Raw genomic sequence first — 188,970 nt, 5'->3', positions numbered from 1 at the left:
TCACTTTCTTGTATAAAGTAATGAACCTCACTATCTTCATCGAGACGTTCGATATTTTCTTTTACATATGCTTCTGCGATCTCTTCAGAAATGTCTTCACAGTTCTTTTCAGAAGGATTGATGCGAAAGATTTGGATTGCATCATCTGCCTCGTCAACAATGCTTAGAATTTGGCTTTCATCCAGTGGTCCCGACCGACCAATGTTTTGATCATCATTATAGACAACTAATAAAATTTCATCAGAATTTATAAGAATTGGATTTTCCATAATTGCTCCTCCCTAACGCCTCTTGGCGATTGTTTGTGCGTGGTTTGTATAATTACTTATACGTAAACGTATAAATATAAGCAAGCAAAAAATCACATATATTTCATTTTTTTTGCATTTTCACTTAAATGCCATTTTAAAAAGTAATAGAATCAAAAGCTTTACTGGGATTATTTCATAAGTGGACGATAGGATTTGCGTGGTAGTATTGCAACTATTTCTCCAACCCACTTTATCTTAGCATTTTTAATGGGTAGCGCATTCCATGATTTGAGTACAATGCCCTCTGAAGAGCGAGCAATTTGTTTGATGAATCGCCTATTATCTTCTGTTAGAACAACAACTTCATCACCGTAATAATCGCTCATTGGCTTTGTTTGCAGATGTTTAACTACAATTAAATCACCATCTTTATACACGGGATACATAGAATCTCCACGTACCATGAATCCTATTGCTTCAAAAGGCAAGTCAAATGGTATTTCGATTGTTTCAAGCCCATCTTCTGGGATTTGCTCAACATCGGTATCAATCTCTAATCCTGCTCCTACATACCCCATAACAGGAACAACTGTAGTAATTTGATTATAACCTTTTAAGCTTTTATAAAGTTCTAAAATTGCGTCTCTGTGTGAACCTCTGGGATCTGATTCACTTCCTAACCATCTTGACACGGTCGCTTGGGTTACATTTAATCTATCGGCAAGATCTTTTTGATTAAGACCAAATTCAGATTGCAATACTTGCAATGTCGCAATGATATTTTTCGTCATAATTAGTTACTTATGATTTTAAAATTAAAAAAATCTATTGTTTTTTTTAATTAACTCTATACAATTGCGTATATGGTTAAAATTAAGGAGCTTAACTCAAATGGACACAGAGGAAAAATTAAAGATTAAATCTATCCGAAAGTGTTTATCGCTAACACAAAAGGAATTAGCAGATATTTTAGGTGTTAAGCAAGCTTCTGTTTGTCGTTGGGAACAAGGCAAAGGACTATCTTTAAATAGTTATCTAAAGCTGCAAAAGTTGAAGGATAGTTCTAGCTCTATGCCTGCTTTTATTGCTGCTTCTACAGACAATAATGAACAGCAACAGCACCATTCACACTCTTAACAGGCATTAAATAAAGAGACAAAATTAATAGATTACGCGCCACCATGCGCGCGCGCATAAATACGCAACAGCCTTAAGGGGGGAACATGATCACTAATTTATATTTAATGAAAGAAGGGGGCGCGCATGTCTAATGCAATGCCATGGATAAGATTCCATTTGTATGACTGGATAAGTGGTACAAATGGAATGACATCTGAACAACGGGGGGTTTATATAACCCTTCTCGTTTGCATGTATGAAAAAAAAGAACCACTTAAAACAGATTTTCAAACGCTTGCACGTGTTTGTCATTGTTCGCAGAAAAAATTTGCAGCTATTGTCGAATATCTCATGAGAAATAATAAACTTGTTGAGACAGATAATGGATTGTGGAATACGCGCGTTGAAGAAGAGCTGAACGATTTTGCTGATAAAAAAGAGCACATATCGCAAGTTCGTAGTGAGGCTGGTAAAAAAGGTGCACAAGCAAAAAACAATATAAAACAACATATTAATAATTTTGCTGAAGCAAATGATAAGCAAAACGTTTTTTTTGCTGAAGCAAACGCTAAGCAAAATCAAGCTATAAAGAACCAGAATAAGAATATATATAAAAAAACTAAAACTATCGTTTTAGCAAAAAAAGAAATTGGTTCTGAAAGTTTAGAAACAATCGATTTGGTTGACGAGCCAACAGAGGTTGCTGCTGTTGAGACCACATCAGAGCAAATCGCAACCTCATCAGACAACCAACCTCCCATTCACGAGCAAGAGAACGTTCCCAAAAAAGCAAAACGAGCGCAAGCTAATCGCGGTTGTCGATTGCCTACGGATTTTGAACCGGATTACGATTTTGCCATTGCAGAGGGCTTGCCTCCAGAGCGCGTCAAAGTCGAAATCGCAAAATTTAGAGATTATTGGAATGCCAAGGCAGGTAAGGACGCATGCAAAACGGATTGGCAAGCAACATGGCGCAACTGGGTACGCAGGGCTATCGAGGGTTTAGAAAAAACGAAAAACACGAACAACAATGGTGGAAACAATGGAAATTACACTCAAAAGCAAAAAAGCATTGGGGAGCGTATCGCAGACAGTCTCCTTGATATCGGAAATCGAGGGTATTTTGAAACACATTCATGCGATGATACCTCCGAGCGGTCCGTTTGTTTTGAAGGATGGCAGCCAATTAACGAAACAGCAGGAATCGATTGCTTTAGAGGCTGGTGATCAATTGCAAGAGCTCTTCGCAGTGAAAGCAGGTAAAGAGGATATAGCAAAAGCAATTCGCATGCTGTCGTGTGGTTTGAAAATAGCACAACAATCAGACCATGAGGGAATGGCGTTGACCTATGGAATGGTTTTGGAAAATGTCTCTGCATGGTCACTGATGACAGTGGTCAAACGGATTTTATGTGATGAAATAAATTGTTTATCCGATACGTTTTTTCCGAGCACACGAGAACTTGTCAGGTTGTGTCGAGATTTAGAAAACAGTCTTTTGAGAAAAGCCAATTTTGTACGCAATGCTGTTTTGAGATTCCGTGAAAAGGAGTTGAAAGAACAAGCAGAGAAAGAGCATTCAACGCCTATAACGCTTGTTCACAAGCAAGAGCTTGAAGAAACTTTAAATGGCATTGGTGGGATAATGAAACGCTTTGGTCCGCAGCAAACTAGTGAAAAGTGCTGATGATTTTACGATTAGGCATGTGTTTAAATCGATAAAAAGATACCGTAGGAAATAAATATGTTTACAGATAAGCAGCTAAGAGCCTTGTTTGGTATTATAATTTTTATATTTTTATGCTTTTTAGGAATTAAAAAAAATCTTTACTTTATTCAGAGTATTTTGACATTCGCATCTGTTTCTTTGGTAATAGTCACAACGGTTTTTGCAATTTTATGCAATTCCAATACTCCTTCTGAGTTGCAAAACAACCCAAAATACAAATGCGGAAATACAACAGGTTGGGTGAAACTAACACGTGATTTACAACAATATATGCACCGACTTTTAAAGCTAATAAGTGTAGCGCTTGTCGTTTTAATTTTCCCAAGTAGTTATAAAGAAACGGTCTCTTTACCTATTATTTCTAAGTACATGGAGTACAAGCTTTCTTTTTCATTGGATACTATACTTTGGTACTCAGATATTGCTCTTTGGTATTCCTTTTTAGTTTGTGTATTGTTTCTTATGTTACATACACGCAGTTTAATAAATATATCTATTTACACACTACAGTGCTCAGTTAAAAAGCCATAGTAAAATTTCCGAACGTTTATAGATAAAATCAACAAGAGCATAAAAAACTATCGTGGGCTGCTTGATTTTAAAGATGCCCTACTTGCTCTAAAGGTGAAATATGTGGGATTGGGCTGTTATGCCGAGCTTGCCACAAATCATGCTTTTGTTGCAATTTAAGCCAGAATTCCGCATCATTTAAACCCGCTTTTTCTAACCGTAAAGCTAAATTAATGCTAATCGCTGCATGGCAGTTTAAGACGCGGGATAAAGTTAAACGTGCAACGCCAAGACGATTTGCAGCTTCTGTTACTGTTAACCCTAATTCATCAAGCAATTCTTCTTTCAAAATGCCGCCAGGGTGTGGAGGATTGTACATCATAATAACACCTCAAAACTCAATGGTAATCTTGATAATCAACCAGTTCAACGTCTGTCCCAATGAAACGAAAGGTAACACGCCAATTTCCATTGACACGCATTGACCAGTAACCTTTTAAATCGCCCGTAAGCGCATGTAGACGATACGATTTAAGAGTAACTTGTTCAGGCGCGGATATTGTATCTAAAATTACTAAAATGTTTGCTAATTTTTTAGCATGCGCGGGTTGTATGCCTTTGCAGACTCCTCTTTCAAAGAATAATTTCAACCCTTTATGCTTAAAACTAACGATTGCCATATATACCCTCTTGATACTTGATACTATACACCATGCATTTATGTCAATTGATTATTTATCAAAGAGCGCTTTAAGACATAATTTTATATGTTAAAAAACAATAATATCCTTTTGAAATAATTGAAAAAATATGCAAATTATGCTAGGATTTTGTATGTATTAAAATACAAGTTTAAGGTAAAAAAACATGCTAAATAAAGTGATGTTAATCGGGCGTTTAGGTGCTGATCCCGAAAGCAAAACAATGAATTCTGGAACAGAAGTAGTCAATTTTAGTATAGCAACTTCTGAAAGCTATACGGATAAAAAAACCAATCAAAAAGTAGAGAAAACAGAATGGCATTCAGTTGTGATTTTTAACCCACATTTGGCAAAAATTGCACTTCAATATCTAAACAAAGGTTCAAAAGTTTACGTAGAAGGAAAATTACAGACACGCAAATGGCAAGATAAAAATGGGCATGACCGTTACACAACAGAGATTATTTTACCGCAATTCAAAGGCGAGTTGTATTTGCTTGATGCAAAGAAAGAGCAATCTGCCCCTTCATCTATTACTTCTCAAAATTATGCTATCGCTTCAGGTGCCGCTGATCATAGTGCATCTCTTAATGACAGCATACCATTTTGATTGATAAAATATAACAAAGAGAAACATGTGGGCTCCCACAGATTAGGGGATGTATGAAGAAGAAAGATGCTTACATTTCACAAGTGAAAGTACGTCAAGATCCTGTTAATCAATTGGCAATTGAAATGCGTGCTAAACGCTTTGGTTTGACGATTGAAGAGGCTAAAAATCCGCTTGCTGGTACTTATGTTGGCCGGCTTTGTTTGCAAGGTGTGCTTACTCAAGACCAGTATGATGCTGCGCAAAAATATCTTGAAGTGAAAAATGACTATTTGTGTGCAAAAGGTTTACCAAGCGCTGTTTATGACGAAATACCATCATCTTCTGATGACAAAGCAAGAGAAAAATGGGTTGAATTTGCAACAGAACAGTTTTCTAATATGCAAGAGGTGATAAAAGAAACACAACATCTCTATAGACAGTATAATCTTTATGCAGCAATACAATATATTGTTATTGAAGACCAAACATTACCACATCTTGTGAATTCATTGCGGGTCTCTCTTAACGCGCTTCATAAATATTTTGACAGAAAAACTAAATGGTAAATGTTGTATGTTGTTTCTTTCGCTATGACGCGAAACGTTTTTCTGTACCATTCGTTATATTTGTATTACAGTGAATACAAATATGAGGATTGTGTTATGACGATATCTATTCGATTGCCAAGTGATCTCGAAACACGTTTGAATAATTTAGCTGCTAAGACAGGACGTACAAAGTCTTTTTATTTGCGTGAGATTATTGAACGTGGAATAGAGGAAGCAGAGGATTATTATTTAGCTTCACAAGTAAGAGAGCGCGTTCGAAGGGGAGAGGGTACTTTTTATAGCTCTGAAGAGGTGAGGAAAGAGCTTGGCTTGGACGATTAGGTGTTAGAAAACTGAAGCAAAGGCTGGACAGATATTTTCACAAAAGCTTGTCGCTGTGTTGATTTAAAAGTAATCATCTGAGTAATTTAAATGTTTGAGTTTCTTTTTTAATTCGTCCCGTTCTTCAATCGCCTCATCTCGTTCTCTAACAGCGTTGTCACGGTCTTTTATCACTAAATTATAAGAATTAACTAGATCATTATGAGTATCGCAAAAACTTTTAAATCCTATTGACGCTAAAAACTCATACAGACCAACAGAGAAGATTGTTATTACTAACAAAATTATTGTTGGTACTCCGAAAAAACGAAGTATAGCGATTCCTATTACTAGGCAAATTGTGTTTTTGATATCTACACGCAAAAGAAACAAAAACAGCATGATTGGTACTGTAATTACAAGTACTATTATTCCCACATCTAAGGACTCGTAGAGAAGGATTCCTGTAGATATTATAGCTATAGATATCAGTACGTGCGTGAAATCACTACTATCATAACAATAATTATCACCTATTTCCCAGTAGGGCGTCGAAAATCTATATCTAAAGATTGACCAGAAAATAGAAATAATCGATATTGCTGTCAAAACTCGAAGAGATAGAGAACCTGATATAAATAGTATATTAATTATTTCTACTATTGCACCCAAATATATTGATATTGGTTCCATAGTTTCTCCCCCGCTTTTTATTAGTTTCTAGTCATATAATTGATTCGTTTAATTGCCACATCTTGTGAATTCACTGTGTATTATGCTTAATGCACTTCATAACTATTTTGATCTTTAATCAAAGATTAAAAGGAATAATATCGCGCAACTAATTAGAGCAGTTGTTAATAAAAAGAAATAAGCAGGAATTTTCAATTTAAAGCGCCAAAGTAAGTTAATGATGATGGACATTATACTAATAAATATGAGTATTCCTATTATAATGATGAAATCATCAAATGTTATGCGCCTCTGAGGTTTTTCATAATCAGAAACAGTGGAAAACGAAATGTTATATTGATTAATTCCACTATCTGATAAAATCTTTTTTGGGTGCTGTGCTACTACGTATTCCTTTTGCACAACTTTAATTTTTTCATCTAAATTTTCATCAGTATTAGAAGACTGATAATGAGTAGAAATCTGTTCACTTTTGGCATAATTAGAAAGAAAAAGCACACTGATCATTACGACTAATAAGTAACTTATTTTTTTTGCTGATAAATAATTCATTATTTCTTTTATGGTTGGAGTTTAAGTATATATTAAAGATTAGGGAAAACGCTTAATAAATATTTTGATCGTTAGACAATTTTCCAAATAAATTTGATCAACGCTACCAGCGCTATAAGACAAATTAATATCAATGCTATAATCGCTACGATTCCTACAATTTCATCTAAATTTTCTATTATAGTAATAAAAATACCAATAAAAATTAACACTCCTAAAAATGCTATTCCTATTACAGGATAAAATACAAAAGCTGCTGCCATAGCTGTATAGCATCCTGTTTGGAATTGGAGGGACAAGAGCTCATAAAATGTGCTGTCAATATTTTCATCTTTTAAACTTAGCTTTTCTTCTCTTGCACATGCACTTAGTATCAAAAAATACGATACAAATGCTACAAATATTGGTACAATTAATTTATCTTGTTGTTGGTTGTCTAATCCGAAGGGATTAAAAGCAAGTATCATAAGACTAATTATAGTAAAGAACGGTAAAAACAAAATTAGTGTAAATGTCTTTTTAATTCTGCATAAATCTGCTTTTTTGAGAAATAACATTAATGCCCCCCGCTTTTTGCTAGTCAATAATTTAGTGCTTCCGTATAATTGATTCGTTGAGATGATACAATTGTGAGTGGTTGGTTGTTAAAGACACTAGATTTAGGTGAAAAAAATAAAAAATACACAATATAGTGATTTTTTTGTTGACAGGATATGAAAAATAGTGTTTTATGGCGTTGCTGTACTAGTCGAATTGCGTCTAGAATTACGGTAAAGGTATAACCTTTCTTATAAGTTTATCTGATTGTTCAGAGCCCTGCTTTTGCGGGGTTTTTTTATTGTCTTGTTTACAAAAAGAAACACACATGAAAACCACTGAAAAACTTGCAAAAAGAACGCCCCCAAAGGCAGGTCAAGGGCGGGTAAAAGGCGTGCCAAATAAAACGACACGTATTTTGAAAGAAGCAGTGCTTAAGGCAGCAGAGCGCGCTGGTAAGAAATATGGTGATGATGGTTTGATCTCTTATCTCGAAAAACAGGCAACCAAATGCCCCGCTGCTTATTTGGCATTGTTGGGGAAGATTTTGCCTCTTCAAGTTACAGGTGAAGATGGGGGAGCCATTAAGATGGTAACGCGTGTAGAAATCGCGCCTTTGGTCAATGACAACACGACAGATTAATATTGTTCCAAAGCTTATACCGATTTTTACAGGTAAGGCTTTGGTGCGAGCGGCTTGGGGAGGAAGAGGGCTTTAACAGCTTACTTGTAATCTATTTATATCTGTGTAATAATATACATTATGGATAGATTTATTGGGATAGGTAAGGCCGCTCAAGTTTTGGGTGTTTCGATTAGCACTTTGCGCCGTTGGGAAGGTGAAGGCAAAATTATTTCTGAGCATACGGCAGGAGGACACCGCCGTTATGACCTATCCAAGCTTAGGCCTGAGCTTTTTCATTCGGGAGAACTGTCACAAAGAAAAACCATTGCTTATGCGCGTGTATCGAGCCATGATCAAAAAGACGATTTAGAGCGACAAAAACAGGTTCTTGAGCTTTATTGCGCAAGCCAAGGTTGGACTTATGAACTCATCTCTGATTTAGGGTCAGGGATGAATTATCGTAAAAAGGGTCTTAAACGTTTATTGGATGCTCTCATTGAAAATGAGATAGGTCGTTTGGTGATTACGCATAAAGATCGTTTATTGCGCTTTGGTGCAGAATTGGTCTTCGCCATTTGTGAAGCCAAACAAGTTGAGGTTGTCATTCTCAATCAGGGGGAAGAAAGCAGTTTTGAAGAAGATTTAGCCAAAGATGTTTTAGAAATTATTACTGTCTTTAGTGCTCGTCTTTATGGAAGTCGTTCGAGAAAAAATCAAAGGTTATTAGAGAATGTTCGTCAAGCTGTAGAGGCATCGCAATGATTGTTGCTCACAAAATAGCTCTAGACTTAAACAATAAGCAACGAAGCTACATGGCTCGAGCCAGTGGTTGCGCGCGCTTTGCTTATAATTGGGCACTGAAGGAATGGCAGCAGCAATATGAAGCATGGAAGAAAGATAATAATTTACCAAAGCCTAATGACTATGCGCTACGTAGACAATTCAATTCTCTAAAACGAGAACAATTTCCATGGATGATGGAAGTTACTAAAAATGCTCCACAAATGGCAATTATTCAATTGGGTGTGGCTTTTAAGAATTTCTTTTCAGGGAGAAGCCGATATCCCAGTTTTAGAAAGAAAGGAGTGCACGATCGTTTTACTTTGACCAATGATCAAATACAGTTGCAAGGTTTCAAGATAAGAATTCCCAAACTTGGTTGGGTTCGTCTGCGAGAACAATTGCGATTTCAAGGAAAGATCTTGTCAGCAACCATTAGCCGTAAAGCGGATCGGTGGTTTGTAAGTCTTAGCGTTGAAACAGATAATCAAGAGTCACTGAGCGAGAACCAAGCTATTGTTGGTCTTGATTTGGGCATCAATGCACTTGCAACGCTTTCGACAGGAGAAACCATAGGAGGCGTTAAACCTTATAAGGCTTTGCTAAATCGTTTACGGCGCTTATCACGAAGGCTAAGCCGTAAGCAAAAAGGCTCGAGCAATCGTTATAAGGAGAAACAAAAACTCGCTAAGCTTCATGCACGGATAAGTAATATCAGAACAGATCATTTGCATAAGGTTACAACAGATTTAATTCAGCGTTTTGGTACATTTTGTCTCGAAGATCTTCATGTAAAAGGCTTGCTGAAAAATAAGCATTTATCGCGTGCCCTTGCAGATCAAAGTTTTTTCGAGTTTCGCCGTCAATTGGAATATAAGGCGGCACGTTATGGTCGACAGATTGTTATTGCAGATCGTTGGTATGCGAGCAGTAAGATCTGCCATCATTGCGGATGTAAGATTGAACAATTGCCTCTTAACATACGTGAGTGGAGATGTTCTCATTGTGGTACACACCATGATCGAGACATTAATGCCGCGATTAATTTAAAAAACTTGGCGGTGAGTTCCACCGTATCAGCCTGTGGAGAGGAAGGCTCTGGCCAATGTCCTGTGACTTTGGTGAAACCAGCCTCAAAGAAGCAGGAAATCAACAGTATATTTAATCAGAAATGATCACATTTACATAAGTTTGATAGAACGGTCTGGAAAGACAAGATCATTTGCCTTGATGGCTGCTTTAAAAGGCTATCAATTTGGTAGGGAAGGGATATCAGGCACTATACTTTGTGCACGGCAGTTTCAAAACTCGCTAGCAGAAAGTTCATTAGAGGAGATTAAACGCGCCATTGAAGCGCATGACTTTTTAAAGGACTATTACAAGGTTGGGGAGTCGTCGATTAAGTCGATAGATGGTCGTATAGCCTTTCAGTTTTCTGGTCTTGACCGCAATATAGCCAGTATCAAGTCTATGGGGCGTATTTTGCTTTGTTGGGTTGATGAGGCAGAGCCCGTTACAGAGACGGCTTGGCAAACGCTTATACCGACTTTGCGTGAAGAGGGAGAGGGGTGGAGAGCAGAGTTATGGGTGACATGGAACCCATTGCGAGAGAATGCCCCCGTTGAGAAGCGGTTTCGCTTTTCAGACAATGAGGCAATCAAGCGTGTGGAGATCAACTGGTCAGACAATCCGAAGTTTCCCAAGATCTTGAATGAAGCACGACTTGATGATCTGAGAAACCGTCCAGAGACCTATAAGCATATCTGGGAAGGGGATTATCTGAAAGCGGTTCAAGGTGCTTATTATCAAAAGGAAATGTTGGCAGCTGAGCAAGAGGGGCGGATAGGGCGTGTTGCTCGTGACCCCTTGATGCAAATACGTGCTTTTTGGGACATTGGGGGAACAGGAGCTAAGGCAGATGCCACAGCGATATGGATAGCGCAATTTGTTGGACGAGAGATCAGAGTGCTTAATTATTACGAAGCACAGGGACAGCCGTTATCAGAGCATATAGGCTGGTTGCGTCAAAATGGCTATGAGAAAGCATTGATGGTTTTGCCTCATGACGGTGCGACCAGAGACCGTGTGCACAATGTGAGTTTTGAGAGTGCTTTAAATGATGCGGGTTTTGAAACGCAAGTGATCCCTAATCAGGGGGCAGGGGCGGTTAAGATGCGAATAGAGGCGGTGCGGCGTATTTTGCCTTCTGTTTGGTTCAATGAAGAGATGACGGTCGCAGGGCGCAAAGCACTGAATTGGTATCACGAGAAATGGGATGAGAAGCGCGGCATTGGTTTGGGTGCAGAGCATGATTGGTCGAGCCATGGGGCGGATGCCTTTGGTTTAATGTGCATTGTCTATGAAGCACCCAGTGTCAAACCCAAGCAAGAGCGTTATTGCACTATGGAAAGAGAAGCGGCATCATGGATGGCATTCTAGATCAAGACTTTCAAAAAACAACAATCCTCGATGAATATGAAATCTATAAGCGTTTAAAGTCTTGGTACGCAGAAGATATTGAACATGTTAATGAATGGCGTGAACAGGCGCGTGAAGATTTTGATTTTTATAATGGTCGTCAATGGGCAGAGGAAGATCTTGCGGTTTTAAAAGAGCAACGCCGTCCTGTCATGACTTTTAACCGCATTGCACCCCTTGTGAATGCTATTGTTGGGGCGGAGCGTAATAATAAGCGCGAAGTACAGTTTCAACCACGGCAAATGGGAGCAGCAATACCCAATGAATTGCTTACTGGAGCAGCAGAATGGTTTCGTGATGAGGCGGAGGCGGAATATGCCGATTCCGATGCTTTTCAGGATATGGTTATTTGCGGTATGGGCTGGACAGATACGCGGCTTGATTATGATACAGATCCCGAAGGGATACCTGCTGTTCAACGTTTAGATCCTTTAAAAATGGTTTGGGATGCCAATGCTGTAAGACCAAATCTCATTGACGCACAGCGTATGTGGTATGTTGATCGCAAATCCGTTGAGGATGCGAAAAGTCTTTTTCCTGATGTTGCTGTTGAAGATCTTAACGCCGATTGGGCTATCGATAGTACAACCGCTTCTGAGGATTCTCATGTGTCGCTTGATGCGTATCATGATGACTCCAATGTGTCTTCTCTCTCAGAGCCGTGTTCTGGGAAACGCTATGTTACGCTGGTTGAATGCCGTTGGTTTGAATATGAGACCACTTACAAGGCGCCCGATATTCAAACCGGTCAGATGCGCAACTATAGCAAACAGGAGTTTGAACAGCTTCAAAGGGTAATGCCACAACTACAAGGGGTGTGTTTTAATAAAAAAGTGGTGAGACGCGCTTTTCTGGGACGACGCCTTTTAGCAAAGCCCGATAAGCCATTAGCACCTGATGAGCAGCTAGGTTGGGAATGTATCACGGGCACGCTGGATAAGCTTAAAAACCAGTTTTACGGGATTGTTCGCCCCGCAAAAGACCCACAAAAATGGTCGAATAAATATTTTAGCCAAGTGATGTATATCCTTAATAGCCAGTCTAAGGGCGGCTTGATGGCAGAACGAGACGCTTTCGATGATGATCGCCAAGCGTTAGAAAGCTGGGCGCGAACGGATACGATTACTTGGGTTAAAAATGGTGCGCTTACAGGAGGGAAAATTCAACCAAAGCCAAGTGCACAATTTCCCAATGGATTTTTCCAGCTGTTTAATGAATCGCGTGAAGCGATAACACATGTAACAGGGTTATCGGCAGAATTTATTGGAACACGGGAGGTCAACCAAGCCAATGTGTTGGAAAATACACGCCGGCAATCAACGCTTAATTTGCTTGCGGGGTTGTTTGATAATCTCAAGCTTTATCGGTGTAGGCAGGGAAAGATTATCCTTTATCTCATTCAGAATTATCTCTCTGATGGGCGTTTGGTACGTATTTCTGGACAAGAGAATGCCCAATATGTGCCGTTGACGCGTGAAGCTGTTACGACGCTTGAGTATGACATTATTGTTGATGATTCACCGACAAGCCCCAATGAAAAAGAGAAAACTTTTGCGGCAATTACGCAGATGTTGCCGTTGCTTGGTGGTTTCTTAACACCGGAGATGATTCCAGATCTTTTAAAGCTTTCCCCACTACCGGCAACATTGGTAGCAAATTTAACGGCAAAAGCACAGCAGGCACAACAAGAACAACAGCAACAACAGATGATGCAACAAAGCCAAGGGGCGCAATTAACTCCAGAGCAACAAGCAAAGATTGCTGTTTTACAGCAGGAAGCGCAAGCAAAGAGCACACTCTATCAACTTGATGCGCAGCAGAAACAAGCGGCATTGCAGCAGAAAAATATCGAACTTTTTTTAAAACAAGAACAAGCACGCATGCAGCTTGAGTTGCAACAGGCAAAAAATGAGATAGCGCAGCGTGATTTAGAACGCAAAGCTTTACAAGCACAGTTGGAACACTATCGAGTTTTGACAAAAAATATAATAGCACGTTGAAGGGACAGAATATGGAAGAAGAGTTTACGCCTGAAGAACAAGCAATCTATGATGAACATTTTGCCAGTGATAATGCTGTTGAGTTGGTCGAGCCAGAACAAGTTGAGGAAGTTTTTGATGCAGAGGAAAGTTCTGAACAGCCAGCTGTAGAACCACTTCAAGAGCAGCCAAATTCTGATGTAATAGAATCTGATAAACTAGAGCAGGAGCGGCAAGCACGCCAAAAGGCAGAACAAAGCGCCATTGAAGCGCGTGAATTGGCTATTGAACTTGCGCAAAAATATGCCGCAATGCAGGAAGAAATCACGCGCCGCCGTGAGGAAAATATTCCCTCCCTAGAAGACGACCCAAAAGCACATTTTGCATGGCTTAGTCATAAGGTACAAGAACAACAGAAATTGCTTGATGAGTTTTCTCATATGAGAGAGAGCCAAGAGCGCATGAGTCAAGAGGAATATGAACGCCAAAAGTTGGGGGATTATTTCGAGGAAGCCAAAGCGCAAGTACAAGATAAATATCCAGATTTAGACAGTATCACGGACTATCTCTATGAAAGAGCAGACAGTGTCTTACAAGCGCAAGCAAGCCTTTATCCGCAATGGAAAGACCCAGAGGCACGGCAACAACAAATTGGTGCTGAATTGCGCCAAATATGCCAGCAGTGTCAGAAAGCCGGTATAAATCCAATTGAGGTGCTGGTGCAAAAAGCGAAAGCTTTTGGCTATAGTGGAGCGCCAGTTAAGGACGAAGTGGGAGCCCTTCAAGAGCGCTCTCAAGCAGCGCGGACGCTTACAGCGCGCGGCGGGCAAGTTCCAACAGGCGGTATGGATGTGAGAACGCTTTTTTCCATGCCGGAAGCAGAATTTGCAGCATGGGTTGAGAAAAATCCCAAAAAATTTGAACAAATTATGAGCAGAGCATGAAGATGTGCGCAATGGCGCGACAGAGAGAACCAAGTGATTGTTATCGTTTGGGGGTGCCGCAAGGCGAGTTTTAAAAACCAAGAAAGGCATTAATTGAAATGGCAGTAACAGAAGTAAAGCTCAATGACCCATTAGCCGTTGGCGTTTGGGCTAAGATGCTAAACACAGAGACCTCAAAAGCGTTGCCTATTGCACCGCTGATGGGGGAGAGCAAAAACAGCATTATCCAAGTGTTGGATGTGCTAGGAAAATCCGCTGGTGACTCTGTGACGAGCGGATTAAGAGTCCAACTTATGGGGGATGGCGTTAGCGAGGGACAAACGCTGGAAGGCAATGAAGAAGCCCTCCAATTTATGAATGAAAAGGTGCGCATCAACGAGCTTACTCATGCTGTGCGCATCAAATATGAAGGCTCTATTGATCAACAACGTGTTCCCTTTAATTTGCGTAAGGAAGCAAAAGATGGGCTTGTTGATTGGTATGCAGATCGCTTAAGTTTGATGTTCTTCATTCAGGCAGCAGGTTATACAGCACCATGGATTCACTTCGAAGGACGCAGCATAACCCTTAAACCCGTACATTATGGTTTTAATGCTCCATTAGAGCCAAGCAAACTGCGTATTATTCGCCCAGCTAAGAAAAAGACTGATGAAGAACTTACAAAAGACGATGTTTTTACATTAGATCTTATAGATCGGGCTGTTGAACGCGCTAAACTTGCTAATCCACGTTTGCGCCCTGTTCGTGTTGAAGGAAAATCGGCATATGTGATGTATCTCCACCCAACACAGGTGACCCAATTGCGTACCAATACCCAGAGTGGTCAATGGTTAGACATTACCAAGGCAGCTTATGATGGCTCTGGAGCTAAGAACCCAATTTTTAATGGTTCTTTAGGGATGTATAACGGTGTCATTTTGCGTGAAGCTGAACATGTCCCCAATGGTATCAATTCAAAGACACAAGAGCCTGTAACATCTGTTCGCCGTGCTGTGTTGCTTGGTGCGCAAAGTGTTATCATGGCTTATGGGCGCGTTGGCAATGGAGCAACAGGAGGCGATGGGAAAGGGGGAACACGCTATAAACTTGTTGAAGAACTGTTTGATTATCAACGTGAATTTGGGGTTGCAGCTAAAACCATTATCGGCATGAAAAAATCACGCTACACCTTGCCTCATTCTGATCAAGGGGGACAGGATTTTGGTACCATTGTCATCCCTTCTTTTGCTGAAGCAAGCTAATTATTAAAGGATGACAATTATGGCAGAAAAATCGCTAATTACACAGGAACCTGTTGAAACCGTTGAGACCGTTGAGACTGTTGAAACCGTTGGCATGATAGATGAGGGATTGCCACCTGTTTTGCAGGGACGTAACAACTCTACGCAGCAGGTTAGTTTTTTACGGGCGCGTATTAAATGTACAGACCAAGGGTTGATAACGAAAATTGGCGTTCTACCCCGAGGGGCTTTTATCAAAAGTATTATAGCTTATACCATAGAGGATTTTGAAGATGTAACGGCTACATTTGGAAAAGAGCCTCATGGTAATGATTATGGAGAAACAAAGCTTAATCAATCTTACAATGGCAATGTGTACATACCCATGGAGGAACGAGATGTTCCATTAGAAGCTGAAAATACGATTTACATGACACGAGACAAGCAAAGCACCAAAGGTGATGCTGAGGTGATTGTTGAGTTTTACACCAATCGTTAAAGGCAAGGGGGCGTTTATTGCTTGCGTCCCCCTCCCATACAAGATGCCCCAAGACATTTGGAAGAGGGTGATATGACAATAATAGTACAGACAGGTGGTCCGATTGGAGACAAACAGACCATTGCTCCTTGGGATAAAAATTTTATCCAGATGTTAAACGATATTCAGGATGAAATAGATGATCAAACAGATGAGTATGTTGATCAAGTGCAAAGGGCGATATTTTCGGCTATTCGCTTTTGTGAACGATTGCCTTTTTATTTCAATGAAAGCCGTGAAGTTGTTTTTACCACTCTAAAGGGCAAAAGCCGTTATGGCGCAGAGGAAAATCCAGTTATTCCGGCTGCTGTTCGCATTGTTGATGCTTACGTTTATGAAGATAATCACAGCAAATCAAAGCTTTTGCATGGGGACGCGCTCTTCATTGAGAGCCTTGAGGATGACTCTCACCATGGCATGCCTACACGCTATGCTTATTTTGAACAAAAGCTTGTCTTGTATCCAACACCAGACCGAGTTTATTCTATCAGGCTTATTCTTGACCCTATAAGAATAAAAGATATTGAGAGTGCACAAGAAGCGTCCATATGGTTTTGTGAAGCCTATGAACTGATCAAAACGCGTGCAAAATATGAAATTTATACCAATATTATTAAAGAACCACAGATGGCAGCTGCAGCTTTTGCCATGTTCCAAGAACAGTTAGATGCATTGAGAATTGAGACTTCGCGGCGCAAAAATCTGTTCAAAATTCAACACACGGACTTCTGATGACGTTTATCCCCATTGCTGAATATAGACCAGACACCGCATTTATTAATAGCGGTTATTCTCATGAGATAGTGAATGTTTTGCCTGCACAAAATTCGTATATTCCGTTTCCTATGGTTGCACCGGTCTCAGATCCTTTTCCGGATGTGATTTTGGGGGTCTATGCGGTGCGCTCATTGGGTGGTGTGCGCATCATTGTGGGGGCACCAACAAAGCTTTATGAATATGACAACAGCACGCGCGGCTGGAAAGACATTAGCAAACCTCACACACAATATCACGCCAATGAGACTGCGCTTTGGTCTTTTGCTTCTTTTGGTGATCATATCATTGCTGTTAATAGCAATGACCCACCACAAATGCTTTCGTTAAAAACGGAGGAAAAGTTTTGTGATGTGGGCGGTAATCCCCCGCGTGCTGGACTTGTGCGTGTGTGGGGTGATTTTGTTTGCCTGATGCAATTAACAGATAAGCCAAACCGTGTTCAGTGGTCAGGTCTCAATGATGCAACACATTGGACGGTTGGGGAGAAAAGTTGCGATTATCAAGATTTTCCCGATGGAGAATATGTTCAAGGGTCTACGGAATCAACAAATCCACTTATTTTTATGCGTTCCGCCATTTATCACGCAACCTTCGTACCAGGCTCTAGAATTATCTTCAGTTTTGCAAAAATAAAAGACAAAATAGGGGCGAAAAGCAGTACAGCAATTGCAAGCCGTGGAGACTGTACTTTCTTTGCATCTGATGATGGTTTTTATCAAATCAACAGTGCTGGTGAAATGCTCCCTATTGGCTTTGGAAAAGTCGATAAAACTATCTTCACACTTTACAATAACTTTGCCATTGATGAGATGAGGGCATGTATTGATCCGGTCTATTCTCGTGTTTATTTTTCTATCAATGATAACACCGAAGGGATGCATATTTATGTTTATGATTGGCTCTTACAAATATGGAGTGTCATTAAGGGGCAGAACCTTCTCTTATTTCCCCTTTTTGCAGCCGGTTATACATTAGAAGGCTTAGACGAAGTACAAGAGAGCTTGAAAGATTTACCAGCTTCTCTTGATAGTAAAATGTGGCAAAATGGTGCGCCTGTTTTGGGAGCCTTTACGCCAGACAACACATTTGGTTTTTTTGTAGGTCCTCCGATGGAAGCAGTTATTGCTTCACAAATTGTGGGGGATACGGGCAGGCAAATCAACCTGATGAGTGAGGCTTTTGTTCAAGCGGATACAACAAAAGGTTTTTTAAGTGTTGGGGCGGCTTTTATCATTGATAACAAGAACCAATTAAATTGGGCTAAAGAGCGTTATGCCGGCTATAATATTGGGATGTATAATATCCGCTCACGGGCGCGTTATCACGCTTTGCGTCTGAGAATACCAGAAGGCACGCCATGGACGCATATAACAGGCTTTGATGTAACGCTCAAACCCGCGGGCATAAGATGAGTTTTAAGATCTATAATACAGAAAAATGGAGCGCTGAACAAATGGCGCCCTATTTTGAGAATGTCATAAAATCGATAGCTTACTTTAATCAAAAATTCCCTGATGATTATAATACAGAGACCATTTTAAACGATATTTTGAAGGGAGAAAAAGTTCTTTGGATTATCGTTGATGCGCATGAAAACTTTATGGCGCATGTCACAACACAGTTACAGGAACTCGTCACTGGAGCATTAAGGGCGGTTATTGTCACGCTTGGTGGAAAGGGAGGAGCGCCCTTAACAAAGCTTATCACTCAGATTGAAGCCTATTACAAGAAAAAAGGGGCAAAAGAGCTTGTCATCATAGGCAGGCGAGGGTGGGAAAAATCTCTTAAATCGCATGGATATTTCGTTAATCTTTTAGAATATAGAAAGCAGCTTTAATATGGGAAAAAGTTCTAAACCAATCCAGAATACCCAAAACACGACGCAAACAAATGAACCCCCTGCATGGGCAAAAGGTATTTTTGAACACGCAGCTCAAGATGCCATGACTTTTTATAACCAAGGCAGCGGAAAAGCCGTTTATGACGGGCAGCGAGTTGCGGGTTTAAGTGATCAAACAAAGAATGCGATTAATGGGCTTAGCAATAATACGCATAACTATGATAACAATTATTTAAATGGATTAGCCACAGGGCAAAATTCAACAAGCCAAAACTTAAAGAACATGGCTTCAGGGCAACAAATAGGCAATAACCCTTACTTTGATGAAGCGCTTCAAAACACATTAAATAAGGCAACAAGCTCTATTAATAGTTCATTGGCAGGTGCGGGGCGTTATGGTTCTGGGGCGCATACTGGGGTTTTGGCTAATGAATTGGGGGGCATAGCAACACAAGCTCTATCACAGCAATATAACCAAGATGTCAACAATATGATGAATGCCAATGGTCTCATTGACCAAGCAAACCAAAATCAGTTGGCGGGCGCCAATAACTTCTTTCAAGGTCAAGGTCAGGCAAATCTTAATGCGTTGACGGGAGGGAGTGTACTTGATGCCAATCATCAACGGCAATTGGATGAAGAGCGGCAAAAATGGGAGCAGCAGAACAATCTTGATTGGGACCAGTTAAGTAAGTTGCTCGCAGCTGGTGGGGCTGTTGCTGGAAATTATGGAACGCGCACAGGACAAATGACGACATTGACTCCACAGCCAAAACCTAATCCGTGGGAGATTGTTGGAAATGTTGGAACTATCCTTGGTACTTTTGCTGGGCTTAGCGACATCAGAGCGAAAGAAAATATCGTGCAAGTTGGGCAGCGAGATGGACACAAACTCTATGAGTATAATTACAAGGGCTATCCAGAGCGCTATCGCGGTGTAATGGCGCAAGATGTTTTGAAGTCAAAACCTGAAGCTGTTTTCTTGCATAAGGCGACAGGCTTTTTGCATGTGGATTATGGCAAGCTTGGCTTTGAGATGGAAAGGGTGCAGTGATGGAACAAGAAAACACAAATTCTCTTTTAAAGTTGTTTGATCCAAAATTTTTGCGTCCCTTGATGTATCAGGTCATACCTCAATTGCCAAAGCATTTGTTCGAACAGCTTTCTACGCCTCCAAGCACGCCGTTGGAAGGGCGATACAAGCCAAGTTTTTTAGAACGTGCTGCTTTTAGCACAAACCCTTTTGATGCGAGAAATGGGGATAATACTCCACAAAAATTGAGTCCTACAGAGCTTATTCGTGGTTCTCAAGCAGGAGGAGGAGAAGTTGGGAAAAAAACGCCAGCAGAATTGATTATGTCTACGGATGATTTAAAGCGCCAAATGCCTCCATTACCGGATGTTTCAAAGGATACTGTTAAGATACAAGAGGCGCCAGAGCAACAAAAGCATGACGTCTCAGAGCAGGGAGGTGTTGCATCAATGATTCCTCAATCTCCACTTGTTGCGAACATTGATCAGTCTAGTGGGGATGAAGCTGGGCGACAGCAGAAAAATGTGATGGATTATATTGCTCAACTTAATGAGAAATCTATAGCGGAAAACTCTTTGAAAAACGATTCTGGAAATGATGAGGAAAAGCTTTTTGATGCACCTATAGGAGAAGAAAAACATTTGAATGCACACTTACCAGAAGAGGAGCATTTAAAAGCAAGTGCTAAGCCCGAACAGGCAACCGATTATGTAAACGCAGTTGGAAACTTTATTCATAAAGATGCAAATCCAAGTAGTTTATGGGAGCGTTTTAGAAAATCAGAATTTTCCGAGCATTTAATGGATTTTTTTGCAGGGCTTGCGTTAGGAAAGACACCACAAGAAAGTTTTTCAAATGCATCTATCCTTATGCGGCAGGGCAACAAGGAACGCGCACAACATAAACAAACTTTGCAATTTTTACGCTCTAAAGGGTATAGCGATGAAGATGCGCAAGCACTCACGCAATATCCAGATCTTGCCATGAAAATCATAGGCAACACGTTAAGCCCTCAAGAAGGCTATAGAACATTGACATCAGAAGAAAAGGCAGAGCAGGGATTGCCTGAGGATATGACTTTCCAAGTCTCAACAAGCACAGGGAAAATTATACCTGTCCAAGGAGGACAGCGTTCCACTACTTCTGGATTAGGGGGGAATACCGATGGCATGCTGTCAAAGCCTGAATCAGGTTATATGTATGTTAAGGATGAAAATGCACTTGGTGGCATACGTGCGGTGCCAATTGCAGGCAGTGGTTCAGAACATAAATTAATTCAAGAACAGAAGGAGGAGGAGCGTAAAAACCAACAAATGCAAATGCGAATTCTGGAAACAGCAGACAGGTCAAATCGTATACTCTCAGCATCTAAAGAATTGCTAAAAACTATTGAGGAACACCCGCATGTTGTTGGTTTCACTGGTCCTATAATGTCGTTCCTTCCTAATTCTAAGGCAAAAGATTTTGGGCATATGCTTGATTCATTGAAGGCAAGTATCGGGCTTGATGCCTTGAGAAAAGCAAAAGCATTTTCACCAAATGGCGCATCTGGCTTTGGGAATTTGTCTAATATGGAATTGCAAGCATTGCAAAACTCTGTAGCGGCGTTGTATCAAGATCTTTCTGCAGAGCAAATGAAGAAATCTTTAAAAACAGTTATTGACACTTTCAATAAATCCAATGCAGCAACGCGCGCAATTCTTTTTGGTGGTGCAGAAGCAACAAACGAGCTCGTTCGAGCCGCCTATGGGCAAGATGCTTATAAGGGAAATCATGCACAGTCAAATGATCCACTAGAAAAACAGATAGAAGCATTGCCGGAAGGCATGTTGTTCGTTGATAGAGATGGACGCATTAAGGAGAAACAAACCAATGGCTGAAGTAATCCCTCCTCTTATTAATCGTAAAAACACAAGAGTCATTGGGCATATAAGTGACTATACACCAGAACAGCTTCAAGAGCTTTTCGCGAAGAATAAGGAAAGGCTAAGTGGTTCTGTTACAGGAAATAATGGTGCAACAGAAGAAGATAGTCCACATCCGAGTGCAGCGGGTGCTTTTGGATGGGGTGCTCTTCATGGGTTAACCATGGGGTATGATGATGAAATAGCTGGAATATTAGAAGCAGGACCTTGGGATTATTGGATGGGAGATAAAGAGGCAGTCAAAAAATATAATGAAGTAACAAAGCGATGGCGTGACTATCAAAGAGCGGCGAACCGAGATCATTTTTATCTATCTCTTGCGGGGAATTTAACGGGTGCTGCGGCACCCGTAATTGCTTCTGCCCTCTTTCCACCCGCGGCAGGGGCTCCTGCTGCTGCTCGTGCGGCAATTGGGGCTGATGTTGTGCTGGGAGGTAGAGCTGGTGTTGCAGGAGCACAAATAACCAGTAAAGCTTTAGCAGCAGGAGAAAGGGCGGTGCAATCTGCTTTAGCAGAGGGTGCGGAACGGGCAGCGGCAAAAGCTGCAGGTGAAGCAGCAATGAAAGCAGTAGCAAGTAAAGAGGCGGCAAAATTTAGCTTGGGGCGTGCAGCAAAAACTGGAGCCATTTATGGTGGAATAGCAGGCAGTGGTGAAGGGGAAGGGCTTGCAGATACTCTAGTGTCTGATGGGGTTGGTGCAGGGCTAGGCGTTGCAACACCATTTGTTGCCAGTGGCGTATCAAAAGTGACACCTTTTGTGACAAAATCACTTAAAGCAGCATTGAGAGGACCTATAAGCCCAGCTGAAATGGCAGCAAAAGCAGCGCTAATGCCAGAAAAAGAAGCATTTCAGATAAGCGATAGAGCGCTTAGGGATGTAAGCCAAACTTTAGGGGATGAAGGTGTTGATAAGCTTGAAAGGGCATTAAAACAGCGAGGTCCTGATTCAATGATTATTGATCTTCATGATGGGCTTGCTAAAAGAGCTTTTAAGGCAGCAAAAAAAGACCATGATACATATTCGCTCATAAGTAATCGTTTGAATGAAAGGCAAGATGCGAGTGCACTGCGGGTAAAGGATGCGTTGACAGATGTGATGGGTCCAAAAGTAGATACGCTTAATTTAAAGCAAGAGATTATCAAACAAGCACAGAAAAAAGCTGAACCATTTTATGAGAGGGCGAAAGCTTCTCCTATTTCTAATGCTGTCAGTAAAGATTTATCGCGGTTGCAAGAAACCCCCGCATTTCAAAAAGCATACAAAAAAGCAATTGCACAAATGCCAAATGAAGCGGATGCAACAGTTATAGGGAGCAATGGATATCCAAAACTGAATATGCGGATTTTACATAAGATGAAAGAGGTTTTGGATGATCAAATTAATTCTGCTCGTATCAAAGGAAAACAAGGATATGCGCGAGATTTGACTCTGTTCAAACAACGCATTCTGGACGTTTTAGATACGTCATCTCCAGATTATGCTAAAGCACGGAAAATTTATTATGACGAGCGTACTATTGGTGATGCTTTGGAGCAAGGAAAAAAAGCACTGAATAAGAGTGTTGATCTTGATACAATCAACAGACAACTTTCAGATTTGGGGTTGATGGAAAAAGAGGCTTTTCAAAAAGGTGTACGGTCACAAATAGAAACTGCGGCAGGCAATGCACAGAATTTTGAACACAGTCTTTTGAGTTTGTTTGACACGCAAAATGGTCAAGAAAAGTTGCAGCGTATTTTTGGTGAGGATAAAGCCAAGCAACTTATGAAAGTGTTGCAACCAGAAGTGGAAAGAACAAAGCTTTTTGCACGATTGCCAAACCATATAGGTGAAGTGGAAGAGAGGGGGGCACAACAGACTATGGGTATAGGAAAGATTGCTTTCATCAAGGCAGTTGTAAAAAATTTCTTAGGGAAATTTGGACGCAAACTCTCAAGCGTCCATAAAGATACTGAGAGAGATATTGCAGCGCTTATAACAGCGCGGGAAAAAGGAGATTTTGGATTAGCAAGAGAAAAAGCCGTTGAATTAATTAAGAAGTTTCATGAAGCAGAAAAGAAACGCTTAATAACACGAGAAAATTATACGAAATTCATTAATTTTGTTGGCATTATTTTGAATAGCAGCGTTGATAGAACGGTTATAAACTAATGATCAATTTTCATCCTAATGTGAAGCGTGCTATCTCACAGGCAGCACAAAAATATGGTTTGCCAGAAAGCTTTCTTGAACGTGTTGCTATGATAGAAAGTAACGGTAATCCAAATGCAAGAAATAAGAACAGCAGTGCAGGGGGGCTGTATCAATTTTTAGATTCAACAGCAAAACACTATCAACTGAATGACAAGTTTGATCCCTTTCAAGCAACCGATGCTATGGCACGGTTAACGAAGGATAATACGCGTTATTTAGCAACAGCATTAGGCAGAGAGCCATCAGAGGCAGAGCTTTACCTCGCACACCAACAAGGACCAGCAGGGGCAGTAAAGCTTATCAAAAATCCACATATTCCAGCAAGCCAGCTTTTAGGTCGACAGGCAGTCACACTCAACGGTGGCAACATGGAAGCTACAGCAGGGGATTTTATGAATCATATTTATGGGCTTTACAATAAAACGGGAGATGCTTTGAAGAGAACGATACAGCAAAACCAAAGCAATGGACAAGCAGCACCAAACGAGGTGGGTCCTTTGCGTGGGGTTGAGAGGCTTCAAAAGACACTTCAAGGTAATCAAGTGGCTCAAGGTGATCAAGGGGGCAACCAATTAATGACATATGACACGCCATTCCCAAACAGAATGATGGCACCTGAAAGCAGAGACAATTTAACAGGACAGGTTATGGAAACCACACCATTGCAAGCACAAGGTATTGATGCAGGTGCTCTTAAAAAGGGCTTTTCCGGTTTGCTTCATTTAATGAGAGAGAATGGAGAAAGACAAAAACAGCAGGCACAGATGGTACAACAACAAATGTTGCAGCAACCAGTCATGGCGGGTTTCTCACAATCGACTGGGCGCCCGACAGATTTAACAGCTCTTATTGATCCCTCTAGGCGGCAATCTGTTGGTTCCTATGGGCGGCAAAAAGAAGAGCAATTGCGCGAAGAGCTATTAAGAAGAACGGGGGCTTATCATGTCTGATATTTATGACTGGTCACTCACAGCTGATCAAAATGCCAATTCCGATAGTATCATTAATTGGGCAGAAGGGCAGCCGCCTAGTTCTGTTAATGATAGTGCGCGGGTCATGATGCAGCGTATACGTGAATATCTTGCCGATAATGGTGGTTCTCTTGACTCAAAGTTTATTGTGAATGGAAAGGAACAAACAACATCAATTACGTTGACGACGGTGTCGCCGATAGCAAAATATAAAAACGATATCATTATCCGCTTTAAGGCGCGTGGTATAAATATTGGTACGACAACAATAAACATGAATAATATAGGAGCAAAGCCACTCTATAAAGCCACCAGCACGGGAATAGTACCATTGACAGGTGGTGAGTTACAAATGGGTGGTATTTATGAAATAGTCTATAATGATGGCATATCAACAAAAGGTCTTGATGGCTGGTATCTTTTAAACCCTACCCCCATTCCACCACCGAAGGTCGAAACCTTTCCTTCAGGGTTTATTGCGACCTTTGCTATGCAAGAAGTCCCAAACGGCTGGCTTTTATGTGATGGCGCTACTTATGAACGCAAGGATTATCCGCAATTATTCAAGGCGATAGGGGATAAATGGGGAAAAAACAGCGATACAACCTTTAAAGTTCCAGACTTTAGAGGAATGTTTTTGCGCGGCTTTGATAATGGTCGCGGTTTAGACAGAAGTAGAAAATTTGCTGATATACAGCAAGATTGCCTTAAATCGCACACACATGCTTGTAGCGTTGAATCGGCGGGGCAGCACGCACACAATTTTCAGTATGCTGGAGTTGGATGGAGCGCCAATGATATTGGCAGAAGGAACCCCAGTTATCACTATCAAACCCTTACAGGGATAACAGAACCTGCTGGAATGCACACGCACAAGATAACACTTTCTTCAACGGGCGAGGCAGAAACGCGCCCTGTTAATGCTACGGTTGTTTATGCCATAAAATCATAAGGTTTTCAGATGATCAATAATCCGTCTGCTATTGATGATATTGCGGACGCGGAGCAAATCCGCGTCCTTTTTTATGCAAGCAATAGAATGGTTCATGCGCCATTGAATAAGGTACTTGATCTTGTCAAAAGCGACATACAGCATGATCTTTTAAGCGCTTTGGCACAGTATCAAGAAGCAACAGATAAACGCATAGAGATCATGCAAAAACTTATTGATGAATTACAGTCTCTCATCTCCCACAACCTCAAAAAATAGACTTACTAAGGAATAAAACGCGATGCCATTACCCTATCATACGCACATATTTAAGCTTGAACCAGCAACAAAGAAAGAAGTTAAAGAAGGTGTTTTAGATAGTAAGGCTCTTGCACCCGTTTCAGTGGGGAGTGCAGCAGCTTATGAGGTAGAATATTTTGCAACTGCTGCTCAAGGAAAAAAGGCTGATGATGCTGTTGCAAAGAGAGATATTGGAGCTCTTGCTTACAAAGATAAGGTCACAATCAACGATATTGAAGCAAGTGGTGAAGCGCATGAGAATGCGATTTTATCAGGCGCTGGCTGGGTAAAAATATCGCCTTTAGGGATTGGCGATATGAAGGCTGCTACATATGACCCCGACAATGTGGGGGCAAATGCATTTTCTATGGAAAATATGCACGAGGGTCCTACCAAAAAGATCTTAACCACAGAGGAAAGATCAAAGCTACGATGGTTGAGTTCTACGCAGCCAACGATGGAAAAATGGCGGAGGGGAGATGAAGGTGTTTATTATCCCATATCTCCAGTAGATCTCAAAAATACCATTCGTTATTTTGTAGGCTCAAAGTCTGTTGGTATGTCAAAATCAGTTTATGATCCAGATAAAATAGAAAAAGATGCCTTTGATATGGAGAATATGAAAGAGGGGAATACGCATCTTATTTTAACCCCTCAAGAACGTGCACAGGTTGCAAAAATTGATAAAATTGAAGATGTGGCACAGCACGCACAAGAAAGTGCACAACAAGGGCTTTATGCAGCAAGTGAGGCAAGGAGTATAGGGAGTGCTGCATTCAATACAGCGGATTTTGCACAAACAATAGCTGAGTCCGCACAAAAAACAGGAGACAGGGCACAAGCTGTGGCAAGTGTCGCACAAGAAACAGCGGATAGTGTACAGAAAAAAGTTGATCTCATTCAACCTCTTGCAAAAAAAGACTGGATTGATGGCACAAAGACAGTGGATGCACTTATCTCACCAGCCAAACTGATGGCTTCAATCAAAGCAAATAGTAGCAATAGCAGCGGCGCTGGTAGCGGCAACAATGGTGGCGGGGTTAGAAAACCTGTTGAAATTCTGATGACAGAAAGCGGAGATATTCCATTGCCTGATGGTATTACTGCTGACACCGATATCGAAGTATGGGCTTGGGGCGGTGGAGGTGGTGGCGTTAAAGATGGCGGCGGCGGCGGCGGTCAATGCGTGCATGTTAAAATGAAAGGTTCTGATTTAGATAAATTAAAAACAGCTTACATTGGTCGTGGTGGTAAAGGCAATGACAGTAACATTTTATGCAATGGTGGTAAAACAATTATCAAAGGGCTTGTTACAGCAGAAGGAGGATATTCCGTCTCCATGATTTATGTTAACTTTGGAGGGAAAGGCGGGGATGGAGGAGGAAACAGGGGGGGCACCAGTGGTGAGAGCTTTATTTTTTCTGGTGGTAATGGTGGAGGGAGTGGAAGTGACGGCAAGAGAGCTGGTACCGGTGGAAGTTCTTTTCTTGGCGGCGGCGGCGGCGGTGGCGGTAAATGTAAGGGTTCTATCATGGGGCAGGGTGGTGAGAGTTACAAAGGTGGTAGAGGTGGTCGTGGCGGCAATGGAGCTGGCGGCGGCGGGGGATATTTCGATGGGAAATCCGGAGGCGACAAAATTGGCGGCGACGGTGGTGACGGAGCAGTACTCATAAAGGTATATTTATAAGGTGAATTGAACAATGGCACGAAAAATAAGTAAAGACTGTTTATACTGTTTAAAAAAGTGGGAAGGTTTGCGCTTGCAGGCTTATCAAGATACTTCTGGCATATGGACGATTGGTTATGGTCATACGAAAAAAGCCGGTAAACCAAAAGTTGTTGAGGGTATGGTGATTACGGAAAAAAAAGCCGAAACCATGCTTTTAGCAGATTTGCAGCAATATGAGAGAGCGGTAGAAAAAGCAGTTTGTGTGAATTTAAGCGACGAGCAGTTCGGCGCTCTTGTTTCCTTTTGTTATAATGTAGGTATTGCAGCTTTCCAAAACTCTACATTGCTTAAAAGGCTTAATCGGGGGGATTATGAAGCAGTACCAACCGAATTGCAGAAATGGACCAAAGCAGGAGGCAAACGTTTACAAGGTCTCGTACACCGGCGTGTAGCAGAGGCAGGGCTATGGGCGAAAGGGGCTTATGTTTCTTCTAATTATCAAACAGTAGAAACGAAACAACCAACAGGGTTTCTCAAAGCAGAAGCATTGGCACCGATTATTGGTTCTTTCTCAGGTCTTGGTGGGTTTTTAGCGGGCAATGGACCAATCCAATGGGCTTTAGCCGCCATTATGGTTTTAGCGGCATGTACTGGCATTTTCTTTGTTGCTAAACGCTTTCAGGAGCACCGCCTATGATCTTATGGATGAAAAGAAACTTGATGGTAACAGGTGCGGCTTTAGCCGCTTTTTTTATTGCCTTAGCAAAAGCTTTTACTCTTGGGAAAAAAGTAGAGCAACAAAAGCAAACAGAAAAAGCTTTAAAAGCAGCCACAACACGGCTTGAGGTGGAAAGTGAAGTTAATCAAAAAAGTGATGCTGATGTGCGTGCTGCTCTCTCTCACTGGTTGCGCGACAAATAAATATGTTTCTTCTTGTGTTGGTTGGTTACCTATTTATTTAAGCCGGCAAGATCTGAACACCATTAGCTCAAACTTAGCAAGAGAGATCTTAAAGCATAACGAGCAGGGTCAACGCTTGTGTGGGTGGAAACATGGCTAGAAAAAAAACACAAGACGATATAGAGCTTACAGAAGCAGAAAAAGAAATGCTTCAAGAAATGATACTTACCTACCAAAGTGTGAAAATGATGTCTCGCTTTATGAAATGGATAGCGTTTTTTATCTTTTTGTTGATCCTTGATTTTGCACGCCTCATGGATGCGCTAGATAATGTCATTGCACATTTAAAGCAGTGGTTTTCAAAGAACTGAACAACTGTCATAAAAGAAAAAATTTCGTAAAATTCTTTATTACTATGAATTGGAGATCCAATTATAAACGCAGTTCAGAATGGGAACCAAGTCGTAAAAGCTCTAGTGTTTTGGCATCTGGCTTTCGATAGATCAAAACTAAATCCGGCTTTATGTGACAATCACGACAATTGCGCCACTGACCTGTTAGTGCATGATCTCTCCAATGCGCCTTTAGCGGTTCATTCTCCGCTAACGCTTTGACCACAAGCAGCAAATCCTCCTCTAGTGCATTAGCATATTTACCTTTGCTTTCACGTTTAAGGTCACGGCGGAATGAACGCGTATAGACAATTTCCCGCATAGCAAGCTTAGGTTTGCTTTTCAGATTTACGTGCTTCGGTTCTATCTGAGCGTATCATGGTCCTTAAGCCGTCTAATGATGTACGTTCGACGCGTCCCATTTCGGCATCCTCGATAGCTTGTAATGTTTCCGGATTTGGTTGGAATAGATCAAGTGGTAATGCTCTATCTCTAGCAATGCGGGTCATAAACATGCGCACTGCATCCGATATAGTTAAACCCGTAGACTTAATAACTGCACTTGCAATTTCTTGAACTTCATCAGGTATGCGGGCTTGAATTTTTCCCATTACTAAACCTCCTACTTAATTGTACTACAATGTACTACATTTCAAACCTATGTCAAGAGATTTATCCGTCATGCTATACAACCTTGTGTATTAAGGAGGGTAGGAAGTCAATTTTTAAAAGGAGCTAACCAAAACCTGAGAATTTCTGCTAGAATCACGAGAGAGCTTCTTTTTTAATAGGATTTTTTAGATGCCAACACCATTTGGTAAAACCTTACGCAAACTTCGCATTGATCATTCAGAACGCCTTTTAGATATGGCTAAAAAATTAGATATATCTGTAGCATTTTTATCATCTGTAGAAATTGGCAAAAGATCTGTTCCTGTAGGATTAGAGGAAAAGATAATTGAACTCTACACTTTAGATCAAGAGGTAGCAGAAATTTTGAGAAGAGAATCGGATGCTTGTCGTAAAAGCTTCACTATAAAGCCTTCTAATCCGTTGAGTCGTGAAATTGTTGGCATGTTTGTTAGAAATTTACATAATCTTTCACAACAGGATTTAGCAGAATTTAAAAAATTATTAGAGAAAGTTAGCAAACAAGCATGCGCTTCGTAGAAGCATGTTCGAGAATCCTATTCCCGAACCTTTATTTACGAATCCCGCACCTTGAAAAAACACACATGAAATCAATAAGCTATAGCACCATAAAAGTGCTGTGGCGGAGGGGGTGGGATTCGAACCCACGGTACAGTCTCCTGCACGCCGGTTTTCAAGACCGGTGCCTTAAACCGCTCGGCCACCCCTCCAAACTGGATATGCTTTCTGACAAATTTCTTGCAAAAGGTCAATCATTTTAATACGTATTTTAAAGCGTTCTTTGTAAAATTATTTAAATTTCAATTAAAATAATTCTTCATAAGTTAATTCTTTGAGTGTGTTATCTAACAGTTTTATTTTTAAACATGATCGTTTTTTCTGAAAAAATGAAAAGTAAATATGATATTTATCATTTCTTTTTTCTGTTTAAAAATTTTTTACAAAGCAATATTTTTTAAGTTTTAACGACCGATATTCGTAATAATAAGAAATGTTCAGTTGAAAATATTTGATAAATTATATTAAATTCTTTGCGGGCGTGTATTTTTGAATTATTTTATCTTTCCAGATATTTATTCTATTCAAATCGTTCATATCTGCGAAAAAAAATGTTATTGTTTTGACAGTTTATGAGAGATAAATTTGTAAGAATGACATAATATATTCAAGGAAAGTTTTTATTGAGTTTAAATAAGCATAATTCGATAAGAAAGCTCTTTAAAAGATTTTAATTTTCTAAATAAAAATATTTAGATATTTAGTGCGTCTAAAGGGCGGCTTGGAGGGAATGGCTGGTTTGCACTATTTGAAAAAATTTTTATGTAAGATTTGCATCGATAGTTTAAAATCTCTTCCAGATATGACTGGAAATTAGGTATATTTATAATGCTTTTTTTGTGGGAGAAGCAAAAAGTTAGTTGGAATAGAAGAAAAGATTATTGAACAATACGCTTAGATCAATAGATAGCTTGCTAAGGTATTGCATAGTTTTTCAAGAATAGAACTTAAAAACGCTAAATTATGCAGAGGCAGAAAGCATAAACTTTAACAGACAAGCTTTTAAAAGCCGATTCATTCATAAGTATGTGTAAAATAAAAAACTTATTTACAAAATAAAATGGTGGGCGATGAGAGACTCGAACTCCCGACATCCTCGGTGTAAACGAGGCGCTCTACCAGCTGAGCTAATCGCCCAATGCAATGATTGGCAATTGAATGGGAACTCTTTAAGGAAAAATTTTTCTAAACGCAAGAATAAAGATGGTATTTGATAATTTTTTTTAAAAATGCATAATCCTTCTTGACATAAACGCATGAACCCCTTACACGACCGCTTGTACCAAATTAAATTGGTTCGAAAAAAATGCGCGGGTGTAGCTCAGTTGGTTAGAGTGCTGGCCTGTCACGCCGGAGGTCGCGGGTTCGAGCCCCGTCACTCGCGCCATTTCGTGATTCCTTGTGAAATTTCCTTTTTAAAATATCCATATAGTATTGAGTGTGGTGGTGGAGTATTTGATTGGGGGATGATATGTTTTTTCTTTCTTTTTATATGGTTTATAATAATAGGGCTTGCGTCTTTCTTTGCTCTGCGTTACCTATGCCGATAAGAAAAGTATCGCTCTATATGCCTTTGAAGCAGTATGAATAGAATTAATAGAGCGATTATTAAATTTGTCTGTTTGGTCTCGCAATATTGAATCATTGTGTTAAACTCAGGCATTTCGTTACGATGGAAGAGGGTTATGGCTTATTTATTGAGCTCTTATTTACCGGTCTTGATTTTCATTATTGTGTCAGCTGTTATTGCTGGAGTTTTGTTGATTACACCTTACATTGTAGCATATCGTTCCCCTGATCCTGAAAAGTTATCGGCTTATGAATGTGGGTTTAATTCATTTAGTGATGCACGCATGAAGTTTGATATTCGTTTCTATTTGGTATCAATTTTATTTATTATTTTTGATCTTGAAGTTGCTTTTCTTTTTCCTTGGGCTGTTTCATTCGAATCAATAGGTATGTTTGGCTTTTGGTCTATGATTGTGTTTTTAGCAATTTTGACTATTGGGTTTATATATGAATGGAAAAAAGGAGCCCTTGAATGGAATTAAGATCTAATAATTCAACGATTGCTGCTCCAAAACCAAAAGGAATCATTAATCCCAATACTGGTGAGCTGATAGGGTCTGACGATAAGTTTTTTCGTGATATTAATGCTGAATTATCAGATAAGGGGTTTTTAGTTACTTCGGCAGATGCTTTGATTACTTGGGCACGTACCGGTTCTTTAATGTGGATGAGTTTTGGTTTGGCTTGTTGTGCTATCGAAATGATGCAATGCTCAATGCCTCATTATGATAATGAGCGTTTTGGATATGCGCCACGAGCTTCACCCCGTCAGTCAGATGTGATGGTGGTTGCAGGTACTCTAACAAATAAGATGGCTCCTGCTTTAAGAAAAGTGTACGATCAGATGCCAGAGCCACGTTATGTGATTTCTATGGGATCATGTGCAAACGGTGGGGGATATTATCATTATTCCTATTCAGTAGTGCGTGGATGTGATCGTATCGTGCCTGTCGATATATATGTTCCAGGGTGCCCACCTACAGCAGAGGCATTATTATACGGCATATTGTTGCTACAGAAAAAAATCCGTCGTACCGGATCCATAGAGCGATAGAGAGTTTTCTTGTCATGATGGATAAAACTTTGGTTGAACTTGCTGCTTATTTGGAAAACAAGTTAAAAAATAAGCTTGAAGAGACTGTTATTGCTTTTGGTGAATTGACCATTGTGGCACGTCTTGATGCAATTATCGATGTCTTAATGTTTGTTCGTGATGATTCGCGCTGTCAATTTATTAATCTCACAGACATTAGTGGTGTGGATTATCCTTCTCGCGATAAGCGCTTTGATGTTTCTTACCAATTGTTATCTCCTCGTGAGAATTTACGCTTACGTGTAAAAGTTCGTACGGATGAAAATACTCCTGTTGCTTCAGCTTGTACGGTTTATCCTGGCGCAGAGTGGTATGAACGTGAAACGTATGATATGTATGGGATTTTATTTTCAGGACATCCGGATTTGAGAAGGATTTTAACAGATTATGGGTTTGAAGGATATCCTTTACGCAAAGACTTTCCTGTGACAGGATTTGTTGAATGTCGTTATGATAATGAAGCAAAGAGGGTAATTTATGAGCCTGTTGTTTTGCGTCAAGAGATGCGTAATTTTGATTTTCTTTCTCCTTGGGAAGGAGGACAGTATACTTTGCCATGTGATGGAAAAGCGGATGAAAAATAATAATATTTGTTTTGATAAGGCATTATATTAGAGTACTGTATTTCTTAAATAATTAAATATTTTTTAGTATGATAGATTTTTTTGATATTTGATATGAAGTTTTTTAAAAAGCAAGGGGTTGATTGTGGCTGAGGTCAATGTTCGAAACTTTAATATCAATTTTGGTCCGCAGCATCCTGCCGCGCATGGGGTTTTGCGCATGGTTTTGGAGTTGGACGGTGAAGTTGTTGAGCGTGTAGATCCACATATTGGGTTATTGCATCGCGGTACCGAAAAATTAATGGAAACAAAAACTTATCTTCAAGCGGGTCCTTATCTGGATCGTTTGGATTATGTTGCTCCTATGAATCAGGAACATGCTTTTGTCCTTGCTATTGAAAAGTTATTGGATATTAAAGTTCCTAAAAGAGGGCAATTAATACGTGTTTTGTTTTCTGAAATTGGGCGTATTCTTAATCATTTGCTTAATGTAACGACACAGGCAATGGATGTTGGTGCTTTAACACCACCTCTTTGGGGGTTTGAGCAACGTGAAAGATTGATGATTTTTTATGAGCGTGCCTGTGGCGCACGTCTTCATGCAAATTATTTTCGCCCTGGTGGTGTGCATCAAGATTTACCAGAATCTTTAGTTGAAGATATAGGTAATTTTATTGATCCTTTTCTTGTTGCTCTTGGTAAACTTGATGCGCTTGTAACGCCAAATCGGATTTTTAAGCAGCGTAATGTGGATATTGGCGTGGTAACTATTGATGAAGCTTGGGCACGTGGTTTTTCTGGGGTTATGATTCGTGGGGCTGGTGTTCCATGGGATTTACGTAAAAGCCAACCTTACGAATGTTATGATGAAATGGAATTTGATATTCCTGTAGGTAAGAATAGCGATTGTTATGATCGTTATCTAATTCGTATGGAAGAAATGCGTCAATCAGCAAAAATTATGCGCCAATGTGTGGAGCGTTTGCTGAGTACTGAAAAAAATGGACCGGTTTCGAGCTTGGATCGCAAGATTGTACCACCGAAACGGAGTGAAATGAAAAGTTCGATGGAAGCACTGATTCATCATTTCAAGCTTTATACGGAAGGTTTTCATACGCCTCCTGGAGAAGTATATGTTGCTGTGGAAGCTCCGAAGGGTGAGTTTGGTGTTTATCTTGTTTCTGATGGAACCAATAAGCCTTATCGTGTAAAGTTGCGTGCTCCTGGGTTTGCGCATCTCCAAGCTATGGATTTTTTAACCAGAGGTCATATGCTGGCGGATGCTACAGCTATTTTGGGTTCGATTGATATTGTTTTTGGGGAGGTTGATCGCTAATGTCCGTACGCCGTCTTGCAGATGATGTTTATCAGCCCGCTGAGTTTTCTTTTACAAAAGAAAATCAGATATGGGTAAAAAATACTATAGAGAAATATCCTGTAGGGCGTGAGCAGTCTGCTGTAATTCCATTATTAATGCGTGCTCAAGAACAAGATGGTTGGGTGACACGTGCCGCGATTGAGCATATTGCTCAGATTCTTTCCATGGCTTATATTCGTGTTTTGGAAGTTGCAACTTTTTACACTCAGTTTCAGCTTAAGCCTGTTGGAACAAAAGCGCATATTCAAGTTTGTGGTACGACCCCTTGTATGTTACGTGGATCTGGTGAATTGATTAAAGTTTGTCAGAAAAAAATTCATCATGAACCTTTTGTTACCAATCAGGATGGAACCTTATCATGGGAAGAGGTAGAATGTCTTGGTGCTTGTGTGAATGCTCCGATGGTTATGATTTTTAAAGATACTTATGAAGATCTTACAGCTGAGCGTCTTGAAGAAATTATTGATGCATTTGAAGCTGGGAAAGGTTCTGAGATAGCGGTTGGTCCGCAAAGTAGCCGTAAGTCGTCGGAACCGATTAGTGGTTTAACTTCTCTTATTGATGATGAGAAGGAAAAAAGATCTCTCAAGTCTTCACCAAAAAAGGATAAGGAAAGAGTGGGGACATAATTAAGTATTTTTCTTGAGAAAATATTTTATTATTCTACCCATGATGGCAACATTTAATGAAAAGTAAGAAGTCTTGAAAAGATATTTAAAAATTGCATTTGAGGAAAAGCGGAAAATGCTATGGGTAATAGAAAAAAAGGTGGGGTATGCTAGCTGATAAAGATCGTATCTTCACCAATATTTATGGTTTAAAAGACAAATCATTAAAGGCTGCGATGTTGCGTGGGCATTGGAATGGTCTGAAAGAGATGATTGACAAAGGTCGTGATTGGATCATTGATGAGGTGAAGGCATCCGGTTTGCGTGGGCGTGGTGGTGCTGGTTTTCCTACCGGAATGAAGTGGTCCTTTATGCCAAAGCAGAATGATGGGCGTCCTCATTATTTGGTTGTCAATGCCGATGAATCTGAACCTGGAACTTGTAAAGACCGTGATATTTTACGTCATGATCCCCATACTTTGATTGAAGGATGTGCAATCGCTACTTTTGCTATGGGAGCCAATGTTGCTTTTATTTATATTCGTGGTGAATATATTCGTGAACGTGAAGCGCTACAAGCTGCCGTTGATGAATGCTATGATGCAGGTTTACTTGGCAAAAAAACGAAATATGGGCATGCTTGTGATATTATTATTCATCATGGAGCTGGTGCTTATATTTGTGGTGAAGAAACAGCTCTTCTTGAAAGTCTTGAGGGAAAAAAGGGACAACCTCGGCTTAAACCACCATTTCCTGCCAATATGGGGATTTATGGCTGTCCAACAACAGTAAATAATGTAGAGTCCATTGCTGTTGTTCCAACGATTTTGCGACGGGGTGCTTCGTGGTTTTCGTCAATCGGACGAGCAAATAATGTTGGAACGAAATTATTTATGGTTTCAGGGCATGTTAATGCACCTTGTACATTTGAAGACGCTCTTGGTGTTTCATTCCGTGAATTAATTGAAAAACATACGGGTGGTGTTCGTGGTGGGTGGAATAATCTTTTAGCAGTTATTCCAGGGGGGGCTTCTTGTCCAGTCGTCCGTGGTGAGGATATGATCGATGCGATCATGGATTTTGATGGGATGCGAGATGTCGGGTCTTCTTTTGGCACGGGGGGAATGATTGTTATGGATAAATCAACCGATATTATCAAGGCAATTTGGCGTATAGCTGCTTTTTTCAAGCACGAGAGTTGTGGTCAGTGTACTCCGTGTCGTGAGGGGACGGGTTGGATGATGCGTCTTTTAGGGCGTATGGTTGAGGGAAGAGCACAAAAACGCGAGATTGATCTTTTGTTTGAAGTGTCTAAACAGGTTGAAGGACACACTATTTGTGCGCTTGGTGATGCTGCCGCATGGCCTGTACAGGGGTTGATACGTAATTTTCGTCCGGAAATCGAGCGTAGAATTGATGAATACACGCGAAATGTAGTCCAAAGCAAAAACATTGCTTTAGAAGCAGTAGGATAGAAGATTTTTTAAAGAGCAGCCGAATGCAAATTTTAAGTGGGTTATCCGCAGGTTGGATGGGTGATGATAAATATCAAAGTTGATGGCAAAGAGATTGAAGTTCCTGATTACTACACGTTGCTTCAGGCTGCTGAGGCGGCTGGGGCAGAAATTCCGCGTTTTTGTTTTCATGAATCTTTGTCAATTGCTGGAAATTGTCGTATGTGTTTGGTTGAGGTTAAGGGCGGTCCTCCAAAACCTCAGGCTTCTTGTGCTATGGGGGTTCGTGATTTACGATTAGGGCCTAACGGTGAAGCACCTGAGATTTTTACCAATACGGCGATGGTAAAAAAAGCACGTGAAGGTGTTATGGAATTTCTTCTCATTAATCATCCTTTGGATTGTCCAGTGTGTGATCAAGGGGGAGAATGCGATCTTCAAGATCAAGCAATGCTTTATGGACGAGATTGTTCTCGTTATAGTGAAAATAAGCGTGCTGTAGAAGATAAATATATTGGACCTCTTGTCAAAACTGTTATGACACGGTGTATCCATTGCACACGGTGTGTTCGTTTTACAACGGAAGTTGCAGGTATTTCTGAGCTTGGTTTGATCGGTCGTGGTGAAGATGCTGAAATTACGACGTATCTTGAAAAAGCTATGACATCTGAATTACAGGGAAATGTTATTGATCTTTGTCCGGTGGGAGCTTTAACTTCAAAACCTTATGCGTTTCATGCTCGTCCGTGGGAATTGGTAAAAACGGAATCGATTGATGTGATGGATGCGCTTGGTAGTGCGATCCGTATTGATAGCCGTGGCCGTGAAGTTATGCGGATTATGCCGCGTACGAATGAAGATGTAAATGAGGAATGGATCTCTGATAAAACGCGTTTTATTTGGGATGGATTGCGCACTCAGCGGCTTGATAGGCCATATGTACGCAAAGATGGAAAGCTTCAGCCTGTCAGTTGGACAGAAGCTTTTGCAAAAATTAAAATGGTGATCTCTAAAATTTTTCCAGAAAAAATTGGAGCCATTGCTGGAGATCTTGCGTCTGTTGAGGAAATGTATGCCCTTAAAGCATTATTGAGTTCTTTGGGCTCAACGCTTTTTGATTGTCGTCAAAGAGGGGGGGCTTTATCGCCTGAGTTTGGGCGTTCGAGTTATATTTTCAATCCTACAATTGCAGGTATTGAACAGGCTGATGCACTGCTTATAGTGGGATCTAATCCACGTCATGAAGCGGCTGTTTTAAATGCGCGTATTTTAAAGCGCCAACGGATGGGAAATTTTCCTATTGCATTAATTGGAGAGAAAGTCGATTTACGTTATCCTTATTCTTATCTTGGATCTGGGAGTGATACATTAACGACACTTATTCGTGGAGAGGATGTTTTTTTTAATGTCTTAAAAGAAGCGAAGAGGCCCCTTATTCTTATCGGAGAGGGAGCTGTTTCAGGAAATGAAGGTTTATCTGTTTTAAAAAGTCTTGCTAAATTAGCTGACAATATTGGTGCTCTTAGTGAAGAATGGAATGGGTTTGGGGTTCTTCATAATGCAGCATCGATTGTTGGAGGATTGGACATAGGCTTTACTTCTAAGCTTGGGGTTGCAAATATTCTTAAAACCTGTGAAGTTTTATTTTTACTTGGTGCTGATGAAGTAGAATTAGCCAATACAAAAGCTTTTACAGTTTATATTGGTAGCCATGGTGATAATGGTGCACATGCTGCTGATGTTATTTTGCCTGCATCTGCTTACACTGAAAAATCAGGGCTTTATGTGAATACAGAAGGACGTGTTCAAATGACAAATCGGGCTGGTTTTGCTCCAGGTGAAGCAAAAGAAGATTGGGCTATTTTGCGTGCTTTATCGGATATTTTAGGACAAAGGCTCCCTTTTGATTCTCTTTCTCAATTAAGACAATGCTTGTTTAATGATTATCCACACCTTTGTGCTGTTGATGATATAGTACCTTCTGATATAAGTGGTCTTAAGGCGCTTGGTTCAAAAATGGTTTCTCTAGAGAGTCAAACCTTTACTTCTATGGTTAAAGACTTTTATTTAACAAATCCGATAGCACGTGCTTCTGCTGTTATGGCTGAATGTTCATCTCTTGCAAAAAACCGTGCTACGCAAACTGTAAAGTAAGGCAAAGGAAAAGGAATAATGATGTATGATTTCTTTATGACTTGGCTGTTGCCATTACTCATTATAGTTGGAAAAACACTTCTTCTTTTGGTCGTTCTTTTGATCTTAGTTGCTTATCTTCTTTACGCAGATAGAAAGATTTGGGCTGCGGTACAATTGCGTCGTGGACCAAACGTTGTTGGTCCATGGGGTTTGTTACAGTCTTTTGCAGATTTAATTAAATTTGTTGTTAAGGAGCCTATTATCCCTGCAGGTGCAAATAAGGGTGTTTTTCTTTTGGCTCCTTTTGTTTCAGCGACACTTGCTTTATCAACTTGGGCTGTTATTCCTGTCAATGAGGGCTGGGAGGTTGCGAAGATTAATGTTGGCTTGCTTTATATCTTAGCCATTTCATCTCTTGAGGTTTACGGTGTTATTATGGGGGGATGGGCATCAAATTCAAAATATCCTTTCTTAGGAGCCCTTCGTTCGGCGGCACAAATGGTTTCTTATGAAGTTTCCATTGGGTTTGTGCTTGTGACTGTCATTTTAATAAGTGGTTCGTTGGATCTCACAACAATTGTTCATAAACAAAGTTCTGGAATTGGTACAACTCTTGGTCTTCCTTTTAACAGCTTTCTCGATTGGAATTGGTTGGTCCTTTTTCCAATGTTTATTATATTTTTTATTTCTGCGCTCGCAGAGACAAACCGTCCTCCATTCGATTTGGTGGAAGCAGAATCTGAACTTGTAGCTGGTCATATGGTAGAATATTCTTCAACGCCTTACATGCTATTCTTTCTTGGTGAATATGTTGCGATTGTTTTAATGTGCGCATTAACAACTATTCTATTTTTAGGCGGTTGGCTGCCACCCTTAGATGTTTGGTGGCTTAATTGGGTTCCTGGTATCATTTGGTTTGTTTTAAAAGTCTGTTTTGTATTTTTTTGGTTTGCTATGGTTAAAGCATTTGTTCCACGTTATCGCTATGATCAGCTCATGCGGCTTGGTTGGAAGGTTTTTCTTCCTCTCTCACTAGCAATGGTTGTGATAACTGCTGCTTTTTTAAAGTTTACGGATTTCGTTTAAGAGGAGATGTTACGATGTCAGGTTTTATTCAGGCGGCAAAGTCACTTCTTCTATTGGAATTTGTGAGTGCTTTTTTCTTAGCTATGCGTCAATTTTTTTCACCAAAGCCCACGATTAATTATCCTTATGAAAAAGGTTTTGTATCTCAGCGTTTTCGCGGTGAGCATGCATTGCGTCGCTATCCAAATGGTGAAGAACGGTGTATTGCTTGTAAATTATGTGAAGCAATTTGCCCTGCGCAAGCGATTACAATTGAGGCTGGACCGCGACGTAATGATGGTACGCGTAGAACTGTTCGTTATGATATCGATATGGTTAAGTGTATCTACTGTGGTTTTTGTCAAGAGGCTTGTCCGGTAGAGGCTATTGTTGAAGGTCCAAATTTTGAATTTGCGACAGAAACGCGTGAAGAACTCTATTATGATAAAGAAAAGCTTTTAATGAATGGAGATCGTTGGGAGCGAGAAATTGCTCGAAATATATTGATGGATGCGCCTTATCGTTAAGCGTATCGTTAAATGAGGTGTCGGATATTTTCCGATAAATTGTAATCTGGTATGAAGTTTATACCAATTGTTTGAATAATTAAGGAGAAGCCTATGCTAACAGATCTAGCGGCGGCATTTTTCTATTTGTTTGCTTTTATTATGCTAACAAGTGCAGTTATTGTTATTACAGCACGCAATCCAGTGCATTCTGTTTTGTTTTTAATCCTCGCATTTTTTAATGCAGCAGCTTTATTTTTGCTTGCAGGAGCAGAGTTTTTAGGGCTTATTCTGCTTGTTGTGTATGTAGGAGCTGTCGCTGTTTTATTTTTATTTGTCGTTATGATGCTTGACGTTGATTTTGCTGAGTTAAAGAGTGGAACTCTTCGGTATGCTCCTATTGGAGCTCTTATTGGTGTTATTATCGCTGTAGAATTGATTGTTGTTTTTGTGAGTAGCTATTTTTCTCCAGTCTTGAGAACGCATGTTACCCAACCAATGCCAGATTTAGCGCAGCGAACAAATACACAAGCATTAGGTGATATTCTCTATACGGATTATGTTTTTTATTTTCAAATTGCTGGAATGATTTTATTGGTTGCAATGATTGGGGCTATTGTTTTAACACTTCGTCATAAATTGGGTGTAAAGCGGCAATCTATTGCGGAGCAAGTTTCTAGAACGGTAGAAAGTGCCATTGAAATCAAACAAGTTGAATCAGGCAAAGGTATGTAAGGGGGGCTATGTAGATGTATATTGATATTACACATTATCTCACTGTTTCTGCTTTGATGTTTACAATTGGTATTGCTGGAATTTTTCTCAACAGAAAAAACGTGATTATTATCTTGATGTCCATTGAGCTTATATTGCTTTCAGTTAATCTCAATTTTGTTGCATTTTCAGCATTTCTTCATGATCTCGTTGGTCAGATATTCGCTTTATTTGTCTTAACCGTAGCAGCTGCTGAGGCTGCCATTGGTTTAGCAATTCTGGTCGTTTTTTTCCGTAATCGTGGTTCCATTGCGGTTGAAGATGTTAATGTAATGAAAGGCTAACCAGTGATGTATTATACGATTGTCTTTCTTCCGCTTTTGGGTTTTTTAATTGCTGCACTAGGTGGAAAAACGATAGGAGATCGTGCGAGTGAATTGATAACATGTAGCTTTATGGTTGTTGTTGCCATATTATCGTGGATAGCATTTTTCAGTATTGCACTTGGTCATATTCCAGCGATTGATGTCTTGGTATTACATTGGCTTGACGTTGGTGACTTAAGCTTTAATTGGGCTTTACATGTTGATGCATTAACAGCTGTCATGCTTATTGTTGTGAACAGTGTTTCGGCATTGGTACATATTTATTCAATTGGTTATATGCACCATGACCCTTCAAGGTCTCGTTTTTTTTCTTATCTTTCTTTGTTTACATTTATGATGCTTATGTTGGTCACATCCAATAATTTGATTCAGATGTTTTTTGGATGGGAAGGTGTCGGACTTGCTTCTTATTTACTCATTGGTTTTTGGTTTCAGCGCGATTCTGCTAATAAGGCCGCAATGAAAGCTTTTGTGGTTAATCGTGTTGGAGACTTTGGTTTTCTCTTAGGAATCTTTAGTATTTTTGTTTTATTCCAATCGGTTGATTTTGCTTCTATTTTTGCAAAAGCTGCAAACAATAACTTTATACAAAATATGACATTTTTAGGTTGGCAATTTGATGGGCAGACGGCAATTACCATTACATGCCTTTTATTATTTATTGGTGCGATGGGAAAATCAGCACAATTTCTTTTACATACTTGGCTGCCTGATGCAATGGAAGGACCAACCCCTGTATCAGCGCTTATTCATGCCGCTACAATGGTAACGGCTGGTGTTTTTATGGTTGCGCGTATGTCGCCAATTTTTGAACTTTCTTCAACTGCTTTGACCGTGATTATTATTGTTGGAGCAACAACAGCGTTTTTTGCAGCAACTGTGGGGTTGGTGCAGAATGATATTAAACGTGTTATTGCTTATTCTACATGCTCTCAGCTCGGTTATATGTTTGTGGCATTAGGTGTTGGAGCTTATGGCGCTGCTGTCTTTCATCTTTTTACGCATGCTTTTTTTAAAGCCTTATTGTTTCTTGGTGCAGGTTCTGTCATTCATGCTGTATCTGATGAACAAGATATGCGAAAAATGGGTGGGTTACGCAAACATATAAAAGTCACCTATTGGATGATGATGGTCGGGACCATTGCATTGACAGGTGTTGGAATTCCAGGAACACTTTTCGGGACTGCAGGTTTTTTCTCAAAAGATGCGATTATAGAGTCTGCTTTTGCATCCCATAATATTGCTTCAGGATATGCTTTTTATCTTCTTGTTTTTGCAGCTTTATTAACAAGTTTCTATTCATGGCGGCTTATCTTTATGACATTCCATGGTAAACCACGGGCAACAGTTGATGTTATGCATCATGTTCATGAATCACCTCCAGTTATGTTGATTCCACTCTTTCTTTTATCTATTGGAGCAATATTTTCTGGTGTCGTTTTCCAACCTTACTTTTTTGGTGACTTGTATAATGCTTTTTGGAAGGGAGCATTATTTACAAGCAGCCACAATCACATTCTTCATGATGCCCACCATGTCTTTAATTGGGTAAAATGGTCGCCATTTATAGCGATGGTTCTTGGGTTTATTTTAGCTTATTTATTTTATGTTTCTATTCCATCTCTTCCTAAGAAAATGGTTCGTATTATGCCAAGAGCATATAATTTTCTTTACCAAAAATGGTATTTCGATCAATTATATAACTTTTTGTTTGTTCGTCCTACCTTTAGAATTGGTTCTTTTCTTTGGAAAGTGGGAGACGGTAAGATTATTGATGGTCTAGGTCCTAATGGTATCGCAGCGCGTGTTGTTGATATTACAAATAGAATTGTTCGATTGCAAACAGGCTATCTTTACCACTATGCATTTGCAATGCTTATCGGCGTTGCATTACTCATTACATGGATGATGATCGGGGGCGTAAACTAATGACCGATTGGCCTATTCTTTCTACGGTTACATTTTTGCCACTTGTTGGTGTGCTTCTGATTTTGTTTATCAAAGATGATAGTGAAGTAGCACGCCATAATATACGTAATGTCGCATTTTTTACGACTCTATTTGTTTTTATTATTTCTTTAATTATTTGGATAGGATTTGATTCTAGCAACCCAAATTTTCAAATGGTTGAAAAGTCCAGTTGGTTAGGGGGGGGCATTAGCTATCATATGGGGGTTGATGGTATTTCTATTCTTTTTGTTGTTCTCTCGGCTTTTCTTTTGCCTTTTTGTATTTTAGCAAGTTGGGAAAATGTTAAAGAGAGATTAAAGGCTTATATGATTGCATTTCTTCTTCTAGAAGTTGCGATTATTGGCGTTTTTTGTGCTCTTGATGCAATGCTATTCTATGTTTTTTTTGAAGGCAGCCTTATTCCAATGTTTATCATTATAGGTGTATGGGGTGGAGCACGTCGTGTTTATGCAAGTATAAAGTTTTTCTTATATACTTTACTTGGTTCAGTGCTTATGCTGGTTGCTCTTATGGCTATGTATTGGGAGGCTGGGACACTTGATATACCAACTTTACTCAATTACCAGTTTCCTGCTCATATGCAAATATGGTTATGGCTTGCATTTTTTGCTTCTTTCGCAGTTAAAATGCCAATGTGGCCAGTTCATACATGGCTCCCTGATGCTCACGTGGAAGCACCGACAGCGGGTTCCGTTATTTTAGCTGGTGTCTTACTCAAATTAGGTGGGTATGGTTTTCTTCGTTTTTCTTTGCCTATGTTTCCTATCGCTTCAGCAGATTTTGCACCTTTGATTTTCACATTATCGCTTATCGCTATTATTTATACGTCGTTGGTTGCACTTGTTCAAAATGACATCAAAAAGCTTATTGCTTATTCTTCAATAGCGCATATGGGGTATGTGACAATGGGCATTTTTTCTGCGAATGAACAAGGGATACAAGGGGCTATTTATCAGATGCTATCCCATGGAATTGTTTCAGCAGCGTTGTTTCTTTGTGTTGGGGTTATCTATGATCGCTTGCATACACGTGAAATTTCAGCGTTTGGTGGTTTAGTGAATAATATGCCTAAATATGCTGTTGTTTTCTTAATTTTCACTATGGCAAATGTTGGTTTGCCTGGAAGCTCAGGATTTTTGGGTGAATTTTTAACCTTAATAGGTGTTTTTCAAGTAAATAAATTGGTTGTTGTTTTAGCAACAACAGGTGTTATCTTATCGGCAGCCTATGCCCTTTATCTTTATCGGCGTGTGGTTTTTGGTTCCTTGGATAAAGAGAATTTAAAAGTATTAATAGATCTTTCTTTAAGAGAAAAATTCATCCTTTATCCAATGGTTATTCTTACAATATTCTTTGGTATCTATCCAACGCCTATTCTTAAAGCAACGGCGTTTTCCGTAGAAACCCTCATCAATAAACTGCACTAGATAAGGGAAGAACGCACATGCAAACTGAAATAATAGCGCAATTAGTCTTAATTCTTCCGGAGCTTTTAATCGCATTAGGAGCTGTCGTGTTGCTTATGATTGGTGTTTATTCCAATACACGTGCTTCTTTAACAGTGACAGGTTTAGCCATGGCACTTCTTGTGGCAACCATTATTATTCTTATAGTTTTTCCGAAAAATGGTTCATTTCAAACCAATGCGCTCGTTATCGATTCCTTTAGTCGTTATATGAAAATTTTAATGCTTATTGGTGCACTCTTTTCTCTTATCATGTCTGTTGGTTTTGCCAATGCACAAAAGTTTAATATATTTGAATTTCCAGTGCTTGTTCTTTTAGCAACCCTTGGAATGATGTTTATGATTTCAGCGGGTAATATGCTGTCGCTTTATATGGGGTTAGAGCTGCAATCTTTAGCTTTATATGTTTTAGCAGCGATTAATCGTAATAATGTAAAATCTTCTGAAGCCGGTATAAAATACTTTGTTTTAGGAGCATTATCTTCAGGATTGCTGCTTTATGGTATTTCTTTGCTTTATGGTTTTACGGGTCAAATTGGTTTTCACGAAATTGCTGTTGCTTTAAAAAGTGAAAATTTGCAATTGGGAGTTATCTTTGGAATTGTTTTTATTTTAGCTGGTTTGGCTTTCAAAATTTCTGCTGTTCCATTTCATATGTGGACACCTGATGTTTATGAAGGAGCGCCAACACCGATTACAGCATTTTTTGCTGGTGCCCCTAAAGTTGCTGCAATGGCTTTAATCATCCGTATTATTGTGATGACCTTTATTCCCCTAGGGCATGTTGATAATGTGATGCCTGCATGGCAACAAATTTTGGTCTTCATGGCGATTGCATCAATGATACTTGGTGCATTTGCTGCAATTGGTCAAAATAACATTAAGCGCTTAATGGCTTATTCGTCGATCAGTCATATGGGCTATGCACTTGTTGGTTTATCTGCTGGAGATATGCTAGGAATAAAAAGTGTTATTCTTTATATGACGATTTATCTTGGAATGACGATTGGCTCGTTTGCTTTTATTCTTGGAATGCGCTCTCAGAATGGCAATGTTGAAAATATTTATGATCTTTCAGGGTTAGCAAAAACAAATCCGTTTATGGCTATTGTTATGACAATACAGCTTTTCTCGTTAGCCAGTGTACCACCTATGGCTGGTTTTTTTGGGAAGTGGTATACATTTTCTGCTGCTGTCCATGCTGGTCTGACGCCACTTGCAGTCGTTGGGATGATAGCGTCTGTCGTTGGAGCTTTTTACTATTTACGAGTCATTAAAATTATGTGGTTTGATGACGCAAAAGCGCATTTTGTTGCTTTATCGAATGAGCTTCAATTTTGTCTCGGTCTTTCTGCATTGTTTATTTTATTTTATACACTTTTTGGAGTTTGGTTTGCTGAATTAGCAGAAAAAGCAGCAGCTGCATTGTTTTAATGAATATGGTTTATATTTTATCAGATTTTGCTCAAGAACAAGGATACACTATTGAAGCGTATGATAGTGTTGACTCAACAAATCTCATTGCGCAACGAAAAGCGCAAACTGGTCATCAAGGTAATCTTTGGATTGTTGCACAAGAACAATCACAGGGAAGAGCAAGAAGAGGGAGGACTTGGTCTAGTCCCAAAGGGAACCTTTATTCTAGTCTTTTATTAATTGATGATATTGTTCATCAAACTGCAGCTCAACTTGGTTTTGTTGCTGGAATAAGTGTGGCAGAGGCAATAAAACAATTGATAAAAGATGAAAAGCAGGCAAACAATATTGTGAGTTTAAAATGGCCAAACGATATTTTGCTCAGAGGAGAAAAAAGCTCTGGAGTTTTGCTTGAGATTTTAAAATTGTCATCACAACAATATGCATTGGTTATTGGTATTGGAATAAATGTGAAATATAATTATGAAGATGCACCCTATCCCACTTCAAGCTTAAAGAATATCGGTTTGCATATTGAAGCAGAACAATTATTTACGGTTTTGACGGAGTGTTTTTCTAGAAATTACCTTCTTTGGAAACAACCAAAAGGATGTGAAATAATCCGAAAAAAATGGCTTTTATATTCTGCTCACCTTGGGAAATATGTCAAAGTGGTGAATGATGAAAAAGTCATTGAGGGTGTTTTTGATGGTCTTGATAGTGATTTTAACTGCATCATAAAGCAAAAAAATGGTCAGACAGCCATTATAACAGCTGGAGATGTTCATTTTGGTTCGGCTGCTTCTATTAATGCAGGTCTTTATTAAAAAATTATTTTACCATCAGATACCTTAATGATTTTGGGAGATGTTTATGGTTGCAGCTAATAAGAATGAGTTTGTTTTTTTACCTCTGGGGGGTGTAGGTGAAATAGGGATGAATTTAGCTGCTTACGGATTTGGTCCCCAACATCTTCGTGAATGGCTGCTGGTTGATATGGGAATTAGTTTTGCTGGTTCTGAATTACCAGGAGTCGACCTTGTTTTTCCTGATATTCGTTTTCTAGAAAGTGAAAAACATAATATACGGGGTCTTGTTTTAACACATGCACATGAAGATCATTATGGGGCCGTTCTTGATTTATGGCCAAAGTTACAAGTTCCAATTTACTGTACTCCTTTTACAGCAGGATTATTGGAAACTAAAAAACAATTAGATTTTGAATCTCAAAAAATTTTACTCAATATTTTTCAAGCTGGTGATTGTTTTCAGGTGGGTTCCTTTGCTGTAGAGGCTATAGCTGTTAATCATTCAATACCAGAATCTGTATCTTTAGCAATTACAACCTCTTTGGGGACTGTGATTCATACTGGTGATTGGAAAATTGATCATACTCCTTCACTTGGGGCTGTGACGAATGAAAAAAGATTTCGTGCGTTAGGAAAAAAAGGTGTTTTAGCATTACTTTGTGATTCTACAAATGCGTGTCGGGATGGTATATCTCCATCAGAGCAGCAGGTTCAAGCCAGTCTTTCTGAGATTATTTCCAAAGCTGAAGGGCGCGTTGCAATAGCAACTTTTTCTTCTAATATTGGTCGGATACGTTCTATTGCTCTTGCAGCTGAAGCTGCTGGACGTAAGGTGCTTGTCATTGGGCGTTCCCTTAAGCGAAGTATTATGGTTGCACAAGAGCTTGGTTATATGAATGGTTTAGCACCATTTGTAACGGAAGATGATTATGGTTACATTTTGCGAAAAGATCTTGTTTTAATTGTCACAGGGAGCCAAGGTGAGCCATGTGCTGCCTTGGCTAAACTGTCACGTGATGGAATGAGAAATATTGCACTTTCTGCTGGTGATACCGTTATTTATTCATCACGAAGTATTCCAGGAAACGAAAAAGCGATTATTGAGGTACAAAATCGTTTCATTGATTTGGGTATTGAAATTATCACGAATGAAGATGCACTTGTTCATGTTTCAGGTCATCCTCGTCGTTCAGAACTTTTACAGATGTATGATTGGGTAAAGCCACAGATACTTGTTCCTGTACATGGGGAAGCAATGCATCTTAAGGCTCAGGCAACTTTAGCGCGTCAAGCGGGTATTAAAATTGTTACAGATATCAGAAATGGACATATGTTACGTTTTGCACCAGAGCCTGTAGAAGTTGTTGATCAAGTTCCTGTTGGCCGCATCTATAAGGATGGTTGCCTAATTGGAGATGAAAATGAACTAGGGATTCGTGAACGTCGCAAACTAAGTTATGCTGGTCATGTTACTATTTCTCTCCATATAAATAGTAAGCATGAATTATTAGGGGATATAGGTCTAACAACATTCGGGTTACCTGAAAGTAATGGAAAGGGAGAAAGTTTAAAAGATATTCTTTTAGATATTATAGAAAATACAGTTTATAATATCCCACGCATGAAACAGAAAAATAATGAACTTATTCGAGAGGCAACACGACGTGCTGTGAGGGCGGCTGTTCATGAAATTTGGCAAAAAAAACCTATCTGTACAGTTTTTTTACATCGGTCAAAATAAGGAACTTTCATATTACGTTATTTAAAAAGAGAAGAGCATTTTTATTTTATTGCTAAATAAGAAAAATAGAGAATAAAGCCCAATAAATTTTTAAATAGTAAGATCGTTATATTTGCAAGTATTCAGAATGCGGCTATAGATGAATAGAGGGTGTGATAAATTGTTCCGATATGATAGGTGTGATTAGGAGTTAGTTATTTAATGCGTCTTACTCAATATTTCCTTCCACTTTTAAAAGAGAATCCTAAGGAAGCAGAGATTGTTTCTCATCGGCTCATGTTGCGTGCCGGTATGATTCGCCAACAAACATCAGGAATTTATTCTTGGCTTCCCTTAGGAAAAAAAGTGCTTGATAAAGTTTGTAAAATTATTCGTGAGGAGCAAGAACGTGCGGGTGCAATAGAAATATTGATGCCTACAATTCAATCTGCTGATCTTTGGCGTGAAAGCGGTCGTTATGATGATTATGGTTTGGAAATGCTTCGCATTAAAGATCGCCAAAAGCGTGATTTACTTTATGGTCCAACCAATGAAGAGATGGTAACAGATATTTTTCGCTCATATGTTCGTTCTTATAAAGATCTTCCACTTAATTTATATCATATTCAATGGAAATTTCGTGATGAAATTCGCCCACGTTTTGGTGTGATGCGGGCACGAGAATTTTTAATGAAAGATGCTTATTCTTTTGATCTTGATTATGAAGGTTCTAAAACATCTTATAATCGTATGTTTGTTGCTTATTTACGCACTTTTTCTCGTCTTGGTTTAAAAGCAATTCCTATGCGTGCAGATACAGGTCCAATAGGGGGGGAACTCAGTCATGAATTTATCATTTTGGCTGAAACGGGAGAGAGCGCTATCTTCTGTGATAAACAATTTCTTGAACTTGCTGTTCCTGATAGTTCAATCGATTTTAGTGATAAAGCTGTTTTGGATGATATTGTTAAACAATGGACATCTTTTTATGCAGCGACGGAAGAAATGCATAATGAAGAGGAGTGGGCTAAAGTTTCTGATCATAATCGTCTTTCAGCGCGTGGTATTGAAGTCGGGCATATTTTCCACTTTGGCACGAAATATTCTGCTCCAATGGGAGCAAAAGTTATGGGACAAGATGGAAAAGAGCATGTAGTCTCTATGGGATCTTATGGTATTGGACCTTCGCGTCTTGTTGCGGCCGCTATAGAGGCTTCTCATGATGAAAATGGTATTATTTGGCCAAAATCGATGGCACCGTTTGATTTTGGAATTATCAATATGAAATCCGATGATGAAAAATGCACGAAGGCATGTGAGTTTCTCTATCAGGGATTAAAGGAGGCTGGTTTTGATCCATTATTAGATGATAGAAATGAGCGTCCTGGATCAAAATTTGCAACAATGGATTTGATTGGTTTGCCAACGCAAATCATTGTTGGTCCTAACAGCATTGCACAAAATGAAGTTGAAATTAAAGATCGAAAAACAGGTGTAAAAAAATCTCTAAAGGTTGAAGATGTACTCAGCCAACTTTCTATAAATTAATAGGAAATGTTATGAAGAGGCTGAAAGACAAATGGTTTTCATCTTATGAGTGGATGATCGCTTTTCGTTACATGATTCCCAATAAAAAACATGTTGTTGCATCTGTTATTTCAATTATTTCTCTTATTGGGATTATGTTGGGCGTATTTGCTCTGGTTGTTGTTATGGCGGTGATGAATGGCTTTCGTACAGAGCTTCTCAATCGTATTCTTGGTATGAATGGGCATCTTATTGTTCAAACAGTTGATTCTGGTTTTTCTGATTATAAGACTCTTATTTCTTCTTTAGAATCTACAAAGGGTGTGAAGTTTGCTTTGCCTGTTATTGAAGGTCAAGCGCTTGTTCAAGGTGAAGTTCAAGGTGGCTCTGGCGCATTAGTTCGTGGTATGCGCAAACAAGATCTAGAAAAGCTTAAAACAGTCTCTCAAAACATTAAATTAGGATCGATTTCTCGGTTTGATAAAGAAGAAGGTGTTGCAATTGGAAGTGGCTTAGCAGAAAAATTGGGGCTGACAGTTGGAAGAGATATTCGTATTATTACTCCAGATGGTGATGAGACTCCTTTTGGCGTTACACCACGTGTGAAAGCTTATAAAGTCGTTGCTATTTTTGAAGTTGGTATGTCTGAATATGATTCAATATTTATCTTTATGCCTCTCCATGAAGCACAAATGTTTTTTAATTTGGGAGATAAGGTTCAGTCTTTAGAATTATTTCTAAATGATCCTGATGCTGTTGATCAAATAAAACCTGTTGTAGAAAAAACAGTTGATCAACAGGTCTATTTAATTGATTGGCGTACCCGCAATCAGGCTTTTTTTTCAGCCTTACAGATTGAACGAAATGTTATGTTTTTCATTCTTTCTCTGATCGTTCTTGTTGCTGCTTTAAATATTATTTCAGGGCTGATTATGCTTGTAAAAGATAAAAGTCATGATATTGCGATTTTACGCACGATGGGGGCTCAACAGAGTGCGATTTTGCGTATATTTATCATTACAGGAATGATGATTGGTTTTATTGGAACTATATTGGGTTTAGTTTTAGGTGTTATCGCGACCGCGAATATTAATCATATCCAAGACTTTATATCTTGGTTATTTAATGTCGATGTTTTTAATCCTCAACTTTATTTTTTAACAAAATTGCCTGCACAAATTGAGTGGAAACAGACCATCTTGGTTGCTATGATGGCTTTATTTTTGTCGTTTCTTGCTGCTCTCATTCCGGCATGGCGTGCTGCTAAGCTAGATCCCGTACAAGCTTTGAGGTATGAATAATGACAGCTATTTTAGAGCTTGTAGAGATTGAAAGACACTTTTTCGAGAGTCATAAGCCGCTTATTGTTTTAGATAAAGCGAATTTTATTCTTAATCGTGGAGAGCTTGTCGCACTTGTTGCACCATCTGGTGCTGGAAAATCAACACTTCTTCATATTGCTGGATTATTAGAAAAACCAACAGCTGGTGATGTGATGTTACGGGGTATTTCTTGTGCAAAGCGCTCTGATAGTGAGCGAACAGCTATAAGACGAAATGATATTGGTTTTGTTTATCAATTTCATCATTTACTTCCAGAGTTTACGGCGTTAGAAAATGTTATGGTGCCGCAAATGATAGCAGGATTAAAAAAATCCATAGCAGAAGATCGTGCGCGCAAATTATTGACGTATCTGCGTGTTTCTCATCGTGCTAACCATCGTCCCTCAGAGTTATCGGGAGGAGAACAACAACGTGTTGCTATTGCACGTGCAGTAGCAAATGGCCCTTCGGTTCTTTTGGCTGATGAACCTACAGGAAATCTTGATCCAGTAACTTCAGCTTATGTCTTTCAAGCTTTATCTATCCTTGTTCGCCAGTCGGGTCTTTCTGCTCTTATTGCAACACATAATTACGCTTTGGCTAAGCAAATGCATCGTCGAATTACACTTAAAGAACAAAAGATTATAGAACTTCCTTAAAAGCAAGGTACAAATTTTATACGACTAATTGAATAGTTTATATTACTTTATTCAAGGAGATTTTTTATGACAGTTTTTGTCGTTGACAAAAATCAATTAGATGTGCGTCGTCGTCGATTGATTTTTCGTGCATGGCATCGCGGTATTCGTGAAATGGATCTCATTTTTGGACATTATGTCGATGCTCATATTACTGAAATGAATGATAAAACGCTCTCTGAACTTGAATATATTATGTCTTTTGATGATCGTGATTTACTCACATGGATTACTGGAGAAGTTTCGCCACCCTCTGAAGTTGATAGTCCACTTTTTCGTGATATTGCCAATTATCGTACTTGCTTAAGTTATTAATCCCGATGCCTATATTTAAAAAAATTGTTATTCCGAAAAATAATTCTGTTCGTATGATTTTTGATGGAGTTCCTGATGGATTTGAAGCCTTTGCGCTTGCTAAATTAAGTTCAGAAATTGCACAAGGTAAACCGCTCATCTATGTCGTCCGCGACGGAACAAAAATTGTTCATTTACAACAAGTTTTAAATTTTATTGAGCCAAATTTACCCATACTTCAATTTCCTGCATGGGATTGTTTGCCCTATGATCGTGTGTCACCAGGAATTGCTGTTATGGCACGTCGACTATCAGCATTGGCACACATAGCAAATTTACGTAAAGATCCGCATCCTGCAATTATATTAACAACAGCAAATGCGATTATGCAAAAGTTACCTCCTCGTGAAATGATAGAAGCTCAGCTTATTCACGCACGTGTTGGCCAGCGCAATAACATGGGAAATCTTATTCAGTTTTTAGAAACCAATGGTTTTGAACGCGTTACGGTTGTCCGTGATGTTGGTGAGTTTGCTGTAAGAGGAGGAATACTTGATATCTTTTCTCCCATGGATGTTGAACCTTTACGTCTTGATTTTTTTGGAGATACCCTAGAAAGTATCCGCATATTTGATCCAGAAAGTCAAAGGACAACAGGCCAAAAAACTGAACTTTTATTACAGGCAATGAGTGAGGTTGTTCTTACACCAGAATGCATAAGCCGTTTTAAGAGCAATTATACCCGTACATTTGGTGTATCACAAAAAAATAACATGCTTTATGAAGCAATTGCTCAAGGTCGGCGTTTTGCCGGTATGGAACATTGGCTTCCATTTTTTTATGAAAACCTTGATAGTTTTTTTGACCATTGTGGCAACTTACCGATAGTTTTTGAGCATCTCATAGAAGAAGCCTTCATTGAACGCTATCGTCTTATTGAGGACTATTATAACGCGCGCAAAGAGCGCGAAAATGATGAAAAAAATTCTACTTCTTATCATCCAATAGATCCTAGTCTTTTCTATTTAACGCCAGAGCGTGTTTTGGAGGGTGTGCAACAATCTTCACAGCGTATTGATTTTTCGCCTTTTAATATTCCACAAAGTTTGGAAAAAACTGTTATTCACACCAATGTTAAACAGGGATATGATTTTGTAAAAGAGCGTAATGCGCAGGAAAAAAATGTTTTTTCAAGTGTTATTGATCATATCGCATCTTTACGCACTGCTGGTAAAAAAGTGCTTTTAGCGTGTTGGAGTGAAGGATCTCTCAATCGTTTGCTACAAGTTCTCGATGAGCATGGATTGAAAAAAATAGATGTTGCAAAATCCTTGCAAACTGTCAAAGCAACACCACGAGATCGCATATTAGCAGCTGTTATCATGATAGAACATGGTTTTGAGGCTGAAGATTTGGCTGTTATAGCAGAGCAAGATATCCTTGGCGATCGTTTTATAAGATCGCCAAAGCGGCGTAAAAATAATACAAATTTTATTTCTGAAATTTCTGCTTTAAATTCTGGTGATATTATTGTGCATATCGACCACGGTATTGGCCAATTTGTTGGTCTTAAAACCATCAAAACTACTGGAATTTTACGAGATTGTCTTGAAATTAGATATGCTGGAGGTGATTTACTCTTTTTACCTGTTGAAAATATTGAGCTTCTCTCACGTTATGGCTCAGAAGGAACAGAGGTAACTTTAGATAAATTAGGGGGGGGTGCTTGGCAAGCACGTAAAGCTCGGCTTAAAAAACATTTATTGGAAATGGCAGGGCAATTAATTCGTATAGCTGCAGAGCGTATGACTCGTGCTGCGCCTGCTTTACTTCCACCAATTGGACCATTTGATGAGTTTGTTGCTTGCTTTCCCTATGAAGAAACGGAAGATCAAATGAATGCAATTGATGCTGTTTTAGACGATTTAGCCTCAGGAAAGCCTATGGATCGCTTGATATGCGGTGATGTTGGTTTTGGAAAAACCGAAGTAGCCATTCGAAGTGCTTTTGTCGCAGCATTAAATGGATATCAGGTTGCTGTTGTTGTACCGACAACTTTACTTTCACGTCAACATTACAAGACATTTATTTCTCGTTTTCAAGGATTACCGGTTAAAATTGGACATGCTTCAAGGCTTGTAAAAGCGAAAGAACTTGCACAAGTAAAAAAAGGTGTTTCAGATGGTACAATCGATATTGTCATTGGAACCCATGCATTATTAAGTGGTGCCGTTAATTTTTTACGGTTAGGCCTTCTCATCATTGATGAGGAGCAACATTTTGGTGTCAAACACAAAGAGCGTTTAAAAGAGCTTAAAAGTGATATTCATGTTCTCACACTTTCAGCAACTCCCATACCACGCACTTTAGGGTTAGCATTATCGGGTGTACGTGAACTTTCATTGATAACAACGCCCCCCATTGATAGAATGGCGGTTCGTACTTTTATTTCACCTTTTGATGCACTTGTTATACGAGAGACCCTGCTTCGAGAATATTATCGTGGCGGACAAAGTTTCTATGTTTGTCCTCGTATTTCTGATCTGGCTTTTGTAGAAGAATATCTCAAAACACATGTGCCAGAACTGAAATTCGTTGTGGCTCATGGACAAATGCCGCCTGGACAACTTGATGATATCATGAATGCATTTTATGATGGGCAATATGATGTTTTGCTATCGACAACCATTATTGAATCTGGTCTTGATATTCCAACAGCCAATACCCTAATTGTGCATCGCGCTGAGATGTTTGGCCTTTCTGCACTCTATCAGTTACGAGGGAGGGTAGGGCGCTCAAAACAACGTGCTTATGCACTTTTTACATTTCCTGCTGGTAAAGTTTTGACAGCTGCTGCTGATCGCCGTCTTAAAGTTTTACAATCTCTTGACACCTTGGGGGCCGGTTTTCAATTGGCAAGCCATGACATGGATATCCGCGGTTCAGGCAATTTTTTAGGTGAAGAGCAATCGGGGCATATTAAAGAAGTTGGATTTGAACTCTATCAAAAAATGCTTGAAGAAGCTGTTGCTGAATTAAAAGATGGAGAGCTAAATGAAGATAAGCAATGGTCTCCTCAAATTTCACTTGGTACAACAGTGATGATACCAGAAAGTTTCGTGCCTGACTTGCCATTACGTATGGGGCTTTATCGTCGTTTAACAGAACTTGATGATTTAGAACAAATTGATGAATTTGCAGCGGAGTTAATTGATCGCTTTGGTCCTTTACCGCTTGAAGTTCAACACCTTCTTAAAGTCTTTTATATCAAAACATTGTGTCGAAAAGCGCATGTAGAAAAATTGGATACTGGACCAAAGGGGATTGTTATACAGTTTCGCAATAATTATTTTGCAAATAGTGTTGCTCTTGTTCAGTGGGTTGGAAAACAAGGTTCGATGGCAAAAATTCGACCAGATCAAAGTATCGCTCTTATTCGTGATTGGTCCACAGCGGATGAAAGGCTTGTTGGAGCAGCGAATATTATGACACAGCTTGTCGAAATGGCAGAACAACATTCTGGTTAAAAACTTCATTGTTGTTTCAGAATTGTTACTCATTTTTATAAAATTATTATATAAAAACAAATAGTTATTAATTTTTTATAAGAATAAAATTTAAGTTTATAATAAAAGAACTTCTTACATATTCATTTCGCGTTCTTCATCATAAGACATATTGATATAATGAAGAAAATAGCTTAGACGGTGTAACCGCAATAAATAGAACGTGCATATAACTATCTTCTCTAAAAAGCAAAAATTTAAGCCAAGATAACATGCTTTCTTCATTACAAAAGTTACTAACGATAGTTTTTTACTCCCTGTAATATAATATATGGTATAAAAACAGCTCACGCTGATTTATCTTCTAAGGAACAATACCAACATTAAAAAAACAAAAGAAAGAATACTAAAGATAGCATATAATTTATTGAAGATAAGTATTTATCATTTAGATATTTTGGGAAAAATTTTTTCTAAAGCAGAATACTAGAAGCCTTTGCAGGAACGAAATAAGTTTTTAAAAGAACTGAAAAATCTGAAGAATAAATATTATAATCTTGGTTCGAAATTACAGGATCTATTTGAAAAAAATAAAAATTTATCTCTAGGGTAGATATAGCGAGAGAGTACGAAGTAGGAGAATACGAAGAAAAGCTGAATTATTTAATAAATGGAAAATTATCCTCATATTTATTATTAGTTGCAAAGTTTTAGTGGATATATTGCAGAGTGATATAGGTGCTATTTTACGCAAAGATTTTGATTGGAAAGATAAAGATTTTTATTGAGTAAAAGACGCAATTAATTCGATAAGCCCCAGTTTCTAGCAATATAAAAGAATTGCTAACAGAAGGCTCTTAATAGCTATGAAAAACAAACATTTGATGATGTAAAAGATAAATTATTATTATAAATTAATATGTTGTTATATTTTAAGGAAGTTTATTATAAATAAAATATTTTCAACAGTTATAAATTTTCTCTCTAAGAAAATATGTTTTTTAATTAAGAAAAAAGCACTTCTTTAGTAGCGTATTTTTAAATTAAACTTTTTGGTTAAAAGCTGTAGAATATAAAGCTTTTATTACAAAAATGTATCGCCATTGTTTTGTAAACAAGGGCAGAAAATTGTCCATTAGGAAAAAGTTCTCTTACAATTATGCAGAAATTTTAGACAATCAGTGGTTTTAATTTATGAAATGTTTCAATAATACCGTAAATGATTTTATTTTTTCGTATCACACGAATCACATAAGGAAAAAAGTAAAATTTATCTGATATTTCAGAGCTTCATGCATTACAACAGCTGTTGCTAAGGCTCCACGAGCTTAACATGAAGAGTAACAAATGTAAAAAGTTTAATTAGTAAGATTTTTAGAGTAGTATGGGAGTTTATTTTAATTAATATTGCAATATTGATTCGTTTGTGTAATCTTAGCTTAAATGCACAGAGGTGTTTTATGGATAGATTGCATCAAACACCAATATGATAAAGAGGGGAATTATATGGGTGTATAAAAATTAGAATAGCTCGTTGTATTTTTTCTCTAAATTTGACTTTTTTTTTTATATTGAAGTAAAAATAGTAAAATTAAGTGTTATTTCATTATAATTTAATAAATTTAAGTTGGAATTATATTTAATATTTTTTTGAAGTTACTTAAAAGCGCGTTGAAAGGATTAACTTAATCATGTCGCATAAAAATGTTTATTCTGCTGTTTCAGTATTAGTTGGAGCCGCTGCCCTTTTTCTTATAGCTGGTATTTCTGCAAATGCGCAAACTTTATCACAAGGTTGGTACAAAGTTTGCAGTAAGCAGCATGATGTTGATATTTGTAATACAATGAATACTGTATTATCGAATACGGGACAACCTTTAACGGCTTTTAATCTTGTTGAAATAAAAGGGAAGCAAAATGAAAAACGTATAGGTATTCAAGTACCTACAGGTCGTTTTTTGCCAGAAGGTGTTCACATTAAAATTGGTGACGACTTCTCTAAAAAAATTCCTTATATTATTTGTAATGGACCAAGTTGTATTGCCAATGATGTCTTAGATGATAAGCTTATAGCTGCTATGAAAAGTGGTACAAAAATGGTTGTAACCACAGTTAATTTCCGTGGTTCAGCTAATCCTATTGAATTTTCTCTTAATGGGTTTACAGCAGCCTATACCGGTCCTGGTATGGAGGAAAAAGATTTCCAACAAGAACAAATAAAGATGCAGCAAGCTATTCAATCAAAGCAAAAAGAAATTGAAGATCGTATGCGGGCTGAGCAAGAAAAAGCAAAACAAAAGTGATAAATCCACACCATAGAATTGGTTGAAACGTCTTCTATAATTATTTATTTAAACCGCCACAGTTTTCTGTGGCGGTTTTTTTATCTTTAATTTTTCGAAAGAATTCTGCGTTTCCACCAACCAACACGTTCAGTTTTGGAAGAATCATTAGGCGTTGATGAAACAACAACGGGTTGATTAATTGTTTTTTCAATTTGGGAAGGAGAGGTTTCAACAACTTCCTCCATCTCGATTATAGTTTCTTTCTCTAATACTTTTTGTATTTGCGTTGTCTCTTTAGAAGATGATTTTTTACGTGTTCCACGTGTTGACTTTTTACTATTTTCAAGAGTTTTATCTTCTACTTTATGAATAGATTTGTCTGCTTTTTTTGTTTTAGCTTTACGTACTGAACTAGTTTTAGGTTTTTCTTCAAGAGATTTTTGTTCTACGACATTTTGATCATTCTCTAAAGAAAGTTGATTTTCTACTACTTTTGAAGAACGTGTTTTACGTTTTTTAGGTTTAATACTTGTATCATTTTTTTCAGATTCACCCTGTTGTTGTATATCTAGAGCTTGTGTATTATTTTTTGTTTCTTCAAGTTCAAAAGATTTAGCAGGTGAAACACGATGTTTGCGGTGTGCTGCTTTAATTTCTGCTAAAGCCTGCTTAGCAAAATCTCCCACTGGTTCTGCGTAAGGAATGCGAATCTGATGAAAACTATTATCTTGATTGCGTCGACCACCACGACGTCCTCGACGACGTCCTCGACGAAAAGAATCATCACTCAAGGTATCTTCTTTTTTATGAACGTTGGAGAGAGAATGATCAGTAATTTCATCGTGACGATTTTTGCGCCGACGCTTTTGGTTTGTTTCAATGGGAGAAGGATTTTCAATAGATTCACTTTCTATGAAAACAGAATCTTCAATTTCTTGCTTATTAACATCTTCCAATGAAGGTCGAGAAATGCTCTCTGCTATTGAGCCTTTAGAAATAACAAGATGTTGCGTTCCAATACTATCATCTGCTTCAATACTAATATTAAGCTTAAAGCGAGTTTCTAAATTAACAAGAATGTTGCGTTTATGATTTAATACATAAAGCGCTGTTGCTACGGGTGTGCGCACGATAATATTATATTGCGAATTATGAAGAAGATATTCTTCAATTGAGCGCATGACATGTAACGCAATTGATGATTCAGAACGTATATTTCCTGTTCCTGCGCAATGCGGGCAGGGTTGTGTTGTACTTTCTAAAACCGATATGCGAATACGTTGACGACTCATTTCTAAAAGGCCGAAGTGTGAAATATGACCTACTTGAATACGAGCACGATCGTTTTTTAAACAATCTTTTAATTTTTTTTCGACCAGCTTTACATTGCGTTCTTCAAGCATATCAATAAAATCAATCACAATTAAACCAGCAAGGTCACGCAAGCGTAATTGACGCGCTACTTCTTCAGCAGCTTCAAGGTTAGTTTGTAAAGCTGTCTTTTCGACAGAGAATTCTTTCGTAGAGCGACCAGAATTTACGTCAATAGCAACAAGTGCTTCTGTTTGATTAATAACAAGATAACCACCAGATTTTAAAGAAACCTGTGGTTGCAACATTTTATCAAGTTGAATTTCAATATTATTTCTTGCAAAAATGGGTGTAGGATCACGGTAAGGTTGCACAACTTTTGCATGGCTTGGCATGAGCATACGCATAAAGTCTTTCGCTTCACGATATCCTTGGTCTCCAGAGACAAGAATTTCACTAATGTTCTTATTATAAAGATCTCGTATAGAACGCTTGATGAGATTACTTTCTTCATGGACAAGGCATGGCGCCGTTGACTCGAGTGTCAAAGTGCGAATAGTATCCCATAACCGCATAAGATATTCATAATCACGTTTAATTTCAGCTTTTGTTCTGTTGGCTCCAGCTGTTCGTAAGATAACGCCCATACCTTTTGGAACGGCTAATTCTTTTACGATTTCTTTAAGACGCTTACGGTCTTGTACGTTCGTAATTTTTCGTGAAATACCACCACCACGTGCTGTGTTGGGCATTAGAACAGAATAACGACCTGCTAAAGACAGATATGTTGTAAGGGCAGCACCTTTATTACCACGCTCTTCTTTGATGACTTGTACCAACAAAATTTGACGTCGTTTAATGACTTCTTGAATTTTATATTGGCGCCCTTGTTTTCTTTGATAAATTGGGAGCTCTTCACGGATGTCCTCAGCACCAACCATTTCGATCTCATCATAAGAGATATCGGCATTTAATGCTTCTTCTGTATTATCAATTATTGTTGATTCAGATGTGATATCATTTTCAATATCGGCTGCTATGACATTGTTTTTTCCATTTTTTTTTGTTCTTCTGGAGCGTTTTTTATTTTTAGTTGCTTCTTCTGTAAAGGAATCTACAGAATTTTCTCCTACAGCTGCTTTTTCCTCTTCTTCAAGAAGAGCAAGGCGATCAGCAATAGGAATTTGATAATAATCAGGATGAATTTCAGAAAATGTTAAAAAACCATGTCGGTTTCCACCATATTCAACAAAAGCTGCTTGGAGAGACGGTTCTACACGCGTAATACGTGCGAGATAAATATTCCCCTTGAGCTGTTTTCTATGTTCTGATTCAAAATCAAGTTCTTCAATTTTGTTGCCGTGAACAACAACAACACGTGTTTCCTCCGGATGGGAGGCATCTATAAGCATTTTGTTTGACATAAGCTAATATCCTGAAGGCGACATGCACAATTTCATTCAAACGAACGCTATAACTATTCGTAAATATAAAAGGCTGTCTGCCATAAAAGGGAGGTACCAGAAAAACAGGACGGAACACCACGTGCAAAGGCATGACTGCATTTACACCATTTCTCATCATTATCTCCATCTGTTTTTTATGACTCATATTTCTTAAAAGTCTCCGGTAAAATAATCTTTAAAACAGTTCGGATATCCGAACCAACGAATCTTAAGTAATGCAATCCTAATGTTATAACATAGAAATTTTTCATCCATAAAAAAGTCTCAATGCATAATAGGCAAAAAACCTCTAAAGACAACTTAATATGAGTTACAGATAATTTAGATGACTATTATCAGCTAGGAAGCATAAATATTCTTTTATGTTGATATCATGCGTTTGGCAAGTAACAATGTAAATCATGTATAATGATAATGCCTTTAATGACCTTAATTTCGTTTTTGGGTGTTTATTTAGCTTTTATTGAAAAATAGAGAATAAATTGGTGTATCGTTTTTATATAACCAAGATAAATTATTACAAATGTAATGTAGAGTATTTTGCTTATGATAAGAGTTTTCTTTACCAAAAAGCTGAAAATAGCTTATGGGAATGTTATTGTGCTTGTCACATACTTTTTATTATTATTTTTGCTATTCCAAACCAGTGTTCAAGCCGCAGATCCTCTGAGACTTATTAATTTTCGAACCATTGGTGATAGTGTTCATACGCGTATTATTGCGGTTTTCAATTCAAAACCAAATGTTCGTTTACAGATTTTGGACAGGCCAGCACGGTTGGTGATCAATTTACCTACAATTGATTTTTCGATGCAAAATACGCCTTTAAAGAAACAGAATACATTATCCGTTATGCTTTCAGATGTGCGTTATGCTTTTTCTGACATGCAGACTTCACGCATTATTTTGACAAGTAAAACGCCCTTTGTAATTGAAAAAAGTGTCGTAAAAAAATTAAATAATGGTTTATGGCAGTTGCTGATTGATATTCGTAAAACTACACTAGAAAAATTTGATGAAATATTAAAAAAACAGCAAAAAACCAATTTTGATACAAAAACGCAGTTAATGCCAGCATATAATTTCCGTGTTGTTCTTGATCCTGGTCATGGTGGTATTGATGGCGGTGCACGGGGTGTTACTGGAGTTTTAGAAAAAGATGTGACTTTAGACTTTGCGCGTGCATTGCGAGACGAATTACAAAAGGATTCTCATATTACTGTTGCTTTAACGCGAGATTCCAATATTTTTTTAAGACTAAGTGAAAGAGTTAAAAAAGCGCAAGAGTTCGATGCTGATCTTTTTATATCTATTCATGCAGATACGATTGATCTACATTCTCTTCGCGGTGCTACAGTGTATACCATATCAGACAAAGCCTCTGATGCCATTGCAAAATCTTTAGCTGAAAATGAAAATAAAGTTGATTTGCTAGACGGTTTGCCTGCAGATGAAACACTGGAAGTTACAGATATTTTGATGGATCTTACACGACGTGAAACACATACATTTTCGGTTAATTTTGCAAATAGTGTTATTTCAAGTTTATCAAAGAATCATATTAACTTGATTAATAACCCACATCGGTATGCTAATTTTCAAGTTTTAAGAGCTTCAGATATACCCTCCGTCTTGATAGAGATAGGTTATTTATCCAATAAAGAGGACGAAAAGTTATTAAATGATCCTCATTGGAGAAAACAAATGGCAGCCTCTATTGCTCATTCTATTCGTCAATTTGCTCATTATAGGCAGAAAATGATACAGCCTCTTTAAATTTGTGAGAAAATAGAGTATCAATATGGGGTTCTAGTGTACCCTAGTATAAATAAAAGATAGAAAACAATTTCTCTTGATCCCAATCTTGTGGTGATATCCGCTTGGTGTGTTTGAAGTAACGTATTTTTTCTTTGATTAATTCTTAAGAAAGCGATAGCCGTTTTTATGATGATTTTTTTAAGATATCTTCTTCGTTTTTTTGTTGCTATTGGACTTTGTGGAGCAATAACGTGGGGTGTTATGACCAGTGGTCAAGCAAATGCACTCCCTGATTATGAAGTTCTTTCACTTTATGAGCCGCCGGTAATGACCCGCGTCCATGCTTCTGATGGCCGTCTTATGGCAGAGTTTGCAACAAAACATCGCCTCTATTTACCAATTCAATCAATACCAAAGCTTGTTATAAATGCTTTTATTTCGGCTGAAGACAAAAACTTTTATCATCATTTTGGTTTAGATCCTGAAGGACTTTCTCGAGCTTTGATCAATAATATTCGTAATATTGGTTCTGGAAGACGCCCAGAGGGTGCATCAACTATAACGCAACAAGTCGCTAAAAACTTTCTTTTAAGTTCAGAAACAACGTTAGAGCGTAAATTTAAGGAAGCTATTTTAGCAATGCGTATTGAGAAAACTTATTCAAAGGATCATATTCTCGAACTTTATCTCAATGAAATTTATCTGGGTCGTGGTACTTATGGTATAGCAGCTGCTTCTTTGACCTATTTCAATAAATCCGTCAATGATCTGACGCTAGAACAATGTGCTTATTTGGCTGCTCTTCCAAAAGGGCCAGCAAATTATGATCCATTTAAGAATACACAACGTGCTATTGATCGGCGCAATTGGGTTATAGATCGGATGATTGCAAATGGATATGTAACGCGTGAACAAGGTGAAAAAGCGAAAGCTAAACCTTTAGGAGCGACAATACGTGGGAGTGATAGCTATGTTTTTGCGGCTGATTATTTTACTGAAGAAGTGCGCCGTCGTTTAATACATCGCTATGGGGCTAAGACACTTTATGAAGGTGGGCTTTCCATTCGTACAACGCTTGATCCGCATTTACAACTTATTGCGCGACGTGCTTTGCACGCTGGATTAATTAGATTTGATCATTCGCAAGGATGGCGTGGAGCTTATGCGCATATCGATGAAAAAGGTGATTGGGGGATAGAACTTGCAAATATCACGGGGCTAAGTGATGTTCCTGAATGGCGTTTAGCTGTTGTTCTTTCTGCTAATCCCAATAAAGTAGAGATTGGTTTACAGCCACAGCGCGAAGCTTCGGGTATATTATCAAAAAAACGGGAAATTGCTGTTTTATCTGAATCTGATTCAAAATGGGCACTCCATGTTGTAAAGGAAAATGGTTATCGAAAAACTGTTCAGAACTTATCTCATGTTCTGCAAGTTGGGGATGTCATTTTTGTTGAAAAACTATCCAATACAAACAACACTTATCGTTTACAACAAATTCCAAAGGTTGAAGGTGCAATTGTTGCTATGGAACCTCATACAGGGCGCGTTCTTGCTATGGTGGGAGGATTTTCTTTTGCTGCATCTGAATTCAATCGTGCAACCCAGGCTTATCGCCAACCGGGGTCTGCTTTTAAGCCTTTTGTTTATGCAGCAGCTCTTGATAACGGGTATACACCAGCATCCGTTGTTTTAGATGGCCCCATTGAAGTTCGTCAATATAATGGGGAAGTTTGGCAACCCAAAAATTATGGTGGTACCTTTGCAGGACCTTCAACGTTGCGTTATGGTATTGAGCGTTCTCGTAATCTTATGACAATACGGCTTGCCAATGATATGGGAATGCCTCTTGTCGCTGAATATGCAGAACGCTTTGGCATAGTGGACAAATTGCAGCCTTATCTTCCCATGGCTTTAGGGGCTGGTGAAACAACAGTATTACGAATGGTTACAGCTTATTCAGTTATTGCCAATGGGGGACGCTCTATTAAGCCTTCTCTGATAGACAGAATTCAAGATCGTTATGGAAAGACAATTTATCGTCATGATGATCGTATTTGTGAAAATTGTAATACGCCTTCATGGAATAATCAACGTGAACCCACATTGATTGATGAGCGAGATCAAGTTCTTGACCCTATGACAGCTTATCAGATTACCTCCATGATGGAAGGGGTTGTTCAGCGTGGTACTGCAGCACGTTTACGTTATCTTAATCGACATATTGCCGCTAAGACAGGGACAACCAATGACTCTAAAGATGTCTGGTTTATGGGATTTACTCCTGACATTGTCGTTGGTATTTTTATCGGCTACGATCAACCTGCTCCATTAGGATATAATGGAACCGGAAGTTCATTAGCTGCACCTATTTTTGGTGAGTTTATGGCAAATGCTCTTAAAGGAAAGCCAGATGTTCCCTTTAAGATGCCAAAGGGTATGATTTTAATGCCAATTAATCGGAAAACAGGAATGCTTGCGGAAAGAGGAGATCAAGATGTCATTATAGAAGCATTTAAACCAGGGACTGGTCCTGCTGATATATATCAAGTTATTGGGAGTACAAATTCTTTTCAAGAAGGTGTTCCTGCAGTAACTACTTCTCCACAAGTCAATAAAGCTCTTGAAAGTGGGACAGGTGGGCTGTATTAATCAACAAAATCTCCTTTCGCCATGAGTCTATAGTTTTTATTTTTTTTTACAGTGTCGGTCCTGTAAATAGAATGATAAGTCCGTGCTGTTCCCTCACAGCAGCTATCAAATTTGTATAAAATTCTAGAGACATAACCAGAAAGAGTGTTAAAAAATACGGTGTTAAATTATGCGAGCAGAAATAGAAACATTAGTTGATGAAATCCAGAAAGCAATTCAATTGCTAAGGGGGCATCTTTGACTGGGATCAATCACTAAAACGTCTCGAATATCTTAATCAAAAAGCGGAAGATCCGTCATTATGGGATGATGCACAACAAGCACAGGATATGATGCGTGAGCGTCAACGTCTTGATGATTCAATCAATGGTCTTTTATCATTTACAAAAACACTTGAAGAATGCATTGAGCTTATCGCGATGGGCGAAGAAGAAAGTGATGTTGAAATTATCGCTGATGCAGAAAATTCAATACGTAATCTTAAAAATGAGATAGATAAAAGGCAAATTGATGTACTTCTTTCAGGAGAGGCGGATCCGAATGATACCTATTTAGAAGTTCATGCTGGAGCAGGGGGAACAGAAAGCCAAGATTGGGCTTCTATGCTCTTACGTATGTATATGCGCTGGGCTGAACAGCATGAAATGAAGGTTGAAATTTTAGAAATTCATGATGGAGAAGAAGCAGGAATAAAGTCAGCGACTATTCTTGTAAAAGGGCATAATGCTTATGGAATGTTAAAAACAGAATCAGGCGTTCATCGCTTGGTTCGGATTTCTCCATTTGATTCGAATGCAAAGCGCCATACCTCTTTTGCAAGCATTTGGGTTTATCCAGTTATTGATGACAATATTGAAGTTGATGTTTCAGAGGCAGATGTGCGTATTGATACATATCGTGCATCAGGAGCAGGAGGACAACATGTTAACACGACAGATTCCGCTGTTCGCATCACACATATAAAAACGGGTATTGTTGTTCAATGTCAAACAGAGCGTTCTCAACATAAAAATCGCGCTACGGCTTGGTCGATGTTGCGTGCACGGCTTTATGAAGAAGAGCTTAAAAAAAGAGAAGAAGAAACCAATGCTGCTGAATCTTCTAAAACAGAAATCGGATGGGGACATCAAATTAGATCTTATGTTCTTCAACCCTATCAGCTTGTCAAAGATTTGCGTACAGGGATTGAAAATACGGATCCACAATCTGTACTGAATGGTAATTTAGATGCATTTATAGAGGCAGCACTCGCACGGCGCATTTATGGACAAGACAAAGAAATTGAGGATATTCGTTAATTATATATCCTTCCTTCAAGCCATGTAGATTTTTTTCTTAAGTTGTTTGTTTTATTGATGTTGTGATATTACGATAGTTCTTGATACTTTAAAGGTTCAAAGAGGGATTTTCTTGTTCCTTTCTTCAATTTTTTCTCACACGCCAATCCTGCTTATGATATTGCAAGTGATAGAAAGCTGAAATAAGAAAAATTTGCGATATTCGGAGGACTAATATAAATATAAAACAATTCATTATCCTTATAAATCAATATATTATAAAAATTGAATCCATTGAAAAACTAAAATCAATTCGGAGGATGACTTTTGCTTTTTAAGGTAAATCAAACACTCAATTTATAAGTTACCGTTATGATGTAAAAGTGTTGCAGTAGCTAAAACATTTTCAGCATGCCCAGATACGCTTACTTTGCGCCATTCTTCTGCTATTATTCCATTTGCATCAATTAAAAAAGTGCTCCGTTCAACACCCATATATTTGCGTCCATACATGCTTTTCTCAACCCAAACACCATAAGCTTCGAGGGTTGTTTTTTCTTCATCAGAAACCAAGATGACATCAAGTTCATATTTTACTTTAAATTTATCATGTTTTTTTACATTATCTGGAGAGATTCCAATAACAGCAACACCGATTTCATCAAATTTCATCTTTAATTTTGTGAAATTAAGTGCTTCGCTTGTGCAACCGCTGGTGTCATCTTTTGGATAAAAATATAAAACAACAGGTTTTCCTTTAAAGTCAGAAAGACATACTGTCTCTCCTCCATCGCGAGGCAAATTAAAATCAGGAGCAAAAGCACCTTTCATTGATCTTGTCATTGTTTTCATCTTTCTTGTGTAATAAGTATAAGATATCAGAGTACACAGAAGAAAAGAACTATTCAACTCTCTAGAATATTATTGTTTTTAAGAGACCTTTATTTTCCTAACAAAACTTGCTCTATCACAACGATTGGATTGAAAGAACAAGATCGGCGTGAACAACATAAACAAAACAACAAAAGATTACACTGGTTTTATCACAACATGTTTTTTCTTACCGAAAGAAAGCTTAATGATTCCTTCTGCACTGACATCCCCTTCAATAATAAGATGTGTTTCATCCTCAATAATTTGATCATTTACACGTACACCTCCACCTTGAACGTGTCGGCGTGCCTCACTATTAGATTTAGCGAGTCCTGCTTGTACTAAAAGAGTGAGCAATCCAACACCTTTTTTTAATTCTGAGGCATTAGTTTCAACAGTTGGAAGATTTTCTCCCAAAGTTTTTTCTTCAAACGTTTTGCGAGCAGTCTCTGCGGCTGCATTGGCAAGAGCACGTCCATGCAACATTGCTGTAACTTCTGTTGCAAGAATTTTTTTTGCTTCGTTAATTTCTGTCCCTTGTAATACAGAAAGTTTAAGAATCTCATCCATTGGCAATGGGGTATAGAGTTTTAGAAATCTTGTTACATCAGCATCTTCTATATTGCGCCAATATTGCCAAAATTGATAAGGTGAAAGCATATCCGCATTCAGCCATATAGCCCCATTCAATGATTTACCCATTTTGGCACCGGAAGAGGTTGTCAGCAATGGTGATGTTAACGCATATAATTGTGGTGTTCCTAAACGATGCCCTAATTCGATTCCGTTAATAATGTTGCCCCATTGATCAGAGCCCCCCATTTGCATACGCAACCCATAACGTTTATAAAGTTCAACAAAGTCATAAGCTTGCAGAATCATATAATTAAACTCTAAGAATGACAAAGAGTGCTCACGCTCAAGTCTGAGTCTGACAGAATCAAATGACAACATACGGTTGACAGAAAAATGTTTTCCTACATCACGCAAAAATTCTAAGTAGTTTAAATTGCATAACCATTCAGCATTATTCACAATACAAGCATCAGTTTCTCGGTCACCGAATGTCAAATAGTTAGCAAATACCTTTTTAATACCATCAATATTTGCAGCAATATCATCTTGTGTCAGAAGACGTCGCGCTTCATCTTTGAAGGAAGGATCACCGATCAATCCGGTCCCTCCGCCCATTAAAGCAATGGGACGATGACCCGTTTTTTGTAACCAATAAAGCATCATAATCTGAAGAAGACTTCCAGCATGTAAACTCGATGCTGTTGGATCAAATCCAGTATAAGCGCTTACAGTTTCTTTTGAAAAAAGATCATCTAAGCCTTTTTCATCTGAAATTTGGTGGATAAAACCACGTTCGCTCATAATGTGTAAAAAATCAGATTTAAAGGCAAACACAGATTCAATTTCCTAATTTTAAGAGTGCATTCATTTCATATAATAGGTGTTTATATAATGGAGCGTTATCTATCATAACTGATGCACACATCACAAGAGAAAGAGACATATTGATAATATAAAGATAATAATACAGGTATTATTTCCTTTTTACGCTAAAAAACAGACTTCTCAGTGATAGAAAAAAGGCATTCTGTTATTCTCATTTCTATCCTAGAATAAAATTTAGAAAAGTTTTAAGTACGGACTAAAAAAATTACTTTGTTATGATCAAAGACGACTTTTTCTGATTTTTTATAAATCTATCGTGTTTTCCTAAGTTAGTGAAAGTATTTCAGGAGGAGGAGCGAGAAGTTCATTGGTGATATGGTTATCCAAATAGTGGGCACATCGTTCAATAAGTTCTTCATGACATCCACTGAAAAAGTGATTAGCCTCTTCCAATATTTCTTGTGTGATGATGATTCCTTTTTGTGTTTTCAATTTATCGACAAGTATTTGAACATCTTTTGGGGGGGAAACTTTATCGATACCGCCATGAATGATAAGTCCAGAAGATGGACAAGGTGCAAGAAATGAAAAGTCATAAACATTAGGCTGAGGGGCAACTGAGATAAATCCCTCAATTTCCGGTCGGCGCATTAAAAGCTGCATACCAATCCATGCTCCAAATGAATATCCTGCTACCCAACAATTTTTAGAGTCTGGATGTTGTGTTTGCACCCAATCGAGAGCAGCAGCAGCATCTGAAAGTTCTCCTATTCCATAATCAAATTCACCCTGACTACGACCAATACCACGAAAGTTAAAACGTAAAGTTGTAAAGCCACGTTGTTGGAACATATAAAAGAGGTCATAGACAATTTTATGATTCATAGTTCCACCAAATTGGGGATGAGGATGCAAAATGATCGCAATGGGTGCATTTTTTTGTTGTGAAGGTTGATAACGCCCTTCGAGCCGACCCGCGGGACCGTTAAAAATAATTTCTGGCATAAAATGCTCCTTAAATGCAATAAAAGGCTTTCATTGACCTTGGTCGACTTTTACCATAGAATCTCTTAAATAATTATTAGATATTCTTTTTTTAGTGCACTTTTCAAGAAAATTGCGCTATTTTTTTAATCAATTCATAAGATTAATGATTGCGATGTAAAATGGTTATAAGACGCCGATATTTTGATCATAACGCAACAACACCGCTCAAAAAAATGGCACGGATGGCGTTAGTGGAATCTTTAGAGATATTTGGTAATCCATCATCGGTTCATAAGGAAGGGCGTGCGGCTAAAACCTTGTTGCAAAAGGCACGTCGACAAATCGCTGAAAATCTTAAAACAGATCCAGATCACGTAGTATTTACCTCTGGTGCGAGTGAAGCAGCGATGACTTTGTTAACACCCTTTTACAATATGGGGAATGCAAAAGTTCAATTTTCTCATCTTTACCTTGGAGCGACTGAACATCCCTCTGTTGCAGAGGGAGGGCGTTTTTCTAAAGAATTGATAAGTGTCATTGCTGTTGATCAAGATGGGCTCATTCAACAAGATAAATTAATATCATTCTTAACGGTTCACGATAAAACAAAAGGTTTACCTCTTGTTGCTATTCAAGCTGCAAATAGTGAAACGGGTGTTATTCAACCGTTAACAGAAATCGCCGCTATTGTTCGGGATTTAGGAGGTACTCTTATTGTTGATTTGACACAATATGTCGATAAAAATTTCGTGGATATTAATCAGCTAGGAGGAGATTTTTTTATACTGTCTGCACATAAAATTGGTGGTCCTAAAGGAATAGGTGCTTTTGTTTCATGTGGTAATCTTCTTATGCCACAACCTCTTATTATTGGGGGAGGGCAAGAAAAAGGTCTCCGTGGAGGAACAGAAGCACTGTCCCTTATTGCTGCTTTTGGGGCAGCAATGGCTGATTGTTTCACACAGGAAGAAATAAAACAGTTAATATATTTACGCAATAAATTAGAAGATGGACTACAAAAAATAAGTAAAAATGTTGAAATTTTTGGCAAAAGAGTTCAACGTTTGCCAAATACAACTTACTTTACCGTGAAAAATATAAAAGCTGAAACGATGCAAATTGCTTTTGATTTAGAAGGGTTTTCTATATCATCCGGCTCTGCTTGTTCTTCGGGAAAAGTAAAACAAAGCAAAGTGTTGGAGGCAATGGGGTATCATGTTCCAAATGGTGCCATTCGCATTTCGCTAGGGCGGGACACAACTTCTGAGGATATTGATGATTTTCTATCGTTGTTTTCTCAAATTATAAACAGGAAAAAAGAGTAAGATCTATCATCAAAAAGTTATAAAATTAGAATTATTTTAAAAATAAGATAAGTTTGATTGAAATTTTTGCACTTTACCTATAGCCTAGGAAATAACTTGCTACTTTAATCTTGTAAAAAAACAAGATTTTTAGTTACCGGTTTTTGACGCCAATAGTTACCGGTTTTTGACGCCAAAAAATGGAGAAAATTGATGCCGGCAGTACAAGAAACAATACGCCAAGTACGTGAAATAGATGTTGACCAATATAAATATGGTTTTGAAACCAATATTGAAACAGATAAAGCTCCAAAAGGCTTAAATGAAGATATTATCAAATTTATTTCTGCTAAAAAACATGAGCCTGAATGGATGCTAACATGGCGCTTAAAAGCTTACCGACGTTGGCTGACAATGCAAGAGCCTCATTGGGCGCGTCTTGAATATCCTAAAATTGATTTTCAGGAGCTTTATTATTATGCTGCTCCAAAAAATCATACAGGACCAAAATCTTTGGATGAAGTGGATCCTGAGTTATTAGCAACGTACGAAAAACTTGGCATTCCCCTTAAAGAACAAGAGATTTTGGCAGGAGTAAGAAAACAGTCTGATCCCTCTACTTTCGATGACAGTATGTCTGTATCGGGGCAGGTGGCTGTTGATGCAGTCTTTGATTCTGTTTCTGTTGTAACAACATTCAAAAAAGAGCTGGCACGTGCTGGTGTGATTTTTTGTTCTATTTCAGAGGCGATTATTGAACATTCTGAGCTTATTAAGGAATATTTAGGAACAGTTGTACCTATAAGTGATAATTATTATGCGGCCTTAAATGCAGCTGTCTTTACAGATGGTTCATTTGTTTATATTCCCAAAGGGGTTCGTTGTCCTATGGAGCTTTCAACTTATTTTAGGATTAATGAACGCAACACTGGCCAATTTGAACGAACATTGATTATCGCCGCTGAAGATTCCTATGTTTCTTATCTTGAAGGGTGTACAGCACCCCAACGTGATGAAAACCAACTTCATGCGGCTGTCGTTGAACTTATTGCCCTTAAAAATGCAGAGATTAAATATTCTACAGTACAAAACTGGTATCCTGGCGATAAAAATGGAAAGGGCGGTATTTATAATTTTGTGACGAAGCGTGGAGATTGTCGAGGTGATAGCTCTAAAATCTCATGGACACAAGTTGAGACTGGTTCTGCGATTACTTGGAAATATCCATCCTGCTTACTCCGTGGTGATAATGCGCGTGGAGAATTTTATTCTATTGCTGTTGCAAACGGTCATCAACAAATTGATTCTGGTACAAAAATGATTCATTTGGGAAAAAATACATCCAGTCGTATTATTTCCAAGGGCATTTCTGCAGGTTTTTCAAATAACACTTATCGAGGACAAGTTACAGCACATCGAAAAGCACAAAATGCGCGTAATTTTACGCAATGTGATAGTTTGTTAATCGGAAATGATTGTGGTGCGCATACAGTCCCTTATATTGAAGCAAAAAATGCAACAGCTCAGTTTGAACATGAAGCCACAACATCAAAAATTTCTGATGACCAACTTTTTTATGTTATGCAGAGAGGAATTCCCGAAGAAGAAGCTATCGCGTTAATTGTAAATGGTTTTGTAAAAGAGGTCATTCAAAAACTTCCCATGGAATTTGCTGTCGAAGCACAAAAGCTTATTGGTATCAGCCTTGAAGGTAGTGTTGGATAATTTATTGAATTAGATAAATAGAAGACTTGATGTAAAAGGGCTGTAACAGTAGCAAATAATGCTAAAAATGACCTCTATGGTAATTACAAAAGTAGATGGATGCTAAGGCAAAATAATACGCATTGGTATCTGAAAAACAGCCAAAACAGGATTAAATTATGTTAGAGATAAAAAATTTGCACGCCCGTATTGCTGGGACCGATACAGAAGTTATTCGTGGTTTAAACTTGACAGTTCAAGATGGAGAAGTTGCCGCTATCATGGGACAAAATGGAGCCGGAAAATCAACTTTGTCTTATTTGCTTGCTGGTCGTGATGATTATGAAATAACAGAAGGAGATATTCTCTATAATGGAAAATCGCTTTTAGAAATGGATCCAGCAGAACGTGCTACATATGGTGTTTTTCTTGCATTTCAATATCCAATGGAAATACCAGGGGTAGCAACGATGGAATTTTTAAAAGTTGCGATGAATTCTCAACGCAAAGCGCGTGGTGACAAAGAGCTTAAAATTCCTGAATTTATAAAATGTGTTAAAGAAGTTTCAGCCAAACTTGAAATAGATATGGATATGCTAAAGCGTCCATTAAATGTAGGTTTTTCAGGTGGAGAAAAAAAACGCGCTGAAATTTTACAAATGGCACTTCTTGAACCTAGACTTTGCATTTTAGATGAAACGGATTCTGGTTTAGATATTGATGCATTAAAAATTGTTGCAGATGGTGTTAATAAACTTCGGGATTCAAAACGTTCATTTTTGGTGATTACCCATTATCAACGGCTGCTTAATTATATTATTCCTGACACGGTACATGTTCTTTATAAAGGACAAATTATTAAAAGCGGAGATAAATCCTTAGCGCTTTATTTAGAGCAAAATGGGTATGCTGATCTTATCAGGGAAGCGGTTTGAGGTTATTGAATATGAATACACAACAAAACTTGTTAGCAGTTGAAGAAAATATACTCAGTAATTTCAATCAGTGTGTAAACGACTTACCTGGTAATAAAGCTGTACAGGAAATCCGCAAGAAAACTATTGAGCAGTTTCAAACGGCACAGCTTCCTTCCCGTAAAATCGAAAGCTGGCATTATACCAATCTGCGTACCTTACTGAAGTCTATTAGCAATTTTTCAAAAGTTCAAAACAATCAATTGGTTGATGCTTTGCTTTCAGAAAGTGCTGTTTTCTCCATAAACAATGGAAAAACATCGATAGAGTCAAAGGTAGATAATATTACAGTAAAACGCCTTTCAGATGCATTAGAAGATAATTCTGTACAGATAAATCAAAACATTTCCGATGAGGATTTTATTGGACAGTTAAATACAGCTTTTGTTACAGATGGTTGGCTTTTTCACATCCCTGAAAATACAAAGTTAAATATACCCATTGAATTACAAAATATACAAATGGGGGGACAATCTCATATTTTTTCGGATATAAAAGTTGATAAAAATAGTCAAGTTACGTTTATTGAACATCAGATTGGCAATGATAAAGATACCTTTGTCAGTTCAATATTTTCATTAAATGTTGCTGCTAATAGTGATGTTACATGGATTCTCATTCGCAATCGTGATTTTAATTCTACACAATTTGGTCGATTTTGTGCTGTTCTTGATCAAAGAGCGAAGTTATCACTTTATGTCATTAATATAGGGAGCCAATTAAATCGCCAAGAAGTCGATATTGAATTACAGGGAGAAGAATCTGATTTTCAATTACGCGTTATAAATTTATTATCAGGACAAACACATAGTGATCTAACAATGACTGTTCGTCACGTGGAAGAAAAATCAACATCAAGTGAAATTATACGCAATGTGGTTACAGATAAGGCTGCTGGTGTTTTCCAAGGAATAATACGTGTGTCTCAAAAAGCGCAAAAAACAGATGCACGCATGGCTTGTAATAGCCTTATTCTTTCAGACGATGCAGAATTTAATGCAAAGCCTGAACTGGAGATTTTTGCTGATGATGTTGCATGCGGTCATGGTGCAACAGTTGCTAATATTAATCATGATTATCTTTTTTATCTTATGGCGCGTGGTATCCCATTTAAAACGGCTCGTGCACTTTTGATTAAAGGATTTATCTCTGAGCTCATTGATGAGATCAAGCAAGATAATATTCAAATTGCTTTGGAGAATATCATTAGTAAATGGCTTGAAAAAAATGTTTAAGGTAGAAAAAATGGAAAATAACGTAAAAACATTTACTTATAATGTCGAAGAAATTCGGCGTGATTTTCCTCTTTTGGACCATCAAGTTTATGGAAAGCGATTAGCATATCTTGATAGTAGTGCTTCTGCCCAAAAACCAGTGTCTGTACTCAATGCAATGAATAATTATTATCATTATAGTTATGCTAATGTGCATAGGGGAATGTATTTTTTAGCCAATATAGCAACACAATCATATGAAAATTCTCGTGAAACCGTTCGTGTTTTTCTAAATGCTCAAAAAGCTGAAGAAATTGTTTTTACGAAAAATGCAACAGAAGCTATTAATACCGTTGCTTATGGTTGGGCTATGCCCAAACTCAAAGAAGGTGATGAGATTGTTCTAACGATCATGGAACATCATTCAAATATTATTCCTTGGCATTTTCTCCGTGAACAAAAAGGTGTTAAACTTATTTTTGTTCCTGTCGATGAAAATGGTATTCTGCACACTGAAGATTTCCAAAAGGCTTTAAGCGAAAAAACGCGGCTTGTTGCTATTACGCATATGTCCAATATATTAGGAACTGTACCTCCTGTTAAAGAGATTATTAAGCTCGCACATCAAAATTCTATTCCTGTTCTTGTTGATGGTTCTCAAGGAGCAGTACATTTAACCGTTGATGTGCAAGATCTCGATTGTGATTGGTATGTCTTTACAGGTCATAAGCTTTATGGTCCCACCGGTATTGGTGTTTTGTATGGTAAAGAAGATAGACTAGAAGAAATGCGTCCTTTTCAAGGGGGAGGGGAAATGATCGAGGAGGTAACAACCGATAAGGTTTTTTATAATGCTCCTCCTTACCGTTTTGAAGCAGGCACTCCTCCTATTGTTGAAGCTATTGGATTAACTGCAGCTATTGATTATATACAAGAGAAAGGTCGTAGCACGATTCATGCCCATGAGAGGTCCCTTTTAGCTTATGCGCAGGAAAAACTTAAAATGGTTGAGTCATTGCGTATTTATGGTCATTCTCCCAATAAAGGAGCTATTATATCATTTACAATTGAAGGGATTCACGCCCATGATATCGCTATGTTTATTGATAGAAAAGGAGTTGCAATACGCGCGGGAACCCATTGTGCACAGCCTTTATTACAGCGCTTTGGTCTAACATCTATTTGTCGGGCATCATTAGCCATGTATAACACTCAAGAAGATGTAGATCAATTAGTAGAAGCATTGAAAGAAACAAGGACATTTTTTAATGGCTGAATCAATTGAAGAGCGTCATTCTACAGAATCTGTTGAAACTGTAAGCGAAAATAAAAAATCTTATATATCAGCAATTCCAGCAGATGAAATTGATCGTATGACGAATGATATTATTGCTGCTCTCAAAACAGTTTATGACCCAGAGATTCCTGCTGATATTTATGAGCTTGGACTGATTTATCGTATTGATATTGAAGATGATCGTTCAGTAAAAATTGAAATGACTCTTACAGCACCGGGATGTCCTGTTGCTGGTGAAATGCCGGGGTGGGTAGAAAATGCAGTCAGTGCAGTTGAAGGGGTTTCGTATGTTGAAGTCACTATGACTTTTGATCCACCATGGACACCTGATTGTATGTCAGAAGAAGCTCAAATTGCTGTCGGATGGTACTAACAATACTGTTCGTGAATGCATCGTTTTTCTCAAACATTTGGATTTAAAAACGATTACATGCATCATAATAAACAAAAATTAGAACTTAACTGGATTGGAAAAGAGAAACGTCCCAAACTAAAAACTCATATCTTATTAGAAGATCGTGAAAAATCTTATCATGCCTCACATCAAATATCATCTCAGGATATTTTTGATAATAAACTTATTTTTGGTGATAATTTACTCGCACTCAAAGCACTTGAGAAAGAATATACAGGCAAGGTAAAATGTATCTATATCGATCCGCCTTATAATACAGGTAATGCTTTTGAACATTATGAAGATGGTTTAGAGCATTCCATATGGCTAAGTTTTATGAGAGACAGGCTAGAATTGTTACATCATTTACTGGCGGATGATGGAAGTATCTGGATTTCCATTGATGATGATGAACAAGCCTATCTTAAAGTGGTGATGGATGAATTTTTTGGTCGCCAAAATTTCATCAACAATATTATTTGGCAAAAGAAATATGCTCCACAAAATGATACAAAATGGCTTTCTGATAACCATGATTTTATAATGGTTTATGCCAAAGATAAAATGTTTTGGCGTCCTCAATTGCTTCCTCGTTCAAGCGATATGGATGCGCGCTATAAAAATCCTGATAATGATCCTCGCGGTCCTTGGAAATCTGGAGATTTATCCGTAAAAAGAGTGACGCTTAAGGATATTTATGAAATCATCACACCTTCTGGACGCAAGGTGATGCCCCCTAATGGTAGAAGTTGGGCTATGAATGAAAAAAGTTCTTTGAATTATTAAAAGATAATCGTATTTGGTTTGGTCCAACAGGAAGCAATGTTCCTTCTCTGAAGCGTTTTTTATCAGAAGTAAAAAATGGTACGGTTTCAATGACGATTTGGCCCTATATAGAAGTGGGGCACAACCAAGATGCCAAAAAAGAAGTCAAAGTTTTTAATTCTGATAATGTCTTTACAACTCCTAAACCGGAACGGTTAATGGAACGCATCATTCAACTTGCCACCAACCCCGGTGATCTTATACTGGATTCTTTTGCTGGTTCTGGCACGACCGGTTCTGTTGCTCATAAAATGGGAAGAAAGTGGATTATGATTGAACTTGGTGAACATTGTCACACCCATATTATCCCTCGTTTAAAACAAGTCATTGATGGAACTGATCAAGGGGGAATTTCCAAAAGTGTCAATTGGCAAGGTGGCGGGGGATTCCGTTATTATCGCCTTACACCTTCTCTGTTGCAAAAAGATCCATGGGGACAATAGATTATTAGTCGCGAATATAATGCTGCGATGCTTTCAGAAGCAATGTGCAAACATATGGGGTTTACCTATGCACCTGATGAAAATCATTATTGGATGCAAGGGTATTCAACTGCGACAGATTATATTTATGTCACAACAAACGCTATGACTCATGAATACCTCCGTATTATAAGTAAAGAGGTAGGCTCTCATCGCACTTTGCTGATTTGTGGGACAGCATTTGATACAAAATCAGCATCATTTGAAAATCTAACACTCACTAAAATTCCCCGTGCAGTATTAGAAAAATGCGAATGGGGAAGGGATGATTACAGTTTAAATATAGCCAATCTTGAACCAATGATTGTGGTAAAAGAAAGCAACAAAGATAAAGATATTGCACAAAAAGAATTAGATCTATTTGAATAATATATAAAACGCGGAATTTTTCATAAACACTGTTGAAAAAAGGATTTCTGCTCGCTTATCGTTGTGTAATCCTCAACGTGAGTCTTTAAATATTTTGGTAAAAATCTTAAAAAATATAGAGCTTTCTAAAAATGCTGATTTGGTTGCAGAGTTGGAAGTGATAAAAAATCTTTATCCTTCTGTATAAGATTTTGAACAAAACTTTCCTTCTTTTTGTTTTGCTTTAGCAACGGGTGTGGGAAAAACGCGACTTATGGGTGCTTTTATCAGCTATCTTTATTTAACAGGTCGCAGTCGCCATTTTTTTATTTTAGCTCCAAATTTAACTATTTATGAAAAATTAAAACAGGATTTTAGTCTCCAAAGCCCAAAGTATGTCTTTAGTGGAATAAGTGAATTCATTGCAAATAGACCTGTTATTATTACAGGTGACGATTATGAAAGTGGTAAAGGTATTCGCACTGATGATCAGCACTTTCAAGGACAAAAGCGTTTGTTTGAGAGTAAGGATACAGCCTTTATCAATATTTTTAATATTTCTAAAATTAATACAACAGATAACAAAAAAGGTGCATTAAAATCCAGTATTCCAGCAATTAAACGCTTGCAAGAAACGATTGGCGAAAGTTATTTTGATTATCTCGTAAATCTTCCTGATTTAGTTTTGTTAATAGATGAAGCACATCGTTATCGTGCTTGCTGCTAGTGCAATGGCAATTAATGAGTGAAAACCTGTTTTAGGAATAGAGCTTACAGCGACACCAAAAACAATAGGTGCAAAACCTGTAGATTTTAAAAATGTTGTTTACAGCTATTCACTTGCAGAGGCTATGAGGGATGGTTTTGTAAAAGAGCCTGCTGTTGCTACGCGTAAAGATTTTCAACCTCAAAATTATACATTTGAGCAATTAGAACATATCAAATTGCAAGATGCAATTCATGCCCATTAAAATGTGAAAACAGATTTAGTTGCCTATAACAAAAAGTTCATTAAGCCTTTTATTTTAGTTATCGCTCAAGATACAACTCATGCACAAAAACTACGGAATTTATTGGAATCACATAATTTTTTTCATGTACCTATAAGGGAAAAATTTTAGAGATTCATACAAAACAGTCGAATATAGAAGAAGAGCAAAATATTCAAAAGCTTATTGCAATTGAAGATTCTCATGAACCAACAGAAATTGTTATTCACGTTAATAAATTAAAGGAGGGGTGGGATGTCACGAATCTTTATACTATTGTACCGTTGCGTGCATCGGCTTCAGAAATTTTAACAGAGCAAACAATTGGGCGTGGATTGCGTTTGCCTTATGGGTATAGAACAGGCGTGGAAGCCATTGATCGTTTAACAATTATTGCGCATGATCGTTTTCAAGATATTATTGATCGTGCAAAGGATCCAAACTCAATTATAAAAAAGCATATTGAGATTGGAAAAGGGGGAGATATACCCTCTGAAAAAACAGATATAGTGACGGTTCTAAGTCAAGTAGAAGCTTTATTTATAAGAACGATAGTAACACGTAGTTCCGATATAAATGGAACATCTGATTTATAAGGTATCATGTTACGTAATACAGATACCCCTACATAACGCCTGAGGAGCAAGAAATTGCAGCGATCGCGTGGGATATTATCAAAGAGAATGATAAATTGCCAAGTTCTCAAATGCTTTATTCTGCACCTATACAAGAAAAAATTTCTAATAAAGTTATGAATATTAAGCCTTCATCACAAAAGTCTCTTGTATCAAAAGTGGTTACAATTTTGACAAAAGAATTAGCAGAATTGATGATAGATATTCCCAATATTGTATTCATACCTTCGCGTGACGTGACTTATGGTTTTTCTGATTTCGATTTGAAAAATCTAGAAAGCTTAAATTTGCAACCTGTTAGTAAAGAACTTTTAATTCGAGAATTGCGTACCCATAAAAGTATTTTTCTCACTTCTAAGAATGAATATGTCAAATATCTTTGTGAGCCTAAAAAAGCCTCTGAAATGCAAAATCCTATTGTGTTAAAAAAGAGAGAAGCTGCAGTTCAATGGTGTTGTCATGCAACGCGCTATGCGGCTACTTATGGCGGTAAAAAATGGTATTATGTTTTTATTCCCCATGATGCTATTAAAGCAAATAGTAGTTTTGGAGGTTTGTGTGCAGAGTTTACCATTGCAGAATCTATACTTGAGAGCTCATAACTTTTTGCGTCAAAAATAGAACACATAAGTTTTTTAATTGACGAATGTGAGGTTCAATCAAATGTTTGAATAATTATTTTTAATTTTTTGCACTATCGCATCATTAATTTAAAAGTATTAAGGAGTTCTTAAATCAAAAAATTAATATTTTTTTCTAACGACATTAAAATAAAAGGAAAAATGTATAGAAAAGTTACACAAGATTGTGATTTTTTATGGAGATTTTTAGCACATTTACCAATTTTTTATAAAAGTACAATCTTATTTTCCTTATGTAAAAAAATCTTTGAGTTTATAGTCACAAATTCAAAAAATATTTTAATTTTATTAATTAATTTGATAAATGTGCTTTTTTTAAAAAACTTAGACAGTTTATTGTTCTTTCATTTAAAACGCCTGAATATAATGAAATACCCAGAGGATAAAAGGGGGAGTTTTTCATATGACTTTAAATTTAACAAACACTGTTTTTAATTTTTTAAGGAAAAACCCGACAAAAAAGTTTACAGCTCGAGAAATTGCTCAATGGATATTTGAAAATTACCCAGAAAAATGCCGTCAAAAACAAAAGAATTCAACGGCAATAATCACTCCCCTTAATAGTGATGCAGCTCTTATTCAGCAAATTGTTGCTGAAATAGGGGCAAAACGCCCTCAGTTACAAAAGCGTTATTCAGAAATTAAAACCACTGAAGGACGACCGCGACAATATTATTTTACTGAACAAACAGATAGTGCTGAAATTGATGCAATAGAGGACAATGCAAAGAGTAGAACAGAAGATGACTCTGTTAAAGAGCATGATCTTTATCCGTTATTATCTAAATTTTTATGGTCAGAGCTTGCAGTTTACAGCAAGCGCATTAATGAGAAATGTTCTCGTAATAAACATGGTGCAGGCGGAAATAAATGGCTTTATCCAGATCTCGTAGGAATGCAAGATTTAAGCAGTGAATGGAATCGTGAAATCAAAGATTGTGTTTTGCAATATTTTGATAAAAAAACGAAGCTTTGGTCTTTTGAAGTAAAAATTCTCATCAATCGTTCAAATTTACGAAAAGCATTTTTTCAAACAGTTAGTAATTCGTCATGGGCTAATTTGAGTTATTTAGTTGCTAGTGAAATTGAAGGAGTTGATACATTAAAAGAGCTTCGAATGCTTTCAAGTTTGCATGGAGTTGGATTTATAAGACTTAATAAGGAAAACTCTTCCGAGAGTGAGATTTTAATTCCTGCCAAAGAACGTAGTGATATTGACTGGGATACTGCTAATAGACTAGTGGAGGAAAACAAAGACTTTCTTGATTATATTAAGCTCATTCGTCAATTTTATCAAACTGGCGAGATGCGTCCACTAGATTGGGATCATATGTATCCATGAAAGGTATTTTCAAAAAAAACTCTATTGTTTAAAAGCCCTTATTTTCAGAGTGATAAAAAATTACTCTAATTATTTTATTTGACTTATTATATTGATTTATAATGATAATGAGTCATTTGTTTTAAACTTAAATGAGGGAGGTAAATATCCTAGCATTCAATCTTTTAAAACCACCTTATATTGATATTGTATCAATCAAAATTGTTTGCGTGCATCTCATGAGTGGGCTTGAGTAGGGGAAGAGTAAAAATTCTGTTTTAGACCCGTTCTATTTTGTGTGTGGGACGTAATTCCATTAGATACTAGACTTAATAATTATAATTTATTACAAATTTGATATTTTAGAAAGTGAAATTCAATTTTCTTGCTTTTTTTACATCAAACATTGAAAATATTACTTCCTCATATTGAAGTCTTCTTACGGAGAATTTATACTACTATTTCTTTAATTTCCATTGTTATTCGTTTTGATTATTATTAAGTTTTTTGTTATCCAAATTAAACATTCAAAAAACTTTACTCTTATAAAATATTCACACAGTTTGCCACAATATTCTCTTTATTTTTCAATAATATCGCACGCCAAACGCGCACTACCTCCGCCAAGCGGTAATGGTTTGTCTGATTGATTATCTGCTCCTAAATGAATGACTAAAGAGTGCCCTTTAATTTCAGAGATTTTTTTAATCGTGGAGCAAGAACGCTCATCATAGCATATCCTTGCTTATCAACATAAAGTGCTGGTAAATCACCAAGATGACCATTGACATTATAAGGTCCTAAATGTTTTCCGGTATGTTCCGGATCATAATGTCCACCTGCGCTTCCACCAATTATGCCATCTTTTGTATCACATGAAGGATTTACATGTACATGAAAACCATGCATCCCTTCTGATAAAGTAGATAAATTAGGGATGAAAATCAAACCGTATGTATTTTCTTCAATTTTAATGCTACCAATAGCCTTTTTGGAATTATTATCTTCTAATTTATAAATATTTACTTGTGTTGATAGTGCTAATGCAGAATTTTTATGAATTAAAAATGCCATAAAAATCAATAATGATAATAATATTTTTTTCATAAAATACCTTATAATTATATTTAAATAAATTTTATCTATAAAAATAATCTATATTATTAAATATATATGATTGTATTAAATTGAAATTTAAGAAAAATAATTTACATAGAAATATTATTTCATTTATAATACGATAATCATTTCATCAAAAACAGAACATATAATTTGTTAATGACTTAATTATTTTTCATAGAAAAAATGACGAAAAATTTTTATTCATTATGAAATTTATAAGAGAAAGAATTATTATGATTCATATAAATTTCCCATAAAATACAGCATATACCGACACTTCCTCCCATTCCTGATCCTATCAGTGTTCCTATTATCATTCCGGCAGAAAGTGCTACTCCTATACCCATTGCGATAACTGGACCAAATCCTGGAAGAGCAATATAACCATAAGCTGCAAGAGTTGCTGCGATAGCTCCTGATATGCTACCATTTAAACCGCCAATGAAAGCAAATTCTTTAATAGAATGGCAGCACTTTTTTAATTTTTTTTCCTTACAGCTATGAACAGAAACGTTACTGTAAGTTTTAAAATCAATCATATTTTTTTCTTTCATTTTGAATGCTAACTGTTCCTGAATAGTCAACGGATACGAAAAAATGGGACTTTTTAAATTTTACTAAAGCACGCCAGATGCCTTTGTCATCTAAACGCAATCGTTTAATATTCTCAAAACCATTTTGCATAAGACAATTTTTAACTTGTGAAGCAGTAAATGAGTTCTGACCTATTTTAGTGACATTTTGAGTAGAGCTATAGGTAAAGGCTTGACAATAAGGAAGATGAAAAACCTCACTGATTGAAGTAGTGACTGTCAACGAGACACATACAATCATTATAAAAAAAATACTTAATTTCAAAAATTTATTTAGTTTCATCTTGTCACCATTTGTTGAAACAACACTTCATTAACCTCTGTGTTACTAACAAGTTCCCAAGATGATTTTATTTTTAATATTATACTTAATGATAAAAAGTTTTGAAACTCTATTGATTAAATAAAAATGTTTTTTATTATTTATTTTCTTATTAAAATTAATGTTATAAAATAACTATTTCAAAATGGTATTATTTTTCATTTGCTTTATAGTGTAAACTTTAACAGACATGATTTAGCAAGATATCTTTACAATTCCATCTGTAGTCTATAGTTAACTTAATTATTATGCTTATTAGTTTTTTATCTGTAATTTTTATATTTCATACAAAACTATAAGAAATATATTTATTATAATTATTTTTTCTTATTTTATATTAGTATGCTAAATATATATAATAATTTTTAATAAAAAATGATGTATAGTACTAATAATTTTACATGTTTTATTACAAAAACTCAAATAGAAATAATTTTTCTGTGGTATTGATACCTTATTGACTTATTATTATTTGTTTATTTTACGTTATTATCCATTATTGCTCAGTAGAGCTGTTTAGATGATTTTGTTGGAAATATTTGCATAATTTCCTTGAATCCATAACCGGGATACATTCCTTCGCGCATAAATAAATTACGTAATGGTGAAAAACTATGTAACAAACCAAGCCCAACGCTTCGTATCATATGAACAGGCAACATATGAGAAAGTAGAGCAGAGTTAAGTGTATGAACAGCTCCACTTCGGATTAATATATCTGGTTTGCGGCATTTGTTATAATGCGCAACAATCATTTCAGAGTTAGAGTTGGACATTTTATTGGGTAAAATATCAATCAAAGTTTGGACATCACGGAATCCTAAATTCAATCCTTGTGCTCCAATAGGGGGAAAAACATGAGCGGCTTCACCCACTAAAATTGTTCGATTAGCAGCAAAATGATGAGAAAGAAGTCCTGAAAGCGGCCATGCTTGAATTGATGTTTCTAAGCGTAGCTTTCCAAGCATTGATTGCATTTGGTTTTCGATCATTTTTGCAATTTCTTTTGGTTCTATATTCAACAATTCCTCAGCACGAGAAGGATGAACAACCCATACAAGACTAGATCTTCGCCCTGGTAAAGGAACCTGTGTAAATGGACCATGTTCTGTATGAAATTCGGTTGATGTATTTTGATGAGAAAACTCATGAGAAAAGTTGAGAACAAGTGCTTTTTGTGGATAATTCCACTGTTTGACACTTATTCCTGCTGCGGCACGTGCAAGAGAGTGACGTCCATCAGCAGCAACAACAAGTGGAGCTTGAATGACTCTATGATCAGCAAGAGTAATACATACATGGTTTTTTGTGTGATGAAAAGATTTGGCTGCCGAAACAAATCTTGTAATATTGGGCGTATGTGTAATAGCATCGACTAAAGCACTGTTCAATTTTACATTAGGTATATTATAGCCAAAAGCTTTTTCACCAATTTCAGCAGAAGAAAAATGCACCGTAGGAGCATGCACAATTCTAGAAGTTATATCTACAATCCTCATGTAGGATAAAGCAGCAGCATATTTTTGAATATTATTCCAAATATTGAGTTTTTGAAGCATTCGTATTGCAGGCATCATAAGAGCAGTTGTCCGTAACTCATCTGTATGAGCAGGGGGGCCAACAAGAAAAACAGAAAACCCCTCATGTGCAAGACACAGTGCGGACAACATTCCCACAGGACCTGCACCAATAACAGCAATATCTTTATGCTCTTTCTTTTCAAATATCACAACGATTTGAACCTTTGTCCATTGAGAAAATATTTTAACATTTCCAAATGATCACTCTCTTTTTATTATATGAAGCTCTTCTATTATAGTATGTAATAAATAATGCGATATAAAAAAGTAACCTTTTTATGATTTTTTTAAATGCTGGGTTATATCATCGGTAAAAAATGGCGTATTGATAGATGGTTGAAGACTTTAAAAACGAGGATAAGAAAACCTTGAAACGTAAACTAACAAAGAAAATTAAAACAAATGCTAAATTATTACGCCATAAAAAAGTAACAATGCCACAAGCAAAGGCTTTTTCTGTTCATTTACTAACAGCTTCGGGATCATTTTTAGCGTTTCTTTCTCTTATATCAGCCTCTCAAAAAGAATGGACAGCTATGTTCTGTTGGCTTGGGCTTGCACTTCTCGTTGATGGTATAGATGGACCAATTGCACGCAAACTTGATGTTAAATACGTTCTTCCAACATGGTCTGGAGAGCTGTTAGATAATATTATTGATTACGTGACTTATGTCTTAATTCCTGCTTTTGCACTCTATCAAAGTGGTTTTATGGGGATAGGGTTATCGTTTTCATTGAGTGCAATTATTGTTATTTCATCTGCTATTTATTATGCAGATACTAGCATGAAAACCAAAGAAAACTTTTTTAAAGGATTTCCTGTTGTTTGGAATATGATGATTTTTACGCTTTTTGTCGTAAGACCGGGAGAGTGGATTACTTTTATCATTATTGTTTTATCGGCGATTATATCTTTTTTGCCAATTTATTTTATCCATCCAGTAAGAGTCCTTCGTTTACGCAGAATTAATTTTCCAATTTTTCTCTTATGGTGTTTTTTTGGTGTTTCTGCATTCTTTTATCAACTAGAGGCTCCCTATTGGGTTAAAATAGGAATTTCAGTAACAGGAATTTATATATATTGTATTGGCGCAATCATGCAAATATTTCCTCAACTTGGGGCAAAAAATATAAAAAAACAATAAATAGTCGTTTTAAGAAGGATGTAAGATGCAAATTGATTTTGGAGCAGATGATGATATTTCTTTTACGAAAGAAGGGCGTGCTGGTATTATAAAGCTCACACGCCCTTCAGTATTAAACGCTCTGAATCAACGAATGGTTTCAGCTTTAAAAAAAGCTCTCAGGACATGGGAAACAGATGATAATGTTTCTTGTGTTTTAATTGAAGGGGAGGGGCGTGCTTTTTGTGCTGGTGGAGATGTTGTAGAAATCTATCATATGGGGAAAAGTGCCTCTGCGTGTCAATACTTTAGTGATGAATATAGTTTAAATGCTTATATCAAACATTTTTCAAAGCCCTACATTTCTTTCTTAAACGGTATTTGGATGGGGGGAGGGGTAGGTATTTCTCTCTATGGTTCACATCGAATTGTTACAGAAAATACAGTTTTTGCTATGCCAGAAGGTGCAATTGGATTTTTTCCAGATGTAGGTGCAAGTTTTTTCTTACCATCTCTTCCCAATCATTTTGGCATCTATCTTGCATTAACGGGCGCACGCATAAAGTGGGGAGATTGCTTAAATTTAGGATTAGCAACACACGCCGTTGCTGAAATTGAATTCGATATGATTAGAAAAGCTATTATTGAGCAAGGAGATCCTACTTTAGCTTTAAACGAGCGAGCAATTACAAAAGACTATGAAACGAGTCATGAAATACGTTGTATTATTAACACTTGTTTTAGTGCCCATACCTTAGAAGAATGTCTTGAGTTGCTACATAAAAAAAGTAATGAAGGTATTTTATTTGCTAAAGAATGTTATGATATTTTGCAGTCACGTTCTCCGATAAGTTTAAAAGTTATCTGGAAACAAATGAAACAAAATTCATCTCAAACGTTGGAAGATTGTATGAAAATTGAAAACCGTATTGCACATCATATGATTAATTCACATGATTTTCATGAAGGTATACGTGCTATGTTAATCGATAAGGATAAAAGACCTCAATGGCAGCCAGATAAACTTTCAAATGTGACAGATGAAATGGTAGATTCTTACTTCCAACCTGTTGAGCAAGAGTTATTATTGTGAAAAATAATTCTCACAAACGGATTTCAAAAATCAATTTAATCTATAACTGTTATTTACGGTTTTTGGCACTCATTTGCTTAGTCCTAGGTATTTGTTATTGGATACGCCTTGTTGGTGTTTTTCCAGGTATTCTATGGCGTTTTGATCTTATGCCTTGGCAGTGGCAATTTGCATCAGCTATATTGGCTATTCTCTATCCTATTGCCTTAGTTGGACTTTGGATGTATTCGTTATGGGGTATCATTGTGTGGTGTATTGCAGCATTGATTGAAGCAATAACAATATATTATTCTGATTTTATTTATCAGCCATTTGTACCATTATTTCATGGAATATTGTTTTTAGCTTTCATAATACTACAAATTGTGATGATTTTTTTTAAAAGAGTAAAAAATAAAAAAACATCGTGATTGAAATTTTCGAGCCAGAATAACAGGCTCGATTTTCAATCATACTTAACTTCAAAGGTTATCAAGTTTTTAAAAGTAGCTCACCACAGTTTTCAAACATACGTTCCTCAAAGTGCTAATGCTAGATATACTTTTTCAATAAAGTTCCATAATATATATTATGCGATAATGTGATACAGAAAAACAAAAGAAACCCTACTTTTTTATAATCGTACAATTCAATTTTTAAACTAAATTATGGTAATGGCGATATAATTGAACAGCGTATTAAAATATTTGGTCTTTAAGGAATATTCCTTAAAGACCAAAATAGTTGTAATGAAATTACGTCGTATAAATAATAAAAATTACTGTACTATTTTACAACGTTTTATACGTGCAAGATCACTCAAAACAGCATTACGATTATTTAAAGCTGAAATTTCATTACTTTCACTTGATTTTACATCCATAAAAAACAAAGCAGGTACAAATATAACACCTGCTGCTGCTAAAGCCACGTTTTTATTTCTTGCTTTAGAACGCTCTGCAATTGTATCATTAATCTGACGTTTATTAGCCAAAAACTCCCGTTGAATATCGGCACAACTCATTGATCCGTCATGTATTGTTGTCGTTGAAATGTTTTTTTCTAAACGCCCTCCACATGCTGTCAAGGAAACAGCTAAAACCACAATACATACACCCCGCTTAAAATTCTTATACATAAAAGCCTCATTTTCGACATAAAAAAGCACTAAATATGTCAAAATTGAAATAAAATAAAGGATAAATTTAAAAGTATTTTATTTAACTTAAAATATTGCACATAATAAGCTTACGTATCTGTTTCAAAAGTAAGACCTTGATATGCAGGTTTTACATAGGATGGGACATAATTTATAACCTTGTTATAATCCAGCGATCTATCCATATGTGTGAGTATTGCTTGTTTTGGCTTTAAATATTCTATCCATTGTAATGCTTGATCAACAGAAAAATGACTCGGATGGGATTTAAATTGAAGAGCTTCAATGATGAGAACATCCAAACCCATTAATTTGGATAAAGTTTTTTCAGGAAATTCACTAACATCCGTACAATAGGCAACATTCCCAATCCGAAAACCTAAGGAATGAATGTTTCCGTGGTGTTGTAAATGTGTATTGACGCTTATTGCTCCGCCCTGCCCCTGAATAATAAATTGGCTATCTTCATTGATAAGATGCTCTTTTAAAATGGGAGAATAAGATGAAGCTTTTGGTGTTTGAAAACAATATCCGAAAGCACTTTTGAGATGCTCTAGTGTAAATCTGTCGGCATAGATATCTATTAGACATTTTTGTGCAAGTGCATAGCTGCGTAAATCATCAATACCGTGGATATGGTCTGCATGAGAATGTGTGTAAAGAGCAGCATCAAGATGGCTTACACGCGCATCAATCATTTGTGAGCGAAAATCTGGACCTGTATCAATAACGATTGTTGTTTTGTCTCCTGAAGGTTTAATACGTTCAACTAATAAAGAACTTCTGTAGCGTTTATTTTTAGGGTTATTCGGATCACATGTTCCCCAATCACCATTGGGTCGAGGCACTCCTGGAGAAGGACCACAACCTAATATTGTAAATCGGTATTGATCACACATATCTTTTGCCTTATTTCATTTTACTAAATAAACGAAAAGCGTTACGCGTTGTTATTTGAGCTGTTTCTTCAATGCTTAAGCCAATTGTTTCAGCCAAAACAGCTGCTGTATAGCATACAAAAGACGGTTCATTTGTTTTTCCCCGATGGGGACTAGGTGCTAAGAATGGAGCATCTGTTTCCACTAACAAATGCTCATGGGGCACAATTTTTGCTATTTCACGGATTTCAAGTGCATTTTTAAAAGTGAGAATACCTGAAAAAGAAATATAACCACCAAGTTCGATTCCAGCACGAGCAAGTTGCATTCCAGACGAATAACAATGAAGGATAAAGGGGAAAGCTCCTTCTTTTATCTGTTCACGTAATATTGTCTCCATATCGAGATCGGCATTGCGTGAATGTATAACAAGAGGAATCTGTGTTTCTCGAGAAGCAATGATATGTTCTTGAAAAACTTTTTTTTGCTCTTCTGGTGTAGAATAATCATAATGATAATCAAGCCCCCCTTCCCCAAACGCAACAATTTTAGGGTGATTCGAGAGCTGTATAAGCTCTTCCGCTGTAATATTTTGTTCTTCATGCGCATGATTGGGGTGTGTTCCAACAGAACAAAAGACTTGATCATAGCTTTGCGCAATGGCTAACAGCTTATCTAACTTATGAACATGGGTTGAAATTGTTATCATACGTTTAACGTCAGCATCTAAAGCCCGTTGGATAACATTATCCAAATCTTGTGAAAAATCTTCAAAATCAAGATGACAATGTGTATCAATCAACATGATAAGTATCTTCTTTCTTCAAGATATAACGAGGAAAAATCGGTTCTGGTGGTGGAAGATCAAGCCCTTCTTGAATTCTTGAGTGACTTATATGATACAATAACCGATCATCTTCAGCAACCGCAAGGCTATCAAGAAGTTTCGCTGCTGATTGGGGTATGAAAGGTAAAAGCATAATTCCTATTCTCCGCAAGATTTCTACAGTGATATAAAGAACTGTAGAAAATCGCTCTTGGTCATTTTTACGTAAACTCCAAGGTTGTTCGTTGGCAAAATAGCGATTGGCATCTGCTACAATTGAAAAAATAGCTGAAAGTGCTAAATGCATACTATAAGAAGACATAGCTTGATGTACAGTTTCAAGTACTTGAAGAGATTGTTCTAAAAGCTGTTTATCTTGAGCTAAAAATGAAGTTGGTCTCGGGACTTGTGCATTACAATTTTTGGCAATCATAGACAAACAGCGCTGTGCTAAATTACCAAGATCATTAGCAAGGTCAGCATTAATACGGTTCACAAGGCTTTCATGGGTATAACTACCATCTTGTCCGAATGGTACTTCACGGAGAAGGAAATAACGGACCTGATCAAGACCATAATGATCAACCATTTCAAAAGGATCAACGACATTTCCAATAGATTTTGACATTTTTGCACCACGATTAAGTAAAAAACCATGTGCAAAAATATTTTTAGGCAATTCAATTCCAGCAGACATTAAAAATGCCGGCCAATAGACTGCATGAAAACGAATAATATCCTTACCAATAATATGCGTATTTGCAGGCCAAAAATCACGTTTTTTTGAATTTTTATTGAAAAAACCAATTGCTGATAGATAATTTGTAAGCGCATCAACCCAGACATACATCACATGCTTTGGATTCTCAGGAACAGCAATGCCCCAGTTAAAACTTGCGCGTGAAATAGAGATATCTTTTAAACCTGATTTTATAAAACTTATAATTTCATTACGCCGCTCAAGTGGAGCAATAAAATCAGGATGTTTTTCATAATATTCAAGAAGAGCTTTTTCATAATTAGAAAGTCTAAAAAAATAACTTTCTTCTTCATTCCATTCAACTGGAGAGCCTAATTCTTTCTCACGGCGGATGTTGTCTGGTCCAATTTCCGTATCTTTTTCTTCATAATAGGCTTCTTGGCGAACCGAATACCACCCCGTATAACGACCGAGATAAATATCGCCATTTGCTTCCATCTTTTTCCAAATTTCTTGACAAGCTTGGTAATGGCGTTCTTCTGTCGTACGAATAAAATCATCGTTAGAACAATTTAATACTGCAAGCATTTTTTGAAACACAGCACTATTACGATCTGCAAGTTGCTGAGGTGTCATGCCTAATGCTGCTGCGGTTTGTTGCATCTTTAGACCATGCTCATCTGTACCAGAAAGAAAAAATACATTTTTTCCGTTTAATCGTTGAAAGCGGGCTAAGACATCGCTTGCAATTGCACTATAGGCATGTCCAATATGTGGAGCACCATTAGGATAAAAAATGGGAGTTGTTATGTAATATGTGTCACGCATGTCATACTCGTTGTAAAACGCTATAAATAAAAGATATAATGACATAACGTCGATTCATCGTATTGTCACGGAAAAACTAATCCTCATGAATGATCTTATGAACTTTAAAAAGTAAGTTAATAACAAACTGCTTTTTATCTAGATTAAACAGTTGTATTTCCTCTATTTCTTGATGAATCTCTTGCCATTTTTCCGCATATTTTTTTGAGAGAAATAAGTCACCCTTTTCAACGAGCATGATAGCTTTTTTTTGAATTTTATTAAGAATTTCATCACAAAATTGTTGAAATTGGAATGTAGAAGAAACAGATGAAAATGTTTGTGCAAGAGTATGTACAATCGTTGCGTTACAAACAGGTTTCTCTAAGAGAGCATCAATTGTTCTAATAATTTCAAGACCGCCATGGCAGATAAGTAAAGCAGCTTTTCGAGGACTTCCTTTAGATTTTTTAATAATTATTTCAATTGTTTTCTCATCAGGTAAGTTCTGATTGGCGAAAATATGTGTAATAACTTTTTTCATTTCATCGTTATTCAACGGACGAAAAGAAATTTTTTGACACCGTGAATGGATTGTTGGAAGCAATTTTCCTGAAGAATGCGCGATAATAACAAATAACGTTTTTGAAGGTGGTTCTTCAAGTATTTTGAGAATTGCATTTGCTGCATTTCTATTCATATCATCTGCAGAATCAATAATAACAATACGCCATCCATTATCTTGCGATGTTCGGCTTAAAAAATGCATAATATCACGGACATCATCAACGAGTATTCCTGTTTTAAACTTTTGCGTTTTTACATCAAATCGACGTGAAATATACAAAAGACCAGGGTGACTTCCTTGTGTAATTTGGCGCCATGGAGTAGAATAAGGATCGGGTTTCAAGAAAGCCCCCTGGTGAGAACTTAAAATGTTCCAAGCAAGATGAAAGGCTAATGTAGCTTTTCCAATCCCATATTCTCCTTCAAATAATAATGCATGATGCAAACGCTCTTCTTTAAGCATTTGTGTCAAAAAATGACGAACATCCTCATGACCAAAGACAACATCATTCTGGGATGGTGATAAAATTGTATCAATATCATCATATTGGCGTAAGATATTTACATTACTCATGAAAGCTGATCCAACAATATCTGATGACAAATATTTTTTATTTGATGTGCAACGGCTTCCACTGAGCCAGTGGCATCAATGACTCGAAATCTATGGGGTTCCTGTTTGGCCAATTGAAGAAAAGCTTGACGCCTTTGTTCTTGAATTTCCAACTGATCTTTTTCAAAATAATCAATTTCTTCTGTTTCTTTTCTTCGTAAATTTGCACGTTTCATACCACACATTGCTGGCATATCTAATAAAAATGTTAAATGGGGCAAGATACCATTGAGTGCAATACACTCTAAAACAGCAAGAAGAGAAGAACTGACTGTATCATTGAGTCCTTGATAAACGCGTGTAGAATCAATAAAGCGGTCACATAAAACGATTTTACCTTTTTGCAAAGAAGGCGCGATAACCTCGGTAACATGGTCGACACGTGCGGCTGTAAACAAAACAGCTTCAATCAACGGTCCATACTGTTGCGCCTGCCCTGACAACAAAATATGCCGGATTGCTTCTGCTCCTAGCGTTCCCCCTGGTTCTCGTGTTGTGACAACATCATAACCTTGGTGTGAGAGAGACTCAGCAAGTAAAGAAATCTGCACCGTTTTTCCTACCCCGTCCCCTCCTTCGAATGTAATAAAATAACCTGACACGTATGACCTTAACCTTATTAGCACGTAACTACAAATATTTCCGTAACCATCCAATTGTTATTTCATAGAATGCATTTTTTACTTTTGCAAAGAAACTTCCTTCCTGAACATTCATTCCGGCAAAAACTGGTTTTTCCAGAAGAACCTTTTTATCTTCTAAAATTTGAATAACGCCAACTGATTGCCCAGAAACGATAGGAGCTTTCAATGGACCATGATATTTAATTTTTGCTTTAACATTTACTTTTTTTTCATTCGAAAGCATAAAACTTATTGGTTTTTTAACAATGAGTGGAACAAAATTTTGCTTACCACCATAAACAGAAGCACGACCAACCGCTTCTTCTTTTGTGAAAATCGTTTTGAGATCAAATGCTGTCATTCCCCATTGAAGAATGCGTTCTATTTCTTTTGTATATTTTTTACCATCTTGCAAACCATTGATTGCTAAAAAAAGACGTCGATGATTTTTAGAAATGGTGGCAACCATTGAAAAACCTTCTTTTTCGCTGTAGCCAAAACCAAATCCTTCTACACCAATTTCCTTAGAAATAAGAGGGTTTTTATTACGTTGAAAAATATTATTCCACGTAAAATGAGGTTCACGATAAAGTGCATAATAATCCGGATATTCCTGAACAATATGACGTGCTAATATAATCATATCACGCACGGTTACAAATTGTCCCTCTTCGGGTAGCCCTGTTGCGTTAACAAAATGACTCTGAGATAATCCGACTATTTTCGCGCGCTGATTCATCAGTTTTGCAAAATGAGCCTCATGTCCAGATATTCCTTCAGCAAGAATAATAGCAGCATCATTTCCATTCATAATAATTAAACCACGTAAAAGATCAGAAACACTGATTTCTGTCTTTATCTTTGCAAACATAGTAGTTGTACCGGAAGGTGCTCCACCCTTACGCCAAGCATTTTCACTGACCTTGAATTTCTGCGTACTCTTTAACAATCCCTCCTTTAAGTGATGAAATACGACTTCTACTGTCATCAATTTTGCTAATGAAGCAGGAAAAAAAGGAATATCACTTTGTTTTTCATAAAGTATTGTCCCTGTATCATCATCGAGTAACAACAATTGTGATGCAGAAATTTGAAAACCTTCTGCTCTCCCCCACATGTCAAATGCCAATATCCCCCATAAAGTCAATAAGATCCTTAATGTTGTATACATAGCTTCTCCTCCCATCCCAAAGATCAACATAAAGAATATTATATAGGAAAAAACTTTTTTATTTCCGCAAATTGAGGAATTATTGACAACTCAAGAAAAGACTTTATTTTTATTCAACGTTATCAAAAATAATATGATGCACTTTTTATCTTATACCTAAGTTTAGTTTAATATTTTAAAGTATAAAAAAACAAAAATATTTTTAATTTTTTTGTTTTATATTTATAGTACATTGTTTATTATAAATAGTTATAATATTTTAACTTATATATTATTAAAAATACTGTAATATTTCTTCTTTATATTTCTTCTCATATTGAATTTAATAAAATTCGCTTACTTACGCATCATAAGTAAAGTTCGTATATGGATAAAAATTATTAAAAAAGAGAGTAAAAATACCTCTCATCAACCTTTCAAGTGTCAAAATTTATCGCACAAAACATTGGAGGCTTGCAAAGTGTACGATGGTGTCGGTTTATATCTTCATAAGTGTAAAGATAGTGATGTCTAAAGGCGTTACCAATCATACCATTCATAGGCGCTATCGTAAAATAGGCTTGTAACGTGTTGAAATATTTCCCTTTTAAATAAGTACGTGAATTGGCAGTGTAAGTGTATTTTGTTTGAGACGCTCTGTTTCTCGTGAGGAGACTTACTCCATTAAAGAACATGATAAATAAAAGCATGAAATAATGCATAATCTCTTCATAAGATATTACCGTGGATGCTTTTTGGAAAGCTGCAAAACCGAATCAAAAGAAAATATTTTTTTACTTTTTAAGCTTTTTATTCCTATCAAATTGATTGTATAGTTGCTTTGGAGATTACACAAACAGACCGATACAATAATCCCCCCTCGTCTAGCAAAAGCTATTACAGCAAGAAAAGTGCGTGCTTTATTAAAGCAAGAAATATCATAAAACGACGAATAGACCAGTAATGGAGTGGAAAGTTCGTACTGAATTTATAATAGCACCCAACCACGCTTTTTTAAAAGGACAACGCGCTTTAAGATGAAAACCTTCCACTAAATCCGTAAGTTCTTACCTTTTTTACTAGAGAATTATATAGATAAAAAATCAACGCATATTTTCTTAAAACAGTTGTAGCCAATTGACCTTTGTTTTTTTGTTTAGCTTATTTATAGAAGCAACTTGATCGAATGGCATCGGCTTATCAACCATGATAGGACCAATTTCTGGCAATTTAACTGCAACAGTTTTATTACGTTGTTCCTGTTCAACAGCAGCTGATTTAGCTAATCCTTCTTTGTTTCCTGTATTGCGCTTCTCTTTTAACAAAACAGTTTCTCTTTTTTTCAAAACATTTTCTGACGCTAATGAATACGAGGCAGCATTTCCAGGAGTATAAGAGGCCATTAAATATGCACCATCATAATAGCCAACGGGTGCTTCAGCAATATATTCTACCTTAACATCTGCAACCCCCCTATCTACATACCCCAGTATTGCTGCAGCTTGCCTTGATAAATCAATGATTCTGTCTTTCATAAAAGGTCCGCGATCATTCACTCTAACAATGATTGAAGATCCATTTTTCAAATTAGTAACACGAGCATAGCTAGGTAAAGGCATTGTGGGATGAGCAGCAGTCAAAAGATTCATGTCATAAATTTCACCGTTGGCAGTTAAACGCCCATGAAAATCTGAACCATACCATGATGCTTCGCCAACACGTTTATAAGTCGGATCATTTTGAGGATAATACCACTTTCCTTTTATTTGATAAGGTTTACCAACAACAGCTCGTCCACGCTTTCTTTCTTCCGATTGATTCTTCTTATTGGATACTTGTTGAGGTAGTACAGAAGTGTTCACGTCAATTGGTTTATTATGATAGGAATCTTTTATTGAAAAATTCATAGTTTGGCTTGCGCAACAAGATACCAGTGACTGAGAAATGACGATCATAGAAAACAATTGAAGTGATGGTTTAATAATAAAAGTAAATTTCTTTTTTTTATTTGAAGGCATCTATTCAGTCCACTTATTTCTGTTAAGTACTACTGTAAAAACCACGTCACGCTGTCACGCTTTTTTTACGCGACGGAAGAATTTACGTTTTTAAATGATTTCCCTCGCGCATATACCACTCTTGAATTGCCCCCTTTTATCAAGAAATTAACACATTGTTAACCTTTTTATGATTTTCGTAAGAAATAAATGTACTATAGTAGATGTTTAAAAGAATAAAAATTAAACAAATCAATTTCTTATAGAAAAATCATTTCATAATATAAACTGTGAATAAGTGGTGATTTTAGCAACTTGTTTTGCGAATCATGTAATGCACTAGGTATTAAAAAATCAATCTATGGATTGAGAAAAGGAGCAACCACATGTTCTGCCAACGCAGGTACAAGCGTATCGTAAGCTTAAAGCTCTTTTTTTGGACAGGAGACAGCATAGCATCGCTCTATTCCAAAACATCTGATAGAAAATGACTGATTATAGAATCAATAAAAAACTTCAAAAAGAATCAAAACGAGAAAGATTCTTAAATTTTTGTATAGTCTATTGATATTATTTAAAGTTGGTGAGCGCGCAGGGATTCGAACCCTGGACCTACTGATTAAAAGTCAGTTGCTCTACCAGCTGAGCTACGCGCTCTCACACAAGCTATCTAGTTTGTAGACTATCTAATTTGCAGAAAGTGAAGGGAACATACGGTTGACTTTTCATTTGGTCAACACCTTTTGAAGAAAAATATTATTATTTTCTTCAGTTATCAATAATTTTCCGTTTTCCCCTCCTTTTTTCATCATTGTATAGGTACTCTTTAATCTTCTTTTTGAAGTTTCAATCAAGGAACAATTTCATTGCAAAATATTGCATAGATTCGAAGCGCTAAAACTATAAGAAATTACTCCCCCTTTCCTCACATGGGGTGTTGAGCATAATGGATAGAGAAAAAATACCTTTTACTATAATATTATTTTTATATCTTTATATTTTAGTTTTCAAATATAAATACAGATTTATAATTTAACATATTGATTTATAATAATTTATCATTTCATCACTTGAGTGAGAGAATAAAACTATAAAAAAGAAATAAAAATACCTTTTATACCTCCTTTCAATAACCGAAAATTATCTCAACATTAGGGTTCAGCAAAATAGTATATAGCGGTTGGTACGTTAGACCTAAAAATGGGACAATGAGCAACAATGGCATTTTGAGGGTATGATTTTTATTCATGCATAATGAATATATAACGAAAGCCAATTTATCCTATAGAATAAAACAGACATAAAATTCAGTCTCATTGAAAGTATCCCGAATGACTATAAATTATGCTCACTATTATAGCTGTAGATAATTTTACTTAAAAAAGCAGAAATAATATGCAGTGTGCAAAATGATCTAAATACCCATAGAGTGTTCTAAATATATAAAATGCCTTCTAATTAACTTTTTTATATCAAGAAATTACAAAATACGTAGATATATTTTTAGAAGAAAAGGATAACACTGGTCATAAAATTTAGTGTTGGATAATTCAGTCAGAGCTATAAAGTATTTTTATACATTGTTTAATATTAATGTAGATATATAATATATAAATAATTATTTCATAAAATGCTTAAAGTAAGTTTTATATAAATAATAATTTAAATATGTCTATAAATAAGCATATTGCTTCATTAACTTAACTTATAAGATCAAAAATAAAGAAAATAATTTTGATTTGGCGGAAAAAAAATTGTAAAATTGTTATATATACATGTATTTTTACTTTACTCCTTTTTTATTATTTTGATTGGAATATTGAATGCTAACATGTAAACAATATGAGCTACTCTTGTTTATTCATAACCACACAAAAGAAACTGGTGTTCCTCCTTCTTTTGAAGAAATGAAAAATGCATTAGAACTTTCTTCAAAGTCTGGTATTCATAAGCTCATTATAGCCTTAGAACAACGAGGGTTTATACGTCGTTTACCCAATCGCGCTCGTGCAGTGGAGGTGATTCGACTCCCTGAGAAAATAACATTTAACCTTTCTTTAGCACGTAAAATTTCTCCCAGTATGATAGAAAAAAATAAAAGGGAAATATCAAAAAACTTGAGTAACCTTGACAACTTTGATGAAGAAGAAAAAAAAAATATCACCATTCCTATTATGGGACGTATTTCTGCGAGCGTGCCCGCCTCTGCTATACTGCAACAAATAAACACTCTTTCTCTCCCACGTAATATGGTTAATACAGGTGAGCACTACGCATTAGAAGTTAAAGATGATTCTATGATGGAGGCTGGTATCCTTGATAAAGATACGATCATTGTGAAACGTCAAAATACAGCAATAACAGGTGAAATTATTGTTGCGTTTATTGATAAAAAAGAAGCCACATTAAAACGTTATCGACGCAAAGGTGCTTCTATTGCATTAGAAGCTGCAAATCCTCATTATGAAGCACGTACTTACGAATCCGAACGTGTAGAAATACAGGGCAAACTTACCGGACTTATTCGCAAATATTAAAAATAAACCTTATAGTACGCGATAGATACCGCAGTAAGGAGTTGTTGAGTATTTTTTATTGTGCCACACGCAGTTGACTTCCTCTCCACAGCCAAAGGATGCCCCAATTCGGTCTATAAACAGTCCAGATCCTTATCGAGCGGATTTCATTTTCCCTTCCCTCCATTGTCCTTCACTTACGCAAGGCGCGACAAGTAAGCTTTAAAATATTCACCACGTACTTTATAAAAGAACTTGAATGCTTTGAAGGAAGCAACCTTATATCATCGTCCTCAATGACAGAATTTTATGATACAATAAGATAAAATTGTATGCATGCATAAAAACACATAAAATTTTGTAGAAAAAAATCAAATAACTTTGTAACAGATTTTATTGCATAGGTATAAAAATAAAGAACATTATTTTTCAGTTATAAAAGTGTAACTCAATCATTCACAATAATTGTAGGATCATCATGGTAGCACCTCGTATTAGTTTTGTCTCCCTCGGATGCCCAAAAGCACTCGTAGATTCTGAGCGAATTATTACACGCCTTCGCTCTGAAGGGTATGAAATTTCACGTCAACATCAAGGAGCTGATGTCGTTATTGTGAATACCTGTGGCTTTCTTGACTCGGCAAGGAGAGAATCATTAGCCAATATTGATGAAGCTCTCAAAAAAAATGGAAAAGTTATTGTAACAGGGTGTCTTGGTGCTGATCCTGATGTTATTCGCCAAACGTATCCTAATGTATTGGCTATTACAAAACCGCAAGCTTATGAAAGTGTTATAGAAGCTGTTCATACAGCAATTCCTCCTGTTCATGATCCTTTTCTTGATTTAGTTCCTCCCCAAGGTATTCGTTTAACACCTCGCCATTACGCCTACTTAAAGATTTCTGAAGGATGCTCTAACCAGTGTAGTTTTTGTATCATCCCTACTCTGCGTGGTGATCTCACTTCACGTCCTATCAGCGATGTTCTTCGTGAAGCTGAAAAACTCGTGCAAGCGGGTGTAAAAGAACTTTTAGTTATTTCACAAGATACGAGTGCTTATGGTATTGATCTAAAATATCTCGAAAATTCTTGGAAAGATCGTACAATCAAAACAAAATTCTTTGATCTTTGTCGCGAATTAGGCGATATGGGTATTTGGATACGTATGCATTACGTTTATCCTTATCCCCATGTTGATGAAGTTATCGAACTTATGGCTGCAAAAAAAATTCTTCCTTATCTGGATATTCCTTTTCAGCATGCATCACCAGCTGTTTTGCGTCATATGAAGCGTCCTGCACTCATAGAAAAAACAAACCGTAGAATTGAAAAATGGCGAAAAATATGTCCAGATCTTACTTTGCGGTCAACATTTATTGTTGGTTTTCCTGGCGAAACGAATGAAGATTTTAATATACTCCTAGAATGGCTAGAAGAAGCAAAAATTGAACGCGCTGGGTGCTTTAAGTATGAAGAAGTAAAAGGAGCCGCCGCAAATGATTTGGGATTAGAAAATATTCCTGAAGAGGTGAAAGAAAATCGCTGGCATCGTTTTATGGCAAAACAACAACAAATTTCTACACATCTTTTAAAGAAAAAAATTGGAAAAAGACTCCAAGTGCTTATCGATGAAAGTCAAGGAAAAGTTGCCAAAGGACGTAGTCAATACGATGCTCCAGAAATAGATGGTGTTGTCCATATATCATCACGACGCCCGTTGCGTGTTGGTGAATTTGTCAGCGTTAAAATTGAACAGTCGGATGCCTATGATCTTTATGGTGTAGCAGTTTGAAAATTTAACTTCTTCCCTGTCCTCAATGATGAAGATTTCTATCAGCATTGGTTTATAAAAAGATCGGCTACTCACAATCGAACTTGATCACTTATATAACTCACTTCATGAGAATTTACGAACAACCCTCGCCCTGAATGTTTGCTATACACTCCACAAATACCAAGCAGTTATATATTCTCTTAATTTAATGCCTTAAATGAGGTGACGGCGACGCAAAAGAAAAAAACACAAGGTTCACCATTTTTACTTAACAAAAGAGAAAATCGACAATCGTACTATTTTCCCATTTTTCATATTGCGACAGTCATTAGTTAGTGAAAGGAAACTTTTTTCAATAGTGTCTTATGCACACAAGAATTTCCTTTGTGATGTGCCGGCAGATCTTTTTTATGGATGCAATATAAGAGAATTTGAAACAAAACAATCTTACGGTATTTAAATGAAAAAAATAAATTATCATTATAAATAAGTATCTTATCTTAAACTCTTTGAACTTATTTTTTTAATATCTAATCTTTATTAACAGGTCTTAAAATCAAAGAATTTCTTATCAAGCAAATGACTTGGGCGTACATTTGTTAAAGCGCGAATCATCGTATCTTTACGTCCTGGCATTTGCCTTTCGATATTTTTCAGCATTTCTTTCATTGCATTACGTTGTAAACCATCTTGACTACCGCAAAGATTACAAGGAATAATCGGAAATTGCATTGCTTGAGAAAATTTTTCCATATCCTCCTCAGCTGCATAAACAAGAGGACGTAACACAAAAAGATCTCCTTCATCATTTTTAAGTTTTCCAGGCATGGCAGCTAATCGGCCACCGTGAAACAAATTCATAAAAAATGTTTCTAAAACATCATCACGATGATGACCTAAAACTAATGCAGAACATCCCTCTTCACGTGCAATACGATAGAGATTACCACGTCGTAATCGAGAACAAAGTGAACAATATGTCTGCGACTCTGCCAATTTATCTGTAACAATGGAATAAGTATCCTGATATTCAATACGATATGGAATTTTATAAGAACTTAAAAAGTCTGGAAGAATATGCTTAGGGAATCCAGGTTGCCCTTGATCAAGATTACAGGCAAGAATTTCAACGGATAAAAGACCTCGCCACTTTAAGTCTAAAAGAAGCGCTAATAAACCATAAGAGTCTTTTCCACCCGATAAAGCAACAAGCCATTTTTTTCCTGTAGAAAGCATAGAAAAATCATCCAAAGCTTGTCGCATATGACGCAAAAGTCGTTTGCGCAATTTATTAAATTCTACGCTTGAAGGAGCAACACGAAACATTGGATGACAACTATCTGCTTCGCTTATTAAAGGATCATCTCTCCCTTCGTTTTCTTCTATTGCCTGATATTCAACTGAAACATCATTCATAATACCATATCCTGCACAATAAACAGCTCGTTTTGCAAAGATAAAAACAAATATTAAAGCAAGCTTACATTTATGTTTTTTGAATTTATAAATTAGATACACAAAAAAGAAATGGAACTATATAAGTCTATGACTATAAAACATAGCAATAAACTTAATATAGAACCATTTACAAAAAGCACTTATTAACTTCAGAGATTGTAAAAATAACACAATATCTTGAAGTTATAATAATAGAAGAGAAAAATAACTTCTCTTGCAGAAAAATTATCGAGAATAAAACTCAACAACCAAATTAGGTTCCATTTGCACAGCATAAGGAACATCTGCAAAAGCAGGAATACGTGTAAAGGTTGCTTTCATCTGTTTATGATCTGCTTCAATATAATCAGGGACATCACGTTCTGCCAATTGCACTGATTCTAAAACTAAAACAAGTTGTTTTGACTTTTCCCGAACCTCAATAACATCACCAGGTTTACAACGATAAGATTGAATATTTGTGCGCCGACCATTTACATTAACATGACCGTGATTGATAAATTGGCGAGAAGCGAAAATCGTAGGCACGAATTTTGCACGATAAACAACAGCATCCAAACGTGATTCTAACAGACCGATAAGATTTTCACCAGTATCACCCCGTCGACGAGCAGCCTCTTCATAGGTTTTATGAAATTGTTTTTCTGAAATATCTCCATAAAACCCTTTCAATTTCTGTTTAGCGCGCAACTGCACCCCATAGTCAGAAAGTTTTCCTTTACGACGCTGTCCATGCTGACCTGGACCATAATCACGACGATTGACAGGAGATTTCGGACGACCCCAAATATTTTCTCCCATACGACGGTCAATTTTATACTTTGTTGTTTCGCGTTTACTCATCGCATTTCCTTATAAAATAAAACACGAGATCTTAAGACCCCAAGGAAACGCGCCCTCCTCTGCCTTTAAATACTAAAGACTGACAGAATACCTTAACATATCAATATGCAAAGTTATCCACGGGACACGTCAATTAATGCTATTTTCTTGAAAAAATAGCTAGATCATCATTATTGGTCTTATAACCCAAAGTCAACTCCTTTCATGAGTTTTAAGCCAAATCCTTTAAACAAATTCTCCGTTAAAGAAGTGATATTTTTCGATGTTAATAACGCAAAATCTTGATATTTCTTTATATATTGATCGTGTACTTTTTCCGACAGTGGTAATAATGATCTGATATGTTTGGCAATCGCTTTCGCCGGATCAATCCACTCAACGGACCATAAAGCATGTTCACGAAAGAAGTTAATCAAAAAAGGATAATGTGTGCAGGCTAAAACAATAACATCAGTATATTGTCCATTTTTTTCCACAAAACATGGTAGGATTTCTTTTCTTAACTCTTCTGAATCGATAGATTTTCCCCGTAAATAATCTTCAGCAAATCCAGCCAGCTTTTTACTTCCCACAAGCTGAACATGACACTGTCCGGCAAAAGAATTAATTAATTCATTTGTATAGGCACGTTTCACTGTTCCAGGAGTAGCTAATACGGAAATAAAACCAGATTTTGTTTGTTCAGCAGCTGATTTAATTGCAGGAACCGTTCCTACAAAAGGGACATGAGAAAAATTCTGTCGTAAATCTGCCATCATCAGTGTAGAAACGGTGTTGCAAGCAATCACACATAAGGCTGGATTGTAGCGTGTTAAAAGATTTGTAAAAATCTTTAAAATACGCTCTTTCAAAATATTTTCTTTCCAGTTTCCATAAGGAAATCCTGCATCATCAGCAACATAGATAAATTGCATTTCAGGGATAAGAATACGTGCCTCCCTGAACACTGTTAAACCACCAATACCGCTATCAAAAAAAAGAACAGGTCGTTCATCCATTAGTTTTCACACTTATTTTTAATTTTTTTACGATCACGCTCTTCAGGTGCTCTACTCCCCCGTGGATATTGTGGCGAAAAATGATCCAAAGAAGATATAATGCCTCGCAATAAACGAACCTCAGGTTCACTAAAGTTAGCGCGCGTAAAAACAGAGCGCAAATTTGCAAGCATTACTTCTTTGCGTTCTGGGGGTCTAAAATACCCACGGATATTCAAAGCCTCTTCTAACTGAGATAAAAAACCATGCAATATTGTTTTATTTGCAGGTTCCATCTCTGCGGCACGAAATGCCGTATCGCTGACATTTTCTAGACCTGTTTTCATCCATTCGTAAGACATTAAAAGAACTGCTTGCGCAATATTAAGTGACGCAAAAGCAGGATTAACTGGAAAAGTAATAATTTCATCAACAAGGCTGATTTCATCATTTTCTAATCCCCATCTCTCTCTTCCAAAGACAATACCTGTCTTATGTCCGATACTTTCACGCTGACGTAATACGCTTGCTGCTTCGACAGCACTTTTTACAGTTTTAAATCCACATCTTTCACGTGCTGTTGTGGCAAAAACATAGTGTAAATCTGCAATTGAATCACGCAATGTATTAAAAATCACAGTGTTGTTAATAACATGATCAGCTTTACTCGCAGCAGCTATAGCTTTTTCATTTGGAAACATTTCTCGAGGTTTGACTAACCGAAGCTTAGAAAGCCCAAAATTTGCCATTGCCCTTGCGACCATACCAATGTTTTCAGGAAGCTGCGGTTCAACTAAAATAATAATGGGACCATTTGTTAAATTTTCACGATTCTTATTCGTTCCAGCCATCAATCTTACCTAGTTTCACTTAACTATCTCCCTCTCCACTATTTTTTACGAAACCTTCTTCACAGTACTCTAATGCTGTTTAATAATAAATTATAGACAATGTTATCTTTTCACTCAAAGATAATAAATTCTAAAAGCCATTAAAGTGAACGATGGAATTTATAACAATTTATATAGGATATCGTAGCGTTTTTTACATCAATTTTATCTTTTTTTATAGGGAATAGCCCCTACAAATCATAATCTCAGTTGAATTATGAAATCATAAATCCTAAAAAAGGGGTATGCACTTTATTCCCAAACTTTTTCCTGCAAAGCTTATCCGTCGTTATAAACGTTTCCTTGCGGATGTTCAACAAGATGATCAGCATGTCCTCACCGTGTCTGTACCTAATACAGGATCAATGCTTGGATTAACAGCTTTCAACTCCAATATCTGGCTTTCATATCATAATAACATCAAACGAAAATATGCCTATCAATTAGAAATTATTGAAGCCGATAATACTTTGGTTGGCATTAATACTGCTTTACCCAATAAACTTGCATTAGAAGCAATTCAAAACGGATTACTACCAGAATTAAGTGGATATAAAACAATTTTAAAAGAACAACGCTATGGAACACAATCACGAATTGACTTTCTTTTACGTGATGACATTCTTCCTGACTGTTACCTAGAAGTCAAAAATGTTCATTTTATTCGTCAAAAAGGATTAGCAGAATTTCCTGATAGTAAAACAAAACGTGGAGCACGTCACCTTGATGAGCTCATAGGAGTTGTACAACAAGGAAAAAGAGCTGCTATGCTTTATATTATTCAACGAGAAGATTGCGCAGCTTTTACAATCTGTCATGATCTTGATCCACTCTATGGACGTAAATTTGATTTAGCATTAAAATCAGGAGTAGAATGTTATGCTGTAAAGTGTCACGTAAGTGTAGAAGGCATTTTTCCGATTCAGAGAGTAAAAATAGAAAACAGAAAAAACAATGACTGAGTATATTGAATATAATAAAAGCCCTTTAAAATTTAATGGGAAGATTCGCATTTTCGATGATTATGCTTTTGCTAAAATGCGTGAAGTTGGTCGCATTGCTGCAGAATGCCTTGATGCACTTACAGATATTATTAAGCCAGGCGTTACTACGCAAGAAATTGATGATTTTGTATTCATTTTTGGTGCTAAGCGAGGAGCACTTCCTGCTGATCTAAATTATCATGGATACAGCCATTCATGCTGTACATCTATCAATCACGTTGTCTGTCATGGCATTCCCAATAAAAGACCCTTGCAAGAAGGCGATATTGTAAATGTGGATGTAACCTTTATCCTTGATGGTTGGCATGGAGATTCAAGCCGAATGTATCCTGTTGGGAAAATCAGGCGTGCTGCAGAACGCCTGCTAAAAATAACCTATGAAAGTCTTATGAAAGGAATCGCTGTTGTTAAGCCTGGAGCAACCACAGGTGATATTGGTGCAGCCATTCAACAGTATGCAGAATCTGAACGATGCTCAATTGTGAAAGATTTTTGTGGACATGGGATTGGGCAGCTTTTTCATGATGCACCCAATATCCTCCATTATGGAAATCCTGGAGAAGGAATAGAATTAAAACAAGGTATGATGTTTACAATTGAGCCTATGATTAACCTTGGTAAACCACAAGTTAAGATTTTATCTGACGGTTGGACTGCTGTTACCCGTGACCGCTCTCTGACAGCACAATATGAACATACAATTGGTGTCACAAATGAAGGGTATGAAATATTTACACAATCTCCTAAAAATATTTTTTATATTCCAAATTCGCATACCTAACGCAATGTAGAGATGTTATGGCTAAAAAATTAAATCAAAAGGAAAATACTCAAAGTGATCACTTTGCATTAACATCGAGTTCTCCACTCACCCCAGTATCAGAAAGAAAAAGTGAAGCCCCTCAGAAAAACGCACAGCTCCATAAACATTATCAAGGACACCGTGAGCGTCTTCGGAAGCGTTATTTAAAGTCAAAAGGAAATGCAATCGAAGATTATGAATATCTTGAATTATTGCTTTTTCGCACAATACCCCGTGCAAACACAAAACCCATAGCTAAAAATTTGATAGCACGTTTTGGTTCATTAGCTGATGTGTTGGGAGCGGATATTCACCGACTTCAAGAAATTCCAGGATGTGGTCCTGCCACTGCAATTGATTTAAAAATTATTTCAGATGTTGCTGGACGTCTTGCTCGTGCGCAATTGTTTAAACGCGATATCTTTTCATCATGGGATAAAGTGTTAGCTTATTGTAAAGCTGTTATGGCGCACGAAACACGTGAACAATTTCGTATTTTGTTTCTTGATAAGAAAAACGGCTTACTTGCTGATGAGGTGCAACAAACTGGAACCATTGATCATACACCTGTTTATCCTCGTGAAGTTATTTCTCGAGCTTTAGAGTTATCTGCATCAGGACTTATCTTAGTCCACAATCACCCCTCTGGCGATTCCACCCCCTCTGATGCAGATATAACAATGACATATAGACTAAAAGATGCAGCAAATGCATTAGGCATTATTATCCATGACCATCTTATTATTGCACGAAATAACCATACGAGCTTTAAAGCGTTAAAACTTATATAAATCTTATGGGATAAAAAGATTCATTTAACTATGAATAACGAATCATTTTTCTAAATCAATATCTAATATAGCCATTGAGAAATTATAGGAGAGCTCATCTTCATCTTCATCTCGATAGATAATGCCTAAAAACTCATCTCCCACATAAACCTCACAAGAATCACTCTTTTTAGGCCGTGCTCTGACTTGCAATGCTGAGTTTTGGAATATATTTTTTAAATAATTATCAAGTTTTTTTATTTCATCAGCATTCACTATGCTCTCCTGTTTTTTTGAAACGACTAAAATAATTGCGTGTCGCGCAAATAAGACACTCCCATGATTCTGTAAAGTCAGTAAAAAAGCTTAACCTGAATATTTACTTAATATTACATACATCTACAATGTCCTTTATACATTCATAAAGAACTTTTACAAAAGGAGTCTATCATTATTAAATATACCCGTATAGATTAAAAAATGGCAAAAAACTGTATATTTTTAATAATTTTACTTTATCTCCAATTTTATCATCTGCATTTAGAATGCATATTCGTAAGAAAAATTGATCAATAATTTATAATTTTTTTTCTTTTATAAAAAATACAAATAACAATACTTTTTTTATTTAAAACTACATTTTTTAGCAAAAAATATTATTACATCATTCAAAAATAATTCTTTTTAATAAATTTTAAAGTATAATTATCTAGCCTTAAAAAAATTACATCTCTAAAAAATAAGCTAATAAGAGTTTATTTTTCTTTCCATTTTTTATAAAAACTTATGTCACAATAGAAAAATTTTTAAATAAGCTTTTTTTAATTTATACGAGATAAAAATACTGAGTATTTTTATAAATGCTAAGACCTATGAAGAATGCTTATCTTATAGGATAACGAGAAAGAAAATCTATAACACCTTTTTTATAAACTTTATCGCCTACAGCAAGCATATGATCTCGACCAGGAATTGATAAAGCTTCACCACAAGGCAATAAAGCTGCTAATGGCTCTGCAGCACCGCCAATTTCATCTAATGAACCAACGGCAACAAGTGCAGGTTGCTTAATTTTGTAAACTTCAGACGCCGTTAACTCCTGTTTTGATGTAATGATACAAGCAGCAAGAGCACGCCTATCGCTTTTCGTTTGATCTGCAAATTTACGGAACATTAAACCGCGCGTATTGGTAATGGTAGAAATATCTTCTGCTAAAAGTGCCTCAGCAACAGGCTCCCAATTTCCGGCTCCCGTTACCATACCAATACCTAAACCACCAAAAATGACACTGTGTACATATGTTGGATGCAAAAGAGCCATGAAAGCACTAATACGAGCCCCCATAGAATATCCCATAACATGGGCTTTAGATATCTCTAAATGCTGTAGTAACTTTATTGCGTCACCAGCCATAGCTTGAGGTGTATAAAAGACAGGATCATAACTTTTAACTGAATCTCCGTGACCGCGATTATCAAGAGCAATAACACGATATCCTGCTTCAGTGAGAATGCGAAACCAACCCGTTGCATACCAATTCACTCGTGCAGAAGATCCAAAACCATGGATCAACAAAACAGGCGCGCCCTGCCCTTCTTCTCGATAAGCAAATCGCAAACCATTATATTCAAAAAAACGAATATCTTCAGCGGTCATTTTTTATTGCACTTTCCACAAAGTACAGGATGAATAACACGTTGCCCTTTTTGTATCTTTTTTTCAGAAACTTCACCAGCATTAATCTCAAGTGCAAAAGCTGCAGGAACTTCCGATGAAATGGTATTTGTCGAAAATGGAGAAGTGTTTTCAATAATCGATACAATAATTCCCTCAGAGTTTAAGAAAATCATATCTAAAGGTAAAGGCGTATTTGCCATCCACATAAAAATTTTCTGTTCATCTCCCGATTGAGAACTTTTTAGCTGCTTAAAGAGCATTGCACGATCGCGCGGAAAATCAGTCCGATACATTAAACCAGCTGCTGCTTGAGACGGCGTAAAAGCAATCTCTACCTTATAATAAACCGTACCTTGCTTTGTATGTATTTCTAAAGGAATCGGATGAACAGGAATCTCTATGGGCTTTTTTGCTACAACAACACGTATTTCTAACATAAAAAGCATTACCAGTAAAACAATATGCCCCGTTTTAAAAGGCTTTAACATTCTTGTCTCCACTACAGAAAAATTTTAAATTTTGTTTCTAAAATAAAAAGTACCAGAGTTTAAAAGTCAAAAAAAATAAGAGGGTTGCTCCCTTGTTGTTTTCTAGTTTCTTTCAACGTAATACGCGCAACTTTCCCCATTTGGTTTATGGATTCACTAGAGCCATATTTTCTTTAAAAACCTACCTCTATAGAAATTTACGAAATAACCACCTTTAAAAACATAGAAGACATACTGTTTTTATTCGTGAAATTTAATGCGTAGCTAAAGGAATGCCTATATCCGGATAAATCTCTGCTGTCATTAAACCTTTTTCTCCTTTACCAAAACGTACAAGAACAACTTGGCCGGAACGAAGCTCTGCTAAACCAAAACGACGCAACGTTTCCATATGAATAAAAATATCTTCTGTTCCTTGCCCACGGCTAAGAAAACCGTATCCTTTGTCACGATTAAACCATTTAACAATTGCACGTTCTAGTCCACTTTCTGGAGTAACAACAACATGGGTACGGGCTGGAACTTCTGATGGATGAATTGCTGAAGAACAGTCTATGGATTTCACCTGAACGCACTTTAATCCTCTTTCAGTTTTTTCCACAGCACAAATAACTTTTGCTCCCTCCAAAGCTGTTTGAAAACCATCCCTTCGCATTACCGTAACATGCAATAATATATCGGGGAAATGAGGTAAATCAGGTACAATAAATCCATACCCCTTACTACCATCAAACCACTTAATGACACCACTGATTTCGATAATCTCCCCACAAGCACCTATACTATCTTCAGATAGGGGACAATCTTTTAATGCATCCTTACTCGTCATAATAACGTGATCCTGTAGCTTATAAATTGTACGATATTGATTCTCTAGGTTTAAGTAAACATTGCTCTTGTATCAACACGCAAGCCCCAAGATAAGATTTCCCCATATTGTCGTATCTTCTATGTTAATGTCAGAGAATATCAACATGAATATTTATAAAACTATTTGATTGTAAGCTTTACATATCTTACAAGGAGTGCCCTACAAAAGAGGTTATATGAAAGGTTTTTTTACATAATGATATTTTCATAAATGTGTAACTTGCATGATGAAGAAGTTCAATATAAGGTGAAAAAACAACAATTCAATTAAGGAAAATGCGCAATGCAATTGAAAAAAATCCTTACGACAATCACAGCATTCATGGCATTTACAGCAAATGTTTATGCAAGTGAACCTATCAAAATTGGTGTTTATCTTCCATTAAGTGGTCAAAATGCATTCGGAGGTCAGCTTGAAATTAGAGGTATAGAATTAGCCCATAAAAAAATTCCAGAAATTTTAGGACGTAAAGTGGAACTTGTTATTATTGATAATAAGTCTGATAAAGTAGAAGCGGCTAATGCTGTTATGCGTTTAACAGCAAGTGAAAAAGTAAGTGGAATCATTGGTAGCTATGGTTCCTCACTTTCGTTGGCAGGTGGTGAAATATCTGAAAAAGCAAAGACTCCAACCATTGCCACTTCCTCAACGAGTCCTCTTGTTACACAGGGTAAAAAATATTATTTCCGCGCTTGTTTTATTGATTCCTATCAAGGGGTGGGAATCGCGACTTATATAAGTCAAACTTTACACGCAAAAAAAGCAGCTATCCTCAAAGATATTTCAAACGATTATGCCATTGGTCTTGCAAGCTACTTTATGCGTGCTTTCAAAAAATTAGGTGGTGAAGTTGTCTCAAATTTAAACTATAATTCCGGAGATCAGGATTTTTCAGCTGTTCTTACGCAAATTATCGCGCAAAAACCTGACATCTTATTCATTCCATCTTACTTTTCTGAGGGTGCTATCATTATGAAACAAGCACGAGAATTAGGAGCAAAGTTTCAAATTATGGGTGGAGATGCTATGGATAATCCAGAAACCATTGCGATTGCAGGAAAAGCTTCAGAAGGTTTCTTACATACGACACTTCCCTATAGTGAGGATATGCCAAATATGTCAGTAGCTGCGCAAGAATTCACAGCAGAATGGAAAAAAGAGTATCCTGACAAAGAGCCGAATATAAATTCTGTTTTGGGATATACGAGTTATATGATGTTCATGAAGGCTATTGAAAATGCTGGTAGCGCTGATCGTGAAAAAATTACTATCGCCCTTAGCAAATTAAAAGATTTTCAAACCCCCTTCGGTGATATGTCAATGGATGAAAATCATAACCCTAAGATTCCTATTGGTATCATTAAAATACAGGATGGAAAACGTGTTTATTTAGAAGAGGTTAAACCTGCTTTTTAATTAAAAAGTTTTACTTATTAAAATGCAAGAATTGGTTGAGGATCTTTTTCTCAACCAAAAACTTAGAAATTTCTTGTTATCCTATGTAAATTAACAAATGTGGAAGGATGAGAGATGAGCACTGAAATGTTCATCCAGTATTTTTTTAATGCACTGGCATTGGGATCTCTTTATGGGCTTATCGCTATTGGTTACACCATGGTCTACGGTATACTGAGACTCATTAATTTTGCTCACGGTGATATCTTCATGCTGGGAGCATATTTTGTTTTCTTTTCCACAATTAGCTTTATGCCTGCTTGGGCAGCACTTCTTCTTTTGTTTCTCGCGGCTCTTATTTATTATTCGGTCTTTATAGGGTTTAAAAGGCGCCCTTCAATTTATTGGATTGCTGTTTTTTTAATCCTTGCGTTAGGTTTTGTTTATTATTTTAAAATTTCTCCACAAGATTTCACCCCAATTTGGGTTTTAGCTCTTTGTTTTTCCATTTTTATTACAAGTGCAGTGGGTATTATTGTTGATCAACTTGCCTATAAACCTCTGCGCCATGCTCCGCGTATCTCGGCACTTATCGGTGCAATTGGTGTTTCTTTTTTTATTGAAAATCTTTCTACTGTACTCTTTAGTGGTGTTCCGAAAGGTGTAAAACAACCAGATTTTCTTGTAACACCATTTTTATGGCATTTAGGATCAGGAGCAGATGGTATCATTAGAATTGCTCCCATGTCTCTGATCGTTCCCGTTGTGTCATTGATTCTTATTGTTTTACTGTTATGGATTATCCATAAAACAAAACCGGGTCTTGCTATGCGTGCAATCTCCCATGATATTGAAACGACGCGTTTGATGGGTGTGTCTGTCAATAAAGTTATTGCATTTACATTTGGAATAGGCTCAGCTCTTGCCGCTATAGCAGGTATTATGTGGTCTTTACGTTATCCTCAAATTCAGCCTTATATGGGCGTTCTTCCTGGTCTCAAAGCATTTATCGCTGCTGTTATCGGAGGTATTGGTTCGATACCAGGAGCAATGTTGGGAGGATTGTTATTAGGGTTTATTGAAATTATGATTATCGCATTTTTCCCCGCGCTATCTGGATATCGAGATGCCTTCGCTTTCATTTTATTGATTCTGATTTTATTGATATTGCCCACAGGATTAATGGGTAAAAAAAGTCAGGAGAAAATCTAATGACAAAGTCAGTGACAACTGTTTTATCTTGTATAAGTGTTTTAGTTCTCATAGGTTTTTTATTTTATGCTGATAGCCATTTTAATGACTATACGCTTCGTATCATAAATCTGATTGCTATTAATGCGATATTAGCAATTTCGCTTAATTTGATTTACGGTTTCACAGGTATGTTTTCTCTTGGACATGCTGGATTTATGGCTATTGGTGCTTATGTTTGCGCAATTTTACTTCTTTCCCCTGAACAAAAAGAAATGATGTGGATTCTGGAGCCTATCGCTGAACCATTGTATCATCTGCAATTACCTTTTTTTGTCGCTGTTGTTATAAGTGGTATATGTGCTGCAGTTGTAGGTTTATTGATTGCTTTGCCAATATTACGTCTTGGTGGTGATTATCTTGGAATTGCAACATTGGGTTTTGCAGAAATTATTCGCATTGTCATTACGAACGCAACATCGCTTACAAATGGCTCTTTAGGTATCAAGGGAATACCTCAAAATGCAACATTATGGTGGAACTATGGTTGGTTAGCATTTACTGTTCTCTTTATTGTCCTTTTACTACAAAGCAATACTGGTAACGTATTACGTGCCATTCGTGATGATGAAATTGCTGCGAAAACTATGGGAATTAACGCTTTTTTCTACCGTAGTTTTTCTTTTACTGTTGGAGCGTTTTTTGCAGGTATAGGTGGAGCATTAATGGCTGCTCTTATTTCAACCATTGATCCAAAAATGTTTAATTTTCTTCTAACTTTTAATATTTTGATGATTGTAGTTGCTGGTGGTCTCGGCTCAATTACAGGAAGCATTATTGGCAGCATTATTATTACAGTTATGCTTGAATGGCTTCGTATTATTGAAAGTCCATTTGACTTAGGTTTCATACATATTCCAGAAACACCAGGGCTTCGTATGGTTGTTTTTTCTCTTTTATTGCTGGTAATTATCTTGTTTTGGAGAAAAGGGTTGATGGGACAACGAGAATTCTCATGGAATGGAATTTATAGCTTTTTGACACGCAAAAAGCTTTCTAATACTGAGGGAAAGCTATGAACGACACCATCCTTTCACTCAATAATATTGTAATGCGTTTTGGCGGATTAGTTGCTGTAAATAATATTAATATGGCAATTAAACGAGGAAGTATTACTGGATTAATTGGTCCCAATGGCGCTGGAAAAACAACAGTTTTCAATATGATTTCTGGATTTTATGCTCCTACAAGCGGCGTCATTCTTTTTGATGAGCAAAAAATTTCTGGAGCGCCTCCTTATATTATCTGTAGACGCCATATTGCCAGAACATTTCAAAATATTCGTCTTTTCTCAGGGTTAACGGTTTTGCAGAATGTTATGGTAGGAGCGCATGTTCGACAAAAATATCCTTGGTTTTCTTCAGCTCTATTTTTTTCAAAAGCAATGAAAGAAAAGAAGGAAGTTTATAAAAATTCCTTGGAGCTCCTTGAGCAGCTACAGCTTGATCACCTTGCCAATCAATCGGCAACAGCTTTACCTTATGGTGTGCAACGACGTCTAGAAATTGCACGCGCGTTAGCCACAAAGCCCAAATTGCTTCTTCTTGATGAACCTGTTGCTGGCATGAATCCACAAGAAAGTGAAGATCTTAGAAAATTCATAGCAAAAGTGCAAAAAGACTTTGATCTTACAATTCTTCTTATTGAGCACGATATGAAAGTGGTTATGGGACTTTGCCAACATATTTTGGTTATGGAATATGGCTGTTGCATTGCCAATGGTACACCAGATGAAATTCGTAATAACCCTAAAGTTATTGAAGCTTATCTTGGCGGAGATGTTTATGGATATTCTTAAAATAAAAAATCTTTACGTTCATTATGGCGCCATTAAAGCTGTCCAAAATCTTTCTATGTCCATAAAAAAGGGAAGTATTGTCACTTTAATTGGAGCTAATGGTGCAGGAAAAAGCAGTATTGTACGTTCTATTACAGGACTTAATCGCTCTGTTTATGGAAAAATTACCTATAATGGCAAATCTATTATTAAAAAATCACCAGAAGAGATTTTGCGATTAGGTATTGCTCTAAGTCCTGAAGGACGCCGTATCATGCCCCATCTCACTGTTTTAGAGAATCTTCATCTAGGCGCTTATATTCGTCATGATAAGCAGGGAATTTCCCGTGATATTGAATGGATATTTGATCTTTTTCCGCGTCTACGTGAAAGAGCAAAACAGTTAGGAGGAACAATGTCAGGTGGTGAACAACAGATGGTTGCTGTGGGTCGTGCACTCATGAGCAATCCTGATATGGTCATATTAGATGAACCATCGTTGGGGTTGGCACCGCTTCTCGTTCGAGAAATTTTTTCGATTATTAGAAAAATTAATGAGATGGGAAAAACTGTTCTTCTTATTGAACAAAATGCATTTGCTGCGCTTTCTATAGCTGACTATGCTTATATTTTAGAGGTAGGACATATTTTATTTCACGGTGAAGGTAAAACTATGCTCTCTGATTCGCGTGTTAAAGAAGCCTATCTTGGTGGATAAAGACTACGAATTGAGGAAATAGAGTTCATCCCTCCACCTTTTAAAAAAGCATTTCTCATCCTCAATGAGAAATGCTCCTTTGTGAAGTTTGATTATTACATCCACCATTTTTCTGCACTGAATATCCCTGCTTCTTTTTCAATAATGTGCGCTATCTGAAAAATGACTTCCTCAGCAAAAGGTTTACCAATCAATTGCAATCCTAAAGGCAAACCATTTGATGACAGACCTGCAGGAACAGAGATTCCTGGTAAACCAGCCATATTAACGGGTACCGTAAAAATGTCATTAAGATACATTGCTACAGCATCATTTTTTATTTTTTCATCAGCAATACCAAAGGCAGGTGTTAGTGTTGCTGGTGTTAGAATAGCATCAATGCCTGAAGCAAAACATTGATCAAAATCACGTTTTACGAGTGTTCTTACTTTTTGAGCTCTTAGATAACAGGCATCATAATAACCAGATGAAAGAACATAAGTCCCAACCAAAATACGTCGCTTGACTTCATCACCAAAACCAACAGAGCGCGTGTTTTCATACATCTCAATGATGTCTTTTCCAGGCACGCGTAGACCAAAACGCACACCATCATAACGTGCTAAATTAGAAGAGGCTTCTGCAGGAGCTATAATATAATAAGAAGGTAGAGCATATTTTGTATGGGGCAAAGAAATGTTCTTAATCTCAGTTCCTGCTTCCTTTAACCAACTTATGCCTTTTTGCCAAAGCTCAATAATTTCTGGAGACATTCCATCCATATGATATTCTTTTGGAATACCAATTTTCATTCCTTTAATTGATTGACCAAGATAACTTTCATAATCAGGAATTGGTAAATTCACGGAAGTAGAATCTTTTTCATCAAAAGAGGCCATTGATCTTAGTAAGATAGCACAATCACGAACATCTCTGGCAACAGGTCCAGCTTGATCAAGGGATGAAGCAAATGCAACAACGCCCCACCGTGAACAACGTCCATAAGTTGGCTTTATTCCTACAGTTCCAGTAAAAGCTGCTGGTTGACGTATTGAGCCACCTGTATCGGTTGCAGTTGCACCGGCACAAATTTGTGCAGCAACAGCGGCAGCAGATCCTCCCGAAGAACCACCGGGTACGAGTTTTTCATTCGAGTCTTTTTTTCTCCACGGATTAATAACGGGACCATAATATGATGTTTCATTGGATGAGCCCATAGCAAACTCATCCATATTAAGTTTTCCTAACATTACAGCACCGTCTTGCCATAAATTAGCCGTGACAGTTGATTCATAATGCGGTTTAAAACCATCAAGGATATGTGAACAGGCTTGAGTATGAACACCATAGGTTGCAAAAAGATCTTTAATCCCCAAAGGAATTCCTTCTAAAAGCCCTCCCTGCCCTCTCGCTAAGCGACTATCTGATTCAGCAGCCATTTTCATTGCCTGTTCTGCTGTTATTGTTACATAAGCATTCAAAATTGGATTAGCTGATTCTATTGCTTGTAAATAAGCTTCCGTTAATTCTGTTGCTTTGAGATTTTTCTTTGTTAGAGAATCACGAGCTTGCGCAATTGTGAGGGTTGTTAAATCGGTCATATTGGTTCTCAAATTTCAAAAATATAAAAAGTTACTCAACAATTTTTGAGACAAGAAAAAAATTTTCTTCTGTAACAGGGGCATTGGCTACAATATCTGCTGCTTTATCGCCATCTGTAACACTATCTTCACGCATTCGTAGAGTCATCGGCATCACAGATGTTAATGGCTCAACTCCACTGACATCAACTTCATTCAATTGCTCTACAAAACCTAAAATAGCATTGAATTTTTTTGTCACAGGTTCTATCTCATCATCGTGGATAGCAATCCGCGCTAAATGTGCGACCCGCTTGACGGTCTCTTGATCAACAGACATACTACTTACGCCTTTCTGTTTTTATTAATCTTTATTCTGGCTATACAAGGCTGAGCTTGCAAGCGCAAGAATATTAGATAACATGAATGAAGAATATAACCATTAGATCTGAAACATTAAAAAACGCATTATACCCTTATGACCGTTATCAATATAAATGAAGTTATGACACATCTTTTGCCTGGACAAACAATAGCAGGCTTAGATTTAGGGACAAAAACTATCGGAATTGCGATTTCTGATATGGGGCTGACTGTCTCAAATCCGCGTCCTGTACTACAGCGAAAAAAATTTACAGAAGATGCTTACACACTTGTTAAAATTTTTGACCGTGAAAATGTAGGCGTTATTATCATTGGCTTACCCCTTAACATGAATGGGAGCAGCGGCTCTCGTGTTCAAGCGACCAGAGCTTTTGTGAGCAATATGAAAGCTTATACAAAAATTCCATTTGTTTTTTGGGACGAACGTTTGTCAACAATTGCTGCAGAGCGTTCTCTTCTAGAAATGAATGTATCGCGCGCTAAAAGAGCAAGCCGAATTGATTCGGCAGCCGCTGCTTTTATATTGCAAGGTGCTCTCAATAGAATTCAAAACTTTCATCATATGGAAGGATAGAGGACATTGAGCAAATGCCCTGCATTATATCGTGCAATGAGCATCCCGTAGGAAGATCTCCATTGTCCCCCAAGACGGCTTTCCATATAGGCATTTGCAACATGTTCTATGTCTGTAGAACGTAATGCTGCTGCTGCTGCTGCATAGGCTACCTGTTCAACAAAAAACCTTCCTGCACCTTCATTTGCTGATGCCATATCACCTGCTGACTTAATAATTTCAATTGCTCGTGGTCCCGCTGGTCCAATATCAAGAGCAATTTTTTCTAACAATTTCTGAAACAGTCCCGGTGCTTTTTCAGCAATAAGAATGGCATCCTTTACCAATTGATTAGCAGAACTATTTCTCACAATTCGTGCAGGCCCATTATGCAACATTTGTGATAATGGATTATTCTCTATAAAACTTTCAATACCAAGTTGTGCAATAATTTCGCCAATAATAGGCACAACCAATTGACTTACGTGATAAGCAATAATAGGTGTCATAATGCGGGCAAAAGCCGCTTCAGAACGGTCATTTGCTGCATTGTCAAATGCTCTCGCTAAACGCAAAACCAATGCTTGTGAAGCAGCTATATCTAATGCAATATCTGCAAAAATACGTTCTGTCAGTGGTGGTAAAGGTTGATTGGGCATTTTTTTCCGGAAAAAATCTATGCCAAATTGAAGAGCCGCTCGCAAAACACCTGCCGATATGACTGATTGATCGAAACGCATCATCGTCTCGATATCTTTAATAACTTTAAGCCCTTCTCCAGCATTTCCCAAAAGCCAACCATAACTGCCTTGGAAATCAACAACCCCCTCTGGTGTTAAAAGTTCTCCAGAACGCTGAATTAAATGACGAATCGATATAAATCCATTTAATGCGCCATTTTCTTGTATGCGTGGAATAAAAAAACAACTTAAATGACCATTTAAATCTGCACTAACAAGATATCCGTCAGCAGTAGGATTAATAACATTGGTTTTTACAACATTTAAACGATATAGATCACGTTCCATACTTTCATCGAAAGAAATCTTCTTAACGCTTGGAAAATTAAAAGCGTATTTTTCAATATCATCAAATGCACAAGTTAGAGAAGCAGCCTTTTTATGATGAATAGGCTTTGATGAGGAATCATATTGGCGTGATAAAAGTACATTTTGCCATTTTTTGAAAAGCTCAATATCACTAATTAAAACAGCAATAGCTGCACTCGTTATGATAACTTCATTCAAATGTCCTGTTTCTAAACCAGCAGATAAAGCTAAACGAATCGCACGCGCTTGATAGCGTACTCCATTTTCTGAGCTCGTATTTTCCCAAAGTGAGGTAACCAAACCAGCTTGTCTAGAATATTGTTGAAGAGCTTGATAGGAAGAATGAATCTCTAATTTTTCCGTCGGTTGCCCCCATTCATCATTATAACACAATAAAGGCTTATAATGATTCGCCAAGCAAGAGAGTTTCCATGCTTCTCGACTCGCTGCAAAATCTCCTATTTCTTCAAAACTTGCTAACAAAAACTTAGGCAAAGTAGAGGCAATACGAAACATAAGCGTATCGCTAAGAAATGTATTTTTTCGACGATTATTTTGCGCAGATACAGCACTCATAGGTATATTCCTACATTCAAACCATTCATATCATAGACTATTTGTCTTTTTAGAGTTAAGAAACATTTATCATATTCAAACAAATGCTTGTTTAACCTGTTTAGAGAGAGATAAAGAAGAATGCTATGATTCAAGATAATTTTTTTCCACTTTTCCCTCATCAACATCTTTTAGCTATTAAAGATCTAAGTGTACAAGATCTTAATACATTGCTTGATCGTGCAGAAGCAAATGTTATCCTTTCTAACAAAATTGATAAAATAAAATCTACTTTGCATGGACGGACTCAAATTAATCTCTTTTTTGAAGCCTCTACGCGAACACAATCTTCTTTTGAATTAGCGGGTAAAAGGCTAGGTGCACACGTGATGAGTCTTGCGATCGGCAACTCATCTGTAAAAAAAGGAGAAACATTACTTGATACAGCTACAACTCTCAATGCGATGAAGCCGGATATACTGGTTTTTCGCCATAACAGTGCAGGAGCGGCAGCTTTATTAGCGCAAAAAGTTGATTGTTGTGTCATTAATGCAGGTGATGGTGCTCATGAACATCCAACACAGGCTTTATTAGACGCTCTAACCATTAAAAGAGCAAAAGGTCGTATTGAAGGATTAACTGTTGCGATTTGTGGAGATATCTTACACTCACGTGTTGCCCGTTCCAATATCCTGAGTCTCAATGCTTTGGGTGCTCGTGTTCGTGTTGTTGCTCCCTCAACACTCTTGCCCGCAGAAATCGCTCATATGAGTGTTGAGGTTTTTAACACGATGAAAGAAGGTCTTAAAAATGCTGACGTTATCATGATGTTGCGCTTACAGCATGAACGGATGACAGGTTCTTTTATTCCCTCTACGCATGAATATTTCCATTATTTTGGCTTACATAAAGAAAATTTAGCCTATGCCAAAAATGATTCCATTATTCTGCATCCTGGACCAATAAACCGTGGTGTAGAGATTGCATCTGACATAGCAGATGGACCACAAAGTATGATTCATACACAAGTAGAAATGGGAATTGCAGTGCGTATGGCTGTCATGGAGGCTTTATTAGATTCACGCGCAAAGATCAGTGGAGAAAAAAAATGATAAAACCAATTGTTTTTCAAAATGCTCGTATTATTGATCCTTCGCGCGCAATCGATGAAATTGGTACAGTTATTGTTGAAAATGGACGGATTATAGCCGCTGGAAAAGAAGCTCTGAATCAGGGTTTCCCAGAAGAAGCAGAAATTGTTAACGCACAAAACAAAGCAATTCTCCCTGGCCTTGTTGATGCGCGCGTTTTTGTTGGAGAATTAGGGAATGAACACTGTGAAACAATCGCATCAACAAGTCAATCCGCCGCCGCAGGTGGTATTACTTCTTTCCTCATAATGCCAGATACGCATCCAGTCATTGATAATGTGGCACTTGTTGAATTTATTAGGCATACAGTACAAGAAAAGTCATCGGTCAATATTTATCCCGTTGCTGCGATCACACAAGGCTTCAACGGACAGCAAATAGCGGAATTCGGCTTACTAAAAGATGCAGGTGCTGTTGCCTTTTGTGAAGGAAAAAAAACGCTTCAAAGTTCATCTGTTATGCGACGTGCAATGACTTATGCGCGTGATTTTGATGTTCCATTGATGCATGAAACGCAAGATAAAGATCTTACAGGACAAGGTGTGATGAATGAAGGACTGCTCGCCAGTTGGCTTGGTCTTTCTGGCATCCCCCGCGAAGCAGAAGTTATCCCACTTGAAAGGGATCTGCGATTAGCAGTATTAACGCAAACACGCTATCATGCTGCTCAAATATCAACAGCACTCTCTGCTGATGCACTTCGTTTAGGTAAAAAACGCAGTGAGAAAATTTCAGCGGGTATATCTATTAATCATTTATCTTTCAATGAAAATGACATTGGTGAATATCGCACCTCTTTTCGCTTAATGCCCCCATTGCGTACAGAAGAAGACCGTATAGCAATGATTGAAGCAATAAAGGATGGGACTATAGATGTTATTGTCTCTTCTCATGATCCTCAGAGTAACGATAGAAAACATTTACCATTTAATGACGCAGCGGTTGGCGCTATTGGTATGGAGACTTTATTGAGTGCAGCCTTACGCCTTTACCATGATGAGAGCCTATCTCTTCTACGGATAACTGAACTTTTGTCAACGGCGCCTGCAAAGCTCTTTGGACTCAATGCAGGAACACTGAAGAAAGGTGCTCATGCAGACCTTATTGTGGTTGATCTTGAAGAACCATGGGTTGTTTCGAAAGAGAAGCTCTATTCACGTTCAAAAAATACTCCTTTTGAGAATGCACGTTTTCAAGGACGCGTGCTCCAGACCTTTGTGAAAGGGAAAACCGTTTTTAAACTTGATCAACAAACTTAATGAGATTCTTAATGAATGAAGCAGAAATATTTTTTCAGTCCACTCCATGGTTTATTTTCCTCATATCTTATCTCATTGGCTCGATTCCATTTGGTCTTCTTTTTACGAGATTAGCCAAACTTGGCGATGTGAGAACAATTGGTTCCGGCAATATTGGAGCTACAAATGTTTTACGAACAGGAAATAAAAAACTTGCTGCTCTAACACTTCTTTGTGATATGTTGAAAGGAACTATCGTTGTTTTCGTTATAAAGTTTTTTAGTGATCCGCTAGACAATAGTATCCTTGTTTCTCTAGCAGGTTTTTTTGTTTTCTTAGGACATCTTTTCCCCATATGGCTTAAATTTAAAGGCGGCAAAGGTGTTGCTACCTATCTAGGGGTCTGCTTAGGAATCTATTGGCCTGCAGCAATTATTTTTATTATTGTATGGATAACGATTTTTCTCCTCACACGCTATTCTTCATTATCCGCACTCATTTCTGTTGTTATAACTGCGATATTTGTTTTTTACTTTTCCGATCCTTATTTCTATTTTATGCTGATTGTGATGAGCATATTTGTGTATATAAAGCATTACGCAAATATCGGTAGATTATTAACTGGGGAAGAAAGTAAGATTGGGACTCAAAACGGGGATAAATAAAGGAATCCTGCTCACTGATCGTCAACGTCTAAATTGGTTACGGTTGTTGCGTAGTGAAAATGTTGGAGCAGTGAGTTTTCGCAATCTCATTGATCATTATAAAACAGCAGAGGCTGCTCTGGCAGCGCTACCAGAGCTTAGCAGAAAAGGTGGTGGTTCTGTATCTATTAAAATAGCAAGCTTAGAAGATGCAGAAAAAGAAATACAAAAAGCTAAAAAATTAGGTGTTCGGTTTATCGGTATGGGAGAACCAGATTATCCAGCTTTTCTTAAGGTTACAGAATCCCCTCCGCCGCTTATTGCTATCAAAGGTAATGTTTCAATTTTTCAAAAAACTTCTATTGGAATTATAGGTTCTCGAAATGCTTCAGCTGCGGGAAAAAAGCTTACGGCTCAATTTGCGCGTTTTCTCGGAGAAGCAGACTTTGTAACAATTTCTGGGCTCGCTCGTGGAATTGATAGCGTTGCGCATCAAGCAAGTTTAAAAACAGGAACTGTTGCAGTCATGGCTGGGGGAATTGATCATATCTATCCTCCTGAAAATAAAAAGTTGCATGAAGATATTATCGCCAACGGTGGAGCCATCATCAGCGAAATGCCCATTTCTTGGAAGCCGCGTGCTATCGACTTTCCAAGAAGAAACCGTATTATTGCAGCTCTATCACTTGGTCTCTTGGTTGTAGAGGCAGCCCTGCGCTCAGGGTCCTTAATTACCGCACGTCAAGCAGCTGAAATGGGGCGGTTAATTTTCGCCATTCCCGGCTCACCACTTGATCCAAGATCTGTTGGTACAAACAATCTTATCAAGGACGGTGCTCTACTCACCACACATCCTTCTGACATCATAGAAACACTTACGCCATTAATTTCACCGCTTCCAAATTCGCAACTCAATTTTTTTGAGGAACCATCCTCTTTACAACTTGAAAAGGAGAATTTCAATTTAGCAGATGAAAAAAACAGCAGCCCCTCTTTAGCAGGTGATGATGCAGCACGTGCAGCAGTTCTCTCCGCTCTTTCAACAACGCCAATCGATTTAGACACACTCAGTACCCACACAGGTGTTTCACTTCCAACTCTCTACCTCTTGTTGGTAGAACTCGACCTTGCTGGAAAGCTTATTCGACACTCTGGTGGTTGTGTGTCATTGTCGAATCTTGATCTTCCCCAAGAGCCTCAGCACTATTAATAATGCTTTGCCCTTCTTTGGCAACCATATCCAAAAGCAATGCTAAAAGCGGACTATGCGCCTGACGCGCCATCTGATTCATTTGCTTAGACATGTCTGTAATATATTGGATAACTTTTAAATGATTTATAAACATAATCCTCTATCCTTGAGCATTTCCCCTCCTACCTCTCAATAGACGTTATCTTAGTATTTCGCCGTATGTTTTTGTAATAACAGTGGAAAGTAAATCGTGTAATTCTATATAGGGTGTATTCTAATAATAACAATCATAAGTTGTACAATATTCATGTTTTTTATATGGCTAATATTTTTTTATGTTCTCTTAAGCAATTGTCATTAGCTATTCGCGTAAAAGGCGTTTATAAAAAAGTTTTTTATTTCAATATTTGGGTAAAATTATGAATATCGTTATCGTTGAATCTCCAGCAAAAGCAAAAACAATTAATAAATATCTTGGGTCTCAATACAAAGTTGTCGCATCATTTGGACATGTTCGTGATTTACCTGCAAAAGATGGTTCTGTTTTACCGGATCAAGATTTTTCTATGAAATGGAATATAGATTCTTCTGCCGCTAAACGTTTAAATGAAATAGCAAAAGCCGTTAAAGAAGCCGATAGCCTTATATTAGCAACAGACCCTGATCGTGAAGGGGAAGCTATTTCATGGCATATTCTGGATGTTCTTCGTCAAAAAAAAGTTTTAAAAGATAAACCTATTAAAAGAGTTGTCTTCAATGCCATCACCAAAAAGTCTGTGCTTGATGCTATGAACAATCCACGTGATATTGATACATCACTTGTAGATGCTTATCTTGCACGTCGCGCACTTGATTATCTCGTTGGTTTTACACTTTCACCTGTTTTATGGCGGAAACTCCCTGGTGCACGTTCAGCAGGACGCGTTCAATCGGTTGCTTTGCGTATTATTTGTGATCGTGAATCAGAAATAGAACATTTTATCAAAGAAGATTATTGGTCCGTTACAACACAATTAAAAACCATCCGAAATGATAGTTTCCAAGCAAGATTGACAATGTTTAATCAACGAAAAATAGGCAAGCTTGATATTCAATCTCAAGAACAAGCAGACCAAATTCGCTTTATGTTGGAGAAAGCCCAATATCATACACTCAGTGTTGAAGCAAAACCTACAAAGAGAAATCCTCTTCCTCCATTTACAACCTCCACACTACAACAAGCAGCTTCTTCAAAATTAGGATTTTCAGCTTCTCGCACTATGCAAATTGCCCAAAAGCTTTATGAAGGCATTGAAATTAATGGTGAAACGGCAGGACTTATTACTTATATGCGTACCGATGGTGTGCAAATAGCACCAGAGGCTATTGATTCAGCACGAAAAGTTATTCATGAAACTTTCGGTAAAGACTATATTCCTGAAAAACCACGTTTTTATTCAACAAAGGCAAAAAATGCACAGGAAGCACACGAAGCGATCCGTCCAACAGATTTTCAACGCAATCCTAGTCAAGTCCGTAATTTTCTCGATAGCGATCAAGCAAAGCTCTATGAGTTGATATGGAAGCGTGCTATTGCCAGCCAAATGCGTTCTGCTGAAATTGAACGCACAACTGTTGAAATTGAAGCACAGCAAGGAGAAAACCGTGCAAATCTACGAGCAACAGGATCTGTTATTCGCTTTGATGGCTTTATTTCCGTCTACACCGATCAACGAGACGAAGAAAATAATGAAGAAAATGAAACAACACGTTTACCACAAATAAACACTGGTGAAGCACTTACAAAAGAAAAAGTTGAATCTGTACAGCATACCACAGAGCCCCCTTCTCGTTATTCTGAAGCTTCATTAATTAAAAAGCTTGAGGAGTTAGGAATTGGTCGTCCTTCAACTTATGCCTCCACATTGGCGACATTGTGTGACCGTGGATATATTGTAATTGATAAACGAAAGCTTATTCCCGATGCTAAGGGACGTATTGTTACAGCCTTTCTTGAAAATTTTTTTAACCGCTATGTAGAATATGGTTTTACAGCAGATCTTGAAGAAAAGCTGGATCTTATCTCTGATGGAAAACTTTCTTGGAAAGACGTATTGCGAGATTTTTGGGATGGATTTAATGCATCTATTAGCAATATCCAAGAACTCCGTATAACCAATGTTCTTGATGTTTTAAATGTAACATTAGCACCTCTCGCCTTTCCTGAACGTGAAGATGGAAGTGATGTGCGTTCCTGTCCTCTTTGTAAAAATGGTCAATTATCATTAAAACTCGGTCGTTATGGTGCTTTTGTTGGCTGTTCTAATTATCCCGAATGTAAGTACACACGCCAACTCGGTACAGATACTGGAGAAGAGAATGAAGCTGTGCGCAATGATGAACCTGTTATCCTTGGTATTGACCCTGAAACAGGAAAAGATATCTCTCTTCGTAATGGTCGGTTTGGTCCCTATATTCAACTTGGTGAAAGCAAAGAAGTTAAGCGTGCAGGACTACCAAAAGAATGGCAGGCAGAAAACGTAACCCTTGATAAAGCCTTGGCCTTACTATCCCTTCCCCGTGAAATTGGCATTCATCCTGAAACTGGAAAAACAATCACAGCTACGATTGGACGATATGGTCCCTATCTTAGCCATAACGGAAAATCTGCGCGCCTTCTTCATGCAGATGAAGTTTTTGATATTGGTATCAATCGCGCTGTTACAGTATTGGCAGAGCAACAAGAAAACAAAACCAAGCAAAGCAGAGCAACACCTGCAGCATTGGCAATATTAGGAGAGCATCCCGAAGGAGGAACCATTACCGTACGCAACGGGCGTTATGGTCCTTATGTCAATTGGGGTAAAATTAATGCAACATTGCCAAAAGATAAAGATCCCATTAGTGTAACATTGCCAGAGGCATTAGAACTTATATCGGCTAAAGCATCAAGTAAAAAAACAACTTCAAAAAGAGCTTCTTCTAAAACAAAAGCAAAAATAAAAGAGACATAAATTTTGGCTAAAGGTGAAAAAAACATAAAATATCTCTCTTCATTCAAGGAGAAAAATTTTCCCGATAAGGAAGAAATCCTTTCCTTTATAAATAAGAATCCTAACCACTCAAGTAAACGAGAAATCGCCAAAGCTTTTAACTTAAAAGGCGATTCCCGTATTTGGCTTAGAGATATATTACGTGAGTTAAAGGATCAAAATCTTATATCTAAACAACGCAAAAGAGCAATAAACAAAGGAAAATTACCTCCTGTTACTTTAGTAAAAATTAGCGGACGTGATAAAGATGGGAGTTTTATTGCACAACCTCTTGAATGGGAAGATTCTCCAAAGCCCAATATTGAAATACACTCTTTTCATCACATAAAAGGAAGTAGCATTGGTGTTGGAGATCATATTCTTGTAAAAGTTTTTCGAAATAAAAATTCTGAAAGCTCAAGCCCCCCTTATTCGGGACGAATTATTCGTAAAATTGATGTATCTCCCAAAAGCGCATTTGCTGTTGTACGAAAATTTGAAAATAATCAATGGCGCCTTGATCCTATAGACCGCAAAACCAATGAACTCATTGTTGAAATGTCTCCAGAAATGAAGATTGAAATTGGTGATCTCGTTGAAGTCGAAATTAAAAAAAATACTGGTTACGGATTAAAGAGCGCAAAAATAAAGAATGTTTTAGGGCATATTAAGAGTGAAAAAACACTCTCAATGATAGCGCTTCTTTCGAAAGGAATTCCTTATATTTTTCCTGAAAGTGTTCTTGAGCAAGTCAAACATATTAAAGCTGCCAATATGGATAATCGTGAAGATTGGCGACAATTACCATTTATTACAATTGATCCACCAGATGCAAAAGACCATGATGATGCAGTTTATGCAACCAAGGATAAGGATCCAGCAAATAATGATGGTTGGATTATTATTGTGGCCATTGCAGATGTTTCTTACTATATCAAAACAGGAAGCGCATTAGATAAAGAAGCATTGAAACGTGGAAATTCTGTTTATTTTCCCGATACCGTTGTGCCAATGTTACCTGAACGCCTTTCTCATGATTTATGTTCTCTGCGTGAAGGAAAAGAAAGACCAGCTTTAGCCGTTCGTATGATTTTTGATGCAAACGGTAATAAACGAAAACATAGTTTTCATCGTACTATGATTCGTGTAAGAGCCAAGCTTTCTTATCAAGAAGTACAATTGGCAATTGAAGGTAATATAAATGAAAAAACAGCCGCTCTTTTTGAGAGCATTTTGCAACCCTTATGGGAAGCCTATACATGCCTTAAAGCTGCGCGAAATCGTCGCCAACCACTAGAATTAGAAATTGCAGAAAAAAAGATTATTCTTGATCAAAACGGATGCATAAAAGATGTTGTGAGTGAAACACAATTAGAAGCGCATCGTTTAATTGAAGAGTTTATGATACAAGCCAATATTGCAGCTTCTGAAACATTAAAACAACATCACCAGCCCCTCATTTATCGTATTCATGAAAAACCTTCTCTTGCTAAGCAAGAAATACTTCGGAGCTTTCTTCAAAGTTTGGGGATACCACTCTCCCGCGGAAGCGAACTTACCTCAGCGCGCCTTAATAGCATTCTGGCAAAAGTGACGAATACACCACAAAAAGAATTGATCAACCAAGTTATTCTGCGCTCACAATCTCAAGCGGAGTATAATCCAAAAAATATCGGCCACTTTGGTTTAAACCTACATAACTATACACATTTTACATCCCCCATCCGTCGTTATGCTGATCTTATTATTCATCGAGCACTCATTAAAACGCTGAAATTAGGAAATGATCAATTAACAGATACACAAGAACAAAATCTTGCAGAAATTGCTACGCAAATTTCTTTATACGAGCGCCGTGCAATGATGGCTGAAAGGGAAACTATTGATCGGCTTGTTGCTCACTATTTAACGAATAAAATCGGCCGTATTTTTACAGGTCGCATTTCCGGAGTTACAAAAGCAGGTCTTTTTATCTCACTTGATAAACTCAATACAGATGGTTTTGTCCATATTTCTACACTTAAAAATGATTATTATCATTTTGATGAAGCACAACATGTTCTTATAGGACAGCGTAGCCATAAAGGCTATCAGCTCAGTGATGTTGTAGAAGTAAAACTTATAACGGTACAACCTTTTGCTGGCGCTTTATCCTTTGAACTCTTAACAAAACCTCGTCCAATAAAATTTTCACCGACATCCTACCATAAAAACAAATTAAAAAAACAAAAGCATACTTTTTATGGGAAAAGAAAAAATTAAGCTTCTTGTCCTCCATTAAATAGAACATGAATAATAAAAGAATGAATAAATTCAAGTTAAGAAATGACTTATATTATGTAATATTTTTATTATTTTATGTGTACAATCTTTTTTCTTTAGTATACAAGAGGATAAATTTTATTGTTATCTCTATAATAACCATATAAAAATTTTGCAGTTTTTTATACTCAGGGAATGAGAAAAACTGCAAAGAATAGTTTTGGCTCCCTTTCATTTCATCTCATCTTTTTATTGTTTAAATCAACAAAAGTACCTTAAGCCATTCTCATGAAAAAAAAAGCTTTTGACTCTCAAAACAATTCTTTGCGTGCAATTATTGCAGCTATTGTAACTATTGGCACCGTTGGAACAGCATTGGGAATAGGAACACAACTTGTCTCTCTTCTTATGGCAGAGAAAGGTATTTCCAATAGTATGATCGGCTATAGTGGAACTGTTGGTGGATTTGCCACAATTGTTGCAGCTATTTTTACTTCTCGAATCGCCTTATGCTTAGGCATTTCTAAAACGATATTATTTATGATGGCCATAGGATCTTTAAGTTTTTTAGGATTCTATTTTTTTGAATCCATATGGGTTTGGTTCATTTTAAGGTTTATATTACATTTTACTATGACAGTTATGTTTATCCTGTCAGAGTTTTGGATCAACAGTTATGCTCCCCCTAAAAAACGTGGTTTGGTTCTTTCCATTTATGCTATTGTCCTAGGATTAGGGTTTGCGGTAGGTCCAACACTATTAGCAAAAGTGGGAACACGAGGATTTATTCCTTTTGCTGTTGGTTATAGTCTTATTATATTGGCTGCTATCCCAATTCTTGCCGCTTGGAAATTAAGTCCAGAATTTCAAAAAAGCCAATATACACCATTTTTTCGTTATCTTTTTCACGTTCCAAGCGCAATGATGGCAGTACTTGTTTACGGTGCTATTCAAATGGGCGCATTAACTCTTATTACACCCTTTAGCTTATCCATTGGTTATAATGAGAATGAAGCAGCACAATTTATAGCAACCCTTGCGCTCGGAAATGTTTTCCTCTTAATTCCTATCAGCATTATAAGCGATTATGCCAAAGATCGACGCTATCCGCTGATAAGTTGCGCTATCTTAGGTTTTGTGGGAACTTTCATGGTACCATGGATCATTCAATATCCATGGATTCTGATGCTTGATCTGTTCCTTCTTGGTGGTGTATCAGCGAGCCTTTATACTATCGGCCTTGCACATCTAGGGGCACGTCTCAAGGGACAAGAACTTGCTGCTGCTAATTCTGCTTTTATTTTTTGCTATGGAATTGGTATGCTTATCGGGCCGACCGTTATCGGAAAATCCATGGATATCTTTAATCCTTTCGGTTTTTCAATAGCTATGGCTGTTTTTTTTAGTTTATATGTCACTCTGGTGTTTGTCCAACTTATGAGAAAATTAATCAGCTCTTGACTTTTTTGAGAACATCCGTAGTGTTGCTGGAAAATCTGATGACATCAGAAATAGGTTTTGATAACAAGATAATATTTTTTCAGTATAATCAGTATAAATAGGGTTCTTACATTATGGCTAAAGCAGCAACCATTAAGATCAAGCTTTTATCAACTGCAGATACCGGTTTTTTCTATGTAACAAAGAAAAACAGCCGTACAATGACAGATAAAATGAGCAAGCGTAAATATGACCCAGTTGTAAAAAAGCACGTTGAATTTAAAGAAACAAAAATTAAATAAATAGACTTATCATTGAATTGATAGATTTTATACTCCAAAAGAGATGTGGGAATATTGCTCTTCAAAGTTATTTTTTGAGGGATGTTTTTTGTTTCCTTAAGTTTAAAAAGTTTACTTTAAAATTTGTATGTTTTGTACGGTTTTGAATAAGTTGATTTATTATTTAAGTTGCTTACATATATTCTACATGAATATTTGATTATTGTGATTATCTAACGAAAATTTTGTCATTAAAACGAGACATTGTTTCGTCATATGAATAAAATTTCTCGAACGAATTATAAGCAATACTAAAATAGAGTGCATTATAATAATGTTAGCAGTTTCTTGGTTTCATGAAAAAAATTTCTCATTTTAATCTAAGGAGCTTAAAAAAAATCACTGGTTTCAATATTTTTGTTGCTGCTAGCATTCTTATTTTTATGTCAATTTATTTTAAGCAGAATCAGCCGTTGCCTCAAAAAGAAAAGTTTTCTTCTCAAAACTCTGTTAAAGGAAACGCAGTAATTATTGATGGCGATTCTATCATGATTTCTTCAATTAAGATTCGACTGGTTGGAATTGATGCTCCTGAACTCCACCAATTTTGTGGAAAAAAGAAGGAACGCTACCCTTGTGGACTTGAGGCTAAAAAATATTTAGAACAACTACTAGACAATCAAACTGTTACATGTCACTGGCATAAAACAGACCAATACAGTCGTGTTCTTGCAACATGTAAAACAAAACACGTTAGCAATATCAATGCAACGCTTGTACATAATGGTTGGGCTGTAAGTTATTATGAATACCCTAAAGAAGAACAAGAAGCTAGAAAGAAAAAGAAAGGAATATGGGCATCAAGTTTTCAACGACCGCGAGAATGGCGCAAAGCAAATCCTCGCACTGAATAAGAAAAATATTTTTTAATTTCATTGACCAATGAAACGATGTAATCAGATTATTAAACTTGAAAAAAAAATCTATTCCTGTCGTGTTTGTATCCAACAACCACATTATTTTCCTCCTCTTCCTCACGAACCAAATCCCGTCGTTTATTTATCCGATACGGCTTCGATTGCAATTGCAGGACAAGCACCAGGATTGCGTGTCCATGAAACTTCTATCCCTTTTAATGATCGCTCTGGCAAAAGGCTGCGTGATTGGCTGGGGGTAACGAAAGAGGAATTTTATAACAAATCTCTTTTTGCTATTGTTCCTATGGGATTTTGTTTTCCAGGTTACGACAACAATAAAGCTGATTTACCACCAAGGCGTGAATGTCGAGAAATATGGCATGAAAAGATATTTCAAGCGATGCCTCAAATAAAGCTTGTTCTTGCTATTGGCAGTTATGCGCAAAAGTGGCATATTACAGAATTAAAACATAAAACTGTTTCAGCAACCGTTAGTGATTGGAGAAATATTCTTTCCATCCCCCAACCTCAAGGCTATAATGTTATGCCTTTGCCTCATCCATCATGGCGAAATACTTCTTGGTTACAGAAAAACCCATGGTTTAACGATGAGCTTATTGTATATCTGCGTAGTTTAGTGCGTAAATTTTTATAAATTAAAATACTGAGAAAAAATATGGATCGTCTTGACCGAAAAATTTTACATCTTTTGCAAGAAAATGCGACACTTTCTGTTGCTGATATTGCTAAAAAAGTGGGACTTTCTACCACTCCTTGTTGGCGTAGAATTCAAAAACTTGAAGAAGATGGCGTCATTCAACGTCGTGTTGCCGTTCTTTCTCCAGAAAAAGTAAATGCGCATGTCACTGTTTTTGTGTCTATTCGCACAAACACACATAGTCATGAATGGTTTAAGCGTTTTTCAAAAATTGTACAAGAATTCCGTGAAGTCATTGAATTTTATCGAATGAGTGGAGATATTGACTATTTATTGCGTGTTGTTGTGCCCAACATTGAAGCTTATGATCTTTTTTATAAAAAATTAATTTCTAAAATTGACATCCGTGATGTCTCATCTTCTTTCGCAATGGAACAGATTAAATATACAACGGAACTTCCACTTAATTATATTAAATTACACGACAAAACGCATGAACAAAACTCTTAAGAGTTTTTAGATCGCCTCATTATCTTTTAGGCATTCAAACTTTCTTGTTAAAAAACCACCATTTGTGCATGTGTTAAAACAGCAGCTTTGACAATACCAGCTGCCATAGCTGCTCCTGTCCCTTCACCAAGACGCATCCCCAGATCCAGAAGTGGTTCTTTGCCAATTTTTTTTAAAAGTTTACGATGAGCTGTCTCAGAAGAAACATGTCCAACAAGGGTATGATCAAGAGCTTTTGGATGCATTTTATAAAGGACCGCGGCAGCTGCTGTTGCCACAAAACCGTCTAAGATCACGGGTATTTTTTCTATTCTTGCTGCTAAAATAGCACCAACCATAGCAGCAATTTCACGTCCTCCTAAGCGACGCATTATCTCAAAAGGATCATTAAAATAATCCTTATGTAAAGAAATGGCTTTCTTGACCGCTGCGATTTTACGCTGATAAAAATCATCTTCTGATTCCATGCCATTTTCTGTCCATTCTTCCACTTCTCCTCCAAACAATGCTAAGCATAAAGCTGAAGCTATTGTTGTGTTTCCAATTCCCATTTCTCCAATACATAAAAGATCTGTCCCACCCGCAATGGATTCCATTCCAAATGCCATTGTAGCAGCTGCACTCCGCTCATCCATTGCGGCATCCTTCGTAATATTCATTGTTGGATATTCCAATGCTAAATCAAATATTTTTAATCCAAGATCATAAGCAATACAAATTTGATTGATAGCAGCTCCACCAGATGCAAAATTTTGCACCATCTTTTGTGTCATAGATTGTGGAAATGGTGTAACATTTTCTTCTACTATACCATGGTTTCCAGAAAAAATAGCGACCAAAGGTCGCGTTACAATAGGTTTTTCTGTACCCCTCCATCCCGCATACCAAACAGCAATATCTCCCAGTTTTCCCAATGTTCCTTGCTCTTTTGTTAAGTTTTTTTGCCGTTTTTTTGCCAAGATTATAGAAAACTCATCAGCAACAGGTAAATTTGTAAGCAAAGCACGAAAATCATCAAATGGACTAGCGGTCATAAGGATACCTTTTAAAATCTACAATGTTTATGAAAATCACGTCATATACACAGGATATGAATAATTTATTGTTTTTTTAAACAGTGCTTTTAAAACGTTAAATATTATGAAAGCAATGATTTCTATATTCTATTTTCTAATCAAATAACGAACATGAAAGATTTAAAATATTATCAATATGTTATTACTATTTTTACGTTATGCTCTTAACTTATTTCTCTATTAAATAGGAGCAATCAGCATGTTTTTTAATATATAAATTCTAACATTCCTTCTATAACAAAAGTTGCAAACTTTCAGAAACTTATAAAATCGAAGGGATCAAAATGATCATAAAGAAATCAAAACACAAAGGATCTCAACTTTAACATATGTTAATTGTCAGGCTGTTATTAAATGAGAGCGTAAAAAGCTTCTTTTAAAATACATATATCTGCATTTGGTTTTGTTGCGTCATTTGATAATATTTGCCTCCATCGACGTGCCCCACCCCGTCCATGAAATAAACCAATCATGTGACGCGTCACATGAGAAAGCCGCCCTCCCGATGCAATATGTCGAGCCGCATAATCACACATAACCTCAATAAGATCACTCTCACTCAGATTATTTTGAGCCTCATCATAGAGTTCAAAATCAATATGTTTTAACAAAGATGGATCATGATAAACTTGGCGACCAAGCATGACAGCATCACAGAAAGTTAAGTGTTCTTTGATCTCATCAATCGATTTAATTCCACCATTTATCCCAATGAATTTATGGGGATATTTACGTTTTAATTTATAAACCCTTTCATAATTAAGGGGCGGAATATTGCGATTTTCTTTCGGACTCAATCCTTGTAGCCATGCCTTACGTGCATGTATCCAGAGCGCATCACATCCAGCATTCCAAACCTGATTAGCCAAAAGATCTAACACTAACTCTTCATCTTGTTCGTCCACTCCAATCCGACATTTGACAGTTACTGGTATAGTAACCTCTCGTTTCATCGCTTCCACGGCATTTGCCACAATGTCTGGATGTCGCATCAAACAAGCCCCAAAGACACCTGCTTGAACACGATTTGATGGGCAACCGACATTGAGATTTATTTCGTTGTAGCCAAAATCTTCAGCAATTCGTGCAGCTTCTGCTAACTTTTTCGGATCTGCCCCCCCTAATTGTAATGCAACTGGACGTTCTTTATCGCTAAAAGCCAACAATTGTTCGCGAACACCATGAATGACAGAATCTGCTACCATCATTTCCGTATAAAGGAGTGCTTTTTTCGTTAAAAGACGATAAAAAAACCTGCAATGTCGGTCTGTCCAATCCAACATTGGTGCTACTGCAAATTTTACAGGCGATGGAAGGTTGTAAAATATCATGAGGGTATTACTCTCATATCCCTATAGCTCTCTCTCTTTATACATAAAAAAATACTTACTTTTAGTTTACGGAAATTTTTATTCCCTTATACTATCATGAGTATAATAACAGCCCATTATCTTCAATTGATATAACGATTTACTACAATCAATCATGATAAAACACAATATGGCATTTCTCATAGATTATCGTTCAGGTATATAAACATGAAAAAATTTTTCACTATAATATAAAAAACTTATTTACAAGTTCTTCTTACGCTCATCAAGCCTCTATCCTTACATGATTTAGCACAGCGTTTAAGATAATGAACGATAAACTAAAACATTGTACAATTTTTCATAATAGATTTAATTTTCTTTAGATTTTTTAACTTATTGTGCAAATAAATGCTACAGAAGGTACTTTTATTTTCTCCTCAAGAAAGAACAAAAATCCTTATTCTACACGAATCTAATTATAAATCAGTTTTTCTCAATGAGTAATTCTTGGTAATATTCTTGGATTTCACTTTATAAGATAGATAAAGTTGATCCTAAATATTCTATCTAATTTTGCCATTTTATGATTCTTGCAAAAAAAACTAAAATTAGGGTATAGAAAATCATTGTCTTTTTAATATGTATGACTGACACCAGTATCTCTTGAAGAGAAATATTTTACAATATTGCAGATAAAATCTGTAAAATGAAATGATCATAAACGTTGTTCAATCTCTTGTTGGCTTTGCATATAGGAAGAAAGAGTATCAACCTCTTGTTCATTAAATAGGAGACCAAGTTTTGAACGACGCCATAGCACATCTTCACATGCTTTAGCCCATTCTTTTTCCATCAACCATTTTACTTCTACTTCATAAAGCCCATGTCCAAAATTTTTTCCTCTATTTGCCTTACCATGTGCAAATATCACCAATGCTTCCGTACCGTAAGAGCGTGCAAGTCTGCGATGTGTAAAAGCATCTAAATCTGGCATCAAAAGAGCAATCTTATTTTCGATTATATCTAATTGATTATAGGGAAAATCACCCCCTGGAAGTACTGTCTTAGCCGTCCATGACGCTCCCTTTTTACCAAGAGCTTTTTCAACAAATTTCATCGCATCTTCAGCCAACTTACGATAAGTTGTAATCTTTCCTCCGTAAAGATTAAGAATCTTTGGTGTTGTTCCTGTTCCCATTTCTTTTAAAACATAATCGCGCGTAATTTCTTGTGCTTTTGAAGCTCCATCATCATAGAGTGGACGAACTCCAGAGTAAGACCAGACAATTGTTTCAGGCAACACTGGTTGTATGAAATATTCACTGGCTGCTGCACAAATGTAATCAATTTCTGTATCAGTAATATGAACGTCAGCCGGATCTCCTTGATAATTACAATCTGTTGTTCCAAGCAAGGTAAATTCTTCTTGATACGGAATAGCAAATATAATACGCCCATCACCATTTTGAAAAATATAAGCACGATCATGAGTATAAAGCTTGGGAACCAAAATATGAGAACCTCTAACAAGTCGTACTGGTGGATGTTCTTTACAGTCTAATATGCTTGCCAAAACATGATCAATCCAAGGTCCTGTCATATTCGCGACATAAGAAGCTGTGACACTATATTCTTTACTAGTTAACTTGTCTTGAAGAACGATACGCCATTTATTGTCTTCTTTTTTTAAAGAGAGAACTTCTGTTCGTACTTTTATATCAGCTCCCCACTTTTCTGCATCACGAGCATTGCCAATAACTAAACGCGCATCATCTACTCTTGCATCAGAATATTCAAAACCTCTCTGATATTCTTTCTTCAGTGTAGAGCAAAATTTTTTTGAAAAATTAATTGTTTTACTGCGCCATAATTTCTGATTCCAATTCCCTAAATAATCATAAATAAAAAGTCCAAAACGCAACATCCAAGCAGGGCGCAATTCTTTATGATAAGGAAGGAGAAAACGCAAAGGACGCACAATATGTGGAGCCATACGTAAAATGATCTCGCGTTCTTTCAATGCTTCACGAACAAGCTTGAACTCATAATGTTCAAGATAACGAAGCCCACCATGAATAAGCTTTGTTGACGCACTTGAGGTCCCAGATGCAAGATCGTTCATTTCAGCCAATCCCACTTTAAATCCGCGTCCTGCTGCATCTCTTGCCAATCCACACCCGTTTATCCCTCCCCCAATGATAAACAGCTCATAATGTGTTGTGGTTTTCATAATTTCACTTTTCATTTTATTATTTAATTTTGTTTCTCAGTACTCAATAAAGCAATAGGAAAAAATAATACAAGTGTTCTTCATTGTATTATCAACGTACTTTTTCCTAAAATAAACACGCACAAAAAGCTTTTGATATCCTTATACATCAAAACAACATTTGACAAATTAAAGAGATTTTTTTTATCTTTTACAAAAAATAATCCTTGCCAAGCCAAGGTTCATCATATGAAGTCTTTTTAGAGAAAAATTGATGTTTTTTCTCATTCTTAAATACACACTATAGCTAAATGCTTTATTGCACATAGATAACGCTTTTCATATAGTTCACTCAATGACACACTAGGAAATATGAAGGTATACAGATGACTCATCACTCTCAAAATTCGAAAATAACACCTCTTTCAAAAATTTTAGTCCCAGTTATGTCGAGTATTTTAATCTTTTTACCTTCTTTATCAAACGCAACATCACACTCAAAAACAGCAAATCATTTAAGCTTAGAAAAGCTTAAAACACAACTTTTGGAAGATTCTAGCTTTTTATCTAAGCTTAAAGAAAAAATGATACCACATACTGATTCTCATCATATTCAACAAATTGTCAGAGAGTACCTTCTTACTCATCCAGAAGTTCTGATTGAAATGCAGCTTATTCTTCAAGATAAGCTGGAAAAACAGAATGAATACGAAAATAAAATACAAACTTCTGTCATCCATTTATTAGAAAAAGAAATTTTTCATTCTCCTCATGACGCCGTTTTGGGAAACCCAAATGGTAAAAAAGTGCTTGTCAATTTTTTTGATTACAACTGTGGATATTGTAAAAGTTCCTATTCACATATAGAAGACTTGATAAAAGAATATCCAGATTTAAAGGTTGTTATTAAGGATTTACCAATTTTAAGCTCTGATTCTATGGCAGCCCATACTGTTGCCTACGCATTTCGAAAACAATTCCCAGAGAAATATCCTCAGTTTCACAAAACCCTTTTAATGTATCAGGGTCGCACAAATGAAGCTAAAGCTATTAAAGTAGCTGTTTCATTAGGAGCAGATGAGAAAAAACTACGTAATGCAATAAAAGATCCGACTCTACAAAACGCTTTTAAAGAAAATATCCAAATTGCCTCTAAACTTCATATTACGGGAACACCTTCTTACATCATTGGTAATAAAATATTCATTGGCGCAGCCAGACAAGATACTCTAAAACAAGCGATAGACAATACACGGTGAATACCTGATCAGTTTTAGGAAGAATACTGTAAATGAGGTAATTTTATGCTTTCTCTTTTTTGATAACAGGCTTATAAGTGCAATTTTGCGTAAAGCAGATACGAGTTTAAATTGCAAAGTATAATGATTTAAAGGAAATAAAAATCTTTAAAGCCTCAAAAGATCTCATCCCTAATCTAGAGATATTCGGTCATAAAATGAGATAATGACGATCTTCATTGATCAAGGAGTTAGAAATAAAATGGCAACAAAAAAAATGGATTCGGCAAAAACCGCAATTGATACGAAAATTATTCGTGATCTTGCTGAAATTTTGAATGATACCAATTTAACGAACATTGAAGTTGAACAAGGGGAGCTTCGTATTTGTGTCTCACGCCAAAATACCTTAACTTCTTCTGAGCAAGCAATCTATGCTCCTGTTTCTACTCCTACTTTTTCTGTAACATCTTCTCCGGTCCCAACAACTGAATCTCCCATACAATCTATCCAAGAAGATAAATCAAAAAACACAATAACCTCTCCGATGGTTGGAACAGCTTATCTTGCACCTTCACCAGGTGCACAACCTTTTGTAGAAGTAGGACAAAATGTTTCTGAAGGAGAAACATTACTTATTATTGAAGCCATGAAAACAATGAATCAAATTTCATCACCACGCTCAGGCACGGTAACCACTGTTCTTGTCAAAGATGGCCAACCTGTTGAATTTGGTGAACCACTTATTATTGTTGAATAAAGCGAGGGGCAACCATGATTCGAAAAATCCTCATTGCTAATCGGGGAGAAATTGCTCTTCGCGTTTTGCGTGCATGTAAAGAACTTGGCATAAAAACCGTAGCTGTTCACTCTACCGCTGATGCAGATGCAATGCATGTTCGTCTTGCTGACGAAAGTGTTTGTATTGGCCCTCCTCCCGCTCGCGATTCTTATTTGAGTATTCAGCAAATTATTGCTGCTTGTGAAATTACAGGAGCTGATGCTGTTCATCCAGGTTATGGCTTTCTTTCTGAAAATGCAAAATTTGCAGATGTTCTAGAAGCCCATGATATTACATTCATCGGTCCAACAGCTACTCATATCCGAATCATGGGCGATAAAATCGAAGCAAAGAAGACCGCCAAAAAACTTGGTATTCCTGTAGTTCCCGGTTCAGATGGAGCAGTCACTGAAGAATCAGATGCTTTACGCACTGCTCGTGAAATTGGTTATCCCGTTATTATCAAAGCTTCTGCCGGTGGTGGTGGACGTGGTATGAAAGTCGTTCATTCTGAACAAGAATTTTCTATAGCTCTCAAAACAACGCGTTCAGAAGCGAAAGCTGCTTTTGGTGATGACGCTGTTTACATAGAGAAATATTTAGAAAAACCCCGTCATATTGAAATTCAAGTCATAGGTGATGGTGCGGGAAATGCTATTCATTTAGGAGAACGCGATTGTTCACTTCAACGACGGCATCAAAAAGTATGGGAAGAAGCTACATCACCTGCACTTAATGAAACTGAACGAAAAAAAATTGGTAGTATTGTTGCAAATGCCTGTGCCCAACTTGGATATCGTGGAGCTGGTACTATTGAATTTCTTTATGAAAATGGCGAATTTTATTTCATTGAAATGAATACGCGTTTACAAGTCGAACATCCTGTAACTGAAGCAATTACAGGTATAGATTTAGTCCATGAACAAATCCATATTGCATCAGGCTGCGAGCTTTCAGTGACACAAGATGATGTCTGTTTTTCTGGTCATGCCATTGAATGCCGTATTAATGCAGAAGATCCTATTAACTTTACGCCATCACCTGGAACCATTACACATTTTCATACACCTGGAGGTTTAGGGATTCGTGTTGATTCAGGTGCTTATTCAGGTTATCGCATCCCCCCTTATTATGATAGTATGATTGGAAAGCTGATTGTTCATGGACGTACCCGTTTAGAATGTATGATGCGTTTACGGCGTGCTTTAGATGAATTTGTCGTCGATGGGATAAAAACTACACTACCTCTTTTTCGCGATCTTATTAATAATCAAGATGTTGCTGATGGTAATTATAATATTCACTGGCTAGAAAAATACCTTGCTCATCAATCAAAGTCTTCAGATTCGTAATTCGATAGCAAAATGGTAAATTCTTATAAAAGATTCTATAAGATATCAACATAAGGATAATTCCAACCTTGCTGTAAAAAGTGGTAAAAGAGGAAATAAGTTGGTTATTTTTTTATTTGTTATATAGTTTTCTTTTAATATGTACAAAATTTGATAATTTTCTGTTTTCCTTTTTGTGAGTTTGTGCTAACTCCTACATGGTTACGCCCTTATAGCTCAGTTGGTAGAGCACCTGATTTGTAATCAGGGGGTCGGGAGTTCGAGTCTCTCTGGGGGCACCATATGATTTTTTAATTACGTGTAGCTTATTCATTTTCCGATCTTTTTTAAATTCAGGAGAAGGTAGAGCTGGGCGTGAATTTAGAAAACGTATTATTTTTATAAAATTTCTTTTTTAATGCTTTAAATTCAGCCAATTCCTACCAAGGAAAATATTAGAGTTTAAGTTTCTAATGAATATACTAACAACTCCATAACATTGGCAAAATTATCCGGTGAGCCGTTATTAAAAGAATCAGAAAGTTTTTTGTAAAATTTCTTTCCACAAATATTTTCTTCAATAAAGCCACCTAATGCATTAGCCTTAACTTTACCAAAGATATAACCAAAGTCTTTTAAAGCTTTAACGCGATAAAGAATGTAATTATAAAATACATGTGTTTCATTTATTAAAACAAATTCTTTTCTTTAAAGATTATAGCCTTCTATCTAACAGCGTTTTTTACTGTAAAATTCAAGTTATCTATCTGCTCAACTAAAAGAACTTTTACTGTTTAGCTTTTGTGCTTTTTTCAAAGAGATGTGGGCTTTCAAGAATAAGCTTTTCTCGTGCTTTCTGTAACTGTTTAATGACTTCATCAATCTTTGATGGAGAACAAAAAGATTCTTGGCTATTCAACAAATGCAGCCTCTCCTTTCCCTCATATAAACATTGCATCTGAGATTGAAGTATTCTAACTTCTTGAAAAAAAAGACGTCCTGTTTCCTTAAAACCGTTGTTAAGTGCAAAAAGTTGATCGGAAATGGATAGCAGAATTTGTTTTAAAAAACGCTCATTTTCTTGGCGTTTACGATATTCTAAAATAAGAGCATGGCTTATCTCATCTAACTGTTTTTTTGTAGAATCAATTTGACGCAATAAATTTGGTTTTTCCCCCATATCACCTTTTCTCACCTTCACAAGCATAGCATGAATATCTAACAACTTAATTGCGGAATGAGATAAATAATCAACAACTGTAGGCGTATTAACATAGCGTTTCCGTGCAATCATCACAAACTCACCTAATGACTGTTTTTTACATTCATCCCGCTATTTATTTTCCATTTTACAAAGCCATTCTAAAGAAAGTGCTAAAAAATATTACCTCCAATGTATTATTCGATGTCCCCTTCTCTCTTTTCACTATCAACGTGGAATCCGTGGAGAGAGAAAACGTACAGGTGTATAAAGGATAAGATGTGTTGTTTTCTCCAACACACTACTACCATCAGCAAGAAGGGCTTGACTAGGTGACAATTCTGTACCTTGCATAATTGTGGAAGCCAAAGAACCTTCTCGAGAAAGAGCCATCAACGTTGGCGAAGATGCAAAGACATTGTGTGCTCCCCCATCCACATGAGAGAAATCAAGAACAGCTATTCCATTTTTACGCAACATTTCAATATCTGAGCCATCGCCCACACGATGATGTCCACCCGTAAGACGTCCTGAAACCGCGAGAGCTTTATCCGCTCTGGATACTAAAATAGCTGTTGGCTGCGGGAGTTTTTTTATATCATTAAGTTGGCGCTCAAATACATCAACATCAATGTCTGGTGCCGCCATTAATAAACTTGTAATACGACGAATAGGCTTATATTTTTTCTGTAAGGCTAAAGTTCTAAATGCTTCCATTATAACAAAATTGCCCATAGAATGCGCAATAACCGAAATCTGATCAGCATTGGTTTCACTAATAAGTGTTAAAAGCTCTATCAATCCGTCACGGGCAAAATTAGCACTGTCACGATCATAAATATAAAGAGGAACAGATCCGGCAGAAGGCCAAGAATAATGCACAGCGACAACATTTAAAGAATAATCGTGTGTAAACTGTGCTGTACGAAATGTACCATCTGCAAAATTATTATTATACCCATGGATAAAAAGAAAAATTTCTCTTTTTCCTTTTGGCTTTTTTTCTAAAGCAGCATTTAATTGCTGTTTAAACTGTTCTTTATTATCGTATTTTTGCAATGCTACTGCTGCAAAATACTTATCATGCGTAGGTTTATACGCATTTATTTCAACAACTCCCTTTATATGTTGCTGAGGAATTCCTACGTCAACGCGATTGTAATGTACTTTATTTGATCGCTCTGCACCATAAGGTTGAGCGTAATTATTTTGCATCATACGACTTGTTGCAACATAAACTGGAATGATGGCTTTTGGAGAAACTGGGTTCCCTTCAACTTCCCTTTCTACTGCAGTCATAGAAGGAGTTGCATGCACTCCATGCCAAAGCACAGCACGTGAATCACTACATGCTGACAATAAAGAAATACAAATAAGAAGTGTTAAATATCTCAAAATCATTATACTTCTCACTGCAACTTCACCCCCACCCTATAAAAATATAACATTTCAAATGCACAGATAAAGTAATAAAAAATGAAACATTATTAGCAACACATCAACAAATAACATACAAAAAAGATTTTTCTATAATGCCCGTAAATCCCCTCTCTCTACATAACTTCATCTCATTACAGAGAGACTCACTGCTAACTGGTGCGGTCGAGAAGACTCGAACTTCCACGGGTTGCCCCACAGCGACCTCAACGCTGCGCGTCTACCAATTCCGCCACGACCGCACGTGGGAAGAAAAACATTTTGGTTTTTAGCCTTTAACAAATCATAAAGAAAGGTACAAGCCAATTTTCTCTTTCTCATAATTTATTTTTATCCGGACAATTTATAACTTAATAGAGATTACTAAAAATATGGACTTTACTACGATCTTTGAATCATCATCATAAAGTGTGCTTGTGCAGCTTGATCTTTTTCATAATAACCATGAAAGTTTTTTGTAATTGTTGTAGAGCCCTGTTTTTGGATTCCTCTCATAGCCATACACATGTGCTCAGCCTCAATTAATACTGCTACACCATGAGGCTTCAGATACGTTTTTAACGCGTGGGCCACTTGCGCTGTCATAGCTTCTTGTGTTTGTAAACGACGAGAAAAAATATCTACAACACGTACAATTTTTGAAAGGCCAACAATTTTTTCATTAGGAAGATATGCTATATGTGCTTTCCCAATAATTGGGATCATATGATGCTCACAGTGTGAATAAAAAGGTATATTTTTTACGATTACGGCTTCATTGTATCCTGAAACCTCTTCAAAAACTGTACCTAAGGTTTCTTTAACCGATTGACTATAACCACTAAAAAGCTCGCGATATGCCTTGGCTATACGTCTTGGAGTATCTAAAAGCCCTTCTCTATTTGGATTTTCCCCTATCCATAAGAGTAATGTACGAATCGCTTCTTCCACCTCTTCAATACTCGGACGCTTTTCTTCAGATAAAAAAGAATCCTTCGCGTCTTCTTTAACAATATTACGCATTCAAAAACTCCAAGCTTGCTCTATACAAAGCATTTGCTCCATACCTATTTCATTTTGTATAATCTCTATATAAGCGAATTAAAAGTTTAAACAATCACGACTCTCAAAATTTCAGGTCATAGCGCATGATTGATAATATCTATAATGATAAAATACTTAAATATGCTGCACATATAGACAAAATTGGGCGTCTTAATAATCCTGATGCAACATCAAGAAAACATGCCCACCTTTGTGGTTCGACAATCACTGTAGATTTAAAAGTGGAAAATGGTATTGTTACGGATTTTGCCCATGAAATACACGCATGTGTGCTAGGGCAAGCATCGGCTTCACTTTTAGCATCTCATATCATCGGACAAACAACACAAGATCTTAAAATATTGCGTGAAGTTATTTATCAAATGCTAACGCAAAATGGTCCTTCTCCTCAAGCTCCATTTGAGGATTTTTCTTGCTTACAGCCCATTAAAGACTATAAAGTGCGCCATGCAGCAACACTACTACCCTTTGATGCAACGATAGACTGCATTCAAAAAATTGAAGAAAAATAAATGTTCAAATCACAATCTCGACAAAAAAAATTGACTCGAAATTACACAGGCACTTGGCAAAAAACACCTGGACGGTTATTGGGTATTTTCTTAATACGTTTCTATCAAATAACACTTTCAAGTCTTATAGGCAATCAATGTCGCCATGCCCCAACTTGTTCAGAATATACATATGAAGCGATTGCACGCCATGGGCTTTGGGCTGGTGCATGGATGGGACTCTTTCGTATCATACGTTGTGGTCCCTTTGGAACAGATGGCTTTGATCCAGTACCTATTTCTCTTGGAAATTCTTGCTGTTTTTATAAACCTTGGCGTTACTGGAAAATTTCTGACAAACACAACAAATAATCCTTTTCTTTTTTCGTATGTATTGATAAAAAATCAGTCTATAAGCTTTTTACTCAATTTTCACAAAACCATCCGCAATCGTTAGCGGAATTGGATTAAAAGGGTGTTTTTATGTCTTGCTCTGTTTCTCTTTCTTTTCCTGATGGTTCAAAACGTAATTACCCCCCTGAAATGACTGGTTTGGAATTAGCAGAATCCATTTCTAAATCACTCGCAAAAAAAGCAGTTGCCTATAGTCTTGATGGTATCACGCGAGACTTATCGGATCCATTGGAACAATCTGGTCAAGTAGAGATTATTACCCGAGAAGATTCACGTGCTCTTGAACTCATAAGGCATGATTGCGCCCATGTCCTTGCTGAAGCAGTGCAAGAACTCTTTCCTGAAACGCAAGTAACAATAGGTCCTGTCATTGAAAATGGATTCTATTATGATTTTGCACGCCAACAACCTTTTACATTAGATGATCTCACCATCATTGAAAAGAAAATGCGTGAAATTATCCAACGCAATAAGCCTTTTAGAAAAGAAATTTGGTCTCGTGAAAAAGCCAGAAAAATTTTTTCTGAGAAAAAGGAATTTTATAAAGTTGAACTTATTGATAGCATTCCTGAAAATCAAGATTTAAAAATTTATTATCAAGGAAAATGGTTTGATCTTTGCCGCGGACCGCACATGCAATCTACAGGGCAAATTGGGAATGCTTTCAAATTAATGAAAGTCGCAGGAGCTTATTGGCGTGGCGATGCCAATAATCCAATGCTCACAAGAATTTATGGAACAGCATTTGCAAATGAAAATGACTTAAAAGCCTACCTCTATATGCTAGAAGAAGCTGAAAAACGTGATCATCGCCGCTTGGGACGTGAAATGGACTTATTTCATTTTCAAGAAGAAGGGCCAGGGATGATTTTTTGGCACAAAAAAGGTTGGAAAATGTTCCAAAATTTGATCAACTATATGCGTAGACGCCTTGATGATCATCAATACGCTGAAGTTAATGCACCACAAGTTCTCGATAGGTCACTCTGGGAAATATCTGGCCATTGGGGCTGGTATAAGGAGAATATGTTCAAAGTAATTCCAGCAGCGGAAGATTCAGATCGTGGGAATGTTTATGCTCTTAAACCAATGAATTGCCCTGGTCATGTGCAAATTTTTAAACATGGTTTAAAATCTTATCGTGATTTGCCTATTAGACTTGCTGAATTTGGACTTGTTCATCGTTATGAGCCTTCGGGCTCTTTACATGGTCTTATGCGTGTGCGTGGTTTTACGCAAGATGATGCGCATATTTTTTGTACTGATGAACAACTAGCCGATGAATGTCTCAGTATTAATGATCTTATTTTATCAACTTATGCTGATTTTGGTTTTAAAGAAATCAGTCTTAAGCTTTCAACACGTCCAGAAAAACGAGTTGGGTCTGATGCATTATGGGATCATGCAGAAAGTATCATGGAATCTGTCCTTAAAACGATTGAAACAAAATTTGCAGGACAAATCAAAACAAGCATCCTTCCAGGTGAAGGAGCATTTTATGGTCCAAAATTTGAATATACATTAAAGGATGCTATCGGTCGTGAATGGCAATGTGGAACAACACAAATAGACTTTAATCTCCCTGAACGTTTTGGTGCATTCTATATTGATAAAGATTCAGAAAAACGTCAACCTGTTATGATCCACCGCGCTATTTTTGGATCAATGGAGCGTTTTCTTGGTATATTAATCGAAAATTTTGCTGGACATATGCCACTTTGGCTTGCTCCTGAACAAGTTGTTGTCGCAACAATTACATCCGAAGCAAATGAATATGCCCAAAAAATAACGGCAAAACTTAGAGCTATTGGGCTTTCCGCAACAATGGATCTCCGTAATGAAAAAATTAACTATAAAATACGAGAACATTCGTTACAAAAAGTTCCCGTAATTTTGGTATGTGGTAAACGTGAAGCTGAAACAAACAGCGTAAATATGCGTCGCTTAGGAAGTACAAACAAAACCCTTTTATCTGCAGAAGATGTGATCAAGCAACTCTCAAATGAAGCAACACCTCCGGATTTGCAGCGTGTAATAAATGCATAACATCACAGAAGATGGTAATACGTTAATTTTTTACTATAAATCTTCAATTTTTGTACAAAATGAAATGATTTGATATTCTAGCGCGTTTTTGTTTCATGCACAATTACCTATCACCAGAAAGAATCACGCGATCACTCTCTACAGAGTGGATTGGTGAAAAAGTTGAATGTAAGCTATGAGCTGTTTAAATGCAAAAATCATAGACAATTGAATATTAATAATAACATTAATCTTTATAATGAAAAGATGGCGCTATTATCATGGATAGATCATTACGATAATTATAGCAACATCAAGCAAGAAGACGGAAAACAAGATCATATTTATTAATAAAAAATATGTAAAATTAGCTGAACAATGATATGTCTTGTTCGTAAAATAAGCCCTTATAAAAAAGACAAGATATTGATTTATAATGATAATATATCGTTATTCATATTAAATAAGATTTTGAATATCATAGGGCTTTCTCATTTTAAATATGTTTATGTTGAATCTATCAAAATCATTCGCTTGCACGAAATAAGCGGAATGAGTGTGTGGATAAAAATTATTGAGAAAGGACTTTAAAATGCTCACAATAAACTGCCTCAAGTGCTAAGATTGTTGCAATCATTGAGAGCAAGCTAAACTATAATGATGATGCCGACTTGCTCTTTCATAGGTGTAAAAATAGCGCTACTCAACAGGTTTAGCATTATATGATTCACGAGGAATCATGGTAAAATAAGCTTAAGGAGCCTTAAGAAACATCTCTTAAAAACAAGCACATAAATTGGTAAACCAATAGCATTCTATATCCTGCAATCTACACTGATGAGATATTGCCTTAACTTTTATAAAGCCAAATCAGAGAGAAATGGTAAAACTCAGCGTTTATTCTTTCCCCTCTTTATATTTTACCAAATTAAAAACTCTTATAAAAAACTCGTTAAATATACACATACGATACATTACTATTCGTTAAACGTATAAAACTCTGAGCACCCCCATAAAACATCTAAATATCTACGAAACACATTGCTACGCTAGACGCAAGATATTGATTTGTAAAACAATTTCAAAACACATGTTTTGCTAAAAAAGCAACACATATAAAACAAAAATATTATTGCTATCGTGCTCTATCAAGAACACGCTTACATTCAATGAGTTCAAATAGGATTTCTTGCAACAATGCTTTATCAGATTTATCTTTATAAAGATTCACAGAACCGACAGATGTTTCTTCCTCATTCCTCATGAAACTCAAAAGCCCAAAAGAAGATTTCTTAGGTTTATTGCTAGCATTTTCAGAAGTCTGTCCTGCATGTTTCTTCTCTATGACCACATTCATAGCATCAAGATCACCATTACCCAATGCAGTCACAAAAGCAACACCATTTTCTTTTAAAAGGCGCTGCACACCTTTTATCGTATAACCCTGATCATATAATAACTGCTTAATACCATTGAGCAAATCAACATCGACCGGACGATAATAGCGCCTTCCTCCCCCACGTTTCATTGGTTTAATCTGCCTAAAACGTGTTTCCCAGAATCTTAAGACATGCTGCGGCAGCTCCAATAACTCGGCTACTTCGCTAATTGTGCGAAAAGCATCAGAGCTTTTATCCATTTTGCAACACCTTATTTAAAACAAAATAAATTACTTTACAATGACTCATTCTGTCTCAATTTCTCAACAAGATTAGTCAAAAATAAGACCATCATTGACGACTTACACAACTGTCTTTTTCTAAAAAACAAAGACCTTTATTTTATCATTTTTTTAACAAATACTAAACATACCATGGCATTCATTTATAAGAATCATTTTTTCTGTCTTGCACGATGCGAATCTAAAATTCTCTGTTTAAGGACATTGGCAGCCTTAAACGTCACAACACGTCGCGGCGGAATAGGTGCTTCAACACCTGTTTTTGGATTGCGTCCAATACGTTCATTTTTACTGCGAACCTGAAAAGTTGCAAAAGAGGATAATTTAACCGCTTCACCTCTTACAAGTGAGTTGCAAATCTCATCCAAAACCAATTCGACTAAAGCTGCTGATTCAGTATGTGACAAGCCCACTCTTTTACAAACTACGCTCGCTAAATCTGCACGCGTTACTGTCTTACTTGTCATTATAACCACCTATTAAAATATTAAAAATTACAAAATGACTTATACGTTTTCTTGAAATATGGTCAAGTAGCCATAATTTACCAACGAATAAGAATTGCTCCCCATGTAAATCCACCTCCCATGGCCTCTAACATGATAAGATCTCCTTCTTTTATTTTTCCATCGCAAACAGCTGTTGTTAAAGCCAACGGAACTGATGCCGCAGACGTATTACCATGTTGATCAACGGTAATCACAACTTTATCTAGTGAAATTCCCAGTTTTTTAGCAGATGCTTCAATAATGCGCTTATTAGCCTGATGAGGTACGAACCAATCTAGTTGTGAAGAATCCATACCTGCAGCTGCAAAACAATCATCAACCACATCCGTTATCATACCAACAGCATATTTAAAAACTTCTCGTCCTTCCATACGCAAATAGCCTGTCGTTTGTGTTGTTGAAGGTCCACCATCAACATATAGCTTATCTATATAAGCACCATTAGAGCGCAATTTCGCAGACAATATACCACGCTCAAAAGCAATCCCCCCCTCAATTTCTTGTGCTTCCAAAATAGCAGCACCCGCACCATCACCAAACAAAACACATGTCGTACGATCTTCCCAATCTAAAATCCGAGAAAATGTATCGGATCCAATAACTAAAATTCTTTTAGCCGCTCCACACCGTAAATAAGAATCTCCTGTCGTTAAAGCAAAAATAAAACCAGAGCAAACAGCTTGAATATCAAAAGCAAATCCATGACTCATTCCCAAAGCACGCTGAATTTCAACAGCAGAAGCAGGAAAAGTACGATTCGGAGTGGACGTTGCTAAAATAATACAATCAATGTCTTTTATTGTTAAACCAGCATTTGTAAGTGCTGCTTGCGCAGCCTCAACTCCTAAAGAAACAGTTGTTTCATTTTCACTGGCAATATAACGTTGGCGTATTCCTGTACGCTGAACAATCCATGAATCTGACGTTTCAACAAACTTTGCAATCTCATCATTTGATAAACTTCTCTTCGGCAAAGCACTTCCTACACCACGTATAATTGACCGAATCATTCAGCTCTTACCTTTTCTTCAAATTTTTCATTTCTATTATAAGAGCTTATCATAAGGACTCTCCATTCACTGTCTCTTCACCTTCTTGATCAAAAAGTGTTTCTTTATTCTCATGAAACCGTCGCAAATCAGCTGTTATTTTTTTCAAAAGTCCATTATTAACCATCTCATAACCAACGCGGATAGCAGAAGCAAAACCGTTAGCATTAGCACTCCCATGGCTTTTGATCACAACACCATTCAACCCCAAAAGCACTCCTCCATTCACCCTCTCGGGATCCATTTTGTGTTTCAGCGTACGAAAAGCACTCCGCGATAAAAAATAACCAAGAGATGTTAAAAAAGAACTGCGCAGTGCAGAGTTTAAAATCTCTCCTATCTGTCGCGCGGTCCCTTCTGCGGTTTTTAAAGCAATATTACCAGAAAACCCCTCTGTTACAACAACATCGACTGTTCCTTTTCCAATGTCATTGCCCTCAACAAATCCTTTATATTCCAATCCTTCTAATTGCACTTCACGCAATATCATTCCTGCTTTTTTTATTTCATAAAGTCCTTTAACCTCTTCCACCCCCACATTTAAAAGCCCAACACTTGGTCTTTCAGTGTGATATAAAGCGCGAAACATACCCGCTCCCATAACCGCCAAATCAACCAACTGACTAGCAGAGGCACCAATTGTTGCCCCAATATCCAAAACGATACTCTCACTGCGAAGTGTTGGCCAGATACCCGCAATACCAGGACGTTCAGCCTCTGCTAGCATTTTCAAACAAAAATAAGACATGGCCATGAGTGCACCCGTATTACCAGCAGAAATGCAAGCATCAGCTTCACCATTTTTTACCGCTTCAATGGCGTACCACATTGATGATTTACCACGTCCATTACGAAGTGCTTGGCTTGGCTTTTCATCCATGCGTGTATAACTTTCTGTAGGGCAAAAGCGCGATACAGAATCCAAACAAGGGTATTTTTTTAAAACCGGACGAACGTCCTCCTCTATTCCATAAAACAGAAAATAAATATTTGATAAATATTTTTGTACAATTGCTGCTCCTGCAATAGCTGCTTCTGGACCGTAATCACCGCCCATGACATCCACAGAAATTCTAATCACGCTTGCATATCCCACATCTTTTCATTTACATCTTTAAACACATATTATGATTTTCGGCTCCTGAACACTCACAAAGCAAATCTTGCAAAAATCGCTCCGTAGAAAATACCGTTTAGCATACAATAGATATTTTTTTTATGTTTTTACAATCACTTCCAATTTTTCAAAACAGAAAATGGCGAGAATTTTTGCTCTGCTTCTTCTAAATTTTCAACCATATCCATCTTTATCCCCTCTTTACGTGGATAATGATTAATAGACAACTCAAAAAACTCTTCCATGATTGCACCAATATCAATTTTATCATCATAAAACACTTCAGGAGTATCAAGCCCCTCCACATCTAAAAACAATTCTCCTGTATCCTCTGATGTTTTTGGCTTCATCAAATTTGAATCTTCAGGAACAAAAACAACCTCAATATTTTCACAAAGGATATTTTCTAATGGTTCTAATGTAACGACACATAACTGTAGTATGCGCGCTTGCAACAGACCTTTTATACGTACTCCGCGTTTTTTCCACGGGAAAATATGGAAATTTCCCTCACAAGATTTTACTTCAATTAAATCATGGTTCTGAGCTAAATTTTTACATTCTTTTTTGTTTGCACAAAAATGAACCCTTATACCTTTAGCAGGTAGAGAACGTACAGATATTGGATAAGCCAAAGCAAATGTCATTTGAGGAACATTTTGAACATTCATTGACAACTCCCAAACATAAAAACGCATAAAACACTGTGTTTTTATTTATCTCAAGTATTTATGCATTTTTTTCTTTTCTAAAGAAATTCTATATGGCATAATTTGCTTTATAACAGGGAAACTCAGTGTAAGCTACGGTAGATTAAGTTAAAATTAGAAAAAACTTGAGGTTGCCTTCTTGTCCTACATCTCAGTATAAAGGGAGATATCATTGTTTCAAATGCCTCACATAATAGCCTTAATCAAACGTAAATTATTGATTGGTTTATCAATAGCAAGTATAGGAATGCTTGCTGGGTGTAGTCTTCTCGATTCTTCAGGTTCGAGCCAAATTTATAGAGAGGGCTATATTCTTGATAAAAATGCTCTAAGTTCTATTGCTATTGGTTCAAGTCAAGAGCAAGTTCTTTTAACTTTAGGAACCCCTTCATTAAAAACAAAATATGATAATGAAGTTTTTTATTACATCTCACAGACACGCTATCGTGGGATGCAGTTTATGAAAACAAAGATTATTGATCGCAAAGTTTTAGCCATTTACTTCAATAAAAATGATCAGGTTGCAAAAGTTGCTAATTACGGATTACAAGACGGTCAAGTATTTGATTTTATTACACAAACAACACCAACTGTAACAAAAGAACATCCTTTCTTAATTCAAATTATAAAAGGCCCTGCGAATTTGCCACCCCATAACTAAATCATATAGTCTACATACCGTCTCAATATTATTAGGTCTGATATTACCAGACCTAATAATAGAGGGGTTTTTAGCTCTTATAGGCGGACTTTTTTTGCCATACTGTCGAGAACTGCATTAACAAGTTTTGGCTCATCACCTTCAAAAAAAGCCTTCGCTATGTCAACATATTCATTCATGACAACCGCAACAGGAACATCTTTACGGTTGATCAACTCCCATAAACCTGCTCGTAAAATTGCTCGCAATATAGAATCAAGACGTGAAAGAGACCACTCAGCAGAAAGCTGTTGATGAAGCAGAGGATCAAGCTGCTTTTGATCTTTTACAACACCCGTTATAATAGCCAAAAACCATTGAAAATCAGCTTCAAGATACTGGTCTCCATCGATATCTTTTCCCAAACGATAAGCTTCATACTCAGCTGCTGTTTCCATCACCCCCGAACCCACGATATCCATTTGATAGAGGGCTTGAACTGCAGCGAGTCTTGCTGCTCCACGTTTATTGGCTGAACGCGGAAAATGTCTGCTTTTTATATCAGCCATATTTAACGATTATCTCCAAATCTCTTTTTTAGAGCGATCATACATAAAGCAGCTTCAGCCGCAAAACCACCTTTATTTTTGTCATCTAGTTTTGCACGCACCCATGCTTGTTCTTCGTTTTCAACAGTCAAAATACCATTTCCAATAGCCAAATGCTGATGAACAGTTAAATCCATCAATGCACGACAAGAATCATTAGCAACAATTTCAAAGTGATATGTTTCGCCCCGAATAACACAACCAAGAGCAACATAACCATCATAAGATATGTTATTTTGTTCAGCAAAAGCTATTGCACTTGGTATTTCTAATGCTCCAGGAACCGTTACAACATCATAACTTGCTTCAGCTTTTTGCAAAGTATTCACTGCACCTCTCAAAAGCGCATCAGAAATCCCCTCATAAAAACGTGCTTCAACAATCAATACGTGAGGCTTTTTACGTATCTCTTTCATCATAATGGAATTCCACAAAAAACGAATCAAAAAAATCAAAGTTATAAAGCATAAAATTCTGAAAACGATCAATAGAGTTTTGGCTTATTCATCTTCTCTTTTTAAAGCAAAAAGTTTCGCAGCATAACGAGCAAGTTGATCAATTTCCAAATTGACCCGATCTCCAATTCTAGCTTGTCCCCACGTTGTCATTTCGAGTGTATGGCGAATAATAAGAACATCAAAAACACAATCCTCAACACCATTAACAGTCAAAGATGTCCCATTAAGTGCAATAGATCCCTTATTGACAATGAAAGGCATAAATTGTCTTGCAACTTTTAAATAAAAACGAATTGCATCCCCTTCATTTTTTTGATCAATGATTTCAGCCAAACCATCAATATGACCAGAAACCAAATGTCCTCCCATTTCATCACCTAATCGAAGCGAACGTTCCAAATTAACAAAAGTTCCTTTTGTCCATTGTGCAAGATTACTCAAACGCAATGCTTCTTCCCATGCTTCTACAGCAAACCAACCAGCAGCCGCTTGTTGTACCCCCCGCTCTACAATTGTCAGACAAATCCCGGAACACGCAATCGATGCACCAATTTCTAAACTCTGTATATCATAGCGCGTAGAAATATCTAAACGCAGCCCTTGCTTTAAAGGTTGTACATCTTCAACACAACCGATGTCTGTTATAATCCCTGTGAACATAGTGCTTTACGCCTCCATTTATAAAAACGGTCATTTCCAAACATTCTTGATTCAACCTTATGAAATTGCGAAAGATAATTTCCAAAATGAGGGGCTTCAACACGACCTTCGCCTAAAATAACGGGTGCATAAAAACATATCAAATGATCCACACAACCAGCATTTAAAAACGTTTCCCCTGTTTTTACGCCCCCTTCCAATAAAACACTATTAATCCCATGTTTATAAAGCATCTGTAAAAGAGCAAAGGGTTCTACACAACCATTGTTCATCTCTACCGAATAAACAGACACACCATATTGCTCCAATGCATTTTTTTTGCTTTTCTTTGAAAGATCCACATCACAAATAACCCATGTAGGAATTTTCATGGCTGTTTGGACAACTTTTGCATCAAGGGGGATAGATAAATCTGCATCCAAAATAATACGAATTGGTGAGCGTACCTCCATCCCTGGCAAGCGGCAATTGAGTTGTGGATCATCTGCTAATATAGTGCCAATACCAACGAGGATAGCATTATTTTGGGCACGTAGAATATGCGTATGAGCATGAGAAAGTGTTCCACTAATTTTTACGCTGCCCTTTTCTCTTTTTCCAACACCATTATCAGCAGAAATTGCCATTTTAAAAGTGACCGCACAGCGTTGTATCTTCCTTATGCACCAATGTGTCCATAAAGATTCAAAAGCCTCTTCAGCTAAAATTCCCTCAACCACTTCAATACCCGCTGCTCGCAAAAGAGCAATACCATGACCATCAACACGCTTGTCACAATCAGTCAGCGCAACAACAACTCGAGAAATACCTGAATCAATAAGTGCATTTACACACGGCGAAGTTTTTCCATAATGCGCACAAGGTTCTAAAGTAACATAAGCAGTCGCTCCTTGAGCTAAAGAACCAGCCATATGTAAAGCTTGCACTTCCGCATGAGGACTCCCATGAATAGCTGTTACGCCATAGCCAACAATAAATGCCCCCGCACTATTATCGTTTCGCACAATTAACGTACCAACGGAAGGATTCTCACCTGTAAGACCGACATGACGTTCTGCTAAACGAATAGCTGCAGCCATAAACCGTTCATCTTGCACTTTTTTATTCATCAAAACGAGATTCTGTATCGGCGATACCCTTTGACAATTCATCTATAACATCGTGAAAATCGCTTGCATTACGAAAATCTCGATACACAGAAGCAAAACGAATATAAGCAATATCATCAATTCTTTTCAATGCTTCCATCACAAGATGTCCAATTTTTTCTGAAGCAATCTCTGGTTCTCCCAAACTTTCAAGCTGGCGCACAATGCCAGAAATTGCTCGTTCAATATGATCAGGATCAATATTGCGCTTACGTACAGCTACATCAACTGATCGCATTAACTTATCACGATCGAATGGTTCACATCGTCCACTTTTTTTAGCAACCAAGAGCTCACGCAACTGAACACGTTCAAAAGTTGTAAAACGACCACCACAAACGGAACACACACGACGGCGGCGAATCACTGCCCCCTCTTCTGCTGGACGTGAATCTTTAACCTGTGTATCCTCATATTGGCAGTAAGGACAGCGCATCTTTTGTGTCCTTAACGAGTACTAAGATAAGAGTAAAGAGGAAATTGACTCGTTATATCTTTTACCTTTTTCTCAACAGCCATTTCAACGGCATAATTATCTTCATCACTTTTTGCGCTCCGAAGACCATCAAGAACTTCTGAAACCAGATGACCAACTTGAATAAACTCTTTTTCTAAAAAACCACGTGTTGTGGCAGCAGGTGATCCCAAGCGAATTCCCGATGTTATAGATGGCGTTTCAGGATCAAAAGGAATACCATTTTTATTGCAGGTAATACGAGCGCGCCCCAAAGCCAATTCAGCACGTTTACCTGTTAGATTTTTGGAACGTAAATCAACCAACAACAAATGATTATCTGTACCACCAGAAACAATATTAAAACCATTACTCTGTAATATTTTTGCTAAAGTTTTCGCATTAGCGACCACATTGGCACTGTAACTCTTGAAAGAAGGACGCAAAGCCTCCTCAAACGCAACAGCCTTTGCGGCAATTACATGCATTAAAGGACCACCTTGAAGACCAGGAAAAATTGCAGAATTAATTTTTCTGGATAAAGACTCATCATTTGTCAATATTAAACCACCACGAGGACCTCGAAGCGACTTATGTGTTGTTGTTGTTACAATATGCGCATGTGGAACGGGTGAAGGATGCACGCCACCAGCAACAAGACCGGCAATATGAGACATATCAACGAGTAGATGAGCACCAATCTCATCTGCAATTTCACGGAATCGTTTCCAATCCCATAGCCGTGGATAAGATGAGCCACCCGCTATAATAAGTTTGGGCTTACGTTCTTTTGCAAGCTGCTCAACCTCATCCATATCAATAATCTGATCTTCTTGACGCACACCATAGGAAACAACATCAAACCATTTTCCTGACATATTAACAGATGACCCATGCGTAAGGTGACCACCAGCATTTAAGTCTAATCCCATAAATGTGTCACCAGGCTGAAGTAAAGCTAAAAAGACAGCTTGATTCATTTGGCTACCAGAATTAGGCTGTACATTCGCAAAAGCAGCACCAAAAAGTTTTTTTGCCCTTTCAATGGCTAAATCTTCAACGACATCAACAAATTGACACCCGCCATAGTAGCGCTTTCTTGGATAACCTTCTGCATACTTATTAGTTAAAACAGACCCCTGCGCTTCAAGGACCGCCCTTGAAACAATATTCTCTGAAGCAATCAGCTCAATTTCATGTTGTTGACGCTCAAACTCCCCTCTAATTGCATCAAAGATTGCACCATCAACAGTTTGTAAATTATCATTAAAAAAGCGCTTTTCTGCGTCACTTGCTTGCTGAGTCATAAAACACGTTCCTAACATAAAAAAAATAAAGTCACTGAACGATAACACAGCAAACCATGCAAACCAAACATTTTAAACCACTTACACTCAAAAATAATGATGCAAATATTTATCTTACTCTTTGTTATAAAAACAGTGAAAAACTTCCCTCTCAAGAATGATGAAAAATGAGATTACATTTCTTTTTTTACACTCTTATTTGTTTACACCTTTTACAAAAGGTATCTATAATCTAAAGAAATTCAATAATTTAATGATTAAAAATAATTTATAATGTGAAAAGCTGAATATAATAGGCAAAGTTAATACAAGGCAAATAAGAATGCTAACCAAAGTTTTTATTGATGGTGAACATGGCACAACCGGACTACAAATACAAAAACGCTTAGAGAAGCGTACAGATTTAGAACTACTCTCTCTTGCTCATAAAGATCGCCATAATGTTCATCTGCGACAAGACTATCTTAATCAAGCCGATATTGCTGTTTTGTGTCTTCCAGATGATGCTGCACGCGAAACAGTTCATTGGCTAAAAAAAAATAAAAACATTAGGATTATTGATAGCTCGACAGCCCACCGTGTTGCACCAGACTGGGTTTACGGTTTTCCTGAAATGACAGCAGGACAAAGAAAGCGCATCCAAGCAGCACATTATGTAACCAATCCCGGGTGCTATCCTACCGGTGCCATTAGTTTGATTCGCCCACTCCGTGAAGCAGGACTGCTAGACGCCTATTATCCCATATCGATTAACGCAATCTCCGGCTATACTGGTGGTGGAAAACAGTTGATTTTACAAATGGAAAATCAATCTCAACAAAACATTCAGGACAATTATTTTATCTATGGTCTTAATCTTGAACACAAACATGTGCCAGAAATTAAAATTTATGGACAAATCAACCAAACCCCAATTTTTATACCAAGTGTTGGTCGTTTTCCCCAAGGGATGATTGTGAATCTTCCTCTGCATCGCCATTTATTCACAAAATCAGCAAACTGTTCTGATTTGCGCGAAATTCTCGCAAACCATTACGATGGACAAAATACCATTTTAGTTGCATCACAAGAAGAAACTGCTTCACTTCAAAGACTTAATCCAGAGTGTTTAGCCAATAAAGATAATATGAAACTGTTCGTATTTGGAAATGATCGTGAAGGTATTTTTAATCTCAGCGCCATATTCGATAATTTAGGAAAAGGCGCATCAGCTGCGGCTATCCAGAACCTCGACTTAATGCTTTCAAGCGACTAAAACTCCCTAAATACAAACTTTTATTCAACAACGCGATATGCCCCTTTCGTTGCTCGCCAGTGCGCAACTGCAAAACACAACACTGCTAGTGCCATACTTTGGTGAATGAGCCCTAAACTTATCGGAACCTCATGTAACAGCGTTAAAATACCCAAGAGTGCTTGGATAATAATCATAACACAGATAAGAAATGCACGACGAGAATGGGTTGAATGTGGAATGTTTTTTTGTACATAGAAAGCATGAATAACTGAGACAATAAATAAAAAATAAGCAAAAAACCGATGAATAAATTGAACCATTAAGGAATTTTCGAATAAATTGAGCCAAACAGGACGAAGCTGCAACAATCCATCAGGAATAATCTGCCCATCCATAAGAGGCCATGTATTATAGACTTTTCCAGCATGAAGCCCCGCAACCAAAGCTCCAAAATAAATCTCTATCAAGACGAGAACAACAAGCCAAGCCGCAAAATATTGCACCTTTTGATTTGCTGGCTTTTCTGAATATTCTGCAAGTCCTCGAGATAAATAAGTAACAAAAACAATAACAAAACATGCCGTTATAAGATGAAATGCCAAACGATATTGGCTCACACTTGTTAAATTGCTTTGCCCAATCCCTGAAGCAACCATCCACCAACCAATAAAGCCTTGAAAGGCGATAAGAATAGGCACGACAATAAGCGGGAGTAAGATATTTTTTTCAACACGCTTAGTCGCCCAAAACCAAATGAGCCCCAATAAAGCAACAAGACCAACAAGACGCCCAAGAACACGATGCGCCCATTCCCACCAAAAAATGACCTTAAAAGCACTTAAGGTCATATCAGGATTAAGCAGCTTATATTGTGCTATCTGTTGATATTTTAAAAATTCCTCTTGCCATTGATCCACACCAATCGGTGGAATAACGCCGTGTATTGGCTTCCATTCCGTTATAGATAATCCTGATCCCGTCAAACGAGTAGCGCCACCTACTAAGACAATTGCTAAACAAAGCAATAAAATAGAGTAAAGCCACACCTGTATTTGTTTTCTATTTTTCTTTTGCACGGGCGTTAAAATGCTATTGTTTAATCTCTTTACTGCCATCTCTGATTGCCCCACGCTTCTCTCCAACTACAATGCATTTTAAAATTTAAACATCAAATCTTTGTGTATTTTAGTATGTACTATAACTTTAGCAAAAAACAAGCGTACTACTATAACATGTGATACATATTTCTTTTTTACGAAGTTTATGATGCAACAACGCGATAAACAGTCTTTGGAAAGCTGCTTACCATCCGCATCATCCATTCTTGTTCATTAAGAACAGTATTACAAATATAATAGTCTGTTAGCTCTGCAAATTGCTCAAATCCATATTTTGGTTCGCTTGCCATCTCAAGGATGATAAAGTCATATTCTTTTTTAAATTCTTGTAATATATGAGAAATGTCATTTGAAAAATCTTGTGCAGAAATAGCACTTGTTAACCCCTGAGGAAGAATATCAACCCCCGTATCATAATCACGGTAAATAACATCATGCAACTGGGCATTGCCCGTTAAAATATCACTCAGTCCGCGATGTGGACCAATGACCTTCTCTATTTGTTGACCAGAAATATCGACCAACAAAATTGTTTTGTTCTCTTTTGTGAGATGAAGTGAAAGCTTTGCCGCTGTCCGTGCAGCCTCTGGTCCAATGATTGAAATAATGGTCGAAGCACGCCATTTCAAAACATCAGATAATCCCTCTATCGTAATAAAAGCTTCAAGATTTTTCATTTCTTGAGAGACTAAAATACTCTCGTTCTTCTTAAGAGCATTTTCTTTTGATCTCAAATCCTCTTCTAAAGGTTGATCTTTTTTGCTTTTAAAGCACGGATAAAATAACAATATTCCTAGTAAAAGAGTAAGGAAGCTAGCCAATGCACTCACAAAAATATTTTTTCCATAAAGAGCCATAAAAGAAATTGGTGCTAACGTTGTTGGCATAACCACGTGGATATTTGTGTTTTGTAAAAGAAGAGGATCATCACTCAATCTCTGATATGAACCAATAATTTTTTCTCTTCGTTGAGCAGAGTTACTCATCGCTTTATTTTGTGCATCGACTGCTGCTTTTATTTTATTTTCAAACGCGTTAAATATTTCATTCAAAGATTGGGATTGATCTTTTACAAAAAAGTTCATTCTTTTTTTGAGCTGTTTTTCTAATTCCGTTGCAATAACCTCATCTGAATGAACTTGATAAACGATTTGTAAAATTTTATTTTTTAATTGATGAGAAACTGTTTCTAATTCCGCAGTCATTGCTTTAATTTGAGGATGTGTCCACCCCAATTGCACCGCCATATGTGCTCTTTGCGTTTCCAAAAGATCACGTTTAGATTCCAGAGCAACAATTGCTGAATTACCTGCAATAAACGATAAAGACAATAAAGACTGTCCCTTTTCACGCATCGTGTTAATCGTCGAGTTCAAACTTGTTAAATGAATACGCTTTAAAGTTGCTTCCGTTAATTGCATAGAAAGATCATGAAGCTCTGTTTGTTTTACACCCTGCTGAATAAAAGACTCAACAGATGTACGAAATCCCTGCACGATATTAACGATTGCAGTATTATCATATTGTTTGTCTTCTAATTTATCATTTAACAAGAATTGTTTCTGTTTTATGATTGCTTGTGAAAATGCGGAAAACCAAGTTTCCAACCCACGTTGAGCTGCTTCAAGTGTCTCAGCTTCAAAAGTCAAATCGATAAAATCACCACGACGCGATAAACGGATATTTTCATGATTTTTTTTCTTATTAAAAGCACTTAAAGAAAATTTCGAATCATTGAAGAACATAGGCTGTGAAAACAAAAAGGCGATAACATTGTCTTGCTTTTTGATTGGTAACGGTTTTCCTACAGAATCAGATAATGAAAATATTAAAGTTGCTTGATAACCACGGGGCTGGACAAAATAATACAACCAAATCAAAGATATACATAGCACTTGTAATAGCAAAACAATCAAAATGCTTCGCCATACGGTACGTACGAATAGTCTTTTATTACACTTAAGACTCATCTTTATTTTAACCAGCAAAATACTTCTTCATATTGTTTTATTAAGAGAAAGTAGTAACTATCCTCTTAACTTGCTGTCATATTATTTTCAGATAATAAAAACATAAAATTTAAGCACAAATGTTCAGCAATAGCTTTAAAGAACTTAATTCATATTTTTTTTGATGTTCTCTAATTGTTTTTTTGCTTCAGAAGTAATAACGGCTCTAATGGTAACAGACCCATCATCATGTCCTTCTTGCATTATTTCCGCAGAGTTTTCATAAAACCAATCGATAAGCGACATTTCATGAGGTTTTAAAAGATATTCAATGCTTTGCACCTCTCCAAAAATTCGCTTTTCAATGGCTCTTAATAATTGATCGAGTCCATCCCCCTTAAGCGCTGATACCATGAGAGCAGGATTTAATCGTGTTTTTGCGCTTGTTTGTAAAACATTCAATGCCTGCTCATCCAACATATCAATCTTATTCCAAACCTCTATGATATGCTCCATATCATCAATATCGATATCAAGACTTGAAAGCACTTCTAAAACATCTTGAGCATGTGCACGATGATCAAGATCTGACATATCTCTTACATGAAGAATGAGATCCGCTTCAACCACTTCTTCAAGGGTTGCTCTAAAAGCTGCAATCAAATTTGTTGGCAAGTTAGAAATAAACCCTACAGTATCAGACAAAAGAATAGTTTTTCCATGGGGAAGAACAACTTTGCGCAAAGTCGGATCAAGCGTTGCAAATAACATATTCTTTGCTAAAACATCTGCACCACTTAAACGGTTAAAGAGAGTTGATTTTCCTGTATTCGTATATCCTACCAGTGCCACAACAGGATAAGATGTTTTTTTCCTTTTTGCTCTATGAAGTGCACGTGTTTTAATAACCGTTTCCAATTCGCGTCGAATACGAATAATTTTCTCTTGTAAAAGACGCCTGTCTGCTTCAATTTGCGTTTCACCAGGTCCACCTAAGAAGCCACGCCCCCCCCGTTGCCTTTCCAAGTGCGTCCAACTACGCACAAGTCGTCCTTTTTGATAGGACAAATGCGCTAACTCTACTTGCAAAACTCCTTCTTTTGTTCGTGCACGATCCCCAAAAATTTCAAGAATCAAAGCCGTTCTATCGATAACTTTGCAATTCCATAATTTTTCTAAATTACGCTGCTGTACTGGTGTTAAAAAGTGATCTACAATCGCAAGCTCAATAGAATATTCATCTATGTAACAGGTTAACGCATCTACTTTACCTTTTCCAAAGAGAGTTGCAGAGCGAGGCGTTGCAATATTAATCGTTTCATAATTAACAACTTCTAACCGTATAGCACGCGCTAAGCCTAATGACTCTTTAACACGAGAAGATATAGAACACTCTCTCAAAGAGCTTTCACTTCTATTTTCTTGAAAAATTGGTATCAAAACAAGTGCGCGCACCTGTCCTGTATTCTGCGAAAATATCCCTCCTAATCTCTCATTTTCATTTATCATAGCAATCTAAGTACTTTTAAAATGGGATAAGAGATCTATCTTAAAATGACATGTTTACTCAGGACTTTCACCCTCAAACATCTGCACAGGCTGTCCAGGCATAATCGTAGAAATAGCATGCTTATAAACCAATTGCGCGTGTCCATCTCGGCGTAAAAGAACACAAAAATTATCAAATGAAGTTACAATACCTGTGAGTTTAACGCCATTGACAAGAAAAATTGTAAGGGAAATTTTTTGCTTACGCACCGTATTTAAAAACACATCTTGCAGGTGTTGTGATCGCTCTGCCATTATTCTTACACCTTCATCTCGATTGCATAAAATATTCGTGCATGCATATCGACTGAAAAATATCCAATTGTCAACGTAGAAGCTTCAAAATTTAGCAACAAACAACTGAAATTAGAGAAAAAACGGCTCTTTAAGGCAATAATAAAGCGCAACTTACGAAAAGCTATATTAAATTAAAAATTTTTCCACGTTTACTCTTTTATAATCTTACAATTCAAAGGCATACTTTATACACCCTAAGCTATTTAAGCTATTACAGACTATATGTGATGATGAATCGCTTCATTTAGAATCAATAAAAGTAAACGGACAACAATATTTATTAACGATCATCGGTATTAATAGAGAGGTATTCGCCACCCTACTGTATATATAACCGCTATTAAATTATCCTTATTTCAAAGACTAGCGGCTTATAAAGTTTTTTATAAACACAAGTTGTAAACAGTATTTTTGTTTTTGTTAGATTCAAATAATAAATTGTTTTTACTATATTTTATAACATTTTTAAACAGGGTATAAGAAACCGCGTTAACTTTATCTTGATAAGTTTTTAAAATTTTTTCCCAAGCATATTCCTTTCTAAATAATTAACAGCTAGTATGTAGAAATTATGTGGAAGAGGACGTATCCCTTTTCCGTCTGTAAGAGTACGAGGCGAGTATGGCACGCAGAACCAAATTGCAAACATTTGAAGTTGAAGTTGAAGAAGCCCTCACAAAAGCTATGAACTTTGATTTCAATGACGCAGAATTTGAAACAATATCATCCAATAATTCTGAAAATATTGTTAATGTCGATGATCTGATTCAAAAAATTGCAATGGCAGAAGAAGAATTCTTTGCTGAAAACGGTACGTCAACTTTTGTTTCTAATATTCATGATGAAGCTGTTGTTGATAAATCCGTTGTTGAACAGCTTTTTGCTCCAAAACCTTCACCTGATATTTCAGGTGGAACTGTTCATAATACATTGTTGTCTACAAAACTTCTTCCTGCAAATGATGATATAACAACCCCTGTAAATTTTGGACTATTAAAGCAGCGTTCTTCCTCTCGAGTCTACTGGTATACAACAGCGCTTAGTGCTTTATGGGCAACGGGAGGAGCTTTTATTGCGCATAAGCTCGCACCTACCGGACTCAGCTCCTTATCCAATATCAGCACTTTTGTTACATCCCCAACAGGACTCGCTGTAGCAGCCGGAACAGCAATTCCTATCCTTATATCTTGGGGCGTTGCTCAATTAACAAAACGTTCAAACGACTTGCATAACATTGCTCTTCTTATGACAAATGCTGCACAACGCCTTAGTGAACCACAACATTTATCTGAAAAACAAGCTATTGCTATAGGGCAAACCATTCGTGAAGAAGTAGCGGCAATGAACGAAGGTATTGAACGTACCCTCGGACGTGCTGTTGAACTTGAAGCAATCATACAAGGTGAAGTTCACAACCTAGAGCAAGCCTATGCTGAGAATGAATCACGTATTCACACATTAATCAAAGAATTGAGCAATGAACGCATCGCCATTTTGAATCACGCAGATCGCGTACAATCAACAATTAAAGGAACCCAAGAACAACTGAGTGATGAATTTGGTTTAGTTACCTCTAAAATTGTAACCAATGTTGAAAAGCTTGCACAAACTCTCTCTCAAACTTTACAAAAACAAGGTGAAGACCTTGTTGAAAAACTTTCCTATGCCGGTGATGGCGTAACAAATCAGCTTGTTGAAAAATTTAACGAAACAACAACACAAATTCAGCAGAAAAACACAGAATTTTTTCATGAATTAGGAAAAAACTTCGATGGTTTTGCAAAACGATTTGATCATAATGAAAAGCAAATAGAAAAAACCTTTAATGAAACAGCTGAAAAAGCGGAAGTACATGTTGCTAAAATTGCCACACATATACAAGCAGTAACAGATCAAACTTTGCACGCTGTCGATGAAAAGTTTAAAGCCTTGGATAAAGCTCTTATTGATCGTAATAATCAATCTCTACAGAATTTTGATGAGAAGATCTTAAAGCTCGACGACCAAGCACATAAACTCTCTTCTAAATTTGATAACGTAACCTCGCAAGCAATTGGAGCCTTTGAACAACGTTTAGCAACTGTTGATCTTTCTCTTAAAGAACATAGTGATTCCATCATTGATTCCTTTATAGAACGCAGTCAGGCTTTAGAGGATAATGCTGAAAAACTTGGTAACTTCTTGGAATCTCATGTCTTGAAAATAAATGAAAACCTCCAAGAAAAAACAGCAGACATTACCCATGCCTTTACAAATGGACGTGAAGCTATTCTTTCTGCAATTGATAAAAGTAAAGAAAGTCTGAGAGAAGAAATTCAGTATGTCGACAATGCCATTGTTGATATCATACAAGAACGTTCACAAGATTTTAAAGTACAACTTTCTGATCAACGAGCTCTTATGGCAGACATGCTCGATAACGAGAAGAATAAAATTGCGGATACATTAAGAAATCAAATTGATGTCTTGTCCCAAAATACTTCTCATATTGAAAAAGTTTTGGCTGACAATATTCAAGTCGTTGATAAACAAGCTGAAAATCATATCACAAACATCATTCAATGCACTGAAAAACTACAAGATGTCATTGTAAAAAGCTGCAATACAACCCAAGATGCTTTAGAAGCACAAGCGAGAAATATTGATATCCGAGCCGATGCTCTGCGTGATTCTTTAGCGATTAATAGTTTTTCTCTCAATGAAGTTCTTGCCGATCAAGCACGCACACTTGAGCAACGCATGGAAACAATCCACAACCTCATTGCAAAAAGTGATATACGTGTCGATGTTGCATTGAAACAACAAATAGATTTGGTTGAGAGTGCAATTGCCGCCAATAATAAGAACATTACTGAAACGGTTCAAGATCATATCAAAAATCTTGAAAGCCATGCCGAAATTTTAAAGAATACTCTCTCTCAATCGAGTGGTGTTTTCTTTGAAACCCTTGAAACACGTATGGAATCATTCGATACAGATCTAGAAGATCGTGCACACAAAATTTTTGAACGAACAACAACGCTAGAGGAAACATTATCTGAAAAGTTTAGCCAAATCTGTGAAGCCATTGATATGCAAACATCTGTTATTGAGGAACGTTCTGACACGTTAAAAACGTCTCTCATGCTTAATAATGAGCAAAGTCAGATAATTCAACAAGCGCTGGAAAGCAGTGTTGACAATATGCGTGTAACCTTAGAAGACTCTGTTAATATAGTTACAGATAACCTGCATAATAAGATTATAAAAGCTTCTGATATTCTTTCTTCTACGAGTGAACAAATTCTTTCATCTGTTACAAATGTTACTACACAAGCAGAAAATATTCTCTCAGAATCAGGCAATCGCATTGTATCAAATGTCAAAAAAACTGTTTATGATACCAGTGAAAAAGTTCTGTCCGTTCTGTCTGAACAAACAGCGCATACTGTCGAAGCTTTCGCAACAGCCAGTCATAACGCACAAGCATTATTGAATGAAACCATTCACACATCAACAACAGCAATAGAGCAAGTTCTTAATGAACGCTGTGATGTTCTTCATCACTCTATGCAAAATTTAAAAAATAATTTAGGGTATCAGCTCTCTGATGTAACGAGCCGTCTGGAAGATGCAGAAAATCAAACAGCAACACAAATTTCAAAACATGTTGGAAAAATAACAGAGCTGACAAATCACTTAAATCAAGCAGCGCAAAATACGACAGAATCAATTGATTCTTTAACACAGCATATCGGTGAACAACTCTCTCTCTCCACACAAGAAGCTGAACAAAGAATTTATGCACATAATGAATTTTTAGTGAATAGCTTAACCAAAGCTAACTCTGAAACACTTCAAACAATAACGGTTATGAAGGAAGAACTTGTTAATAATGTCTCATCCGTCTTAACACAGTTGAATCAATCAATTTACAATTTTAACGAAAATAGTAATGTTTTATTATCAGCTGTTCAAAATATTGATGGTCAGTTTAATGAGAGTGCGAATAATTTTTTCCGCAACACGGACCAAGTAGCAGAGCGTTTGTCAGCCTCAAATCAAGCGCTCAATAATAATGTTGAAATTCTGCAAGGACTTTCAAAGAATACCTTTGAACAAATTAGTCATATAACGAGCAGTTTTGGTGAACATGCAAAGACACTTTCCCAAACTATTCATGTTCTTGAACAATCTGAAAATTCACTTAGTACAACACTTGAAGAAAAACATAATACGCTTTCTGTATTAAGCGATGCTCTTGTTTCAAAGTCTCATGAAATTAATCAATTGATTGGGCATTATGAAAAAATCTTCAACTCAGCACTTGAACGCTCTGATAAGAATGCACGTAACTCCACAAATTCATTCCAACAATCACTTAATAGGCTTGTTAGTGAAGCATCGGCGCGTTTTTCAGAAGCAGCAGAAGACATACGTCGCTCCGCTGATGAAGTTCGTTTAGAGCTTTCAAAGATTAATAATGATATCAATGAAAATGTTAAAAAACTTCCAGAAAAGACAAAAGAAACAACGCAAACAATTCGCACAGCTTTGAATGAACAGATTACAGCGTTACAAGATCTAGTCAGTGTTATACAAAATGATCAAAAGAGCGCAAAAAAACAGCTGATATCAGAATTTCCTGCATCATCAATGTTTAATCAAAGAAGTGACAATTCCACTGAGTCCGTTAAAAAGATCGTACCACCCAAGCCTATTTTGCAACAAGATCAAAGCAAAAAAAGACCAAATAAATGGGTGTCAAATCTCTTAGAAAGAGCTTCACGTGAAGAAACGTTTTATGATGCTCCCCCTAGTGATAATGTTTTAACATCAGTGCAAACAAAACCATCTCCTGCAAACAGCTCTCTTAATTCATTAGCTTCTGGTATAGTGCAAGCTATCAATCACAATGCCATTGTTGAGCTATGGGATCATTATCAACGTGGACAAAAAAATATCGTAACAGAACGCCTTTATACCTTAAATGGACAAAAAATATTTGAAATGATTAAGAGAAAATATATGAGCGATTTTGAGTTTAAACGTTCAGTGAATCAATATGTTACAGATTTCGAAAAGCTCTTACGTGATATATCGCGCAGTTCTGGTTCTTCCAGCTCAGTTCGCAAATACCTGATATCAGATACCGGAAAAGTTTATACTATGCTTGCTCATGCAAGTGGTCGAATTCAATAAAAAAATAAAAAAAGTGGAAAAAGATATTTTTTCCACTTTTTTCCTCTCCAGTTGTTTTAATGGCTCATCGTAGAGTACTTTGCTTTCAACTACAGCTTTCTACTTCAAAGGCTGAAATAATTGGCATGCGGTTTTCTTTGATACCCTAAGCAATAACCCTAAAGAAGCGTAATGACTTATCAAACAACATATCACCTTAAGAATGATAAGCATGTTTTCTATTTCCTTATCTTTTTTAACTCCTTTATTTTTCATAGTTTCATAAAGGTACAAAATAGGTAATAATTATTTTTGCTAATTGTGAAAAAATCCCATGCTTTTATATTAAAATAGCTCATAGAAACATTTCTATTTATTTTTCAAACGTTTTTTATCCACACATTACTCTCGTTTGAATTATGTAATTGAATATTTTTTATTATATTAGGTGAATTTTAAATAAAAGAATCTTATTGTATTCAAATTTCTCATTCAACATACGAAATGATGCATTATAAATTATAAAGAAAAGCGTTATGCTAACTATATGATTTTCATGTATAAAATCCGCAATTCCAGCCGTTTCAGCCACATCTTTGTTTATTAAAACACATAATTGTCAGTATATAAAAGATACAGCTTTCACTATTAAGAATCCAATTGAACAATGAACAACATAACTTTCCACTTTCCTTTAAAATAGCAGAACAAACAATTTATAAATTACAAATTGTTATTTAAAATTTCTTCTACCTCCGTATAAAACTTTAAATAAAATATATATTTTATAAAAAATGGATGAAATTGATAGGAACCGTTCTTCTGTTCTTTCCTTATTTTGTAAACATTGCAAAAAAATAATGGCTTGATAATGTAATCGTTAGAAAATATTTTATTTTTTTGTAAAATAATCAACTTTTACGAGTTTTATTAAGGAAAGAAAAACAAATGTGCTGCTATCAATGAAATTATTCATGCACACAAACAAAAAGAATCATCAAACTGGTTTTACGATCCAGAGGAATTTGCTCATGCTCATGCATTTTGATATTCAGAGAAATGAGGATCTATTAGTGGACAAAACCTTATCGTAGATGGAACATCTCATATACACATACGCTAACTTGGATATCATAAAAATGTCTAGAGAACGAAATAGTGATTTCAGTTCACCAAAAGCTGAACTTGACAGTGCCGCACTTTTTTATCACCAACACCCAAAACCTGGAAAATTGGAAATACAAGCAACAAAACCTCTTGATAATCAACGTGATTTAGCTCTTGCTTATTCTCCAGGCGTTGCAGCACCATGTCTTGCGATTCATGAAGATCCCAATCTTGCTGCTCAATATACCTCCCGTGCTAATTTAGTCGCTGTTATATCCAATGGAACTGCTGTTCTTGGTTTAGGAAACATTGGTCCACTCGCTTCAAAGCCAGTTATGGAAGGCAAAGCCGTTTTATTTAAAAAATTTGCGAATATTGATGTTTTTGATATTGAAATTGATGCATCCGATATAGAACAAATGGTACAAACGATATCAACCTTAGAACCTACATTCGGTGGTATTAATCTTGAAGACATTAAGGCTCCTGAATGTTTTGATATCGAAGAAAAGCTTCGTGCTAAAATGAATATTCCAGTTTTTCATGATGACCAACATGGAACTGCCATTATTGTTTCTGCAGCTGTATTAAATGCCTTAAATCTTTCAGGAAAAAAAATTGAAAATGCAAAAATAGTTACCTCAGGTGCAGGTGCTGCTGCCCTAGCTTGTCTTAATCTTTTAGTTCGTCTTGGGGCGAAAGTTGAGAATATTTGGCTTAGTGACTTAGAGGGAGTTGTTTATGAAGGTCGCAAGACCCTTATGGATCGTTGGAAAATCAATTACGCACAAAAAACGGACGCACGAACTTTATCTGATATTATTGATGATGCGGATATTTTTCTAGGCCTATCTGCGGGTGGTGTTTTAAAGCCTGAATATCTTAAAAGAATGGCTCAAAATCCACTTATTTTAGCACTGGCTAATCCAGTACCAGAAATTATGCCTGAAGAAGCACGCTCTATACGACCAGATGCAATGATCTGTACAGGACGCTCTGATTATCCCAATCAAGTTAATAATGTCCTTTGTTTTCCCTATATCTTCCGTGGTGCATTAGACGTAGGTGCTAGTGCAATTAATGAAGAAATGAAAATGGCCGCTGTTCATGCGATTGCTGCCCTTGCACGTGAAGAAACTTCAGATGTTGTAGCACGTGCATACTCAAAAGAACCACCCAATTTTGGACCAGACTATCTGATCCCCTCTCCTTTTGATCCGCGTTTAATACTGCGTATTGCTCCCGCTGTTGCTAAAGCAGCAATGGCAACTGGTGTCGCCATTCGTCCCATTGAAGATATGGAAGCCTACTATGATATCCTCAATCGATTTGTCTTTCTTTCTGGTTTAACAATGAAACCTGTTTTTGCTGCAGCAAAAACAGCAAAACGTAAACGCGTTATCTATGCCAATGGTGAAGATGAACGCGTCCTTCGTGCAGCACAAGTTGTCATTGAAGAACAAACAGCAACGCCTCTCCTTATCGGCCGTCCACATGTCGTAGAAGCAAGATTAAAACGCTTTGGTTTAAGAATTCGTCCTGGTATAGATTTTGAATTAACAAACCCTGAAGATGATCCACGTTTTCGTGATTATGTTAATTTATTTTTTCATTATACAGGAAGGCGTGGTGTTACGCCTGAAATGGCGAAAACAGTAGTGAGAACATCAACAACGGCTATTGCTGCCCTTGCCGTCATGCGTGAAGAAGCAGATGCAATGATTTGCGGCTTAGAAGGACGTTTTGAACGTCAACTTGAATTGATTGAACAAATTATCGGTCTTGATCCTAATGTTCACCGTTTTTCTGCTATGAGTTTGCTTATCTCTCAACAACGTACTCTTTTCCTCACAGATACTTACGTCAATGAAAATCCTTCTGCAGAAGAAATCGCTGAAATGACTGTATTGGCAGCTCAAGAAGTTGAAGCATTTGGAATAACACCAAAAGCAGCCTTATTATCACACTCAAACTTTGGCTCTAAAAACACAGAAAGTGCGCGTAAAATGCGACGTGCAACAGAAATTCTTGCCAAATTACACCCTGATTTAGAAGCAGATGGTGAAATGCATGCTGATGCTGCCCTTTCCAAAGTTTTTCGTGATCGTGTTTTTCCTGATTCTCGTCTTAAAAGTGAAGCTAATTTGCTTGTCTTTCCAACACTTGATGCAGCCAATATCACGCTCAACACTGTTAAAAGCCTCACAAATGCACTCCATGTTGGTCCTATTCTAATCGGGGCAGCACGTCCCGCCCATATATTAACGCCTTCAGTAACTTCACGGGGAGTTGTTAATATAACAGCCCTTGCTGTCCTTGCAGCCAATAGAAAAAATAGTCTCGTAAAATAAATGCGCAATAAAATTTCAAAGTTTTTTAAATATTGAGATATAGTATTTCATGTCCTGTAAACCTCTTTTCTCTATAGATAAAGACAGCTATATTCTGGATTAAGTCTTTTTTTTAAAGAAAAAAAAGGCTAGAAGAACAATATTAAATGTATTTTGAATTTACTAACTCTATAATAAGGAATCCGTACATTGCCTTCCACGTTTGATAAAGTTGCTGATATCATTGCAGAAATCAGTGAAATTGATCGCGATACAATTACACCAGAAAGTCATACAATTGACGATCTAGGAATCGACAGTCTTGATTTTCTTGATATTGTTTTCGCTATTGATAAAGCTTTCGGAATAAAAATCCCTCTAGAACAATGGACACAAGAAGTCAACGAAGGTACTGTTGCAACAGAAGAATACTTTGTTCTTAAAAACCTTTGTGCAAAAATTGATGATCTCGTTGCCTTAAAACAGGCGGAGTAATTTTTTCACCATGCATGATCAATCTGTATTCATCACTGGTATAGGCCTCATAAGCTCTCTGGGGGAAGGAACTGATCGACATTGGAATCTCTTAAATGATCCAATCCATACACCAAACCTAGATTGTACAACTTTTTCACCCTACCCTGTTCATAAATTGCCCGAAATTGATTGGAGTTTACAAATTCCTAAAAAAAGTGATCAACGGCAAATGGGAACATGGCAGCGTCTTGGTACCTATGCGGCTGGTCTTGCTCTTGATGATGCTGGCATGAAAAATAATGAACAACTCACTTCAACAATGGATATGATTGTAGCAGCAAGTGGAGGAGAACGTGATATTACTGTTGATACACAGATTCTTTCTAAAGCGCGCACAGTTGCCGATCATGCCTCTATGTTAAATGTTGCTCTTTCAACCGAACTTCGTCCAACATTATTTTTGGCACAACTTTCAAACCTTTTGGCAGGAAACATTTCAATTGTTCATAAAGTCACTGGATCATCTCGTACATTTATGGGAGAAGAAGGCAGTGGGCTTTCTGCTCTTCAAATTGCTGTAGCTCGTATTAAATCAGGTCAAAGTACCCATGCTCTTGTAGGAGGTTCCTATAATGCACAAAGTTATGATATGTTGTTGGCGCATGAACTTGGTGGTCTTTTAACCCATAATGGATGGAGCCCAGTGTGGGATCGTGAAATCCACCCCGGCGGCGGTATCATAGCCGGCTCTGGTGGTATCTTCCTAGTTCTCGAAAGTGGAAAACATGCAAAAAAGCGCAACGCACGTGCTTATGCTGAAATTAGCCAAATTATTACAGATCAAACAGATAGAACCAAAATTCCACTTAGAGAATCAATTGCAACAATGTTAAAAACTGCGGGCGCTAAATCTGCCTTAGCCATTTCAGCAGCCTCAGGAGCTCACGAAGCAACAAAAGCAGAACAAAATGCTCTTGATAATGCTGATCTATCTTACCGTGGCATTACAACATTATTTGGTTATATGCGGGAAGCACAATTTCCTCTAGCTCTAGCTCTTGCAGCACTTTCAATTGAAAAAAAACGCGGTTTTCCAGCGTTAAGTCCTCATGAAAAACCTTTTTCTAAAGAAGTACGTGAAATATTTGTTACAACAATTGGTATAAAAAGAGCTGAAGGTATTGTGCGTCTTACTGCTGTTTGAAGGGGAATTTCTATAGTGAAATATCATGATCATTTCGGGCGTCCACTTGTAGCAATAACTGGTGCAGGCATTGTCACATCACTGGGACAAGGGAAACATGAAAATTGGCAAAAATTAACAAGCGGTGTAAGCGGTATCCACAAAATAACACGTTTTCCCGTTGAGGGATTAAATACATATATTGCTGGAACAATTGATTTTCTTAAAGAAAGTACACTTGGTGCTTCAGCTCTCTCTGAGAAGCTTGCACATCTTTCTGCTGAAGAAGCTTTAGAACAAGCTGCTATTGATAAAAAAAAATTTAATGGACCACTCTTTCTAGCTGCTCCTCCTGTTGAACTTGAATGGAAAGCACGTTTTAGTCTTGATCAAGAGGAAGAATTCAATAACGAGCCTTCTTATGCACATCTTCTTAAAGTCTGTAAAGATAAACTCCATGAGACGCTTTTTGAATCCACACAATTTGGTGCAATTGCAGAAAAACTTCAAAAAACATTTGGCACAAAAGGACTTCCTGTTACACTTTCCACTGCCTGTGCATCTGGTGCAACAGCAATTCAATTAGGTGTTGAGTCTATTAGACGGAAAGAGACAAATAGAGCTCTCATAATTGCGACAGATGGATCAGTTTCAGCAGAATCTCTTATTCGTTTTTCGCTACTATCTGCTCTTTCAACTCAGAATGAGCCTCCAGAAAAAGCAGCAAAACCCTTTAGCCGTGATCGAGATGGTTTTGTTATGGCAGAAGGCTCAGGCGCTCTTGTTCTTGAATCTCTTCAAAGCGCATTAAACCGTAATGCTACAGTTTTAGGAATTTTAGCTGGCTGTGGAGAAACGGCCGATGATTTTCACCGTACACGTTCAAAACCCGATGCATCACCAGCAATTGAATCCGTTCGCAAAGCTTTAGACGATGCAAAAATAACCATCAATGAAATTGATTATATTAATGCACATGGAACTTCAACACCTGAAAATGAGAAAATGGAGTATCTTGCATTATCAACAGTATTCGGTGATCTTTTAGAGCATATTCCAGTCTCTTCTAATAAATCAATGATTGGGCATACATTAACTGCTGCTGGTGCAATAGAAGCGGTTTTTTCGCTTTTAACCATTCAATCGGGGATACTTCCACCTACAATAAATTATGATAATCCTGACCCTGCTATCCCTTTAGATGTTGTTCCTCATCATAGCCGTAAAGCCTGTGTCAATGCAGTTTTGTCCAACTCATTTGGATTTGGTGGTCAAAATATGAGTCTTGTCATCACTGCATATAAAGGATAATCCTTTAATAATAAAATTTTATAACGCTAACCTAATAACATATTTAAGGGGAATGGTAATGCGTGCACTGCAACTCTTCGATGATCGCCGGCTTGAAATCACTAATATTTCCCCGCCATCTTCACCTAGTCTAGGTGAAGTAACTGTGCGGATAAAAGCCGTTGCTCTTAATCATATTGATGTATGGGGATGGCGTGGCATGGCTTTTGCGAAAAGAAAAATACCACTCATCATTGGTGCAGAAGCCTCTGGTGAGGTTATACAAATAGGAGATGGCGTTGAACATCTCCAACTTGGACAGATTGTCTCAATTTATGGTGCACAAACCTGCGGAGTATGCCAAGCTTGTCATGAAGGACGGGATAATCTTTGCAGTCATGTAAAGGGAGTTTACGGTTTTCACCTTGATGGATTTGCGTGTGAGCTTGTCAATTTGCCAGCACGTTTATTAGTTCCATCACCTCCCCAATGTGATGAATTGCAGGCAGCGGTTGCTCCAATTACTTTTGGTACCGTAGAACATATGCTTTTCGATAATGCAAAACTACAAGCAGGAGAAACAATCCTGATACAGGCTGGTGGTTCAGGTATTGGCTCTGCAGCCATTCAACTTGCAAAACACATGGGCTGTACAGTTATCACAACGGTAGGTTCAGATGAAAAAATTGCAAAAGCACACTCTCTTGGGGCAGATCATGTGATTAATTATCGTAAAGATCGTTTTGAAGGTGTGGTGCGTAAATTAACCCAAAAAAAAGGTGTTGACGTTGTTTTTGAGCATGTTGGTGTAGATACATGGAACGGTTCTTTGTTATGTATGAAAAAAGGAGCACGCTTAGTGACTTGCGGTTCTACCTCTGGTGTTTCAGCACCAATAAATCTCATGCAATTATTCCAACAACAACTTAAGATATTCGGTTCATTTGGCTGCCGTATGGAAAATATGAAAAATGCCATGCAAAAAATGGCAGAAAAAACTGTACACCCTGTCATTGATACGATTGTTGGGCTTGATGAAATTGATACAGCTTTAAAACGAATGGAGAGCCGTGATGTTTTTGGTAAAATTATCCTTAAAATCGATTAAATCATGATGAAGCTTTCTCTTAAAAATCTCATATATCTTATTAAAATTATAGCTAAAAAGATATCCTACTTGTTATGGGCATATCTGCTCTTTGGTTCTTTATTTATTCTAAAATGCTTTCCTGCCAAAATGGGAGTCTCTTTTTTTTCTTGGTTGGTAAAAAAAATTGGTCCCCTTTTACATCGTCATCAAATCACACTTACAAATCTTAGAGGTGCATATCCAGAAAAAACAGAGCAAGAACTCCATGCGATTGCAATAGAAATGTGGGAAAATATAGGCAGTTTTCTAGCCGAATATATTTTTCTTGATAAAATTTTTGATTTTGATCCTCATGCGGACGAGCCAGGTTTCATTGAGGTTAAAGGCGTTGAAATATTTGAGCGATTAAAAAATGAAAAAAAACCACATATTTTTTTCACCGCACATACTGGAAATTTTGAACTTCTGCCTATTTGTGCACAAAGTTTTGATCTTAATGTTACGGTATTATTTAGACCACCCAATAATCCCTATGTTGCCAAAAGAGTCCTTAAAGCACGACAAACTTCTATGGGGCATCTTATTCCCTCCAAGGCCGGTGCAGCATGGGCATTAGCAGCCAAATTAGAAAAAGGTGAAAATGTTGGTATGCTCGTTGATCAAAAATTTCGCCGCGGTATCATGGGAACATTTTTTAATAGACCTCTTAAAACAAATCCCTTAATTATAAAACTCGCTCGACAATATAACTGTGATATTTATCCAGCACGTTGTATTCGTTTGCCTAATGGACGTCATCGTTTAGAGTTATATGAACATATAGAACTTCCACGTGATGAAAAAAATGATATCGATATAGCTGCTTCTACGCAAAAATTAAATGATATTGTTGAATCTTGGGTCCGTGAATATCCTGGACAATGGATGTGGTTACATAGACGTTGGGACATCTAACATAAGGCTCTATTGCTTACAAAGGAAGTGCAAATGTTAGCCTCAAAAGACATCAAAGATCTCATTGCAATTATCACTGCATTACGAAATTCTGATAGCGGTTGTATCTGGCATAAAAAACAAACTTTTGAATCCCTCATACCCTATATGCTCGAAGAAGTTTACGAAGTCATCGATGCCATTGAACGAAAAAACAGAAAGGATCTCTGTGAAGAACTTGGAGATCTTCTTTTACAAGTTATCTATCATGCTACCATTGCACAAGAAGAAGGCAGCTTTACTTTTGAAGATGTTGTTTATGCAATCACGGCAAAAATGATTCGGCGACATCCTCACGTTTTTGGAAATGCCGAGCAAAAAAAACGAGGATTTATAAAAGAAGAGTGGGAATATATAAAAAAAAGAGAACAGGTTGAACAAAAAAAATTGCGCGAAGAAAAAAACAACAATTCCTCCACAAGCATACTCGCACAAGTAAAACAAATCCAGCCAGCAAACCAAGAGGCACTTGCTTTACAAGAAGCAGCAGCTAAAGTAGGTTTTGATTGGAAAGAAAGTGATAAAGTTTTTGAAAAAATAGAAGAAGAACTCGAAGAGCTCAAAGAAGCCATTAAAAATAAACAAAATTCAGAGATAGAAGCAGAGTTTGGAGATCTCTACTTTATTCTCCTTAATCTCGCACGCCACTTAGCGATTGATTCACAAAAAGCATTAAAAAAAACGAATATAAAATTTCGAAACCGTTTTGCCTATATTGAAGAAAAGCTATCCACTCAATCTAAAACACTCACTGACGCATCCTTGAATGAAATGGAAGCACTTTGGAAACAAGCTAAAAATGAACAATAAAAATATTAGATTTTTTCTACCTCAAAGAACAAGTCCCTCTAAAATTACTGAATTATAATTCAGCTCAACTCAATTTGTTTTATATTGATCCTGCGTAGCAGGACGAAGTTCCACCGATTCGCCACACCCACATGCTGAAACTTGATTAGGATTTTTAAAGACAAAACCAGAACGAAGCGTTGTCACTTCATAATCCATCTGCGTCCCTAATAAAAATAATACCGCATCATGTGCTACGAAAACACGGGCACCATTCACTTCAACAACATCCGCATCTATCCCCTTTTCTTTGACAAGAGTAATTGTATACTCCATCCCTGCACAACCACCTTTTTTGATACCAACAAGAATACCCTGTGCATCTTTTGCGTCCATAATCGCTTTAACACGATCCACTGCTGCTTCCGTCAAATTTATTACCGAAAAACGGCTCATGGTTTACTCTTTTCTTAGTTCAATAAATACTTTGAAAGTTTTTCCTCTATAATATTGTATCTGGTATTTTAGAAAAAAAACAACAAAACCTAAATTAAAGTATTCTAACCTTGTTTATTTGGATAAAAACGCGTACCCATAAAATGAGATTTATGATTATACAATCCAGAACTTACAATTTTTTGTCCACATAAAACACAAAATACTTCGTCTATAAAAACTCTAAACAAAGGAAAACGTTTCAATACCATACATTCACTCCTCTCCTTTTGAAAATCTTTATCTTTTTAGAAAAGTAACGATTAGATAAGGAAAAAATATACCCCCCGTACTCATTTTCTCCCCTCCTTCTCCAATTCATACCCCTAAAGCCACCAATCTTACCCCTTCACAAAATGATTACAAAGAATTTTACAGATTTGTTACGTATCTTGAATTGATAACAAGATATTGATGTCCAAAATTTTTACTTTCAAAAGCTCTAAGTGCAAAAGCATTTTAGATTTTATTCTGTTTATTTTTTCTCTTGCCTTTAAAGAAACAGTCATTTAATCGTTTTACACAAACTCGGAGCGTAGCGCAGCTTGGTAGCGCACTTGACTGGGGGTCAAGGGGTCGTGGGTTCAAATCCCGCCGCTCCGACCATTTTTAAAATGCTATAAAATAAAAAATAAGCTTACTTAAAAAGTGAATTATTATGCATTTCAATTAGCACATACATGAATTTTTTCTTCAACGTAGAATAGTGCGCAATAACATTTTATCACAAACTCGAAATAAGCTGTTTTATTAAAATAAGCTTCGTTCTTAGGAAAACACACACGAAACGCGAGACCTTTTGCCTCGCGTTTTTTATTCTTCAGAAAAATTTATAATTATTCGGTCTTATATTTTCTAAATTTTCCTACACGACAATGTCGCTATTATCATTTTTTGTAATGGATGGTGACATCTGTACGGTTATCTTTTTGGGTTTTAATTCAGCTGGCATTTCCCTTTTAAGCTGAATATGAAGAAGCCCATCTCCAAGTTCTGCTCCAATAACCTTAACATGATCAGCCAAATGAAAACGCCGTTCAAAAGCACGCGAAGCAATGCCTCGATAAAGGAATTCTCGCTCTTCATCATCATTTTCAGACTTTCTGTTTCCCTTAACGATCAGCTGGTTACAATGCGTTTCAATATCAATTTCATCTTGAGAAAAACCAGCAACAGCCATAGAAATTCTATAAGAATCTTCAGTTAAACGCTCGATATTATAAGGGGGATAAGAAGAAACTTCATCTGGTTGTCTTCTAGAATCAAACCAGTTAAAAAGATGATCAAAACCTACTGTGGAACGATAAAATGGTGAAAAATCTACTTGACGCATAATATTGCCCTCCTCTAGAGCGACTATAATTTATAATTAATTCACAAAGTTCCCAAATGGCAAACTTACTTGTGAACCTGCGGCCCCATCATGGCAACCACACTATATTATCTGGTAATTGTTTTTCTTTATTTCAACTCTTTGGAATCTAAATTGATAAAAACTATCTAAAAAGCAATATACCCCTTTTTAAATCCTTTTTCTTCATTACATAAATGTCAAAGTCCTCTCATTATCTCACGTTGCACTAAGCGGCAAATACACTGTAAAGGATTTCAATTGGAAACACCTATTTATCCCATAGACTGGGCTTCCACTCCTCCTAATATCCATCATGGTACTCTTAAAATAGCAATAGATCACGAAATGCGTTTTGCGATAACATATCCTGAGGTGGAAAAATCTAAGGGAACAATTGTTATTCTCAAAAGCTACGCAAGTACTTTAGAAAAATATTTTTTATTAATAAATGAAATTTCTAAACGCGGTTTTCATACAGCAATATTTGACTGGTTTGATCAAGAAAAAAAATCCTCCAAGATAAAAAAACAAAGCCGACATCATTGTTTTGATATAAATAATGATATTAATGACTTATATGAATTTCTTAAAAATATTGTTTATCCTAATTGTCCGCCTCCTTACTCTATGCTCACCTATGGTATAGGTGGATTGATAGCACTTAGCGGATTAGATCTCATTAATTATCAGTTTAATAAATTGCTCTGTGTTTCTCCCCTTTTTGCTCCATTCGGTAATAAAACGAATGGTTTTCAACATAAATTAACACAATTTCTTTCTGATATAGGTCTTGGCTTTATACCAGCGAAAGATGGGAAAAAATTAAACAAAAAAAAACAAAACAATATAAAATCGGAACACATGCATAAAGTGCCGTTCCATTCCATTAAGCCCCCAACATCCCAATGGATGGCATCGGTATTTAATGCGATCGATTCTATGAAGAGAAATGTACTCCACGGAGATTTACGAATTCCAACACTCTTTATTCTAGCCAATCAAAACAATATTGCAAACAACATTGAAGTGCGGCAATTATGCCAACACACACGCCTGACAGAAAGTATTACTATTACAGGCGCTGAACTGGATACAATTATGGTTAACGAAAGTTATAAAAAGCAATTTTGGGCTGTATTTGATGCATTTATTCCCGATAATGTATTTGTAAAATAACACTAAATCTTAATTTCCGCTCCGCCCCATAAAAAAGAAAATTTCTACGAGCGTTGGATCTACAAACACTTTTTAATATAATGGATTTTACTTTCCAACCACTCATATGATTCGTTTTCTAGCCTCTACAGGCAAGCCATGACCTAAATATTCACCACGCATTCTAATAAAAAACTAATATATAAAGTATATCGTTACATTAAACAAAATTATTTTACATCATAAAAAATAACTTAATAAAAAAATATTTTGTATAATTAATAAAATGAAGATAATAAATCTACCTTAATATAACATGATAGATATTTATAAATAAAACATCAAAATACTATTTTTGATCTATTATTAAATGTTAATTTAATATTATATCTAGAAAAATAATAGTTTTCATCTATTTAAGGAAAAAACTGAAAATAAAGCGCACTTATAATATTTATTACAAATCTCTATAAAAATAAATAACTATGAAATTTCTATTTCTTAAGAGAACTTTTAAAAAACAATAAATTAACATAATATTCTTCTAATTTCTCTATATAGCAAGTCCCTACAGTAACGGTTTTCATAAGTTTTTTTAATGAAATTCTGATAATAATCAGCGAATTTAAAAGAAAAGATAGCAATGAATCATCTTAAAAGTTTTAGAGCCCCCCTTCTTTTTTCCAAATCACATATATTTTGAATTTAACCAACTCACAACGAATATGCTGTATTCTGAATAAGAATGTAAGAATTAACCATTTTGCCATTCATTTCAATTATGAGCATTTTACCGTCTTTTTTATAAATACTCTATATTGTATAATTGATGCGGCAAAACTCTGACAAATGGAGCCATTGGAACATAATCATGAAACGAATCCTGCTCGCAGAAGATGATAACGATATGCGTCGCTTTCTCGTAAAAGCCTTAGAACGTGCAGGCTACGAAGTCGCCGATTTCGATAATGGTATTAGCGCGTATGAACGTTTACAAGAAGAGCCATTTTCCCTTCTCTTGACTGATATTGTGATGCCAGAGATGGATGGAATCGAACTCGCACGACGTGCTACTGAGATTGACCCCGATTTACGAGTAATGTTCATTACAGGTTTTGCAGCGGTAGCACTCAATTCAAATAGTGATGCCCCTCCTGATGCAAAGGTTCTCTCTAAGCCATTTCACTTACGTGAACTCGTCAATGAGGTTGAAAAGATCCTTATCGCTGCTTAAAAAGTATTTTTTTAAGTTATTTGCATCTGTTGAAAGAGAAAACGAAATTAGGCATTGACGTTTGTCATTCTATATGGTGTATGCAACATCAATGAATGGGCGTGTAGCTCAGCGGGAGAGCACTACGTTGACATCGTAGGGGTCACAGGTTCAATCCCTGTCACGCCCACCAGATTATTTTTCTTATTCTATAACTTGCTCTATTTATACATCTTTTTTACTGTGAGGGATGTCTGAATAAAGTTAGAGGAATAGGGTTTTTTAACATTTCTCTACAAAGGTAGCATTTTTCTCTCTTTTTGATTCGCGAATTACTTCTGGTATTTGTTTGAATTTTTCTAAATCCTCTTGTGTAAAAATATCTATAAATCTAGAAAACATGCCAACAATTTCACGCCTCAACGGATCAGAAGTCTTGATTGTAAAACTTGTGCAACAAGCATCCGATTCTCTTCTCAAGATTTCTGCTACCTCTTGATCTAAAGCATAGAGTTCAATTATCTTTTCCTCCAGTCCTACAGGAACAGATTTTTTTCTGATCTATACAAAAGATAAAAATGCTACAGATATGTCTAATTTCTTAGCCATATCTAAGAGACGTTCTGAGTGATCAAGACAAAGTTTCCGTAAAATTTTACCAAAGGATGTAAGCATCAAAAACGTCCTGTTAGAGAAAAAATATTTCTTCTGATTCTAACAAATCTTTTTATGATTTCCTCAGTTATTACGAATCAAGAGTTCTTTTCGAAGAGTTTTTTTAGCAAAACCAGATGTCCAAAGGGTCTCTAATTCTAAAAAGTCAAAATCCCTAAAGATCTCTCGAACCTCATCACTATCATTCAGACTCAAGACAAATTTTCCTTGGATGCTTTTGAGAACTTTTGCCATACTCACAAAATCATCTTCAACAAAATTCCCAGAGCTGTAACACTTCTTCTTCACAAGATAAGGCGGGTCTAGGTAAAATGAACTGTCGGGTGCATCAAAAAGTTCGACAACTCGCTCCCACGATAAATTTAAGATCGTCGTATCAAGAAGCTTCTGTCTAAAACGCCGCATCCTTGCAAAAGCTTATCGGGATTAAATACTGTAGGCTTTTTTCTTCCAAAACTAAAAGAGACATAATCTTTTTTCCCATACATCACACAACGTTGGAGAAACAAAAAACGTGCGGCTCTTTCAACTTCGGAGAGGCTCTATGGTTCAATAGCCGCAAGTTCAAAAAACAACTGTCTCGAACAAACAAACCACTCCAGTTGTTTGGCTAAATCATCAAAATCATTTTGAACACATTGAAACAGGTTCGTGATCTCACCATTCAGATCATTAATAATGGAATATTTCGCTGATTGTTTGTTTAGAAAAATAACACCTGAACCTAAAAATAGTTCATAGTTCAACATAGGTTTCATGGTCAATATTATTTAAAATCGGTATAATTTCCTTACGTAGATAGTGTTTACCACCCATCCGCGCAAACAATATTTGTGTAAATTCTTGTTTCATCATATTTTTAAAGAAAAAATTTGATATCTAACTTTTTGTTATCCACTTTTTGAGGTGTGAGAAGCTATTCTCTACAGCGTCCACGAAACGGGAAAATACATTACAAACATAAAGACAATGAAGGCAATCCATTTCACGATGCGTGACATCATCTTTAAACCTTGATAGATCTCTATCATCTCGTGAAGGAGCTGTTGTTCTGTTTCTGTAAGACCTTTATCTTTGGTGCTTCGTTTCTTGACCATCTTTCCAACCACATAAATGTGCTCCCTGCTTGTTATGCTTCAAAATATCTCTTTCAAGATTTGAACTGATGACCGCAACATACTGATTATCCAAATAAATGGGCAAGCAGCCACCACAAGAAATAGACCTATTTGCCGCGCACCAAACGAGAAAGTTCAGAACGCACACCAGCATCACTTTTTTGATTAACTTCATTTTCTACCTCAAGACGTATTGTTGCTGTCTTTAAAGCATTCTCTGTTTGCTTTTTCCGTTCGCTTTTCTTGCTAAGGCGAAACGCCTTGGCTAAAGCCGCTGTAAAGCAAAAATTCTCGAGACAGATATCATTGGCTCTGGAACACCGATACCTCTTAATTTTTTCAAGCAAAAAAAAACAAAACGCGGCGTAACTTACACAATGTTTGGAAAAAAGAAATCTTGTCTCATGGTTTTATCAAGGGTGGGAGTTTTCCAAAGCGTGTTGATTTAAAAAAGATGAAGAATAATGTTTTTCAAAGGGTAGACGGAGGTAAATTCCTCATTGCAAAACAAGAAGGATCATCAATTGCTGGAGTGATGTCCAAGCCAGAAATCACAAATTCTATCGCACAATATGCCAGTGAAAGATTAACTAAAAACATACAGAGACAACTTGAACGTCAAGAATACGCTGCTAATAAGAAAGCTAAATAATGTTCTCAAGCTTTATCTACCTATCCCATATCCTTATAAGTTTATGCATTACACACTTTGATTGCAATTTTAAAAACAAATTATCACTTATGCTTTGTTTTTTTATAAAAAAGTCAATAAAATCAATATAAAAGATACTTCCCAGCGAGTTAGCTTCGTTACGGGGCAGGCTGCGCAAACTATCGCTAGCGACAGAATTTTCAAATTAACTGTACATTGTACACTTAACTCATTGATAAATAATGATTTCAATATGTACACTGTACAGTATATAATTATTTTGAGATGGAAATTATTTTTATTCTCGACATTATTGCGCCAATGTATATTTTCGAATCAAGTGCCTAAGAAACACCTTAAATCGATAGCGGATAGATTACCGACACAATCTCTTCTCCGCACATTAGAGACTTTGACTCATTATATGCTACATGCATATAATGGATTTGTCGGGTGTAGTTACGCTATACAATACTCTTTATGGGGAAAGCGTAACGACGGACTATCGACCGTCTTTCTTAGCGCCCAGCATTCTTCTGGAATATCAATAAGAAACCTCTAATCGATAGGAGTTCACTATGAACACTCTTATAGAAATTAAAGAACGGGTTATTGATAGAGAAGCTGTTCAAACCATCAATGCTCGTTATTTGCATGCATTTTTGGAAATTACATCAAAATTTGCAAACTGGATTAAAAATCGTATTAAAGAATGCAAATTTCGAGAAAATATAGACTTATAGTTTTTTTCTAAAAATTTAGAAAAAGGGGGGCGTCCAAGCATGGAATATCACCTCACCTTAGACATGGCAAAATACCTTTCAATGATCGAGCGTAATGATAAAGGTCATCAAGCAAAAGAGTATTTTATCGAATGTAAAAAGCTTGCAAAACAAGTAGCGACACCGCAAATCGATTACTCCAAGCCCGAAGCATTACTTGGTGTCTTGAATCACCTACAAAATCAAATCGAACAGAAAGATAGCATCATTGCAGAATAGCAGCCAAAGCAGACGCGCTTGACGATTTAAAGCCTTCTGATGGTTTGTTCGGTCTTATTGAAGCGGAAAAACTCTTGAAGTACGACCAAAGGACTTAACAGATTACTTGTATAAACATGATTGGGTGTATCGCCGTGTTCCAAGTGGTCCATTATTACCCTATCAGGATAAAATCAAGAAAGGATTTATGGATTATCCTGCTATCACTATTCAAGAATCTGATGCTACAGAAAAGATACTGCCTTCAACAAAAATTACACCAAAAGGATTGGCATGTTTGAGAGAACAAATCTTTGGGGGTGTGCAATGAAGGTAGATACCAACTTTTTATGTAATGTGTGAATGGCTTTGTTTCAGTTTGTCAATTGTGAATATGTAGATAACAAAAATTGTAGTACTCTGGTTGACATTATGGGTGTGGTAGAAAAAGCTTTGATTTTAAAAGCTCAAGATGAGGTACCGAATATTACAAAGATTCTAGCAGTTCTTAAAGGCTTTGGAACTTCAGAACTCCCGCATAGCATGAATTCGTTATTGCAAGCTTATGCTCCTACTTTGGAGAGCCCTGTTGTGAAAGCTGCTTAGCAAAAACATAACTCCCCTCTCCATTCTCAAAAATGGGGAGGTAGTTTAAAGATCAAGTTTTGAATGGGAGCCAAGACATACTAAAACCTATCGATCTTGACCAATCAAGCGATAAATAAACACTAAGTCAGGTCGAATATGGCAATCTCGATAATTGCTCCAATTCCCAGTCAATGCATGGTCATGATATCGAGATTCTAAAGGCTGGTCATTTGCTAATGCTGCAATGATTTAGCGCAAATCAATATCTAAAAGATGCCGATACCGTCCTTTCATTTCACGCTTGAAATAACGTTTGGAGATAGTGGTGCGTTCAATCGTCCACATAGATCATCAAATAATTCGTCTACGGAATGAAACTTTTTTAAGTTGCCTTCATCTAATTCCGTAAAAGCCGCTATGGTTTCCGCATTGGGTTGAAACAAGAAGGACGGAATAGCTTTATCTTGTGCAATACGCATCATCAACACTCTCACAACATCACTTACTGATAAACCTGAAGCTTGAATAACTTGATTAGCGATATTTTGAATTTCTTCTGGTACACGCGCCTGAACCATACGACTAGCAGCCATAATGATCTCTCCTCTTGTAACTGTATTTCAGTGCAATACAATTGGAGTTTAATTTCAACCGCAAAATGTTTGGCTTATCTGATACGCCGAAAACCCCATTCCTCAAGCATCAGAAAAATACATCTCCCCCTTAATCCAGCAGCATCAGATAGCAGTCAAACACCGGCAGAGATTTCTTTTGCCACTATTGACGCAACAGAAGCAGATCAACGCGCTGTGATTACAGAACGCTTATGCACTGTAAAAGCTTCTGAATTGCTATGGCCAGATGCCATCACAGACGAGCAAAAGAAAGCAGCCATTCAGTCTTTAGAAGACCATAACAACATTCTA

At 36.9% G+C, this 188,970-nt stretch carries 171 protein-coding genes, 8 tRNA genes and 10 pseudogenes; 119 read left to right on the top strand and 70 right to left on the bottom strand.

What is annotated here, in order from left to right; translation table 11 throughout:
* Together ACFIJQ_RS03145 and ACFIJQ_RS03140 are read right to left on the bottom strand one after the other, a co-directional pair.
* The coding region (locus ACFIJQ_RS03145; protein WP_375628496.1) for a hypothetical protein at positions 1-269 on the bottom strand (269 nt) is incomplete at its 3' end.
* Between the two features lie 170 nt (positions 270-439).
* Entirely contained in the window at positions 440-1,042 is a 603-nt protein-coding gene (locus ACFIJQ_RS03140; protein WP_375628494.1) for a S24 family peptidase, read from the bottom strand.
* A 100-nt stretch (positions 1,043-1,142) separates the two neighbouring features.
* On the opposite strand from ACFIJQ_RS03140, the gene ACFIJQ_RS03135 reads away from it, so the two are divergent.
* The 4 genes from ACFIJQ_RS03135 to ACFIJQ_RS03120 all read left to right on the top strand — a co-directional run bounded on the left by ACFIJQ_RS03135 (position 1,143) and on the right by ACFIJQ_RS03120 (position 3,630).
* Positions 1,143-1,388: a helix-turn-helix transcriptional regulator gene (locus ACFIJQ_RS03135; protein ID WP_375628492.1), complete on the top strand. Its 246-nt coding sequence runs from the start codon at positions 1,143-1,145 to the stop codon at positions 1,386-1,388.
* Between the two features lie 126 nt (positions 1,389-1,514).
* Entirely contained in the window at positions 1,515-2,597 is a 1,083-nt protein-coding gene (locus ACFIJQ_RS03130) for a DUF1376 domain-containing protein (RefSeq protein ID WP_375628490.1), read from the top strand.
* Complete coding sequence (locus ACFIJQ_RS03125) at positions 2,539-3,057, top strand: hypothetical protein (RefSeq protein WP_375613834.1); 519 nt, start codon at positions 2,539-2,541, stop codon at positions 3,055-3,057. The genes ACFIJQ_RS03130 and ACFIJQ_RS03125 overlap by 59 nt, the downstream gene beginning before the upstream one ends.
* 57 nt (positions 3,058-3,114) lie before the next feature.
* Positions 3,115-3,630, top strand: a complete 516-nt coding sequence (locus ACFIJQ_RS03120; protein ID WP_375628488.1) for a hypothetical protein — start codon at positions 3,115-3,117, stop codon at positions 3,628-3,630.
* Between the two features lie 67 nt (positions 3,631-3,697).
* Here the strand turns inward: ACFIJQ_RS03120 and ACFIJQ_RS03115 are convergent, their stop codons facing one another.
* Entirely contained in the window at positions 3,698-3,991 is a 294-nt protein-coding gene (locus tag ACFIJQ_RS03115; RefSeq protein WP_004856691.1) for a HigA family addiction module antitoxin, read from the bottom strand.
* A 16-nt stretch (positions 3,992-4,007) separates the two neighbouring features.
* Positions 4,008-4,289, bottom strand: coding sequence for a type II toxin-antitoxin system RelE/ParE family toxin (locus ACFIJQ_RS03110; RefSeq protein WP_252619286.1), 282 nt, complete (start codon positions 4,287-4,289; stop codon positions 4,008-4,010).
* A gap of 187 nt (positions 4,290-4,476) precedes the next feature.
* On the opposite strand from ACFIJQ_RS03110, the gene ssb reads away from it, so the two are divergent.
* The 3 genes from ssb (at position 4,477) to ACFIJQ_RS03095 (ending at position 5,792) form a co-directional block, all read left to right on the top strand.
* Complete coding sequence (gene ssb, locus ACFIJQ_RS03105; protein ID WP_375628487.1) at positions 4,477-4,920, top strand: single-stranded DNA-binding protein; 444 nt, start codon at positions 4,477-4,479, stop codon at positions 4,918-4,920.
* Between the two features lie 53 nt (positions 4,921-4,973).
* Positions 4,974-5,468, top strand: coding sequence for a hypothetical protein (locus tag ACFIJQ_RS03100; RefSeq protein ID WP_375628485.1), 495 nt, complete (start codon positions 4,974-4,976; stop codon positions 5,466-5,468).
* A 96-nt stretch (positions 5,469-5,564) separates the two neighbouring features.
* Positions 5,565-5,792 carry a DUF6290 family protein gene (locus ACFIJQ_RS03095; RefSeq protein WP_007346764.1) on the top strand — a complete coding sequence of 76 codons (228 nt, stop codon included), beginning with the start codon at positions 5,565-5,567 and terminating at the stop codon, positions 5,790-5,792.
* Positions 5,793-5,855: 63 nt separating this feature from the next.
* Here ACFIJQ_RS03095 and ACFIJQ_RS03090 read toward each other — a convergent pair whose 3' ends face one another.
* The 3 genes from ACFIJQ_RS03090 to ACFIJQ_RS03080 form a co-directional block, all read right to left on the bottom strand.
* The gene (locus ACFIJQ_RS03090; RefSeq protein WP_375628483.1) at positions 5,856-6,464 is read right to left on the bottom strand and encodes a hypothetical protein; all 609 of its coding nucleotides are present in this window, start codon (positions 6,462-6,464) and stop codon (positions 5,856-5,858) included.
* 114 nt (positions 6,465-6,578) lie between these two features.
* Positions 6,579-7,016, bottom strand: coding sequence for a hypothetical protein (locus tag ACFIJQ_RS03085; protein ID WP_375628482.1), 438 nt, complete (start codon positions 7,014-7,016; stop codon positions 6,579-6,581).
* Between the two features lie 71 nt (positions 7,017-7,087).
* The gene (locus tag ACFIJQ_RS03080) at positions 7,088-7,573 is read right to left on the bottom strand and encodes a hypothetical protein (protein ID WP_375628481.1); all 486 of its coding nucleotides are present in this window, start codon (positions 7,571-7,573) and stop codon (positions 7,088-7,090) included.
* Between the two features lie 308 nt (positions 7,574-7,881).
* On the opposite strand from ACFIJQ_RS03080, the gene ACFIJQ_RS03075 reads away from it, so the two are divergent.
* The 22 genes and pseudogenes from ACFIJQ_RS03075 to ACFIJQ_RS02970 all read left to right on the top strand — a co-directional run bounded on the left by ACFIJQ_RS03075 (position 7,882) and on the right by ACFIJQ_RS02970 (position 29,028).
* Entirely contained in the window at positions 7,882-8,196 is a 315-nt protein-coding gene (locus ACFIJQ_RS03075) for a hypothetical protein (RefSeq protein WP_375628479.1), read from the top strand.
* A pseudogene (locus ACFIJQ_RS03070) lies at positions 8,177-8,266 on the top strand (terminase); the annotation flags it as partial. The gene ACFIJQ_RS03075 and the pseudogene ACFIJQ_RS03070, both read left to right, overlap by 20 nt.
* A 50-nt stretch (positions 8,267-8,316) precedes the next feature.
* The gene (locus ACFIJQ_RS03065; RefSeq protein ID WP_375628477.1) at positions 8,317-8,940 is read left to right on the top strand and encodes an IS607 family transposase; all 624 of its coding nucleotides are present in this window, start codon (positions 8,317-8,319) and stop codon (positions 8,938-8,940) included.
* Positions 8,937-10,133 (top strand): RNA-guided endonuclease InsQ/TnpB family protein, encoded by a 1,197-nt coding sequence (locus tag ACFIJQ_RS03060; protein WP_375628475.1) that lies wholly within the window; start codon positions 8,937-8,939, stop codon positions 10,131-10,133. Before ACFIJQ_RS03065 ends, ACFIJQ_RS03060 begins: the two co-directional genes overlap by 4 nt.
* A 28-nt stretch (positions 10,134-10,161) precedes the next feature.
* Positions 10,162-11,397 (top strand): annotated as a pseudogene (locus ACFIJQ_RS03055) (phage terminase large subunit); the annotation flags it as partial.
* Positions 11,382-13,436 (top strand): portal protein, encoded by a 2,055-nt coding sequence (locus tag ACFIJQ_RS03050; protein ID WP_375628473.1) that lies wholly within the window; start codon positions 11,382-11,384, stop codon positions 13,434-13,436. The pseudogene ACFIJQ_RS03055 and the gene ACFIJQ_RS03050, both read left to right, overlap by 16 nt.
* 11 nt (positions 13,437-13,447) lie before the next feature.
* The gene (locus tag ACFIJQ_RS03045; protein ID WP_375628472.1) at positions 13,448-14,359 is read left to right on the top strand and encodes a hypothetical protein; all 912 of its coding nucleotides are present in this window, start codon (positions 13,448-13,450) and stop codon (positions 14,357-14,359) included.
* Positions 14,360-14,457: 98 nt separating this feature from the next.
* Entirely contained in the window at positions 14,458-15,600 is a 1,143-nt protein-coding gene (locus ACFIJQ_RS03040) for a N4-gp56 family major capsid protein (protein ID WP_375628470.1), read from the top strand.
* Positions 15,601-15,619: 19 nt separating this feature from the next.
* A complete protein-coding gene (locus tag ACFIJQ_RS03035; protein ID WP_375628468.1) occupies positions 15,620-16,078 on the top strand; it encodes a hypothetical protein in 459 nt (152 codons plus the stop codon).
* A gap of 72 nt (positions 16,079-16,150) precedes the next feature.
* On the top strand, positions 16,151-16,849 hold the full coding sequence (locus tag ACFIJQ_RS03030) for a hypothetical protein (RefSeq protein WP_375628466.1): 699 nt from the start codon (positions 16,151-16,153) through the stop codon (positions 16,847-16,849).
* Positions 16,849-18,306, top strand: a complete 1,458-nt coding sequence (locus tag ACFIJQ_RS03025) for a hypothetical protein (protein WP_375628465.1) — start codon at positions 16,849-16,851, stop codon at positions 18,304-18,306. The genes ACFIJQ_RS03030 and ACFIJQ_RS03025 overlap by 1 nt, the downstream gene beginning before the upstream one ends.
* A gap of 41 nt (positions 18,307-18,347) precedes the next feature.
* Positions 18,348-18,731, top strand: coding sequence for a hypothetical protein (locus ACFIJQ_RS03020; protein WP_041581411.1), 384 nt, complete (start codon positions 18,348-18,350; stop codon positions 18,729-18,731).
* 1 nt (position 18,732) lies between these two features.
* The gene (locus tag ACFIJQ_RS03015) at positions 18,733-19,788 is read left to right on the top strand and encodes a tail fiber domain-containing protein (protein ID WP_273788009.1); all 1,056 of its coding nucleotides are present in this window, start codon (positions 18,733-18,735) and stop codon (positions 19,786-19,788) included.
* Positions 19,788-21,647, top strand: a complete 1,860-nt coding sequence (locus ACFIJQ_RS03010) for a hypothetical protein (protein ID WP_375628463.1) — start codon at positions 19,788-19,790, stop codon at positions 21,645-21,647. Before ACFIJQ_RS03015 ends, ACFIJQ_RS03010 begins: the two co-directional genes overlap by 1 nt.
* Positions 21,640-23,844 (top strand): hypothetical protein, encoded by a 2,205-nt coding sequence (locus ACFIJQ_RS03005; RefSeq protein WP_375628461.1) that lies wholly within the window; start codon positions 21,640-21,642, stop codon positions 23,842-23,844. The genes ACFIJQ_RS03010 and ACFIJQ_RS03005 overlap by 8 nt, the downstream gene beginning before the upstream one ends.
* Positions 23,844-24,836 carry a transglycosylase SLT domain-containing protein gene (locus tag ACFIJQ_RS03000; protein WP_375628459.1) on the top strand — a complete coding sequence of 331 codons (993 nt, stop codon included), beginning with the start codon at positions 23,844-23,846 and terminating at the stop codon, positions 24,834-24,836. Before ACFIJQ_RS03005 ends, ACFIJQ_RS03000 begins: the two co-directional genes overlap by 1 nt.
* Positions 24,829-25,809: a phage tail protein gene (locus tag ACFIJQ_RS02995; protein WP_375628458.1), complete on the top strand. Its 981-nt coding sequence runs from the start codon at positions 24,829-24,831 to the stop codon at positions 25,807-25,809. Before ACFIJQ_RS03000 ends, ACFIJQ_RS02995 begins: the two co-directional genes overlap by 8 nt.
* Positions 25,810-25,818: 9 nt before the next feature.
* Positions 25,819-26,067 (top strand): hypothetical protein, encoded by a 249-nt coding sequence (locus tag ACFIJQ_RS02990; protein WP_375628457.1) that lies wholly within the window; start codon positions 25,819-25,821, stop codon positions 26,065-26,067.
* 22 nt (positions 26,068-26,089) lie between these two features.
* Positions 26,090-27,775, top strand: a complete 1,686-nt coding sequence (locus ACFIJQ_RS02985) for a hypothetical protein (RefSeq protein ID WP_375628455.1) — start codon at positions 26,090-26,092, stop codon at positions 27,773-27,775.
* A gap of 13 nt (positions 27,776-27,788) precedes the next feature.
* Positions 27,789-28,454, top strand: coding sequence for a lysozyme (locus ACFIJQ_RS02980; RefSeq protein ID WP_273788002.1), 666 nt, complete (start codon positions 27,789-27,791; stop codon positions 28,452-28,454).
* Positions 28,451-28,678, top strand: coding sequence for a hypothetical protein (locus ACFIJQ_RS02975; protein ID WP_273788001.1), 228 nt, complete (start codon positions 28,451-28,453; stop codon positions 28,676-28,678). Before ACFIJQ_RS02980 ends, ACFIJQ_RS02975 begins: the two co-directional genes overlap by 4 nt.
* Positions 28,679-28,809: 131 nt before the next feature.
* The gene (locus ACFIJQ_RS02970; RefSeq protein ID WP_273787999.1) at positions 28,810-29,028 is read left to right on the top strand and encodes a hypothetical protein; all 219 of its coding nucleotides are present in this window, start codon (positions 28,810-28,812) and stop codon (positions 29,026-29,028) included.
* A gap of 61 nt (positions 29,029-29,089) precedes the next feature.
* Here the strand turns inward: ACFIJQ_RS02970 and ACFIJQ_RS02965 are convergent, their stop codons facing one another.
* Positions 29,090-29,371: a type II toxin-antitoxin system YafQ family toxin gene (locus ACFIJQ_RS02965; protein ID WP_273787998.1), complete on the bottom strand. Its 282-nt coding sequence runs from the start codon at positions 29,369-29,371 to the stop codon at positions 29,090-29,092.
* Positions 29,372-29,378: 7 nt separating this feature from the next.
* Positions 29,379-29,660, bottom strand: a complete 282-nt coding sequence (locus tag ACFIJQ_RS02960) for a type II toxin-antitoxin system RelB/DinJ family antitoxin (RefSeq protein WP_015856349.1) — start codon at positions 29,658-29,660, stop codon at positions 29,379-29,381.
* A 190-nt stretch (positions 29,661-29,850) separates the two neighbouring features.
* On the opposite strand from ACFIJQ_RS02960, the gene ACFIJQ_RS02955 reads away from it, so the two are divergent.
* Positions 29,851-30,219, top strand: coding sequence for a helix-turn-helix domain-containing protein (locus tag ACFIJQ_RS02955; protein WP_273787997.1), 369 nt, complete (start codon positions 29,851-29,853; stop codon positions 30,217-30,219).
* A 101-nt stretch (positions 30,220-30,320) separates the two neighbouring features.
* On the opposite strand, the gene ACFIJQ_RS02950 is transcribed toward ACFIJQ_RS02955, so the two are convergent.
* Together ACFIJQ_RS02950 and ACFIJQ_RS02945 are read right to left on the bottom strand one after the other, a co-directional pair.
* Positions 30,321-30,410, bottom strand: a tRNA-Ser gene (locus tag ACFIJQ_RS02950).
* Positions 30,411-31,319: 909 nt separating this feature from the next.
* Positions 31,320-31,395: transfer RNA gene (locus ACFIJQ_RS02945), tRNA-Val, on the bottom strand.
* A 173-nt stretch (positions 31,396-31,568) separates the two neighbouring features.
* Here ACFIJQ_RS02945 and ACFIJQ_RS02940 point away from each other — a divergent pair.
* The 23 genes from ACFIJQ_RS02940 (at position 31,569) to ACFIJQ_RS02830 (ending at position 58,761) form a co-directional block, all read left to right on the top strand.
* Positions 31,569-31,645 (top strand) — tRNA-Asp (locus ACFIJQ_RS02940).
* Between the two features lie 298 nt (positions 31,646-31,943).
* Positions 31,944-32,309 carry an NADH-quinone oxidoreductase subunit A gene (locus ACFIJQ_RS02935; protein ID WP_005773599.1) on the top strand — a complete coding sequence of 122 codons (366 nt, stop codon included), beginning with the start codon at positions 31,944-31,946 and terminating at the stop codon, positions 32,307-32,309.
* A complete protein-coding gene (locus ACFIJQ_RS02930; RefSeq protein ID WP_273787996.1) occupies positions 32,300-32,881 on the top strand; it encodes an NADH-quinone oxidoreductase subunit B family protein in 582 nt (193 codons plus the stop codon). Before ACFIJQ_RS02935 ends, ACFIJQ_RS02930 begins: the two co-directional genes overlap by 10 nt.
* A gap of 17 nt (positions 32,882-32,898) precedes the next feature.
* Positions 32,899-33,504, top strand: a complete 606-nt coding sequence (locus tag ACFIJQ_RS02925; RefSeq protein WP_015856352.1) for an NADH-quinone oxidoreductase subunit C — start codon at positions 32,899-32,901, stop codon at positions 33,502-33,504.
* Positions 33,505-33,628: 124 nt separating this feature from the next.
* The gene (locus tag ACFIJQ_RS02920) at positions 33,629-34,819 is read left to right on the top strand and encodes an NADH-quinone oxidoreductase subunit D (protein ID WP_273787995.1); all 1,191 of its coding nucleotides are present in this window, start codon (positions 33,629-33,631) and stop codon (positions 34,817-34,819) included.
* The gene (gene nuoE, locus ACFIJQ_RS02915; RefSeq protein WP_375628451.1) at positions 34,819-35,490 is read left to right on the top strand and encodes an NADH-quinone oxidoreductase subunit NuoE; all 672 of its coding nucleotides are present in this window, start codon (positions 34,819-34,821) and stop codon (positions 35,488-35,490) included. The genes ACFIJQ_RS02920 and nuoE overlap by 1 nt, the downstream gene beginning before the upstream one ends.
* Positions 35,491-35,636: 146 nt before the next feature.
* Positions 35,637-36,944, top strand: a complete 1,308-nt coding sequence (gene nuoF, locus ACFIJQ_RS02910) for an NADH-quinone oxidoreductase subunit NuoF (RefSeq protein ID WP_015856355.1) — start codon at positions 35,637-35,639, stop codon at positions 36,942-36,944.
* A gap of 63 nt (positions 36,945-37,007) precedes the next feature.
* Complete coding sequence (gene nuoG, locus ACFIJQ_RS02905) at positions 37,008-39,077, top strand: NADH-quinone oxidoreductase subunit NuoG (RefSeq protein ID WP_375628449.1); 2,070 nt, start codon at positions 37,008-37,010, stop codon at positions 39,075-39,077.
* 21 nt (positions 39,078-39,098) lie between these two features.
* Positions 39,099-40,145 (top strand): NADH-quinone oxidoreductase subunit NuoH, encoded by a 1,047-nt coding sequence (nuoH, locus tag ACFIJQ_RS02900; RefSeq protein WP_026500749.1) that lies wholly within the window; start codon positions 39,099-39,101, stop codon positions 40,143-40,145.
* Positions 40,146-40,159: 14 nt separating this feature from the next.
* Positions 40,160-40,651 carry an NADH-quinone oxidoreductase subunit NuoI gene (nuoI, locus tag ACFIJQ_RS02895; RefSeq protein WP_004860049.1) on the top strand — a complete coding sequence of 164 codons (492 nt, stop codon included), beginning with the start codon at positions 40,160-40,162 and terminating at the stop codon, positions 40,649-40,651.
* 93 nt (positions 40,652-40,744) lie between these two features.
* Complete coding sequence (locus ACFIJQ_RS02890; RefSeq protein ID WP_273723185.1) at positions 40,745-41,365, top strand: NADH-quinone oxidoreductase subunit J; 621 nt, start codon at positions 40,745-40,747, stop codon at positions 41,363-41,365.
* A 14-nt stretch (positions 41,366-41,379) separates the two neighbouring features.
* Entirely contained in the window at positions 41,380-41,688 is a 309-nt protein-coding gene (gene nuoK / locus ACFIJQ_RS02885; RefSeq protein WP_015856359.1) for an NADH-quinone oxidoreductase subunit NuoK, read from the top strand.
* Positions 41,689-41,694: 6 nt separating this feature from the next.
* Positions 41,695-43,659, top strand: a complete 1,965-nt coding sequence (gene nuoL / locus ACFIJQ_RS02880; RefSeq protein ID WP_375628447.1) for an NADH-quinone oxidoreductase subunit L — start codon at positions 41,695-41,697, stop codon at positions 43,657-43,659.
* Positions 43,659-45,128, top strand: a complete 1,470-nt coding sequence (locus tag ACFIJQ_RS02875) for an NADH-quinone oxidoreductase subunit M (RefSeq protein WP_273787991.1) — start codon at positions 43,659-43,661, stop codon at positions 45,126-45,128. The genes nuoL and ACFIJQ_RS02875 overlap by 1 nt, the downstream gene beginning before the upstream one ends.
* A 17-nt stretch (positions 45,129-45,145) precedes the next feature.
* The gene (nuoN, locus tag ACFIJQ_RS02870; RefSeq protein ID WP_015856362.1) at positions 45,146-46,600 is read left to right on the top strand and encodes an NADH-quinone oxidoreductase subunit NuoN; all 1,455 of its coding nucleotides are present in this window, start codon (positions 45,146-45,148) and stop codon (positions 46,598-46,600) included.
* Positions 46,600-47,409, top strand: coding sequence for a biotin--[acetyl-CoA-carboxylase] ligase (locus ACFIJQ_RS02865; RefSeq protein ID WP_375628444.1), 810 nt, complete (start codon positions 46,600-46,602; stop codon positions 47,407-47,409). Before nuoN ends, ACFIJQ_RS02865 begins: the two co-directional genes overlap by 1 nt.
* 46 nt (positions 47,410-47,455) lie before the next feature.
* A complete protein-coding gene (locus ACFIJQ_RS02860; RefSeq protein ID WP_375628442.1) occupies positions 47,456-49,132 on the top strand; it encodes a ribonuclease J in 1,677 nt (558 codons plus the stop codon).
* Positions 49,133-49,333: 201 nt separating this feature from the next.
* On the top strand, positions 49,334-50,659 hold the full coding sequence (gene proS / locus ACFIJQ_RS02855) for a proline--tRNA ligase (protein ID WP_375628440.1): 1,326 nt from the start codon (positions 49,334-49,336) through the stop codon (positions 50,657-50,659).
* An 11-nt stretch (positions 50,660-50,670) separates the two neighbouring features.
* Positions 50,671-51,939, top strand: coding sequence for a lipoprotein-releasing ABC transporter permease subunit (locus ACFIJQ_RS02850; RefSeq protein WP_375628438.1), 1,269 nt, complete (start codon positions 50,671-50,673; stop codon positions 51,937-51,939).
* The gene (locus ACFIJQ_RS02845; protein ID WP_015856367.1) at positions 51,939-52,619 is read left to right on the top strand and encodes an ABC transporter ATP-binding protein; all 681 of its coding nucleotides are present in this window, start codon (positions 51,939-51,941) and stop codon (positions 52,617-52,619) included. Before ACFIJQ_RS02850 ends, ACFIJQ_RS02845 begins: the two co-directional genes overlap by 1 nt.
* 66 nt (positions 52,620-52,685) lie before the next feature.
* Positions 52,686-52,973 carry a succinate dehydrogenase assembly factor 2 gene (locus ACFIJQ_RS02840; RefSeq protein ID WP_375628437.1) on the top strand — a complete coding sequence of 96 codons (288 nt, stop codon included), beginning with the start codon at positions 52,686-52,688 and terminating at the stop codon, positions 52,971-52,973.
* Positions 52,974-52,978: 5 nt separating this feature from the next.
* Positions 52,979-56,479 carry a transcription-repair coupling factor gene (gene mfd / locus ACFIJQ_RS02835; RefSeq protein WP_375628435.1) on the top strand — a complete coding sequence of 1,167 codons (3,501 nt, stop codon included), beginning with the start codon at positions 52,979-52,981 and terminating at the stop codon, positions 56,477-56,479.
* Between the two features lie 1,670 nt (positions 56,480-58,149).
* Positions 58,150-58,761 carry an invasion associated locus B family protein gene (locus ACFIJQ_RS02830; RefSeq protein WP_015856370.1) on the top strand — a complete coding sequence of 204 codons (612 nt, stop codon included), beginning with the start codon at positions 58,150-58,152 and terminating at the stop codon, positions 58,759-58,761.
* An 86-nt stretch (positions 58,762-58,847) separates the two neighbouring features.
* On the opposite strand, the gene ACFIJQ_RS02825 is transcribed toward ACFIJQ_RS02830, so the two are convergent.
* Positions 58,848-61,478: an Rne/Rng family ribonuclease gene (locus ACFIJQ_RS02825; RefSeq protein WP_375628433.1), complete on the bottom strand. Its 2,631-nt coding sequence runs from the start codon at positions 61,476-61,478 to the stop codon at positions 58,848-58,850.
* 588 nt (positions 61,479-62,066) lie between these two features.
* On the opposite strand from ACFIJQ_RS02825, the gene ACFIJQ_RS02820 reads away from it, so the two are divergent.
* From ACFIJQ_RS02820 to prfB, 3 genes are all read left to right on the top strand, one after another.
* Complete coding sequence (locus ACFIJQ_RS02820; RefSeq protein WP_375628431.1) at positions 62,067-63,296, top strand: N-acetylmuramoyl-L-alanine amidase; 1,230 nt, start codon at positions 62,067-62,069, stop codon at positions 63,294-63,296.
* A 168-nt stretch (positions 63,297-63,464) separates the two neighbouring features.
* Positions 63,465-65,930 carry a penicillin-binding protein 1A gene (locus ACFIJQ_RS02815; RefSeq protein WP_375628429.1) on the top strand — a complete coding sequence of 822 codons (2,466 nt, stop codon included), beginning with the start codon at positions 63,465-63,467 and terminating at the stop codon, positions 65,928-65,930.
* Between the two features lie 169 nt (positions 65,931-66,099).
* A protein-coding gene (gene prfB, locus ACFIJQ_RS02810) for a peptide chain release factor 2 (protein ID WP_015856374.1) occupies positions 66,100-67,228 on the top strand; the annotation gives its coding sequence in 2 pieces (ribosomal slippage) (positions 66,100-66,168 and positions 66,170-67,228; 1,128 coding nt in all).
* A 336-nt stretch (positions 67,229-67,564) separates the two neighbouring features.
* Here the strand turns inward: prfB and ACFIJQ_RS02805 are convergent.
* From ACFIJQ_RS02805 to ACFIJQ_RS02795, 3 genes are all read right to left on the bottom strand, one after another.
* A complete protein-coding gene (locus ACFIJQ_RS02805; RefSeq protein WP_375628428.1) occupies positions 67,565-68,050 on the bottom strand; it encodes a peroxiredoxin in 486 nt (161 codons plus the stop codon).
* Positions 68,051-68,236: 186 nt separating this feature from the next.
* Positions 68,237-69,490, bottom strand: coding sequence for a tyrosine--tRNA ligase (gene tyrS, locus ACFIJQ_RS02800; RefSeq protein ID WP_273787980.1), 1,254 nt, complete (start codon positions 69,488-69,490; stop codon positions 68,237-68,239).
* A gap of 315 nt (positions 69,491-69,805) precedes the next feature.
* A complete protein-coding gene (locus ACFIJQ_RS02795) occupies positions 69,806-70,486 on the bottom strand; it encodes an alpha/beta hydrolase (RefSeq protein ID WP_015856377.1) in 681 nt (226 codons plus the stop codon).
* Positions 70,487-70,647: 161 nt separating this feature from the next.
* Between ACFIJQ_RS02795 and ACFIJQ_RS02790 the strand changes: the two genes are divergently transcribed.
* The 13 genes from ACFIJQ_RS02790 (at position 70,648) to ACFIJQ_RS02730 (ending at position 82,617) form a co-directional block, all read left to right on the top strand.
* Positions 70,648-71,793, top strand: coding sequence for a cysteine desulfurase family protein (locus ACFIJQ_RS02790; RefSeq protein ID WP_375628425.1), 1,146 nt, complete (start codon positions 70,648-70,650; stop codon positions 71,791-71,793).
* Positions 71,794-71,985: 192 nt separating this feature from the next.
* Positions 71,986-73,497 (top strand): Fe-S cluster assembly protein SufB, encoded by a 1,512-nt coding sequence (sufB, locus tag ACFIJQ_RS02785; RefSeq protein ID WP_375628423.1) that lies wholly within the window; start codon positions 71,986-71,988, stop codon positions 73,495-73,497.
* 158 nt (positions 73,498-73,655) lie between these two features.
* Positions 73,656-74,411, top strand: a complete 756-nt coding sequence (gene sufC / locus ACFIJQ_RS02780; protein WP_015856380.1) for a Fe-S cluster assembly ATPase SufC — start codon at positions 73,656-73,658, stop codon at positions 74,409-74,411.
* Between the two features lie 11 nt (positions 74,412-74,422).
* Positions 74,423-75,685 (top strand): Fe-S cluster assembly protein SufD, encoded by a 1,263-nt coding sequence (gene sufD / locus ACFIJQ_RS02775; RefSeq protein WP_375628421.1) that lies wholly within the window; start codon positions 74,423-74,425, stop codon positions 75,683-75,685.
* Between the two features lie 10 nt (positions 75,686-75,695).
* Entirely contained in the window at positions 75,696-76,940 is a 1,245-nt protein-coding gene (locus tag ACFIJQ_RS02770; RefSeq protein ID WP_375628419.1) for a cysteine desulfurase, read from the top strand.
* Complete coding sequence (locus ACFIJQ_RS02765) at positions 76,933-77,334, top strand: SUF system Fe-S cluster assembly protein (RefSeq protein ID WP_273787976.1); 402 nt, start codon at positions 76,933-76,935, stop codon at positions 77,332-77,334. Before ACFIJQ_RS02770 ends, ACFIJQ_RS02765 begins: the two co-directional genes overlap by 8 nt.
* A 57-nt stretch (positions 77,335-77,391) precedes the next feature.
* Complete coding sequence (locus tag ACFIJQ_RS02760; RefSeq protein WP_375628418.1) at positions 77,392-78,141, top strand: site-specific DNA-methyltransferase; 750 nt, start codon at positions 77,392-77,394, stop codon at positions 78,139-78,141.
* An 89-nt stretch (positions 78,142-78,230) separates the two neighbouring features.
* A complete protein-coding gene (locus tag ACFIJQ_RS02755; RefSeq protein ID WP_375628416.1) occupies positions 78,231-78,623 on the top strand; it encodes a DNA methyltransferase in 393 nt (130 codons plus the stop codon).
* 54 nt (positions 78,624-78,677) lie between these two features.
* Complete coding sequence (locus tag ACFIJQ_RS02750; protein ID WP_375628414.1) at positions 78,678-79,031, top strand: hypothetical protein; 354 nt, start codon at positions 78,678-78,680, stop codon at positions 79,029-79,031.
* A 253-nt stretch (positions 79,032-79,284) separates the two neighbouring features.
* Entirely contained in the window at positions 79,285-79,737 is a 453-nt protein-coding gene (locus ACFIJQ_RS02745) for a DEAD/DEAH box helicase family protein (protein ID WP_375628412.1), read from the top strand.
* Between the two features lie 546 nt (positions 79,738-80,283).
* Entirely contained in the window at positions 80,284-80,595 is a 312-nt protein-coding gene (locus ACFIJQ_RS02740) for a hypothetical protein (RefSeq protein ID WP_375628410.1), read from the top strand.
* Between the two features lie 95 nt (positions 80,596-80,690).
* Positions 80,691-81,236, top strand: a complete 546-nt coding sequence (locus tag ACFIJQ_RS02735) for a hypothetical protein (protein WP_375628408.1) — start codon at positions 80,691-80,693, stop codon at positions 81,234-81,236.
* A 442-nt stretch (positions 81,237-81,678) separates the two neighbouring features.
* The gene (locus ACFIJQ_RS02730; protein WP_375628406.1) at positions 81,679-82,617 is read left to right on the top strand and encodes a COG2958 family protein; all 939 of its coding nucleotides are present in this window, start codon (positions 81,679-81,681) and stop codon (positions 82,615-82,617) included.
* A 559-nt stretch (positions 82,618-83,176) separates the two neighbouring features.
* Here ACFIJQ_RS02730 and ACFIJQ_RS02725 read toward each other — a convergent pair.
* The 4 genes and pseudogenes from ACFIJQ_RS02725 to ACFIJQ_RS02710 form a co-directional block, all read right to left on the bottom strand.
* A pseudogene (locus tag ACFIJQ_RS02725) lies at positions 83,177-83,703 on the bottom strand (superoxide dismutase family protein).
* A 212-nt stretch (positions 83,704-83,915) separates the two neighbouring features.
* The gene (locus ACFIJQ_RS02720) at positions 83,916-84,272 is read right to left on the bottom strand and encodes a hypothetical protein (RefSeq protein ID WP_273787968.1); all 357 of its coding nucleotides are present in this window, start codon (positions 84,270-84,272) and stop codon (positions 83,916-83,918) included.
* Positions 84,250-84,594 carry a hypothetical protein gene (locus ACFIJQ_RS02715; protein WP_015856389.1) on the bottom strand — a complete coding sequence of 115 codons (345 nt, stop codon included), beginning with the start codon at positions 84,592-84,594 and terminating at the stop codon, positions 84,250-84,252. Before ACFIJQ_RS02715 ends, ACFIJQ_RS02720 begins: the two co-directional genes overlap by 23 nt.
* 542 nt (positions 84,595-85,136) lie before the next feature.
* Complete coding sequence (locus tag ACFIJQ_RS02710; protein ID WP_375628404.1) at positions 85,137-86,363, bottom strand: UbiH/UbiF family hydroxylase; 1,227 nt, start codon at positions 86,361-86,363, stop codon at positions 85,137-85,139.
* Positions 86,364-86,545: 182 nt separating this feature from the next.
* On the opposite strand from ACFIJQ_RS02710, the gene pcsA reads away from it, so the two are divergent.
* Genes pcsA through ACFIJQ_RS02695 form a run of 3 tightly spaced genes read left to right on the top strand, consistent with a single transcriptional unit; the run spans position 86,546 to position 88,840 of the window.
* Complete coding sequence (pcsA, locus tag ACFIJQ_RS02705) at positions 86,546-87,358, top strand: phosphatidylcholine synthase (protein ID WP_375628402.1); 813 nt, start codon at positions 86,546-86,548, stop codon at positions 87,356-87,358.
* Between the two features lie 25 nt (positions 87,359-87,383).
* Complete coding sequence (locus tag ACFIJQ_RS02700; RefSeq protein WP_273787965.1) at positions 87,384-88,430, top strand: enoyl-CoA hydratase/isomerase family protein; 1,047 nt, start codon at positions 87,384-87,386, stop codon at positions 88,428-88,430.
* Positions 88,427-88,840, top strand: coding sequence for a DUF6163 family protein (locus ACFIJQ_RS02695; RefSeq protein WP_015856393.1), 414 nt, complete (start codon positions 88,427-88,429; stop codon positions 88,838-88,840). The genes ACFIJQ_RS02700 and ACFIJQ_RS02695 overlap by 4 nt, the downstream gene beginning before the upstream one ends.
* 347 nt (positions 88,841-89,187) lie before the next feature.
* Here the strand turns inward: ACFIJQ_RS02695 and ACFIJQ_RS02690 are convergent, their stop codons facing one another.
* The 9 genes from ACFIJQ_RS02690 to ACFIJQ_RS02650 all read right to left on the bottom strand — a co-directional run bounded on the left by ACFIJQ_RS02690 (position 89,188) and on the right by ACFIJQ_RS02650 (position 98,386).
* On the bottom strand, positions 89,188-89,547 hold the full coding sequence (locus ACFIJQ_RS02690) for a hypothetical protein (RefSeq protein WP_375628399.1): 360 nt from the start codon (positions 89,545-89,547) through the stop codon (positions 89,188-89,190).
* Between the two features lie 110 nt (positions 89,548-89,657).
* On the bottom strand, positions 89,658-90,467 hold the full coding sequence (locus ACFIJQ_RS02685) for an MBL fold metallo-hydrolase (RefSeq protein ID WP_273787963.1): 810 nt from the start codon (positions 90,465-90,467) through the stop codon (positions 89,658-89,660).
* Between the two features lie 10 nt (positions 90,468-90,477).
* The gene (locus tag ACFIJQ_RS02680; protein ID WP_273787962.1) at positions 90,478-91,251 is read right to left on the bottom strand and encodes a TatD family hydrolase; all 774 of its coding nucleotides are present in this window, start codon (positions 91,249-91,251) and stop codon (positions 90,478-90,480) included.
* A complete protein-coding gene (gene metG, locus ACFIJQ_RS02675) occupies positions 91,241-92,800 on the bottom strand; it encodes a methionine--tRNA ligase (RefSeq protein WP_375628397.1) in 1,560 nt (519 codons plus the stop codon). Before metG ends, ACFIJQ_RS02680 begins: the two co-directional genes overlap by 11 nt.
* A gap of 76 nt (positions 92,801-92,876) precedes the next feature.
* The gene (locus ACFIJQ_RS02670) at positions 92,877-93,920 is read right to left on the bottom strand and encodes a DNA polymerase III subunit delta' (RefSeq protein WP_273787960.1); all 1,044 of its coding nucleotides are present in this window, start codon (positions 93,918-93,920) and stop codon (positions 92,877-92,879) included.
* Positions 93,917-94,561, bottom strand: a complete 645-nt coding sequence (gene tmk, locus ACFIJQ_RS02665; protein ID WP_375628396.1) for a dTMP kinase — start codon at positions 94,559-94,561, stop codon at positions 93,917-93,919. Before tmk ends, ACFIJQ_RS02670 begins: the two co-directional genes overlap by 4 nt.
* Before the next feature lie 28 nt (positions 94,562-94,589).
* The gene (locus ACFIJQ_RS02660; protein WP_375628394.1) at positions 94,590-95,753 is read right to left on the bottom strand and encodes a D-alanyl-D-alanine carboxypeptidase family protein; all 1,164 of its coding nucleotides are present in this window, start codon (positions 95,751-95,753) and stop codon (positions 94,590-94,592) included.
* 1,097 nt (positions 95,754-96,850) lie between these two features.
* The gene (locus ACFIJQ_RS02655) at positions 96,851-97,750 is read right to left on the bottom strand and encodes a septal ring lytic transglycosylase RlpA family protein (RefSeq protein ID WP_273787957.1); all 900 of its coding nucleotides are present in this window, start codon (positions 97,748-97,750) and stop codon (positions 96,851-96,853) included.
* 560 nt (positions 97,751-98,310) lie between these two features.
* Positions 98,311-98,386 (bottom strand) — tRNA-Lys (locus ACFIJQ_RS02650).
* A 1,166-nt stretch (positions 98,387-99,552) separates the two neighbouring features.
* On the opposite strand from ACFIJQ_RS02650, the gene lexA reads away from it, so the two are divergent.
* Together lexA and rimO are read left to right on the top strand one after the other, a co-directional pair.
* Positions 99,553-100,266, top strand: coding sequence for a transcriptional repressor LexA (gene lexA / locus ACFIJQ_RS02645; protein WP_015856402.1), 714 nt, complete (start codon positions 99,553-99,555; stop codon positions 100,264-100,266).
* A 457-nt stretch (positions 100,267-100,723) separates the two neighbouring features.
* The gene (gene rimO / locus ACFIJQ_RS02640; RefSeq protein WP_273787955.1) at positions 100,724-102,037 is read left to right on the top strand and encodes a 30S ribosomal protein S12 methylthiotransferase RimO; all 1,314 of its coding nucleotides are present in this window, start codon (positions 100,724-100,726) and stop codon (positions 102,035-102,037) included.
* 522 nt (positions 102,038-102,559) lie between these two features.
* Here the strand turns inward: rimO and ttcA are convergent.
* The 4 genes and pseudogenes from ttcA to ACFIJQ_RS02620 all read right to left on the bottom strand — a co-directional run bounded on the left by ttcA (position 102,560) and on the right by ACFIJQ_RS02620 (position 106,148).
* Positions 102,560-103,435, bottom strand: coding sequence for a tRNA 2-thiocytidine(32) synthetase TtcA (gene ttcA, locus ACFIJQ_RS02635; protein ID WP_375628391.1), 876 nt, complete (start codon positions 103,433-103,435; stop codon positions 102,560-102,562).
* Between the two features lie 267 nt (positions 103,436-103,702).
* Entirely contained in the window at positions 103,703-104,320 is a 618-nt protein-coding gene (gene rpsD / locus ACFIJQ_RS02630; protein ID WP_273722651.1) for a 30S ribosomal protein S4, read from the bottom strand.
* Between the two features lie 179 nt (positions 104,321-104,499).
* Complete coding sequence (murI, locus tag ACFIJQ_RS02625; protein ID WP_273787953.1) at positions 104,500-105,318, bottom strand: glutamate racemase; 819 nt, start codon at positions 105,316-105,318, stop codon at positions 104,500-104,502.
* A pseudogene (locus ACFIJQ_RS02620) lies at positions 105,311-106,148 on the bottom strand (RNA methyltransferase). The gene murI and the pseudogene ACFIJQ_RS02620 overlap by 8 nt, the downstream one beginning before the upstream one ends.
* Positions 106,149-106,432: 284 nt before the next feature.
* On the opposite strand from ACFIJQ_RS02620, the gene sfsA reads away from it, so the two are divergent.
* The 3 genes from sfsA to radC are packed head-to-tail and all read left to right on the top strand — an operon-like array spanning position 106,433 to position 108,784.
* Positions 106,433-107,149, top strand: coding sequence for a DNA/RNA nuclease SfsA (gene sfsA, locus ACFIJQ_RS02615; RefSeq protein ID WP_015856408.1), 717 nt, complete (start codon positions 106,433-106,435; stop codon positions 107,147-107,149).
* Positions 107,142-107,972, top strand: coding sequence for a type I methionyl aminopeptidase (gene map / locus ACFIJQ_RS02610; protein ID WP_015856409.1), 831 nt, complete (start codon positions 107,142-107,144; stop codon positions 107,970-107,972). Before sfsA ends, map begins: the two co-directional genes overlap by 8 nt.
* Positions 107,973-107,989: 17 nt before the next feature.
* Positions 107,990-108,784 carry a DNA repair protein RadC gene (gene radC, locus ACFIJQ_RS02605; RefSeq protein WP_015856410.1) on the top strand — a complete coding sequence of 265 codons (795 nt, stop codon included), beginning with the start codon at positions 107,990-107,992 and terminating at the stop codon, positions 108,782-108,784.
* Positions 108,785-108,826: 42 nt separating this feature from the next.
* Here radC and ACFIJQ_RS02600 read toward each other — a convergent pair whose 3' ends face one another.
* From ACFIJQ_RS02600 to ACFIJQ_RS02585, 4 genes are all read right to left on the bottom strand, one after another.
* A complete protein-coding gene (locus tag ACFIJQ_RS02600; protein ID WP_375628388.1) occupies positions 108,827-109,039 on the bottom strand; it encodes a DUF3126 family protein in 213 nt (70 codons plus the stop codon).
* A gap of 607 nt (positions 109,040-109,646) precedes the next feature.
* Positions 109,647-110,420 (bottom strand): alpha/beta fold hydrolase, encoded by a 774-nt coding sequence (locus tag ACFIJQ_RS02595; protein WP_375627342.1) that lies wholly within the window; start codon positions 110,418-110,420, stop codon positions 109,647-109,649.
* The gene (locus ACFIJQ_RS02590) at positions 110,417-110,929 is read right to left on the bottom strand and encodes a DUF192 domain-containing protein (RefSeq protein WP_375628386.1); all 513 of its coding nucleotides are present in this window, start codon (positions 110,927-110,929) and stop codon (positions 110,417-110,419) included. Before ACFIJQ_RS02590 ends, ACFIJQ_RS02595 begins: the two co-directional genes overlap by 4 nt.
* 253 nt (positions 110,930-111,182) lie before the next feature.
* Positions 111,183-111,758 carry a cold-shock protein gene (locus ACFIJQ_RS02585; protein WP_015856414.1) on the bottom strand — a complete coding sequence of 192 codons (576 nt, stop codon included), beginning with the start codon at positions 111,756-111,758 and terminating at the stop codon, positions 111,183-111,185.
* A gap of 324 nt (positions 111,759-112,082) precedes the next feature.
* On the opposite strand from ACFIJQ_RS02585, the gene ACFIJQ_RS02580 reads away from it, so the two are divergent.
* The 5 genes from ACFIJQ_RS02580 to ACFIJQ_RS02560 all read left to right on the top strand — a co-directional run bounded on the left by ACFIJQ_RS02580 (position 112,083) and on the right by ACFIJQ_RS02560 (position 116,941).
* Positions 112,083-113,216: an ABC transporter substrate-binding protein gene (locus ACFIJQ_RS02580; RefSeq protein WP_015856415.1), complete on the top strand. Its 1,134-nt coding sequence runs from the start codon at positions 112,083-112,085 to the stop codon at positions 113,214-113,216.
* A gap of 114 nt (positions 113,217-113,330) precedes the next feature.
* Entirely contained in the window at positions 113,331-114,407 is a 1,077-nt protein-coding gene (locus tag ACFIJQ_RS02575; RefSeq protein WP_273787948.1) for a branched-chain amino acid ABC transporter permease, read from the top strand.
* Positions 114,407-115,465, top strand: coding sequence for a branched-chain amino acid ABC transporter permease (locus ACFIJQ_RS02570; protein ID WP_375628383.1), 1,059 nt, complete (start codon positions 114,407-114,409; stop codon positions 115,463-115,465). The genes ACFIJQ_RS02575 and ACFIJQ_RS02570 overlap by 1 nt, the downstream gene beginning before the upstream one ends.
* Complete coding sequence (locus ACFIJQ_RS02565) at positions 115,462-116,244, top strand: ABC transporter ATP-binding protein (RefSeq protein WP_015856418.1); 783 nt, start codon at positions 115,462-115,464, stop codon at positions 116,242-116,244. The genes ACFIJQ_RS02570 and ACFIJQ_RS02565 overlap by 4 nt, the downstream gene beginning before the upstream one ends.
* The gene (locus tag ACFIJQ_RS02560; protein ID WP_015856419.1) at positions 116,231-116,941 is read left to right on the top strand and encodes an ABC transporter ATP-binding protein; all 711 of its coding nucleotides are present in this window, start codon (positions 116,231-116,233) and stop codon (positions 116,939-116,941) included. Before ACFIJQ_RS02565 ends, ACFIJQ_RS02560 begins: the two co-directional genes overlap by 14 nt.
* Before the next feature lie 95 nt (positions 116,942-117,036).
* On the opposite strand, the gene gatA is transcribed toward ACFIJQ_RS02560, so the two are convergent.
* Positions 117,037-118,521, bottom strand: coding sequence for an Asp-tRNA(Asn)/Glu-tRNA(Gln) amidotransferase subunit GatA (gatA, locus tag ACFIJQ_RS02555; protein ID WP_375628380.1), 1,485 nt, complete (start codon positions 118,519-118,521; stop codon positions 117,037-117,039).
* Between the two features lie 31 nt (positions 118,522-118,552).
* A complete protein-coding gene (gene gatC, locus ACFIJQ_RS02550; RefSeq protein ID WP_015856421.1) occupies positions 118,553-118,840 on the bottom strand; it encodes an Asp-tRNA(Asn)/Glu-tRNA(Gln) amidotransferase subunit GatC in 288 nt (95 codons plus the stop codon).
* A gap of 138 nt (positions 118,841-118,978) precedes the next feature.
* Between gatC and ruvX the strand changes: the two genes are divergently transcribed.
* Entirely contained in the window at positions 118,979-119,458 is a 480-nt protein-coding gene (gene ruvX / locus ACFIJQ_RS02545) for a Holliday junction resolvase RuvX (RefSeq protein ID WP_273787945.1), read from the top strand.
* Here the strand turns inward: ruvX and ACFIJQ_RS02540 are convergent.
* Positions 119,443-121,062, bottom strand: a complete 1,620-nt coding sequence (locus tag ACFIJQ_RS02540) for an acyl-CoA dehydrogenase family protein (protein ID WP_273787944.1) — start codon at positions 121,060-121,062, stop codon at positions 119,443-119,445. The two genes, ruvX and ACFIJQ_RS02540, sit on opposite strands and share 16 nt — an antisense overlap.
* A 125-nt stretch (positions 121,063-121,187) precedes the next feature.
* Between ACFIJQ_RS02540 and ACFIJQ_RS02535 the strand changes: the two genes are divergently transcribed.
* Genes ACFIJQ_RS02535 through dprA form a run of 4 tightly spaced genes read left to right on the top strand, consistent with a single transcriptional unit; the run spans position 121,188 to position 125,284 of the window.
* Positions 121,188-122,153: an aspartate carbamoyltransferase catalytic subunit gene (locus ACFIJQ_RS02535; RefSeq protein WP_273787943.1), complete on the top strand. Its 966-nt coding sequence runs from the start codon at positions 121,188-121,190 to the stop codon at positions 122,151-122,153.
* Complete coding sequence (locus ACFIJQ_RS02530; protein ID WP_273787942.1) at positions 122,150-123,451, top strand: dihydroorotase; 1,302 nt, start codon at positions 122,150-122,152, stop codon at positions 123,449-123,451. Before ACFIJQ_RS02535 ends, ACFIJQ_RS02530 begins: the two co-directional genes overlap by 4 nt.
* 11 nt (positions 123,452-123,462) lie before the next feature.
* Positions 123,463-124,095, top strand: coding sequence for a glycerol-3-phosphate 1-O-acyltransferase PlsY (gene plsY, locus ACFIJQ_RS02525; RefSeq protein WP_375628377.1), 633 nt, complete (start codon positions 123,463-123,465; stop codon positions 124,093-124,095).
* On the top strand, positions 124,070-125,284 hold the full coding sequence (gene dprA, locus ACFIJQ_RS02520; RefSeq protein ID WP_375628375.1) for a DNA-processing protein DprA: 1,215 nt from the start codon (positions 124,070-124,072) through the stop codon (positions 125,282-125,284). The genes plsY and dprA overlap by 26 nt, the downstream gene beginning before the upstream one ends.
* Here the strand turns inward: dprA and ACFIJQ_RS02515 are convergent.
* A complete protein-coding gene (locus ACFIJQ_RS02515; RefSeq protein WP_005773510.1) occupies positions 125,214-125,420 on the bottom strand; it encodes a hypothetical protein in 207 nt (68 codons plus the stop codon). The two genes, dprA and ACFIJQ_RS02515, sit on opposite strands and share 71 nt — an antisense overlap.
* Positions 125,421-125,685: 265 nt before the next feature.
* Here ACFIJQ_RS02515 and topA point away from each other — a divergent pair, with 265 nt between their 5' ends.
* The 7 genes from topA (at position 125,686) to ACFIJQ_RS02480 (ending at position 134,345) form a co-directional block, all read left to right on the top strand.
* The gene (gene topA / locus ACFIJQ_RS02510) at positions 125,686-128,259 is read left to right on the top strand and encodes a type I DNA topoisomerase (protein WP_375628373.1); all 2,574 of its coding nucleotides are present in this window, start codon (positions 125,686-125,688) and stop codon (positions 128,257-128,259) included.
* 3 nt (positions 128,260-128,262) lie between these two features.
* The gene (rnr, locus tag ACFIJQ_RS02505) at positions 128,263-130,539 is read left to right on the top strand and encodes a ribonuclease R (protein WP_375628371.1); all 2,277 of its coding nucleotides are present in this window, start codon (positions 128,263-128,265) and stop codon (positions 130,537-130,539) included.
* A gap of 288 nt (positions 130,540-130,827) precedes the next feature.
* Positions 130,828-132,000: an MFS transporter gene (locus ACFIJQ_RS02500; RefSeq protein WP_375628369.1), complete on the top strand. Its 1,173-nt coding sequence runs from the start codon at positions 130,828-130,830 to the stop codon at positions 131,998-132,000.
* A 113-nt stretch (positions 132,001-132,113) separates the two neighbouring features.
* A complete protein-coding gene (rpmG, locus tag ACFIJQ_RS02495; protein WP_004864083.1) occupies positions 132,114-132,281 on the top strand; it encodes a 50S ribosomal protein L33 in 168 nt (55 codons plus the stop codon).
* A gap of 335 nt (positions 132,282-132,616) precedes the next feature.
* Positions 132,617-133,174: a thermonuclease family protein gene (locus ACFIJQ_RS02490; protein ID WP_273787936.1), complete on the top strand. Its 558-nt coding sequence runs from the start codon at positions 132,617-132,619 to the stop codon at positions 133,172-133,174.
* 28 nt (positions 133,175-133,202) lie between these two features.
* Positions 133,203-133,832 (top strand): uracil-DNA glycosylase family protein, encoded by a 630-nt coding sequence (locus tag ACFIJQ_RS02485; protein WP_273787935.1) that lies wholly within the window; start codon positions 133,203-133,205, stop codon positions 133,830-133,832.
* A 21-nt stretch (positions 133,833-133,853) separates the two neighbouring features.
* Positions 133,854-134,345, top strand: coding sequence for an Lrp/AsnC family transcriptional regulator (locus ACFIJQ_RS02480; RefSeq protein WP_015856433.1), 492 nt, complete (start codon positions 133,854-133,856; stop codon positions 134,343-134,345).
* 47 nt (positions 134,346-134,392) lie between these two features.
* Here ACFIJQ_RS02480 and cobT read toward each other — a convergent pair whose 3' ends face one another.
* The 3 genes from cobT to glpD all read right to left on the bottom strand — a co-directional run bounded on the left by cobT (position 134,393) and on the right by glpD (position 138,979).
* Complete coding sequence (gene cobT, locus ACFIJQ_RS02475; RefSeq protein ID WP_273787934.1) at positions 134,393-135,379, bottom strand: nicotinate-nucleotide--dimethylbenzimidazole phosphoribosyltransferase; 987 nt, start codon at positions 135,377-135,379, stop codon at positions 134,393-134,395.
* Positions 135,380-135,771: 392 nt separating this feature from the next.
* Complete coding sequence (gene dusA, locus ACFIJQ_RS02470; RefSeq protein WP_375628366.1) at positions 135,772-136,752, bottom strand: tRNA dihydrouridine(20/20a) synthase DusA; 981 nt, start codon at positions 136,750-136,752, stop codon at positions 135,772-135,774.
* A gap of 697 nt (positions 136,753-137,449) precedes the next feature.
* Positions 137,450-138,979, bottom strand: coding sequence for a glycerol-3-phosphate dehydrogenase (gene glpD, locus ACFIJQ_RS02465; RefSeq protein WP_273787932.1), 1,530 nt, complete (start codon positions 138,977-138,979; stop codon positions 137,450-137,452).
* Between the two features lie 350 nt (positions 138,980-139,329).
* Between glpD and ACFIJQ_RS02460 the strand changes: the two genes are divergently transcribed.
* The 4 genes from ACFIJQ_RS02460 (at position 139,330) to ACFIJQ_RS02445 (ending at position 142,595) form a co-directional block, all read left to right on the top strand.
* Positions 139,330-140,202, top strand: a complete 873-nt coding sequence (locus ACFIJQ_RS02460) for a DsbA family protein (RefSeq protein WP_375628363.1) — start codon at positions 139,330-139,332, stop codon at positions 140,200-140,202.
* 241 nt (positions 140,203-140,443) lie between these two features.
* Positions 140,444-140,941, top strand: a complete 498-nt coding sequence (accB, locus tag ACFIJQ_RS02455; protein WP_273787930.1) for an acetyl-CoA carboxylase biotin carboxyl carrier protein — start codon at positions 140,444-140,446, stop codon at positions 140,939-140,941.
* A gap of 14 nt (positions 140,942-140,955) precedes the next feature.
* Entirely contained in the window at positions 140,956-142,314 is a 1,359-nt protein-coding gene (accC, locus tag ACFIJQ_RS02450; RefSeq protein ID WP_273787929.1) for an acetyl-CoA carboxylase biotin carboxylase subunit, read from the top strand.
* A 205-nt stretch (positions 142,315-142,519) separates the two neighbouring features.
* Positions 142,520-142,595 (top strand) — tRNA-Thr (locus ACFIJQ_RS02445).
* 485 nt (positions 142,596-143,080) lie between these two features.
* Here the strand turns inward: ACFIJQ_RS02445 and ACFIJQ_RS02440 are convergent.
* The 4 genes from ACFIJQ_RS02440 to folE all read right to left on the bottom strand — a co-directional run bounded on the left by ACFIJQ_RS02440 (position 143,081) and on the right by folE (position 145,933).
* Positions 143,081-143,587, bottom strand: a complete 507-nt coding sequence (locus tag ACFIJQ_RS02440) for a hypothetical protein (RefSeq protein WP_015856440.1) — start codon at positions 143,585-143,587, stop codon at positions 143,081-143,083.
* A gap of 135 nt (positions 143,588-143,722) precedes the next feature.
* Entirely contained in the window at positions 143,723-144,895 is a 1,173-nt protein-coding gene (locus tag ACFIJQ_RS02435; protein ID WP_273788148.1) for an alpha/beta hydrolase, read from the bottom strand.
* Between the two features lie 193 nt (positions 144,896-145,088).
* A tRNA-Leu gene (locus ACFIJQ_RS02430) sits at positions 145,089-145,173 on the bottom strand.
* A 139-nt stretch (positions 145,174-145,312) separates the two neighbouring features.
* Complete coding sequence (gene folE / locus ACFIJQ_RS02425; protein ID WP_273788149.1) at positions 145,313-145,933, bottom strand: GTP cyclohydrolase I FolE; 621 nt, start codon at positions 145,931-145,933, stop codon at positions 145,313-145,315.
* Between the two features lie 125 nt (positions 145,934-146,058).
* On the opposite strand from folE, the gene ACFIJQ_RS02420 reads away from it, so the two are divergent.
* The 3 genes from ACFIJQ_RS02420 to thrS all read left to right on the top strand — a co-directional run bounded on the left by ACFIJQ_RS02420 (position 146,059) and on the right by thrS (position 148,926).
* Complete coding sequence (locus tag ACFIJQ_RS02420) at positions 146,059-146,487, top strand: iron-sulfur cluster assembly scaffold protein (RefSeq protein ID WP_273788150.1); 429 nt, start codon at positions 146,059-146,061, stop codon at positions 146,485-146,487.
* Complete coding sequence (yidD, locus tag ACFIJQ_RS02415; RefSeq protein WP_273722706.1) at positions 146,488-146,838, top strand: membrane protein insertion efficiency factor YidD; 351 nt, start codon at positions 146,488-146,490, stop codon at positions 146,836-146,838.
* A gap of 111 nt (positions 146,839-146,949) precedes the next feature.
* The gene (gene thrS / locus ACFIJQ_RS02410) at positions 146,950-148,926 is read left to right on the top strand and encodes a threonine--tRNA ligase (protein WP_375628360.1); all 1,977 of its coding nucleotides are present in this window, start codon (positions 146,950-146,952) and stop codon (positions 148,924-148,926) included.
* A 1,114-nt stretch (positions 148,927-150,040) separates the two neighbouring features.
* On the opposite strand, the gene ACFIJQ_RS02405 is transcribed toward thrS, so the two are convergent.
* The 5 genes from ACFIJQ_RS02405 to ACFIJQ_RS02385 all read right to left on the bottom strand — a co-directional run bounded on the left by ACFIJQ_RS02405 (position 150,041) and on the right by ACFIJQ_RS02385 (position 153,932).
* Positions 150,041-150,544 (bottom strand): MerR family transcriptional regulator, encoded by a 504-nt coding sequence (locus ACFIJQ_RS02405; protein WP_273788153.1) that lies wholly within the window; start codon positions 150,542-150,544, stop codon positions 150,041-150,043.
* 194 nt (positions 150,545-150,738) lie between these two features.
* The gene (locus ACFIJQ_RS02400; RefSeq protein ID WP_273788154.1) at positions 150,739-151,053 is read right to left on the bottom strand and encodes an integration host factor subunit alpha; all 315 of its coding nucleotides are present in this window, start codon (positions 151,051-151,053) and stop codon (positions 150,739-150,741) included.
* Positions 151,054-151,130: 77 nt separating this feature from the next.
* A complete protein-coding gene (locus ACFIJQ_RS02395) occupies positions 151,131-152,105 on the bottom strand; it encodes a beta-ketoacyl-ACP synthase III (RefSeq protein WP_273788155.1) in 975 nt (324 codons plus the stop codon).
* Positions 152,106-152,154: 49 nt separating this feature from the next.
* The gene (gene plsX, locus ACFIJQ_RS02390) at positions 152,155-153,225 is read right to left on the bottom strand and encodes a phosphate acyltransferase PlsX (RefSeq protein WP_273788156.1); all 1,071 of its coding nucleotides are present in this window, start codon (positions 153,223-153,225) and stop codon (positions 152,155-152,157) included.
* A gap of 149 nt (positions 153,226-153,374) precedes the next feature.
* Entirely contained in the window at positions 153,375-153,932 is a 558-nt protein-coding gene (locus ACFIJQ_RS02385) for a DUF177 domain-containing protein (RefSeq protein ID WP_375628356.1), read from the bottom strand.
* 220 nt (positions 153,933-154,152) lie between these two features.
* On the opposite strand from ACFIJQ_RS02385, the gene ACFIJQ_RS02380 reads away from it, so the two are divergent.
* Complete coding sequence (locus ACFIJQ_RS02380; RefSeq protein ID WP_273788212.1) at positions 154,153-154,632, top strand: outer membrane protein assembly factor BamE; 480 nt, start codon at positions 154,153-154,155, stop codon at positions 154,630-154,632.
* Positions 154,633-154,709: 77 nt separating this feature from the next.
* On the opposite strand, the gene nusB is transcribed toward ACFIJQ_RS02380, so the two are convergent.
* From nusB to glyA, 6 genes are all read right to left on the bottom strand, one after another.
* Positions 154,710-155,180, bottom strand: coding sequence for a transcription antitermination factor NusB (gene nusB, locus ACFIJQ_RS02375; protein WP_015856452.1), 471 nt, complete (start codon positions 155,178-155,180; stop codon positions 154,710-154,712).
* Positions 155,181-155,182: 2 nt separating this feature from the next.
* On the bottom strand, positions 155,183-155,638 hold the full coding sequence (locus tag ACFIJQ_RS02370; RefSeq protein ID WP_015856453.1) for a 6,7-dimethyl-8-ribityllumazine synthase: 456 nt from the start codon (positions 155,636-155,638) through the stop codon (positions 155,183-155,185).
* Positions 155,639-155,719: 81 nt separating this feature from the next.
* Positions 155,720-156,337 (bottom strand): riboflavin synthase, encoded by a 618-nt coding sequence (locus ACFIJQ_RS02365; RefSeq protein ID WP_375628354.1) that lies wholly within the window; start codon positions 156,335-156,337, stop codon positions 155,720-155,722.
* Positions 156,319-157,446, bottom strand: coding sequence for a bifunctional diaminohydroxyphosphoribosylaminopyrimidine deaminase/5-amino-6-(5-phosphoribosylamino)uracil reductase RibD (gene ribD, locus ACFIJQ_RS02360; RefSeq protein WP_273788158.1), 1,128 nt, complete (start codon positions 157,444-157,446; stop codon positions 156,319-156,321). The genes ACFIJQ_RS02365 and ribD overlap by 19 nt, the downstream gene beginning before the upstream one ends.
* Positions 157,439-157,921 (bottom strand): transcriptional regulator NrdR, encoded by a 483-nt coding sequence (nrdR, locus tag ACFIJQ_RS02355; protein WP_015856456.1) that lies wholly within the window; start codon positions 157,919-157,921, stop codon positions 157,439-157,441. Before nrdR ends, ribD begins: the two co-directional genes overlap by 8 nt.
* Positions 157,922-157,932: 11 nt before the next feature.
* Positions 157,933-159,246: a serine hydroxymethyltransferase gene (gene glyA, locus ACFIJQ_RS02350; protein WP_273788159.1), complete on the bottom strand. Its 1,314-nt coding sequence runs from the start codon at positions 159,244-159,246 to the stop codon at positions 157,933-157,935.
* A 322-nt stretch (positions 159,247-159,568) separates the two neighbouring features.
* Here glyA and argC point away from each other — a divergent pair, with 322 nt between their 5' ends.
* Positions 159,569-160,501 carry an N-acetyl-gamma-glutamyl-phosphate reductase gene (argC, locus tag ACFIJQ_RS02345; protein WP_375628351.1) on the top strand — a complete coding sequence of 311 codons (933 nt, stop codon included), beginning with the start codon at positions 159,569-159,571 and terminating at the stop codon, positions 160,499-160,501.
* 20 nt (positions 160,502-160,521) lie between these two features.
* Here the strand turns inward: argC and ACFIJQ_RS02340 are convergent, their stop codons facing one another.
* The 4 genes from ACFIJQ_RS02340 to hfq all read right to left on the bottom strand — a co-directional run bounded on the left by ACFIJQ_RS02340 (position 160,522) and on the right by hfq (position 165,353).
* On the bottom strand, positions 160,522-161,598 hold the full coding sequence (locus ACFIJQ_RS02340) for a COX15/CtaA family protein (RefSeq protein ID WP_273788213.1): 1,077 nt from the start codon (positions 161,596-161,598) through the stop codon (positions 160,522-160,524).
* Between the two features lie 146 nt (positions 161,599-161,744).
* Complete coding sequence (locus ACFIJQ_RS02335) at positions 161,745-163,571, bottom strand: hypothetical protein (RefSeq protein WP_375628348.1); 1,827 nt, start codon at positions 163,569-163,571, stop codon at positions 161,745-161,747.
* A 144-nt stretch (positions 163,572-163,715) separates the two neighbouring features.
* Entirely contained in the window at positions 163,716-165,059 is a 1,344-nt protein-coding gene (hflX, locus tag ACFIJQ_RS02330; protein ID WP_015856461.1) for a GTPase HflX, read from the bottom strand.
* 54 nt (positions 165,060-165,113) lie between these two features.
* Positions 165,114-165,353: an RNA chaperone Hfq gene (gene hfq / locus ACFIJQ_RS02325; RefSeq protein WP_005773461.1), complete on the bottom strand. Its 240-nt coding sequence runs from the start codon at positions 165,351-165,353 to the stop codon at positions 165,114-165,116.
* Between the two features lie 663 nt (positions 165,354-166,016).
* On the opposite strand from hfq, the gene ACFIJQ_RS02320 reads away from it, so the two are divergent.
* The 8 genes from ACFIJQ_RS02320 to mazG all read left to right on the top strand — a co-directional run bounded on the left by ACFIJQ_RS02320 (position 166,017) and on the right by mazG (position 179,835).
* A complete protein-coding gene (locus ACFIJQ_RS02320) occupies positions 166,017-170,576 on the top strand; it encodes a hypothetical protein (RefSeq protein ID WP_375628346.1) in 4,560 nt (1,519 codons plus the stop codon).
* A gap of 1,118 nt (positions 170,577-171,694) precedes the next feature.
* Positions 171,695-174,013, top strand: coding sequence for an NADP-dependent malic enzyme (locus ACFIJQ_RS02315; protein ID WP_273788164.1), 2,319 nt, complete (start codon positions 171,695-171,697; stop codon positions 174,011-174,013).
* A 189-nt stretch (positions 174,014-174,202) separates the two neighbouring features.
* Positions 174,203-174,487 carry an acyl carrier protein gene (locus ACFIJQ_RS02310; RefSeq protein WP_273788165.1) on the top strand — a complete coding sequence of 95 codons (285 nt, stop codon included), beginning with the start codon at positions 174,203-174,205 and terminating at the stop codon, positions 174,485-174,487.
* A 10-nt stretch (positions 174,488-174,497) separates the two neighbouring features.
* On the top strand, positions 174,498-175,673 hold the full coding sequence (locus ACFIJQ_RS02305) for a beta-ketoacyl-ACP synthase (RefSeq protein WP_375628343.1): 1,176 nt from the start codon (positions 174,498-174,500) through the stop codon (positions 175,671-175,673).
* Positions 175,674-175,688: 15 nt separating this feature from the next.
* Complete coding sequence (locus ACFIJQ_RS02300; protein ID WP_273788167.1) at positions 175,689-176,963, top strand: beta-ketoacyl-ACP synthase; 1,275 nt, start codon at positions 175,689-175,691, stop codon at positions 176,961-176,963.
* Positions 176,964-177,021: 58 nt separating this feature from the next.
* The gene (locus tag ACFIJQ_RS02295) at positions 177,022-178,050 is read left to right on the top strand and encodes a zinc-binding dehydrogenase (protein ID WP_015856467.1); all 1,029 of its coding nucleotides are present in this window, start codon (positions 177,022-177,024) and stop codon (positions 178,048-178,050) included.
* Positions 178,051-178,056: 6 nt separating this feature from the next.
* Entirely contained in the window at positions 178,057-178,986 is a 930-nt protein-coding gene (locus ACFIJQ_RS02290) for a lipid A biosynthesis lauroyl acyltransferase (RefSeq protein ID WP_273788214.1), read from the top strand.
* Between the two features lie 33 nt (positions 178,987-179,019).
* Positions 179,020-179,835: a nucleoside triphosphate pyrophosphohydrolase gene (gene mazG / locus ACFIJQ_RS02285; RefSeq protein ID WP_375628340.1), complete on the top strand. Its 816-nt coding sequence runs from the start codon at positions 179,020-179,022 to the stop codon at positions 179,833-179,835.
* Between the two features lie 69 nt (positions 179,836-179,904).
* Here the strand turns inward: mazG and ACFIJQ_RS02280 are convergent, their stop codons facing one another.
* Entirely contained in the window at positions 179,905-180,270 is a 366-nt protein-coding gene (locus ACFIJQ_RS02280) for an iron-sulfur cluster assembly accessory protein (protein ID WP_015856470.1), read from the bottom strand.
* 568 nt (positions 180,271-180,838) lie between these two features.
* Between ACFIJQ_RS02280 and ACFIJQ_RS02275 the strand changes: the two genes are divergently transcribed.
* A tRNA-Pro gene (locus ACFIJQ_RS02275) sits at positions 180,839-180,915 on the top strand.
* Between the two features lie 259 nt (positions 180,916-181,174).
* On the opposite strand, the gene ACFIJQ_RS02270 is transcribed toward ACFIJQ_RS02275, so the two are convergent.
* Positions 181,175-181,642 carry an Hsp20 family protein gene (locus ACFIJQ_RS02270; RefSeq protein WP_273788169.1) on the bottom strand — a complete coding sequence of 156 codons (468 nt, stop codon included), beginning with the start codon at positions 181,640-181,642 and terminating at the stop codon, positions 181,175-181,177.
* 279 nt (positions 181,643-181,921) lie between these two features.
* On the opposite strand from ACFIJQ_RS02270, the gene ACFIJQ_RS02265 reads away from it, so the two are divergent.
* The 3 genes from ACFIJQ_RS02265 (at position 181,922) to ACFIJQ_RS02255 (ending at position 184,224) form a co-directional block, all read left to right on the top strand.
* Complete coding sequence (locus ACFIJQ_RS02265) at positions 181,922-182,839, top strand: serine aminopeptidase domain-containing protein (protein ID WP_375628338.1); 918 nt, start codon at positions 181,922-181,924, stop codon at positions 182,837-182,839.
* Positions 182,840-183,689: 850 nt separating this feature from the next.
* Positions 183,690-184,052: a cell cycle two-component system response regulator CpdR gene (gene cpdR, locus ACFIJQ_RS02260; protein ID WP_005773448.1), complete on the top strand. Its 363-nt coding sequence runs from the start codon at positions 183,690-183,692 to the stop codon at positions 184,050-184,052.
* Positions 184,053-184,149: 97 nt separating this feature from the next.
* Positions 184,150-184,224 (top strand) — tRNA-Val (locus tag ACFIJQ_RS02255).
* An 89-nt stretch (positions 184,225-184,313) separates the two neighbouring features.
* On the opposite strand, the gene ACFIJQ_RS02250 is transcribed toward ACFIJQ_RS02255, so the two are convergent.
* The 4 genes and pseudogenes from ACFIJQ_RS02250 to ACFIJQ_RS02235 form a co-directional block, all read right to left on the bottom strand.
* A complete protein-coding gene (locus tag ACFIJQ_RS02250) occupies positions 184,314-184,592 on the bottom strand; it encodes an XRE family transcriptional regulator (RefSeq protein ID WP_375628499.1) in 279 nt (92 codons plus the stop codon).
* 177 nt (positions 184,593-184,769) lie between these two features.
* A pseudogene (locus ACFIJQ_RS02245) lies at positions 184,770-185,561 on the bottom strand (DNA adenine methylase).
* Between the two features lie 24 nt (positions 185,562-185,585).
* Positions 185,586-185,815 (bottom strand): annotated as a pseudogene (locus ACFIJQ_RS02240) (hypothetical protein).
* 116 nt (positions 185,816-185,931) lie between these two features.
* Positions 185,932-186,159, bottom strand: a complete 228-nt coding sequence (locus ACFIJQ_RS02235; RefSeq protein WP_375628497.1) for a hypothetical protein — start codon at positions 186,157-186,159, stop codon at positions 185,932-185,934.
* Here ACFIJQ_RS02235 and ACFIJQ_RS02230 point away from each other — a divergent pair.
* The 3 genes and pseudogenes from ACFIJQ_RS02230 to ACFIJQ_RS02220 form a co-directional block, all read left to right on the top strand.
* Positions 186,097-186,476 (top strand): annotated as a pseudogene (locus tag ACFIJQ_RS02230) (hypothetical protein); the annotation flags it as partial. The gene ACFIJQ_RS02235 and the pseudogene ACFIJQ_RS02230 overlap by 63 nt on opposite strands.
* A 578-nt stretch (positions 186,477-187,054) precedes the next feature.
* Positions 187,055-187,787: pseudogene (locus ACFIJQ_RS02225) on the top strand (antA/AntB antirepressor family protein).
* A 32-nt stretch (positions 187,788-187,819) separates the two neighbouring features.
* Positions 187,820-188,062 (top strand): hypothetical protein, encoded by a 243-nt coding sequence (locus ACFIJQ_RS02220; RefSeq protein ID WP_375628336.1) that lies wholly within the window; start codon positions 187,820-187,822, stop codon positions 188,060-188,062.
* Positions 188,063-188,149: 87 nt separating this feature from the next.
* On the opposite strand, the pseudogene ACFIJQ_RS02215 reads toward ACFIJQ_RS02220, so the two are convergent.
* Positions 188,150-188,389: pseudogene (locus ACFIJQ_RS02215) on the bottom strand (type II toxin-antitoxin system YafQ family toxin).
* Complete coding sequence (locus ACFIJQ_RS02210; protein WP_375628334.1) at positions 188,335-188,637, bottom strand: type II toxin-antitoxin system RelB/DinJ family antitoxin; 303 nt, start codon at positions 188,635-188,637, stop codon at positions 188,335-188,337. The pseudogene ACFIJQ_RS02215 and the gene ACFIJQ_RS02210 overlap by 55 nt, the downstream one beginning before the upstream one ends.
* A 120-nt stretch (positions 188,638-188,757) precedes the next feature.
* Between ACFIJQ_RS02210 and ACFIJQ_RS02205 the strand changes: the two are divergent.
* Positions 188,758-188,970: pseudogene (locus ACFIJQ_RS02205) on the top strand (head decoration protein); the annotation flags it as partial.

The sequence above is a fragment of the Bartonella sp. TT67HLJMS genome (assembly GCF_042193375.1).
Taxonomy (GTDB): domain Bacteria; phylum Pseudomonadota; class Alphaproteobacteria; order Rhizobiales; family Rhizobiaceae; genus Bartonella; species Bartonella grahamii.
The sequence above is the reverse complement of the archived record's forward strand: the minus strand, read 5'-3'. Positions and strand labels throughout refer to the sequence as shown.

What these genes read in the sequence shown, in the direction of transcription:
- ACFIJQ_RS03140 (WP_375628494.1), bottom strand. Translation starts at nt 1,042, where the DNA reads ATGACGAAAAATATCATTGCGACATTGCAAGTATTGCAATCTGAATTT.
- ACFIJQ_RS03135 (WP_375628492.1), top strand. Translation starts at nt 1,143, where the DNA reads ATGGACACAGAGGAAAAATTAAAGATTAAATCTATCCGAAAGTGTTTA.
- ACFIJQ_RS03130 (WP_375628490.1), top strand. Translation starts at nt 1,515, where the DNA reads ATGTCTAATGCAATGCCATGGATAAGATTCCATTTGTATGACTGGATA.
- ACFIJQ_RS03120 (WP_375628488.1), top strand. Translation starts at nt 3,115, where the DNA reads ATGTTTACAGATAAGCAGCTAAGAGCCTTGTTTGGTATTATAATTTTT.
- ACFIJQ_RS03115 (WP_004856691.1), bottom strand. Translation starts at nt 3,991, where the DNA reads ATGATGTACAATCCTCCACACCCTGGCGGCATTTTGAAAGAAGAATTG.
- ACFIJQ_RS03110 (WP_252619286.1), bottom strand. Translation starts at nt 4,289, where the DNA reads ATGGCAATCGTTAGTTTTAAGCATAAAGGGTTGAAATTATTCTTTGAA.
- ssb (WP_375628487.1), top strand. Translation starts at nt 4,477, where the DNA reads ATGCTAAATAAAGTGATGTTAATCGGGCGTTTAGGTGCTGATCCCGAA.
- ACFIJQ_RS03100 (WP_375628485.1), top strand. Translation starts at nt 4,974, where the DNA reads ATGAAGAAGAAAGATGCTTACATTTCACAAGTGAAAGTACGTCAAGAT.
- ACFIJQ_RS03095 (WP_007346764.1), top strand. Translation starts at nt 5,565, where the DNA reads ATGACGATATCTATTCGATTGCCAAGTGATCTCGAAACACGTTTGAAT.
- ACFIJQ_RS03090 (WP_375628483.1), bottom strand. Translation starts at nt 6,464, where the DNA reads ATGGAACCAATATCAATATATTTGGGTGCAATAGTAGAAATAATTAAT.
- ACFIJQ_RS03085 (WP_375628482.1), bottom strand. Translation starts at nt 7,016, where the DNA reads ATGAATTATTTATCAGCAAAAAAAATAAGTTACTTATTAGTCGTAATG.
- ACFIJQ_RS03080 (WP_375628481.1), bottom strand. Translation starts at nt 7,573, where the DNA reads ATGTTATTTCTCAAAAAAGCAGATTTATGCAGAATTAAAAAGACATTT.
- ACFIJQ_RS03075 (WP_375628479.1), top strand. Translation starts at nt 7,882, where the DNA reads ATGAAAACCACTGAAAAACTTGCAAAAAGAACGCCCCCAAAGGCAGGT.
- ACFIJQ_RS03065 (WP_375628477.1), top strand. Translation starts at nt 8,317, where the DNA reads ATGGATAGATTTATTGGGATAGGTAAGGCCGCTCAAGTTTTGGGTGTT.
- ACFIJQ_RS03060 (WP_375628475.1), top strand. Translation starts at nt 8,937, where the DNA reads ATGATTGTTGCTCACAAAATAGCTCTAGACTTAAACAATAAGCAACGA.
- ACFIJQ_RS03050 (WP_375628473.1), top strand. Translation starts at nt 11,382, where the DNA reads ATGGATGGCATTCTAGATCAAGACTTTCAAAAAACAACAATCCTCGAT.
- ACFIJQ_RS03045 (WP_375628472.1), top strand. Translation starts at nt 13,448, where the DNA reads ATGGAAGAAGAGTTTACGCCTGAAGAACAAGCAATCTATGATGAACAT.
- ACFIJQ_RS03040 (WP_375628470.1), top strand. Translation starts at nt 14,458, where the DNA reads ATGGCAGTAACAGAAGTAAAGCTCAATGACCCATTAGCCGTTGGCGTT.
- ACFIJQ_RS03035 (WP_375628468.1), top strand. Translation starts at nt 15,620, where the DNA reads ATGGCAGAAAAATCGCTAATTACACAGGAACCTGTTGAAACCGTTGAG.
- ACFIJQ_RS03030 (WP_375628466.1), top strand. Translation starts at nt 16,151, where the DNA reads ATGACAATAATAGTACAGACAGGTGGTCCGATTGGAGACAAACAGACC.
- ACFIJQ_RS03025 (WP_375628465.1), top strand. Translation starts at nt 16,849, where the DNA reads ATGACGTTTATCCCCATTGCTGAATATAGACCAGACACCGCATTTATT.
- ACFIJQ_RS03020 (WP_041581411.1), top strand. Translation starts at nt 18,348, where the DNA reads ATGGCGCCCTATTTTGAGAATGTCATAAAATCGATAGCTTACTTTAAT.
- ACFIJQ_RS03015 (WP_273788009.1), top strand. Translation starts at nt 18,733, where the DNA reads ATGGGAAAAAGTTCTAAACCAATCCAGAATACCCAAAACACGACGCAA.
- ACFIJQ_RS03010 (WP_375628463.1), top strand. Translation starts at nt 19,788, where the DNA reads ATGGAACAAGAAAACACAAATTCTCTTTTAAAGTTGTTTGATCCAAAA.
- ACFIJQ_RS03005 (WP_375628461.1), top strand. Translation starts at nt 21,640, where the DNA reads ATGGCTGAAGTAATCCCTCCTCTTATTAATCGTAAAAACACAAGAGTC.
- ACFIJQ_RS03000 (WP_375628459.1), top strand. Translation starts at nt 23,844, where the DNA reads ATGATCAATTTTCATCCTAATGTGAAGCGTGCTATCTCACAGGCAGCA.
- ACFIJQ_RS02995 (WP_375628458.1), top strand. Translation starts at nt 24,829, where the DNA reads ATGTCTGATATTTATGACTGGTCACTCACAGCTGATCAAAATGCCAAT.
- ACFIJQ_RS02990 (WP_375628457.1), top strand. Translation starts at nt 25,819, where the DNA reads ATGATCAATAATCCGTCTGCTATTGATGATATTGCGGACGCGGAGCAA.
- ACFIJQ_RS02985 (WP_375628455.1), top strand. Translation starts at nt 26,090, where the DNA reads ATGCCATTACCCTATCATACGCACATATTTAAGCTTGAACCAGCAACA.
- ACFIJQ_RS02980 (WP_273788002.1), top strand. Translation starts at nt 27,789, where the DNA reads ATGGCACGAAAAATAAGTAAAGACTGTTTATACTGTTTAAAAAAGTGG.
- ACFIJQ_RS02975 (WP_273788001.1), top strand. Translation starts at nt 28,451, where the DNA reads ATGATCTTATGGATGAAAAGAAACTTGATGGTAACAGGTGCGGCTTTA.
- ACFIJQ_RS02970 (WP_273787999.1), top strand. Translation starts at nt 28,810, where the DNA reads ATGGCTAGAAAAAAAACACAAGACGATATAGAGCTTACAGAAGCAGAA.
- ACFIJQ_RS02965 (WP_273787998.1), bottom strand. Translation starts at nt 29,371, where the DNA reads ATGCGGGAAATTGTCTATACGCGTTCATTCCGCCGTGACCTTAAACGT.
- ACFIJQ_RS02960 (WP_015856349.1), bottom strand. Translation starts at nt 29,660, where the DNA reads ATGGGAAAAATTCAAGCCCGCATACCTGATGAAGTTCAAGAAATTGCA.
- ACFIJQ_RS02955 (WP_273787997.1), top strand. Translation starts at nt 29,851, where the DNA reads ATGCCAACACCATTTGGTAAAACCTTACGCAAACTTCGCATTGATCAT.
- ACFIJQ_RS02935 (WP_005773599.1), top strand. Translation starts at nt 31,944, where the DNA reads ATGGCTTATTTATTGAGCTCTTATTTACCGGTCTTGATTTTCATTATT.
- ACFIJQ_RS02930 (WP_273787996.1), top strand. Translation starts at nt 32,300, where the DNA reads ATGGAATTAAGATCTAATAATTCAACGATTGCTGCTCCAAAACCAAAA.
- ACFIJQ_RS02925 (WP_015856352.1), top strand. Translation starts at nt 32,899, where the DNA reads ATGGATAAAACTTTGGTTGAACTTGCTGCTTATTTGGAAAACAAGTTA.
- nuoE (WP_375628451.1), top strand. Translation starts at nt 34,819, where the DNA reads ATGTCCGTACGCCGTCTTGCAGATGATGTTTATCAGCCCGCTGAGTTT.
- nuoF (WP_015856355.1), top strand. Translation starts at nt 35,637, where the DNA reads ATGCTAGCTGATAAAGATCGTATCTTCACCAATATTTATGGTTTAAAA.
- nuoG (WP_375628449.1), top strand. Translation starts at nt 37,008, where the DNA reads ATGATAAATATCAAAGTTGATGGCAAAGAGATTGAAGTTCCTGATTAC.
- nuoH (WP_026500749.1), top strand. Translation starts at nt 39,099, where the DNA reads ATGTATGATTTCTTTATGACTTGGCTGTTGCCATTACTCATTATAGTT.
- nuoI (WP_004860049.1), top strand. Translation starts at nt 40,160, where the DNA reads ATGTCAGGTTTTATTCAGGCGGCAAAGTCACTTCTTCTATTGGAATTT.
- ACFIJQ_RS02890 (WP_273723185.1), top strand. Translation starts at nt 40,745, where the DNA reads ATGCTAACAGATCTAGCGGCGGCATTTTTCTATTTGTTTGCTTTTATT.
- nuoK (WP_015856359.1), top strand. Translation starts at nt 41,380, where the DNA reads ATGTATATTGATATTACACATTATCTCACTGTTTCTGCTTTGATGTTT.
- nuoL (WP_375628447.1), top strand. Translation starts at nt 41,695, where the DNA reads ATGTATTATACGATTGTCTTTCTTCCGCTTTTGGGTTTTTTAATTGCT.
- ACFIJQ_RS02875 (WP_273787991.1), top strand. Translation starts at nt 43,659, where the DNA reads ATGACCGATTGGCCTATTCTTTCTACGGTTACATTTTTGCCACTTGTT.
- nuoN (WP_015856362.1), top strand. Translation starts at nt 45,146, where the DNA reads ATGCAAACTGAAATAATAGCGCAATTAGTCTTAATTCTTCCGGAGCTT.
- ACFIJQ_RS02865 (WP_375628444.1), top strand. Translation starts at nt 46,600, where the DNA reads ATGAATATGGTTTATATTTTATCAGATTTTGCTCAAGAACAAGGATAC.
- ACFIJQ_RS02860 (WP_375628442.1), top strand. Translation starts at nt 47,456, where the DNA reads ATGGTTGCAGCTAATAAGAATGAGTTTGTTTTTTTACCTCTGGGGGGT.
- proS (WP_375628440.1), top strand. Translation starts at nt 49,334, where the DNA reads ATGCGTCTTACTCAATATTTCCTTCCACTTTTAAAAGAGAATCCTAAG.
- ACFIJQ_RS02850 (WP_375628438.1), top strand. Translation starts at nt 50,671, where the DNA reads ATGAAGAGGCTGAAAGACAAATGGTTTTCATCTTATGAGTGGATGATC.
- ACFIJQ_RS02845 (WP_015856367.1), top strand. Translation starts at nt 51,939, where the DNA reads ATGACAGCTATTTTAGAGCTTGTAGAGATTGAAAGACACTTTTTCGAG.
- ACFIJQ_RS02840 (WP_375628437.1), top strand. Translation starts at nt 52,686, where the DNA reads ATGACAGTTTTTGTCGTTGACAAAAATCAATTAGATGTGCGTCGTCGT.
- mfd (WP_375628435.1), top strand. Translation starts at nt 52,979, where the DNA reads ATGCCTATATTTAAAAAAATTGTTATTCCGAAAAATAATTCTGTTCGT.
- ACFIJQ_RS02830 (WP_015856370.1), top strand. Translation starts at nt 58,150, where the DNA reads ATGTCGCATAAAAATGTTTATTCTGCTGTTTCAGTATTAGTTGGAGCC.
- ACFIJQ_RS02825 (WP_375628433.1), bottom strand. Translation starts at nt 61,478, where the DNA reads ATGTCAAACAAAATGCTTATAGATGCCTCCCATCCGGAGGAAACACGT.
- ACFIJQ_RS02820 (WP_375628431.1), top strand. Translation starts at nt 62,067, where the DNA reads ATGATAAGAGTTTTCTTTACCAAAAAGCTGAAAATAGCTTATGGGAAT.
- ACFIJQ_RS02815 (WP_375628429.1), top strand. Translation starts at nt 63,465, where the DNA reads ATGATGATTTTTTTAAGATATCTTCTTCGTTTTTTTGTTGCTATTGGA.
- ACFIJQ_RS02805 (WP_375628428.1), bottom strand. Translation starts at nt 68,050, where the DNA reads ATGACAAGATCAATGAAAGGTGCTTTTGCTCCTGATTTTAATTTGCCT.
- ACFIJQ_RS02795 (WP_015856377.1), bottom strand. Translation starts at nt 70,486, where the DNA reads ATGCCAGAAATTATTTTTAACGGTCCCGCGGGTCGGCTCGAAGGGCGT.
- ACFIJQ_RS02790 (WP_375628425.1), top strand. Translation starts at nt 70,648, where the DNA reads ATGGTTATAAGACGCCGATATTTTGATCATAACGCAACAACACCGCTC.
- sufB (WP_375628423.1), top strand. Translation starts at nt 71,986, where the DNA reads ATGCCGGCAGTACAAGAAACAATACGCCAAGTACGTGAAATAGATGTT.
- sufC (WP_015856380.1), top strand. Translation starts at nt 73,656, where the DNA reads ATGTTAGAGATAAAAAATTTGCACGCCCGTATTGCTGGGACCGATACA.
- sufD (WP_375628421.1), top strand. Translation starts at nt 74,423, where the DNA reads ATGAATACACAACAAAACTTGTTAGCAGTTGAAGAAAATATACTCAGT.
- ACFIJQ_RS02770 (WP_375628419.1), top strand. Translation starts at nt 75,696, where the DNA reads ATGGAAAATAACGTAAAAACATTTACTTATAATGTCGAAGAAATTCGG.
- ACFIJQ_RS02765 (WP_273787976.1), top strand. Translation starts at nt 76,933, where the DNA reads ATGGCTGAATCAATTGAAGAGCGTCATTCTACAGAATCTGTTGAAACT.
- ACFIJQ_RS02760 (WP_375628418.1), top strand. Translation starts at nt 77,392, where the DNA reads ATGCATCATAATAAACAAAAATTAGAACTTAACTGGATTGGAAAAGAG.
- ACFIJQ_RS02755 (WP_375628416.1), top strand. Translation starts at nt 78,231, where the DNA reads ATGACGATTTGGCCCTATATAGAAGTGGGGCACAACCAAGATGCCAAA.
- ACFIJQ_RS02750 (WP_375628414.1), top strand. Translation starts at nt 78,678, where the DNA reads ATGGGGTTTACCTATGCACCTGATGAAAATCATTATTGGATGCAAGGG.
- ACFIJQ_RS02745 (WP_375628412.1), top strand. Translation starts at nt 79,285, where the DNA reads ATGGGTGCTTTTATCAGCTATCTTTATTTAACAGGTCGCAGTCGCCAT.
- ACFIJQ_RS02730 (WP_375628406.1), top strand. Translation starts at nt 81,679, where the DNA reads ATGACTTTAAATTTAACAAACACTGTTTTTAATTTTTTAAGGAAAAAC.
- ACFIJQ_RS02720 (WP_273787968.1), bottom strand. Translation starts at nt 84,272, where the DNA reads ATGAAAGAAAAAAATATGATTGATTTTAAAACTTACAGTAACGTTTCT.
- ACFIJQ_RS02715 (WP_015856389.1), bottom strand. Translation starts at nt 84,594, where the DNA reads ATGAAACTAAATAAATTTTTGAAATTAAGTATTTTTTTTATAATGATT.
- pcsA (WP_375628402.1), top strand. Translation starts at nt 86,546, where the DNA reads ATGGTTGAAGACTTTAAAAACGAGGATAAGAAAACCTTGAAACGTAAA.
- ACFIJQ_RS02700 (WP_273787965.1), top strand. Translation starts at nt 87,384, where the DNA reads ATGCAAATTGATTTTGGAGCAGATGATGATATTTCTTTTACGAAAGAA.
- ACFIJQ_RS02690 (WP_375628399.1), bottom strand. Translation starts at nt 89,547, where the DNA reads ATGTATAAGAATTTTAAGCGGGGTGTATGTATTGTGGTTTTAGCTGTT.
- ACFIJQ_RS02685 (WP_273787963.1), bottom strand. Translation starts at nt 90,467, where the DNA reads ATGTGTGATCAATACCGATTTACAATATTAGGTTGTGGTCCTTCTCCA.
- ACFIJQ_RS02680 (WP_273787962.1), bottom strand. Translation starts at nt 91,251, where the DNA reads ATGTTGATTGATACACATTGTCATCTTGATTTTGAAGATTTTTCACAA.
- metG (WP_375628397.1), bottom strand. Translation starts at nt 92,800, where the DNA reads ATGCGTGACACATATTACATAACAACTCCCATTTTTTATCCTAATGGT.
- ACFIJQ_RS02670 (WP_273787960.1), bottom strand. Translation starts at nt 93,920, where the DNA reads ATGAGTAATGTAAATATCTTACGCCAATATGATGATATTGATACAATT.
- ACFIJQ_RS02660 (WP_375628394.1), bottom strand. Translation starts at nt 95,753, where the DNA reads ATGTATACAACATTAAGGATCTTATTGACTTTATGGGGGATATTGGCA.
- ACFIJQ_RS02655 (WP_273787957.1), bottom strand. Translation starts at nt 97,750, where the DNA reads ATGCCTTCAAATAAAAAAAAGAAATTTACTTTTATTATTAAACCATCA.
- lexA (WP_015856402.1), top strand. Translation starts at nt 99,553, where the DNA reads ATGCTAACATGTAAACAATATGAGCTACTCTTGTTTATTCATAACCAC.
- rimO (WP_273787955.1), top strand. Translation starts at nt 100,724, where the DNA reads ATGGTAGCACCTCGTATTAGTTTTGTCTCCCTCGGATGCCCAAAAGCA.
- ttcA (WP_375628391.1), bottom strand. Translation starts at nt 103,435, where the DNA reads ATGAATGATGTTTCAGTTGAATATCAGGCAATAGAAGAAAACGAAGGG.
- rpsD (WP_273722651.1), bottom strand. Translation starts at nt 104,320, where the DNA reads ATGAGTAAACGCGAAACAACAAAGTATAAAATTGACCGTCGTATGGGA.
- murI (WP_273787953.1), bottom strand. Translation starts at nt 105,318, where the DNA reads ATGGATGAACGACCTGTTCTTTTTTTTGATAGCGGTATTGGTGGTTTA.
- sfsA (WP_015856408.1), top strand. Translation starts at nt 106,433, where the DNA reads ATGCACTTTATTCCCAAACTTTTTCCTGCAAAGCTTATCCGTCGTTAT.
- map (WP_015856409.1), top strand. Translation starts at nt 107,142, where the DNA reads ATGACTGAGTATATTGAATATAATAAAAGCCCTTTAAAATTTAATGGG.
- radC (WP_015856410.1), top strand. Translation starts at nt 107,990, where the DNA reads ATGGCTAAAAAATTAAATCAAAAGGAAAATACTCAAAGTGATCACTTT.
- ACFIJQ_RS02595 (WP_375627342.1), bottom strand. Translation starts at nt 110,420, where the DNA reads ATGACCGCTGAAGATATTCGTTTTTTTGAATATAATGGTTTGCGATTT.
- ACFIJQ_RS02590 (WP_375628386.1), bottom strand. Translation starts at nt 110,929, where the DNA reads ATGTTAAAGCCTTTTAAAACGGGGCATATTGTTTTACTGGTAATGCTT.
- ACFIJQ_RS02585 (WP_015856414.1), bottom strand. Translation starts at nt 111,758, where the DNA reads ATGACGAGTAAGGATGCATTAAAAGATTGTCCCCTATCTGAAGATAGT.
- ACFIJQ_RS02580 (WP_015856415.1), top strand. Translation starts at nt 112,083, where the DNA reads ATGCAATTGAAAAAAATCCTTACGACAATCACAGCATTCATGGCATTT.
- ACFIJQ_RS02575 (WP_273787948.1), top strand. Translation starts at nt 113,331, where the DNA reads ATGAGCACTGAAATGTTCATCCAGTATTTTTTTAATGCACTGGCATTG.
- ACFIJQ_RS02570 (WP_375628383.1), top strand. Translation starts at nt 114,407, where the DNA reads ATGACAAAGTCAGTGACAACTGTTTTATCTTGTATAAGTGTTTTAGTT.
- ACFIJQ_RS02565 (WP_015856418.1), top strand. Translation starts at nt 115,462, where the DNA reads ATGAACGACACCATCCTTTCACTCAATAATATTGTAATGCGTTTTGGC.
- ACFIJQ_RS02560 (WP_015856419.1), top strand. Translation starts at nt 116,231, where the DNA reads ATGGATATTCTTAAAATAAAAAATCTTTACGTTCATTATGGCGCCATT.
- gatA (WP_375628380.1), bottom strand. Translation starts at nt 118,521, where the DNA reads ATGACCGATTTAACAACCCTCACAATTGCGCAAGCTCGTGATTCTCTA.
- gatC (WP_015856421.1), bottom strand. Translation starts at nt 118,840, where the DNA reads ATGTCTGTTGATCAAGAGACCGTCAAGCGGGTCGCACATTTAGCGCGG.
- ruvX (WP_273787945.1), top strand. Translation starts at nt 118,979, where the DNA reads ATGACCGTTATCAATATAAATGAAGTTATGACACATCTTTTGCCTGGA.
- ACFIJQ_RS02540 (WP_273787944.1), bottom strand. Translation starts at nt 121,062, where the DNA reads ATGAGTGCTGTATCTGCGCAAAATAATCGTCGAAAAAATACATTTCTT.
- ACFIJQ_RS02535 (WP_273787943.1), top strand. Translation starts at nt 121,188, where the DNA reads ATGATTCAAGATAATTTTTTTCCACTTTTCCCTCATCAACATCTTTTA.
- ACFIJQ_RS02530 (WP_273787942.1), top strand. Translation starts at nt 122,150, where the DNA reads ATGATAAAACCAATTGTTTTTCAAAATGCTCGTATTATTGATCCTTCG.
- plsY (WP_375628377.1), top strand. Translation starts at nt 123,463, where the DNA reads ATGAATGAAGCAGAAATATTTTTTCAGTCCACTCCATGGTTTATTTTC.
- ACFIJQ_RS02515 (WP_005773510.1), bottom strand. Translation starts at nt 125,420, where the DNA reads ATGTTTATAAATCATTTAAAAGTTATCCAATATATTACAGACATGTCT.
- topA (WP_375628373.1), top strand. Translation starts at nt 125,686, where the DNA reads ATGAATATCGTTATCGTTGAATCTCCAGCAAAAGCAAAAACAATTAAT.
- ACFIJQ_RS02500 (WP_375628369.1), top strand. Translation starts at nt 130,828, where the DNA reads ATGAAAAAAAAAGCTTTTGACTCTCAAAACAATTCTTTGCGTGCAATT.
- rpmG (WP_004864083.1), top strand. Translation starts at nt 132,114, where the DNA reads ATGGCTAAAGCAGCAACCATTAAGATCAAGCTTTTATCAACTGCAGAT.
- ACFIJQ_RS02490 (WP_273787936.1), top strand. Translation starts at nt 132,617, where the DNA reads ATGAAAAAAATTTCTCATTTTAATCTAAGGAGCTTAAAAAAAATCACT.
- ACFIJQ_RS02485 (WP_273787935.1), top strand. Translation starts at nt 133,203, where the DNA reads ATGAAACGATGTAATCAGATTATTAAACTTGAAAAAAAAATCTATTCC.
- ACFIJQ_RS02480 (WP_015856433.1), top strand. Translation starts at nt 133,854, where the DNA reads ATGGATCGTCTTGACCGAAAAATTTTACATCTTTTGCAAGAAAATGCG.
- cobT (WP_273787934.1), bottom strand. Translation starts at nt 135,379, where the DNA reads ATGACCGCTAGTCCATTTGATGATTTTCGTGCTTTGCTTACAAATTTA.
- dusA (WP_375628366.1), bottom strand. Translation starts at nt 136,752, where the DNA reads ATGATATTTTACAACCTTCCATCGCCTGTAAAATTTGCAGTAGCACCA.
- glpD (WP_273787932.1), bottom strand. Translation starts at nt 138,979, where the DNA reads ATGAAAAGTGAAATTATGAAAACCACAACACATTATGAGCTGTTTATC.
- ACFIJQ_RS02460 (WP_375628363.1), top strand. Translation starts at nt 139,330, where the DNA reads ATGACTCATCACTCTCAAAATTCGAAAATAACACCTCTTTCAAAAATT.
- accB (WP_273787930.1), top strand. Translation starts at nt 140,444, where the DNA reads ATGGCAACAAAAAAAATGGATTCGGCAAAAACCGCAATTGATACGAAA.
- accC (WP_273787929.1), top strand. Translation starts at nt 140,956, where the DNA reads ATGATTCGAAAAATCCTCATTGCTAATCGGGGAGAAATTGCTCTTCGC.
- ACFIJQ_RS02440 (WP_015856440.1), bottom strand. Translation starts at nt 143,587, where the DNA reads ATGATTGCACGGAAACGCTATGTTAATACGCCTACAGTTGTTGATTAT.
- ACFIJQ_RS02435 (WP_273788148.1), bottom strand. Translation starts at nt 144,895, where the DNA reads ATGATTTTGAGATATTTAACACTTCTTATTTGTATTTCTTTATTGTCA.
- folE (WP_273788149.1), bottom strand. Translation starts at nt 145,933, where the DNA reads ATGCGTAATATTGTTAAAGAAGACGCGAAGGATTCTTTTTTATCTGAA.
- ACFIJQ_RS02420 (WP_273788150.1), top strand. Translation starts at nt 146,059, where the DNA reads ATGATTGATAATATCTATAATGATAAAATACTTAAATATGCTGCACAT.
- yidD (WP_273722706.1), top strand. Translation starts at nt 146,488, where the DNA reads ATGTTCAAATCACAATCTCGACAAAAAAAATTGACTCGAAATTACACA.
- thrS (WP_375628360.1), top strand. Translation starts at nt 146,950, where the DNA reads ATGTCTTGCTCTGTTTCTCTTTCTTTTCCTGATGGTTCAAAACGTAAT.
- ACFIJQ_RS02405 (WP_273788153.1), bottom strand. Translation starts at nt 150,544, where the DNA reads ATGGATAAAAGCTCTGATGCTTTTCGCACAATTAGCGAAGTAGCCGAG.
- ACFIJQ_RS02400 (WP_273788154.1), bottom strand. Translation starts at nt 151,053, where the DNA reads ATGACAAGTAAGACAGTAACGCGTGCAGATTTAGCGAGCGTAGTTTGT.
- ACFIJQ_RS02395 (WP_273788155.1), bottom strand. Translation starts at nt 152,105, where the DNA reads ATGATTCGGTCAATTATACGTGGTGTAGGAAGTGCTTTGCCGAAGAGA.
- ACFIJQ_RS02385 (WP_375628356.1), bottom strand. Translation starts at nt 153,932, where the DNA reads ATGAATGTTCAAAATGTTCCTCAAATGACATTTGCTTTGGCTTATCCA.
- ACFIJQ_RS02380 (WP_273788212.1), top strand. Translation starts at nt 154,153, where the DNA reads ATGCCTCACATAATAGCCTTAATCAAACGTAAATTATTGATTGGTTTA.
- nusB (WP_015856452.1), bottom strand. Translation starts at nt 155,180, where the DNA reads ATGGCTGATATAAAAAGCAGACATTTTCCGCGTTCAGCCAATAAACGT.
- ACFIJQ_RS02370 (WP_015856453.1), bottom strand. Translation starts at nt 155,638, where the DNA reads ATGATGAAAGAGATACGTAAAAAGCCTCACGTATTGATTGTTGAAGCA.
- ACFIJQ_RS02365 (WP_375628354.1), bottom strand. Translation starts at nt 156,337, where the DNA reads ATGTTCACAGGGATTATAACAGACATCGGTTGTGTTGAAGATGTACAA.
- ribD (WP_273788158.1), bottom strand. Translation starts at nt 157,446, where the DNA reads ATGAATAAAAAAGTGCAAGATGAACGGTTTATGGCTGCAGCTATTCGT.
- nrdR (WP_015856456.1), bottom strand. Translation starts at nt 157,921, where the DNA reads ATGCGCTGTCCTTACTGCCAATATGAGGATACACAGGTTAAAGATTCA.
- glyA (WP_273788159.1), bottom strand. Translation starts at nt 159,246, where the DNA reads ATGACTCAGCAAGCAAGTGACGCAGAAAAGCGCTTTTTTAATGATAAT.
- argC (WP_375628351.1), top strand. Translation starts at nt 159,569, where the DNA reads ATGCTAACCAAAGTTTTTATTGATGGTGAACATGGCACAACCGGACTA.
- ACFIJQ_RS02340 (WP_273788213.1), bottom strand. Translation starts at nt 161,598, where the DNA reads ATGGCAGTAAAGAGATTAAACAATAGCATTTTAACGCCCGTGCAAAAG.
- ACFIJQ_RS02335 (WP_375628348.1), bottom strand. Translation starts at nt 163,571, where the DNA reads ATGAGTCTTAAGTGTAATAAAAGACTATTCGTACGTACCGTATGGCGA.
- hflX (WP_015856461.1), bottom strand. Translation starts at nt 165,059, where the DNA reads ATGATAAATGAAAATGAGAGATTAGGAGGGATATTTTCGCAGAATACA.
- hfq (WP_005773461.1), bottom strand. Translation starts at nt 165,353, where the DNA reads ATGGCAGAGCGATCACAACACCTGCAAGATGTGTTTTTAAATACGGTG.
- ACFIJQ_RS02320 (WP_375628346.1), top strand. Translation starts at nt 166,017, where the DNA reads ATGGCACGCAGAACCAAATTGCAAACATTTGAAGTTGAAGTTGAAGAA.
- ACFIJQ_RS02315 (WP_273788164.1), top strand. Translation starts at nt 171,695, where the DNA reads ATGTCTAGAGAACGAAATAGTGATTTCAGTTCACCAAAAGCTGAACTT.
- ACFIJQ_RS02305 (WP_375628343.1), top strand. Translation starts at nt 174,498, where the DNA reads ATGCATGATCAATCTGTATTCATCACTGGTATAGGCCTCATAAGCTCT.
- ACFIJQ_RS02295 (WP_015856467.1), top strand. Translation starts at nt 177,022, where the DNA reads ATGCGTGCACTGCAACTCTTCGATGATCGCCGGCTTGAAATCACTAAT.
- ACFIJQ_RS02290 (WP_273788214.1), top strand. Translation starts at nt 178,057, where the DNA reads ATGAAGCTTTCTCTTAAAAATCTCATATATCTTATTAAAATTATAGCT.
- mazG (WP_375628340.1), top strand. Translation starts at nt 179,020, where the DNA reads ATGTTAGCCTCAAAAGACATCAAAGATCTCATTGCAATTATCACTGCA.
- ACFIJQ_RS02280 (WP_015856470.1), bottom strand. Translation starts at nt 180,270, where the DNA reads ATGAGCCGTTTTTCGGTAATAAATTTGACGGAAGCAGCAGTGGATCGT.
- ACFIJQ_RS02270 (WP_273788169.1), bottom strand. Translation starts at nt 181,642, where the DNA reads ATGCGTCAAGTAGATTTTTCACCATTTTATCGTTCCACAGTAGGTTTT.
- cpdR (WP_005773448.1), top strand. Translation starts at nt 183,690, where the DNA reads ATGAAACGAATCCTGCTCGCAGAAGATGATAACGATATGCGTCGCTTT.
- ACFIJQ_RS02220 (WP_375628336.1), top strand. Translation starts at nt 187,820, where the DNA reads ATGGCTTTGTTTCAGTTTGTCAATTGTGAATATGTAGATAACAAAAAT.
- ACFIJQ_RS02210 (WP_375628334.1), bottom strand. Translation starts at nt 188,637, where the DNA reads ATGGCTGCTAGTCGTATGGTTCAGGCGCGTGTACCAGAAGAAATTCAA.